Source organism: Ruegeria sp. CL3, assembly GCF_056536505.1.
Window position 1 is genome coordinate 57,334 of sequence record NZ_JBQFPT010000003.1, and the last position, 226,727, is coordinate 284,060.

Consider the following 226,727-nt stretch of genomic DNA (forward strand, 5'->3'; position numbering starts at 1 on the left):
TGACGGTACACCGTGGGAGTTCGGTCATGAACTTCTGCCCGATGACTATGACAAGATCACCGATAGTATCGAGTTCGCCTATAACCGCTTCCCTGTTCTGGCCGAGGCCGGGGTGAAATCGGTGATCCACGGCCCGTTCACCTTTGCGCCCGATGGCAACCCTCTGGTCGGGCCGGTACCGGGGACGCGCAACTATTGGTCCGCTTGCGGCGTCATGGCCGGATTCAGCCAGGGCGGCGGCGTTGGCCTGACGCTGGCGCAATGGATGATCGAGGGCGAGCCGGAGCGCGACGTCTTCGCCATGGACATGGCCCGGTTCGGCGACTGGATCAGCCCGGGCTATACCCGCCCGAAGGTCATTGAGAACTATCAGAAACGGTTCAGCGTCGCCTACCCAAACGAGGAACTGCCCGCCGCGCGCCCCAATCGCACCACGCCGATGTATGACATCTTCAGCGATCTGGGCGCGGTTTGGGGCCAGCAATACGGGCTAGAGGTGCCGAATTACTTCGCGCAAGGCGACGAGCCGGGTTATGAAACCCCCTCATTTCGACGCTCGGACGCGTTCGACTCCACGGGGCGCGAAGTTCGCGCTGTTCGCGAAGGTGTAGGGATCAACGAGGTCCACAATTTCGGCAAGTATCGCATATCGGGCCCGAATGCCCGCGCGTGGCTGGATCGGATCATGGCGGGACGCATCCCTCAACCGGGCCGAGTCTCCCTGACCCCGATGCTGTCGCCCAAAGGCAAGCTGATCGGTGATTTTACCGTGTCTTGCCTAAGTGAGACCGACTTCCGCCTGACCGCCTCATACGGCAGCCAAGCCTACCACATGCGTTGGTTCCAGCAGAACGCAGCCGAGGGCGTCTCAATCAGCAATTTCAGCGACCAGCTGAATGGCTTCCAAATCGCAGGCCCTAAGGCGACCGAGGTACTGGCGGCCTGCACGCGCGAGGAAGTCTCGACCCTCCGGTTCCTCGACGTGCGTCCAATGACGATCGGCATGACGGATTGCCTCGTGCAGCGGGTCAGCTACACCGGCGATCTGGGCTATGAGATCTATTGCGATCCGATGGCGCAACGACAGCTCTGGTGGACTTTGTGGGAGGCCGGGCAACCCCATGGGATGGTGCCTTTCGGCATGCGCGCCATGATGTCCTTGCGTCTGGACAAGTTCTTTGGCTCGTGGATGCGTGAGTTCTCACCAGACTACACAGCCGCAGAAACGGGGTTAGATCGGTTCATTTCGTTCTCCAAAAACACCGACTTCATTGGTAGAGAAACGGCTGAGGCAGAGAGGCATAACGGTACGACTCGCAAGCTGATCGCATTCGAGGTCGAGGCCGAAGATGCGGATGTGAACGCGTACGAGCCGATCTGGCTGGACGGAGAGGTCGTTGGTTTTTGCACCTCAGGCGGCTATTCCCACTATGCCCAAACCTCCGTCGCGATGGGGTTCCTTCCGACGGACCGTATCAAAGACGGGCTGGAGGTTCAGATCGAAATCCTCGGCCAGATGCGGACCGCGCGGGTGATCTCGACCCCGCTGTTTGATCCTGAGGGCGACCGAATGAGGGGCTGACAACGCAGCAACCGGGCGGCATGTTGCCCCTATGACAGACATACCCATCATACTGCTTGCGGCAGGGCAATCTCGGCGCATGCGCGGTGCAGATAAGCTACTACAGGCGGTCGACGGCATACCCCTTTTGCGACGATCTACCATGACAGCCTTGGAGGTCGGACCGGTGATCGTTTCGCTTCCTCCCCGCCCTCATGCCCGCTACGACGCGCTGGACGGTTTGGACGTGCAGATGGCCCCAATTGCGGATGCGGCAGAAGGCATGAACGCCAGCCTGCGCGGCGCGCTGGCCAAAGTGGATGCCGCTGCGCCGGCTGTCATGGTTCTGCTGGCGGATTTGCCTGAGCTAACCTCGAACGACCTAAGAGCTGTGAAGAACGCGAGACACGCCAATCCCGACAATCTGATTTGGCGCGGAGCCACGTCGGCTGGCAAGCCTGGCCATCCCGTTATCTTTGATCGTCAGCTTTTTCCAGAACTTCGGAAGCTGACCGGAGATCAAGGCGCCCAATCCGTCATTCGCGCGCACAAGGACAAGGCTCACCTCACACGTCTTCCCGGCGACAATGCCCTGTTAGACCTCGACACACCCGAGGCATGGGCGGACTGGCTCAGAAAACGAGGGTCGTAAACGAACACGACCCGGTCGTTAGAGACCGGGTCGTGTGCCCAAAACAGGACTACCACTTTCAGCAATCAATAAAGCTAAACCAAATCACCTATACAGGTGGTTAGGCGTACAGCAGCTAAAACCTAAACAAGACCCCCTCGTTAACATGCCACCAGCGCTTTAAGACTGAGCAAGCCACGGGCACCCCCTAGTGCCTTTGGCTCCCCCTCACTTGGGCATGTTTATATTTGCTGATCCGATCCTTCGAAACAACGTAAAATTGGAAGAAACGGTTAACTAGGGACGTCTCAGTTTGGTTTTTGGGCAACATCCCGTTGCGTCAAGATCAACCCTAAGGGGATTTACGTTAGCAGAAGCTCCGATAAAGGCCCCATTAAACGTGGTCTTATTCAATAATAACCATGTAATTGCAGTAATATAGTTTACATCGTCAGAATTTTTTTCGGCCATCTTCTACTTTAAGTAGAGTGCTCAAAAACACCGCCAAACGACCTGCCGTTTGTTCATGCTCAATATTCAATTCAACTAAATTCAAAGTTTGACAGCCAATTCAGCAACAATCCTCCGATTCGCAATGTGTCAGCAGGCCTGAATCCGCGAATCCCAACAGCGCTCCGCCGACACGGAACATGTGCTTTGTGGCAAAATTAAGTTTTCTTAATTCATCAGTCAGGAAAGACACAGATTGAGGGTTCATTTGCTGTTTCAACGCGCGCCTCAATTCGCGCGACGTGAACAGGAGACAAAAAATGAGCATCCGTAAATCCTCACTATTATTGCCGAGCAAATCCAGCTGGGTTGGCGCCAGTGCCTTGGGCGCAGCCCTTCTGGCCACAACGGCCCTGCCCTCGATGGCTGATGAAGCGCTGGCCGATCTGGTCGAGACGGTCTCGCCTTCGGTCGTGACCATCATTGCCGAACAGGACGCGGTCGCGACTCCTGCTCGGGGTCAGGACTTTGATCTGGAAAACCATCCCTTTGGTGAGTTCTTCAAAAGGTTCGGTGCGCCCGAAGGCTTCGACATGCCGCAGCGCGGTCCGGCCCAGGGTTTGGGCTCCGGCTTTGTGCTGGATGCCGAGGGCTACATAGTCACCAACCATCACGTGGTCGACAATGCCTCAACCATCACCGTCCGTCTGAGCGACGATCGCACCTATGACGCTGAGGTCGTCGGTACCGACCCGTTGACCGATATCGCCGTCCTGAAGATCGAGCCAGAGGCTGAGCTGCAAGCAGTGACCTTGGGTGACAGCGACGTGATCCGCGTTGGCGAAGACGTCGTAGCCATCGGCAACCCCTTCGGTCTGAGCTCCACCGTCACAACCGGCATCGTGTCCGCCAAGGGGCGCAATATTTCGCAAGGACCTTACGCTGAATTCATCCAGACCGATGCCGCCATCAACAAAGGCAATTCTGGTGGTCCTCTGTTCAACATGGAAGGTGAGGTTATCGGTGTTAACTCAGCCATTTACTCGCCAAGCGGCGGCTCGGTCGGGTTGGGTTTTGCGGTAACCTCTAACATCGTGGATCACATCACAGCCGATCTGCGCGATGACGGGGAAATCAGCCGCGGGTGGCTGGGTGTCTCGATCCAGAATGTCAGCCCCGAGTTGGCAGCCGCCTTGGGCATTGATGCCTCAACGGGCGCGCTGGTGTCCGATGTCGTGACCGACAGCCCGGCAGATGGTGTGCTGCAGCAAGGCGATGTGATCCTGAGCTTCAACAATGAGTCTGTGGACAACAGCAGCGACCTGCCGATCCTTGTGGGCACCACCAAAGTTGGCACGGACAGCGTTCTGACCGTCCTGCGGGATGGCACCGAACAGCAGCTGGAGCTGACCATCGGCCAACACCAGGCCGCGTCCACTCAGACCGACGCGCCCGTCGAGGCCGAGGTCTCGGGCACATCGCTCGGTGTTACCGTTGCCCCTCTGACTGAAACTGCACGTGCCGAAATGGGCGTTGGCGAAGGGATCGACGGGGTCGTCGTGACCGATCTGAAGCCCGACAGCCCTGCGGCCAAGGCCGGACTACAGCGGGGCGACGTGATCGTCAAACTGGGCAGCCAGGAGACCGCTTCGCCGGACGCCCTTAAGGCGGCTTTGGACAGCGAGAAGACAGACCCCGCTCTCGTGCTTATCAACCGCGGTGGCAACCAGATCTTCGTGGCGGTTGAAATCGTCTGACCTCAGGCCCGCGCGCGCCACATGATGGGGAGATCTGGTGCGCGCCTCCTGGCGGATTGGTTTGTCCGCAATTCGCCGGGCGTGCCGGGTGCGCAAGGACGCACCCGGCTCGTGTTTTCCTCAGGCCATGTGCTTTGGCCATAAATTGTGTTTAAATTCGAATAAAAAGGAGCCTCCATCATGAGCAGACGCCTGCTGATCGTCGAAGATGACGCAGATACACGGGACTTCATCGCGAAAGGATTCAGCGAAGAAGGCTATGTGGTCGAGGTTGCCGCAGATGGCCGCGAAGGGTTGTATCACGCCACTGACGGAGGTTTTGACGCTATTGTTCTGGACAGGATGCTGCCCGGATTGGATGGCTTGTCCCTGATCAAATCCATGCGCGCTGCCGGGCTGAAAACGCCGGTTCTGATGCTGACCGCCATGAGCGCCGTTGATGAACGCGTCAAAGGGCTACGTTCGGGCGCGGATGATTATCTGGTCAAGCCGTTTTCGTTCCAGGAACTTCATGCACGGATCGAGGCGCTGCTGCGCCGTCCGCAGGACGCAGAAGAAACGCCAACCCTGACCTGCAAGGACCTTGAGATGGATTTGCTGACCCGAAAGGTCACGCGTGACGGGCAGGAAATCTCATTGACCCCGCGCGAGTTCCAAATCCTTGAATTCTTCCTGCGTCGTAAGAACCGAGTTGTGTCGCGCACCATGCTGCTTGAGGGCGTTTGGGACTATCACTTCGACCCGAACACAAACGTCGTGGACGTCCACATCTCGAAACTGCGGCGTCAACTGGACGAAGGCGGAGATGTACCGCTGATTGAAACCGTCCGGGGCGCGGGTTACATGATGTCTGATGGATAACCTTCGGCTTTCGGTAAATAATTCCAGAACAAGACTTGTCGTCGCCAGCATGGTTCTCAGCACCATTCTGACGGCGACGGTTCTGGCTTTGGTCTATGTGACAGCCAATCGCAGCATCGAATCCGAGACACGCTCGGTCGTCTCGGCGGAACTGACCGGACTTGCAGATGAATATGAGAGGCGCGGTCTCATTGGCCTTATCACCGCCATCGAACGCCGCCTGCCCAGTGCCTCGGAACGCGACGCGCTTTATCTTTTGACCGACCGGTTCGGCAACAAACTGGCGGGCAATCTCAAGCAATGGCCCGAGGACATCACCGCGGGCAGTGGCTGGGTCGATCTCGAGGTCCGCCGCGCCGACAATGACGAGCTGGTGCCTGTTTCTGCCGCCTCGATCCGCCTGCCCGGTGGCGAGCGCCTTATCGTCGGGCGTGATGCCGTTGCCCGTCAGCAGTTCGACCGGGTTCTGCTGCGGTCAGTCGCACTGGCACTTGGGATTGCCCTGCTCCTCAGCCTGTTGACCGGATGGCTGTTCACCAGGCTGGTGTTTTCGCGCCTGTCCGACATCGCCAGCACGGCGGAGAATATCGTCTCGGGCGATCTGTCTCGCCGGATGCCTATACGCGGCACCGGTGATGAGTTCGATCAGGTCGCCGGGACCTTGAACACCATGCTCGACCGGATAGAAGAGCTGATCAGCAACCTGCGCACAACCTCGAACTCTATTGCGCATGACCTGCGATCGCCCCTTTCCCGTTTGAAACAACGGGTTGAAGCGCTGTCCGACCCGGACAAAAGCGATCTGGACCGCGAGATCGACATCGCCCGGGCCACCACCGAGGTGGATCATGTCTTGCGCGTGCTGGGGCAACTGACCGAAATCTCACGCGCTGAGGCCGGGCTGGGGCGCGAACAGTTTGAGGATGTCGATCTGCACCAACTGGTTGAGGATGTCGTGGACCTCTATGAGCCTGTTGCGGCGGATCAGAATGTTCGGCTTGAAGTTTCAGGTCAAGCCAAGCCCATTCAGGGCCACCGCCCTCTTCTGTCGCAAGCCTTGTCCAACCTTCTGGACAACGCGTTGCGATATGCGCCGGAGGACTCGACTATCACCGTATCCCTTGAAGAGGACACCGCCTGCACCCGCCTCAGCGTGCGCGATGAAGGGCCAGGCGTTCCGGAACAGGACCTTCCTCGCTTGCAGCAGCCATTCGTAACGCTGGACCCTGCGCGGACTGAGCGCAATGCCGGACTGGGCCTTGCCTTGGTGGCTGCAATCTCACGGATGCATGGCGGTGCGTTCGAGGCGCGCAACTGCGATCCCGGCCTCGAAACTACGCTGAAACTGGCGCGCTAACTCGGGCGTCCTTTGATCGCCATGTTCTTGTTTTTATAGCGCTTATCCTCGGTCACATCCGCACCGAACCACGCGGGCGGCGTGTAGCCTTTCGCATCTTGCTCCGAGGTGAATTCGACCTCAACCAGACACAGCGGTGCCAGATCGCCTTCGAACACATCCAATTCAAACACATGCCCATCCGGCAGCGTGCCAGTGTATCGCACCTTCTCAACCCGCCGTCCCTCGGTCTCGGGCCAGAAGGTTTCGAACTGATCGGCTGAAATCTCGGCCTCCCGCTCGACCCGGACCAGACCGCCCGCGCCCTTGAGGGTGAGGAAATAACTGTCATTCTTCTGCCGCAGCCGCATCTCCACTGAGTCCTCAGTGGCCGTAAGATACCCCTGCCGCACCACAGCCTTTTTGGTTCCACCTAGATCGGGCAGTTCAGCGACCAGAAATTTGCGTTCGATTTCGATGCTCATTTCGATGCAACCACCCCGTTTTCCAATTCATCATAGAGCGCCTTATAGGCTTCACTGGCCGCACTGCGTGCAGCATAGGTGCTGACCGGAGCGCGGTGCTGGCCCATTTTCTCGATATCCGCGGTGAAGGGAATCGAGGTTTGCAGAAACCGTTTGCGGTATAGCCCGCGCATCTTCTCCCTTGTGTCCTGATGCAAAATCTTGCGCTTCTGCACCATCGAGAAGAACGCCCTCAGCTTTTTTTTCCGCAACTTGTGTTCTTCGAAAAAGCTAACCAGCTGATCGAATGTGCGTTCCGAAAGTGTCGTCGGGATCACCGGCACGACGATCTCATCAGCAGCGCGGAAGATGTTCTCGGACAGGGTCGAGAAGTTCGGCGGGCAATCCAGAATAATCACGTCATAATCGCTGCCTGCCGCGACCAGAGCCTTTTTCAAACGCGAGCGCTTGTTGCGCATCCGGGATAGGAAAACGTCGAAATCGCGAAATGTCAGATTGGCGGGCAACACATCCAGACCTTCGAAGTCACTGGCCCGGATGGCCTTGGTAAACCGTTCCACATCCTCAAAAAAACGCGCGTCTGTCAGTTTTTTCGACGGCTTGACCCGGAAATAAAAACCCGACGCCCCCTGCGGATCAAGATCGCACAAAAGCACCTGCTGACCCGCCTGCGCATAGGCGTAGGCGAGGTTCACCGAGGTCGCGGTCTTCCCGACCCCGCCCTTGTTACTGTAGCAGGCAATGATCTTCATTCCTCACTCCTTTGTGTGGTGAAACAGGCTGCGGAAAAGATGCCGGATCTTCGGGCTGTCGAAATGCTGAAAGTTTGAAATCACGCGCGCACGTTCGGCCTTTTGGCGTTGGTCGAGAACTGCGATTAGGCCACCAGCGGCCAAACCAAGCTGCGCGTCCACGCGGCCTTGGGCGGTGCTTTGGTCGGTAACAAACGCCAGCAGCGCCTCTTGCTGGACCGAGTAATCGTTGAACAGGCCCAGGTTATCTTGCAGCTTTTTCAGAGGCTTGAGGATCGTTTTGAAGTCCTTTGCATTGAACAGAGGCCCGAAGAACTCCATCAGATAGCGCAGTTTCTTGCAGTCGATCCGCAGGTCGTGGACGGTTTGGTCTGGCGTCTCGTCACTAATACTGCGGGCGAGTTTGCAAGTCTTGCGATAGCGTTTCCAGATCAGCGCGCAGGCATAGCAATAGGCTCCGCGATCAGCGCTCGGCCCCGGCTCCAGAGTTTCTGGACTTGAGAATTCCTGCGCCAGATCGGTCATCGCAGTTTCATAGGTCGCGCTGCGCAAATGGCGAGACAGACGGGACAGTTCCTTGGCACGCTCTTGTTCGAACCGGTCGAACATGGCCTGAACACCAGCATGAAGATTTTCCGGTACGAGACTGAGATACATATCTTTTTCCAAAAGATAGACATCCAGATCCCGTAAGCGACCGGTTGGGGCCATCAGGTCCGAAAAGACCCGTTTCAACTCTGCCGTCTGCTGGTCTGAAAACACCCCTTTGAACAAGCTCACGACTGAGCGGATGCGCCGAAAAGACACTCGGTAGTCATGCAGAAACTCGGTATCAATATCCGCCACTATGCCAGCCTCATTCTGACGCGCAACGCTGAGATAGGTCCGGATCAGGTCAGTCGCGACCTCCAAGGATGGTTCTTGCGTGCCAAGCGCAATCGCCGGTTTTGCGCGGTAACGCGCCATGTCTGGGAACAAAACCTCGAACAAGTCGTCAATACCGCCCGAAGTCATTCCCTCAAGACTATCACAGGCCGCAGCAAAAGCGCGATCATAGCCGCGCAGTTGTTGTAACCAGACAAATGCCACTTGCCCGCGATCGGTTCTAAGCGACAGGATATGTCCCCGAACCTGCGTCTTTTGCAGATCGTCGAGAATCGCAAGCGCGCCTTCCTCAACCTCGCCCGTACCAATCGGCGTCAGGGCGCGCAAAGTAGGAAAGCCGTTCAGCGCCGCCTTCACTGGTCCTTCAGGCAGGTTCTGTACGAATTGCCCCTTGCCCCTTGCCTGCTGCTCGGAGACCTGCCCCTGCATGGAGACAAGCCGCAAGCTCCCTCTGTTCTCGAGCAGGACCCTGCCGGAGCTGCGGAGTGACTGATCGTGACAATCAAGCAAAAGGACCGGCGCGGCGGTGCCCATCTGAATATCGACTGAGTGATTGGGCAAAGCGTGCTCGAACGCGGCCTGATCAAGCCCGCCGGGGAGGATGAAGAATCCGTTTGTTCCCTGCGACACGTCTTACCCCTGCCCGACCCTTCTACATATCGTCATGAGACCGTGAATCGCGCCCTGCATCAAGAACAAGATCAACCAAACCTGGGATTTGTGCGGGTGACAGGTCAAAACCGTCCGGCTAAAACCAAGACATGTCTGATCCGGTCTCCTCCATCCGCAATCTCGGCCCCGCCTTCGAACAGGCTTGCACTCGCGCGGGCATCCATTCGGCGCAGGAGCTGCGAGAGCTGGGCGCCGATGCCGCCTATGCCAAGCTGTTGGCAGCAGGCACAAGGCCGCATTTCATCGGCTACTATGTGTTGGTGATGGGGCTGCAGGGCCGCCCTTGGAACGACTGCAAGGGCGAGGAGAAAAAGGCGTTAAGACAACGGTTTGACACGATCAAATCCGGCACAAAGGCGGCCCCGGAAAGCCAAATGGTCTCGGATCTGGATGCCATCGGGGTACGGGTTGCAGCCCACGATCTAAAGCAGATCTGAAACGAAAAAGGCCGCCCCAATCAGGAGCGGCCCAATTTGTTCATCAAAGTGGTGGCTTAGCCGACCAGTTCGATACCCGAGAAGAAGTAGGCGATCTCCACCGCTGCGGTTTCCGGAGCGTCCGAACCGTGGACCGAGTTTTCGCCAACCGATTCAGCAAACTCGGCGCGGATGGTGCCGGCCGCTGCGTCAGCAGGGTTGGTTGCGCCCATGACTTCACGGTTCTTAGCAATGGCGCCTTCGCCTTCCAGAACCTGAACAACGACCGGAGCCGACGACATGAACTCGCACAGTTCGTCATAGAACGGACGCTCGGCGTGAACTTCGTAGAACTTGCCGGCTTGCTCTTTGGTCATGTGGATGCGCTTTTGCGCAACGATGCGCAGACCAGCTTCTTCGAACTTGGCGTTGATTTTGCCAGTCAGGTTGCGGCGGGTTGCATCGGGTTTGATGATCGAGAATGTGCGTTCCAGTGCCATGTCGGCCTCTCCTTACAATGTGGCGCGGGGTCCGCGCCGAAATCCATCGCGCGCCGCCTAACATGGTCTGTGGCTCATGAAAAGTCTTATGATGCCCTGCCCCGCGCTTTGCGGTTCAGATTGTGTCAGGCAAAGGCTCTAGACGGTCGACACGGCGGATGTAGAGCACCGCAAGCAGGCCGATAAAACTGCTGCCGCTCATCATGCCCAGAACTAGATACGGGCCGTTTTCGGCGTTGACGAATGCTCCGGTCATAGACGTCAGCACAGCCCCCAACGCGACGATCATCGCGCCCGAAAGACCTGCGGCGCTGCCTGCCAGTTTCGGGCGCACCGACATGACGCCAGCCGACGCGTTGGCGTTGGTCAAGCCGTTGCCAAACCCTACGCAGATGGCCGAACCGAAGAATACCCAGACCGAGTCCATCTGGCCCAGAAACAAAAACAACCCAAGCATAGGGCCGGTCGAGGCCACGATCCGTCCGATCAGGATCATCGTGGTCAGCCGGGTCCGTGCAGCAATGCGACCGGTGATGAAATTGCCCACCATGAAGCCGCCGGTGATGATGCCAATGCCTAGACCCAACATCGCGGGGCTCAGATCGAACCACGCTGCAGCCACTAAGGGCGCACCGGTGATAAAGCTGTAGAACCCCCCGATCGAAAACGCCGCGCAAAGGGCATAGCCCCAGAACCTGCGGGCACGGAACAGGTGCGGGTATTCTCTCAGCTGTGCAGCGAAAGTTGAGGAGCGGTTGATGTTGGTCTCGCCCATGTCGAACCAAAGCAAGGTCAACAGTCCCGACCCCAACAGCGAATACAAAACAAACCCGGCCCGCCAACCAAAGAGCATATCAAGCGCCCCGCCCAGCATCGGCCCCAGCATCGGTGCGAGGGCCATTGCCATAGCGACATAGCCAAGTTTGCTGGCGGCCTCATTCGGCGGGTATTGATCCCGGATCGACGCGCTGGACAAGACTGAGCCCGCTACTACAGCGGCTTGCAACAGGCGGAAGCCAAGGAATAGCCAGATCGACTCAGCGAGGGCGCAACCGATTGAAGCGCAAACAAAGATCGCCATGCAGATCAGCAAGACCGGCCTGCGTCCGTAGCGATCCGACAGCGGCCCCATGATCAGCTGAAGTATGGCTGAAACCGCCAGATATCCCGCGACTGAAAGGTTCACGAGACCATAGTCGACCGCGAAATCCTCACTCATATGCGCCAGCGAAGGTAGGAACATATTCAGCGAAAGAACCGACAGCGCCGTAGCAAAGATCAGCGTGATCAAAGTTGGAGGCGTCTGGGCGGCGCGCATGGTCAAAACCGTTTCAAATTGGCAAACGAGAAAGCGCTAACACATCGCTGGTCAGTTGAACATGCTTAGCCGCTGGCGGCGGCATCACGGCTCTGCTAAGAGCGCATCATGCTACGGATCGAAGACATCACTTATGCCGTTGAGGGCCGTCCCCTTTTTGATGGGGCCAGCGCAACCATTCCAGACGGCCACAAGGTTGGTCTTGTGGGCCGCAATGGCACCGGGAAAACCACGCTGTTCCGCCTGATCCGGGGGGAGCTGGCGTTGGAATCGGGCAATATCTCGATCCCGAAACGCGCGCGGATTGGCGGTGTGGCGCAAGAGGTGCCCTCGTCCGACGTGTCGCTGATCAATACCGTTCTGGCCGCCGATACCGAACGCGGCGCCCTGATGGCCGAAGCTGAGACCGCTGAGGACCCCGCCCGCATTGCCGAGATCCAGACCCGTCTGGCCGATATCGACGCTTGGTCGGCCGAGGCGCGCGCGGCCTCGATCCTCAAAGGTCTGGGCTTCGATGACGACGACCAGCTTCGCCCCTGCTCAGATTTTTCGGGCGGTTGGCGGATGCGCGTCGCTCTGGCGGCGGTACTGTTTTCGCAGCCCGATCTGCTGCTGCTCGACGAACCGACCAACTATCTCGACCTCGAAGGCGCTTTGTGGCTGGAGAGCTATCTGGCGAAGTATCCTCACACGGTCATCATCATCAGCCACGACCGCGGTCTTTTGAACCGGGCCGTAGGTTCGATCCTGCATCTGGAAGATCGCAAGCTCACCTACTACGCGGTTCCTTATGACAAGTTCGCCGAGCGCCGCGCCGAACGTCTGGCGCAAGCGGAGTCGGAGAACGCCAAGGCTAAGGCCCGCATCGCTCATCTGCAAAGCTTCGTGGATCGCTTCCGGTACAAGGCGTCCAAGGCCGTTCAGGCCCAATCGCGCCTGAAGATGATTGAACGCATACAGCTGGTCTCTACCCCGCAAGAGGCCGCTTTGCGCGCGTTTTCCTTCCCCGAGCCTGAGGAACTGTCGCCGCCCATCATTCAGATCGAAGGTGGCGTGACTGGCTATGGCGAAGTCGAAGTGCTGCGCCGTCTGAACCTGCGCATTGACCAGGACGACCGGATCGCGCTGCTGGGTAAGAATGGTCAGGGTAAATCGACTCTGTCCAAACTCTTGTCAGACCGTCTGCCCCTGATGGCGGGTAAGATGAGCCGCAGCAACAAGCTACGTATCGGGTATTTCGCGCAGCATCAGGTGGATGAACTCTATGTGGACGAAACCCCGCTGGACCACCTACGCCGTCTGCGCCCGGATGAGGTGCCAGGCAAATGGCGGTCGCGTCTGGCCGGGTTTGGTCTGAACTCCGATCAAGCCGAGACAGAGGTTGGCCGCCTGTCCGGAGGGCAAAAAGCCCGACTGTCGCTGCTGCTCGCCACCATTGATGCGCCGCATATGCTGATCCTCGACGAACCGACCAACCACCTCGATATCGAAAGCCGCGAGGCGCTGGTCGAGGCGCTGACCGCCTATTCCGGAGCGGTTGTTCTGGTCAGCCACGACATGCACCTGCTGTCGCTGGTGGCGGATCGGTTGTGGCTGGTCTCGGACGGGACGGTCAAGCCGTTCGACGACGACCTCGAGGCCTATCGCGCGATGCTGTTGGCCCGGGACAAGCCAGTCAAAACAAAGCCGCAGGCTGCAAAGCCCAAGCGCCCGTCTCGTGAAGCGATGCTGGCCCTGCGCGCCGATCTGCGCAAATGCGAGGACCGGATCGAAAAGCTAACGAATATGCATGAGAAACTCTCGGCCAAGCTGGCGGATCCGGCGCTGTACGAGGATGACAGGATCAACGATCTTGAGACCTGGAACCGCAAATTCGCCGAGGTGTCCGAGGCCATGCAAAAAGCCGAGGCCCTATGGGTGGCCGCAGCGGAACGCCTTGAACAAGCCGAGAATGCCGCATGATGGATCTGGCCTTTTTCATTACAGCCTTCACCACCTTGTTCGTGGTGATCGACCCCTTTGGTACCACGCCGATTTTCGTAGCGCTGACGCAGGACATGGATGCGAAGACTCGGCGCAAGACTGCCTTTCGTAGCTGCCTGACCGCCGTCTTCATCCTGATCGCCTTTGCCGCTTTTGGCGAGGCACTGCTGGGCTTTGTCGGGATCTCGATGGCCGCCTTTCGCGTTGCAGGCGGAGCTTTGCTGTTCCTCACCGCGCTGGACATGCTGTTCGACCGCCGCACCAAACGCCGCGAAGACCGGGCCGAAGAAGAGGAACATCCCGACCCGTCCGTGTTCCCTCTGGCCATTCCACTAATTGCGGGGCCGGGTTCGATCGCGACGATCATCCTGCTGGCCGGTCAGCATCCCGGCGTGCTGGGCATTGTCGAGGCTTGCATTGTCATGCTGGCGGTAATGTCTGTTGTCCTGATCTTCTTCCTGGCTGGCGGGTTGATCGGCCGCATTCTGGGCAAGACCGGGCTGAACGTCCTGACCCGGCTGCTGGGTATGTTGCTGGCAGCTTTGTCGGTTCAGTTCATTCTGGATGGCCTCAAGGCCTTTGGATTCGCGTCCTGACCCCCCATATACTGCTGTGTAGCGAGTAAGGATTTCGGCATGGACACCGACAATGTAATGCGTTTGGTCTACCTCAGCGTGCTGGGCACGGCTGTTGTGTTCTGGTTCCTGGCGCAGAACCGCCAATCGCTGAACAAAACCGTGCAGCAGGTCATGGCCTGGGTGTTCATCTTCGTCGGTGTCGTGGCCGTGGTTGGCCTGTGGGAGGATATCCGTACAACGGTCGGCCCTGCTCCGCAGATGACGGTGACAGGTGAGTCGATCGAGGTGCCCCGCTCGGCGGACGGGCACTACTATCTGCCGGTTCAGGTGAACGGAGAACCGATCACCTTTCTGGTCGATACCGGAGCCAGTCAGATTGTTCTCAGCGACAAGGACGCCAGACGCGCGGGGATCGATCCGAACCAGCTGAACTACTTTGGCCGCGCCCTGACTGCCAACGGCGAGGTTCGGACCGCTCCGGTGCGGCTGGACACTCTGACGGTGGGGCCAATCACAGATCAGAATGTCTCGGCCTGGATCAATGAGGGGGAGTTGCACAAGTCGCTTCTGGGCATGGACTACCTGCATCGTTTTTCGAACATCCAGTTCACCGATGGACGTATGATCCTGTCGCGCTAGGCACGTGTAATGCTTGAGAACAAAATGAGAACATGATATGAGTTGTTCATGTCTGCTCAGCTTCTTGGTCAAAAGCCCGCGCGCGCCGCGCCGGGGGTTACCCTACAGGATGGGATCACCCTGCAACTGGGGCGCGTGCATGAAGGCTGCGGCCCCGCGCGGCGCAGCTTTGCCATGTGGTTGGCCGGTCAGATGCAGGGGCCGGTCCTATGGATTTCCCCTGCGTGGGAGCCCGGTCAGTTGAACCCAGACGGGATGATGCCCTTTGCCGATCCCGCCCGGTTCATCTTTGTCCGTCCCACCCGCGCCGAAGACCTGTTGTGGTGCATGGAGGAAGCGCTGCGCAGCGGAGCCATCCCGCTGATCGTCGGGGATCTGCCTGGCGCGCCGGGGCTGACGCCCGTGCGCCGGATGCATCTGGCCGCCGAACAGGGCGGCACCATGGGGCGGGCCCCGCTGGGCCTGCTGCTAACGCCCGGTGATGGAGGTGCGCAAGGGATCGAGACCCGCTGGCACATGGCCGCCGCGCATCAGGGCGAGGCCCGCCGCTGGACCCTGACCCGCCGCCGCGCCCGTGCCTTGCCTCCGGTCAGCTGGACGGCCACGCAGATCAAACCGCGCGCCGGGCTGCAGCTTGACCAGATCGCCGCCGTGGACTGAGCGCAGCTGATCACGCATTTTTTTGTTGGCCCAAGGGGTCGCGCGCCCTAGCGTCCGGTCATGAGAGATTTGTCCCGACGTACCGTTCTTGCGGGGCTGGCGACCCTACCCTTCGCCCAAACGCTGCATGCAGCGCTCAGCCCCTATGCCCTGTCGGAAAGCGATACGAAGGTTGGTTTCAGCTTCGATCTGTCCGGCGTCGCGCAAAGCGGTACCATGCCGATCCGGACAGCGGATGTTCAAGTGGATACGACCCGCCTGCAGAACAGCCGGGTTCAGGTGGCATTGGACGTGAGCAAAGCCAAAACCCGCCTGCCCTTTGCGCGCGCGCCCATGCTCAGTCCCAGTGTACTGGACGCCGAAAGCCATCCGACCATCACCTTCGTCTCAACCGAGATCGAACTTGGGCAGGATGGGCGCATCTCGGACGGGGCCCGTATCACCGGGGACCTGACAGTTCGGGGAGTGACGCGTCCGATCACTTTGCAAGCCAGCCTCTACCGGCCGCCAGGCACAGCGGCGGGTGATCTGGATCGCCTGTCGATTAGCCTAAGGGGAGCACTGAACCGGCACGACTTTGGAGCCTCGGGCTATCCTGATCTGGTGAATGACACCGTCACACTGGACATTCGAGCCGAGATCAGCCGCCTCTGACCAAAGGCGAAAGTTCAAAAACGACTCCTTGACGTCGAATAGCTGCGCGCATTGTCTGAAAGCCTCGCCAAGGTGGACCCATCATGCGCACGATCATTTCCTTTGCCGCCCTATTCCTTTCTGTCATTCTGCTGCAACTGTCGACCGGCGGCGTTGGGCCGCTTGATGCCATTTCCGGCATCACGCTGAATTTCACGACCGAACAAATCGGTCTGTTGGGCTCGGCGCATTTCATCGGTTTCTTTGTCGGCTGCTGGTGGGCTCCGCGTCTGATGGGCAGCGTCGGGCATTCCCGCGCCTTTGCCGTCTGCACCGCACTGGGCGCGATGGGCCTGATTGGCCATACACTGACCGAAAACCCCTATGTCTGGGCGTTCCTGAGGATCGCGTCTGGCACCTGTGTCGCCGGGTGCTACACGGTGATCGAGGCCTGGCTGAACGCAAAGGTCACGAATGAGACCAGGGGGCGTGCCATGGGCACCTATCGCATCGCCGATATGGGTGCATCGCTGTGCGCGCAGTTGATCATCGCGGTCCTGCCGCCTGCCTCTTACGTCTCGTACAATTTGCTGGCGATCCTGTGCTGCGCTTCCTTGCTGCCGCTGACCCTGACACGCGCCAGCCAGCCTGCAACCCCGGACGCGCCGCGCCTGCGCCCCAAACTGGCCTGGCGCAGCTCTCCTCTGGCGGTTGCTGGGGTGATCGTTGCGGCGCTCAGTTCTGCCTCGTTCCGCATGGTCGGCCCCGTCTACGGGCAAGAGGTTGGGCTGGGCATAGATCAGATCGCCTTCTTCCTCGCCTCGTTTGTTCTGGGTGGCGCGATGGCGCAATACCCGATGGGATGGCTTGCGGACAAATACGACCGGCGCTGGGTATTGATCTGGTTGTCTGCCGCTGCGGTGCTGAGTTGTGGAATAACCATGATGGCCAGCAACACAGGGACGCTCGGGGTGATGCTGGCGGCATGGGTGTTCGGTTTCACCACCTTCCCGATCTTCTCAGTCTCCTCGGCTCATGCCAACGACTTTGCCACCACTGAACAACGGGTCGAGCTGTCTGCGGCACTGATGTTCTGGTACGCGCTGGGCGCGATTGCCTCGCCCTACGTCTCATCCACACTGATCGAGAAATTCGGGCCGGGTGCGCTGTTTGCCTTTGTCGCTGTTGGTCATTTGGGTCTGATCGTCTTTGGTCTGGCCCGAATGCGTTCTCGCCCCACCCCAGAGGAGCGGACGAACTATGTCTATGCCCCCAGAACATCCTTCACGATTGGGCGTTTGTTGAAACGCTCGCGCGAGGAATAGTAGCAGCGCCAAGACACCCTTGGCGCTATGGTTCAACGGATTGGAAATCTGTTTTATCGGACAGTCTGACCAACACAAACCGGTCAAGAAGCTTGTCCCGCAGAACAAGAACGTCCGTCCCTTGCTCAAGCGTGTCCCGGTCCTGCAACGGCTCTGCTTGTACGTAATGCGCATTACCGAACCGATCCATGACGCGCACCTCAGCCGGTCGTCCGCGCGAGGCGGTGCCTTGCGTCACCACCCCCCTGCGCCGCGCCAGCACGCGTTCAGGCATTCCGTCCGTTTTGGTTTTTGTCAACAAACGAGTGAAAACCGGGCCGAAACCGCGCGCAAACCAAAGGCTAAAAATACCCGCCGGGATGGTGGCCAATCCAACAGGCCAATCAGAGCCCAACAGATCCTCGACGATCAGTTGAACGCCAATTCCAGACATCGCAAAACCGCCCAACAAGACCACCAGCCAGATCATGACCGGCACATCGCCAATCCCCAACCGCGTCAGAGTTCCTGTTGCAGAGGCCGCCGGAGCCTCGCCCTCGATCTCGGCCAGTTCCAACGCACTCAGATCAACGCCAGCTTCGATATCGAGATCGAAATCCGCAACACTCAGACCGGGGGCCTTTAGTTCGACCAGACCTTCGCTTGCCAGAAGACTTCCACCAAAAAGCGCGGCGATGACCTCGCCTCCCAACAGGCCAAACAGCAGTACAAGCGCCATCGTAAAGGGCGTGAATGCGATTTGGAGAAGAAAATCGAACATAAAACAAACACCATGAAATCTAAACTCTTTCGCATGAAAAAGGCGCAGAACATCGCGCAATAAAATCAAAAGGCCGGAAATCTATTGGCCAACTGAATGGTAGCGCCTACCCTTGCCCGTATACAATCGACAATTTGGTCGTGGAGCTTTTTCCACTGCAACCATGGTTTTCGTGCCATCCATGTCAAACCCGGGCTTTTGCTGAGCGGTGACATAAGGTAGACGGGCGCGCAGACAGTTACGTGGACACGCAAAATGGCTCGGATTCTCATCACCTCGGCGATCCCCTACATCAACGGGATCAAGCACCTCGGCAACCTGATCGGCTCGCAATTGCCTGCCGACCTGTACGCACGTTACCAGCGTGGCCGGGGGAACGAGGTCATGTTCCTCTGCGCCACCGACGAACACGGCACCCCGGCCGAACTGGCCGCAGCCAAAGCCGGCAAGCCCGTCGCCGAGTATTGCGCCGATATGTATGCGGTGCAGGCCGATATTGCCAAACGCTTTGGTCTGAGCTTCGATCACTTTGGGCGCTCGTCCAGCGAACAGAACCGCCACTTGACGCAGCACTTCGCTGGCAAGTTGGATGAGGCCGGTCTGATCCGTGAGGTCAGTGAAAAACAGGTCTACTCGAATGCCGATGGCCGGTTCCTGCCTGACCGCTATATCGAGGGCACCTGCCCCAACTGTGGCTATGATCGCGCGCGTGGCGACCAGTGCGAGAACTGTACCAAGCAGCTGGATCCGACCGATCTGATCGAGCCTCGCAGCGCGATCAGCGGCTCGACTGATCTTGAGGTGCGCGAAACCAAGCACCTGTATCTGCGCCAGTCCGCGATGAAGGATCAGCTGGATGCCTGGATCGACAGCAAGACCGACTGGCCGATCCTGACCACATCCATTGCCAAGAAATGGCTGCATGACGGAGACGGCCTGCAGGATCGCGGCATCACCCGCGATCTGGACTGGGGTGTTCCGGTCAAGAAAGGCGATCTGGACTGGCCGGGGATGGAGGGCAAAGTCTTCTATGTCTGGTTCGACGCACCGATCGAATACATCGCCTGCGCCAAGGAATGGGCCGACGCGAATGGCAAGACGGATGCAGATTGGGAACGCTGGTGGCGCACCGACAAAGGTGCGGACGACGTGCGTTACGTGCAGTTCATGGGCAAGGACAACGTCCCCTTCCACACGCTCAGCTTCCCGGCCACCATTCTGGGTTCGGGCGAGCCGTGGAAGATGGTCGACCACCTGAAATCCTTCAACTACCTGAACTATGACGGCGGCCAGTTCTCGACCTCGCAGGGCCGAGGCGTGTTCATGGATCAGGCGCTGGCCATTCTGCCCGCCGACTACTGGCGCTGGTGGCTGCTGAGCCATGCGCCGGAAAGCAGCGACAGTGAGTTCACCTGGGAGAATTTCCAGCAATCGGTGAACAAAGACCTTGCCGACGTACTGGGCAACTTCGTCAGCCGGATCACCAAGTTCTGCCGCTCGAAATTCGGCGAAGCTGTGCCGGAAGGCGGTACATTTGGCGCGCGCGAACAGGAACTTATCGCCGACATCACCAGCCGCGTTCGTGCCTATGAAGGTCATATGGAGGCCATGGAGGTCCGCAAATCCGCGCAAGAGCTGCGGGCGATCTGGGTGACCGGTAACGAATACCTGCAATCCGCAGCCCCGTGGTCGACCTTCAAGGAAGACCCCGAGCAGGCGGCAGCACAGGTGCGCCTTGGCCTCAACCTGATCCGCCTCTATGCGGTTCTGAGCGCGCCCTTTATTCCCGACGCTTCAGCCAAAATGCTGAGCGCAATGAATACGCTGGATACAAGCTGGCCTGAAGATGTCGAGGCCGCGCTGAACGCCCTGCCCGCAGGTCATGCGTTCTCGGTACCTGATGTCCTGTTCGCCAAGATCGCCGACGAGGACCGTGAAGAGTGGCAGGAGAAATTTGCGGGTACGCGCGACTGACACAAGCTGTATGAAGTTCTGAAACGGGGGCCTCGACGCCCCCCCTTTCTTTTGGGCCCTTCAAACAGCGCGCACCCCGTAAACCGGCCTGGTTGAACGGGATTTTCGCTACCTGCCAACCATCCCGCCCCTTCAATCACCTTGAGATATGTTTGCAAAACGGCCATCCTGCCTTCAAGTTCTGCCGACTCGTCGCTTTTTAACGCTGCGTATTGGCTCAGTTTTTTGAAATGTATGAGGCTTTTGACATGTCCGTCGCTCTGAAGCAGCCCCGCAACCGGTCTCGTGGTGCTGTCACCGCACTGTGCCGCCCTCTAGTCATTTTGTCATGCATCGGTTTTGGCTATCCGGCACTTGCGCAAGACGAAAGTGAAGCGCCGGCCGCAAAAGTGTCAATCGCAGCAGCCTACACCGAAGAGATCACAGATGAGGCAAGCTTTATCGGCCGTGCAGAAGCCATCAATAAGGTCGACATCGTCGCGCGCGTCAGTGGATTTCTTGATAGTCAGGAGGTCGAAGATGGCGCCCTGGTGACCGAGGGCGATCTGCTGTTCAAGATCGAACCGGACCTCTATGAGGCGACGCTTGAGGCCCGCAAAGCAGATCTTGACCGCGCCGAAGCTAATTTGGAGCTGGCCAAGGTCGATCTGGCGCGGAAAGAAGAACTCTTCCGGCGCGATGCCACGCCAGAGTCGGAACGCGACATCGCGCGCGCCAACGAACTGGTCGCCGAGGCCGAGGTCAAAGCCGCGAACGCCGCCATCCAGCAAGCGGAACTGGACCTCAGTTATACCGAGATCCACGCGCCCTTTACCGGTCGCCTAGGCCGGGTCACCACGAGCGTAGGCGATGTGGTTGGCCCCACGAACCCACCGCTGGTCAATCTGGTCAGCGAGGCGCCGATATATGTAAACTTTTCCTTGAATGAGAAACAGTTTACCTCGGTTCTTCAACAGGTTGGTGAAAGTGCTGCTTCTTTGGCGGAAAGCAACAAAAGCCCCAATGTGCATGTCATTTTGCCGAACGGAACCGAGCTGGATGAAACCGGTGAAATCGTCTTTGTCGACAACCGCATCGACCCGCTGACCGGCGCCATTACGGTGCGGGCCGAGTTTGACAACGCAGATCGCCTGATCATCGATGGTGCCTTCGTGAATGTGCAGATCGAGGCACTGGAGCCGACCCTGCAGGTCCTGATCCCTCAGGCAGCATTGCAGCGTGACCAGCGAGGCGAGTTCGTACTGGTCGTCAATGACCAACAGATGGTCGAGCAGCGCTATATCACGACCGGCGACTCCGTGGGCACGGCCATAATCGTCTCGGAAGGTCTGCGCGAAGGCGAAAGTGTGATTGTCGAGGGCCTGCAACGCGTGCGCCCCGGCGTGGCGGTGGACGCGGTTGTCGCGTCCGAGCAGCCGGGAGAATAAGGCATGTTCTCAGCCCTGTTCATCAGCCGGCCCAAGCTGGCGCTTGTCATTTCTCTCGTCCTGACGATCATGGGCAGTATCGGCTATATGGTTCTGCCGGTCGCTCAGTTCCCGGACATCACACCTCCGGTTGTCAGCGTCTCGACCACCTATACCGGCGCCAATGCCGAGACCGTGGAAAACACCGTCGCCGCGCCCATCGAGGCGCAGGTCAATGGTGTAGACGACATGATCTACATGACGTCGACCTCATCCGACAACGGCTCCTATTCGTTGAACGTTACCTTTGAGGTCGGCACTGACCCAGATATCGCCTCGGTCAACGTGCAGAACCGCGTGGCGCAGGCTATGTCGTCACTTCCGTCCGAGGTAACCTCATCCGGCGTGGTGACGCAGAAAGCATCAACCAACATGCTGCTGCTGGTCACTCTGACCTCGCCCAATGGCACATATGACAGCGTGTTTCTTTCCAACTATGCCTCGATCAACCTGAAAGACGCTTTGGCGAGGGTTCAGGGTGTAGGTAAGGCGGACGTTCTGACCAATCTGGAATACGCCATGCGGATCTGGATGGATCCCGACCAGATGGCCGCTCTGTCGATCACGCCCGGCGATGTGATCAATGCCATTCGCGAACAGAATATCGAAGTCTCCGCAGGCTCAATCGGTGCGCCTCCGGTGCCCGAGGGACAGACCTTTCAATACACGATCAAAACCAAAGGGCGCCTGACATCAGCAGAAGAATTTGGTGACATCGTAATTCGAACGGGTGACGCCGGTTCCATTGTGCGCGTACGTGACATTGGACGCGTTGAATTGGGCGCCGAATACTATGCGGCCTCCGGCTATTTCGATGCGGTGCCGGCGACCGTGATCGGCATTTACCAGGCACCCGGCGCTAACGCGCTTGCCGTGTCCGAGCGGGTGCAGGCCGAGCTTGACCGCCTGTCCCGGTCTTTCCCCACAGACGTGGAATACAGTGTCCCCTTCAACACCACAGACTTCGTTGAAGCCTCGCTGAACGATGTGGTCTCGACGCTGATCCTGACCTTCATTCTAGTGATCTCGGTGGTGTTCGTGTTCCTGGGCAGTTGGCGAGCGACAATCATTCCAGCGGTGGCGATCCCGGTCTCATTGATCGGGACATTCGCCTTTTTGCTGGCCTTCGGAATGTCGCTCAATACAATCTCGCTTTTCGCCTTGGTTCTGGCCATCGGGATCGTGGTGGATGACGCCATCGTGGTCGTCGAAAACGTCGAGCGGATCATCGCGGATGAGGGGCTGCCCCCTGCCGAGGCGACCCGCAAGGCGATGGGCCAGATCACCGGTCCTGTCATCGCAACAACGTTGGTTTTGCTGGCCGTGTTCGTACCCGTGACCTTCATGCCCGGCATCTCTGGTAGGCTCTATTCGCAGTTTGCCGTGACCATTTCGACGGCGGTTGTGATCTCATCCATCAACGCTCTGACCCTGTCGCCTGCCCTGTGTGGCTTGGTTCTACGCGCACGCTCCGGCCCGCCCAAAGGGCTGCTGGCGCTGTTCGAAGGCCTGATCGGGACCGTCCGAAACGGCTATGTCGCCATCGTGCGTAAACTGCTGATCCTGCCGATTGTCGCGCTGGGTGTGATAGTCGCCTTGGGGATGGGAACCGGGACGATCATGTCCAACACCTCCAGCGGATTTATCCCGCTTGAGGACAATGGCTATCTGTTCGTGGATATCCAACTGCCCGATGCCGCCACGCTGGAGCGGACCGAGACGATCTCGGCCCGTGTGGACGAACAGATCCGCGAAATTCCGGGCGTTGCCAGCACCGTTCTGATCAATGGCTTCTCGCTGCTGAACGGCACCACGACCAACGGTGCGGCGATTTTCGTCAACCTCGAAAACTGGGCCGACCGGCAGGAAGAAGACCTGAGTGCCGACACCATCCTCGCCAAGGTACTTGCGATTGCGAACGGTGAATCCGCGGCTTCGATCGTGGCCTTCAACCCGCCGCCCATTCAGGGCCTCGGCATGTCGGCCGGTGTCGAGATGGAGGTGCAACAGACAGGTGGTGGCTCGCCTCAGGATCTAGCATCGGCTGTTGGCTCATTCGTTTACGCGGCGAACCAGCGGCCCGAGATCGGCCAGTCATACACCACCTTCCGCGCAAACGTTCCGCAGCTTTTTGTTGATCTGGATCGGGAAAAGGCCAAAACCCTGCAGGTCTCGGTCGCCGAGATTTTCCAAACGATGCAGGCGCAGTTGGGGTCTTACTACGTGAACGACTTCAACCTGTTCGGTCGTGTCTACCGCGTGATGATTCAGGCTGATGGCACCTATCGCGACAATGTCGAGGATATCTCGAACCTCTATGTCCGCTCGCAACAGGGTGAGATGGTGCCTCTGGGCACTTTGATTGACGTGGAAAACGTGTTGGGTCCGGTCTTGCTGAAGCGGCACAACCTGTTCCGGTCGGCAACGGTGACGGCGGTGCCCGCTCCGGGCCTGTCCACGGGTGACGCGATCAATGTGATGACCGAGGAATCGGCAACCGCCCTGCCCCCCGGTTATGCGTTCGAATGGACCGGCACGGCCCAGCAACAGCTGGCCTCGGGCGGTCTGGTCATCGTGATCCTTGGGCTGGCGATCCTGTTTGGCTACCTGTTCCTGGTGGGCCAATACGAAAGCTGGACCTTGCCGGTGTCGATCTTGCTGTCAGTGATTGTCGCCCTGTTCGGGGCGGTCGCAGCCGTGGCGATCGTGGGCAGTGACATCAACCTCTATACGCAGATCGGGATGATCATGCTGGTGGGGCTTGCCTCAAAGAACGGGATTCTGATTGTCGAGTTCGCGATGGAGCAACGCGCCAAAGGCCTGTCGATCAAAGATGCCGCTGCCGAGGCCGCCTATCAGCGTTTCCGAGCCGTGATGATGACGGCGCTGTCCTTCCTATTGGGGGTTGTCCCGCTGTTGGCCGCCAACGGCGCGGGGGCGGCGAGCCAGAAGGCTATTGGTGTTGCTGTGTTCGGCGGCATGCTGGCCGCCACACTGGTCGGCGTGATCCTTGTACCTGTCCTTTACGCCCTGATGCAGGGTCTGCGGGAATGGATCAAGGGCAGCAAGAATGATCCCGGCCCGTCCGAGGAAACCGCCTAAGATAAAGCCCCGCCAAATCGGCGGGGCTTTTTTGTTTTCAAGCTGCGTCGTCCTTATTCAACCGCTCTGACATCCACTGGTCAATGCGCGCGATCTGGTCGGCACTCAAACGCAGCCCCAGCTTGTTGCGACGCCAGACCACGTCCTCGGCGCTGAGGGCGTATTCCTTGTCCATCAGCCATTCGAGTTCTCGCGCGGTGAGGGTTGCACCGAAGTCTTCACCCAAATCAGCAGCGTCTTTTGCGTCCCCCAACACGGTACGCGCTTCTGTCCCGTATGCGCGGATCAGACGGGCGGCCCATTTTTCAGTGAGGAACGGATAGTCCTGGATCAACGCCTGCTTAAGGTCCTGCACGCCATCGACGGGAAAGTTTCCACCTGGCAAAGACACGCCCGCTGTCCAGGGTCCGGGCAGGTTTGGGAAATGCTCGGCGACTTTCTCAAGCGCGCTCTCCGCCAGGCGACGGTAGGTCGTGATCTTGCCTCCGAACACGTTCAAAACAGGCGCCCCGCCCTTCGCATCGACCTTCAAGGTATAGTCCCGTGTCGCCGCCGTCGCGCTGCTGGCCCCATCATCATAGAGCGGCCGTACGCCGGAATACGTCCAGACGATATCGTCTTGCGTCACCGGTTTCTTGAAATACTTGGTTGCGAACGCGCACAGGTAGGTCTGCTCGGCCTCGGTGCAGACCGGAGGGTCTGAGGGATCCGAATGGTCCTGATCCGTCGTACCGATCAGGGTAAAATCCTGTTCATAAGGAATGGCAAAGATGATGCGGCCATCCTCGCCTTGGAAGAAGTAACACTTGTCATGATCGTAGAGCTTCTTTGTCACGATATGACTGCCGCGCACCAGACGAACACCCTCGCGCGAGTTCACACGGATCTTGGTCTGGATGATGTCCCCGACCCACGGGCCGCCCGCATTGATCAGCATTCTCGCCCGGATCAGTTGGCTTTCCCCGGTCGCCCGGTCGCGGATGGAGACATGCCAGAGGTCGTCGACACGTTCGGCCGAGACAACTTCGGTCCGCACCATGATCCGCGCACCACGGGATTCGGCGTCGCGCGCGTTGAGCACCACCAGCCGCGCATCTTCGATCCAGCAGTCCGAGTATTCATAGGCTGTTTCGAACTTGCCCTGCAAAGGACCACCTTCCGGAGCGCTGCGCAGATCCAGCGATTGCGTTCCCGGCAAAATTTTACGCCCCCCAAGGTTGTCGTACATGAACAGACCCAGACGGATCAGCCACGCCGGACGACGCCCCCGCATCCAGGGCATAACAGTGCTGAGCAGCTTCGATGTAGGCGTCTCGGAGTCAAAGCGCATGTCCTTGTGATAGGGCAGCACAAAGCGCATCGGCCAACTGATATGAGGCATGGCGCGCAGCAGCGTCTCACGCTCGATCAACGCTTCGCGCACCAGCCGGATCTCAAAATACTCCAGATAGCGCAGACCGCCATGAAACAGTTTGGTCGAGGCTGACGACGTCGCAGAGGCGAGATCATTCATCTCGGCCAAGGTGACAGATAGACCCCTCCCCGCCGCATCGCGCGCGATGCCGCATCCGTTGATCCCGCCGCCGATGATGAACAGGTCGCTGATCTGATCGTCCGTCGCTTGCATGGCTTGTGATTCCCTATCCAATCTGGTTGCGCGCATTAATCAGCACTGCATTCGTACAATCAACGTTTATGTTCGTTTATTTTCGTTTTGCAACACAACTATGAAAATTCTGCATGGCCGCTTGCTAATTTTGACCAAAAGAAGAAAAACGAAAGCAACTTACCTGAATGGGATCCAACATGTCGCTCTCTTTCCGCCAATCCGACATTCTTGAGATCGCCAGCACCGAGGGCCGCGTTACTGTTGACGGCTTGGCCGAGCGGTTTGGCGTGACGGTCCAGACAATCCGCCGGGACCTGTCCGAGCTGGCCGATGCCGGGAAGCTGGACCGCGTACATGGCGGGGCTGTCCTGCGCTCCGGCGTCTCCAACATCGGGTATGAGGATCGCCGCACCCTGAATGCAGACGCCAAGACCCGAATGGCGAAGGCCTGTGCCAATGACATTCCGGACGGAGCGTCGGTCTTCATGAATATCGGCACCTCGACCGAGGCCGTGGCGCGGCAGATGCTGAACCACAAGGACCTGATGGTGGTGACGAACAATACGAACGTCGCTAATATTCTCGTCGAAAACCCCGATTGCGAGATTGTGTTGGCCGGTGGTGTCCTTCGCCGCTCGGACGGAGGGCTGGTGGGCAACCTTACTGTCTCAACGATCCTTCAGTTCAAGTTCGACTATGCGGTGATCGGATGCTCGGCGCTAGACCCCGAAGGTGATCTGCTGGATTTCGACTTTCAGGAAGTCCATGTCAGCCAGACGATCATCGCGCAGGCCCGGCGCACGCTGCTGGTGGCCGATCACTCAAAATTCCAGCGGCTTGCCCCTGCCCGCATCACCTCGCTGGCCGAGATTGATGGCTTCTACACCGATCAGCCGCTTACCTCCGACCTCGCGGCGAAATGTGCAGGATGGGGCACAGGGCTGATCGTCTGTCCTGCCTGATCCACCCCTCCTCGGGTTCGGAAACGTCAGGTCCTAACACAAAGTCATTGACGAGACAGGGGCCTACGTCTGAGGATGAGACAACCTTCCCGACAGGAGGCATCGAGCATGGGACTTTTGGGCCAGCCGCTAGGCTACTACGACTATCTGACATTCGTGGCATTGATCCTGCTTCTGGCAGCGGTGATGGCGCTCTTTCTTTTCCTTATGGGGCTGCCCGGACGGATCGCTATCAAGCGCAATCATCCACATGCCGAAGCCGTCAAGATCATGGGATGGATGGGTTTTTTGGCCGTTGTCCCGTGGGTTCATGCTTTTATGTGGGCGTTCCACGATGGTGTTACGGTCGACATGCGCCGCGGTCCGGACGAGGAGAAAGACGCCATCCGCAAGGATATCGAACGCCTCGGTGGTACGGTTAAAGAAGAATACCAGGCTGCGCCCGACGAGACGCAGAAAAGCTAAGGCCAAAGGAAACACTCAGACATGTTCGTCGCCCTCGGCATTACGCTGTTCTACATCATTTTCGTCTGGTTCATCTTCTTCAAGATGGAGTGGCTCAAGTTCAACATTGCCTGGGGGATTGTGTCCTTCTGGGTAGGGGCGCATTTGCTGCTGATCTTCCTCGTCGCGCTGCGCTTCTTTCAACCCTTCTCGGTCGACAGCCATGTGGTGCGTTCCACGATTCAGATCGTACCAAAACTGACGCAGCCGACTATTCTGACCGAGGTTCTGGTCGAGCCGAACACGCAGATCACCAAGGGCGACCCGCTCTATCGTTTTGACGATACCGTATTTTCGCTGGCCGTCGACAATGCAAAGGCACAACTGGTTGCCGCCGAGCAGAATGCCAAGATTCTGGAGCAGGACGTTATCGCCTCGACCGAAGCTGTGGAACGCGCCAACGCGCAGCTTGCCTATGCGCTCACCCAGCAGGCCCGGTATGAGAACCTCGTCCCCGCAGGCGGCGCGCGTCAGGATGAGCTGGATCGCTGGAACGAACAGGTGACCGAGGATACCGCCTCGGTCAAACAGGCCGAGGCCAATCTGGAGAAAGCAAAGCTGGCGCAGGCGTCACAGATTGACGGCGTAAACACAGGCATCTTGCAAGCACAGGCGCAGCTGTCCGAGGCCCAGTATTTTCTGGACAACACCACGATCTACGCCCCCGAGAATGGCATGATCGTCTCACAACAGGCCCGCCCGGGTTTGGTAGTGGGTGACATTCGTTTGGGAGCGATAGCCAGTTTCGTCACTGAAGACAGCCCCTATCTTTTGGCAACCTTCCGCCAGCAGAACCTGAAATTTGTTGAAGTAGGCCAAGAGGTTGAAGTCGCCTTGGACCTCTATCCCGGTGAAATCCTAACCGGCAAGGTCGAGGCGATCTGGTGGGCCACCCGTCAGGGTCAGTACCTGCCCTCAGGCCGCCTGCCCGGTTTTGAGCTGCCCAAGCTACCCGGTCGAATTGCTGTACAGATCACCGTCGATCTGCCGGAAGAGCACATCCTGCCCGCTGGCGGTCATGCCGCCGTGGCGATCTACACCGGTCAGGGCAAAAGCTTCGAGTTTCTGCGGCGCATCAACATCCGCCTGTATTCCTTCGCCAATTTCATTCGACCGCTAGACATTTGAGGACGCGCATCATGACACGGGCCACCCCCTTTCGACACTTGATGGGAACAGCCCTCTGCGCCGCGTTTTTGGTCGCCTGCGCTCCAGTCGGTCCTGATTTCGTACGCCCGAACTCTCCGGTCGTGAAACAGTGGATCGAGGTGAACAGCCCCAGCACCGGGCAAAGCGGCCTGACTTCGCGCAGCGCGCCGGTGGTGAAATGGTGGGAGACATTCAATGACCCCACCCTCAACAAACTGATCGCCGAGGCCTATGCCCAGAACCTGTCTTTGCAGGTCGCTGGCGCGCGGGTCCTGCAGGCGCGGGCACAGTTGGGCATCGCCTTTGGCGAGTTGTATCCGCAATCGCAGGTCCTCGGGGCCTCGACCGAGCGGCGGCAGATCAGCGACAATCTTGGCCCAATCGCTGATATCAACCGGATTATTCCGCTGGATACCGAATTCTCGACCTCTCAGGCCGGTTTTGATGCTCAATGGGAGCTGGATGTTTGGGGCGCGCAGCGTCGCGGTGTTCAGGCGGCGCGGTCGAACTTGGCGTTGCAGGTGGCGAACTATGACGACGCGCTGGTGACGCTGACGGGTGATGTCGCAGCGCTCTATGTCAATATCCGCGCCTTGCAGGAGTCGCTTGGCGTTGCCCGTGAGAACATCAAACTACAGCAGGAATCGGCAGACCTGACCCAGTTGCGGTTCAACAACGGTATCACCACCGAGTTGGACGTACAGGAATCCACTGCTCTGCTGAACAATACCAAAGCCCTGGTGCCAGAGCTTGAGAGCGATCTTCAGCAAACCAAGAACGCTCTGGCTGTTTTGCTGGGAACCACGCCCTCGCGCATGTCCAGCCTTCTGGGCAATTCCGGTCGTATCCCCTCGGCCCGGTCCAACGTCGCGGTTGGTGTCCCGGCTGAGCTGCTGCGTCGTCGACCGGACGTGAGAGCCGCCGAATTGGCCGCAGCTACGCAATCGGCCGAGGTTGGCATTGCCATGGCGGATCTCTATCCGCAGTTCATTCTGTCCGGCTCGGTTGGGTTGCAGGCCTCGGGCGGGCGGAACCTGTTCAGTTCGAACAGCACAACGGGCCTTGCCAGCGCGGGCGTCGTTTGGAACGTACTGAACTATGGCCGCATCAAAAACAATGTCCGGGCGCAGGATGCCGCCTATCAGGCGCTGATCGCCAACTATCAGAACACCGTTCTGACTGCTTATTCCGAGGTCGAAAGCGCCATGGTCGCCTATGCACAGGCGCGCAAGCAGGTCGGGTTCTATCAGCAAAGCGTCGATGCCTCGCGCAAGGCAGCAGAGATCGCCGTCAATCAGTACACCGACGGGATCGCCGACTACTCGCGCGTTTTGAACACCCAGACAGCCCTGCTGCGGTCTCAGGCCAATCTGATCGAGGCGCGTCAACAGGTCTCCAGCAATCTCGTCGCTGTCTACAAAGGTCTAGGAGGCGGCTGGCAGATTCGCGAGAACAGAGAGTTCCTGCCAGATACCGTTCTGGCCGAGATGGCCTACCGCACCGATTGGGGCGACCTGCTGCAGGAAACACCAACCCGCGCCAGCCTGAATTAGAGCGTTTCGGGTTTCACTTAAATCAATGGGCGACGCCAATGTCCCGAGAATGCCGGAGGCATGGCAGGGTATTGGCGTCTCAAACTAAACCCGAAACGCTGGCGCTATTTGGTCAGGCCGCGCAGGCCCCCTGAGATCAGGATGTTCACCTCATACAAGATACGCGGCGCGGCCAGCCCTCCGGGGCTGGCGAGATAGTTCGGGCTCCATTCCGGATCGAACTTCTGTTTGAACGCGCGCAGCCCTTCGAAGTGATAGAATTGCTCGCCATGTTCGTAGACGAACCCGCCGATCCGATTCCAAAGGGAGGCGAGCTGCCGGTTCTCGATCCCTGAAAACGGCGCCGCACCAAGTGAGAACCAATGGAAGCCCTGCTCGGCCCCCCAGGACATCATCTCGGCGAACAGGGCATCCATGACGAAGCTGGGGCTGTCCGGTTCGTACCGCATCAGATCCAGAGAAAGCTCGGACTTATTGCCACCTTGAAACAGGTTGGCAAAGGCCATGATCTGACCGGTTTCTCCGTTCCGCAACACGGCGTGGTCGAAGTAGGACAGGTAGTCATCGTCAAACCCACCTAAGGCGAACCCTTTCTCGGCCCCGGCTTTTTGCTCCAGCCAGTGATCGGAAATCGCCCTCAGTTCCGGCAGAAAGGGCGCAAGGTCTTCCTTTGGAATGATCTCGAACACGTACCCTTCCCGCTCGGCCCGGTTCTTGGCCTGACGGAAGCGTTTGCGGGATTTGCCGTCCAGCGAGAAGTCTTTCAACGGTACCCGCGCGACTTCTCCGATCTTCAGGATCGACAGGCCGAGGTCCAGAAACGTCGGCAGGTACTTGGTCGAGACGCTGTAGAAGGCGCAAAGCTTACCCTCTCGATCGGCCATTTCGCGCAGTTGCCAGACCAGTTGCTTGCCAGCCGCTTCATCGCCCACAGGCTCACCTTTTGAGATGATGGCATTGCCGGTGTCGGCATAGGCGATGAACGCAGACTCATCAGGCGCGATCAGGAATTGCTTGTCGCCGGTCAGGGAAATCTGGGCCTCGGTATCTTCGCTCTCCATGACCAAACGTTCGACGCATTCTGGGATTTCCGTCCGCACAGGCGCAGGAATCTCGCGCCCGAACAAGGACGTGACGGCCACAATTCCAAGGATCACCGCCACCACGAGGCTGGAGCGCAGGAAACGGGAGGCATCGCCGTTCCACGCGAACTCCCACCACAAGGCATTCTGGTATTGCACGTGGGAATAGGCAAAGAGGCCGATCCAGAAAATGACAGCGAGCAGCGCCATAACGCTGACCAGCCAAGGGATGTTCAACCGGAAGATCGACGCGCCGCTGACGCGGTAGAACGCACCACGGAACAGCGCCAAAACGGCGATCGTGGCCAACATGCCCAACGCCTCATGCGTATCCAAACCCTTGGCCAGAGACGCCGCAAAGCCCGCGACCATCAGCAACATCGCGACCACCCACGCGCGATAGAGCTTGCGGAACAACCCGCGCGACACGAGCAGCAGCAGCACACCGACGGCACTGCCTGCCAGATGCGAGGCCTCGACAAAGGACAACGGCAATACCTCGCGCAACGCGCCAAGGCTTTTACTGTCGGTTGGCAACGCACCCGAGACCAGCAGGATGATGCCAGCAACCGCAGTCACCCCAGCCGCCACCATCGGCACGATAGGACGAATGGCCCGGTACATCCATGTCCCTGCCCCGATGATCCGATGGCGCTGGGTCAGCGCCGAGGCAACAGCGATAGACAGGCTGGCGATGGCGAAAGGCAGGAACGTATATACGACGCGGTAAAGCAGCAGCGCCGCAATAACATCCGACCGACCCGAGGCACCCAGCCCTGCGATTAGCGTCGCCTCAAATACGCCAATACCGCCTGGCGCGTGGCTGACGATCCCAACGGCAATCGCGGCGATGAAAATGGTGAAGAAAAACGGATATCCCACCCCAAGGTCGTCCGGCATCAGCACGTAAAGGACCATGGAGGCCCCGGCCAGATCCCCAATCGCCGCCAGCGTCAGGCAAGAGGCCAGCTTGCCGCCCGGCAGTTGGAAGCCAATCCCCAGAACCTCTAACCGACGCCCACCGGTGGAGAGCCAGACAAAAACGGCGATCAACGCGCCAAGCAGACCCAACCCGATAGCGGTCTCAACCGTCGCGCTGATCGGCAGAGCGTTTGAAATACCGTCAGGGTGAAAGGTCAAAAGCAAGCCGAGGACCAAAACCAGCCCCGTCCAGAACGCCACCCAGGACGTGGCGATGACCCCGGCAACGCGGCTTAGATCAAGGCCCAGAGACGCGTATACCCGATATCGGATGGCCGTTCCGGTGATGTATGAAAAGCCCAAACAGTTGGACACCGCATAGCCACTGGCTCCGGCCATTCCTGCAACCGGCAGAGGGACCTCTCCGTCTGCCACGCTTTGAACTGCGAAGACATCGTATAGAGACAGCGAAAAGAAACTGACCGCCGTCCAACACAGAGCAAAAAACATCACGCGCCAAGACGTTTCCGAGATATCCGCCTGAACGTCTGCCCATTTCACATGAGAAGACAGTTCATGCAGAACCGTCAATGCAATCAGGGTGACAAAGATCGGGATGGCGATGCGGACCCATGGCTTCTCAAGGAATGCGGTGATCTTTTCGGCCAATTGCACGGCCCGTGGTTCGTGCTGCTGAGTGGTCATCTTCGATCAATCCTGCCTGTATCTCCGCCGACTGTGGCACAATTTCCTTGGCCGACAAAGCGTAACGGCCCGTTTCACGCAGCGTTTTCAGAACCTTCCCTTGCGCGTGGACAGCAGAAGGTTCGTCTCAGACCGAGTGATCCCTTCCATACGGCGGATCTGGAACAAGACCTCGTCGAGTTCGGCCAGCGTATCCGTACCGATTTCAGCGATCAGGTCCCAGCTGCCATTTGTGGAATGCACGGCGCGCACCTGCCGCAGTGCTCCGATCCGGGCCATTGTGCGTTCGGTCCCGCGCCCCTCGATCTCGAGCATCATCAGGCCCCGGACCGGGCTTTGCGCCACATCACGCTTGGTCTGAACAGTAAAGCCCACGATCTCGCCCGATTGTTTGAGGCGCTGCAACCGGCTGCGCACGGTCGTGCGCGTGACGCCAAGCGTCTCGGCCAGCTCAGACAGCGATGCCCTCGCATCCCGATGTAGCGCGCTGAGCAGTCTGTTATCCAAATCGTCCATGAATAGCTTCCTTTTTGGATATTCACCTTTCTTATTGAGCAATTTGCTCTCTTCACGCAAGACAGACTGTCACGTTACATGAAGCATATGGATACGAAGAACATAATTTTGGTTGGCGCCCCCATGGACGCGGGCAAGCGTCGGCAGGGTTGCCGAATGGGGCCGGATGCCTACCGCGTGGCCGGGCTGGATCGCGCCCTTGCGGATCTTGGTCACACGGTGATCGACTACGGAGATGTCGCCCCGGATGCGGTCGAGACCCCGGACCACTCCCACCTTTTCGCACTGCCCGAGTGCATCGGGTGGACGCAGGCCTTGGCCCGAGTCGCAACTGAGGTTTCACCCCAAGGTGTGCCAATCTTCATGGGCGGCGATCATGCCTTGTCGATGGGAACCGTGGCCGGAATGGCGGATCATGCACAGCGCGTCGACCGACCTCTGTTCGTTCTGTGGCTGGACGCCCATAGCGATTTTCACACCCCCGGCAGTACAGACAGCGGCAACCTGCATGGAACACCTGTCGCCTACTTCACCGGCCAGCCCGGGTTCGAAGACTTTCCACCCTTGGCTGCCGTGGTTCCAACCAATCGCGTTGGAATGATCGGGTTGCGTTCGGTCGACCCCGCTGAGCGCGCCTCGCTTGAGAAGAACCACGCAATGCTGGCCGATATGCGCAGCATCGACGAGCATGGGATCAAGGCACCTCTCATGGCCTTTCTCGACCGCGTGAGGGCCGAGAACGGCATCCTTCACGTCTCACTGGATGTCGACTTCCTCGACCCCGCGATCGCGCCCGCCGTCGGAACAACCGTGCCCGGGGGCGCCACCGAACGCGAGGCCCATCTGGTCATGGAGCTTTTGCATGAAAGCGGGCTGGTCTGCTCCCTCGATCTGGTCGAGTTGAACCCCTTTCTGGATGAACGCGGACGCACCGCAAAACTCATGGTCGACCTGGCTGCATCCCTGATGGGACGCCGGATCTTTGACCGCCCCACTCGGAGTTTCTGATGACTGTACCCTCAGACAAGGCCCTGGTGCCCTTTGTTTCTGTCGACAACATGATGCGGCTGGTTCACCATGTCGGCGTCGAAAAGATGATCATCAGGATCGCCGAACAGATTGAGGCCGATTTCAAACGCTGGGAAAGCTTCGACAAGACCCCTCGGATTCCGGCGCATTCCCCGCATGGGGTGATCGAACTCATGCCGACATCGGATGGTGAGGCCTACGGGTTCAAATACGTCAACGGTCATCCAAAGAACACTTCTGAAGGGCTGCAAACAGTAACGGCCTTTGGACTGCTCGCGGATGTCTACACGGGCTATCCGACGCTTCTGACCGAGATGACCATCCTGACCGCCCTACGGACGGCGGCGACATCGGCTTTAGTCGGTCGATATCTTGCCCCCAAGGGTGCAACCACAATGGCCATGATCGGCAATGGCGCGCAGTCTGAATTCCAATGCCTGGCCTTCAAAGCCATGTGCGGCATCGACACCGTGCGGCTCTATGATACGGACCCGAACGCCACCGCCAAATGCGCGGCTAACCTGCAAGGCAAAGACCTGAACGTAGTGCCTTGCAAAACCGCCGAAGAGGCGATTGAGGGCGCGCAGATCATCACCACCTGTACCGCGGACAAGAAATATGCCACGATCCTGACCGACAACATGGTCGGCCCAGGTGTCCACATCAACGCGATTGGCGGCGACTGCCCCGGCAAAACCGAATTGCATCGCGATATCCTTCTGCGCTCTGAGATATTCGTGGAATACCCCGAGCAAACCCGGATCGAAGGCGAAATTCAGGCTTTGGAAGATGACCATCCTGTCACTGAACTGTGGCAGGTCATGACAGGTCAGGCACGCGGTCGGACAGACGATAAGCAGATCACGCTTTTCGACAGTGTCGGCTTCGCCATCGAGGACTTTTCGGCTCTGCGCGTCATCAAGAGCGCGGTCGCGGAAACTGACTTCTTCGAGCCGCTGGACATGCTCGCCGACCCCGACGATCCCCGCGATCTGTTCGGGATGCTCATGCGCGCGGGCTAATTTCCTTTCGATCCTGCGCAGGGTCAGTGTCGAAAAGGGGGCTCTGCCCCCGCCGCCCGTTCCGGGCGACTCCCCCGGGATATTTTTAGCCAGATGAAGAAACGGATCGTTGACCTAGGCTCGGTACTCTTGTTTTGCGGTACAGGCGGGGACGCCGATGACCGCGCCAGGTGAAGCTCTCCAACGTTGATATTGGAGAGCGGATCCCTGCTTCATCTGGCTAAAAATATCCCGGAGCGCGAGGCAGAGCCTCGCAAACTTCTAGCCTGCCAAAGACGGCAAGTAGAGAACGATGCCCGGAAATGCCACAAGAAGCGCAATGGTGGCCGCGTCTGCCAGGAAGAACGGGGTGACCCCCTTGAAAACATCCTGAACACTCAGGTCCGGCTGGACCCCTGCAACCACAAAGCAGTTCAGACCAATGGGTGGGGTGATCAGGCAGAACTCAGCCATCTTCACCACCAGAATCCCAAACCAGATCGCGCACATCGGGCCGGACATGCCAAAAGCGCTGTCTGCGGCGCTGACAGTTTCGCCTCCGTTCAGGGCCATGACGGCGGGGTAAACGACGGGCAAGGTCAACAGCAACATCCCGATGGCATCCATGAACATACCCAACACGGCATAGGCCAGAAGGATGCAGATCAGGATCAGCATCGGCGACATCTCAAGCGAAGTGATCCAATCCGAGAATGCACCCGGAAGGTCTGCAAAGCCCAGGAACCGCACGTAGATCAGCACGCCCCAGATGATCGAGAAGATCATGGCCGTCAGCTTCGCTGTCTCTAACAGAGCCGATTTGAACTCGGGCCAGCGCATGCCATGAACCAGGGCGAAACAGAAGACGATGAACGCGCCTATGGCGCCGCCTTCAGTTGGCGTGCCCCACGCCTTGTCGCCGAACGGGTTGTAGACGAAACAGATGATAATCAGGATGACGGCGACAATCGGGATCGCGCCGGGAAGTGCTTGGAACCGTTGTTTCCAAGTGAAACCGGTAACCGGAGGGCCAACGGATTTGAACACAACCGCGATACCGACAATGAGCAAGCCATAGATCACGGCAGAAAACGCTCCGGGAATGAAGCCAGCCAGCAGTAGCTTGCCGACGTCCTGTTCGACGATGATGGCATAGATCACGAGGATGGCTGATGGTGGGATCAGTGAGGCCAGCGTCCCGCCAGCTGCAACGACGCCTGCGGCGAAGCGCTTGTTGTAGCCGACGCTCAGCATTTCGGGAATCGCGATACGGGCAAACACAGCCGAGGTGGCGACCGAGGCACCAGAGACGGCGGCAAACCCTGCCGTGGCGAATATGGTAGAGACCGCGAGGCCTCCGGGAACCCAAGCGATCCATCGTTTGGCCGCTTCGAAGAGGGCACGTGTCAAGCCTGCGTAGTAGGCAAGGTAACCAATCAGGATGAAGGTCGGAATCAGGCTGAGCGTATGGGCGGCAACCTTCGAGTGCGGCACCTGCCCTGCAGTTTTGACGGCGACTGTGAGAGCCTTGCCAAATCTGTCGGGATCGTAGCCAAACTTGGCCCAGAAAATCCAAACCAAGCCGAACAGCCCGGCCAGACCTGCCGCAAAGGCCACTCGCATGCCCGTGACCACAAGGACCAGCAGGCCCGCCGTCACCCAAAGGCCGATGTCAATCGTGTCCATCTGTTAGTCCTGCCCTTCGAACTGCTCTGCCTCGGCAGCAGCCTGTGCGGCGGCGTCTTGGATCAAGGGCACCGCCACAGGTGCCTCAAGCCCAAGAACAAAAGCGCGGCCATAGCCCCAGATCTGCAACACCAGCCGAAGTGACAAGACCGAGAACGCCACCGGGGCCAACAATTTCGCAGGCCAAAGCGGGATTCCGATGTCGATTGAGCTGTCGCGGCTCCACATCGGCGCGCCGAAATCAAAGGATCGGTCAAAATGGGACCAGCTGCCCCAGACCAATGCCAGCATCAGGACAAGGATCAGGATGACCGAGATTAGCTCGAACAACCACAGCGCCCGACCGTGCAGACGCGAGATCACGATGTCCATCCGGATATGGCCGCCATCGCGCTGCACGTAAGAGATGCCGAGAAAGGCGATCAGTGGCATCGCCTGTTCGATCCAATCCACATAGCCCGGCAACGGCGCGTTTATCGCGTTGCGGCCGCTGACCGAGACGACGGCCAGGACCATCAGTCCAAAGACGGCTATTCCGCTGATCAAGGCGAGAGCCCGCTCTAACTTCAGCAAGTGCTGATCGATCTGGCTGAGGCGACTGCCATCCTCCAGCACCGTGGCCTGTCCCGCCATTCCGGTGATCCCCTTTGTCAAGAAAGGCCGGGCGCTAGGACGCGCCCGGCGAATGCGATCAGTTGCCGCCGCGCTGTTGCGTCAGCGTGGTCTGAACCAGATCGTAGAGGTCCTGCGCTGGCAGGCCCTGCGCGCTCATATCTGCAATCCACTGCTCGCGGATCGGATCGGCCGCCTTGGCGCGGAATTCTTCTATGACCGCGTCGTCGATCATTACCTTCTGCACACCCTTTTCTTCCAGGACGCTGTCCCATTGCTCCAGAAGCCCAGCATAATTGGCTAGGTAGTGTGCAATGGCCTCGTCAATTGAGCTATCAAGCGCTTCGCGGTGTTCGGGTGACAGCGCTTCATACGCGTCGATATTCGCAACCACTGGGCAGTTCACGGTGCCGGGGTTAAGGTTTGCAGTCCACCAATCCGCCTCATTGATCGTACCGAAGGACAGGTGCGCGTGCTGCGCGAAAGCGACGGTATCGACCACACCCGATTCCATAGCGTTGAAAGCCTCAGTCGCAGGGACAGAGGTTGGGACACCGCCCACGGCCTCAAACGCTTTGCCCAGACCACCTGTCGCGCGAACACGCATGCCTTCGAAAGCGGCCAGGTTATCGCGCGGATCGCCGGTGCCGACCAAATTGTACTGCGGCATGGGCGAGGTCATCAGAATGCGCGCATTCCATTGCGCCATTTCTTCAGCCACCGCTGGGTGATCATAGACCGCATGGCTGACGGCAACCTCTTCTTCCAGATTGTTCACTCCCAGAAACGGCAGTTCCAGCACGGTAATCGCGCGGTTCTTATCGCGGTGATAACCGGCACAGAACTGCGCAATCTCGAAGGCGCCGATCTCGATCCCGTCCAGATTCTCGCGCGGTTTCGACAGGCCGCCATAGCTGACATTGATCGTGAACTCTCCGCCGGTTTTTTCCGAGACCAGTTCAGCCAGTTTTTCGACATGTTCGGTAAAGGCGCGGCGCTTGCCCCAGACCGAGGCGTTCCATTCGGTGGCTGCGGCCTCGGACACGAAGGCAACGCCAAGGGCGGCGACGGCGGCACCGCTCAGCATCTTTTTCATAATATCTTCTCCCTTTGATGCGCCCCCTCCCGAGGCGCTTGGAAAGATGCTAGCGCCAACATGTATATGTGCCAACCCCTGCTTCCTGATAGGTGATTTTCAAGCACATCTTTTGACTCTTGTTGTTCGACGACATAGCTGCAGATCACCACGGAAACGCCCCTCTTGGGCCGATCAAAAAAATTACATCTTTACTGTTGTTTTTTCACGTTATTTTTCAGAAAGTCGAAATTTTTTGACTAATTTACTTCGTTCGGAAAAATTTCTTTACAAACAAATCCAAGGAATACGGCAATTTATTTCATTATTTTCTGAACCCGGCCATACTTCGATTGGGGAGGAACGGGATCGACAATGCTCAAATAACGAGCAAGACACGTCCCATAGTTATCCAGCCTAGAGGGAGGAGCCTCAACATGACCACCGCTGCCCAGGCAGATGCCAAGACCTATCCGCCAACCGCAGAGACCGTTGAGCGGGCGCATGTCGATGCCGCGAAATATGAAGAGATGTATGCCGCATCGGTTAACGACCCGGACGCGTTCTGGGGCGAACACGGCAAGCGGATCGACTGGATCAAGCCCTTTACGCAGGTCAAGGATGTCAATTACGATTTCGGCTCGGTCAAGATCAACTGGTACGCCGATGGTACTCTGAACGTCTCGGCCAACTGCCTGGATCGCCATCTGGAAACCCGCGGTGATCAAACCGCAATCATCTGGGAACCGGATGATCCAAATGATGCGGCCCAGCACATCACCTATGCCGAATTGCATCGCCGCACCTGCCGCATGGCCAATATTCTGGAATCTATGGGCGTGCGCAAAGGTGATCGCGTCATCATTTACCTTCCGATGATCCCCGAGGCCGCCTATGCCATGCTGGCCTGCGCGCGCATCGGTGCGATTCACTCAATCGTTTTTGCAGGCTTCTCGCCTGACGCTCTGGCGGCCCGTGTCAACGGTTGCGACGCCAAAGTCGTCATCACCGCAGATGAAGCCCCGCGCGGCGGCCGCAAAACGCCGCTGAAATCGAACGCTGACGCGGCATTGCTGCACTGCAAGGACAGCGTAAAATGCCTGGTCGTCAAACGCACGGGTGGTCAGACCACTTGGATCGATGGGCGTGACTACGACTACAACGAAATGGCGCTTGAGGCCGATGACTATTGCGCCCCAGCCGAGATGAGCGCGGAAGATCCGCTGTTTATTCTGTACACTTCGGGTTCGACCGGCCAGCCCAAAGGTGTGGTTCACACCACCGGCGGCTATCTGGTCTATGCTGCGATGACCCATGAGATCACCTTCGACTATCATGAAGGCGATGTGTATTGGTGTACGGCAGACGTGGGTTGGGTCACCGGCCACAGCTATATCGTCTATGGTCCGCTGGCTAATGGTGCCACAACCCTGATGTTCGAAGGCGTGCCGACGTACCCAGATGCAGGTCGTTTCTGGGAAGTTTGCGCCAAGCACAAGGTCAACCAGTTCTATACAGCCCCAACCGCGATCCGTGCCCTGATGGGACAAGGAAGTGAATGGGTCGAAAAGCACGATCTCAGCGACCTCAAAGTTTTGGGTACCGTGGGTGAGCCAATCAATCCCGAAGCCTGGAACTGGTACAACGAGGTTGTCGGCAAGGGCAAATGCCCAATCGTCGATACGTGGTGGCAGACTGAAACTGGTGGTCACCTGATGACCCCCCTGCCCGGCGCGCATGCGATGAAGCCCGGCTCGGCGATGAAACCGTTCTTTGGCATCGAACCGGTGGTCTTGGACCCGCAATCCGGCGTCGAGATTGAAGGAAACGGTGTCGAAGGTGTTCTGTGCATCAAGGACAGCTGGCCCGGTCAAATGCGCACCGTCTGGGGCGATCATGAGCGGTTCGAGAAGACCTATTTCTCGGACTACAAAGGCTACTACTTCACCGGCGACGGCTGCCGTCGTGACGAAGGTGGTGACTACTGGATTACTGGCCGCGTCGATGACGTGATCAACGTCTCGGGCCACCGCATGGGCACCGCCGAGGTCGAAAGCGCGCTGGTGGCGCATGCCGCAGTGGCCGAGGCCGCCGTAGTGGGCTATCCCCATGAAATCAAAGGACAAGGCATCTATTGCTATGTCACTCTGATGAATGACCGTGAGCCTTCGGATGAGCTGCTCAAAGAACTGCGCACCTGGGTCCGGACCGAGATTGGCCCGATCGCCTCGCCTGACGTCATTCAGTGGTCCCCAGGCCTGCCCAAAACACGCTCGGGCAAGATCATGCGGCGAATTCTACGCAAGATCGCCGAGAACGACTTTGGCTCGCTGGGCGATACGTCCACTTTGGCCGATCCGTCGGTCGTCGACGACCTGATTGCAAACCGAGCGAATAAGTGAGGGCATAATGGACGCTGCGACCATGACAACTCCTGCTGTTCTCATCCTTCTCGGCCCTCCGGGCGCCGGGAAGGGCACTCAGGCGCGCATGCTGGAAGACAAGTTCGGGCTGGTGCAACTCAGCACCGGTGACCTTCTGCGTGCGGCTGTTGCTGCAGGCACCGATGCCGGAAAGGCGGCGAAAGTCGTGATGGAGGCCGGCGAGCTGGTCAGCGACCAGATCGTCATCGACATCCTGCGCGATCGCATGGCGGAACCCGACTGTGCCAAAGGGGTCATTCTCGATGGCTTCCCCCGCACCACCGTTCAGGCCGAGGCGCTGGATGGTCTTCTGGCTGAAAAAGACCAGAAGATCAGCGCCGCGATCAGCTTAGAGGTGGAGGATGCCGAAATGGTGATCCGGATCTCGGGCCGTTACACCTGCGCCGGTTGCGGTGAAGGCTACCACGACACGTTCAAGAAACCGTCGGTCGACGGCACTTGCGACAATTGCGGCGGGACCGAATTCAAGCGCCGGGCCGATGACAACGCGGAAACCGTTGCCTCACGCCTCAGCGCCTATCACGCACAGACAGCCCCACTGATCACCTACTACGACGGTCAGAGCGTTCTGAAGCGGACGAACGCCATGGGCAAGATTGAAGACATCGCGCGCGACCTGGAGGAAATCGTCGCCAGCGCGGTGAACTAAGGGAGGGAGACAGGCCGTAAGGCCTTGATCCTTAAACAGAATACTTCGATGCACCGCCTTGGCGGAACAGAGGAGTTTTGTCAGATGCCACGGGGTATCTGTCACATTCGAGAAGCGGTCCGGCGCGCTGGAGGAACGAAGCAAAGGACCGCCCAACGAGGAAGCGAAGGAGGAACCCGCAATGGCGGATCAATCTACCAACTCCGCGCAGACTGCCGAAGCCGATAAGGGCTATTGGCAGGCCAACCTGCGCCTCATCTACATCAGCCTCGCGATCTGGGCGCTGGTGTCGTTTGGATTCGGCATCCTGCTGCGTCCGCTGCTGTCCGGCATATCTGTTGGCGGTACTGATCTGGGCTTTTGGTTCGCTCAGCAGGGATCAATCTTGGTCTTTCTGGTGCTGATCTTCAACTACGCCTGGCGCATGAACAAGCTAGACGCCGAACACGGCGTAGACGAAGAGTAAGGGAGAGCGGGGACAATGGATCAGTTTACCATCAACCTGCTGTTTGTTGGCGCATCCTTCGCGCTTTACATCGGCATCGCGATCTGGGCCCGTGCGGGTTCCACATCTGAATTCTACGCTGCTGGTCGCGGCGTTCACCCGGTCACCAACGGTATGGCGACAGCGGCGGACTGGATGTCTGCGGCCTCGTTCATTTCGATGGCGGGCCTCATCGCCTTTACCGGCTATGACAACTCGACCTTCCTGATGGGTTGGACCGGTGGCTACGTGCTGCTGGCTCTGCTGCTTGCGCCTTACCTGCGTAAGTTCGGCAAATACACCGTCTCGGAATTCATCGGCGATCGTTTCTACAGCCAGACTGCACGCGTCGTTGCCGTGATCTGTCTGATCGTTGCATCGGTGACCTACGTGATCGGTCAGATGACCGGCGTTGGCGTGGCCTTTGGCCGCTTCCTTGAGGTTTCGAACACATCCGGTCTGCTGATCGGTGCTTGTGTCGTGTTTGCATACGCGGTGTTTGGCGGGATGAAGGGTGTGACCTACACCCAGGTTGCTCAGTACTGCGTGCTGATCACAGCCTACACCATCCCGGCGATCTTCATCTCGCTGCAGCTGACCGGCACTCCGATCCCTGCACTGGGTCTGTTCGGCGACACTGCAAGCGGTGAGCCTCTGCTGACCAAACTGGACGCGATCGTGACCGAGCTGGGCTTCAACGAATACACGGCTCACCACTCGAACACGCTGAACATGGTTCTGTTCACGCTGTCGCTGATGATCGGTACTGCGGGTCTGCCGCACGTCATCATGCGCTTCTTCACCGTTCCGAAAGTGTCTGACGCACGTTGGTCGGCCGGTTGGACGCTGGTCTTCATCGCGCTGCTGTATCTGACCGCCCCTGCGGTTGGCGCAATGGCCCGTCTGAACATCACCGACATGATGTGGCCCAATGGTGGCATCGAAGGTGGCGCTGTCTCGGTCGAGGAAATCGACAACGATCCGCGCTATGACTGGATGCAGACATGGCAGAAAACCGGTCTGCTGGACTGGGAAGACAAGAACGGCGACGGCAAGATCCAGTACTACAACGACAAGTCTGAAGCTATGACTGCAATCGCGGAAGAAAAAGGCTGGGTCGGAAACGAGCTGACCAAATTCAACCGTGACATCCTGGTTCTGGCCAACCCCGAAATCGCCAACCTGCCGGGTTGGGTGATCGGTCTGGTCGCTGCCGGTGGTCTTGCGGCTGCTCTGTCGACCGCTGCTGGCCTGCTGCTGGCGATCTCGTCGGCGGTGTCCCACGACCTTGTCAAAGGTGCAATCAATCCGCAGATCTCGGAAAAAGGTGAACTGCTGGCCGCGCGTATCGCAATGGCCGTAGCCATCCTGGTTGCAACCTATCTGGGTCTGAACCCACCGGGCTTTGCGGCACAAACCGTGGCCTTGGCCTTTGGTCTGGCGGCTGCCTCGATCTTCCCGGCGCTGATGATGGGGATCTTCTCGACCCGCATCAACAACACCGGCGCGGTTGCTGGTATGCTGGCTGGTCTGGTTGTCACTCTGGTCTATATCTTCCTGCACAAGGGCTGGTTGTTCATTCCAGGCACCAACTCGTTCACCGATGCTGATCCGCTTCTGGGTCCGATCAAGTCGACCTCGTTCGGCGCCATCGGTGCAATGATCAACTTCGCAGTTGCGTATGTTGTTGCCGGCATGACCAAAGAGACTCCGCAGGAGATCAAAGATCTGGTCGAAAGCGTACGCATTCCCCGTGGTGCGGGCGCAGCTCAGAACAAATGAGCCTGATGCGGCCTGAGGTTCTTGCCAATGGCCGCGTCTTTCGATCCACTACTCCCGTCCGGCACACCACCGGGCGGGATTTTTGTTCCACGGAGTATTTAGATGCCCCTGTCCCATGACCAGATCACCCGGTTTCTGGAATCCGTACATCCTTATGACGCCCTACCCGCCGACGTTCTGGATGAGGTCGCAAAACAGATCGAGGTCTGGGAGGTTGATGAGGACTACCCTGTTTACGATCTGGGCCACAAACTACCCGGCGTATTCGTGATCTATGAAGGACAGGTTGAAATCACGGATGAGAACGATGAAGTCGTTTCGCATCTGGGCTTGCGCAATTCCTTTGGAGAACGCGGACTGCTTAAAGACGGCAAAGCCGCGACCAAGGCACGCGCCCACACCCCATCTGTGCTGATCGTACTGCCACCTGAACTTGTGCGAGAGTTGATCGACAACCATGATGTGGTCTCGAAGTTCTTCGATCGCTCACGCGGGGGCCGCAGCGGTCCGCAGAGTTTGGCGACCAGCGCCATTGATGTCCTGATGGCACACAATCCGGCCACCTGCCCGCCTGCGACCCCGGTTCGCGACGCCGCGCGCCTGATGCGCGACAAGGGGATTTCGTCGCTATGCGTGACAGAGGCCGACGGTCTGGTAGGCATCGCCACCTTGCGTGATATCTCGGGCAAGTTTGTGGCGGATGCGATGCCCGCGGATACTCCGATCTCACAGATCATGACGCCGAACCCAACTACCCTTTCGCCTTCGGATATCGGGTCCGATGTGCTGCACGTCATGATGGAGCGCGGAATCGGCCACATCCCGATTTGCGAGGGCGGACGTCTAGTCGGGGTCGTTACTCAGACAGACCTGACCCATTATCAGGCCGTGAACTCGGCCGAACTTGTTCGCCGAATTGCCCATGCCGACACTGCCGAGGAAATGGCCAAGGTCACGGCAGAAATCCCCCAGCTGCTAGTGCAGCTGGTTGCGGGTGGCAACCGGCATGAAATCGTAACACGGCTGATCACGGATATCGCCGACACTGCCACGCGTCGGCTGCTGAGTCTTGCTGAAGCCAAACTGGGGCCGCCGCCGGTGCCATACTTGTGGCTGGCGTGCGGATCGCAAGGACGACAGGAGCAGACAGGTGTGTCCGATCAGGACAACTGCCTGATACTGGACGATGCAGTGACCGAAGATGACATGGCCTATTTCACGCAACTGGCCAAACATGTCTCGGACGGGCTGGATACCTGCGGCTATTTCTACTGCCCCGGTGACATGATGGCGACCAATCCGCGCTGGTGTCAGCCGCTGCATGTCTGGCGCGACTATTTCAAGGGGTGGATCGCAAAACCGAACCCCGAAGCGCAGATGTTGGCCTCGGTCATGTTTGACCTACGCCCTATCGGCGGCTCGTTCGAGCTGTTCGCCGATCTTCAGGCCGATACGCTGAACGCAGCCAATGCGAATTCGATATTTGTCGCGCATATGATCTCGAATTCGCTGAAACACACGCCGCCTTTGGGTCTGTTGCGGGGGTTTGCCACCATCCGCTCGGGCGAGCATCGCAATACGCTGGATCTGAAACATAACGGCGTGGTGCCGGTGGTTGATCTGGCGCGGATTTACAGCCTGCAGGGCAAACTGCCCGAGGCCAACACCCGTGCCCGCCTGAAAGCGGCTGAGGCAGCCGGTGTCCTCAGCCCCTCGGGTGCGCGTGATTTGCTGGATGCCTATGATCTGATTGCGGAAACTCGGCTGGAACATCAGGTCGCACTGGTCAAATCCGGGGAAAAACCCGACAATTACCTGCCACCAACAAACCTGTCGGACTTTGAGCGCAGCCACCTGAGGGACGCGTTTGTTGTGGTGAAAACCATGCAATCCGCCGTTGGTCACGGCAAAGGAATGCTGGGTTAAAAACGAGAGATCAGGGTCGTCCTCGGCGACCGTATTTGAACTAAAACGACTGGGCGAGGAACGCCCGAAGGCTGGAGAAGACCAATGTTTCTGGAATTGATCGGTACGATATTTGCGGGCTTTGCCTTTGCCGGGATCGTGCTGGTGCTAAACAAGCTGACCGGCGGACGGTTGCCCCGGTGGGCCACGCCGGTTGCAGCAGGGTTGGGCATGATCGGAATGACGATTGCCAGCGAATACTCGTGGTACGACCGCACCCGCGAAACGCTGCCGGACAGTGTCAGCATCATCCAAGAGGTCGAAAGCCGCGCGATTTACCGCCCCTGGACCTATGCCGTGCCTTTCGTGGACAGGTTTGCTGCCATCGACACAGACTCGGTGCGCAAGAACGAACAAGTGCCGGATGAACGGCTGGTCGAGCTCTATTTCTTTGGCCGCTGGGCACCGGTCTCGAAAGTACCGGTGGTTGTAAACTGTGCCGAAAACCTGCGCGCCAATCTGGCCGACGGAGCCGAGTTTGGCGATGATGGCCGCGTTCTGAACGCCGACTGGATCAAGGCCGGGACCGGCGATCCGATCATTGAGGCCACCTGCGGAGTTTGATCATGCTGACCAAGTTGAGTCTGCGTCTGAGAATCTTTCTGTTCTTTTGCCTGTTAGCGGCTGGTGGGCTGGCGGTCAGCGCTCTGGCGCTTTGGTTCAGCTATGCCCGCGAGGGCAACCCCGCCCTTTTCGACCCGTTTCTTTTTGCCGGGATCGTGATTGCCTTTGGGCTGTTGGCCTTGATCGCCGGGGTCTGGTTGCTGTTTGACGACAACGTGGCAAAACCGATTGAGCGTCTGTCTGCCGAATTGCGCGCGCGCGCGCATGCCGGAGTCAGCAGCAACATGGATGTCCAAACGGCGAAATACTTGGGCGACCTTGCCCCGGCCGCAGCTGGGCTGGCGGATCAGCTATCGCACAAGACGCTCAGTGTGGCCGAGGCTGTCGCATCCGAGACCGCCCAACTGGCCGCCGAAAAGAACAGGCTCACTGCCCTGTTGACCGAAATCCCGGTTGCGATGCTGCTCGCCAGCCCGAACCACAAGATCGTCCTCTATGATGCGCAAGCGGCCGAGGTTCTGGCCCAGATCGCACATCCGCGCCTGAACGCCGCGTTAGAGGATTATCTACAGCCAGACGCGCTGTATGCCGCCTATTCGAAACTGGTCAAAACCGGTCAGGACGTCACCTGCACGTTGACCAGCATCGACGGAGCGCAGACTTACGCCGCGCGCGTGAAACCGTTGGGAGATGCGCCCGGATACATGCTGATCTTCGACGACAGCGCGGCGCAGATCGCCCCGGACGCGGCGCGCCCGCTAGTCTATGATTTCGATCTGTTGAACATGTCGGCCTCGGGTAGCTTCGAGGCCCAAACGATTGAAGATCTGTGCTTTGTGGTCTTCGACACCGAAACCACCGGCCTGTTGCCGCACAAGGATGAGATCGTCCAGATCGGCGCTGTCCGGGTCGTGAAAGGTCGCATCGTAGAGGGCGAGCGGATCGACATGCTGGTCAATCCCGGCATCCCCATCCCAGCGGCCTCTACCAAGGTTCACAAGGTCAGCGACCAAATGGTGCAAGGCGCGCCCGACATTGGTGAGGCTGGCCGCATCTTTCACCAATTCGCGCGGGATGCCGTGATTGTTGCCCATAATGCGCCATTCGACATGGCATTCCTGCGCCGTCACGCCAAGCGGATGGGTGTTGATTGGGACCACCCAATTCTGGACACTGTGCTTCTGTCTGCTGTCCTGTTTGGCGCCAGCGAGACGCATACACTGGACGCGCTATGTGACCGTTTGGACGTAGAAATTCCCGAAGCGCTCCGCCACACGGCGTTGGGTGATGCGGTGGCCACGGCTGAGGCGCTTGTGCGGATGCTACCCATGCTGAAAGCGCGGGATATCACCACCTTCGGCGCAATCATCACCGAGACCCGCAAACATGGTCGCTTGTTGGAGGACCTGAACTAACCTAATTTTCAACGTGATGAACCAAAGTTACCATGGACAATACGGAACGGTCATGGCACCTGACGATCGGGCAGAGAACAGATGTGCAATGACCGAGAAGACTTTTATCCCGACCCCTGATCAAAGCGCCGCGTTTCGTGAAGCGCTGGGGTGTTTCGGGACAGGTGTTACGGTCGTCACTACACAGACGGCACTTGGGCCGCGCGCGATCACCGTGAACTCCTTCACCTCGGTTTCACTGGACCCACCGCTGGTCCTGTGGTGTTTGGCCAAGGAATCCAACCGGTTCGGCGCGTTTTCGGACTGCCAGCACTATTCCATCCATGTCATGGCACAAGAGCAGCAGGACCAAAGCCTGCGGTTTGCTCGGGACGGAGAAGACTTCTCTCACGCAGACTGGAGCGCAGATGAAATGGGCCGGCCGCAACTGGCCGATTGCCTCGCGCGGTTTGACTGCCATCTGCATGCCTGCCACGAAGCAGGCGACCACCTGATCATGGTTGGCCATGTGGATCAGGTCATGTACCGCACGGGCCAGGGCCTGATCTTCAAGCGTGGTCAGTTCGGCGGGTTTGTCGACCTGATCTGACGGCCCTCAGTCGTCAAGAGAGCCGTGAAACGCCAGCGCCTCAAGCTGAGTTTCCTGCGGGGTAATCACGCGAAACGCTTCATGCACGCCGCTTTCGGTCAATTCACGCGCAACGGTCAGCAAGGTGTTGGCAGGGTGTTCGTCGCAAAGCTCGGACATATGATCTATCTCCGCTTGCGCCACGCCCATCGCGGCCTCGACCGATGGTGCGCCGTAGAGTTTCACGAAATGCTCCGCCAGGTTTTCGACGAGCTGATCTTTCTCAGCCTGTTCGATCTGGGTGACGGCCACAAAGGTCACACGCCCGAAGGTCTCTAACCCCAGCCAGCCATTGGCAAAGGCCTGACGGGCCTTGCCCTCCAGATCGCCCTGCCCCCAGTTCGAAAACTCAAACCCGCCCGAGATGCACCATTCCCCTGTACGCGCAGGCGAGTGGAACACGTTCATGTCGCTTTCGTCGAAATGTATCGCGCGGGCCAGTTTCATCGGGTCGCCTCCAATAAGTTTGTGAGCGGGCGCAGGTGAGTCTCATCCTTGTCGCGGATCAGCATGCCGAACCGCTCATCCGTGCCAAGGAACACGCCCTGCCCCTCGATCGGTTCTCCGACGCCGCGCAGAAGGCCAAGCCATTCGCCATGTAGCGGCGCGTTGCCGTCCTCGGACCAGCGGTTGAGCCAGGTCAGCATATGCCGTGACCAGCTTTCCACCAGTTGGGTTGCCGAAACGTCGGCGCAACCCTCATCATAAAGCGCGGTGACGTCCGGCGTATGGCCAGGCGCATCGCTGGTTTGCAGCAGTACCAACTCCCACCCGACGACCAGCCAGTCGGGTATCTGATCGGGATCGCTGCTCGACGCGGCAACATGGAACTGTCCGCATTTCGCACCGTTCACGCAGATCAGGCCATCCCAGCCCAGATGCACCGCCACTTCTGGCGGGGCCAGAGCGCCCAACGCGTTCTGAAACCCGACAGCGCAGAGCGGCAGCATCGCCATGGCGTCCTGCAAGGCGACCTCGGGTGCGAATACAATGGCCGCGCGCAAGCGATCAGCCTGGATATTGTACACGACCGAGCCGGAATCGCAGCCCAGCGCCGCCATGGCCTGTGCCTTTTCGAATGGGTCCTCCCCACCCTTGGCGGGATGACCTGTGAGCAGAGGGGGAAAGACCGGCTCGCTCATGCGTTGCCTTTGGCGATCAGGTCGCGCGCGATCTTGCGGAACGCGTCGGCCTGTGGGCTGTCGGGCTTGCTGACCACGATGGGCGCACCCCCGTCCGCGGCCATCCGGATATCCAGATGCAGCGGGATTTCACCCAAGAGCGGCACGCCCAGCGCCTCGGCCTCAGACGCGACACCGCCATGACCAAAGATATGTTCCTCATGCCCACAGTTGGAACAGATATGGGTCGACATGTTTTCGATCATGCCGAAGATCGGCGTTTTGAGCTGGTTGAACATATCGATCCCCTTACGGGCGTCGATCAGCGCAACGTCCTGTGGGGTTGAGACAACGATGGCCCCATCCACCTGGAACTTCTGGCTGAGCGTCAGTTGCACGTCACCAGTGCCCGGTGGCAGGTCAACGATCAGCACGTCCAACGCGCCCCATTGAACCTGGTTCATCATCTGCTGCAGCGCACCCATCAGCATGGGGCCGCGCCAAACAACCGCCTGCCCTTCGTTGGTCATCAGGCCCATCGACATCATTGTGACGCCGTGATTGCGCAGTGGCAGGATCGTCTTGCCATCCGGGCTGGCCGGGCGTCCCGAGACACCGAGCATCCGAGGCTGTGACGGGCCATAGACATCCGCGTCAAGCAACCCGACACGTCGCCCCTCGGCCGCCAAGGCACAGGCGAGGTTTGCGGATACGGTGGACTTGCCAACACCACCCTTGCCCGAGGCAACGGCGATAATACGATCCACACCAGGCACAGCCTGCGGACCGGTCTGAGAGGGCTTTGGTTTTGGCTTCAGATCCGGTGGAGCCTTATCGGAATGCGCGGTCATCATGGCCGACACTTTCGAAACCCCTACAACCATCTGCGCGGCCTGCTCAGCGGCGGCGCGAACCGGCTCCATCCGCTCGGCCTGTTTGGGGTCGATCTCGAGCACGAAGCGCACGGTATCGCCTTCGACATTCAGGGCGCGTACGACGCCCGCGCTGACGATATCCTGACCGGAAACCGGGTCAGTGATCTTTTTCAAGTTTGCAAGAACCGCGTCACGGACACTCATGCCATCATCCCCATAACCTGCCCCATCGCATGGTTGCTTTTCATTGCATGTGTCTCCGTCTCTATTCGTTCATTTGACGCATTTGCCTTTTGGCGATTAGGCTTGGGCATGCGCTTTTTCCTTTTGTGCCTCAGCCTGACGCTCTCCGCCACCCCTTCCGGGGCGCAAGACGCGATTGGCCTGGCCAGCCCGACCGAAGTTTCGAACTCGGGCCTTTTGCAACATATTCTTCCGCGCTTTTCACTCAAGACCGGGATAAGGGTAATCAGCGATGCCGAGGGCGTTATGTCGTTGAATACCGGCGCAGAGGGCGATCCGGTCTTTGCACGTGGCGAAATTGTCTATCACCTGCGCATTCAAGGCGACCCGAAACAGGAGCGCTTTCGCGAATGGCTTTTGTCGGATATCGGCAAACGCACGATCGAAAGCTTTGCTCCGGATCAAGGCCCGCCCTTTAGCGCCAGTTTCGAGGTTGCCAGCGCCGAGGCATCCGAAGTCATTGATGGCAATACCGCGTTGGGTGAGGAGCTTTCGATGACCCATTGCGGCCGCTGTCATGTGATCGGCCCGCAGAACCGCATGAATGGGCTCGGCTCGACCCCGTCTTTCGCTGTGTTGCGCACTTTGCCGGATTGGGATGAGAGGTTTCAGGCCTTCTTCGCCCTGAACCCCCACCCGGCCTTTACGCAGATCGAAGGCCTCACGCCCCCCTTCGATCCCTCGCGTCCGTCGCCTATACACCCTGTTGAGATGACACTGGACGATCTGGACGCCATTCTGGCCTTTGTCTCGGTCATCAGCGCAGCGGATCTGGGCGCGCCGCTGCAGCATCAATGATCCTTCCGTTTTGAGAAATAGTCATCCGTCGTTACAACCTTGGGCCGCGGATTGGACTGGAAGGGATTGTCCTGCATGTTGAACTGCGCGCCCACCCGGCAATTGTCGCACATCTGGATCATCCGCGCCTGCTCGGACGAGGCAAACATCGGGTGTATCCCCGACAGCTTCTCCATGACCCGCTCGACCGTTGACTTCACACCGAACGGGGCACCGCATTCGACACATTCAAAGGGCTCTTCCTCGTTCAACACCTGCTGAGACAACGCGGCATCGCTCAGGTCCAGTTGGGGAACCAGCGCAATGGCATCCTCGGGGCAGATGTTGCGGCACAGGCCGCATTGCAAACAGGCGTCCTGCTGGAAGTTCAGCTGCGGTTTATCCGGGTTGTCGATCAGGGCCCCCGATGGGCAGAGCGACACACAGCTTAGGCACAGCGTACACGCATCCGTATCCACCGCGACGGCCCCATAGGGTGCGCCTTGGGGCAAAGCCAGAGGTTCCTCGGCCTTGGGGTTCAAAGCCTGTGCTGCCAATCGGGCGATTTGCCTGCGGTTGCCCAACGGCAGAACCGGATCGGTCAGTGCCGCCGGTACCTCTTGCGCATAGAGCAGATCGCTCATCGCATCCGGGTCGGCCTCATCAATCAGTCCAAGCCCTGCGTCCGGTGCGATCGCCTGTGCGAGCTCCAGCTCGCGGTCCAGCGCATCCCGCTCCGTCGTGGGGGCCAGAAGGATGTCGACCCTCGCAAAGCCGTGGGCCAAAGCGGCCAGCATCTCGGCGTGGCCGAAACCGGAAATCACACTCGACTCCATCGGAATGACATCGGCGGGAAGTCCACGTCCGAACCGCGCGGCAAGTCGGACCATCTCGGCCCCATAGGCGTCATGCACCAGCAGACGCGGCGCGGAGCCTCCGGCCCGGCGATAGGTCCGGGCCAGGACATGCATGCGCGTCAGCACCGCCGACACAGGCGGGTCTTCATAGGTGATCGCGGTCGAGGGGCACAGTGCAGCGCAAGCCCCACAGCCAGCACAGATCATGGGATCTATGGCAATATGCTCTCCGGCGGGCGTGATGGCCCCGGTCGGGCAGATATCGAGGCAATTGGTACAGGCCACCTGCTCCGCCCGCGAATGGGCACACAGAGTTTCCTCAAGACGTACATAGAGGGGTTTTTCGAACGTCCCCACCAAATGCGCTGCATCAAACGCCAGCTTGGAGACAGCCAGCGGGTCGCGCGGGTCCGCCCGCAAATAGCCTTCGCGCTTGGCCGGAGCTTGAACGAATGGCGTCTCTCCGGTCACATCAATCAGGATGTCGCAGGCCGACTGCGCCCCGTCGCGCGGATCGGTCCAGCCAAACGCCCCACGACCACCCGGGGCAATTTGCTGCAACCCGTCGATCCGCAGGGCAAACCCACCCAAAGCGCCCGAAACCGAACGCACCTGCCCCCGTACCACGTCAAAGCTGCGGCTGATGGGCGAGGTCTCATCTCCCGTCACAACAGTCACCGCCAGCGTGGTTGCCAAACGCTCGGCCAGATCAAAGGCGACCTCGGCCGGGCCAACGATGCAACAGGTCCCCTCGCTGATGACATCAACACTGGGCGAGATGGGCATCGGCACCAACGCCTCAGCCGCCAGGGCCGCCATCTTGGGGGCCGCGTCACCGGATTGGTCCGACCAGCCAGCGCGGTCCCTCAGATCAACAAAGGCGGGTGGTTCAACCTCAAGATCCTCGGCCAGATCGCGAAACACTTCCTGCTCCTGCCCGCAGGCGATCAGCAATTGGTCATCCCACTTCATAAACTCCGCAACGACACCCAGCTCTCGCGTACAAAGGGCGGTGTGTGTTTTACTGCACTCCAGCTCGGTGGCCGCGCCGATACGGTCGGCATCCACCGGCTGCGAGCCTTCGCAGTTACATAGAATAAGTTTGGTGGCCATGTCCCTCCCCCGGACAGCTTCCTGACTTGTTACCTTAGATGGTATCGCTCGGCTGGCAATCCAGTCTTTGTCAAACACCAAGGATCGCACATTAAATTCTTTGAGAGCGCCTGTTTTTCCTGACACAAACGCTCGGAATTTCACTTGTTAAACTTTAGTCGTACAAGAGGTTTTTCACGCGATTGAGACTTGGCAGAGCCGCCCTATGTGTACCATAGTAGACTTAGGGTAAGGCAGGGGAGAGCCTTACGGGGAGGAGCCAGTGGCCAAGGCCGCAAGCCGTATTGAAATGCCTGTTGGCGTCATCGTGCGCAAAACACCCGGGGTAACTCGCTGGGCGAAGTGGAACTGGCGAGCAGTTGCCGTGCTGCCCGGTGCAGGCCCTGCTGATTGGGTGGAGCTTCGGCGCGAAGGCGATGCGGTGGAATACCACGCCGCCACCCTACCCCTGACCCTCTGGGCCGATGAGACAGAAGCTTATATGGTTAACCTCTCCGATGGGCAGCCTTCCGTTTATCTGGTTCTGCGCAATGATCTGGACGGCAACCGCCCGATGGATGCGGCGCTGATCACTGCTTCGCCGTTCGAGGGGCAGGATTATGCAGATACTGGCGAGGAGATCGTTGAGAAAATCCCGATGACCGAAGGCCTGATCGCTTGGGTTCGGGATTTCACCTTAGAACACCACCGTGATGAGGTTTTCATCAAGCGCCGTCGTGACAAGAAACGGACGGACCTTGTGGAGGACGGCAAGGGGGATGCGCGTATTCGGCAGACCTCGGACGTCTACCGCGCACCGAGGAAGGTGCTGCAATGACCCAACCCCGCGATTTCTGGTCCCGCCGCAAGGCAGCCGTTCAGGCAGAAACCGAGGCCGAAGCGATCGCGGCGGAACAACAAACCATTGCGACGCAACAGGCCGAGTTGGAAGAAAAGAGCGACGCCGAAATTCTGGCCGAGTTAAACCTGCCCGACCCCGATCAGTTGCAAGCTGGCGATGATGTGTCGGGCTTCATGGCTAAGGCAGTCCCCGACCGCTTGCGCCGCCGCGCCCTGCGTCGGCTTTGGCGGCTGAACCCGGTTCTAGCCAATGTGGACGGGCTGGTCGACTACGGCGAAGACTACACCGATGCCGCCTGCGTGATCGAAAACCTCCAGACCGCTTATCAGGTCGGCAAAGGGATGTTGGCGCATGTCGAGGCTTTGGCAGCCGAAGAGGATGAGCCAGAGATCGACGCCCTCGAGCCTGTCGAGGAAGAAGAACCCATCCTCGCCGAACCCGAACCAGCGCCGGAACCGATGGCTCTGGCCGCAGCGGAAGAGCCTGAGGACGAGCCATATACCCCGGCCCCGCGCCGCATGAGATTTGAATTCGAAGGATAACGAATGACCGCAAGCAACGCGCAACACATGGATATCTCGGCCGAGGATCGGCTGCGCGCGGATTTCTACAACTTCCTGGGCCTGCTGCTGGCTGGCCCGCCGGATCAATTGCTGTTGGATCAGATGGCCGGACTAAGCGGCGATGACACCGATCTGGGCCAAGCCATTCAAGCCATGGCACGGGTGGCCAAGGTGACTAAACCCGCCGCAGCAGAACGCGAGTTCAACGCGCTGTTCATCGGGTTGGGGCGTGGCGAGTTGCTGCCCTATGCCAGCTTTTACCTGACCGGGTTCCTGAACGAAAAACCTCTGGCTCAGTTGCGCAATGATATGGCCGTGCGCGGCATTACCCGTGCCAAGAATGTGTTCGAGCCCGAAGATAACATCGCCTCGCTTATGGAGATTATGGCGGGCATGATCGTAGGCCGGTTCGGGACCGCGGCCTCGCTCGACGATCAAAAAGCGTTCTGGAACAAACATATCGGCCCGTGGGCCGCACATTTCTATTCGGATTTGGAAGCTGCCGAAGCTTCGGTTCTCTATGCCTCGGTCGGGACAGCCGGTCGGGTGTTCATGGAGATCGAGCGTGAGGCCTTCCGAATGACGGCGGCATAACCCGCCACTCGCCAGCGCCGCAAACGGCGCTAAATCGCAAATGGCAGAGGAGACACCCATGAGCAAGACCAAGGAAGAAGGCGCAACCCGCCGCGACTTCCTCAAACTGGCCGGAACCGCAGCGCCCGCTGCTGTCGCCGCCGCCAGCCTGAGCGGTCAAGCCGAAGCAGCCGAGCTGCCGACGGACGAAACCCGCATGCAGGACACCGCGCATACCCGCGCGTATTTGGAAAGCGCGCGCTTCTAAGCCGCCTCGACTGCGCCCGGCCTAGCCGCCGGACGATGTCATCTACCCGACGGACGGTTGCGATTGGCCCTGATGTCGGTTCGCGAAGTACCAAGCCAGCCGTGGCTGACACGGCGCGCAAGGGAGGAAAACAATGCTTAGGAAAAAGACCAACGGGGTTGCGAGACGCCCCCAGCGGACAAGTATCCTGTCCCAGGTCGGCGAGAAAACCGTCGATCGCCGCGCATTCCTGCGTGGCTCGGGCCTGACGATCGGCGGCCTTGCCGCGATCAGCGCCACGGGTGGAACCGTGACGCAAGCCAGCGCCCAGACAGCGGCAAACCAAGCCGTTGAGAATATCAAATCCGTCTGCACTCACTGCTCGGTCGGCTGTACAGTTGTTGCCGAAGTGCAAAACGGCGTCTGGATCGGGCAAGAACCCGGTTGGGACAGCCCGTTCAACCTGGGTGCACACTGCGCCAAGGGGGCCGCGGTCCGCGAACATGCCCATGGCGAACGCCGCCTGAAATATCCGATGAAAAAAGAAGGCGGAGAGTGGAAGCGCATCAGCTGGGACGAGGCGATCAACGAGATCGGCGACGGCATGATGAACATCCGTCAGGAATCCGGGCCGGACAGCGTGTACTGGCTGGGTTCTGCGAAGCATAATAACGAACAGGCCTATCTGTTCCGCAAGTTCGCCGCCTACTGGGGCACGAACAACGTGGACCATCAGGCCCGTATCTGTCACTCGACCACTGTTGCGGGCGTTGCGAACACATGGGGCTACGGCGCCATGACCAACTCGTACAACGACATGCACAACAGCCGGGCCATCTTTATCATCGGTGGTAACCCTGCCGAGGCGCACCCCGTCTCGTTGCTGCATATCCTGCGTGCGAAAGAGCAGAACAACGCGCCTCTGATCGTCTGCGACCCGCGCTTTACGCGCACCGCGGCCCATGCGGATGAATATGTCCGTTTCCGTCCCGGCACCGACGTCGCATTGGTCTGGGGTATCCTGTGGCACATCTTCGACAACGGTTGGGAAGACAAAGAGTTTATCCGCACCCGTGTCTGGGGGATGGACCAGATCAAGGAAGAGGTTGCCAAGTGGACCCCTGATGAGGTCGAGCGCGTCACCGGCACACCCGGCTCGCAGCTGCGCCGCGTCGCCCGGACCATGGTGAATAACCGCCCCGGCACCGTTGTCTGGTGTATGGGTGGTACTCAGCACACCAATGGCAACAACAACACCCGCGCCTACTGTGTGCTTCAGCTTGCGCTCGGCAACATGGGCACCTCGGGGGGTGGCACCAACATCTTCCGCGGCCATGACAACGTGCAGGGCGCGACGGACCTTGGTGTTCTGTCCCACACCCTGCCCGGCTACTATGGCCTGTCGAAAGGTGCATGGGGTCACTGGGCCCGTGTCTGGGGTGAAGATCCCGAATGGCTGGCCGGCCAGTTCGCCACGATCAAGGACAAAGAAGGCAAGGATAAACCGCTCCAGAACGAGCGCGGCATCCCGGTCTCCCGCTGGATTGACGGTGTTCTGGAAGACCCTGCCAACATGGATCAGGACAACAACGTCCGCGCCATGGTTCTGTGGGGCCACGCGCCCAACTCGCAGACCCGGATGACGGAAATGAAGACGGCGATGGAGAAGCTGGACATGCTGGTCGTGATCGACCCGTATCCCACCGTCTCGGCCGTTCTGCAGGACCGCACTGATGGCGTCTACCTGTTGCCAGCTTGTACCCAGTTCGAGACCCGTGGCTCGGTCACGGCCTCGAACCGCTCGCTGCAGTGGCGCGACAAGGTGGTGGATCCCCTGTTCGAAAGCTTGCCGGACGAGGTCATCATGGCCAAGTTCGCCAATAAGTTCGGCTGGGCGGATCGTCTATTCCGCAACATCGAGATGGACGACCCGGAAACCCCGAATGTTGAAAGCATCACGCGTGAGTTTAACTCGGGCCTCTGGACCATCGGTTATACCGGTCAGTCGCCGGAACGTTTGAAAAGCCATATGGCCAACCAGCACACGTTCGACAGAACCACGTTGCAAGCCATTGGTGGACCCAACGACGGCGAATATTACGGTCTGCCCTGGCCTTGCTGGGGAACGGCCGAGATGGGTCATACGGGGACACCGAACCTCTATGACATGTCCAAGCCGGTGGCCGAAGGCGGCCTGACCTTCCGCGCCCGTTTCGGGGTGGAACGCGATGGTGACAACCTGTTGGCCGAAGGGGTCTATAGCGTCGGATCGGAAATTCAGGATGGTTATCCCGAATTCACGATGCAGATGCTGATGGACCTTGGCTGGGATGGAGACCTTACGGCTGAGGAACGCGCGGCAATCGACGCCGTTGCGGGACCAGAGACCAACTGGAAGACCGACCTCAGCGGCGGTATCCAGCGGGTCGCGATCGCTCATGGCTGTGCGCCCTTCGGGAACGCAAAGGCACGCGCGGTTGTCTGGACCTTCCCGGATCCGATCCCACTGCACCGCGAGCCGCTCTACACGAACCGGCGCGATCTGGTGGAGGACTATCCAACCTACGAGGACCGTCAGGCCTATCGTCTACCCACCCTTTACGCTTCGATTCAAAAGAACGACTTTTCAAAGGATTACCCGATAATCCTCACGTCAGGTCGTTTGGTCGAATATGAAGGCGGTGGCGATGAGACGCGGTCCAACCCGTGGCTGGCCGAGCTTCAGCAGGACATGTTCGTCGAGATCAATCCGCGCGATGCCAACAACCTTGGTATTCGGGACGGATCACAGGTCTGGGTTGAAGGTCCTGAGGGCGGCAAGGTCAAGGTGATGGCGATGCTGACCAACAGGGTCGGTGCCGGCGTAGCCTTCATGCCCTTCCACTTTGGCGGCCATTTCCAGGGCGAGGACCGGAGGGATAAATATCCCAAAGGCGCCGATCCCTATGTGCTGGGTGAAAGCACCAACACCGCCCAGACCTATGGCTATGATTCAGTGACCCAGATGCAGGAGACCAAAGCGACTCTCTGCAAGATCTGGTCAGCGTAAGGAGGAGAAGAGAAAAATGGCAGCAAGAGCAAAATTTCTCTGCGACGCTGAACGCTGTATCGAGTGCAACGCCTGTGTCACCGCGTGTAAGAACGAACACGAGGTGCCATGGGGCATCAACCGCCGCAGGGTGGTAACGATCAATGACGGCAATCCGGGCGAACGCTCGATCTCGGTGGCCTGTATGCATTGTTCGGATGCGCCTTGCATGGCGGTGTGCCCGGTCGACTGCTTCTATCAGAACGAAGAAGGCGTCGTCCTGCACTCCAAGGACCTGTGCATTGGCTGCGGCTATTGCTTCTACGCGTGCCCCTTCGGCGCGCCCCAATACCCGCAGGCGGGCAACTTCGGATCGCGTGGCAAGATGGACAAATGTACCTTCTGCGCCGGCGGCCCCGAGGAAACGCACTCGACCGCAGAGTTCGCCAAATATGGTCGCAACCGGATCGCAGAGGGCAAACTGCCCATCTGCGCCGAAATGTGTTCCACCAAGGCCCTGCTCGCCGGTGACGGCGACGTGGTCTCGGCCATCTACCGCGAGCGCGTCGTTGCGCGCGGGTTTGGCTCGGGCGCGTGGGGTTGGGGCACGGCCTACGACCAGAAAGACGGCTAATTCGTCTGCGCAAAGAACAGGTGACCCGCCAAGGTGGGTCACCTGCATTGGAATTTTGACCGAGGTCCAGATGTTCCGTCTCATTTTCGCCCTTCTGTTCACCCTTGGGCTGACCCAGTTCGCCCTTGCCCAAAGCACCGAGACCGAGGCCCCTGCCGCGGATGAACGCGCCTCGACTGGCGGTGCCACGACGCTAGAAGATATTCTGGCGCGGCAGCGGGGAGAGAAAGTGGACAACGCCTACCGCTCGGAAAACACAGGTCAGGGCAATGTCGAGGGGCTGCTGGGGCAATTCGGAACAAGCGGTGTTGCCTCGGATAGCGATGTGTATCGGGCTATTCGCTTTGGCTCGGCCGATACAACGGTGTCGTCTCAAGGGCCTGCCGCTGGTGTCCTGATTCAGGATGGCGGCATGTGGTGGTGGAACTTCCGAACGGGTCCACTGCGTGAATACGGCAGCTACATCATTGCTGGGATGGCGGCCGTCATTCTGCTGTTCTTCCTGATCCGCGGTAAAATCCGCATTGATGGGGAAAAGACAGGCCGCACGGTTCTACGCTTCAACAGTTTTGAACGGTTCGGGCACTGGCTGTTTGCCGGATCGTTCCTGATCCTTGGGATCACTGGCCTGCTGACGCTTTATGGCCGCGACTTCCTGATCCCGATCTTCGGCAAGGAAGGATTCGCCACCATTGCACAGGGCTGCAAATGGCTGCACAACAACCTCGCCTGGGCCTTCATGCTGGGCTTGATCATCGTCACCGTGAACTGGATCGCCCATAACATCCCCAACAAAACCGACCTGAAATGGCTGGCCGCCGGAGGGGGATTGTTCACAAAAGGCAGCCATCCACCTGCTAAAAAGTTCAACGCGGGCCAGAAAATCATCTTCTGGGCCTGCATCCTGCTGGGTATCTCGATCAGCCTGTCCGGTCTGTCGCTGCTGTTCCCGTTCGAGCTGCCGATGTTCGCCAAAACCTTCTCGATCGCCAACTCCACCGGCATTCCTCAAGCACTTGGCCTGAGCCTGCCCGTCCAGATGTCGCCGCAGGAGGAAATGCAATACGCACAGGTCTGGCACGTTATGGTGGCCTATGTCTTCATCGCCATTATCATCGCCCATATCTACCTTGGCTCGGTGGGCATGGAGGGCGCGTTTGACGCCATGGGTACCGGCGAGGTTGAAGAGCAGTGGGCGCGTGAGCATCACTCGCTCTGGCTGGAAGAGGTGCAGGAAAAAGAGGCGGGCAAAGCAGCGGCCTCTCCCGCTGAATAGATGCGCTGGCTCGCCGTCGCGCTGGCCCTGATCCCCCTGCCCGCATTGTCCGAGTTCTTTACGCTCAAGGGCCATGGCGGGCCGATCATGGGCATCGCAACCGCACCTGACGGGCGGATCGCCACGGCCAGTTTCGACAATTCGGTTGGCCTGTGGTCCGATCAAATGCCCGAATGGTTGGAGGGCCACGAAGCCGCCGTTAACTCCGTCGTCTTCAACGGCACTGCCATCTACTCCGCCGGAGACGATTTCACCCTGCGCCGCTGGCCAGGCGGAGAGGTCGTGGGCCAGCACAAAGGTAAAATCGTGGGCCTCTCAGCCTCAAAAAACCATGTCGCCACAGCCAGCTGGGACGGCTCGATAGGGTTATGGCCGGTGGACGGCTCGGCGCCACAAATGCTGGGCCCGACTGGAGGCGGTGTGAACGCGGTGGTGTTTTCACAGGATGGAACCCGGCTGTTCTCAGCGGGTGTGGATGGCAGCCTACGCGAATGGGACGTGGCCAGCGGTCAGGAAACCCGGCGCGTGGTCGAACATGGCTTTGGCATCAATGAGCTTGCCCTGAACGAACAAGACGGCTGGATCGCCTATGGCGCTGTGGATGGCGGGACCCGTATCCGCGACCTCAGCACGGATGAAGAGAGGGATTTCACCCTGGACCGACGCCCCATTCTGGCGCTGGCCCTCAGCCCTGATCGCAGCCTATTAGCCGTTGGCGATGGTGAAGGTTACATCATGGTGATCGACACGGTGGACTGGCGTATCGCCCAGGATTTTCGCGCCACGCTGAGGGGGCCGGTCTGGGCGTTGGCGTTTTCTGCGGACGGTCAAAACATCCACGCGGGTGGAATTGATGAGGCCATGTATAGCTGGCCTGTCGCCGCGCTGAGGGATCAGGAGCAGATGGCCACAGCTGAACCCAGCTTTTTGAAAGACCCCGACCAGATGAGCAACGGCGAACGGCAATTCGCCCGCAAATGCTCGATCTGCCACAGCCTGACACCGGACGGGCAACGCCGTGCAGGTCCGACGCTTTATGAAGTGTTCGGACGACAAGCCGGAACCCTGCCGGGTTATTTCTACTCGGAAACGCTGCAAGACTCTGATATCATTTGGAATGACGAGACGATAAATGCCCTTTTCGATGAGGGGCCGGATCACTACATTCCAGGATCAAAGATGCCGATGCAGCGGATCACGCAAGAACAGGACCGGGACGACCTGATTGCATTTCTGCGCCGCGCAACGGTTGATCCAAACTGAACCGGAGGAAACGATGAAAGCCTTTCTTGCCGCCGCAACTGCAATGGTCGTCATCACTGTTGCCGCCCCCTTTGCGCTGAACCAAATCGGCTTCAGCGCGGAACAGGCGACCTCTGGCCCTGCTGTGCGCCTCGACTGAATGTCCGAATACCTGACGACGAAAGAGCTGGCCGACCTGTTGCGGATCGGCGAGCGGAAAGCCTATGATCTCGCTTCCTCGGGCGAGGTGCCTTGCGTCCGCGCCATGGGCAAGCTGCTGTTTCCCCGGATCGAGGTGATTGCATGGCTCAACGCGTCCCGCTCCGGTCCACAGGTAGCGGAACCGCCCCTGCCTCCGATCGTCGCGGGCAGCCATGATCCACTGTTGGACTGGGCACTGCGGGAGAGCGGATCTGGTCTCGCGACGTATTACGATGGCTCATTCGACGGGCTCAGCCGCCTAGGTAGTCGAAGCGCGCAGGCAGCGGCGCTGCATATCCATGAAGACGAAGGCTTCAACACCCAATCCCTGCGCGATGCTTTGGGTGAGGCCCCTGTGGTCCTGATCGAGATTGCGCAGCGACAACGCGGGCTTTTGCTGTCTCCGGAGACCTCGGACATTGCAGGTTTTGCCGACCTCAGAGGTCGCCGCGTCGTCTTGCGCCAAAATAGCGCCGCCAGCCAACGTCTCTTCGATGCCGAGCTCACAACCCATGGCCTGACCCGAGACGACCTGACTGCTCTACCCACCTGCGCCCGCACCGAGGAAGAACTGGCCATCACTCTGCACGACAACAAGGCCGAGGCCGGGTTCGGTCTGGGCGCATTGGCAAGCCTCTACAACCTGCGCTTCGTCCCGACCCACTCGGAACGACTGGACCTGGCGATCTGGCGGCGGGCCTATTTCGACGAACCAATGCAGAAACTGCTGCGCTTCATACGCTCGGATCAGTTTCAAACCCGCGCGTCTGAATTTGGTGGATATGACCTGACCGGTTTGGGCCAGGTCCACCACAATGGCGCCAGCGGTTAGGGCTTCATCTTTTCAAAAATACTCTCACCGAAGGCATTGGCCGCAGGCCAATCTACTGCGCGTTAGGGAAGAACACCTGCTGCCCTTCTAGCCGGAAGTCCGCAATCGCCGCCTGCCCGTCCGGCCCGGTCAGCCAATCAATGAACCTCTGCCCGGCATTGGCGCGCGTTTTCGGATGCCGCTCAGGATTGACCAAGATCACTCCATATTGGTTGAACAACCGCGGATCGCCCTCGACCAGAATCTCAAGATCCCCTCTGTTTCCAAAGGAAAGCCATGTCGCGCGGTCGGTCAGCGTATAGGCCCCCATGCCGCTGGCTATGTTCAGCGTGGCACCCATACCTGACCCGGTCTCGCGATACCATTCGCCCGACGCTTCGGTCGGATCCAAACCAGCATCCGCCCAATGGCCCATCTCGGCCTTATGCGTTCCGCTGTCATCCCCGCGCGAGGTGAAGACGGCCTCTGCCGCCTCAATGGTAGAAAGCGCGGAGAGGATATCCGCCCCTCCTTTGACGCCAGCCGGGTCTGATTTTGGCCCGACCAGAACAAAGTCATTGTACATCAGATCCAAGCGCTCAACGCCCCAACCATCCGCAACAAACTTCTCTTCCGCAGGCTTGGAATGGACCAACAGCACGTCCCCATCGCCGTTCACCGCATTGCGAATGGCCTGACCGGTGCCAACGGCTACGACACGGACATCAATACCGCTTTCCGCCTCAAAGCCCGGCAACAGATAGTCCAGCAACCCCGAATTCTGCGTCGAGGTCGTGGATTGCACCACGATAAACGGCTCCTCCGCTGTGGCTATGCCGGCCATCATCCCAAGCCCAAGCGCCGCTGCGCGCAAAATTGCCCGTCTCATCACATGCTCCAATGTTTTTGTTATGTAACCAATGCGCCCGAGAGATAGCGACGTGATGCGTCGCTTTCTGGGGCATCCAGAACCTGTTTGGCAGGTCCGTGTTCCACCACACGCCCGCCCTGCATCATGACAATATCCGCAGCCAACCGCCGCGCCTGTCCGATATCATGTGTCACCATAACGATCCGCACCCCACGCGCCGAGGCTCGCAGGATCATACGTTCAATCATCTGCACAGCGCTTGGGTCCAGTGCGCTGGTCGGCTCATCCAGAAACAGGGTTTCGGGGGTCATCGCCAATGCCCGCAGGATCGCCAGCCGTTGCGCCTCCCCACCCGACAAAGACCGCGCAGGCTGGCGGGCTTTGCCCTCAAGGCCCCCTTCGGCCAACAGCTCGGCAATCCGAAGTTTGCGCGCGCGACGCGCCAGCCCCTGCCGTTTTAGCACGAAGTCCAGATTGGCGGACACCGATCGGCGCAGAAGAACGGGCTGCTGGAACACCATCGCCTGCCGCGCTGTATGAGAGGCATTCAGCGGAGCACCATCCTGCACAACCTGTCCCTGATCTGGTGAGATCAACCCATGCAGACACCGCAAGAGCAGGCTTTTGCCCGCCCCGTTTGGACCCAGCAACAGTGTTGGCCCCGGCCCGTCCAGCGTCAGCTCGGCCACATCCAACAAGGCCTGCCCATTGCGCCGGATGACCAGATCACGGACCTGCAGGGACCGCGTCATCTCGAAGGTCAGATCACGCATGGCGCAACCCCTCTCGTTCGGCGCGGAGGCTGGCAGCGCTGACCATGGCGTTCACAGCCACCGCGATACCGATCAGGATCGTACCCAGCGCCAGCGCCAAAGCCAGGTTCCCTTTCGAAGTCTCGAGCGCAATTGTCGTCGTCATGACCCGCGTTACGTGATTGATGTTGCCGCCAACGATGATCACGGCGCCCACTTCGGCAATGGCACGTCCGAACCCGGCCAGAAGCGCGGTGATCAAAGCCAAGCGCGCATCCCACAACAACACCGGAACCGAGGCCAAACGCGACACTCCAAGTGAACGGAGTTGTTCTGAATACTCCTCGGCCAGCATCTCGACCACTTGCCGGGTCAGTGCGGCGATGATGGGCGTGACCAAAACCACCTGCGCGATGATCATGGCGGTGGGCGTATAGAGCAGCTCCAATACCCCCAAAGGCCCCGAACGGGACAGCATAAGATAGACCAACAGGCCGACCACCACCGGTGGAAAGCCCATCAAAGCATTCATCAGTACGATCAACGCGCGGCGACCGGGAAAGCGCGCCACGGCCAGCGCTGCCCCAACGGGCATCCCGATCAGGGCCGAGATCAGCACCGCGAACACGGATACTTTCAGAGACAGAAAGACAATCGCCCACAGCTCTGCATCTCCATTGAGGATGAGAGAGAGGGCGTGACTGAATTCCTCTGCAAATCCTTGCATTTTATCCTTTTAAGCGAGACCAGATGGATGATTTGCGTTAATTTACAAGGAAATACTACTATAGATTCACCAAAAGTACATACACGAAACCGACAGTCAGAATAGAAAACGCGGCCCCGTTTTGGGACCGCGTCTTTGCGTCAGAAATGCCTGACTGGTTTAGTTCAGCGCTGCGTCGGTCACCTGATGTGTCCATGCACCTTCCGGCTTCGCGGTGATGACCGGATCGGATCCACCTGCCAACAGTGTACTTACCGTACGCTCAAAATCAGCCGGGTCCAGCGCCCCGTTCGATCCTGCGGTCAGTTTAGCAATCTCGCCCATCATGCGTTTCTGATGCTCTTCGGTCTGCGCACCAGTAGCGTCATTGTCGAGAACGATCAGAGCGGCCTCATCCGGGTTCTCTTCGGCATATTTCCAACCTTTCATCGAGGCCCGCACAAAGCGCTGCATTTTCTCAACAAAGGCTTCGTCGCTCAGGTTCTCTTCCAGCACGTAAAGACCATCTTCCAGCGTTGCCACGCCCTGATCTTCGTACTTGAAGGTCACCAGCTCATCCGGATTCACGCCTGCATCAATGACCTGCCAGTATTCATTGTAGGTCATGGTGCTGATGCAATCAGCCTGACGCTGCAGCAGAGGATCCACGTTGAAGCCTTGCTTCAGCACCTCTACACCGTTTTCAGCCTTACCGCCTGTGTCGATGCCCAGCTGGCTCATCCAGCTCATAAACGGGAATTCGTTTCCAAAGAACCAAACGCCGAGAGTGCGGTTCTTCAGATCTTCGGGCGAGGAAATCCCCGCATCCTTCCAGCAGGTCAGCATCATGCCTGAGCTTTTGAAAGGCTGAGCGATATTGACCAGCGGCAAGCCTTTTTCCCGTGCGGCCAGTGCGGCCGGCATCCATTCGACGGTCACATCCGCACCGCCACCCGCGATCACCTGAGTGGGCGCGATATCGGGACCGCCCGGCAGGATAGTGACGTCCAGATCTTCTTCCTTGTAGAACCCCTTGTCCTTCGCGACGTAGTAGCCTGCAAACTGCGCCTGCGTGACCCATTTGAGCTGCAACGTTACCTCATCGGCGGCCAGTGATGCACTGGCGGCCAGGCTAAAGGCGGCAACCGCCCCGCTGAGTAGCTTTTTCATCTTCATCTTCTCCTTGTTACGAATTGCGCCCCGTTTTCGGGGTCTGGTTGGTCTTGTTATCTGCGTTGTGAGGGGTGCCAAAAGGTTACCATTTTTTCGAGCCCTGCCACCAAAGCATAGAACACTGTTCCAGCGACTGCCGCCACTGCGATTTCTGCCCAGACGAGGTCGATCGACAGGCTGCCCACCCCGGTAGAAATCCGAAAGCCCATACCGCGCGTAGGTGAGCCGAAATATTCGGCGACGATCGCTCCGATCAGCGCCAATGTGGTGGCGATCTTGAGGCCATTGAATATGAACGGCATGGCCGCAGGCAGGCGCAGCTTGATCAGCGTTTGCGTGTAGCTGGCCGCATAGGTCCGCATAAGGTCGCGCTGCATCGCATCCGCCTCACGCAGACCTTGCACCGTATTCACAAGGATCGGGAAGAACACCATCACCACAACCACCGCCGCCTTGGAGTGCCAGTCGAACCCGAACCAGCTGACCAGAATAGGCGCGATTCCAACGATAGGCAGCGCCGCCACAAAGTTGCCGATGGGCAGCAACCCTCGGGTCAGAAAGACGGACCGGTCGATCAGAACAGCCGTTAGAAAAGCGGCGGTAGCTCCGATTGCAAACCCGGTGAAAGCGCCTTTGAACACGGTCTGTTTGAAGTCCTGCCACAGAATATCGGTCGAGTTCACAAAGGTCTGCGCCACCATCGACGGCGGCGGCAGGATCACGGGTGAGACGCCCATCCCTTGCACCAGCCCTTCCCACAGGATCAGCAGCGTGACACCAAAGAGCACGGGCACAAAGACGCGCACGCCTTTGGAGTCCCGGTAGATCGACCGCGCCAGCCACGCGTTTAGCCACCAGGCACCGGCCCAGAAGACGAGGGAAAAGATCAACCAGCTCATGCGCTCATCCCCATGCGTTTCAGGGTAACTCGCTGCAGAATATCCAGCAAAGTCACCAGAATACCCGCCAGAATGGCCGCCGCGAACAAGGCCGCCCAAATGGCCAAAGGCGTGCCGAATTGATCGCCGATCAAAATGCGCGCGCCGAGGCCCGAAATTGCTCCGGTGGGAAGTTCACCCACAATCGTCCCGACCAAGGCCGCCGCAATGCCCACCTTCAGCGACGTAAAGAGATATGGCACCGAGGACGGCAGGCGCAGTTTCAGAAACGCCTGCAACCCGGTGGCGTTGTAGGTCTGAAGCAAATCCAGCTGCGAAACGGCCGGCGAGCGCAGCCCTTTAACCATCCCGACCAGCACAGGGAAATAGCATAGGTAAGCCGAGATAATCGCCTTGGGCACCCCACGCCCTTCGATCCCCAACTGAGAACTCAGGACGATGATCATGGGAGCCAGTGCCACGATCGGCACCGTCTGGCTGATGATGGCCCACGGCATCAGGCTCATATCCACAACACGGGAATAGACGATGGCCACGGCCCCTAGGATGCCAACCGCCGTGCCCAGTACAAATCCCCAGAGGGTGGATTGCAGCGTGATCCACCCGTGATAGATCAATGAGCGTTTCGACATTGCCCGCCCTCGCATCACCATTTCGCCGGTGGTTTTCCAAAGCTCTTGCCCGACTTGAACGGGCGTTGGCAGGCGCGGCCGGTCCAGCTCATAACCACCTGCGATATGCGACGGGTTCTGCACCATCAGAACCCAAACCGAAACCTGCTGACGGTCCCTCGACGTCTCGGGCGTCACAGTTTCCCCTGCACGTTCCGCCTGATCAAGCGAGACACGAACATTCATTGGTGCAACGGCCAGATACCACAGGATCGCAATGGCCAGCAGCACAGTCAGAACCGATAAGACCTGCTTCATGCGTGCCACTCCATCCGGTAGACCGGCACGGTGTCCGGGGGCACGGGAGGCTCTTCGCTTGTTACCTCGAACCCTTCGCGATTATAGAACCGTTGCGCCGCCGTGTTCGGCGTGTGTGTCGTAAGCCAAAGAAACGCGCGTCCCTCTTTGGCCTTGTCGACAAAGCGCTTGCCGATGCCCTGACCGGTCCGTCTGCAATAAAGCGCACCGATCTTCTGCTCATTCGGGTCTACGGACATATAGCAATCGACCGGGTTACCGGTGACCCAGACCTCACGATGATCGAACGCCTCTTCAATCAAGGCTGTCAGTTGTTCAACCGGCAGTTCTTCCGGCATCCAATCCGTCTGGCAGGCCCAATCATGGATCACTTGGGCACAGGCCGGCACGTCCTGCAACGTGGCGCGCCTGATCATATCCGAAGCCCCATCAGTCATCATAGGAATGCCCCGCCCGCAGGCCGTCCCGCACCCGGTGTGCAACTTCTATAAACTCCGGCGTATCGCGGATATCCAAGGGCCGCTCCTTGGGTAGAGGGCTGTCGATCACATCCGTAATCCGCCCGGGCCGAGGGCTCATCACCACGATCTTAGTGCTGAGATACACCGCCTCGGGGATCGAGTGCGTCACAAAGCCAATCGTCTTCTCCGTACGCGCCCAGAGCGCCAGAAGCTGCTCGTTGAGGTGATCGCGCACGATCTCGTCCAACGCACCAAATGGTTCGTCCATCAGCAGGATATCCGCGTCAAAAGCCAAAGCCCGCGCGATACTGGCCCGCTGCTGCATACCACCCGACAGTTGCCACGGAAATTTCCCACCAAATCCAGCAAGATCAACGAGTTCGAGAACTTTGTTCACGCGCTCTTCCTGCTCGGACGCGGAATAGCCCATGATCTCAAGCGGCAGCTTGATGTTCTTGGAAATGGTCCGCCACGGATACAGACCCGCCGCCTGAAACACATAGCCATAGGCCCGCTTGCGCCGCGCCTCATCCGGGGTCATGCCGTTGACGGTCAACGTACCGCCCGTCGGGGTCTCCAAAGCCGCGATGCAGCGCAGAAAGGTGGTCTTGCCGCAGCCCGAAGGGCCGATAAAGCTGACAAAGTCGCCTTTGTCGATCGTCAGGTTCACATCTTTCAGCGCGTGAACCGGGCCGTCATTCGTCTGGAAGGTGAGATCCAGCTGCCTTGCCTCGATCACAGGCTGGGTCGTAGAGTCAGTGTTCATTCCATAGCCTTGAAAAATTTGATTGCGGGCCGCCCGACAAGCGGCCCGAATGCGTCAGACACCCGTCGCCGGAATACCCGTCCGCTCTACCGGGCGCGGGGCGGTCAGTTCTTTCCAGGTGCTCAGCGCTTTGTTCACATGGGTGTTGGCCTCGCGCGCCACGAATTTCCCGTGCCCTTCCTGCGTCTGGATATCACCATCATGCACGGCAACCGCGCCACGAGTCAGCGTGAAACGCGGCAACCCGCGCACTTCCTTGCCCTCGAACACGTTGTAGTCGATCGAAGACTGCTGCGTTTCGGCCGAAATCACCTTGGCCTTGTCCGGATCCCACACTACCAGATCAGCATCTGCACCAACCAGAACGGCACCCTTTTTCGGATAGCAATTCAATATCTTGGCGATGTTTGTTGAAGTTACTGCCACGAACTCGTTCGGCGTCAAACGCCCGGTATTCACCCCATAGGTCCAGAGCATCGGCATCCGATCCTCCAACCCTCCGGTCCCGTTCGGGATCTTGGTGAAATCCCCGACGCCATAGCGTTTCTGCTCGGTCGTAAAGGCGCAATGGTCCGTGGCGACCACGCTCAACGTACCCGATTGCAGACCGTTCCACAGGCTATCCTGATGCTGCTTGTTCCGGAACGGAGGGCTCATGACCCGCCGCGCCGCATGTTCCCAATCGTGGTGGAAATACTCGCTCTCATCCAAGGTCAGGTGCTGGATCAGAGGTTCTCCCCACACGCGCTTGCCCTGCATCTTTGCGCGCCGAATGGCCTCATGTGCTTCTTCGCAGGAGGTGTGCACCACGTACAAAGGCACACCAGCCATATCGGCAATCATGATCGCGCGGTTGGTCGCTTCTCCTTCGACCTGCGGCGGACGGGAATAGGCGTGTGCCTCGGGGCCAGTATTGCCCTCGGCCAGGAGTTTGGCGCTCAGCTCAGCTACTACGTCACCGTTCTCGGCATGCACCATCGCGGTGCCGCCCAACTCGGCCAGACGTTTGAACGAGGCAAACAACTCATCGTCATTTACCATTAAAGCGCCTTTATAGGCCATGAAATGCTTGAACGTGTTGATGCCACGCGTCTCGATCACCGTCTTGATGTCATCAAACACCTGCTCACCCCACCAGGTCACCGCCATGTGGAAAGAGTAGTCACAATTCGCCCGCGTCGACTTGTTGTCCCAACGCTTGAGCGCGTCCAGCAAGCTCTCGCCCGGATTGGGCAGCGCGAAATCCACAACCATCGTGGTGCCACCTGCCAGGGCCGCGCGCGTGCCGCTTTCGAAATCGTCGCTGGAATAGGTCCCCATAAACGGCATCTCGAGATGCGTGTGCGGGTCGATCCCACCGGGCATCACGTAGCACCCCGAGGCGTCCAGCTCTTTGTCGCCGCGCAGGTCCGGCCCAATCTCGGTGATCACACCGCCCTCAACTTTCACATCCGCCTTATAGGTCAGATCAGCGGTTACGATGGTCCCGTTCTTGATGACAGTACTCATTTCAAACTCCCTGTTGCGGTCTGCGCCGCTTGCTTCATCTGGCTAAAAATATCCCGGGGGAGTCGCCCTTTGGGCGACGGGGGCAGCGCCCCCTATTCCACGATCTCCGCCGTCTCAACGACCGCATGCAGCAAAACATCCGCCCCGGCAGCCGCCCAGTCCTTGCTGATCTCTTCAGCCTCGTTGTGGCTCAGGCCATCTACGCAGGGGCACATCACCATCGCGGTCGGCGCGACCCGGTTGATCCAGCAGGCATCGTGACCGGCTCCCGAGATGATGTCCGTATGGGAATACCCCAGCCGCTCTGCCGCGTCGCGCACGGCGGCCACGCAGCCCTCATCGAATTTGACCGGATCGAAACCACCGACCTTTTCGAATTCAATCTGCAGGCCCATTTCGTTCACGATATCCTCGGCCGCCACACGCAAGCGGTTTTCCATATCAGTGATAACATCCAACTCGGGTGAGCGGAAATCGACCGTGAACACCACCTTGCCCGGAATCACATTGCGAGAGTTCGGATACACGTCAATATGCCCTGCAGCCCCCACCGCATGCGGCGCATGGGACCACGCAATCTCATCCACTTTCTCAAGAATACGCGCCATCGCCAGACCCGCATTCTTGCGCATCGGCATCGGGGTTGAACCGGTATGGGCATCCTTGCCGGTCACCGTGATCTGGGTCCAACTTAGCCCCTGACCGTGGGTGACGACGCCGATGTCCTTACTCTCGGCCTCCAGTATCGGCCCTTGTTCGATATGCAATTCAAAGAAGGCATGCATCTTGCGTGCGCCGACCTCTTCCTCGCCGCGCCAGCCGATGCGCTGCAATTCATCGCCGAATTTTTTGCCCTCGGCATCCTCGCGGTCATAGGCCCAATCCTGCGTGTGCATCCCGGCAAACACGCCCGACGATAGCATCGCAGGGGCGTAGCGCGTGCCCTCTTCATTTGTCCAGTTGGTCGCCACGATCGGATGTTTGGTTTTGATCCCCAGATCGTTCAGCGTGCGGATGATCTCCAAACCGCCAAGCACCCCTAGAACCCCGTCGTATTTCCCGCCGGTCGGCTGTGTGTCCAGGTGAGAACCAACATAGACTGGCAGCGCGTCCGGGTCCGTGCCTTCACGCCGCGCGAACATGTTGCCCATCTGATCCAAGCCCATGGAACAGCCCGCATCCTCGCACCAGCTTTGGAACAGCGCGCGCCCTTCGGCGTCTTCATCGGTCAGCGTCTGTCGGTTGTTGCCGCCCGCAACGCCGGGGCCGATCTTGGCCATCTCCATCAGGCTGTCCCACAACCTGTCGCCATTGATCCTGAGATTCTGCGCCGGAGCTGCCATAGTCTTCTTCCCTGTTGCTTGCGAGTTTGCTCGCTTTTGGTGTCTTGATTTGACCAACTGGTCAAACTCACGCTATCACGGGTTCGACATCAGTCAAGAAATTGCGCGCCATCGCTGGAGTTTTCAGCAAAATCCCCTATGAAATGGCGCAAAAACAGACACGTTGGATACATGCCGAAAGACCGCGCACCCACCAGAATACAAAAGAAAAATCGCGCTGCGATTCTGGAAGCCGCGCTCGAAGTCTTTTCGACCCACGGGTTTCGCGGGGCAACCGTGGATCAGATTGCATCCGCTGCCGGGCTGAGCAAACCAAACCTGCTCTATTACTACCGCAGCAAAGACGCGATTTATGCCGCCCTGCTCGAGCGTCTTCTGGACACTTGGCTAGACCCGATGCGTGCTATCGATCCCGATGGCGATCCTCTGAGCGAGCTGTTGGGATATATCCACCGCAAACTGGAAATGAGCCGCGACTACCCGCGTGAAAGCCGCCTGTTTGCCAATGAGATCATTCGCGGCGCTCCACATATCTATGACGTGCTGTCCACAGATCTGAAAGCGCTGGTCGATGAAACCTCGACCCTGATCCGCCGCTGGATGGCCGAGGGGCATATCGCCGAAGTGAACCCCTATCACCTGATCTTCTCGATCTGGTCTTTGACCCAGCATTACGCGGATTTCGACGTCCAGATTCGCGCTGTTCTGGGCGAGGATGACGCCGATCCCTTCCCCGAGGCGAAAATCTATCTTGATCAGGTGTTCACGCGCCTTCTGACACGGTAGCCGCTATTTCGCAGGTTTCAGCGCCAGAATACGGCGCAAAAGCACAATCACCATGGCGATCAGAATGGTCAGGTCGCCCATGGTTTTGACCGTGTTGATCTTGGGTACTTTTCCGGCATCCTTGACGATCGCGGTATACATTTTCGGCTGCTGCACCCCAGCCATGTGATCCTTGGCCGAAGCCTTCACGTAGGCGTCAAAATTCTGTAGCGCCTTGACCTTTTTGACCACCTGTCCAAGGAACCGCTGATCCAGCTGACGCTCTTCCTTCAACTTCGCCATCATCTCTTCGAGAGAGCGTTTCAGCTTCTCAAGACTGTCCATATCACGTTTGATCTGCTTCTGATGTTGGAGGAAATTCTTGGCGGCCATCGCATCACGTTGCTTGGCCTTGGAAAGGGCAACGTTCTTTTTGGACGTGTCACGGTCAAGCTTGGTGACCTTGTTGCCGCCCTTGTTCCGGCCCGGTGGTGCCGCTGGCATGACATTCTCCTTTGATCCTGTCTGTCAGCGGCAGTGTAGCACCGAACCGGTGTTTTAGGGATGAAGGTTTCCCTTACTCCGCCGCTTTCGCCATCGGATTGTTCGGATGCGAGGTCCAGTTGGCATAGTCCGGCTGCACGGTCTTGCCTGTGCGTGGATCGACCTCACCTGCTGCCATCGGCTCCATCGTGATGCAGCCTTCGATCGGGCAGACATCGACGCAGAGGTTACAGGCAACGCATTCGTCATCCATCACCTCAAACACGCGATCATCAGACATCGAGATCGCCTGATGGCTGGTATCCTCACAAGCAGCATAGCACCGGCCGCATTTGATACACTGATCCTGATCGATCTTGGCCTTCGCCACATAGTTCAGGTTCAGATACTGCCAGTCGGTGACATTCGGCACCGCCCGACCAATGACCTGGTCGACGCTGGTATAGCCCTTCTCATCCATCCATTCGGACAAACCCGCCGTCAGCTCATCAATGATCTTGAACCCGTAGGTCATCGCAGCGGTACACACTTGCACATTGCCACAACCCAGCGAGATAAACTCGGCCGCGTCACGCCAGGTAGTCACGCCACCAATGCCGGAGATGGGCATACCATGAGTGGCCTCAGCCCGCGCGATTTCGGACACCATCGACAGGGCAATTGGCTTGACCGCCGGGCCGCAATAGCCGCCATGGCTGCCTTTGCCATCAATCGAGGGCTCGGGGCTGAACGTATCCAGATTGACGCTGGTGATCGAGTTGATCGTGTTGATCAGCGACACCGCATCTGCGCCACCATTCCGCGCTGCCGCCGCAGGTTTGCGGATATCGGTGATATTCGGCGTCAGCTTCACTATGACCGGGCGGTCATAGTATTTCTTGCACCAACGGGTCACCATTTCGATATATTCCGGCACCTGCCCCACGGCAGACCCCATGCCCCGCTCGCTCATGCCATGCGGGCAGCCGAAGTTCAGCTCAATCCCGTCCGCGCCTGTCTCGGCGACGCGTGGCAGGATGGCTTTCCACGCCTCCTCCTCGCAGGGCACCATGATCGAGGCGATCAGCGCGCGATCCGGGTAGTCCGCCTTGACCCGCGCCATTTCCTCAAGGTTCACCTCCAGCGGGCGGTCGGTGATCAACTCGATGTTGTTCAGACCCAGCAGCCGCCGATCAGCACCATAGATCGCGCCGTAGCGCGGCCCGTTCACATTCACGACCGGAGGGCCCTCGGCCCCCAACGTTTTCCACACAACACCACCCCATCCGGCCTCGAACGCGCGGCGGACGTTGTATTCCTTGTCCGTCGGCGGCGCAGAGGCCAGCCAATAGGGGTTGGGGCTGGAAATGCCCAGAAAGATTGTCGTCAGATCGGCCATGGCTTCTCCCTTCCCGGCTCAGCCGGTTTTTTTGAATATCATTTCAGTCGGGCGAATGCGCCCGGCCTTTAGGTTTGTTACGTAGTTTTGGAACTTCTCAGGTGCCGTCTCGCCCATCATCAGGTGGATGCCCAATGCGGGCGGGCCGCTTTCGGCCATGCGCGCAAAGGCTTCCTCGAAGAACGCGAGTGCGAACTCGGTACGGTCCGTCTCAGTCACCAGTTCCAGGCCCGCAGCGCTTGCGGCATCGCGGTAGACATCGGGCGCGTGGACGAAGGACGTCTCGGCCACGGTGGACCATGGCAGAGGAAACGCCAACGGCTCAGCCGCCTCACCGCCCATCACGTCGAACAAGGCAAAAGTTCCGCCTGTCGCCAAAGCCCGAGAGACTTCGGCGAACAATCCCGCCTTGTCTTCGATGTTCATGCCAACATGAAACATCACGGCCAGATCGAACCCAGCATCGGCAACAGGCATATCGAGGGCGCTGCCGACCAGAAACTCCGACTTGTCGGAATGACCAACAAGATCGCTGAGCGTCTTGGCCGTTTCAACAAACTCAGGCGTCAGGTCGACGCCTGTGACCGTCGAGTCATACCGATCCACGATATAACGCGATGTCCCGCCAATACCGCAGCCAACATCCAGCACACGCGTTGCGTGGGTGGGTGAGAGCTGAGCGAACAAGTTATCGGTCGCCTTCACACCACCCGTATGAAACTCGTCCCCGGCCTTGAGGTCGGCAACGGTGGCTGCATCCGGGTCAATACCACTGGCCTCAAGCGCCGCGCGGACGCGTTCGGTCAGGGCACCGGTTGTGTAATGTTGGGCAACAGCTTGTTCGATCTGGGACATGACGATACCTCAGCAGCAATAAAAATGGGGTGAATACCCCACCTTATCACGAAACGAGCGTTGCGTGGATGTCCATCGCCGCGTCCCGGCCCTCGGCCACGGCTGTCACGGTCAGGTCCTCGCCACCTGCGGCGCAATCACCACCCGCCCAGACACCATCCAGAGAGGTTCGCCCTGCCCCGGTGACAGCGATCTTGTTACCGTCCAGCGCCAGACCTTCGGGCGCGCCTTCCAGGGTCTGACCAATGGCCTTGAGGACTTGATCAGCCGGAAGCCGGATCATCTCACCCGTCCCTTCAAGCCTGCCGTCCCGAGAGGTTGTGTATTCCAGTTCGATATCGACCGCAGAGCCATTGCCGTAGACGGCGACCGGCTGCACATTCGTCAGGATCCTCACCCCATGCGAGGCGGCGAGGTCCTGTTCGTACCGGCTGGCACCCATCGCATCGCGACCACGGCGATAGGCAATCGTGACATGCTCAGCGCCCAGCAGTTTTGACTTCACGGCAGCGTCCACCGCTGTCATGCCTCCGCCGATCACGACCACATTCCGCCCGACCGGCAAGTGGGCCAGATCTTCCGCCTGACGCACATCCGAAATGAATTCCACAGCAGCCCGCACACCGTCCTTTTCGGTGCCTTGCGCTCGCAACGCATTCACACCCGCCAGACCGATCGACAGGAACACGGCATCATAGTTCTCGACCAACCCGTCCAGCGAAATCGTATCGCCCAGAACCGAGCCCGTCTCGATCGCAATGCCACCAATTTTCAGAAGCCAATCCACTTCGGCCTGAGCGAAGTCATTGGTCGATTTGTAGGCTGCAATCCCGTATTCGTTCAGACCGCCGGGTTTCGGCTTGGACTCGTGAATAACCACGTCATGCCCCAGCATTGCCAGACGGTGCGCACAGGCAAGACCAGCTGGCCCTGCCCCAATCACGGCAACCGTTTTGCCGGTAGGCGCGGCGCGTTCGAAGGGGTGATCACCCGCTTCCATAACGGTATCAGTCGAATAGCGCTGCAAGCGACCGATTTCGACCGGTTTGCCTTCGGCGGCTTCGCGAACGCAAGCTTCCTCGCACAAAGTCTCGGTCGGACAAACGCGGGCACACATACCACCTAGAATGTTTTGCTCGAGAATCGTGCGACCCGCTGCTTGCGGCTGACCAGCCTGGATCTGGCGAATGAACAACGGAATATCGATATCCGTCGGACAAGCCGTCACACACGGCGCGTCATAGCAGAAATAACAGCGATCTGCCGCCACGGCGGCCTCATGCGGGGCCAAAGGCGGATGCAGATCGGTAAAATTCGAGGTCAGCTCATCGCTGGAAAGCCGCCCTGGGACAATCCCGGGTGCCATCTGGCCCTGTGCCATCACTCTACTCCCTGTAGATATGTTTGTTGTGAGGCTCAGCTTGCCACAATCTGATTTTTTATCAATTGGTAAATTTTATCATTCGGTCAAAAAATGAAAAATCCGGGCTTTTGACCCGGATTTCCGTGATTTTGCCCAAAATTGATGCGGGTTCAGGTCAGATCATGCCCGTCAAATGCCCGGATTTCATCCAAACCCGCGCGCCATCCGGCCCCGCAACGGCCTTTGACTGCGATCCTGGCGGCAGACGCAGCCAGTCCCACGCGGCGAATGATTCACCGCCTTCGTCAAAGCTGCCGGTGATGACAAACACCTCAAGCCCACCTTCAGCGTTCAGATCAATGGTCTCACCCTCGGCCCATTGTGCGATCCGTACATCCTCATGCTCATCCTTGAAAAGGCGCAGATCGCCCTGACCGATGATCGAGCGTTTTACCTCAGTCCGGTCGGAGGGGTCGAATTGATGCAACTTGACCAGAATGGTCGCCCCGTCGGCCGCCGAAGGCGTGTGGGATGAGGTCGGAGGGTTGCGAACATAGCTGCCAACCGGAAAATCTCCGGTTTAATCCTGAAAGACGCCATCCAGAACAAGATACTCTTCCCCACCATCATGAGTATGGGCTGCGAAGGCACTGCCGGGGGCAAATCGGACGATCGTGGTGGCGCGGGCGACTTCCTCACCGATCCGGTCCAGCATCTTGCGCTCGACCCCTGCCGCTGGAGATTGCACCCACTCGGTCTGATCGAAATGCACCGCGGCGCGTTTGGTGAAATCCGCGTTGATCCTCATGGCGGCCTCCTGCTTTGAGTCTCCTTCTCGAGATGGGATGGAGAACGCGAAAATCAATCCAACAGTTTTGACGCCCTCTGCGGCTTGCTGTAATCCCAAAGAAAACGGACGACAGGAACAGGCACGAATGGCTTCGCAGAAATTCAACATCGTCGTCATCGGACAAAACAACCGCCTGCAATATGAGGCCCTTCTGTTCGCCGCCTCGCTGCGCCACTGTTCCCCAGGTTTTGACGGCAAGCTTTATGTCGCCACGCCAAACCCCGGCCCCCGTTGGAACCAGAACCCCAGCATCCAGAACGAGGATGTGCGCAAGGCGCTGTCTCAGCTGGACGCCGAGATCCTGCCCTTCGACAACCATGTCTTCGGCGAGAGCTATCCGCATGGCAACAAGATCGAGGCCCTGCTGGCCCTGCCCGAAGGCGAGCCCTTTGTCTTCTTCGACAGCGATACGCTGATCACCGGCGATCTGACCTCGGTCCCGTTTGATTTCGACCGTCCGGGCGCCTCGCTAAAGGTCGACGGGACTTGGCCGAAACCCACCCTCTATGGGCCGGGGTTCCAGGGGATCTGGAGCGCGCTCTATCGCCGCTTTGGTCTGGATTTCGACAGCTCTATTGATCACAGCCAGCCCAAGGAACACTGGAAGCGGTTTCTGTATTTCAACGCAGGGTATTTCTTCTACAAATGCCCGCGCCAATTCGGTGAGCGGTTTCTGGACTATGCGAAAACCATACGCGACGAGGAGATCCCCGAACTCACCGGGCAGAACCTTGATCCCTGGCTGGATCAAGCCGCCCTACCGCTGGTGATCCACTCCTTCGGAGGTGGGCGCGATGCCTTGCCGGACGGGCTTCTTGATGGGTCGGTCAGTTGTCACTATCGCCTGTTTCCGCTGCTTTACGCCCGCGAGAGTGACCGCGTGATTGACGTGCTCGAGACCGTCTCGGCCCCCAACAAGGTCAAGAAGGTGCTCAAAACCTATGACCCGATGAAGAGGCTGATTTTCCAAGGCAAAGGCCACAAAATCCGCAAGATGTTCGACCAGAACGCCCTGCCCGGCCGCGAACAGGCCATCCGCAAGGCGATCAAGGCCACAGGTCTCTGGCTACGCTGACAGGATCGCTCATAGGATCAACCAGAGGATCGTTGTGCAAGGGCCTGCAATAGCCTACAGATTCGCCAACGCACATTCCAACAGGAGATTTTCACGATGTCTGACGGCCCCACCTACGGTTTCGACACTCTGCAGATACACGCGGGCGCACGCCCCGATCCCGCAACCGGCGCGCGCCAGACTCCGATCTATCAATCGACGGCTTATGTCTTTCGCGATGCGGACCACGCGGCGGCTTTGTTTAACCTGCAGGAAGTGGGCTTTATCTATTCGCGCCTGACCAACCCGACCGTCGCGGTTCTGCAAGAACGTGTCGCAACGCTTGAGGGTGGCGTTGGCGCCGTGTGCTGTTCCTCGGGGCATGCGGCGCAGATCATGGCACTGTTCCCGCTGATGGGACCGGGTTGCAACGTGGTGGCCTCGACCCGTCTGTATGGCGGCACGGTCACGCAGTTCAGCCAGACGATCAAGCGCTTCGGCTGGTCGGCCAAGTTTGTCGACACCGATGATCTGGAAGCCGTAAAAGCCGCCATCGACGAAAACACCCGCGCGGTATTCTGTGAATCCATCGCCAACCCCGGCGGCTATGTCACCGATATCCGCTCTTTGGCCGATGTCGCGGACAGCGCAGGCATTCCGCTGATCGTCGACAACACCTCGGCCACGCCCTACCTGTGCCGCCCGATTGAACACGGCGCGACTCTGGTCGTACATTCGACCACCAAATACCTGACCGGCAATGGTACCGTCACCGGCGGCTGCATCGTGGATTCGGGCAAGTTCGACTGGTCGGCGAATGACAAATTCCCCTCCCTCAGCCAGCCCGAGCAAGCCTATCACGGGCTGAAATTCCATGAGACCTTCGGCCCGCTGGCCTTCACCTTCCACGGCATCGCCATTGGCCTGCGCGATCTGGGTATGACCATGAACCCGCAGGCGGCACATTACACGCTGATGGGGATCGAGACGCTTTCGCTGAGGATGGAGCGCCACGTTGAGAACGCCCAGAAGATCGCCTCCTGGCTCGAGGCGGATGACCGGGTCGACTACGTGACCTACGCGGGCCTACCCTCGTCGCCCTATCACGACCGGGTCAAGGCGCAGTATCCGCGCGGTGCCGGTGCCCTGTTCACCTTTGCGGTCAAGGGTGGTTATGACGCCTGCATCAAACTGGTGAACGCATTGGAGATCTTCAGCCACGTTGCCAACCTCGGCGATGCGCGTTCGCTGATCATCCACTCGGCCTCGACCACGCACCGGCAACTGACGCCTGAACAGCAAGAGGCCGCAGGCGCGGGCCCCAACGTTGTGCGAGTCTCGATCGGGATCGAGGATGCTAACGACCTGATCGCTGATTTGGATCAGGCTTTGGCCAAAGCCAGCGCATAAAGCCATGAGCGGACACGACACCAACGCACTTGGTCAACCCATCGGACGGCCGGTCACGGGCGAATTCCCGCGCCCCACGCCGCCTTATACCCCGATGGAGGGCCAGTATTGCTCGGTCGTGCCGCTTGATGTGAACAGGCATGCGCCCGGATTGTTCCGGGCGTTTGCCAATGACGCCGATCACCGAAACTGGACCTACTTACCCTACGGGCCGTTTGGATCTGAGCAGGAGTTCGAAACCTGGGCTCGCGCGAACTGCATGGACGCCGACCCGATGTTTCACACGGTTCTGGATGCAAACGATGTCCCCGTTGGCATGGCATCATACCTCAGGATCGAACCGGCCGCCGGTGTGATCGAGGTCGGGCATATCCACTTCTCGACCCTGCTGCAGCGCAAGCCGCAATCGACCGAGGTCATGTATCTGATGATGCGCCGTGTGTTCGATGAGCTGGGCTATCGCCGTTATGAATGGAAATGCGACGCGTTGAATGCGCCATCTTGTAGTGCAGCCCAGAGGTTGGGCTTCACCTATGAGGGGACATTCCGCCAAGCGACACATTACAAGGGGCGCAATCGCGACACAGCCTGGTATTCGATCCTCGACAGCGAATGGCCGCGTATTCGAGATGCGTTTGAGGACTGGTTGTCCCCGGATAATTTTGACGAAACGAGCCAGCAAAGAAAACCGCTGATGGCCCGCGCGTGAGCCTATTCTGAAATCTCGAACTCCATCGAGACGCTGACAGAAACCGAGATCTCTCCGCCAGCCACAGGCACTCCGCCCGTGTCGGCCATGGCCATCGTTCGCATCTCTGCCATCGGGCGCACACTGCCACCACGTTCCGAGATTGTCTGAACCGGCCCCAGCGTGACATTGGCGGCTTGGGCAAGTTGCTCAGCCTTTGCGGTTGCTTCGCTCACGGCTTTTGCACGGGCCTGAACCTCAATCGGTTCAGGGTCTTGCAGACCAAAGCTCAACCCGCTGAAATCGTTGGCCCCGTCCTGAATGACCGCATCCATGACCTCACCCAGTTGCGTCAGATCACGCACCCGCACAAACACCCGGTTCGAGGCGACGAATCCGGTGATCTCAGGTGGTTCCCCATTTTGCTGATTCCGATTCGACCAGATGGGCGACAAAGACAAGTCGCGGGTCTGCAAATCCCGCTCGTCGATGCCCATATCAGCCAACCGCGCTAGCACCTGCGCAACAGCGTCTGAGGTGGCTTTCATGGCCTCTGAGGCCTCGGGGTTCTGATGTGTCACACCTAGGGTGATCGTCGCCATATCGGGGGCAACCTGAACGGTTCCGGTGGCATCCACGTTGATGCGACGTTCTTCCGCATGTGCCAGCCCGGCGGTGGTTGCGGCCATCATCGCGGCCAGAAAAGCGAATGTCTTCAAGGTGATCCCTCCAAATTACTCTGTCTCAACATGGGTCCGAGGGGCATACACGCACAAGGGGAAGTCCCGGCTTTTTCTTTCCCTCGGCGGGTTCCTGCTTTAGTATCACCCTGCGAATACAAAGGTATTTGCGTTGATATGGTTAACTGTGGTTCCTCCGGATTATGAAACCCGCTTTTGCGCTGACCTTTTCTGCGACCGGAATTTCCCTTCAACACCATTCGGATGGTGAATGGTACGACCTTGGCGAAGTGCCTTTGTCGGCCCCGGATCTGAGTGATCAGATCAAAGCCCTGCACGACAAGGCTTTTGCTCTGGAAAACGACCTCAGCTGCAAACTGGTGCTGCCCGCAGATCAGGTACGGTATCTTGCCCTGCCCACCGAGGGCCAAAGCGATGATCAGATCGCGTCCGAGGTTCAAGCCGCGGTCGCCGAGGCAACTCCGTATGAATTGGCCGATCTGTCCTACGACAGCGCAACCGAGGGGCCGACCACCTTTGTCGCCGCCGTTGCGCGCGAGACGCTGGATGAAGCGCAAAACTTTGCGGCGCAGCACGGGTTCCTGCCAGTCACCTATAGTGCAGCAACGACTGAGGCCGAATTTCCGCGCGAGCCTGTATTTGACCTGACCAGCGAGCCGCAGGTCGCTGCGCCTTCACCCGAACCCGAGCTAGAAAGCCCCCCGGTTCATGCCATAGCGGATGACGCGGCGCCCACAGAGTTCCGCTCTCCTGAGCCTGCTCCGGCTGCAATCGCGTTACCTCCCACATCGAACAAAGCGCAACGTTGGGCGATTCCTGCGATTGCCGCGCTGATCTGCGTTGGGGTAGGTGTTTGGGCGTGGTCTCTGATCGGGGCACACCCAGACAACGACACGTCTACCGAAAACGATACGGCCGAACTGTCTGCACCGCAGTCTCAGGACGCTTCACCGCCTGAGACGGATCCAGAGCCTGAAACCGAAATCGCGGCGACACCAGCAGCGGAAGAAGAACCAGAACCTGAAGCCCAGCCAGAACCTGAAGCCCAGCCAGAATTGTCCCCAACAGATGCGGCCATTCTCGAAGCGTTGAAAGTCGCGCCGACGCCTGTGGAACAGATTGCACAGGACCCCGAAACACAAAGCGACATTGAAGAGGTCGCAGGCGCCCTAGTGGAGGCCCCCGAAGCGCCCATTACACCGGCATTGATTTCCGAGGATGACCTCTACCTCGCATCCATTCACAACCCGGACTTGTCCAGCGACGCAATTGCCCTGCCCGATCAAAGCAGTTTCGACACAGATGCCGCCTTTGAACGCATCCCCGGCCCCTCAATCGCAGGCGCGCAATACGAACTGGACGAACGCGGCTTGGTAGTACCGACCGCTGAAGGCGCACTGTCGCCTGAAGGTATTGTGGTTTATCAGGGGCGCCCCTCCAAGGTCCCGCCTGAAGTACCGGTGCGGTTTGAGGAAGAACCCGTGGTCGATGAGGTCAACCAGAGGCTGGCCGAACTCCGCCCCCGGCCCCGCCCCGGCAATCTGGTCGAGAATTTCGAACGCACGCAATTGGGCGGGCGCAGCCTTGAAGAACTTGCGGTCGTGCGACCCAAGTTGCGGCCCGAAAGCCTGCAGGTGCAGCCCGAGGTCGACGATACACCCACCGCCTTGGCTGTTGTTCGCGTCCCGCGCCCCAAATTGCGGCCCGCGCGGGCTGTGGCCTCGGCCAGCCCCAACGGATCAAACCTGGGATCAACCGCCGCAGTCGCGTCCAGCAATGACGAGGCCGGGTCATTCCAGCCGAAATCCGTGGCTCCGAAAATCCCGACAACAGCCTCGGTCGCACGGCAGGCCACAATCGACAATGCCCTGAACCTGCGCAAGCTGAACCTGATCGGCGTCTACGGCACACCCGCAAATCGCCGTGCCCTCGTCCGGCTTCCGAGTGGTCGGTACAAAAAGCTCAAGATCGGAGACCGGATTGACGGCGGCAAGGTCATCGCCATCAGCGACAGCGAGTTGCGGTATCAAAAGAAGGGCCGCAATCTGACTTTGAAAATGCCGCGTGGTTAAGGACGACCCGTATTTTCAGACTATCAAAGCTGGGTACGAACAAGCGGCTCCCCAGCTGATCCCGGCCTATGACAGCCTTTCTCCTACCGATGTCCTGCACCCCGTTCAGGACCATGTGCCCGATACCGGGGCGAGTGTTCTGGATGTGGGCGCTGGTACTGGAACGGTGGCGCGTTGGCTGGCCAAACGAGGCTGCAACGTGACGGCGATCGAGCCAGTCGAAGCCTTTCGCAACCACGCGATGCACGGTGACGGCGCGCAATCCGTTCAGTGGCTTGATGCTTGTCTGCCTAGACTAAGCGCTCTGCCAGATGGTGTCGTTTTTGACTCCATTCTGGTCATCGGCGTCCTGCATCACCTGCCCCCGCGCGACCAACACATAGCGATCCGCGCCCTGTCTAAACGCCTGCGACCGCAAGGACAGATGATTTTGTCGCTCAGACATGGCCCCTGCCCGCCAGACCGACCCGGTTATGTGATTTCTGACGACGCCATCGTCGATCTTGCGGTAGGTTCAGGCTTGCGGGTTCACCACAGGTCCCGAACCTCATCGATACAACCGGCCAACCAGCGCGCTGGTGTGACCTGGACGTGGCTGGTCTTTGGCGCAGCTTTTAGCGTTTCGGTTTAAACCTGCGACACGAATACCCTGCCACGCTTTCAGCGTTCTCGGGACATTCGTGCCACTTGGCGCTTCAGGTAAAACCGAAACGCTTTAGGCCGCCGAAATCTCACCGCTTTCGATCTGTTCGCGTTCGATGGATTCAAACAGGGCCTGGAAGTTACCCTCACCGAACCCGTCATCCCCCTTGCGCTGGATGAACTCGAAGAAAATCGGGCCGATCACGGTTTTTGAGAATATCTGCAGCAGAATCCGCGTCTCTCCCCCATCCACAACGCCTTCACCATCGATCAGAATGCCGTGCTTCATCATCCGATCCAGCGGCTCATCGTGGTCCGTTACCCGGTCTTTGGACATGTCATAATAGGATTGGTTCGGACCCGGCATGAACTTCAAACCGTTCTCGGCTATGGCGTCGGTCGAGGCATAGATGTCCTCGCTGCCCACCGCGATATGCTGAATGCCCTCGCCCTTGTACTTTTTCAGGTAAGAGACGATCTGACCCGTCTCACCCCGGTCCTCGTTGATCGGGATACGGATGCGGCCACAGGGCGATGTCAGTGCGCGGCTATAGAGACCGGTGAACTTGCCCTGGATGTCAAAGAACCGGATTTCACGGAAGTTGAACAGGTCGCCATAGAACTTGAACCACTTGTCCATATTGCCCCGGTAGACATTGTGGGTGAGGTGATCGAGATAGTAGAACCCCTCGCCGCGCGGTTTCGATTCTTTGATCCACGCGAATTCCTCATTGTAGGGCGAGGTATCGTAATACTGGTCAATGAAGTAGATCAGCGATCCCCCAATCCCCTTGATGGCCGGGACATTCATCGTCTTGTCCGCACCGTCATACGGCTCCGCCCCTTTTGCGACGGCATGCTCGTAAGCTTTCTGCGCATCCACAACGCGCCAGCCCATCGAAGGTGCACAAGGGCCGTGTTCCGCGACGAACTTGTCGGCATAGCTTTCGGGGTCCGCGTTCAGGATGTAGGTGACATCGCCCTGCTGCCACAGCTCGACCAGAGGTTTGGATTTGTGGCGCGCAACCAGATCGAAGCCCATTTTGGCGAACAGATCACGCAACTCCTGCGGTTCGGGGTGCGCGAACTCGACAAATTCAAACCCGTCGGTACCTGCGGGGTTTTCGGGACTGATGATAGATTTCGGGGCGTTATGCGGGAAAGGACCCATGGCGCGTCTCCTTCGAAAACAGGAATTTCTTTGCTGATTCCAAAATACGCCTTAAGCAGTGCTGTTTCCGCGCATTGTTTTCATGTAAACTCTCGAAGTGTGCGCAAACTGCGCATGAATGACCTGAAATTTGAGATCTTGCCGCATATGCTTGATGCAACCGATACACGTCTGCTCTCAGCGCTGCAAAAGGATGCGCATTTGACCGCGCATCAATTGGGTGAGCTGCTGAACCTCTCCCCCAGCCAGGCAGGCCGCCGCCGTCAGCGCCTTGAGGCCGAGGGCTATATCACCGGCTACGCGGCTCGGCTGGATCCGCTGAAACTCGGCTTGCAGGTTCAGGGCTTCGTTCAGGTTCATCTGGGCACACACGGCCCCGATCAATCCGCCAGCTTTGCCCGGATGGTTAACACCCAACCCGAGATCACAAGTGCCTGGACGATGACGGGCGAGGCAGACTACTTGCTTCACGTCTATTGTGACGATCTTTCTGCGCTCAACAGCTTGCTTCATGAGGTGATCCTGCCGCATCCTGCAGTGGCACGGGTACAAAGTCAGATCGTGATGGACCAACTCAAACGCGACGCACCCCTGCCAACCTGAGCGGGCAATGAGGACATAGATGGACGATTTCCTATACCAGGCTTCTATTTATCTGGCTGCGGCCGTGATTGCCGTGCCCCTGTCGGCGCGGTTGGGCCTTGGGTCGGTTCTCGGATACTTGGCGGCTGGCCTGATCATCGGCCCCGTCCTCGGGCTTGTCGGTGCCGAGACCGAAGACCTGCAGCATGTCGCCGAGTTCGGCGTTGTCATGATGCTGTTCCTCATTGGGCTCGAGTTGGAACCGCGCGCCCTGTGGGATATGCGCGACAAGCTGTTGGGTCTTGGCGGGCTTCAGGTTCTGTTGTCCACCACCGTTATTGCCGGTGTCGCGATCTACGCGAACCACCCGTGGTCCGTCGCTCTGGCGGTCGGGTTAACTCTGTGTTTGTCCTCGACCGCGATCGTGCTGCAGACCCTCTCTGAAAAGGGCTTGATGCAAACGAACGGAGGCCGCGCGACGTTCTCAGTTCTGCTGACGCAGGACATTGCCGTAATCCCGATTCTGGCCCTGCTGCCGCTGCTCGCACTGCCTGCCATGCCACATATCGAGGCAGACGGCTCCATCGACCGCGGCGCAGAGCACTTGCACGACGCCGGGCATCACAGCCTGTCTCTGGTCGAAGGGCTGCCGGGCTGGGCTGTCACTCTGGTCACGATCGGCGCAATCGCCTTTGTCATTCTGGCCGGCGTCTACCTGACCCGCCCGCTGTTCCGGTTCATCCACGCGACCCGCCTGCGCGAGATGTATACCGCGCTGGCGTTGATGATTGTTGTCGGGATTTCATTCCTGATGACACTGGTGGGCCTGTCGCCCGCTCTGGGCGCGTTTCTGGCGGGTGTGGTTTTGGCCAGCTCGGAATTCCGCCATGAAATGGAAAGCGACCTTGAGCCGTTCAAGGGCCTGTTCCTAGGGCTGTTCTTCATTACGGTCGGAGCGGGGATCAACGTTGGCTATTTCTTCAACGACCCGTTTGACCTGATCGGCTTGGCCCTGCTGGTCATCCTCGTTAAAGGCATCATCCTTTATCTCGTCGGCAAAGCCTTCAAACTGAAGGGCCGGGATCACTGGCTGTTCACCCTTGGACTGGCCCAGGCGGGTGAGTTCGGCTTTGTCCTTCTGGCGTTTTCGACGCAGCAGAATGTCATCCCGCCGGACCTGTCGCAAAAGATGCTGATGATCATTGCGCTGACCATGCTGATCACCCCGCTTCTGTTCATCATCTACGACCTTCTGTCCCGCAAGATGGCCGACACCAACGCCGCGCCGGAACCCGATGAGATCGACGAAAAAGGCCCCGTGATCATCGCCGGGATCGGTCGGTTTGGTCAGATCGTCAATCGGCTGGTTCGCGCCAGCGGGTTCAAAACCGTTGTTTTGGACCACGACATCGAGACGATCCAGTTGATGCGTCGTTTTGGCGTAAAAGGCTTTCTAGGCGATCCGACCCGGCCGGAACTGCTCCGCGCTGCGGGGCTTGAGAAAGCCTCGGTGCTTGTCGCTGCGATGGATGATCGAAAGACTGTGACCCGCTTGGTCGGCTACGCCCGCCGCCAGCGCCCGGATTTGCATATCATCGCGCGGGCGCATGATCGAACCCACGTGTATGAGCTTTATCAGGCCGGGGCCAACGACATCGTGCGCGAAATGTTCGACAGCTCTTTGCGCGCGGGCCGCTATGTGCTCGAGAATATCGGGCTGAGCGAGTACGAGGCCGCGCAGGCCGAACAGACCTTCTATCACCATGACAGGACGTCCGTGCGCGATTTGGCTGAGCTTTGGATTCCCGGCATGCCCACGTCCGAGAATACGAAATACATTGAACGCGCGCAAAAGCTTGAGAAGGATCTGGAAACCGCATTGCTGGAATTGGCGGAACAGCACGCCAAGGATTCTGCCTGACCGCAGCAATTGCCCGGTCAGGCGCTTAAGTTACCCGTCCGCGACGCCCGCCTCGGCAAAGGTTGCCATGCCCGAGTGGCAGGCAACCGCGCTTTTGAGAATGTTGATCGCAAGCGCACCGCCGGATCCCTCACCCAGACGCAGACCGAGGCTCAGCAGCGGTTCCTTGCCCAGTTTTGACAGCATCGCTGTATGTGCGCCCTCTGCGCTTTGGTGCCCCGCAACGGTATGATCCAGGGCCGAGGGCGAGATGCGCGCCAAACAGGCCGCGGCTGAGGTACAGATGAAGCCATCCAGAATGACGGGAATGCGCAACATACGGGCCGCCGCAATCGCTCCGGCCATGGCCGCGATCTCGCGCCCGCCGAGGCAGCGCAGAACTTCCAACCCGTCTTCACTGCCATGCAGCGCCACGCCTTCGGCGACCACGCGGGTCTTGTTCGCAAGGCCCGCATCGTCGACCCCTGTACCGCGACCGGTCCAATCGGCGGCCTCGCCTCCGAACAGGGCGCAGGCAATCGCAGCGGCGGGGGTGGTGTTGCCGATCCCCATCTCGCCGACCACCAGCAGGTCGGACTTCGGGTCCACCGCCTGCCAGCCGGTTTGCAGCGCGCTCAGCAACTCGGCCTCACTCATGGCGGGGCCTTGGGTGAAATCTGCCGTCGGCCGATCAAGATCCAGTGCGTGGACGTCCATCTTTGCGCCGGCCGCCTTGGCCAACTGGTTGATCGCCGCGCCGCCATGTTCAAAATTCATCACCATCTGAACGGTCACTTCGGGCGGAAACGCTGAAACGCCCTGCGCCGTGACCCCGTGGTTACCAGCAAAGACAATGACCTGAGGGGCCGCAACCTGCGGGCGCGAATCCCCACGCCAGGCCGCATACCAGATCGCCAGATCCTCAAGCCGCCCCAGCGCGCCCGGAGGTTTGGTCAACTGACCGTTGCGTTCAGCCGCGCCATCTGCCGCCGCCATGTCCGGCCCCGGAGCGCTGGTCAACGCGTCACGGAACGTGTTCAAATCATTCAGTTCAGGCAGCATCAAAGCCTCATTGCATCAGAGTGGTCCTGTGTGTTTAACCGAAGCACTGAATCCAACAAGGCCTCGAAAGGCGCAGAAGTGCAAAAAAACGACACCAATCCGGTTTCCGCATGGGATATCCCGCTGGCTCTGGTCCTGTTGACGCGCCTGCCCCTGCCCCGTTTGCCTGAGAAGGTCTTTGCCCGGCAGGCGCAGGCGGTTTGGGCCTTTCCGGTGGTCGGCCTGATGATTGGCGCATTGGCTTGCGTCATCGGGTGGCTTGCACTGACACTGTCGGTTCCGCCATTCGTTTGCGCCGTTTTGCTCGTGGCGACCCTGACCATGACGACGGGCGCAATGCATGAGGACGGGCTGGCCGATACGTTTGACGGCCTATGGGGCGGGTTCACGCCGGAACGCCGGTTGGAGATCATGAAGGACAGCCATATCGGCACATATGGCGTGCTGTCCCTGATTGGTTCGCAACTGATGCGAGTCGCAGCGGTCGCGGCCCTTTTGTCAGCCGGTGCGTTTCTGGCAATCATTGCCGCTTGTGTGGTGTCACGTGCGTTCATGCCCTTGCTGATGGCTGCATTGCCCAATGCGCGCAAACTCGGCCTCAGCCATTCCGTCGGCACCCCACCGATCGGTCCAGTCGCGGTTTCGCTCGCTCTGGCTGGTTTGACGGGGGTTTTACTGATCGGTGAGCAGGTCATTTTGCCCGCCCTATGCGCCGCGATCGTTGTCGGTGCTCTGGCCGTCGTGGCAAAAGCCAAGATCGGTGGCCAGACCGGAGATATCCTCGGCGCTTCTCAGCAATTGGCCGAAATCACTTTCATGGTAGCAATAGCGGCTAAGCTTTAAGACACCCCACCCGTCTCGATCCGCAGGGTGCAGCCGCAATGCTTGCAATGCACCGCGTCCGGATCATGCCGGAACAAACCACAGCTGGGGCATTTGTGGCGCACTTTCTGCGGCATGAAAATCGCCTGCGCCAGGCGCACGAACAGGGCAACTCCGACCACCATGATAAACACCGAGAACAGCTTGCCCCACGGCGTCGACAAGGTGATGTCGCCAAATCCCGTCGTCGTCAGAGTCGCCATGGTGAAATACAGCGCGTCGATATAGGGGTTCTTAGCATCTTCGGGGATGAAAAAGACAAGAACGGCTGTCGAAGTTGCAAACACGAAGACCAGCAAATTGATGGCCGCGATGACCGCATCTTCGTGCGTGCGGAAAAAGGTGCTGTCGCGCCGTAAATCCCACAGCAGATGGTACGAGTGGATCAGACGTAGAGCGCGCAGGATACGCAGGAACGCGAGATTGCCGGTTAAAAACGGGTCGAGGATCAGCGACACGATCACCACGATATCCGCCAGCGTGTAAATCTTGCGCAACAGCTTCCAACGATCTTTGGCGATCCACATTCTGGCCGAAAAATCCAGAAGGATAATAAAGCCAACCACCCAACTGATACCAGTCACCCATGGGCCATGCGGAAAATGCGCGGTGGCGACGAAGAAGATGATTGTGACCACATCGAACAGGATCAACCCATAGCGGAACCAGACCGAAATCGGAGCCTTTCCGATATATAGGAACTTGACCGTCTTCTTCATGCCGAACCGGTATCTGCTTGCATCTACAGAAAAACTAACCGGTTTTCGCCATTCCACCAAGCAACGAAAAAGGCCGCCCCGATGCCAGAGCGGCCTTGCTGTTTCAATCGTCGTGGACTTAGGCTGCGGCGGCGCGCGAAGTCAGGACATCATCGACCTGCTTCGCCGCAGAAATCTCTCCGTCCCCGGACACGGCGGCGACTTCACGGGTCAGACGCTCGAGCGCGGCTTCATAAAGCTGACGCTCGGAATAGCTTTGCTCGCGCTGGTCATCGGTGCGGTGCAGGTCGCGAACCACTTCCGCGATCGAGATCAGATCGCCCGAGTTGATCTTCTGTTCGTATTCCTGCGCGCGGCGCGACCACATGGCCCGTTTGACCTTGGCCTTGCCCTTCAGCGTTTTCATCGCCTGGCTGATCACATCCGGCGAGCTGAGCGAACGCAGACCGGATTCGGTCACTTTGTTTGTCGGCACGCGAAGGGTCATCTTGTCTTTCTCGAAAGAGATGACGAACAATTCGAGCGAAAATCCAGCGACGTCCTGCTCTTCGATCGAGATGATCTGACCCACACCATGGGCGGGGTAGACAACATAGTCGTTCGGGCGGAACTCAAGCTTTTTCGACTTCGACATTCAATTCATTCCTTGGTTTTGGACTGGGATGCGAACAACAAAAAGACCCACGCTCGGTGCCTATTTTGGCCCCGGCAGGTGGTCTGTTTGTCGCAAATTCAGAACTCCAAAGCGAGCATACTTACGGAGTACATCCCAATCTCAGTCATCATGTAGGAAGAAAGTATATCACAAAAATGAGACACTCAAAAGTTTCCCTAGGGGAATTTTTTTATAAACGGCCTGCAATCAAGGGATTAGGCTTTGAAGACCGCTTTTCTTAGCTATCCAAATGGGGCGCGAATCACTTACCCGCCTTCACCCGGAGCTTCGGAGAAATACTTCTCCATCTTACCTTCCTCACCATCGCGCTCTTCCGCCTCTGGCAACGGGTCTTTTTTGGTGACAATGACCGGCCACATTTCCGAGTATTTGCGGTTGAACTCAACCCAGGTTTCCATGCCCGGCTCGGTGTCGGGACGGATTGCATCAGCCGGGCATTCGGGTTCACAGACGCCGCAGTCGATGCATTCGTCGGGGTGGATGACCAGCGTGTTCTCACCTTCGTAGAAACAGTCCACAGGGCACACTTCCACACAGTCGGTGTATTTGCAGCCGATGCAGTTTTCGGTAACGACGTAGGTCATGTTTAGAATCCCATTCAGGTTTGGCGTCTAGCTAGTTCAGTCCGGGTTTGGCTTCAAGATGTGGGGCCGTTTGGCGTGCGAGAAAGATCAAGCGCGCGCCGATCTTTCTTGGTTGGACGACCTTTTCCCTCATATGACGGGTTTTTAGGCGGTATGTCCTGCTTTTCCGTCATATCGAAGTACAGTGTTTGCGCCTCGGGGGCCGGGCCGCGGCGGTCGCCGAGTTTTTCGACGCGAACGACCCGGATGATTTTGCCCTGTGGAAAGGTCAGAACGTCGCCGGGAACCACCGCTTGGGCGGGTTTCAGAACGCGGTTGCCGTTCAGCCTGACATGGCCGCCGCTGACCTGTTTGGCCGACAGGCTACGTGTCTTGAAGAACCGCGCCTGCCAGAGCCATTTGTCGATCCGCAGCTTGGCCTGATCCATGGCGGATCAGTTGCCGCCCTTCAAACCCATCAGCGCTGCTGCAAACGGGTTGTCGGGATCAATCGCCTTTTCCTTCTTCGGAGGCCGGGACGAGAAGGATTTTGCGCCCTGCGGCTTGCCGCCCTTCTTGCCTTGCGGCTTGCGACCGTCCTGAGGTTTCCCACGCGGCTTGCCCTTGCCCTGCCCCTGTTCGCGGCGCGGGGCGCGATTTTGCTGGCGCTGCCGGCCCCATGTGAAGGTGTAGAACACCTCGACCTCGGGTTCGTCACTTGCGGCGTCAGCGGCCGGAGTCTCAGCTGCTGCCTCGGTGCTTTCGGTGGCCTCGGCTGGCGCCTCGGTGGGTGCGGCGACCTCTTCGGGCGAAACCTCTACGGCCGGGGTTTCTTCGGCTGCGGGTTTTTCTGCCGCGTCAGTCGCAGGTGCCTCCGCTGGTGCAGCTTTGACTTTTTCGCGCTCGCCACGTTCGGCCTTGTAGCCCAGACCCTGCATCAGGTCCGCGAATTGCTCCAGCGTCATGCCTGTGATCGAGAGCATGTCAGGCTTGGCTTCAAAGCCGCCCCGGCTGTCCTCAGAGCGCAGCATATCAGCCAGACGCTCCAGCATGTCGATCCGGATCGAGCGTTCGCCCGCATCGCGGTAACCACACATGGTGTCGTAGCCCTGCGGCGCATCCTTGGCGACGGGTACGGTGACCAGACCCGGAGGCGGTGCCTCGGGGAATTCCTGCAGACCACTGGACAGTGCCCAAAGAACCAGGCGGAGGCGCGTGGGCGCAGGTTTCAGCAGCAGAGGCATGAAGATGGTGAACTGACCAAAACGGATGCCGTGCTTGCGCAGCGCGCCACGAGCGTCCTGATCCAGATCCTTGACCTCTTGCGCGACCTGCGCGCGAGGCAGCACACCCAGCGCCTCGACCATACGGAAGGCAAAGCCTTTCGCCAGGCCGGACAGTTCCTCGTCCCGCGACAGGTTGAGCAGCGGCTCGAACAGTGCGGCCACTTTGCGGTCGATGAAGTGCTGCAGACGGCGCTGCACCTTCTGTTCGACGTCCGACCCCGCGGCCTCATCCACAAAAACCTCAACCATCGGCTTGAGAGGCTCGGCCCCGGCAACCAGTTTGCCGACAGCGTATTCGCCCCACATCAGGCCGCCCTGATCAGTGAAATCAATTTCGGTATCGGGTGCATTGTAGAAACGATCGGCACGCAGATGGAATTGCGGCGCGAGAGCTTGCAGCGAGGCCGACTTGAGTGCTTTCGCCTCAGCCCCTTGCGCGCTTTTGTCCGGTGTAAATCGGAACCCTTCCAGACGACCGACGAATTCGCCTTCGACGGTCACTTCACCCTTGTCATTTACTTCGGCCAAAAGGGCCTCCTTCTGTTTGAGCCGGCGCAACAACACCGAGGTGCGCCGGTCCACAAATCTTTGCGTCAGACGATCATGCAGAGCGTCCGACAACCTGTCTTCTACAGTGCGCGTTTCCTCACGCCAATGCGATTCGTCACGGACCCAGCCGTTTCGTTGCGCAACATATGTCCAAGTACGAATATAAGCCAACCTTTTGGACAGCGCATCAATATCTCCATCCGTGCGGTCAATCCGGCGGATTTGCCGCGCCATGAAGTCGTCCGGGATCGCGCCGCGTTCGTGTAGATGGCCGTAGATCACTTCGAGCAGATTGGCATGTTCCGAATGGCTAATGCCCCTAAAATCGGGAATTCGGCACACATCCCATAGCAAACGGATCGACGGGCCATCGCTGGCGCGGGCTGCGACCTCGGTCACTTGCGACAGCGATTTCAGCACGTTCAGATCGTCTGCAGGGCGGGCCTTGGTCAGATGTTCATCATTCGGACTGACTTCTAGCGAGTCGATCAGCGCATCCACCGAGCCGAAGCGAAGGGCGGCATTCCGCCAGTTCAGCTTTTTCATCGGCGTAAAGCGGCTGTCCATGATGGCCTGCGCAACGCCTTCGTCCAACGGCGGGGCCTCGCCGGTCACTCCGAAGGTGCCATCCGACATGCCCCGGCCTGCCCTGCCCGCGATCTGGGCCAGCTCATTCGGGGCCAAGGGGCGCATCCGACGGCCGTCGAATTTGGTCAGGGACGAAAACGCCACGTGGTTCACATCCAGGTTCAGGCCCATCCCGATGGCATCGGTGGCCACCAGATAGTCGACCTCTCCATTTTGGTACAGGTCGACCTGCGCGTTCCGCGTGCGCGGGCTGAGCGCGCCCATCACCACGGCCGCCCCACCCTTTTGACGCCGCAGCAGCTCGGCGATGGCATAGACGTTTTCGACCGAGAACCCGACGATAGCGCTGCGCGGGGGCATTCGGCTGATCTTTTTCGATCCCGAATACACCAGCTGAGACATCCTCTCGCGCCGGACAAACTGCGCCTCGGGCACAAGCGCCGCAATCGGGCCGCGCATGGTGTCGGACCCCATGAACAGCGTCTCATTCGTTCCCCGCGACCGCAGCAACCGGTCGGTGAAGACGTGGCCACGCTCGGGATCCACGCAGAGCTGAATTTCATCAATCGCGACGAAATCGGCGCCCATGCCTTCGGGCATCGCCTCGACCGTGCAGACCCAATACTGGGTGCGCGGTGGTACGATCCGTTCCTCGCCTGTCACCAACGCCACGACCGAGGGGCCGCGAATGGCGACGATCTTGTCATAGACCTCACGCGCGAGCAGACGCAGAGGCAGGCCGATGACACCGGTCCGGTACCCCAGCATGCGCTCAATCGCATAATGAGTTTTACCTGTGTTTGTCGGCCCAAGAACGGCCACTACCCGGGATGACCCGCTCACCTTTGCCCCCTGCGCCCTTAGACTTACAGCGCCTTGCCTTCAACCTGAGGCTTCAGCCGATTCACGGCATTGGTTACTTCTTCATGATGGGGATGTATAGCCAACGCGCGGGAATAGGCCTCAAGCGCCTGATCGGGTTTGCCGACGACCTCGAAGATCAGGCCCAGACCGTAAATAGCCTGATAGTTGTTCGGGTTGAGGGTCAGCGCGTGTTCCAGATCGGCGGCTGCCATTCCAAACCGGTCGATGCCGAAAAAGGCCGAGGCCCGCGCGTGCCAGCCTTCGGCAAATTCGGGCGCGTGGTCGGTCAACGCGGTGAGATGTTCGATCGCGGCCTCGATATCGCCGTCATCCAGCGCTTCGCGCCCCCGCTCAAGCAACAGATCAGCCGAGGCTGAACCCGATTGCGACCAAAGCGCCTGCAACTGACGATCCAAACCGATGGCTTGCTCTGGCGTTGCCTGCGCCAGTTGCCTCAACAGCGCTTCTTCGTCGCGGGAATCCGCTTGTTGCGCTCCACCACTGGTGGAAAACATGACTAGAACGGCAAGTGCCGCAACGGTACCTTTGAGATTGGTGATTGCAATACCCATAACAATGGTCAGTGTAGCGTTGCGACCGAGGATGTCCATTCACGGCGCATAAACAATATGAGGAAAAGCATGAGCGAGATTCTTGAAAAGGCTGCGGCCGCGCTGAACGAAAAGCTGGCCGGCGGTGGCTTTGATGCGTCCGCCAAGTTTGCAATCGCCGATCTGGGCGCAATTGTTCTGGACGGAGACGGTGCCCGCGTCAGTGATGACGAAGCAGATGTGACACTCAGCGCGGATGCGGACACGTTCGAACAGATCCTCAGCGGCGATCTGAACCCGACCGGCGCGTTCATGTCCGGCAAGCTCAGCGTTGACGGTGACATGGGAATCGCCATGCAGCTTGCATCGGTTCTGGCCTGATGGAGTACTCGCCGGCCCCCTTTTATCATGATGTGGCCGGCGACCCGGCCGGTGGTACAGCCCATTGGCTCCACACCGCCGACGGCAAACGCATCCGTGTCGGGCATTGGCTGCCCGAGGATGCAAAGAACGGCACGGTATTCCTGTTTCCGGGCCGCACCGAATATATTGAGAAATACGCAAGCACCGCAGGGGAATTCCTGAACCGTGGATTTGCCGCCCTCGCCGTCGACTGGCGCGGACAGGGTTTGGCCGACCGCATGCTGGACGAACCCCGCATCGGGCATGTCGATAAATTCACCGATTATCAACATGACGTCACCGTGGTGCTGGAGCTGGCTGAGAAACTGGATCTGCCGCGCCCGTGGTATGTGATCGGGCATTCGATGGGCGGTGCCATCGGCCTGCGCGCAGTCATCCAGAACGATTGCTTTGCAGCCTGTGCATTTACCGGGCCGATGTGGGGCATTTTCTTTGTCCCGCTCATGAAGCCACTTAGCCGTCTGACCGCCTATTGGGGCACCGCGCTGGGGCTGGGGGAACGCACCCCGCCGACCACGTCGTTGACCAGCTATGTTCTTGCGGAACCGTTCGAGGGTAACTCGCTGACGCGCGACCCGGACATGTTCAAGATGATGCAGGATCAACTGAAGGCTCACCCCGAGCTGGCCCTTGGCGCCCCCTCCAACCAGTGGTTGCGTGAAGCCCTCAGCGAATGTGAATGGCTGATGGAGCAACCTGCGCCGGACACCGCGTGCCTGACCTATCTGGGCAGCCACGAACAGATCGTTGACCGCAAGGCGATCCGGGCACGGATGGCGAACTGGCCCAACGGCCGGCTGCTCGAGATCCCGGATGGTGAGCATGAGGTGCTGATGGAGGCCCCCGAAGTTCGTAACCCGGTTCTTGACGAGTTGACCGAACATTTCCTGGCAAATCGCCCCTAAGGCGTCCGCACGGGACTGATCTTGACTGGCGGCTTGTGATCCGGGCGCGCCAGCCCTAGATGTTTGGCAACTAATCTAATAAGAGGTGTTCCATGCGCGACCTGCCCTTTCCCGTCCGTGATGCAAATGCAGTCGGCGGTGCCGATAACCTCGGCAACTTGCCCGAATGGGACCTGACCGACCTCTATGCCTCGGAAGAAGCGGCCGAGCTGACGCGGGATCTGGACTGGCTTGAGGGCGAATGCGCCTCATTCGCCTCGGACTACGAAGGCAAACTGGCCGATCTAGACGCCGCAGGCCTGCTGACCTGTGTGCATCGCAACGAAAAGATCAACGCCATCGCCGGGCGGATCATGTCCTTCGCCGGTCTGCGCTACTACCAACTGACCACCGATGCCGATCGCGCCAAGTTCCTGTCGGACATGCAGGAAAAAATCACCGTCTTCACCACCCCTCTGGTGTTCTTCACGCTCGAGATCAACCGCATCGAAGACGACGTTCTGCAGGCCCATTTCGCGGCCAATGCTGATCTTGCACGTTATGAGCCTGTCTTCCGCCGCATCCGCGCGATGAAACCCTACCAACTGTCTGACGAATTGGAGAAATTCCTCCACGACCTGGGCGTTGTCGGTGACGCGTGGGAGCGTTTGTTCGACGAGACCATCGCGGGCCTAACCTTCACCGTCGACGGCGAAGAGCTGAACATCGAAGGCACCCTGAACCTGCTGACAGAACAGGACCGTAGCAAACGTGAGGCGGCCTCACGCGAGCTGGCCTCAGTGTTTCAGGACAACATCAAAACCTTCGCCCGCGTTCACAACACACAGGCCAAGGAAAAGGAAATCGTCGACCGCTGGCGCAACATGCCAACCGCTCAGACCGGTCGCCACTTGTCGAACGACGTCGAGCCCGAAGTGGTCGAGGCCCTGCGCGAAGCCGTGGTCGCCGCCTACCCCAAGCTGAGCCACCGGTACTACGAACTCAAACGCAAATGGCTGGGGCTTGACGTGATGCAGGTCTGGGACCGCAACGCGCCACTGCCAATGGAAGACACCCGCATCGTCGGCTGGGACGAGGCCGAGAAGACGGTGATGGATGCCTATAACGCGTTTGATCCGCGCATGGGTGAGATCGCCTCGCCGTTCTTTTCTAAAGGCTGGATCGACGCGGCGGTGAAGCCGGGTAAAGCGCCCGGCGCCTTCGCCCATCCGACCGTGACCGATGTCCACCCTTACGTGATGCTCAACTATCTGGGCAAACCGCGCGATGTGATGACCCTCGCACACGAATTGGGCCACGGTGTCCATCAGGTCCTGGCGGCGGATCAGGGCGAGATGCTGTCCTCGACCCCGCTGACACTGGCCGAGACCGCTAGCGTGTTTGGTGAAATGCTGACTTTCCGCAAAATGCTGGACAAGGCCGAAACCAAGGAACAGCGCAAGGTGCTTCTGGCTGGCAAGGTCGAGGACATGATCAACACGGTCGTCCGCCAGATCGCCTTCTACGATTTCGAATGCAAGCTGCACGCCGCCCGCCGCGAGGGCGAACTGACCCCGGACGACATCAACGCCCTGTGGATGAGCGTTCAGGCGGAAAGCCTCGGGCCGTCATTCGAATTCATGGAAGGGTATGAAACGTTCTGGGCCTATATCCCCCATTTCGTGCACTCCCCCTTCTACGTCTACGCCTATGCGTTCGGAGACGGCCTCGTGAACGCGCTTTATTCGGTCTACGAAAACGGCGCTGAGGGGTTCGAGGACAAGTATTTCGAGATGCTGCGCGCCGGTGGATCGAAACACCACAAAGACCTGCTCGCCCCGTTTGGCCTAGATGCCAGCGACCCCAAGTTCTGGGATAAAGGCCTGTCGATGATCTCGGGCTTCATTGACGAACTGGAAGCGATGGAGGGCTGAAGGCGACCTACCCCCAGATTTTTGGTAAATACAGCGAGGATGTCCGCGTTTTGGGCACCCTCTCGAGCAAGATTCAAATACAGCTCAAGAAGCTTGCTGAAAGCAGTTCTGGAAGAAACGAAATTTTGACTCCTGTTAGCCTCGGTTGTACTCAATTTGTTGCCTTGGTTGCAAAAAGGTAAAAGCTAAACTTAGTAAAACTGCAAGCTGACGCAAATGAATAAAGACCGACTGGTAGTCTATACAAACGTTATTGGGTGGGTGTACCCGCTTCCCGAAATCACAGCAGCCGATCAAGTAGACTACATTTGCTTTACTGACCAAGATATAAAGAAAACCAATGGTTGGACGTGCATATCCGTTCCCCCCTTTTTAGAAGCGGATGCGTTCCGAAGCTCGCGTGAACAGAAAGTCCGACCGCATCGTTGGTTGGCGGACCATTCGGCGTCCCTCTATATCGACAGCACCGTGTTTTTAACAACAAACCCTTGGAATATTTGGGAAATGCTAATTCCGAATGAAAACGTCGTCTTCGGTGGCCTTTTCCATTCATACCGAAATACAATTCTCGAAGAGTTTCAAGCTGTTGAAAAAGCCGGCTATGAGCACAAGGCTGTATTGGACGAACACAGAGATTTTTACGAGAGTTACTACCCAGAAACTATGCTTCAAAAACCCGTTTGGGGTGGGATGTTAGCGCGTCGTCACAACGAACCGGGATGTATTGAGGCGATGGAGACCTGGTTTTCTCATATCCTTCGATATTCACGGCGAGACCAGTTGTCTTTACCCGTAGCTTTGTCCAAGCTCCAAAATGAGCAACGGAACGTTGTTTCCGAAAGCATAAAGAAAACAGACTTCCATGAGTGGCCGCGTGGCGGCAAAAAAAAGCCGCCGTATCAAAAGGTCGGACCGCCCGTAGCGGAGAACCTTTTGCCTTCGACCGCCCAAAAAGAAAGAACAGAAAATTTACCAATGAAACAGAGCACCGACAACTCGACAGTCCCGGAAGCAACCAACAAGATTGCGTACGGTTTGGACGAGCAGAGCGAACTGTACTACGCGCAGGACAAAGCCGGTGGAAAGAAGATCTATGTTTCTGACAAGGCACGCCTGGCCTTGTACAGGCGCGGAACAATTCGCCGCAGACGGCAACTTCTGCGTGACTATGGGCTTTCAGGAAATCTCGTTTCTGCAGGCGATGTCGTCGTTGATGTCGGGGCCAATATCGGTGAGATCGGTATATGGTGTGAGGCAAGAGGCGGTATTTACTACGGCTTTGAGCCTGATCCTCTGGCATTTTCTGCACTTCGCAAAAACGTTGCGGGCAACTGCCACGATGTGGCGCTAAGTGATACTGAAGGCACTGCAGACTTTTTTCTAAAGACCGACACTGCGGATTCCAGTTTGTTCAAACCGGAGAAGTACGACGGCATTATATCCGTACGAAAAGCAACGCTCGACGCTTTTTTCAAGGAGATCGTCGCGCCTGAGGCAATAAAGCTCTTCAAAATAGAAGCAGAAGGAATGGAACCCGAGGTGCTGCGTGGCGCAGAAAACACACTGAATTCGGTGGAGTACGTAGCAGTCGATGCTGGCCCTGAACGAGGGAAACAGAACACTGTTCCAGAAGTTCTGAATTTTCTTGCAGGCAAAGACTTCAAGATTCTCTCTTGTTTTTTGAAACGAGGTACTTTTCTTCTCCGGTCAAAGCGTTTCGAATAGAGATCAACGAACTGAGCAATGGCTGTTGAAACCGGTTCTACATAGCCGCCCTCAAAATCCTGGTTAGGGAAAGTGGTTTTTCCTGCAAATGAGACGATCGAATTGCCCTACTTCAACTGGCTGTCTTTTGATCCGCGCCGGTTAATGCCTGACCGCTGCTGATACGTCCCGTCCCGATCCTGTTGACAGTCCAGACACAGCTTGACGCCGGGCAGTGCTTGTCGGCGTTTTTCGGGAATGGGTTCCTCGCACTCGGCGCAATGGGTCAGGCTTTCGCCTACGGGGCGTTTTTGCGCCTGCATGCGGGCCAGTTCGTCGGAGATCGACGCTTCGATCTGTTCACTGACCGCACCATCGCGGGCCCAACCTCCGGCCATGACACCTCTCCCTTTTATGGATGCAGCATAGAATACGCGCCGGGCGAGTGCTGGCAAGTCAGAGAGGAACGGCATCCGCGAACACGCGATCAATCATCTCTTGCGTCCCACGCGAAAACTCCAGCGGGCAAGGATAGGCCGCCCCGTCGCGGACCGAGCGACAGAAGGCCTCAACCTGCAGTTTGTAGTGATCGTCGCCCGGGAACCGGGTCACCTGAACCTCAAGCCCCGGTCGATGCAGCTCGACGCGCGCCTCGCCGAACACGCGCGCGTTGAACGGCGCAGTCAGGCGGATGACCCCCCCTTCGCCGTGAAACACCATCTCTTGATGCGGGTGCATCCGGATCGAGACATAAGCCGAATAGGTAAAGCCCGGGAATTGCGCGCGAATTTCGGTGAAGGTGTCGATGCCGTCCTGCCAACGGATCGCGGACTGAACCGCGGAGGGCTCCTGGCCTGTGGCAAACCGCGCGCCGCCGATGACGTACACCCCGATATCCCGCAACCCGCCCCCGCCGGTCTCTGCACGATTGCGAATGTTGGTCACTTCCTCACGATTGTCGAAACTGAACGCGCCGGTCACATGGACCAGCTTGCCAATGGCACCATCGGCGATCAGTTTCTTCACGAACTGCCACTGAGGGTGATGCACGATCATATAGGCCTCAGCCGCGAGCAAACCTGTCTGATCGCGCTTTTCGATCAACGCATCGAACTCAGCCGCCTGCATCGTCATCGGCTTTTCGCACAGCACATGTTTGCCCGCGTCGAGCGCCCTCAGGCTCCATTCGACATGCATGTGATTTGGCAGTGGGATATAGACGGCCTCGATCTCGGGATCATCCAGAAGCGCGTTGTAGCTGTCATAGACGATCAGATCGGTGCAAAAAGCCTGAAAAGGCTCGGCCTTGGCCGCGTTTGAGGTCGCAAGCCCGGCCAACCGCGCCCCGTCTGCGGCGTGAATTGCAGGCGCCATATATTGCCGCGCAAATTTGGCAGCCCCCAGAACACCAAATTGAACCGGTTTCTGCATCGCTCTCTCCCTGATCAGGCCATTTAGATGTGACGCAGACTCAAGACGCAGGCGAGGCAAGTGTCAACACACGATGAAAAGAGGATGAGGTATCCGGCGCAGTGCGCTGATTATCATCGAAAAAAAGCCCGCAGATATCTGCGGGCTGTGCGATCCTTGGATCTATCGGGTTGCAAGCATTCCCTTTTCACGGGCCAGATCGCGCATTTTCTTTTGCAGCTTCTCAAACGCGCGGACTTCGATCTGACGAATACGCTCGCGGCTCACATTATATTGCGTGCTGAGCTCTTCCAAAGTCACCGGCTGATCCATTAGGCGGCGCTGAGTGAGGATGTCCTTTTCGCGATCATTCAGCACCTCAAGGGAGGCTGCCAGCAGCTCACGCCGGGCGTCCAGCTCATCACGGGCTTCGTAGTCGCCCGCCTGATCGGCGTCTTCATCCTCAAGCCAGTCCTGCCACTGCATGGTGCCTTCGCCCTCGGACCCGACGGTCGCGTTTAGCGAGGCATCGCCGCCGGACATACGCCGGTTCATGCTGATGACCTCTTCCTCGGTCACGCCAAGATCATTGGCGATCTGAGTGACGTTTTCAGGGCGCAGGTCGCCCTCTTCCAACGCACCGATACGGGCCTTGGCCTTGCGCAGGTTGAAGAACAGCTTTTTCTGTGCCGAGGTTGTGCCCAGCTTCACCAGCGACCACGACCGCAGGATGTATTCCTGGATCGAGGCGCGAATCCACCACATTGCATAGGTCGCCAGACGGAAGCCCTTTTCCGGGTCGAACCGTTTGACCGCCTGCATCAGGCCCACATTGGCCTCGGAAATAACCTCGGCCTGCGGCAGACCGTAGCCGCGATAGCCCATGGCAATCTTGGCCGCCAGGCGCAGATGCGACGTGACCATTTTATGAGCGGACTCGGTGTCCTGCTCTTCGACCCAGCGCTTGGCCAGCATGTATTCTTCTTCCGGCTCCAGCAGAGGAAACTTGCGAATTTCCTGCATATAGCGGTTCAGGCCGCCCTCAGGCGTCGGCGCGGGGAGATTTGCGTAATTTGCCATTTTGATGTCCCTCCGACAAATGTTTAGCTCTTTAACATACGATATGGGTAAGGAACCCATCCCTTTCAAGAGGTACCGTTAACAGTTTGAAATTAAGCTTGGGTAAAGGAAAGCTAAGAAACTCTTACTCACAGGAGTTTGCATATTATGACAGAGGGGTGCGCAGCGTTTCAATCAGGTCCTGCATGTCCCGCGGCAGATCAGCTTCAAATCGAAGGTTTTCGCCTGTTACCGGGTGTTCAAAGCCCAATACGGCGGCATGCAACGCCTGACGCGGAAAGGCGCGTACGGCCTCAGAAGTTGCCGCACTGAACACTTTGGCCGCCAATTTACGTTTGCCGCCATAAACCGGATCACCGACCAGACCATGGCCTGCATGGGCCATGTGCACGCGAATCTGATGGGTGCGCCCTGTTTCCAGCCAGCATTCGATTAGCGCGAGCCCTGCCGGGGCACCAAATGTTTCAACCACACGCGCACGCGTCACCGCGTACCGCCCTCCGTGAAACAGAACCGCCTGTTTCTGACGGTCGGTCTTGTGTCGGGCAAGCTGAGTGGTCAGGCGCATGATATTGCCCGGCTCGAAACTGACACCTTTGACACCCCGCAAGCGCGGATCATTGGCATCCGGCACCCCGTAGCAAACCGCTCGGTAGTAGCGTTCAACACTATGCGCCTCGAATTGCGCCGCAAGCCCGTGATGAGCTGCATCCGACTTGGCGACCACTAGAAGCCCACTGGTTTCCTTGTCGATCCGGTGGACAATGCCGGGTCGTTTGACCCCGCCGACCCCGGATAAGTCTGCCCCGCAATGATGAAGCAGCGCATTCACGAGCGTTCCACTCGGCGAGCCCGGCGCAGGATGCACGACCATCCCCGCAGGTTTATTCACCACAATCAGGTCGTCATCCTCGAAGACCACGTCCAGCGGGATATCCTCGGGGCCGATATGGCTGTCTTCGGCCTCTGAAACCGTGATGACCACCGTGGCGCCTTCCGCCACCTTGGCCTTCGGATCGCGCACCTCAGTGCCCTCGACCAGAACCGAGCCCTCTTCGATCAAACGGGACAGACGGGTGCGCGACAGGTTTTCCTCGGCTGGCACATCCCGCGAAAGCGCCTTATCAAGGCGAGGCGGCGGAGCGGCCGCGATCTGAAACTCAACCTGCCGGGTGCCCATGACTGTCCCTTCCGAACCCCAAGAAGAACCGCAGGAAACGCCGCAACTGAGGCTGCTTCGACGCATGGTCATGTTGCTGACCGCGGTGATGATTGGCGGGGTTCTAGTGACATTCGCACTGATTGTCATCCGGCTATCGGACCGAACCCCGACCCTACCCGATCAGATCGAGCTGCCGGATGGTGCGAAGGCACAAGCCGTGACGATCGGGAACAACTGGTATGCCGTCGTTACTGACGACAACCGCATCCTGATCTTCGACAAAACCACTGCGAAACTGCGGCAAGAAATAGTGCTGGAACCCTAGGCGTCGGCTTGTTCGAAGACTTCCGCAAAGGTCTTTTGCAGGGCAGTATCCACATCTGCCATGGTAACCGGCAACCCCAAGTCAACCAGCGATGTCACGCCGTGCTCCCGAATGCCGCAGGGCACAATGCCCGAGAAATGGTCCAGCTCAGGCTCAACATTGATCGAGATGCCGTGAAAGCTGACCCATTTGCGCAGGCGCAGACCAATAGCGGCGATCTTGTCTTCCGCGGGTTGTCCGGTGATTGTCAGCGGTTTGTCGTCTCGCTGCACCCACACGCCAACGCGCCCGTCGCGAATCTCGCCTTTGACGTTGAACTCATCCAATGCGGCGATCACCCAGGTTTCGAGCTGTTTAACGAATAGGCGCACATCGCGGCCTCGCTTGTTCAAGTCGAGTATGACGTAGGCGACGCGCTGACCGGGGCCGTGATAGGTGTATTCCCCGCCGCGCTTGCTCTCATAGACAGGGAACCGGTCAGGGTCAGTCAGATCCTCGGGTCGCGCAGACGTACCTGCCGTGTAAAGAGGCGGGTGTTCGAGCAACCAAACGCATTCCTCGGCCTCGCCTGCAGCAATAGCCGCTACGCGTGCCTCCATAAAGGCGACGGCCTCTTGGTAGTCGGTCAGCCCGTCTGAGATCTTCCATTCCATGCTTGCCTCATACCGTGCCGGTCGGTTGGGGGAAAGAGGTCACGCGGCCTCTTCCAGACATTGCTTGAGGACATTGGCGTATGTCTCGACCCCTTGCGCCCCTGTGGTCAGGTATTTCCCGGCGAACACCATCGAAGGCACGCCGGAAATCCCGCGACTGGTCCAGAATTGCTGTTTCTCCCGCACCGAGGCCTGATGATCCCCGGATGCCAAAGCCGAACGCGCGGCTTGCGGGTCCAACCCGGCAGCCTTAGCCGCGTCTGCAAGAACATCGATGTCAGAGACATCCTTTTGATCCGTAAAATACGCTTTAAAGAGCGCCAGTTTCAGCGGATGCTGCCGCCCCTGCCCCTCGGCCCAGTCCAACAACTGATGCGCCTGGAACGTATTCACCATGCGGCTGTCGTCGGTGAAATTGAAGGCAAAGCCAAGCTCTGCCCCAATCGAAGTCAACCGCTCGCGCGCCTGTTCGCTTTGCTCGGCTGTGCTGCCGTATTTCTCCATGATGTGTTCGCGCAGGTTCTGCCCTTCGGCTGGCATCTGCGGGTTCAGCTCGAACGGGTGCCACCTGAGCCGCGCGAGTACGTTTTGCTGCTGCAACGCCTGATCAAGCTGTTTGAAGCCGACGATACACCAGGGGCATACGACATCAGAGACAACATCAATCTGAACAACGGGGCGGGTATCCGGGGTGGTCATCGCGGGCTCCTACAGGGTGGTTGGCTGATACAGATATGAATGCCGGTACTGAATTTAAACCAACGCTCTTTTGCCTCTTCACATCCGTGTTCCAAGGGTCTATACGCCGCGCTACCAAGTCATTGGCAGTGCGGTCGTGGCGGAATTGGTAGACGCGCAGCGTTGAGGTCGCTGTGGGGTAACTCCCGTGGAAGTTCGAGTCTTCTCGACCGCACCAACAAAAACAATAGCTTGGCTGTTTCCCCTCAATTTCACGACTATTCTAAGTAACTTGAGAGTAGCTTTTCGTCCGTCTTTGACGGATCACCATTGCAGCGCCTTTGTTTTCTGAGTGTCGCACAACAAAACGACTTTAACTCCAAGAAGGTTGTCCCAGGCACCCAGATACGCGATCTTGTTTAGAAGGCTGAAGGACTTGCGGCGCGTGGCATTAAGGTAAGACAAGCGCCCCAAGGCATTCCTGTCCGCAACCGCGTTCGTCGGACTCTTTTCCTATTGGCTATTGGTCCTGAGCCTAGCGCATCAAATGCCTTGATCGAATCGCTGAGGCGCCCAAATCCACGTACAATCCCTACGCACGCGCCCCTCTGTTTCCAAGCTGCAGCCATAGGTCATTTCAACACTGCAATATTCGACAGCAATTGTGGCCATTTAAGTAAAAGCTTAACCAAATTCCACTAAACCGGCATACATTCGCCCGGTTAAAGAGTAACATTGTCCTACCAGTCTTGAGTGAGTGGTATGTTAACCGGTAACCCGGATCTGCTCCGGTGATCCGCAATGTGTATGAGTACGAGTCTGCCGTTCCGACCCCAAATCGGAACGGCAATTTCGTTTCCGGGCTATGCTTAAGGCAGTTCGGACGGCCCGATCCCCGAATTCACGCATCGCCGAGAGCTAGAGCGCCGCCTTGATCAGCTCGGCGTGTTTGGCAATCGCTTCGAAATCTCCCATCTTGCCGGGTGCGCGCAAGGGTTCACCTTCATGCCGAGGCAGAATGTGGAAATGCAGGTGGAAGACCTCCTGCCCGCCTGCGGCTTCGTTGAACTGCTGAATGGTCACCCCACCGGCGTCAAACGCCCGCTTGGCAGCGCGGGCCAGTTTCTGAACGGTCGCCATAACGGCATTCAACTGCTCGGGCGTGGCGTCCAGCAAATTACGGCACGGGGTTTTCGGGATGACCAGCAGATGACCATCGGCACGAGGCATGATGTCCATGAACGCCAGCGTCTCATCATCTTCGTAAACGCGGGTCGAGGGGATTTCGCCGCGCAGGATTTTGGCGAAAATATTGTCCGGATCATATGCTGACATGTCGGGCCTCTGAATTTGCAATGGGTTCAAAGGAGTTCTGCGGTTCGAACGTGCGTCGGTCAAGGCGGAACTCGGCCGATTCAGGCCAACGAACCTGCGCGACCTCTTGAAAGAAGAAATGAAATAGCCAGATTCGAGCCACTCATGATCTGAATTCGCGGCGCAGCGCTCTGCCCGCGACAATTATTCTTGATCCAGATCAAACTCGGCCATTGAAGGCAACCTCAACGCAATCTAAAACCAGCAGTAATCCCGCGCACCGGAGAGGTCTGGTTGCGCGGCGTAGTTGCAACAGGAGGCACCTAAAATGGCAGACGCAGCCATTCATGGCCACGATCATGAAGACGAGCGCTCGTTCTTTCAGCGCTGGTTCATGTCGACCAACCACAAGGACATCGGGATTCTCTACCTGATCTTCTCGGCTATCGCCGGGTTCATCTCGGTGGCGATGACCGTTTACATGCGGCTTGAGCTGATGCACCCCGGTGTTCAGTACATGTGCCTGGAAGGCTTCATGGCCGATCCATGTACACCTAACGGCCATCTGTGGAACGTGATGATCACCTATCACGGTGTTCTGATGATGTTCTTCGTTGTCATCCCTGCCCTGTTCGGCGGATTTGGCAACTATTTCATGCCGTTGCAGATCGGTGCGCCGGATATGGCGTTCCCGCGGATGAACAACTTGTCCTTCTGGCTGTACGTCGCTGGTACCTCTCTGGGTGTGGCCTCGCTGCTCAGCCCCGGCGGTAACGACCAGTTGGGTTCAGGCGTGGGCTGGGTTCTTTACCCGCCGTTGTCCACGACCGAGGGCGGCATGTCCATGGACCTTGCGATCTTCGCCGTTCACGTCTCGGGGGCGTCATCGATTCTGGGCGCGATCAACATGATCACAACCTTCCTGAACATGCGTGCCCCGGGCATGACCCTGTTCAAGGTGCCGCTGTTCAGCTGGTCGATCTTTGTCACTTCGTGGCTGATTCTGCTGTCGCTGCCGGTTCTGGCAGGCGCAATCACCATGCTGCTGATGGACCGCAACTTCGGCTTCACCTTCTTTGATCCAGCCGGTGGCGGTGACCCGATCCTGTATCAGCACATCCTGTGGTTCTTCGGCCACCCGGAAGTGTACATCGTGATCCTGCCCGGTTTCGGCATCATCAGCCACGTGATCGCGACCTTCGCGCGCAAGCCGATCTTCGGTTACCTGCCGATGGTCTGGGCAATCATCGCGATCGGTGTTCTGGGCTTCGTCGTATGGGCGCACCACATGTACACCGTTGGCATGTCGCTGCGTCAGCAGGCCTATTTCATGCTGGCCACTATGGTCATTGCGGTTCCGACTGGTGTTAAGGTCTTCTCGTGGATCGCGACCATGTGGGGCGGCTCGATCGAGTTCAAGACACCGATGCTGTTCGCCTTCGGCTTCCTGTTCCTGTTCACCGTTGGCGGTGTGACCGGTGTGGTTCTGTCGCAGGCTGGTATCGACCGTGCCTATCACGACACCTACTACGTAGTGGCACACTTCCACTATGTGATGAGCTTGGGTGCCGTCTTTGCGATCTTCGCTGGCGTCTACTTCTACTTCTCGAAGATGACAGGCCGCCAGTATTCCGAGTTCTGGGGCAAGATCCACTTCTGGATGTTCTTCATCGGCGCGAACCTGACCTTCTTCCCGCAGCACTTCCTGGGCCGTCAGGGCATGCCGCGCCGCTATATCGACTACCCTGAGGCGTTCGCTCAGTGGAACTTCGTGTCGTCGATCGGTGCATTCGTGTCCTTCGCTTCGTTCCTGCTGTTCTTCGGCATCGTGTTCTACGCCCTCTTCCGCGGCGCAAAGGAAACACGTCCGAACCCGTGGAACGAGTACGCGGATACGCTGGAATGGACCCTGCCGACGCCGCCGCCCGAGCACACGTTCGAGCAGCTGCCAAAGCAGGAAGACTGGGACAAAGGCCACGCGCACTAACCCCTAACTGAAAAACAAAGAAACCCCGCCATCCCGGCGGGGTTTTTCTTTGCGCGCTTACCTTTTGGAACAACACATCGCCAGATCGGGCAAAATAGGCTATTCTGGTAAGGGAAACTCATCCGGCAATCCGGGGAGGGTCCAGATGCCCGAAATTGACTTTTGGTATTCGATCGGCAGCACATACAGCTTTCTGACGGTCATGCGCCTTGATGATTGGTGCACTGAGAACGATACCTCTGTGCGTTGGCGTCCGTTCAACGTGCGCAGCGTGATGTCCGAACAGCAGAACGTACCCTTTGCCGGCAAGCCGGTGAAATCTGCCTATATGTGGCGCGATGTCGAACGCCGGGCGGCCAAGTATCACATCCATGCCAAACTGCCCGCGCCCTACCCTATTTCGGACCTGCCTCTGGCCAATCAGATCGCCCTACTCGGGATGAGTGAGGGTTGGGGTAAGGATTTCACTCAGAACCTCTATCGGATCTGGTTTGAAGACGGCGTCGAGGCGGGCAGCGAGACCGCTCTGTCCGAGGCCCTTTTGCGGTGCCAGCAAGATCCCCGCCTTGTCCTTTCCCGCGCGCGCAGCCGCGATTCCGTCGCGGCGCTAGAGGCTGAAACCGAACAAGCAAAACGCCTCGGGGTTTTTGGCGCACCTAGCCTTGTCGTACGGGGCGAGGTTTTCTGGGGCGATGACAGATTGGACGATGCGCTGTCTTGGGTCCGGGTTGGCCACGTCGTGTGATCTTTAGCCTTAGACAGCACATAACTTTGCGCTAGTTTTCCACTATGCCCTATCAATGGAATCATACCTCGGACACCGAACAGGAATTGCGCCTCTGGCCGCATAACTCATTGCCCCCGCGCGGCGCGATGATCGTGATCCTGTCGGTCTTCACGTTCGGCCTTATTCCCATTCTGGCCATGCTGGGCTCGGTTGTCCTGTGGGGGTTGCTGCCCTTCCTGTTGCTGACAGTTCTGGGCCTGTGGCTCGCGATCCAGACGAACTACCGAGCGCGCAGCGCGGTCGAGGTTCTGACCCTCAGCGGCTCACAGGCGCGTCTGGTCCATCAATCTCCGGGAAAACAGAGGCAGGAATGGTATTGCAACAGGTATTGGGCCCGCCCCGAGATGCACGAAACCGGTGGGCCGGTGCCGCACTACGTGACCCTGATCGGAGCCGGTCGCGAGGTCGAGATTGGCGCGTTTCTTTCCGAGGATGAACGGATCACCCTCTATGACGACCTGATAGCAAAACTGCGCGGACCAGCCGCGCAGTAAAGTGGTTCAGCCTTAGCAGTCGCCGTTCGAGGCGGAACACAGATGGTCTTTGACCATCGGACCGACCTTGCCGAAATCCATCTGACCGGTGTAGCGCGTCTTCAACTCGCCCATCACCTTCCCCATATCGCGGATCGAGCCCGCTCCGGTCGCAGTGATCGCGGTCTGAATCGCTTTCGAGACCTCATCTTCATCCAATTGCTTGGGCAGGAATTCCTCGATCACCGAGACTTCCAGCAATTCCCGTTCCGCCAGATCCAGACGTCCGCCCTCTTCATAGGCGCGGGCGCTTTCCTTTCGCTGCTTGGTCATTTTACCAAGTATTTCAAGAACCTCGGCGTCACCGCAGCCCTTGGCCTCTTCGTTTTGCGAGCCGCGCGCGGCGATATCGCGATCCTTGATCGCAGCATTGATCAACCGCAGAGTCGACAACCTTTCAGCTGCCTTGTCTTTCATCGCTTGCTTCAGGGCGGCATTCACCCGTGATCGCATGTCCATATGGTTTGTCCATCCCCATGACAAAGGAACCCCGAACATATCCAAACAAAAAGCGTGATACAACAGGGGGCGAATACCAGTAAGCTATTGAAAAACAATAATAGCCTAAAAAATGATCAGACTTGACCCGAACGTATAACCCCCTTAGGTATGCGCCGATTTACCTGCAGGAGAGTTGCGCTATGGCCCAGAACGCCCCGTCCAAGCCCACCGCATGTCTGGCTTTGGCCGACGGAACTTTGTTCTACGGAATGGGCTTCGGCGCCACGGGACAGACCGTGGCCGAGCTGTGCTTCAACACTGCCATGACCGGTTATCAAGAGATCATGACCGACCCCTCTTATGCCGGGCAGATTGTCACCTTCACCTTCCCGCATATCGGCAATGTCGGCGTGAACCCCGAAGACGACGAAACCGGTGATCCGGTTGCTGCGGGCATGGTCGTCAAATGGGACCCGACAGAGCCGTCAAACTGGCGCTCGGCTGAAGAGCTGAAGGGCTGGCTGGAGCGTCGTGGCCGTATCGCGATCGGTGGCATCGACACCCGCCGCCTTACCCGCGCAATCCGCCAGCAGGGTGCGCCGCATGTCGCATTGGCCCACGACCCCGAAGGTAACTTCGATATCGAAGCGCTGGTGTCCGCCGCACGCGGCTTTGCCGGGCTTGAAGGGATGGATCTCGCGAAAGACGTCACCTGCGCCCAAAGCTACCGCTGGGATGAGATGCGTTGGGCCTGGCCAGACGGCTACCAGCGGCAAGAGGCCCCTGCCCACAAGGTTGTCGCCCTTGATTTTGGCGCAAAGCGCAACATCCTGCGCTGCCTGGCGTCGGCCGGATGTGACGTGACCGTTCTGCCAGCAACCGCGACAGCGGCCGAGGTTCTGGCCCATGAGCCTGATGGCGTGTTCCTGTCCAACGGCCCCGGCGATCCGGCGGCCACAGGCGAATATGCCGTACCGATGATCAAGGAGATCCTCGACACCACCAAGCTGCCGGTGTTCGGTATTTGCCTCGGTCACCAGATGCTGGCCTTGGCGCTTGGCGGGCAGACCGTCAAGATGAACCACGGCCACCACGGCGCGAACCACCCGGTCAAGGATCTGGAAACCGGCAAGGTCGAGATCACCTCGATGAACCACGGATTTGCGGTCGACGCGCAGTCGCTGCCCGACGGCGTGGTTGAAACGCACCGTTCGTTGTTTGACGGCTCCAACTGCGGCATCCGTATGACCGACCGCCCGGTGTATTCGGTTCAATACCACCCCGAGGCCTCCCCCGGACCGCAGGACAGTTTCTATCTGTTCGAGCGTTTTTCCAGCGCAATGGCGGACGCAAAAGCACAGGCATAAACACCAAAATTCCGTGTGTTTATCAGAGTTAACCGCGCGTTAACCTTAGTCGTTCAACCCTGACGCCAACAAAAGGCGTCGGGGTTTTTTCTTTTATGGTTGATTTGAACGCACAACAAATCTCAGCAACAGATCCGATCCCGTCGCCTGAGCTTCGCAAACCCGTAGGGGCATGTCTGGTTGATGCCGGAGTGATCACGCAGGACCAGTTGGATCACGCGTTGGACCTTCAGGTCCGCCAGAACGCTCCGCTCGGAGAAATTCTGGTGAGCGAAGGCTGGGCCAGCCGCAAGGATGTTCTGGCCGCTTTGTCCGCGCAAACCAATCTGCAGATCGCCGACCTGGCCCAAACCCCGCCGTCGGCCGAGCTAAGCACTCTCAAACCGATGGAGTTCTGGTTGCGGCACAATGTGATCCCGTGGTTGCGGATCGGTCCATTTCTGTTTGTCGCCACCGCGCGCCCGGATCGCTTTGCCACTGTGTCCGCCGAAATGGCGGGCTGCGACTTGACCATCGTTCCGGTTGTCGCCGCTGCCGATCAGATCGACTGCTCGATAGCCCAGATCTTCTCCGACCAGTTGGCTCAAAATGCCGAGGCCCGCGTGACCAAGGATCAAAGCTGCCGTACCTGGACCGCTTGGAGCCGGACCCGCAGCGCGAGCATAGTGGTGCTGGCGTTGCTGGCTTTCGTTTCGTTTCCGTTGACGGGAATGGCCATTCTGGCGACGGCGGCTGTGGTGTCGCTGCTGTTGTTCATGATCATGCGGTTCTCAGGCCTCTTGGCTTTTGCCCACCAAAGGCTGCGCCCGCAGCCCGCCCCCTCTTCACCGGTGACCGCTCTGCGACAACCCTGCGTGTCGATCATGGTTCCTTTGTACAAAGAGCGTGAGATCGCAGGAGCGCTGATCCGTCGCCTTCAACGCTTAACCTACCCCAAGGCGCTGTTAGACGTGATTTTGGTGCTGGAGGAAAAGGACGATGTCACGCGAGATACATTGTCAAAGGTTGACCTGCCCAGTTGGATCCGCACTGTCGAAGTGCCCGAACTAAACGGACTGACCACCAAACCTCGCGCCATGAACTACGCTTTGGATTTCTGTCGGGGCGAAATTCTGGGCGTCTGGGATGCCGAAGATGCCCCCCAACCCGACCAAATTGAGCGGGTCGTTGATCACTTCACGCAAGCCGCGCCCGAAGTTGTCTGCCTTCAAGGCGCGCTGGATTACTACAACCCGCGCACCAACTGGCGCTCTCGCTGCTTTACCATCGAATACAACAGCTGGTTCCGCGTCATTCTCCCGGGGATCGCCAAACTGGGGTTCGTGATCCCTCTGGGCGGCACGACCTTTTTCTTTCGCCGCGACAAGCTGCTGGAGCTTGGCGGATGGGACGCCCACAACGTAACCGAGGATGCCGATCTGGGCGTTCGCCTCTGCCGCGCCGGCTACCGGACCGAGATCGTGAACACCGCCACCTTTGAAGAGGCCAACTTTCGCGCCTGGCCGTGGGTCAAGCAACGCTCGCGCTGGCTCAAAGGGTTCATGGTCACCTACCTTGTCCATATGCGCGCGCCGCTGCGCCTGCTGCGGGATCTGGGGCCGCTGAAATTCATCGGCATTCAGGCGTTTTTCATGGGTACGGTCGGGCAGTTTTTGCTGGCCCCCGTCTTGTGGATGTTCTGGCTGACCACGCTGGGGCTGAACAACCCGTTCCTTCAGGTGATCCCGATGCAGACCTTCAAAACCCTGATCTGGCTGTTTTTGGCCGCAGAAGCGTTGAACTTCATCATCGGCGTCATCGCCGTCTGGGCGAAAGAGCGGCGCTTTCTGCTTCCGTGGGTGCCAACGATGATCCTATATTTCCCACTGGGGGTGGTGGCGGCCTACAAAGCACTGTGGGAGCTGGCCGCCAAACCGTTCTTCTGGGACAAAACCCAACACGGGCAGGCCTCAGAGGACCTGCCGCCGCAGGACGCCTAGATCGCTTTGCGTTTGATTTGAATCGAAATACGCTGCCTCTCCCTACGGTCGAACGCGCATTTCGATAACTTTACCTGAGAAAAACGCAAAACGCTTTAGCCGTCGCGCCGGATCGCATCCTGCTTCAAACGGGTCATGAACGCGACCGAGATATGCTCTTTCAGCGCTTTCGCCGCGCCCTCTTCGTCGCGCGCGGCGATGGCTTCGACGATACCCTTATGTTCGCTCTGCGCAATTTCACTGCGCCCTTGCGCCGCCAGAGACGTGGTTGCCATCAACGCCATGGTGCGATGCACAAGGTCCAGTTGCTGCACCAGATAGCGGTTGTGTGAGGCCAAATGGATCTGCTCGTGAAACCGTCGATTCGCCCGCGACAACGCCGCCGGATCATCGACCAGCGCATCATCCTCGGCGACCATCTCTTGCAACACGCGAATTTCTTCCTCGGTCGCATGTTTGGCCGCGAGACTTGCGGCCAGCCCCTCCAACTCGCGCCGCACGATGTAAAGCTCGGCCATCTGGTTGTGGTTCAGCGAGGCCACGATCAGCGACCGCCCGTCCCGCTCCAGCAGAGACTGCGTTTCAAGACGTTGCAGCGCCTCGCGAATGGGGGTGCGGGATACGCCGAACCGTTCGGCCAACTCGCTTTCGACCAGACGATCTCCGGGCTTGTAGATACCGACGTCTATGGCGTCGAGTATCAGCGTATACGCGTCTTTGCTGGGGTGTCTGGATTGGGGCATGGGGCGATTGGTCTCCTCGTTCGAACCTGTCTATCCGTCCTGACCGCCTGCAATCAAGTGCGGCATTGAAAACCCGCCCGCAGCGCCCTACACCCAAGGGCATGGTTAAACCGTCCTTCAGCCACGTCACACAATGGGTGTTCGATCTGGACAACACCCTCTACCCGCCACAGATGCGCCTGTTCGATCAGATCGAGGTGTTGATGACGGACTACGTCGTGCAAGCCATCGGTGTCGACCGGGCTGAGGCTGACCGTCTGCGCGGGCACTATTGGCGTGAATACGGAACCACTTTGGCCGGTTTGATGGCCGAACATGATTTGGACCCTGACCCTTATCTACACGCGGTTCACCAAGTCGACCTGAGCCATATGAACCCAGACTCCGAACTGGCTGACCATATCCGCGCCCTGCCCGGTCGCCGCATCGTCTACACCAATGGCAGCGCGCCTTATGCCGAGCGTGTCCTTGAAGCGCGTGGGCTGACCGGTCTATTCGATGCCATCTACGGGGTCGAACACGCCGGATATCGACCCAAACCCGAAAAGGCCGCGTTCGAGGCAATCTTTGCACAGGACGGAATCACAGCTGAAACCGCCGCAATGTTCGAAGACGACCCGCGCAATCTGGCCGCCCCGCATGAGATGGGAATGCGCACGGTTCATGTCGCACCCGACCCGCATGATGCCGATCATATCCACCACCACACCGACGATCTGACCGCCTTCCTCGCCCGCCTGCGATAGGCTGTCACACTGCGACGATCTGTATATTCTGCAGCTGCAAAATCACCCCTATATGCCGGTCTGCGACGAACAGAACGGAGAACCCGATGACAGTGACCATGATGCCGCAGCGCCTGCCGATTTGGCAGCGCCTTCTCTTTGCAATTCCCCTCTTTGGCTGGATGGCCCGCGACGTGGCCGATGGCCGCCCCGAGGATCTGGGCTATACCGCTGTTGCGATTGTCAGCATGTGGGGTTGTTCGGCATTGCTGTTTGGTCTGCCGGGCCTATACATCCCTGCATTGATGATGGTTCCGATGATGTTTCTGGTCCTCATCCTGATTTCGCGGGGCTGACACGCGGGACAGGATGTCGCTTGGCGCAGAGGCATGAACCGAACTAGGTTTTGCCGAGAACGGAGAATGCGCCATGACTGACAGCTGTGACATCCTGATTTCCGGCGGCGGCATCGCCGGGCTGACCGCTGCCGCCGCATTTGGCGCCGCTGGGTTCAACGTGGTCTGCGTGGACCCGACACCGCCAATCACCGAACGCGACGTGGATGGCTCTGACCTGCGGACCACCGCGTTTCTGCAACCCTCCCGCATTTTGCTGGAACAATGCGGAGTGTGGGACCGGCTGGACAGCCACGCCGCACCGCTGCAAGTCATGCGGATCGTTGACGCAGGCGGAGACATTCCCGAACCGCGCGTCGTGCGGGACTTCAACGCCTCGGACATTTCCGAGCAACCTTTTGGCTGGAACCTGCCCAACTGGCTGCTGCGGCGCGAGATGGTCGCGCGCCTGTCCGAGCTGCCCAATGTCGATTTCCGTCCTGGCACCGCGACGGTCAGCCTGTTCACTCGTACCGCCGAGGCCCGAGTGGGGCTGAGCGACGGCAGCCGTATCCGCTGCAAGCTGGTGATCGCCGCAGACGGTCGCAACTCACCGATGCGCGAAGCCGCCGGGATTTCCGTTCACACCACGCGTTACGGTCAAAAGGCCCTGGCCTTTGCGGTGACACACCCCATTGCGCATGAGAATGTCTCGACCGAGATCCACCGTTCTGGCGGGCCATTCACCTTGGTGCCCTTGCCCGATTGGCAGGGTCAGCCATCGTCGGCCATTGTCTGGATGGAGCGCGGCCCGCGCGCTGTCGAACTGCTGAACCTCGACGCCGAGGCTTTTGGGGCCGCGATGACAGAACGCTCTTGCCGGTTGTTCGGACCTTTGAAGCTGGCCTCACGCCGCACGATCTGGCCGATCATCAGCCAATCGGCTGAGCGGTTGTCGGGTGAACGTATTGCCCTGATGGCCGAAGCCGCCCATGTCGTGCCGCCCATCGGCGCGCAGGGTCTGAACATGTCATTGGGCGATCTGCGGACTCTGCTGGACCTTGCACAGGCCCGCCCCGATGGTCTGGGTGACGCACAGATGCTAGAGGCCTACCACAAGGCCCGCCATGCCGAGATCGAGCTGCGGGTGAAGGGGATCGACCTTCTGAACCGCACCTCGATGCTTGAGGCGCGACCCCTGAGGGACGCGCGCGCCATGGGCCTGAACGCGCTTTATTCCATGGCGCCGGTGCGCAAGACTTTGATGCAGATGGGCCTCGGCATGCGCTGAGGCCCCAGTGGCTTACAGAACCTGATCCAACACGCGCTTCAAACGCGCAATCGTACCATCGACGTCATAGAGTTTGTCGAGACCGAACAGACCCAGCCGGAAGGTGCTGAACCCGGCAGGCTCATCACATTGCAGAGGCACGCCAGCCGCGATCTGCATCCCCAAAGCGGCGAATTTCTTGCCGTTCTGGATCTCGGGATCGGCCGTATAGCTGACCACAACGCCCGGAGCGCCAAATCCGTCGGCCGCCACCGAAACGATGCCCTTGTCTTTCAGCATCGCGCGCACGCCATTGCCCAAGGCCCATTGCGCCTCACGCAGTTTTTCAAAGCCGTAGTCCTGCGTCTCGGCCATGGTATCGCGGAACGCGCGCAGCGCGTCGGTTGGCATGGTCGCGTGATAGGCGTGACCGCCGTCCTCATAGGCCTGCATGATCTGCCGCCACTTCTTGAGATCAATGGCAAAACTGTCGGACTGAGTGTCCTGCAACCGCGCCTCAGCTCGTTCGGACAGCATGACCAGACCGGCACAAGGCGACGCGCTCCACCCTTTTTGCGGGGCTGAGATCAGAACATCGACGCCGGTGGCTTTCATGTCGACCCAAACGCAACCCGACGCGATGCAATCCAGAACCATCAGCGCGCCGACCTCATGCGCGGCTGCGGCCATGGCCGAAACATAGTCATCCGGTAGAATCACCCCGGCCGAGGTTTCCACATGCGGGGCAAACACCACATCCGGGCGCTGCTCGCGGATCGCGGCAACCACATCGTCAATCGGTGCGGGCGCAAATGGCGACGGGCTGTCATTGCCAGTCTCGCGCGCCTTCATCACCGTGACTGATCCGGTCAGAGCTCCGTTTTCGATGATCTGGCTCCAACGGTAGGAAAACCACCCGTTGCGCACCACCAAGACATTGGCATCACGGGCAAATTGACGGGCCACGGCCTCCATCCCATAGGTGCCACCACCCGGGATTATGGCAACGCCATCCGCATTGTAGACCTGCTTCAGCATGCCCGAGATATCGCGCATCACCTGCTGAAAGCTCGCAGACATGTGATTCAGGGATCGGTCCGTGAACACAACCGAAAATTCTTCCAGGCCATTTGGGTCGATGGAATCCAGCAAGGCGGGCATTTGATGTCCTTTCAATCAGTGTTGACGGCACCTTCAACACATTATCATTGCTGGTAAAGCGCATTTCCGACGAAAAGGTGACGCAAAGTCATCTTTGTTTTTCAGTAAAAATTAACCCTCAAACGCGCCAATATTTTAGTATTGACGCCAACTAGTATCACATACCCTTTACACTTCTGCGTGCTTCTGCCCAGATGCATACACTTTTAAAACGAAGGGAAATTAAAACCCGTGACTGCAAATAAGCGGATCAGCTTTCAGAGTGTTCGAGATGAAGTAAAGCGCAGGATCGAAAGCCGTATTTGGCCTCAGGGATCATTGCTGCCGACCGAGACCCAGCTGGCGGAAGAGTTCAATTGCGCCCGCGCGACCGTTAACCGCGCCCTGCGCGAACTGGCCGATCAAGGGGTCGTCGAACGCAAACGCAAAAGCGGAACACGCGTCAAGAAAGAGCCCAGCAAACATGCCAAGCTGGAGTTTTCGTTGACTCGTCAGGTGGTTGAAAACCAGAACGCGGCGTATCGCTATGCCCTGGTCGAGCGCAACGTTGTCACCAGCCCCGGCTGGCTGGCATCGCAGCTCAGCGTCGCGCCAGATGCGCGCATCCTGCACGTCATTTGCATGCACTACTCCGACAACAGACCGTTTCAGTTAGAAGAGCGCTGGATCAACCTTGAAACCGTCCCCGAAGTCGAGCAGGCCGACCTTAGCGACAATGGCCCGCACGAATGGCTGCTGAATGCAGCACCGTTCACCGATGCCGAGGTTGCCTTTTGCGCCGTGTCAGCCGACAGCCGATTGGCCGAGTTCATGGGCACCACCGCAGGCACGTCGATGATTCAATTGGAGCGCACAACCTGGAAGGATGAAAAACCCCTGACCTTTGCGCGGATGACGCATCATCCGGGCTTCTGCATCCGCACCAAATACTGATCCCGTTCAGCCAATTGGCCCGGGCAAACGTTCTTCGCTGAGCAAGACATTTGCCTCGACATCGCCGGCACCCGGAAGGGTCATGATCCGCCGCCGCAGGACCCGTTCGAAATCCGAAAGATCCCGCGCCACCACGCGCAGGCGATAGTCGTATAACCCTAAAACATGCTCGACGGTCTGTACCTCGGGGATGGCGCTGACGGCGCGCTCGAAATCCTCAAGGCTCACCTGCCCTTTGCGCGCCAGCTTGACGCCGAGAAAGACGGTGACGCCGAACCCCAAAGCCTCGGCATTCAGGCGTAGACGACGGCCCTTGATTACGCCCGCCTCTTCCAGCCGGCGAATACGCCGCCACGTGGCGGGTTGCGACAGATCCAGACGACGCCCAAGCGCACCGGCACTTTGGGTTGCGTCCTGCACCAGCGCGCGCAGGATCTTGCGGTCGATCTCATCCAGCTCGATCATACTGGCAGCACCTCGTCCCGTTTGAGGCGCGCGATGTGCATCAAGGCTTCGATATCGGCAATATGCGGCAGGGTCAGAATGCGGTCCCGATAGACCTGCTGATAGTGCGCCATATCCCGCGCCAAAACCGAAAGGCGCACATCCACGCGTCCAAGGAAGGTCTGGATTTCGATCACCTCGGCAACCTCGCGCGCGGCCACGGTGAATTCGTCAAATGCCCGAGCCTGCGTCTTGTCCAGCGTGATCCGCAATGAGACCTCGATCGCGTAGCCCAAGGCGGCCCAGTCGATCACGGCCTCTTGACCTTCGATCACCCCTGCCGCCTGCATCTTTTCGATCCGTCGCCAGCAAACACCCGAACTGATACGGCACCGTTCAGCAAGTTCAGCCGTTGTCAGGCTTGGGTCCGCCTGGAAATGGCGCAGTATCCGCCGATCAACATCATCAAGCATGATTTTTTCACGTTATGCCTAATTGAGGAATTATTCTTCATCTTTTTTACAAATACTCAATCCCAACCCTATCGCCAATACCAAAGGCTCGGGCTAAAAGCACAGCAATCGAAACAGAAAGGACCAGCGAAATGCGCGTCTACTACGATCGCGATTGCGACATCAACCTGATCAAAGACAAAAAAGTGGCCATCCTGGGCTATGGCAGCCAAGGTCACGCGCACGCGCTGAACCTGCGCGACTCGGGTGCGAAGAACCTGGTCGTCGCCCTGCGCGAAGGTTCGCCCTCGGCCAAGAAAGCCGAAGCTGAAGGCCTGACGGTCATGGGTATCGCCGAAGCGGCAGCATGGTGCGACGTCATCATGTTCACCATGCCCGACGAACTGCAGGCTGAAACCTACAAGAAATACGTGCATGACAACATCAAGCCCGGCTCGGCCATTGCCTTCGCTCACGGCCTGAACGTCCACTTCGGCCTTATCGAGCCGAAAGAAGGCGTCGACGTCATCATGATGGCTCCCAAAGGCCCCGGCCACACCGTTCGTGGCGAATACACCAAAGGCGGCGGCGTGCCTTGCCTTGTTGCCGTCAACAACGACGCAACCGGCAAAGCACTGGAAATCGGCCTTTCCTACTGCTCGGCCATCGGTGGCGGTCGCTCGGGCATCATCGAGACCAACTTCCGTGAAGAATGCGAAACCGACCTGTTCGGCGAACAAGCTGTTCTGTGCGGTGGCCTGGTTGAGCTGATCCGCTGCGGCTTTGAAACTCTGGTCGAAGCGGGCTACGCGCCCGAGATGGCCTATTTCGAGTGTCTGCACGAAGTGAAGCTGATCGTTGACCTGATCTACGAAGGTGGCATCGCTAACATGGATTACTCGATCTCGAACACGGCTGAGTACGGCCAGTACGTCACCGGTCCGCGTATCCTGAAATACGACGAGACCAAAGCGCGTATGAAGGAAGTTCTGAACGACATCCAGCAGGGTAAATTCGTTCGTGACTTCATGCTGGAAAACGCCGTTGGCCAGCCGACCATCAAAGCGTCGCGCCGTGCCAACGACGAGCATATGATCGAGGAAACAGGTGCCAAACTGCGCGCCATGATGCCCTGGATCTCGGCCGGTAAAATGGTTGACAAAGAAAAGAACTAAGCCCGGCACCCGTCGGCGAAAGGGCGGCCCGTATGGCCGCCCTTTTTCATTTGCACCCGCGTAAAACTCGGCCCATAAACGTCTGATCAAAAGCGATTTTTTCCAACCCACAGGTGCTAACATGGTGTCCCAGCCCACAAAACAGGATTGGATTGGCGTCTTCTCGCTAGGCCTTATCTGGGGCGGTACGTTCATGGTCGTGGCCATGGCGCTTGAGGGGTATGGCCCGATCACGGTTGCAACATCCCGCACCACGCTTGGCGCTTTGACACTGCTCTTGCTGATGCGGATCACCGGACGTCGGTTTCCAACCCTCACCCCGGTGCTTGGCGGCTCGATCATCCTGATCGGCGTGCTGTCCACGGCGATACCGTTCATGCTGCTGAGTTGGGGGCAGCAATTCGTACCATCGGCCTTTGCGGGCCTGTCTATGGCGGCCATCCCCTTGATGGTGCTGCCACTGGCGCATTTCTTCTCGGACGAACCGCTCAATCTGCGTCGATTTCTTGGGGTTTGTCTTGGGTTTTCTGGCGCGTTGGTCCTGATCGGTCCGGGGCTTTTGCAACTAGGCCAAGGAACCGAACCACTTGCGCAAATGGCCTGCATCACGGCGGCACTGTGCTATGCGGTTTCATCCATCCTGACGCGGCGGTGCCCTCCGGTTGATCCGGTTGCGCTGGCAGCCCTGACATTGCTGGTGGGCGCGGCGCTGCTGCTGCCGATCATGCTGATGACCGAGGGGGTGCCCGACTGGCAAGGCACCCGCCCTACTCTGGCGCTGATCGTCTTGGGCCTAGTGCCAACGGCCTTGGCGAACCTCTTGCGCGTGTCCATCACGCGCAGCGCAGGGTCGGTGTTTTTGACCCTCGTGAACTATCAGGTCCCCGTCTGGTCGATGGTTTTCGGAGCGTGGATCCTGTCCGAGGCCCTGCCCCTGCGATTCTACATCGCGCTGACCCTGATCCTGACGGGCATGGCCATCAGCCAGTGGTTCAGCCTGCGCAAAGCTCTAATCGGGCGCTAGGACGCCGCTGCTTCAACCTCGGCGACAATGCCATCAACCACCTGCGTCAGAAGGGCGGCATCTTCGCATTCAGCCATGACACGGATCAGAGGCTCGGTCCCTGACTTTCGGATCAGCAAACGACCTTGCCCGTTCAGGCGTGCTTCGGCATCGGCAATCGCGGCTTGAACGCTGGCCACCTCAAGAGGCAATTGACCCTGTTGGTAGCGCACATTCTTCAACAGCTGAGGCACCGTTTCAAACTGCTGCGCAAGCTCAGAGGCTTTGCGTCCGCTCAGAACCATCTCGGACAGGAAATGTAGCCCAGCCATTAGGCCGTCGCCGGTTGTGGCATAGTCGCTCATGACGATATGGCCGGATTGTTCGCCACCAAGGTTGAAGCCGCCTTGCCGCATCCGTTCCACGACATAGCGATCCCCGACCGCCGTCCGCTCCAGCCGCAGGCCTTGCCCTTGCAGATGCCGCTCCAACCCGAGGTTTGACATGACCGTCGCCACCAAAGCACCGCCACGCAGCTGCTCGGCCCGAGCCCAAGCCCCGGCCAACAGGGCCATCAGTTGATCGCCATCGGCAACCTTGCCGTTTTCGTCAATCACTACGACCCGATCCGCGTCGCCATCGAGGCAGATACCCACATCCGCGCCATGCGACACAACGGTTTCCGCAGCCACGCGCGGCTTGGTTGAACCACATTCGAGATTGATGTTCTTGCCGTCCGGCGACACGCCCATCGGGATGACTTCGGCACCAAGCTCCCACAGGACCTCGGGCGCCGTGCGATGGGCTGCCCCATTGGCGCAGTCGATCACCACTTTCAAACCATCCAGACGCACATCGCGCGGAAGCGAGGATTTGACCCGCTCCCCATAACGGAACCGCGCGTCATCAACCCGACGGGCACGCCCGATATTCTGCGCCTTAGCGGAGTTGACGCCTTCTTCGATCAAACGCTCGATCTCAAGCTCGGCCTGATCTGAGAGTTTATATCCGTCAGGCCCGAAGAACTTGATGCCGTTATCTTCCGCCGGATTGTGGCTGGCCGAGATCATAACCCCCAGATCCGCACGCATGGATTGGGTCATCAGACCCACCGCAGGGGTCGGAACCGGACCCAACAGTAATACGTTCATACCGGTCGAAGTCAAACCCGCCGTCAGCGCGTTTTCCAGCATATAGCCGGACAGGCGCGTATCCTTGCCGATGACCACGCGGTGAACTCCGGTCGTGTCGCGCCGGAAATAGCGCCCGACCGCCGCACCTATGCGCAAGGCCATTTCTGCTGTCATCGGATGCGTATTGGCTGTGCCTCGCACACCGTCAGTTCCGAACAGCTTGCGCATAGTCGACTCTCCGTAAAATCTGCTTGTGACCGGATTAACGGACGGCAGCCCATAGGCGCAAGGCCTGAGCTGTCTCAGCCACGTCATGGACCCGAATGATCTGCACGCCCTGGGACAATCCGTCCAGAGCAACCGCGATTGACCCCGGCGCGCGCGCGGTTTTTCGCGGCTCCTGCCCGATGGAGCCGATAAAGCCCTTGCGCGAGACGCCCAGTAGAAGCGGGCAACCCAAACCGTGGAACAGGCTCAAGTTACGCAGCAGGGCCAGATTGTGATCCTCGGTCTTGCCGAAACCGATGCCCGGATCGACGATGATCAGATCCCGATTCAGGCCCAACGCCTCAAGCCGTTCGATCTGACCGGCCAGAAAATCGTAGACATCCAGCACCACGTTTTCATAGACCGGATTGTCCTGCATGGTCGCAGGATCGCCCTGCATATGCATGACACAGACCGGCGCGCCCAGCCCTGCGCAGAACGGCGCAAGTTCCGGGTCGTACGTGAAGCCCGAGACATCATTGACCAGCCCCGCCCCGGCCTCGCAGGCCGCTTTGGCCACAGCAGCTTTGCGTGTGTCGATTGAGATCAGGGCGTTTGTCTCAGACCGGATCGCTTCGATCACCGGGCGGGTCCGGGTGATCTCTTCGTCTGCTGGGACGAAATCTGCACCAGGACGTGTGGATTCTCCGCCGATATCCAGAATCGTGGCGCCGTGCGAGACCATCTCAATGGCCCCTGCCCGAGCGGCCTCAACCGAGCTGTGGATGCCACCGTCTGAGAAACTGTCAGGCGTTGCGTTCAGAATGCCCATGATATGTGGGCGTACCATATCCAAACCGGACAGGGCCGCGCGCGGACGGCTGAGGCGGTGTAGCACATCCGCGGGGATATCCGCTGCGGCTACGACCAGAGACGTTCCATCCCGCGCAAGCGCTTCGGCATGAGTGAACCAGAGCGATTGCCCGGCCAAAGGCATGGCGTCATCCGGACGAGCCGCACCGTGCTGTACCAGTGGTCGGTAGTAGCGGCTCACAATTGTGCCTGATCAATGGCCACAGCACGCAGCGGCGTTTTCGGCTCTTTCGGCAATGCGCCTCCGATCACCATCATCTCGCTGGCCTCAAAGGTGGCGGCAAACCATGCCGCCAGCGCGACCGCGTCGGATGGCGCGGCCGAGGGGCCGTCAACAGCATCCAGAACGATCTTTGACGGGGCCCAGACGCAAATCTGGCCGTTCTTCATCGCCCAGTCCAGCTCGGTCCGGGTCGACACAACCACGCAGCGATGATCGCACGCGGCCAGAACCCACGCGTTCTGTTCGATCGACAAAAGGTCGATGCGGCGCTGGGTCATAGCGTGACCCGTCTGCGGTACTGGAAGGTCAGAGGCCCCGACACACAGGATCAAGGGACGCTGACGGTTTTCCAACTGATCGATCCAGCCGGTCAGATTGTCCGACGCCATCGCCTCATTCGACAGATAAACAAGACGTGGATGAGGGCGTTCCTCTTCGACGACGTCGTGATGCACAGCGTCCTTGCCGCGCACGATCTCGACCCCAAGCGCACCGGGGCCACGATCAAGCTTTTCGATCCGGACAAAAACGCGAACCGCTTGCGGCTCCAGCAGGATACGTTCGGCCACACGTTCAGCCAGCGTTTCCAACAGGTTCAGACGCTCGGCCGCCAGTTCATAAGCAATCGCCTCGGTCACGCGGTCATAGGACAGGATACGATCCACATCGTCATCAATATCCGAGGTCAGCGGACGCACCTCAACCACGATATTGAAACAGATACGCTGGGTTGTGCCGCGTTCGGCCTGAAAGGCACCGATCTCAACCTCGACAGTATGATCACGCAGCGAGATGCGATCCAAAGGCCCTCTGGGCGAGGTCGCCTCGGACCGTTCAGAGGGGTGCGCAAAAGCGAGGCGGATTTCAGAACTCATGGGTCAGGCCTTCTTGGGCTCGGTGAAACTTTCGCCCAGTCTAGGCGTTTCGAGGGCCTATAGCATTCATACAAACGCCATTCCAACCGCTGATTTCGACGCTTTTTCTGCGTGCAATGGTATACGCTGCGCCTTGAATTCAAGACGCAGCGCTAGACCTGCCTCAGTTGCTCGCAGTGCGGTAATTGTGACGGTAGAAGATGTGAACACCAATCTTCGCCGTCTGTTTATAAACCCGCGCCCAGGACGGGCGAACCGCAGTGGTATGATAGTGGGTCGCCCCTTCGGTCAGCTCTTTGGCAACGCCATCCATCGCCGCGCGGGCGACTTTCGAGACACGCTCAAAGGCTTTCTTCTCGTGGATCACTTCCTTGCGGCCATCACATGTATAGGTGAACTGGCACTGGTACTTTTTACCGGTCCCCTGACGGATCACACCGCAAAGGCTGTCGGGAAAGCGGCTGCTCTTGACCCGGTTCAGGATAACCTCGGCCACTGCAAACTGACCGCGCACGCTTTCGCCGCGGGCTTCAAAATACAGCGCCTCTGACAGGCATTTCCAGCCTTCATCTCCGGACGCTTTGGGCTGTTGGTCCAGCCAATCCTTGGAATAGGACACTTTGATCGGTTCCACCACTTTGCGCGGCTGGAATAATTTCAGATAATCCCGAAAGCTCTGCCCCGGCAATTCACTGCGGGCAACCAGTTCTTTCTTATCGGCATCCGTAGCTTCCCTCTCAGCGTAGGACGCACTCGGCAGCACGGTTGCCGCCAATGTGGCAACAGCCATTATGTAACGTAGCATCAGATAACCTCGCACAGGCACTTCACGCGCCAAACCCTCCCCCGGCGGGCGCGACGAGGCATTTAGCGCAGTCTTGCGCAAAGGTCCAGATCAGAGGCAAATACAAGTGGAAATTCGCTCGTGGGGAAAAACAATTCCACCACAAGTTCGCTTATTGACCACTAATCATGGGGTTTGAGGCCGCTGTCAACCCCCAAGTCTGGACGAAATCGCCAGTTGAGCGGCAGCCAGCCGAGCGACCGGTACCCGGAACGGAGAGCAGGACACATAGTCAAAGCCAAGATCGCGGCAAATGGCGATTGATTCGGGGTTTCCGCCGTGTTCTCCGCAGACTGAAAGGGTCACATCGGGCTGTGCCGCGCGCCCCCTTTCAGACCCAAGCTTGAGCAATTCGCCAACCCCGTCCGCGTCCAAAACATGGAACGGGTCCTCTGTGAACACCCCCTGCCGGACATAGGCCGACATGAAACGCCCCGCGTCGTCGCGTGAAAGACCATAGGTCATCTGGGTCAGGTCGTTGGTTCCGAAGCTTAAAAACGCGGTGTTTGGTGCAATCTCTTCAGCACGCAGGCAGGCGCGTGGCGTTTCGACCATAACTCCGAGGCGGTATTCGAACTCCTGCCCCTTTTCCGCTGCGACAGCTGCTGCCACCGAGTCGATGCGGGACTTTACCAACTCAACCTCTCGCTTGGCCGAAACCAGAGGGATCATCACCTCGGGTACAACTGGCGCTCCGTTCTTGCGGGCCTCCAGCGTGGCTTCAAAGATCGCGCGGGCCTGCATGTCGTAGATTTCGGGCACCGTAACGCCCAGGCGAACCCCGCGCAGACCCAGCATCGGGTTGTATTCGGTCATTGCGGAGACACGACGCTCCACATCCGAGACAGGCAGATCCAGCGCTTCGGCCAGTTCGCGCTGGCCACCGCGGGTGGTGGGCAGGAATTCGTGCAGCGGCGGGTCAAACAGACGAATGCAGACCGGCTGCCCTTCCATGATACGGAAAAGCTGCACGAAATCGTCGCGCTGCATGGGCAGCAAACGCTCCAACACGGCAGCCCGGCCCGAGGAGGTCTGCGCAAAGATCATCTCGCGCATCACGATCAAGCGGCCGGGATCAAAGAACATGTGCTCGGTCCGGCACAGGCCGATGCCCTGCGCCTGAAAGTTCCGCGCGGTCTGCGCATCTGCAGGGGTATCGGCATTGGCGCGGATTTCGATGTCCCGCTCGGCATCCGCCCAGCCCATGAGAGTCTGGAAACAGTCGTCCAGTGCGGCCTCGAGCATCTCGGGCTGCCCCGCCAGAACCTGCCCCGAGCTTCCGTCGATCGTCAAAACGTCACCGGTCTTGAACACTCGCCCATCCGGGGTCGTCAGCATTTTCTTCTTGGTCTGGAACCGCATCTCTGACGCGCCGACAATGCAAGGCAGACCCAAACCACGCCCAATCACGGCGGCATGGCTGGTCATGCCGCCCTTTTCGGTCAGTACGGCAACCGCGGCATGCATGCCCCGCACATCCTCGGGCGAGGTTTCGCGGCGCACCAGAACACAGGCCTCGCCCCGCGCGGCGCTGGCTTGCGCCTCAGCGGCCGTAAACACGATCTTGCCGGTCGACGCCCCCGGACTTGCTCCAATCGCGGTGGTCAGTACATCTCGCTCTGCTTCAGGGTGGACCTGCCGGTGCAGCAGCTCGTTCAGTGCATGCGGGTCCACGCGCATCACCGCCTCTTGTGGGGGGATGATACCGTCTTCAGCCAAACGCACTGCAATCCGCATCGCCGCGCGCGAGGTTCGCTGAACACGTACACCGTCCAGAATATGCACCTTGCCGTTCTGGATCACGAATTCGACCTGCATTTCCTCGCGCAGCTTCTCGCGCATCAAAGCAGCCTGGGACTTTAGATCGGCAAATGCGTTGGGCGCCACTTCTTCCAGTGACGGCCCCCTCGGGTCTTTCTCAAGATACAGCGCCGAGACGTCTTCGCCCAACGCATCCCGCCCCTGGCTCTGGCTCAGGTATCGACCGGTGATCTGAGGCATACCGGTTGTCGGATCCACCAGTTGCAATACGCCCGAGCCGCATTCGCCCTGCCCAACGCCCGGGATCATCTCTTGGATGACCAGCCCTAGCCCGGCATCGGCAGGAGCCCCTTTGGCCTGACGCAACAGGCGCGCCGAGGTGCCATCCCATGCCCGCGCCATCGAGCGCAGAACGCCAATCAACTGCTCACCACGATCCTCGGGGAAAACCTCATCGGTCTCATCCTCATAGGCGTGCAGAGTGCGCTTCAGCCCCGCGACACCGTCCTCGTCGATCTCGTCGAACACATCCGCATCCAAACGCGCCACATGGATCGCGTAGCTTTGCACAAAGCGCAGATACATGGCTGCGGCAGGCTCATCGCCCATCGAGTTCGACAGCTCGGCAAACCGCGCTTCGTTCATGCCGATATTCAGAACCGCACCGGGACCGCCCCAATCGGGGTCCTCGGAACTGGGACGCACACACAACAAGGCCGTCGGTTCGAATTGCTCGAGGATTGCGGCCAGATCGGGGATTTGTCCTTCGGCGATGCGCTGCACCGCGTCAAAAGACAACGCGACCGTGCGCGGCACCGGCATCTCCAACCGGACCAGACGTTGTAGGCACTTTGCCCGCCCCCCATGGGTGTGCGGGGCAACGGGCGCGGTGGACGTGATGAGCGTGGTATGCGGATTATTCTGCACTGCGGCACCTTTTGGTTTCACCGCAGCATAGGCCCCTGCGCCCGTCACGCAAGGGTGATCTGGGCGCGCAAATCCGCGCGCCCGGAGCTTTAGCCTTCGATCTTGGTCAGATCGGCAACGCTGGAACAGACCGAGCGTATCTGACTGAGCAAGTTCAGACGGTTGCGGCGCAGGATGTCATTGTCAGTATTGACCTGCACATCCTCAAAAAACGCATCCACCGGCCCACGCAGGGCGGCCATGGCCGCCATGGCGGTCGGGAAATCCTCGGCCCTGAGCGCCGGATCAATCTGCGCCTGAGCGGCATCCAGCCCCGCGAACAGAGCCTTTTCGCTGTCGGTCTCGGCGAATTTCACATCCGCACCGTAGGAGTATTCGACCCCGTCCTTCTCTTCGGCCTGCGTCAGGATGTTGTTGGCCCGCTTGAACCCCTGCACGAGGTTTTCCCCATCCTCGGTCGCGATCACCGCGTTCAGTGCGCGGGCGCGTTTGACCAGCAGGTTGAGGTCATCATTGCCGTCCATCGCAATACAGGCGTCGATGACGTCGTGACGGATGCCCTCATCACGGAGGAAGACTTTAAGGCGGTCGTGGAAAAACGACAGAAGATCGTCAGATGCGTCTGGGACCTTTTTCTCAAGTTCAAGAAAAGCTGCCGCAGGCAAATCATCTACTCGATCTCTAACTGTCTGGAATGCAGCACCAAAGACACCTCGTTCTGCGATTTCTTCCAACAGATCAAGAACATTGGCTTCCGGCAGTGCCTCATTGATTGCGCTTTCTGCTCGTATCAGTTGGCTGTCAAAGAACCGATCCAAAGACAGCCGCAGATTGTTTTCGAGTATCAATCGAGTTACACCCAATGCGGCACGACGCAGAGCAAACGGGTCTTTCGAACCGGTCGGCTTCTCATCAATCGCCCAGAACCCGGTTAGCGTGTCCAGCTTGTCGGCCAGCGCCACGGTCACCGAAAGCGACGTGGTCGGCACGTCATCTGACGGGCCAAGCGGCGAGTAGTGGTCCTGTGCCACAGCGGCCACGGCGGCGTTCTCGCCCGCTGCTTCGATGTAATAGCGGCCCATAAGCCCCTGAAGTTCAGGGAATTCATACACCATTTCAGAGCTCAGATCGGCCTTGGCCAGACGTGCGGCTTTTTCGGCCTGATCGGCATCCGCTCCGATCATAGGCGCCAACTCGCGGGCAAGTGCGGCGATGCGCTCTATGCGTTCCGCCTGTGTGCCCAGCTTGTTGTGAAAGGTCACATTCTCCAGCGCGCGGGTCCATTGGGCGATGTCCGATTTGGCGATGCGCAGGTCGTTTTCCCAGAAGAACTTGGCATCCGCCAGACGGGCCGAAAGGACCTTCTGGTTCCCGGCCAGAATGGTCGCGCCATTGTCAGCAGTTTCGCGGTTGGCGACGGTGATGAAACGCTCGATCCGGCCGGTTTTGGGGTTCTTCACGGAAAAGAACTTCTGGTGCTCTTTCATCGAGGTCTGCAGCACCTCAGGCGGCAGGTCGAGGAATTCGTCGTCAATCTGCCCCATCAGCACCACGGGCCATTCGACCAGACCAGCGACCTCGGCCAGAAGGCCTTTGTCATCGACCACTTCCAGACCGGCGGCAAAACCCATGTTCTGGGCGTCGTTCCAGATATGCTCGGCGCGTTCCTCGGGCGACAGGACCACGAAGGCGCGTTTCAGCTTGGCGGCGTAATCCTCGAACGAGGTGACGGCAAAACGGTTCGGAGCCATGAACCGGTGGCCCTCAGTCGTGTCGCCAGAGGTGATGCCTTCGACCTCAAGCGGAACGATTTGCGCGCCCGCCTCATCGGTCAGAATGCACAGGATGGAGTGCAAAGGCCGCACCCACCGCATCGGGCCAGAGCCCCAGCGCATCGACTTGGGCCATGGGAAGTTGCGGATCGTGGCCTCAAGCACCTCGGCCACGATCTCGGCCGCCGGGCGGCCGGGCTTTTCGATCTGGGCGAAATAGACCGCACCTTTGGGGGTGTCGCGTTCCTCTAGCTGGTCGCGGGTCAGACCAGCGCCGCGCAGGAAGCCTTCGATCGCTTTGTCAGGTGCCCCGACCTTGGGGCCTTTGCGTTCCTCGCGGATCGTGGGGCTCTCAGACAGCAGCCCTTCGACTGCCAAAGTCAGGCGACGCGGCGTGGTCAGGGCAGCAGCAGAGGCATAGGTCAAACCGGCCTCAACCAGACCATCGGTGATCCGCTTTTTCAGGTCCTCACCCGCGCGGGTCTGCATACGCGCGGGGATCTCCTCGGAAAACAGTTCGATCAGCAGGTCGGGCATTTTCGGTCCTTAGAAATTTACGATCGTCTGGATGACGATGGCATTGGCGATATCCACAAAGAATGCGGATACAAGGGGCAGCACGATAAAGGCAATAGGCGATGGACCATATCGCTTGGTTACCGCCGTCATATTCGCAATAGCAGTGGGGGTTGCGCCCAAGGCGAAGCCTCCGAACCCCGCAGCCAGCACCGCGGCGCGGTAATTTGAGCCCATGACCGGAAACAGCACCCACAGCACGAAAACCACTGTGAACAGGGTCTGGCCGGACATGATGACGACGATGGCCATGCCGAGTTCGGCGATGGTCCAAAGCTGAAGGCTCATCAAGGACATGGCCAGAAACGCGCCCAAGGCAAATTCCGAGATCAACGCCAGAGACGGCGTGCGCGATACCGGTGGGGCCGACGGTGCCACTAAGGCGCGCACATTGGCGATGACGATTCCCATGATCAAACATGGCACGAACAGCGGCAGCTTGAGACCAGCAGCTGCGATCGCTTCGCCCAGAGAATAACCCGCAATGATCGCGAGGTTGAGATGCAGCAAAACGCGCATGATCGACACGTGGTCGATATCGAGCGCCCTGCCTTCTGTTTCGTCCGGCAATCCGACACTGGGCCCTTCGTCCGGACGGTCGGGGCTGAGATTGCGCCCTTCAACCAGCAACCGCGCAATCGGTCCACCGACCAGGGCGGCCAGAACCAAACCTAGCGTTGCAACGGCAACACCCAACTCGGTCGCGCTGTCCAACCCTGTCGCCCGCGCAACTTCGGGCGCCCATGCGATTGCCGTCCCGTGCCCGCCGATCAGCGCCGCCGAGCCGAATAGAACACCCGCCTGCGCCGGATAACCGAACATGGAAGCCCCAGCCGCACCGATCACGTTTTGCGCAACGATCGTCAAGAGGGTCAGGATCAAAAGCAAAAACAGCGGCTTGCCGCCCGAAATCAGATCCGACAGACGTGCATTCAATCCGATCCCGGCAAAAAATACGACCAGTAGAAAATCCCGCGTACCCAGCTCGAATGCGAGTTCAAGATCAAATATCAAATACAGCGCCAGAACGGCAAACGAAGCCAGCAACCCTCCGGTCACGGGTTCGGGGATGTTGAAATTGCGAAGTGCGGCGACGCGATCATTGATCCGTGCGCCAAGCAGGTAGACGGCAAAACCCAAGGTCGCCGTCAGAAACTCAGGGATTTCGACGACGTGCTGCATGGCGGTCTCCTTACTGCTGCGGTCTGGGAGGGCATTCCTCGCCCACCACGGTGCCATCATAGGCTTTTTCACCGCAATTGTTCAGGGAATGCCAGACAAAGCCCCGCCCATCTTCAGTGATCGCGACAATGCGGTCGACTCCGTAGTGGATATTCTTCGCGCTCATGTAGGCCTGCGCCTGCCCGGTTTTCAACGCTTCGGCCACGGCGGCCGCATCATAGCAATCAAACCAACCCGGAGCTGTCAGGGGCTCTGCATTCTCGACCGGCATGAAACCTAACAATTGTTCTTCGGAGAGGTCCGTGTTGAAACAGGCTCGATACCGGATCGGAGAGCTATCGGCATCAATCGCCTGAAAAGAAGAATAGGCAATCGGCTGGGGAGTTTCGCCATCCACAGGCAAAAGGGCGACGTCCTGTCCGGGCTTCGGTTCGACCTCATAGTAAAAGCCGTAGACTTGCAGGTAATACATGCCCGCCCCGGCCATCACAGCCGAAAGCCCCAGAATGATCGCAAGCAATTTTCCCGTCATTGTCTTAGGCTGCCTCTTTCAAGTTCCTGAAAAATCGGACAGGTTTCGGATGGAAACTGGAAACCACAAGGGTGTTTTCATGGAATCGACCCTCGCCGTTGGGTTCTTTGGTGCGCTGTTTGCGATCATGAACCCGATCACCAACCTGCCTGTGTTCCTGAGTGTTACGCAGGACCTGCCCCCTACGGATCAACGTAAAGTCGCAGTCAAAACCGCGCTCTACTGTTTGATCCTGGGCGGTGCGTTCGCGGCCATTGGCAGTCAGACGCTGAGCCTGTTCGGCATCAGCGTAGACCATCTGCGCGTCGCCGGAGGGTTGGTCGTGCTCATGATCGGCCTGAACATGCTGAACGGCAACGAAAGCACCTCGCATCACGGGACGGACGGAGAAAAAGAGGCCTATCCTGCGCCTGACACAGTCGCGTTCTACCCGCTGGCCTTTCCCATTCTGGTCGGTCCAGGCACGATCACAACCCTGATCCTGTACGCGCATCACGTCAACAAGCCGCTTGAAGCTGTTGTTTTCGCAGGTGTATTCCTGACCGTCGTCGCCTTGCTTCTGATTACGTTCTGGAATGCCCCATGGCTGTCCAAACGTCTTTCGAGCAACGCGCGTGTCATCATGAGCCGCTTCATGGGCATGATCCTTTCGGCCATCGCCATCGGCATGATTTCTGACGGCCTCAAGGCATTGCTGCCCGGATTGGCCTGAGCGCTGCATCAGGCCTCGTACCCGGCGGCCTCGGTCAGAACGAACGCATCCGCGCATTGCTTGGCCAGCGCCCGGACACGGCCGATATAGGCCTGGCGTTCAGTCACCGAGATCACCCCACGCGCGTCCAGCAGGTTGAAGATGTGGCTGGCCTTAATGCACTGATCATAGGCAGGGTGCGCCATCACGATGCGCTTGCCAGTTTTTGGATCATCATGCTGTTGCGCCAGAATGGTGGCGCATTCGGCCTCGGCCTCTTCGAAATGACGCAGCAGAACCTCGGTGTTGGCCACATCAAAGTTCCAGCGGGCGTATTCCTCTTCGGTCTGCTTGAAGATGTCACCGTATGTCAGCGGGCTTGGGGACTGAGGGTCGTTGAACGGCATATCCATCACATGGTCGATGCCCAATACATACATCGCCAAACGCTCTAGACCATAGGTCAGCTCGCCGGAGACTGGCGTGCAATCATGACCACCGACCTGCTGGAAATAGGTGAACTGGCTGACTTCCATACCGTCGCACCAGACCTCCCACCCTAGGCCCCAGGCGCCGAGGGTCGGGCTTTCCCAGTCGTCCTCGACAAAACGGATGTCGTGCAGCTCCATGTCGATGCCGATGGCCTCGAGGCTGCCCAGATACAGCTCTTGCAGGTCCGGCGGGCTGGGTTTGATCAGAACCTGATACTGATAGTAGTGCTGCAGGCGGTTCGGGTTCTCACCATAGCGCCCGTCCGTCGGACGGCGCGAAGGTTGAACATAGGCCGCGGCCCATGCCTTGGACCCCAGCGCGCGCAGGGTTGTCGCCGGGTGGAACGTCCCTGCCCCGACCTCCATGTCATAAGGCTGCAAAATCGCACAGCCTTTCGAGGCCCAATAGGTCTGAAGCCGCAGGATGATCTCCTGAAAAGAACGAGGTGCGCTGGACTGATCGGTCATGACATTCCCTTTGGGCGCGCCTGCGCCCGGTTCCGATGGGTTTGGCCCTTCCTATGCAAGGGGCCGAGGGGCGTCAACGGGCCAATAGGTCCCTGCTGTATCTGCGCTGCCACACCGCAAATTCCCCGCATTCTCGCCATGGCTTTCGCCACCCGAAATCGGGTATTCTGAGCAAAAGCATCAAAACTGCATAAACGGGCAGAAAATGACACGAGTATTTACGGCAATTTCATTGTTTCTTTTGGTCGGCCTGCGCGCCGCAACCGCCCAGCAAGATCAAGGTGTCTGGGTTCAGGTCGAGGCGCAGCCATCCCTGCGTGAGGCACAAGATCGTGCGCAGGACTACGCCCGCGCACTCCCTGACGTGAACGGTTTTCGCCTGGGCAGCGGTTGGTACGCCATTGTGATCGGCCCCTACCTGCGCAGCGACGCAGAACAGGTGCTGCGGGTTTACCGCGCCGAAGGACAAATTCCTCGCGACAGTTTCATCACTTTCTCTAATTCCTTGGGCCAGCAGTACTGGCCGATCGGGGCGAATGTGTTGAACCGGGGCACCGTTGCCCGGCCGGTCGAACCCGAACAGCCCACCATCGACACGCTGTCTGACGCAACCCCGCAGGTTTCGGATGAAACCCGCTCGCAGGCGTTGCAATCCGAACGTTTACTGACGTCGCAAGAACGCAAGGACCTGCAGACCGCACTTCAGGCTGCCGGGTTCTACAACTCGACCATCGACGGAGCCTTCGGCCAAGGTACGCGCCGGTCGATGGCCGACTGGCAGAGCTTCAACGGATATGAGGCGACCGGCGTTCTGACCACTGTTCAACGCGCCGCATTGATCGAGGACTATAACGCGCCGCTAATCAGCGTCGGAATGGCGCGATACACCGACGATCAGGCCGGGATCTCGGTCGATCTGCCGCTGGAGGCCATCGCCTTTGATCGCTATGAGGCCCCTTTTGCGCATTTCCAAAGCACCTCTGACCTGAACGCACAAGCGCTGCTGATCAGTCAGGAAGGCGGTAAATCCACCCTGCGCGCGCTTTATGAGGTAATGCAGTCGCTGGAAATCGTGCCACTGGTCGGCCCGCGAGAACTGCGAGGCGATCGCTTTACTCTGGAAGGGCGCGGCAAAGGCATCGTCTCTTACACCGAAGCGGCGCTGAAGGATGGCAAGATCAAAGGCTTCACGCTGGTCTGGCCCGACGGCGATGAAGCCCGCCGCGCCCGCGTTCTGGCCGCGATGAAGGCCAGTTTTGCTACCACGGATGCGGTTCTGGATTCCAGCGCAGGCGCAAATGCTGAGCAGCGCGTCGATCTTGTCTCGGGGCTTCAGGTTCGCAAACCGCGCCTGTCCCGTTCGGGCTTCTTTGCGGATGCGTCCGGCACTGTCCTAACTGTGTCTGAGGCCGCCGACAGCTGCAGCCGTGTCACGCTGGACGGCGATCAGGAGCTTCAAGTGGCCTGGACGGATGCCGATCTGGGTGTTTCCGTCCTGCGTCCGCGCAAGTCGCTTGCCCCGATCAACGTGGCCGAGTTCCGCACGGATCAACCGCGTATTCAGTCCGAGGTCGCGGTCTCAGGCTTCTCTTACGAAGGGGTTTTGGGCGCGCCAACGCTGACCTTCGGCCAAATCGCGGACGTGCGCGGCCTGAACGGTGAAGCCGGTGTGAAACGTCTTGCTCTAGCCGCTCAACCGGGCGATGCCGGTGGTCCGGTCTTTGACGACAGTGGCAGCGTTGTCGGTATGCTGCTGCCCACCCCGTCCGAGGGCCGCACCCTGCCCGGCTCGGTCAGTCTGGCGGTTTCGACCCAAGGGCTGAACGACGTCCTGACGCAAGCGGGCATCTCGGGCCAAGCGGCGCAAGAGACGGCTGAGATCTCACCCAATGAGCTGAGCCGCCGCGCCAATGGGATGACTGTTCTGGTGCATTGCTGGGACTAACAATATCCTAACACTGAAAAAGCCGCTGCGCATCCGCGCGGCGGCTTTCTTGTTGCCCGACTAAAGAATATCCGGCGTCACATAGATCAGTGTCGGCCCCGAGGCCTGAAACGCGGCTTTGACTGCCTCCTGCATCTCATCCAAAGTTTTGGGCGCACTGGACAGCGCCCCGAACGCCTCGGCCAGTTTACAGAAATCAGGATTACGCGCCACAACCGCGTTGGGCGCAATCTGGCTCCGGACCATGCTGTCCTCAATCTCTTTCAGCTTACCGTTGTCCCAGAGAATAATCGGTAGCGACAGGCCCAGTTCCACCGCCACGCCCAGCTCTTGCATCGTGTACTGGAACCCATAATCCCCGGCGATCACCGCCGTTGGCCGACCCCGTCGCGCCACCGCCCCGCCAATGCCAGCGGGCAACGCATAGCCCAAGGTGCCAAAGCCGGTCGGATGGTGCCAATGATGGGGATAGGCCATGTCCCAGACCTCTTTCGCGGCATAGGCGAATTGGGTCATGTCGGAATAGATCATGGTGTCGGCAGGCATCGCGGCGCGCAGCGCATCGGCGACGGGCACAATGCCCAGGCGCTCTGCATCGACCTCGGCCCGCCAGCGGGCGCGCGCCTCGGCGACTTCCTCATCTGTCCAGCCCGCCGCAGGTTTGGCGCTTTCGGTAACGGCCCACAGAGCACGGGCAAAGCTGGCACTGTCGGCCTGAATTTTGACAGCAGCGCGATGGCGGTCGGATAGGACCTCGGGGTCCAAGTCGACGCGGACCAGATGCGCCGAATGACCAAGCTCTTCCCGCCAGAGGTCAACCTCGCCCAGCTCGGCCCCAACAGCGATCACCAGATCGGCTGAGGCGATCACCTCGGCGCTGCCGGTCCGAGGCAGCATCGCCCCGAAATCCAAAGGATAGTTCGCCCCGACCATGCCGCGCCCTGCGTAGGTGGTGAAACAGGCTGCCCCCAGCTGAGTCAGGATTTGCCGCCATTCGTTCGATTTGCAGCCGCCGCCCAGAATGAACAAAGGCCGTTTGGAGATGTTCAGCAAGGACACAACCGGCGCGACGTCCGGGGCAAACACCTTGGGGCGCAGGGCCGGTTGGTTCGGAAATGGCGCGGGATCGGCAACGCCCTCAAGCTGAGCAATCGGCACCTGTATGTGCTTTGGCCTCGGACGCGAGAGTTCGAATTCCTCAAATGCCCGCTCAACCAGACCGTAGGCAGCCTGCGCAGTGTTCGCTTGCGCCGACCAATCCGCGACAGTGCCCGCCGCCCCTTGCTGGTCCTTCATCTGATGCAACTGACCGCGTTGCGCCTGCGTCTCATCCAGACAGGATGACAGCACCAGCATCGGGACCGAGTCGCTATAGGCCTGCCCCATCGGCGTCATGATGTTACACAGCCCCGGACCGGTGATGACATAGGCAACGCCCGGCTTGCCTGTCGCCCGCGCATAGCCATCGGCCATGAAACCCGCGCCCTGCTCGTGCCGAGCCAACACGTGTGTGATCCCGGCTTCTTCAATACCGCGGTACATTTCTTGGTTGTGGACGCCGGGAATGCCGAAAATCACATCCACGCCGCGATCCCTCAGCATATGGGAGATTTGCGCGCCAAGGGGTCTTTTCATCAGTCTCTCCAGAATTGGACGGTAAAGATTGCGTAGACGGCCAGCAACTCGAGCCGACCAACCAGCATGCCTGCGGTCAACAGCCATTTTGCGGTGTCGTTCAGGCCGGCGAAATTGCCCGCCGGGCCAATCTGACTCCCCAGCCCCGGCCCGACATTGGCCAGCGCCGTTGCGGCACCCGAAACGGATGTGATGAAATCCAGTCCGGTCAGCGCCAGCGCCCAGGACAAAATCCCCATCGACAGGACGAAGAACATGAAAAAGCTCATGACCGAGGTCAGAACGTCACGACTGACGGGGCGCCCGTCATAGAGCGGTACGAACACCCCATGCGGCGACCGGATGCGCCGGATTTGCGTTTTGATCGATGCAAACAGAAGCTGATAGCGGAACACCTTGATCGAACAGGCGGTCGATCCGGCGCAGCCTCCGATCAGGCCGATCAGGAAGAACAGCATGATCGGGAAGCTGCCCCAGAGCATGTAGTCGACACTTGCATAACCGGTGCCCGAGATGATCGAGGTGATATTGAACAGCGACTCGCGCAGGGCTCTTTCCCAATGGTGCGGAAAGACCGAGGTCAGAAACACCGACATCACGACGACCAGTACCAGAATGGTTGCCAGAAAGGCGCGGATTTGACTGTCCTGCCAAAGCGACGAGGTGTTGCCATTGGCCAGTTGCACATAGCGCACGAAAGGCAGCGCTGCGAGGATCATGAAGACCGAGGCCGCGTATTCTGCCGGGCCACTGAAGGTTGCAAACGAGCTGTCGTAGTTCGAAAATCCGCCCGTTGCGATGGTGGTCATGGCGTGGACCGTCGCATCAAAGAATCCCATTCCGACGGCCGCATAGACAAGGCCGCAGGCCAGTGTCAGGAACACGTAGATCAGCGAGATTTGGCCCGCGATCTCCTGCGCGCGAGGAAGGATTTTCCCCATGGTTTCAAACCCTTCCGAGCGGAAGATTTGCATACCACCGACCCGCAGCTCGGGCAGGAACACCATGGCGACAACGATGATCCCAATGCCGCCCAGCCATTGCAGGATACCGCGCCATAGCAGCAGGCCCTGCGGCAGATCATCCAACCCCGAGATCACAGTCGATCCGGTGGTGGTCAGGCCCGACATCGCCTCGAAATACGCATCGACAAAGCGCAGTTCGGTCTCGCCAAACAGAAACGGGATAGCCCCGAACACCGGCAGCGCGACCCAGACGCCCGAGGTCAGCAAAAAGGTCTGACGGATGGTCAGACCTTCTCCTACGCCATTGGCGCAGCTCAACGCAAGGACAACGCCGGTCAGAACGGTGATGATCGCGCTTTCAAGAAAGACATGCCACTCGCCCCGCCCCTCGATCATGTCGGCAAGCATAGGCAGCAGCATGGTCGCCCCCAGAATGGCGACCAGCATGCCAATCACATATCCGACCGGGCGAAGATCCATCATGACGCGCAGCGTTGGCGCGCCAGCCCGACCGTGTCAAGCAGATGACCCCGATTACTCGTCGGTTTTCGCAGCAACCTTTGGCATCGCGGGCGGTTTAGATGGCGCACGTGTCTTGCGAGGGGCCGGTTTAGGGGCCTCTGTGGTCGCTGCAGCCGCTTTGGCCGGTGCCGCACTTGGTCTCTTTGCTGCGGGTTTTGGCGCAGTCTTGGGGGCCGCCGGAGTTTTGGCCGGTGCCGCTTTTTTAGCCACGGTCTTTGCCGGAGTTGCCTTAGCCGCAAGCTTAGGTGTTGCGGGCGCAGCGGCAGCCTTGGCTGCAGGTTTGGATGTCGCCGGTGTAGGCGCTGCCTTGGCCGCTGGTTTTGTCTTTGCTGTTGCCGGGGTCGTCTTAGCAGCCGGTTTGGGCTTTGCCGCCGCCGGCGCAGCCTTAGCCGCCGGTTTAGGCGTCGCGGGTGCGGGGGCAACTTTGGCGGCTGCGGGTTTTGCCGCCGGGCGCGGTTTGGCGGTGAATTTTGCAACCGGCTCGGCCTTGGGCTTCGATGCGGCGGGTTTGGATTGTACTTTCTTGGCAGTCGAGGCCCGCTTGGCCGGAGCAGGTTTTGCAGCCGGTTTGGCAACAGGTTTGGGGGCAGCAACACGTTTTGCTGCAGGTTTGGCCGGGGCCGGTTCCGAGGCTGTATTGCGCAGCGCGTGCAAGGGTGCCATCGGCAGTTCCATGGCCGACCGGGCCATGATCTGCATAATCTTCATCTGGCTGACCACGGCGTATCCAGCCACGCGCATTGCAGCCGCCTGCAGCTCCAACGGTTGGGAAATTGGGTTCATGACATGTCTCTCCTGTAAATGCGATGCAGCCGGAACACTGAGAGAGGGATGCCCAGTCCGCGCCGATCACTCGGGCGGTTGACGGGGTCTTGCAGTCCAAGGCGTCGCACGTCTCGGCTTCCTTCCGGGGGCGGCACACCCGTATAGACGGGCAAGCGGCAGCTGCATTCCCTGCCTTCATAGCCCATTTACTGCGCAGACGCAGCAAATTTCGCTGCATTGCGGCGAAAAAGCGCTGTTTTCGAAAAGACGCGGCTAAATTTTCCGCATCTCCGGAGGGTTAGCCCACGTGGAATAAGGTCGTGAACAGACGCGGATCAAGGCTGGAGGCCGCAAATGTGGGCCCTTCCGTCAGGATCGAGACCGCATCATGGCTGTGCAGGCTCTCCTGATGGCTGGCAATCACGCGGAAATCACCCACGTGATGATCAGCCAGCAATTCGGCACAGAACAGGCGCGCAGCGTCTTCAACGAAGATCGGATTGGCCGCGTTCAACTCGGCAAAAGCCTGTTCATCCTCGCGTTTGACCATGACCTGCGTTTCCGTCGGAACCGCACGGCGGCACAGCTCGATCAGATCTTCGAACCACAGGCAATCGGCGTCGCAATCCACCAGTACCGAAATCCGCGCGACCGAGCGCTGCGAGTGCGGCGTCGCCAACTGTCCGCGCTGCGACCGGGCATGCTCGCTCAATTCCAGCGAGCAGGGGCAAGTCGAGGAATAGACATAGTCCAGATGCATGATCTTCTGGCGCACACCGTTCTGTTCGATCAGCTCCAGCGCGATGTCGTAATACTGGTAGCCCTCCAGCCCAGAGCGCAGGCTTTTCACCTTGGCCGGATAGGAAAAGCGCATCTGCAGACGCGCATCGAAACTGTCGAGGTCGGTAAGATAGTCGCTCAGCGCCGCTTCCATCACCTCAAAGCTGAAGGTCCGCTCGGCGTGTTTATAGAAGGACCGCATGATACGGGACATGTTGATGCCCTTCTTCTCGGCCTCAAGGCTCACCGTGCCAGTGACTGAAGTCTCAAGCGTCAGGTCGTCCCCATCTTTGCGGTGAAAACGGATCGGCAGGCGAAAGTTAGAGATGCCCACGTGCTGAATCTGCTGCTTGGCGCCCCGTATCAAGCTGGACGGGCCGTTTTGAAGGTCGGGCAATGTGGCCCGGTACGCCTCATCCGCGACAAAACCTTCGGGATATTCACGTGACATGGGCGGATAGTTCAACGCCGACATGCCGGGCACGAGCCGCACCAAGGAAGGGTCCAACTGGCTAATCTCGGCCGCAGGTGCGGTCTTGGCCCATTGCCGCAGCAATTTCAGCGCTTCTGCGGCCTGTTCCCTGTTGGGGGCGTCGTCGATGTCACGGGGGTGAACATTCATAGGCTGAGGTTCCTCGGTTGGCCGTCGAAATTAAAACGGCTGAAGTTCAGTATCCAGTTTAACCCGATACGGGCCAATTAACAGGATGGATCGAAAAAACCCAGCGTAAATCCGGCATTCTGCGCGCGCCAGCGACACAGTTTACGCCAACCTCGGTGGATCAGAGAGGCAGGTTGCACCACCTCTCTGCCTGTAGCGTCACCAGTTTGAGGCGTTATCTACTTCCCCTGCGAAACGTCCAATGCGTGCTGGATATCGGCCAACAGATCGTTTGCATCCTCAAGACCAATGGACAGGCGGATCAGACCGGGTGTGATACCCAGCTCATCTTTCTGTTCATCGCTCAGACGCTGATGGGTTGTGGTTGCCGGATGGGTCGCGATGGATTTCGCATCCCCCAGATTGTTCGAGATTACCGGGATCGTCAGCGCATTCAGAAACGCAAAGGCGGCGTCCTTGCCGCCCTTGATGTCCAACGACAGCACGGTTCCGCCCTTGCCCCCCAACTGCGTCTGCACCAGAGCATTCTGCGCATGGGTTTTCAGACCCGGATACAGCGTCCGCTCCAGCGCCGAGTGACCTTCCAGCGCCTCTGCCACAGACTGCGCCGTTGCGGCCTGCGCGTTGACCCGTAGGGCCATCGTCTCGAGTCCCTTCAGCATGATCCAAGCGCTGAACGGGCTAAGTGCTCCGCCGGTATGCTTCATGTAGGGTTCGACCGTGCCTCGGATGAACTCCTTGGTGCCCAGGATCACACCACCCAGCGCCCGGCCCTGCCCGTCGATATGTTTGGTCGCCGAATAGATCACCACATCCGCGCCCTGTTCGACCGCGCGCGAGAACACCGGGGTCGAGAACACGTTGTCCACCAGAACCAAAGCTCCGACCGAATGGGCCAATTCCGCAACGGCAGCAATGTCGATCACCTCAAGCGTCGGGTTCGACATGGATTCGAAGAACACGGCCTTTGTGTCCGGGCGGATCGCCGCCTCCCACTGGTCAAGATCGGTGCCATCGACAAACGTCACCTCGACACCATAGCGGGTCAGGATGTTTTCCAGAATGAACAGACACGACCCGAACAGCGCCTTGGCCGAGACCACATGGTCCCCCGCTTTCAGCATCGAGGTCAACGCACCATTGACAGCTGCCATGCCGGACGCTGTGGCAAACGCATCCTCGGACCCTTCCAGCGCCGCGATACGCTGTTCGAACATCGACACTGTCGGGTTGCCATAGCGGGCATAGATGAACTCATCCGGGCCACATTCCAGGAACCGGGCCTCGGCCTGCTCGGCAGTGTCGTATACGAAGCCCTGGGTTAGGAAAATCGCTTCGCTCACCTCGTTGTACTGACTGCGACGGATGCCGCCATGGACGGCTTGGGTGCGTTTGGTCCAGTTCTCGCTCATGTCATTCCTTTCGGCCTCGCTCCCCGAGGCGCATCAAAAAAACCCCAGACGCGGTCAAGCGAAAGGGGCCTTTCATCCTGACCTTTTAGCGGTGTTGTTTAGCGTGGCCCGCAATCCGGTTACAAATCGCCACGTGGTGTTGTTGCCCTTACGCCGCAGTTGCGAATTCGTCAAGCCCGACGCCTGCGACGTCACGGTTCTGTAATCGTTCATTCACGGAAACGTCATAGCGTCATGACAAAGCGGCACCACAACATTTTGTATGAGGCAGAGCTATGCCAGTAATCAGGATCAACGCTGTAAACGGACGTGCTGAGTTGCATGGTAGTTCCCGACCCCTGATCGGGGCTGTGCAAGAGGCCCAGCAATCCGACGGGCCAGTCATTGTCATGACCCACGGATACAAGTATCGGCCCGACGATGCCGGTGCCTGCCCACACAGGCATATTCTGTCGCTGCATCCCAAGGCGATTCCCTGGTACAGCCCCAGCTGGCCGCAACATCTGGGCTTTGGTAGCGGGTTTGAGGACGAAGGTCTTGCCGTTGCCGTTGGATGGGACGCGCGGGGCCCGCTTTGGTCAGCGCAGCGTCGTGCCGTTGAGGCGGGTAAGGTACTGGCTGATGTCATTCGTCAAGTGCATCATTCGAACCCAAAGCGTCCGATCCATTTCATCGGCCATTCTATGGGTATCGAACTGGCGCTGGAGGCTCTGCATCACATTCCACCGGGCGCGCTCAGCCGGATCATTTCTCTCACCGGGGCTGCCTATCAATCCCGCGCCGTGGCGGCCCTGACCACACCTGCCGGTCACGCGGCTGAGTTCATCAACATCATCAGCCGCGAGAACGATCTATTCGACTTTCTTTATGAAACCTTCATCCAGCCACCCTGTCGTGGCGATGTCAGCATTGGCGCGGGCCTGACGGCACCAAACTCGGTCACATTGCAGATCGATTGCCCGGACACGGTGGATCACCTGTCGGCGCTGATCTTCCCGCTCGCTGCGCCCGACCGGCGTATCTGCCATTGGTCCAGCTACACGCGTCCCGGCGTGCTGCGCGTCTACAACGCCTTGCTGCGCGACCCCGAGCGCCTCTGCCTGCAAAGGCTCAAACGCGGTATCCCCGAAAAACCGCACAGGCGCTGGTCACGGTTTTTTGCCCTACCCCGCCCACAGGGCCTCTTGCCGTTTGCTCAGAAAGCTTCATGATCCCGTCAGCTTGAGGAGACATCATGATCGACCTGTATTTCTGGCCAACCCCAAACGGTTGGAAAGCCTCCATCGCCCTGGAAGAGATGGAGCTGCCCTACACCACGCATCTGATCAATATCGGCAAGGGTGACCAGTTCGAACCGGAGTTCCTTAAGATCTCGCCCAATAACCGCATGCCCGCTATCGTCGATCCGGACGGCCCCGATGGTACGCCGATCACGGTTTTCGAAAGCGGCGCGATCCTGATGTATCTGGCACGCAAGTCCGGTCGGTTTTACGGCGCGACCGAACGGGACAGGGTTGCGGTAGAAGAGTGGCTGATGTGGCAGATGGGCGGCGTTGGCCCGATGGCGGGTCAGGCGCATCACTTCCTGAAATATGCTCCCAACCTAGAGCCTCCGCAGGACCTGCCCTACGCCAAAGACCGCTACCGGACCGAAGTCGCCCGGCTCTACGGCGTGCTGGATCGGCGTCTGGCCGAAAACGAGTATGTTGCGGGTGATTTTTACTCGATCGCCGATATATCTATCTGGGGTTGGGCGAGCCTTTGGGAGGGTCAGCAGCAGGTTCTGGACGACAAGCCTCACTTCACCCGCTGGCTAGAGGCTGTGAGCGCCCGCCCGGGCGTGCAAGCCGGACGCGCCTTGTATGCAGAGCTGCGTGGGGATCACAGCAGCAAGCAAGCGCAGAGTGTTCTGTTCAAGCGATAGCTGAGGCCAGTTCGCCAACATTCGAAGCCTACGCGAAAACGTCGGCCATGTTGCGAACAACCGGTTTCTGACGCGCCACGATAAGAGCGATACTTGTCAGCCCAAACACAATGAACGGCGTCATCAACACGTTTTCAACCCACGGATAAACTGCATCCCGCTGTGACAAGTCCTCGAACAGACGAGTATGAAACAAAAAGGCCCGAGTTGTTAGCTTGGTGGCGAAAAGCGCGGACATTGCGACGCAGAACTGCAATGCGATGTTCCAAAGACTGATCGGCTTTTCGAAATTCCTCACGCTGAGTTTCGACGTGCCAAGCAGAGTCGCGAATATCCACATTACGATACAAACTCCGACCGTGGTGGTCGTCGTCGGACTATTCAGGAATATAACCGACCCCAGAATTGTGCCAGCGATGACAAAGGCAAATACACACGCAATCAACCGGGCGGAATAGTGCACTTTTCGCAGCGTTCTGAACTGACCCCAAGGATCTTCATCACCCCCTGGCCAAATTGCACGAAAGGCCCCCAATACAGCAAGGCAACAGTACGAAGCGGCACACCCCAAAATGAAAAACGGCGCGATGTCGTTGGGCGCGACCCAAGAGATCAACGGGGCATCAAGGACGATAAATCCACTCAATATGACCAGAGCGGCGCCGCACAGGCATATCACGGCGTGAAACAGAACATATCCAACTGTACCGGGCGCAACCACGTGCTCCATCAGTCTCGGCACGGCTAAAAATGCCAGAATGAATGTCAGACCCGCAACGGGAAAATAGGCCTGAACGTCCAAATCAGTTCTGATGTTTCTATCAAGCTGCTGTATGAAAAACGAAATGGACAGGGCGATCACAATCAGAGTGGTCACTACGGCAAATCTCAACAACAAACGATGCGTGTGGAAAATAAATGAACTCATAGCTGCCGCGTAGTCAGGGAATTGGGCGAAACTAAGACCTTACGCTTTCTTTGAGCGCGACTAGTGGCGGTCGAATGGCAAGCATATAAGAATTGGAATTTTCAGGCCAACGCCCCCTCTCCCCGCACCAGCACATCCAGCATTCCCGAGATATCCTCGATCTCTTCCGCAATTACATGGATCACGGCGTCGGCCTTCTGCATTCGGCCCGTGACCCTCAGCAACCGTCCCGAGATCACCGCGCGGCGGAATTGTTCGTAGATCTTGCGCCAGACCACGATGTTCACGATCCCCGTCTCATCCTCAAGCGTCAGAAAGATCACCCCTTTGGCGGTTCCGGGCCGCTGCCGCAGGATCACCAGACCCGCCACCGCCACCCGCGCGCCTTCGGGTGGCTGATCCAGCCGGTTGGCGGGCAAACAGGCAGGTGGGCGGGGCCAGGTTCGGTTTGAAACATCAGGACAAGTCGCGGCAACAAGCATGAGAACAAAAATAGAACAATTGCGCAGAAAGTCCAGACGCGGCGCACAGAGTCGCAAATGAGGCTAGAAAGACCTAAATGCCTTGATTAAGGAAGAATTCGAACATCGCAAAAGGAAGACGCAAGCCATGGCAAAGATCACCTATGTCGAGCATAGCGGTACTGAACATACAGTCGACGTCGCCAATGGGCTGACCGTTATGGAAGGGGCCCGAGACAACAACATTCCCGGCATCGAGGCCGATTGCGGCGGCGCTTGCGCCTGCTCGACCTGCCACGTCTACATCCACCCCGACTGGGTTGAGAAAATCCCCGCCAAGGACGACATGGAAGAAGACATGCTGGACTTTGCCTATGAGCCCGATCCCGCCCGCTCGCGCCTGACCTGCCAAATCAAGGTCACGGACGCATTGGACGGTCTGGTCGTGCAAATGCCGGAAAAACAGATCTGATGCATTCCAAAGCGCCGCGTCCCCCCGTCTGCCCTTGGCACCATCGGAAACGCGGCGCGACATTGATGTTGTGCCTGTGGTTGGCGGGCGCGGGCTCTGCCGCGGCATCGGAGGATATCATCGAAGCCCGATATACCGAACCTACGACACGCTACGCCCATGGCGTGTTGGGTGATGACGTGGAATACGGCGCATTGGAACTCCGGGTCGAAACGCGCGGTTCAGACAACGTGCAAACGTTGCGGACGATACGCCTGCCCCAAGGTCGGGTTTTCGAAGACCTTTCTCCGCGACTGGTGGACATGGACTCGGACGGAAAGCCCGAAGTAGTCGTGGTCGAGTCCCACGCTCAACTTGGCGCACAACTTGCAATCTACGACGCAAGCGGCACAAAAATCGCTGCCACCCCGCATATAGGAACCCGCTTCCGCTGGCTCGCCCCGATCGGAGCCGCCGATCTGGATGGTGATGGCTATACCGAGATCGCTTATATCGACCGCCCTCACCTCGCCAAAACCCTTCGCATCTGGCGCTACAAAGATGGCGCGTTGGCCGAGATCGCCTCTTTGCCCAGCTTGACCAACCATCGCATCGGCGAAGACTATATCTCTGGCGGCCTGCGTGACTGCGGCGAGACGCCAGAACTGATCACGGCCAGCGCCGACTGGACGCGCATCATCAGCGTCACCTACAACAGTGGATGGACCACGTCAGACCTCGGCCCCTTCACAGGCCGCCAAAGCCTGAACCAAGCCTTAGCGTGCTGATCCGCTCTTCATCTGGCTAAAAGTATCCCGGAGGAGAGGCCGCAGGCCGAGGGGGCAAAGCCCCCTGACCCACATCAAAGTCAAAGCGCCCGCCACCCAATATCGCGGCGATAAAAGCCCTCGGGCCAATCCACCCCGTCAACCATGGCATAGGCCCGATCTCGCGCTTCTTGCAACGTTGCGCCGCGGGCGGTGACGTTCAGAACACGTCCGCCAACCGCTTGTATCTGCCCCTCAACAGCCTTTGTCCCCGCGTGGAACACCATGTTGCTGCTGTCTTCAGGAAGGTTGTCCAAACCTTTGATAACAGAACCTTTCTTATAAGAACCCGGATACCCGTTGGCTGCCATAACGATGGTCATCGCATGATCATCGGCCCAGTTCACCCGCGTCTCGTTCAATCGCCCTTCGGCCGCGGCATGCATAAGGTCCATCGCCTGTGCCCCAAGACGCATCATCAAAACCTGACATTCGGGATCACCAAACCGGACGTTGTATTCCACCAAACGCGGCTGCCCATCCTTGATCATCAAACCGGCATAGAGAACCCCCTGGAACGGCGCGCCACGGCGCTTCATCTCGGCCATGGTTGGGCGGATGATTTCATCCATCGCGCGCGCCTCAATCTCGGCGCTCAGAACCGGAGCCGGGGAGTAAGCCCCCATGCCGCCCGTGTTCAGACCCGTATCCCCCTCTCCCACACGCTTGTGATCCTGCGCGGTGCCGATGGACAGGATATTCTCTCCATCGCACAGCACAAACAACGAGGCCTCTTCGCCATCCATAAACTCTTCGATGACAACCTCGGCACCCGCCCCACCAAAAGCTCCGCCAAACATGTCGTCAATTGCGTCCAGAGCGGTCTGCTCGTCCATCGCCACAATCACGCCCTTGCCAGCCGCCAGACCATCAGCCTTGACCACGATCGGAGCGCCCTGCTCTTTAATGTAAGCCTTGGCGGGCGCGGCTTCGGTGAACCGTGCATAGGCGGCGGTAGGCGCGCCAGATGCATCGCAAACCTCTTTGGTGAAGCTCTTCGAGGCTTCCAACCGTGCCGCTTCGGCAGAGGGGCCAAACACCAGCACTCCGGCTTCACGCAAGCGGTCGGCCACGCCAGCGGCCAGAGGGGCCTCGGGGCCGACGATCACGAAATCAATCGCGTTGGCTTCGGCGAAATTGACCACCGCACCGCCATTCTCGATATCCAGCGACGCGCATTCGGCGATCTGGGCGATCCCGGCATTGCCCGGCGCAACAATCAGACGGTCGCATTTGGGGTTCTGCATCACCGCCCAAGCGAGGCTGTGTTCACGCCCACCGCTGCCGAGAATAAGAATGTTCATAAGGTCGTCTCCGATCTGCTTGGCCTCGCCTGCGCGGCGTTCTAAGCTGGCACGGCATTTGACACAAGGCGCTGAAATGTCCGACCTGCTTGACGACCCAATTCCCGGCCAAAACACTCCCGAATACTCAGTTTCCGAGATTTCTGGCGAGGTGAAGCGCACGCTAGAGGGCTCGTTCGGGCGAATCCGTGTACGCGGCGAGGTCGGTCGCGTGTTCAAGGCGCGCTCGGGTCATTTGTATTACGACATCAAGGATGATCGGAACGTTCTGGCCTGCACCACCTGGAAGGGTCAGATTTCCGGCCTGTCCGTTGTTCCCGAAGAAGGGTTGGAGGTCGTCGTCACCGGTCGCCTCACAGCATTCGGCGCGCAATCCAAATACAACATGAATGTTGATGAGGTCGCAGTCGCTGGCCAAGGCGCGCTGATGGCGCTGCTGGAAAAGCGTAAGAAGCAGTTGGAGGCAGAAGGGCTGTTTGCGTCCGAGCATAAGAAACCGCTGCCCTATCTGCCCCAGATCATCGGTGTCGTGACCTCTCCGTCCGGAGCAGTGATCCGCGATATCCTGCATCGGCTGCGCGACCGGTTTCCCCGCAAGGTTCTGATCTGGCCCGTCGCTGTTCAGGGTGCAAATTGCGCACCCGAAGTGACCCGCGCCATCGAAGGTTTCAACGCGTTGACACCAGGTGGAGCATTGCCGCGCCCCGATCTGATCATCGTTGCACGCGGAGGCGGCTCGATCGAAGATTTGTGGGGGTTTAATGAAGAAAACGTAGCCCGCGCGGCGGCAGCATCAGAGATCCCGCTGATCTCAGCCGTGGGGCACGAGACGGACACGACGCTGATCGACTTTGTCTCCGACCGCCGCGCGCCTACGCCAACGGCCGCTGCCGAATTGGCCGTCCCCGTGCGGATGGAGTTGATGGCCTGGACCAACGAACAAGGCGCGCGCCTTTCGCGGGCTGCGAGCGATGCGGTTCAGCGCCGCGCGCAACGCCTGCGTGACGTGTCGCGTGCGCTTCCACGTCCGGACAGCTTGTTGAACTCTCCACGACAACGCCTTGATCTGATTGCAGAACGCTTGACACCCGCACTGAATCGCGGGGTGCAAAACCGCCGCCTGCAACTGGTCGAGATGTCGGCGCATCTGCGCCCTTCAACGCTACGCAGCGTAGTCTCCTCCCGCCAGGAACATCTACGTAACCTGTCTTCGCGCCTCTCCCTCCGCCCGATCCAGCGCGAGATTGAACAACAGCGCCAGGCCACGGCCCGACTGGCTGAGAAGCTGGACGCGACCCAATCCGCCCGACTGGAGCGCCTGCGCCAGCAACTGAGCGCGACCGACCGCCTACGCGAAACGCTCAGCTACAAGGCAACGCTGGCGCGGGGCTATGCGGTTGTCCGCGCCGAGGGCGATGTCGTGACCACCAAGGCGCAGGCTGGCAAACATGCGGTGCTTGAGATCGAATTCTCGGACGGTCGCCTGACGACCGGCTCCGCTGGCCGCCCTACTGCGAAAAAAACCAAACCCGACGCGCCGGATCAGGGATCGCTGTTCTAGCGGTTAAACCCCGACTTCAGGCCCCAGGCACACCATCTCTTCCCCGAGGTCTTCCGCCTCGTAGAGTTCAGTGGCCTGTGGGTCACCCTCGAACTGCGCGATCAGCCCACCGCCCGAGCGAGTGAATACCCAGCATTGCGGGTCCAGCCGGTCCTCGTAGACGAAACAGATCTGATCCTCGCGCTGATACCAGACGCCCTCTTTGCACTGGCCATCCAGAAACGACCAGATCACGCGGCGGTTCGGCAAGTATCGTTCAACACCGTAAACCTGCCCTTCAAAACCATAAAACAAGGTTTTGCCCTGCGTGTACTCATCGAACTCGGCCCCGGACAACGCCGTTTGCGCGCCCGCCGTCTGCGCCGACAGCGCCAATAGAATCACAAGATGCCTCAACATGAGGCCATAGTGTCAGATGCGGGCGGGCATGGCCAATCACCACGCCGGTATTCGCCTGCCCCAACGTCATTATTGTGCCGCGTGCCACCGCAAAGAACAGTGGTCCCGAATACGACAGAGGGGACCGATGTGACACACCTGCTATTCTGGCTCGCCGCCGCGTGCGCCTTGGCCTATTTACCGCTGTCCCCGGGCCCGGCAAGTTTGCTCCGCACCGTTCTGAAAACCGCGTCGGTTGCTGTGCTGGCCCTCGTCGCCCTCCTCAGCGGAGGCGCGACCTTGCTGGTTGTCGCATTGGGCCTCTGCGCGGTTGGGGATGCTCTGCTGTCGCGAGAGTCAGACACCACCTTCATGGCAGGGATCGGCGCGTTTGCCGCGGGGCATATCGCTTACATCGCGCTGTTCCTAACGCACCCCAGCAGCAACTTTGACCTCATTCTGGAACGGCCGGGATATTTCTGGTCACTCCTCATTCTGGGGATCGTTGCCGCCACTTTGCTCGCCCCGCGCGCTGGAGAGCTGAAACTCCCGGTTCTGATCTACATCCCGATCATCCTTGGCATGGGCGTCGCAGTTCTGTCTTTGCCCGATACCGGAATGCTGCGTTGGGCCTTACCTGCGGCACTGGCATTCATCGCCTCAGACCTCGTGCTTGCAACCGAGAAGTTTCTACTGCCTCAAGACCACCCGGCGCTGAAGCTGACGCCCTATCTGGTCTGGCCTCTTTATTGGGCTGCGCAGGCTGGACTACTGATCGCTTTCACCTGACCCTTTGCAACTCCGGCAAATCCACATTAGGTGGAGGGGAACACCTGCGGAGACCGAAAATGGCGTTTTTTTCAAAGCTGAAGGACAAGCTGTTCAAATCCTCATCTCGTCTTGAGGAAGGGCTGGACGCCATTGTCGAAGACGGAGGCGAAGAAACCACCGCACCAGAGCCGGTGGCGCAGACGCCTGAACCCGCCCCGCAGCCGCAGCCGCAGCCGCAGCCGCAGGAAGCTGCTCAGCAACCCGAGACTGGGCAAGAAGATCAGCCCGCATCCGGCGGTTTGCTGGGTCGCCTGTTCAGCCGTACGGAAACCAAGGCCGAAATCCGCCGGACCCTGGATGACGATATGCTTGAACAGCTCGAGGAGCTGCTTATCGCCTCGGATATGGGCGTCGACACCGCCCTACGCGTTACCTCGAACATGGCCGAGGGGCGTTTTGGCCGCAAACTCTCGTCCCGCGAAATCAAGCAACTGCTGGCGCAGGAAGTGGCCCGCGTGATGGAACCGGTCGCCCGCCCCCTGCCAATCTACCCCAAACGCCCGCAAGTGGTTCTGGTGGTTGGCGTCAACGGGTCGGGCAAGACCACGACCATCGGCAAACTGGCCAGCCAGTTCAAATCCGCGGGCAAGAAGGTCGTGATCGCCGCCGGAGACACCTTCCGCGCCGCCGCCGTGGAGCAACTCCAGGTCTGGGGTGACCGCGCTGGCGTCCCGGTACTGACCGCGCCCGAAGGCTCGGACCCTGCCAGCCTTGCCTTTGACGCCCTGACTAAAGCGCAACAGGACGGTGCCGACCTTCTGATGATCGACACTGCAGGCCGCCTGCAAAACCGCGCCGACCTGATGGAGGAACTAGCCAAGATCGTCCGCGTGATCCGCAAGGTCGACGAAACCGCGCCACACAACACTCTGCTTGTGCTGGATGCGACCACGGGCCAGAACGCCCTCAGCCAGGTGGAAACCTTCCGCAAACTCGCCGACGTGTCGGGCCTTGTGATGACCAAACTGGACGGCACAGCCAAAGGCGGCGTGCTGGTCGCGCTGGCCGACAAGTTCGGCCTGCCCATCCATGCCATCGGCGTCGGAGAGCAAATAGACGACCTCGCCCCGTTCGACCCCGAAGAATTCGCAGCGGCCCTGACCGGCCTCGACCAAAACTGATCCGCCTCTTCATCTGGCTGAAAATATCCTCGGGGGTCTGGGGGCAGACGGCCCCCAGCCTCGTCACACTGGACAAGTTCTGACAATTGAGCGACTGGCTGATCTCACTCGAAGGCACCGAAGCGGGCCACAATCTCGCCCTTGGCCTGGCGTTGATGGCCGCCTTCCTGCACGCGGTCTTCGGAGCACTGCAAAAGGGCCGCCACGATCCGTGGCTGTCTCGTGGGGCCATCGACGCCTGCTATTGCCTGATGGCGATCCCCTTTGCCCTATTCGTCGTGCCATGGCCCGAACCCTATATGTGGCCCATTTTCGGCATCGTCTGGCTGATCCACATCACCTACAAGATCCTTCAGGCCTTGGCCTATACCAAAGGCTCCTACACGGTGGTTTACCCGGTTGTTCGCGGTACCGGCCCACTTTTCACTGTGATCGGAGCCTACCTTCTGTTCGGAGAAACCTTCACAGGCACGCAATGGTTCGGTGTGGCCGTCCTTCTGGCCGGTATCTTCGGGCTGGCTGCCTATAACTTCCGGTTTCTGGAAACCAATCGTGAGACTCTGGGTATCGCGCTCACCCTGGCGATTGCCACCGGCCTTTTCGTGGCGCTCTACACGACTTATGACGCCTATGGCATCCGCGCCACCGCCGATCCGTTCACTTTTCTGGCCTGGTTCTTCATGATCGACGGCTTCGCGATGCCGATCTACGCGTTCCTCAGATGGCGTGCCATGATCAACCGCCCTTCCCCAGGTCCGCTGACGCTGCGCGGGCTCGCAGGCGGCTTGATCGCGCCGCTGTCATTCGGAGCCATCATGCTGGCCACCCGATTGGACAAAGTCGGAGAAGCGGCTGTACTGCGCGAAACATCAACTGTATTTGCAGCCTTGATCGGCTGGCTGGTTTTGAAAGAAACCGTTGGCCCAAGACGCATCGCCCTGATGGCACTGATTGCATTGGGCGCTGTAATCGTTGAAATGGGCGGATGAACAGCAGGACACCACGATGACAGGCAAAAAAGAGATCAACCCGTTTCTGAAACAGGTGCTGGAGCTGGGCCCCCCGCTGGCCTTCTTCTTCATCTACCTGCGACTGCGTGATGACAGTTTTCTGATCGGCGGTATCGAGTATTCAGGCTTCATCATCGCAACTATCCTCTTTGTTCCGCTGATGCTGGCGGCAATGGGCATCTTGTGGTTCCTGACAGGCAAGCTCAGCCGGATGCAGATTTTCACCGCCTTCATGGTGATCTTCTTCGGTGGCCTGACCGCCTGGTTCAATGATGAGCGGTTCTTCAAGATGAAAACCACGCTGGTCTACGGGTTCTTCTCGGTCATTCTTGGGATTGGGTTGCTGCAGGGCAAATCCTACCTCGCCTATGTTCTGGATGAGATGCTGCCGATGAAGCACGAAGGCTGGATGATCCTGACGCGGCGGCTCTGTGCTTGCTTTGCCGTTCTGGCCATCGCCAATGAGATCGTCTGGCGCACCATGTCCACCGATCTGTGGGTCAAGATCGAAACCTTCGCCTTTCCCATCGCGCTAATGGCCTTCCTGATGTACCAGTTCCACCGCCTGCAAAGCTATCTGGAAGACCCCGATCGCCAGTAGTGGACCCAAAGCCCTTTGGTATCAGTTTGACACTCATCCAAGGAAACCACTTGGCTTGTTGACCTTGCTGTGAATAATTGAGTAACCACTCACCATCCTACTCCGGAGATTAGTACCCGAATGGCGGTATTTCCAAATAGCGGCTTCCTGTCCGATGCATCCGAAGGTCTGCGCGAGATGCTCTCGGCGCTGGCGACGGAAATCTCTTTGGATAAAAACGAAACCCTGTTCGATCAGGACGATGAAGGCGATGCGCTTTATGCCATCGTCGAAGGGACGCTCGAAGTGTCCTTCCTGGCGATGAGCGGCCGAAAGCTAGCGCTGACGCTCATGCGTCCGGGCGAGGTTTTCGGTGAGATCGCTCTGTTCGACAGCGGCCCTCGCACTGCCACTGTTGCAGCTGCTGAACCTTCTCGGGTTCTGCGGGTGCGTCGCCGGGATGTGATGGAGCAAATCCGCCAACACCCAGATCTTGCGGTTGATATGGTCCGTCTGGCCGGATTGCGGATGCGGTCGATGAGCTCGCAGTTGAACGAGCAGGTCTTTCTGCCGATGCCGATTCGACTGGCGCGCAAACTGCTGCACCTGTCGTCTCTGCAGGACGATCCCACGGAACGCATTACCCTGTCGCAAAGTGAATTGGCTGAATTCGTCGGGGCAACGCGTGAGGCCGTCTCGAAAACCATTTCTATCTGGAAGCGCGACAATGTGGTCGAAGCATCGCGGGGCGGATTGCTGATTCACGACATCGAAGCTTTGCGCGCTTTGGCTGAATCGGACTTGATCTGACCCTTTGTGATCTTGTTCACAGACGACTCGGAGGTCAGTGCCCTAGGGTAAACCTGTTACCGTAGGAGGTCAGTAATCATCCCCGATATCTGTCCACTGATCTCTCCCTGTACCTAAGCCATATGCCCAAAAGGCATATGGCTTATTTTCTTTCTGCCGGGCCTAAAAGAACATGAAAAAAGGCCGGAGAAACCCCCGGCCCTTTTCGGTAGCTATATGAGCTTAGTTTTCAAGGCTCAACGCGACAAAGCGCGGGTCGCCGCCGCGGCGTACCAACAGCAGCAGCGATTTGCGCCCGGCTTCAGTAGCTTCTTCAATACGCGCCTCAAGGTCGCTGATGGATTCGACCTTCTGCTGTCCAGCTTCGGTGATCAGGTCACCCGCGCGCAGACCCTTGGCAAAGGCTTCCGAGGCTTCATCAACCTCGGTCACGACCAGACCGTCCGCCTCGGCATCCAGCCCCAGATCTTCACGAAGCGTATCTGTCAGCGGAGAAATAGTCAGGCCGAGAATGTCGGCGTTTTCGTCGGTTGGCGCGTCCGGAGTGTCTTCTTCACTCGTTTCGGCACGCTCCGCATCCTCACGGCGCCCGAGTGTGACCAGAATAGTCTGAGTGCCACCGTCGCGATGTACCACCACACGAACTGATTTGCCCACGGTCGTCTCACCGACTTGTCGTACCAGACCGCGCGTATCTTCAACCTCGACCCCGTCAAAGCTGAGGATCACATCCCCTGCTTTCAGACCGGCCTCTTTCGCAGGACCCTCCGGTACATCGCTGATCAATGCGCCACCGGGTTTATCCAGACCCATCGCCTCAGCCATATCTTCAGTCACGTCCTGAATCCGTACACCCAGCCAACCACGACGGGTTTCGCCGAACTCACGCAGCTGGTCGACGACCTTGGTCACGACATTGGAGGCCATCGAAAACCCAATACCGATCGAGCCGCCGTTGGGAGACAGAATCGCAGTGTTCACGCCGATGACCTGACCATCCATGTTAAACAGAGGACCACCCGAGTTGCCCCGATTGATCGCCGCATCGGTCTGGATGTAGTCGTCATAGGACCCGCTTAGTGCGCGGTTACGGGCCGAGACGATCCCCGCCGAAACCGAGAACCCCTGCCCAAGCGGGTTTCCCATGGCAATCACCCAGTCGCCAACACGCGCCGTGTCGCTGTCGCCGAACTGTACATATTGCAGAGGCCCCGACGCCTCGACTTTCAACAGCGCGATATCAGTTTTTTCATCCGTGCCGATGACCTTGGCAGGCAATTCCTTCACGGGCTGACCATCGCCTGGGAAGAATTCAATCAGGATCTCATCGGCCTCGGCGATCACGTGGTTATTGGTGACGATAAAGCCGTCTTCCGAGATCACGAAACCCGACCCCAACGCGTTGCTGCGGCGCGGGCGGTCGCCATTGTCGCCGTTGCGATCCTGAAACTCGCGGAAGAAATCTTCGAACGGAGAGCCCTCGGGCACGATCCCCTGCGGCCCGGTCTGGCCTTCGATCAGGGTCGATGTGGTGATATTGACCACCGCTGGGCTGATCTGTTCCGCCAGCGGCGCAAGGCTTTCCCCACGCGCATACGCCGCAACAGTTTGTGCTGCGATCAGAAGCATCGCTCCGAAGGCCAGCCACATCAGTCGCATGAAACCAACACCATCGTCCCGCCGGACGGAAATACTGCTCGCTTGTGCCTGCACTTGGGAACTCCTTGTCGTCAATCTCTTACAGACCGCCCTAAGGCAGACTATCTTTCCACCCAATGTAGTCGGTTTGATCACGCTCGCAACTGAGGATCGCGGGGAAATCACCGGCAAGTGAGGTCAGGGCATCAAAACCCCAGCTGATAGGCGCCCCAAAGCAGCACAAGACCGCTGACGACACAGAGCAGCCCTGCCAAACGCCGCGCCTGTTCCGGCAGCGTGCGCAGCGCCTCTAACATACGTTCAATAAGCGAAGGGGCCAGCGCGTAGGCCAGCCCCTCGACAATCAGCACCAGCCCGAAGGCCAGAAGGATCATACCCATTACTGGGTCGCCTGCCCGGTGGGCGATTTCAGGTAGTTGAAGAACTCCGAATCCGGGCTGAGGACCATCGAGCTGTTCCCGCCCTGCAGAGCACGCTCATAAGCTGACAGCGAACGGTAGAACTCAAAGAACTCTGGGTCTTTGCCAAAGGCGTCGGCGAAGATCGCGTTGCGTTCGGCGTCTGCCTCACCGCGGATGATCTCGGCCTCGCGGTTGGCGTCCGAAACCAGTTCAACCACGGTCCGGTCGGCCTGCGCGCGGACACGCTGCGCGGCTTCGTTACCACGGGCGCGCTCGTCGGTTGCTTCACGTTCCCGCTCGGCTTTCATCCGATCAAAGGTTGCTTCGAGATTCGCCTGCGGCAGGTCGGTTGCTTTCAGACGCACGTCGATGACGTTGACGCCCAGCGCGCGCGCTTCGGCGATTGCGCTGTTGCGGATCCGCAGCATCAGAGCCGCACGATCAGAGCTGAGGATATCCCGCGACGAGACCGAACCCAGAACTTCCCGAGTTTCGGCGCGAAGGATACGGTCCAGACGGTCCTCGGCCACCGGAATACCGCCAACACCAACGGCCTGACGGAACTGCTCCAAATCCGAAATCCGGTAACGCGCAAAGGCATCAACCACCAGACGACGGTCATCGAGCGGTGTCACCTCTAGCGGCTGTACGTCGATCGACAGGATGCGGTCATCATAGCGCACAACCTCTTGAATCAGAGGGATTTTAAACGCCAATCCCGGCTCTTCTTTGACCGCGACAACGCGACCAAACTGCAGAACCAGAGCGCGTTCACGCTCATCCACGATGAAGATCGAGGACAGAACACCGACAATCGCGAGGAAGACGACGGGTAGGATAAATGTCGTTTTACGCATCAGTTGCTCTCCGCTGCAGGGGTACGACGCAGTTCGTTCAACGGCAGGTACGGCACAACGCCCTGCCCCGAGCCGCCGGTGTTTTCGTCCAGGATAATCTTGTCCACGTCACCCAGAACCTGCTCCATGCGCTCCAGATACAGACGCTTGCGGGTCACATCCGGCGCTTTGGAGTATTCCTCCAGAACCGCGCTGAAGCGGCTGGCCTCACCCTGTGCACTGTTGATCTGTTGGGCGCGATAGGCTTCGGCTTCTTCCAGAACCTGAGCGGCTTCACCGCGCGCTTCCGCGAGAACACGGTTAGCATAGGCATCCGCGACGTTCTGCAGACGATCCCGTTCCTGCGCAGCGGCCTGAACGTCACGGAACGCGGCAATCACGTCTTGCGGCGGGTCAGCCTTGTCGAAGTTCACACGAACGATATTCACGCCCGAATCGTAGCTGTCCATTGTCGCCTGAATCAGCTCTTGCAGACGTTCTGCGATAATGCCGCGGTCTCTGTTCAGGATCGGAGCAAGTTCGCTTTGCGCGATAATCTCACGCATTGCCGACTCTGACACAGCCTGAATCGTTTGACGCGGGTCGCGCAGGTTGAAGAGGAACTTGGCGGGGTCGTTGATATTCCAAACGACTTGATAGTCGATATCGACCACGTTTTCGTCACCGGTCAGCATCAGACCATCGTCGCTGCCACGAGCGCCGCCCATGTCTTCATTCTGTTCCCGTGTAACAGGGATGACCTCGGCGGTCACAAAGGGCCAAGGTGCAAAGTTCAGTCCGGGATTTCCAACAGCCGAGAACTCGCCAAGGAACAGTTCAACTGACTGCTCTTCGGGTTTGACGGTGTAAAAGCTGGCCGCAGCCCAGAGGCCGATCGCAACCAATGCGCCAATCGCCACGGTGCCCTTGGTAAAGATCGGACCACCGCCGCCGCCTGAACCGTTGCTACCACGGCCGCCGCCGCCACGACCGCCCATGAGGACACGCAGCTGCTCTTGCCCTTTTTTCATCAGCTCATCGATTTCGGGGATCTGCGGGCTCTCCCCTTCGGGAGGCTTGCGCCCGTCACCGTTATTACCCCGATTTCCTCCACCACCAGAGGAGCCTCCGCCCCCCCAGGGGCCACCGCTGTTGCCCGCCATATGTGTCTATTCCCTTGTGTTTGACCGTGTGATCACGGTGTTCCTTGTAACTTGGTTGCGCGCAGTTGCAAATCAAGCCGTGCGTACAGGTTGCCGCATTGTCACCAGTTCTTCGGCCATGACCGGGTGAACTGCAACCGTGCGGTCGAAATCTTCCTTGGTCGCGCCCATTTTGACGGCAATGCCCGCCAGCTGGATCATCTCACCCGCGCCAGGCGCCACGATGTGGCAACCCAACACCTTGCGCGTCGCCTGAGAGACGATCAGCTTCATCAGAACCCTCTGAGTACCACCGGCAAAGGATTTCTGCATCGGCTTGAACGAAGTCGCATAGACCTCGATCGGTTCCTGCGCGGCCGCCTCTTCCTCGCTGAGGCCCACCGTGCCGAATTCTGGCTGAGTAAAAATCGCGGTCGGGATCAGCTCATGATCCACTGGGGTCGGGTTGCCTTTGAAAACGGTCTCAACAAAGGCCATGCCTTCGCGGATCGCAACCGGGGTCAGGTTCACACGATCGGTCACATCACCAATCGCATAGATCGAGGGCACGCCGGTCTGGCTGTACTCATCCACGATGATCTCGCCCTTGCGACCACGCTCGACGCCCACGTCCTCAAGCCCCAGGTTGTCCGCATTCGGAGTGCGCCCGGTGGCATACATGACCACGTCGAAATGATCCTCGGTCCCGTCGGTGGCTTTGACCCGGATCTTGTCGCCCTCTTTCGTCATCTCAAGCACATTGGTGCCGAGACGCACGTCGATACCGTTCTGACGCATCTCTTCACAGATCAGGCCACGCGCTTCTTCGTCAAAGCCACGCAGGATCTGCGCACCGCGGTAGAACTGAGTGGTTTTGACGCCCAGCCCGTTCATGATCCCGGCGAATTCACTGGCGATGTAACCGCCGCCGACGATCAGGATGCTTTCGGGCAGCTTCTCAAGGTGGAAGATTTCATTCGAGGTAATCGCCAGATCCGAGCCGGGGAAGTTCGGCACAACCGGACGGCCACCCGTCGCAATCAGGATATGCTTTGCGGTCTTGCGTGTGCCATCGGCCAGTTCAACCGTATGCGGATCAACCAAATGGGCGCGCTGATCAAAGCTCTCGACACCGTTGTTTTTCAGGATATTGCGGTAGATACCTTCCAGCCGATCCAGTTCCGTCACCAGCTTGCCGTGGAAGGTGTTCCAGTTGAACGCTCCGGGCTGAATGTCCCAGCCATAGGCTTGCGCGTCACCGACCATCCCCGAGTATTCGCTGGCGAAGACCATCAGCTTCTTGGGAACGCAGCCGCGGATAACGCAAGTGCCGCCGTACCGATCCTCCTCGGCCAGCGCCACTTTGGCACCGTTTTCGCCCGCCGCTACGCGCGCCGCGCGGACCCCGCCCGAGCCTCCGCCGATTACGAAGAGGTCATAGTCAAAGCTCATGCTGGGTTCCTTCATTCAGCTTGCAAAATTCTTTGGATATCTGGGCGCGAAAACCGCCCTGCCAACCCCCAAAGGCGTAAATTTCCAGTATATTCCAACACGTCCTCGGGATGGCGCCTTCCACTCAGTCCGAAAAATCCGAAAACAGGTTGTCCTTGGCGCCCCCGAGGAGCTGGTCCAGTTCAACGGTTCCGGCATTGATGTCGCGCAGCTCGACCCGGCCATCGCCGTAGCCCACAACGACCTTGTCGCAGATGTCTATGAACAGCCCGTTCTCGACGACACCCGGCACCTGGTTCAAAACCAGCGCCATCTGCCGCGCATTGCCAATCCTTTGCAGATGCAGGTCGAGGATATGGTTGCCCTCATCGGTCACAAACGGGGCCTCACCATTCATGCGAAGGGCAGAGTTGGTGCCAAGCACATCCATCGTGTCCAGAACTTCTTCGATCAACGTTCGAGTGGTCTGCCAGCCAAAGGGGATCACCTCGACCGGCAGCGGGAATGCGCCGAGCGTTTCGACCTCTTTCCCGGCATCGGCGATCACCACCATCTGGTCGCTGGCCGTCGCCACGATCTTTTCCTGCAGATGCGCACCGCCTCCGCCCTTGATCAGGTTCAGATCACCGTCGAACTCATCCGCGCCGTCAATCGTCAGGTCCAGCCATCCGGCTTGATCCAGTGACACGACCTCGATCCCGACCTCACGCGCCAGTTGCGCGGTTCGGGTTGAGGTGGGTACTCCCTTGATGCGCAGGCCTTCTTGCTGGACACGCTCGCCCAGACGGCGAACAAGCCAGGCGGCAGTCGAGCCGGTGCCCAGCCCCACCCGCATTCCGTCTTCGACCATGTCGGCCGCGCGGTACGCCGCAACGTATTTGGCTGTGTCGATTGGCGACAAATCCGCGGTCATTGGCAGTCTTCCCCAAATAGTCTGCAAGACTTATATGCAATGCTCCACCCAACTTCGAGACCCAATTCACGTCGCCCGGATGCGAAAGATGTCGCTCAATTGCGCGTTTCCTATCGGAAACGTCGCAAACAAGGCTTTTCAGGTTTCGGTTGCTGTATATCTAGTCCGTATGATGACGCCCTATCGCCTGCACTATGCCCCTGATAACGCCTCGCTGGTGATCCGGCTGGTGCTGGACGAATTGAACCAGCCCTATGAGACGGTGCTGGTTGATCGTAGTCAGAACGCGCAAGACAGCGCAGCCTACCGAGCGTTGAACCCGAACGGGCTGATCCCGGTTCTCGAAACCCCTCAGGGGCCGATATTCGAAACGGCTGCCATTCTGCTGTGGCTGTCCGACAGCCATGGGCAACTTGCGCCCGCGTCAAACAGCCCTGACAGGGCCGCCTTTCTGAAATGGCTGTTTTTTGCATCCAACACGCTCCATGCCGATCTGCGCATCCTGTTTTATGCCGAGAAATACATAGACCCCAAACAGGCCGAGACCCTGCGGGCCGGAATACGTCCAAGGCTGCGCACCCATCTGAAAAATCTGGACGCAGTCGCTGCGCAGACACCGGGTTGGCTCAACGCTGATCGGCCTTCAGTTCTGACATACTATATCGCGTGCATGATGCGTTGGATGGCGCTTTACCCATCCAATGCGGACCGCAGCTGGTACCAACTGGCCGATACGCCCTATCTTCAGCGCATCCTGACACAGCTAGAGATGCGTCCCGCAACGCGAACGGCCATAGCCGCCGAAGGTCTTGGGGCCACGCCGTTCACATCACCCATTTATGCCAACCCTCCTGAAGGCTCAGCTATCTGACATGTTCCTCTCTGTCTTCGATATGTTCAAAGTGGGCATCGGCCCGTCCTCCTCCCACACCATGGGTCCCATGGTGGCCGCCGCGCGTTTTCTGGACATGATGCGTGCATCGCCGTTTGAATTTGCCGGGCTGCGCGGCTCACTACACGGCTCGCTGGCCTTTACCGGAGTGGGTCATGCCACCGACCGCGCCACCATCCTTGGCCTCGCCGGATTCGTGCCGGACACATATGACAATGACAAGGCCGAGGCCGCGCTGGCCGCAATTGCTGAGACGCACACGGTAACGCCCGAAGGGCTACCGACGCTGACCTTCAACCCAAAGACCGATCTGGTCTTTGACTACGACCACAATCTGCCCGGCCACGCCAACGGTATGATCCTGATGGCAACTGACGCGCAGGGCGATGTGATACTGCGGCAGGTCTTCTACTCGATCGGCGGCGGCTTTGTTCTGACCGAAGAGGAACTGGCCGCTGGCAAAGCCACCGACGAAGGCGCCCCAGTGCCCTTCCCCTTCAAATCCGCCGTCGAGATGTTGGAGATGGCAAAGTCCAGCGGCAAATCCATTGCTGAAATGAAACGCGCCAACGAAATCGCACGTGGCTGTGCGGACAGCTTCGCCAAAGGCTCTGCCCGGCTGTGGCAGGTGATGAACGACTGTATCGAGCGCGGTCTGACCACAGATGGCATCCTGCCCGGCGGCCTCAGCGTGCGTCGCCGTGCCAAGGGTATCTATGATGCGCTGATGGCCGAGCGCGGTATGAACCTGACCGCGCCGCACACCATCAACGATTGGATGAGCGTCTACGCCATGGCCGTGAACGAGGAAAACGCGGCCGGAGGCCAGGTGGTCACCGCACCAACCAACGGCGCGGCGGGTGTTCTGCCTGCAGTGCTGCGCTACTACCTCGACCACGTGCCTGGCGCGGCGGAAAGCCATATCGAGGATTTCCTTCTGACCGCAGCCGCCATTGGGGGTCTGGTGAAGTTCAACGCCTCGATCTCAGGGGCCGAAGCCGGATGTCAGGCCGAAGTGGGCAGCGCGTCAGCGATGGCGGCGGCTGGTCTTTGCGCCGTCATGGGCGGCACGCCCGAGCAGGTCGAGAACGCCGCCGAAATCGCGCTGGAGCATCATCTGGGTATGACCTGCGATCCGGTTGCCGGGTTGGTTCAGGTGCCGTGCATCGAGCGCAATGGCCTTGGCGCGATCAAGGCCGTTTCGGCCGCGTCACTTGCTTTGCGCGGGGATGGTCAACATTTTGTGCCCCTAGATGCGGTGATCGAGACCATGCGTCAGACCGGGCATGATATGCATGAGAAGTATAAAGAAACCTCATTGGGTGGTTTGGCCGTAAACGTCCCGAACTGCTGAGGTCAGAGAGGAGGTGGCGTGATGCGCGGACATTGTTTGTGTGGCAAGGTTGCGTATAAAGTTAATCCTCCGGTCTTGTCCTGTGTCTCCTGTCATTGCGACAGTTGCCGCCGCCAGTGTGCCGCTCCGATGACGACCTATTTCGGGGTGCGCGACGGCCAGTGGCGCTGGACCGGAGAAGAACCGAAGCGCTTCAACTCTTCGCCTGGGGTCGAGCGGAGCTTCTGTCCACATTGTGGAACTCCGATCTCGTTTCGGTCGACCAAGATGTCGGACGTTCTTCACCTTTACGTAGCGACTCTAGAGAGCCCCGAAGTCTTGCAGCCAACACTTCATGTCTCACATGAAGAGAAGTTGGAGTGGCTGAAACTGAGCGATGATTTGCCCACCTGCATCGGCCCGGACTACACCAAGGTCCAACCCGTTCCGGAGGCTTGAGAACAGAGCTTTTCTCGGCCTTGGGAAACCGCTAGCGTCGCGCCCATGACTCAGGATCGTCCCGTATTCGGCATCGTACTGATGCTTGGTTTCTGCGTGCTTGCCCCGATGGGGGATGCGCTGGCAAAGCTATTGGGGGAAACAACCCCACTGGCGCTGTTGGTCTTCGTGCGTTTTGCCATTCAGGCGGCGATCCTTGTGCCCTTGGTCGCGATGACCGGCAGGCCATGGCGCATGCGGGGCCGTGTTCTGCGTCTGACCGTGATCCGCACGCTTTTGCACATGGCGGGCATCACCGCGATGTTTTCGGCGTTGCAATTCCTGCCCTTGGCGGACGCGGTCGCCATCGCCTTCGTGATGCCCTTCATCATGCTGATGCTCGGCAAATACATACTGAACGAAGAGGTCGGGCACCGCCGCCTTGCGGCCTGTATCGTCGGGTTCGCCGGAACGCTTCTGGTCATTCAACCCAGCTTTGCCGAAGTAGGGCTGCCAGCGCTTTTGCCGCTGATCGTCGCAGTTGTCTTTGCGTTGTTCATGCTGGTCACGCGCCAGATCGCCAAAGAGACCGACCCGATGTCGCTACAGGCTGTCTCGGGCGTGTTTGCCACAATCCTGCTGCTGCCCCTTCTGATCTGGGGAACGCAGTCTGAGATCTGGGAGCTGTCATTCACCCTCCCCTCGGGTAACGAACACTGGCTGCTTCTGTCGATCGGATTGCTGGGGACCGTCGCCCATCTGTTTATGACATGGTCGCTGCGCTATGCGCCCTCAGCCACGCTGGCACCGATGCAGTATCTGGAAATCCCCGTCGCCACTCTGATCGGCTGGCTGATCTTTCACGACCTGCCGAACGGTCTGGCTGCGCTTGGCATCCTGATCACGATCGCCGCAGGGCTCTATGTTATTCTGCGTGAGAGGGCCACGGCGCGCTCTACCCCGACAGAAACGCCTGCATGACCTGATCCAGAGCGCTACGAGGCACCATCACCAGCATGCCCGGGCCGTCCATCTGAAGCTCAACCTTTGAAATGACACGGTTCGAGGTGCCTACCTGCCCGCTCGGATCAAATTGAAGTCCCTCGATCGGCCACTCCAACCCGCGGCTGCGCCCGGTGACTTGTTTCAGAGGAAAGAGAGAAACAACCGCGCCCGGCGTCAGATCCAATACGATGCGGGGCGTTACGTGGAACACGACCTCATGCGCGCCGATCAGAACGCAGGCCTTGTCCGGATACCGGACCAGAGTGTTCAAGACCGCCAATTGATGGTCCAGCCGCCCTCCCAGAAATCCGGCCCCCAGAACCAAAGGGGCCTGCACGTTGCGAAGTGCCTTGTCGAAATCCGTGCTGTCCTGTTCCGCAATCCGAAAAAGGCGATCCTGGGGAATGCGAGCTCTAATTTCAGGGGACAACGAATCGAAATCACCAATCACGGCATCCGGAATTCGCCCCGAATCAACCAGAACCGAGGCTCCACCGTCTGCCGCGACGGCAAAAGTGACGCGATTCAGCACCAAATTCAGGTCTTCAGGGCCGATCTGCCCCCCTCCAAACAGCCCGATTGGGCCATTTGAACGTACAATTGCACCATTTTTTCTCAGATTGATCATTTTTCCCGGATTTGGACACATTGAGACCACAAAATGATAGGTTCATGCAGTTAGTTCCGAGTCGATCGGGTTGCCCCTGTCCGGGCGGATCGGCTCAGTTAGTTTGTAAAGGACGCATGTCTGATGGTACAGAACAACAAGGTATTGACCGTTTCCTATGGGACTTTCTCGTGCACTTTGGAAGGGTTCGATGACTCTTTCGAGACTATGAAAGCCATAGCAGAATACTTCCGCGATCTTGCGGCGGAAGACAGATACTTTGGATCTGAACCCCCGCAACCTGACGCCGAAATGCTGACGCGGATTGCACAGCGCGACAACGTGCAACAGGTTGAAGCGCGCCCAAGCGATACCGGCCTGCTTCTTCGCGCCACGGAAACACCCCCCCGTACTGAAACGCCCCCCGCCCCTGAAGCGACCCTGCCACAGGATAACGCCATGCCCCAATCGCCCGATCTGAATGTTGTCCAGCCGACCCCCTCTGCGACACCTGAAACAGACACTGCCGCATCTTTCTTTTCCGAAGCTGCGCCGGTCGATGCCGACGCGGACCCGGCGCCCGATAGCCTGGCCGCCAAGCTGCAACGTATCCGCGCGGTTGTTTCCCATTCGGACGTGGATACGGACAACTATGCCGAGGAAGAGGTCGCCCCCCTAACGGCCGACACCCCGGCGCCGATGGACGCTGTCTCAGCCGCCTTTGCAGCAGGGTCGTTGAGCCCCGAAGATCTGGCCCCTCAGGCCCCGGCCCCTACCGAGGCACCTGCCGTCAAAGCCGTTGAAGAGGCACACGCGCCGGAACTGCCGGATGCGCCAGCCATGGAATCGGCGCCGCTTGATTTGCAAGATGAGACCCCAATGCAAATCGAGTTTAAAGACTCAGAGGAAGAAGAGGCCCCCGAGGTGATCTTCGACGAAGACGTCGAGACGGCAACCGATGACAGCGATGAGGTTGAGAATATCCTCAGCCCGGCAGACGAAACGGAAGACGATCAGCAAGGTGTTCTGACCGCTGAGGATGAAGAAAGCCTGTTCCTCGAGATTGACGAGATCGAAGAGGAAATGGATGCGCAAGCGACCGTGGCGTCCTCGGATCTGGATCAGGATGTCTCGCGCCTGATGGCAAAAGCAGATGAGCAGATGGACGACCCGGCCGCTAGCGGCACACGTGAGGCCTATTCCCATCTGCGAACGGCCGTTGCTGCAACCTCGGCGGAAGATGTAGCCAAGCAGGCCGCGACTGATGAAGAGTATCGTGGCGATTTGGCCTCGGTCGTCAGCCCTCGCCGCCCAGACGATGTTCAGGTCACCAGCAAACGCCCTGATGCAGACATGGCGGCCCCTCTGAAGCTGGTCGCCGAGCAGCGTATTGACGCGCCCAACGCGGATACTGGCCCGGTGACCCCCCGCCGTGTCACCTCGGATCAGTCCGAGGACGCGTCAGAAGAAAGCGGCTTTGCACAATTTGCACTGGATCAGGGCGCGCAGTCTCTGTCCGACCTTCTCGAAGCGGCTGCGGCGTACTTGTCCTTCATCGAAGGGCAGGAAAAGTTCTCGCGCCCGCAATTGATGAACAAGGTTCGCTCGCTGAAACAGGATGAGTTCAATCGCGAAGAAAGCCTGAAGTCCTTCGGGCAGCTTCTGCGCGACGGCAAAATCGAAAAAGCTGGCGGAGGGCGTTTTGCGGCCTCAAGTGACATCGGTTTTCGCCCAGAAGGTGAACGCGCCGTAGGCTGATATCCTCTATTTCGCTATCGAGAGTGGGTCGGAGATTTCTTCGACCCATTTTTCTTGCACTTACGTTGTGGAATCTCGATTCGGACATGATGTCGCTATGCTGCATTGCAGAACAATGATATCGTCTGAGTAAAGGTAACAGATCTTTCAATTCGCGTTCAAATCAAGGCTCCGCCATGTATGAACTCCCTATTCGACGTCTCAGAGCATTCGACAAACCCAAGATAGAAAGCCATTTCAAGAGTCTCGATACAGAAGCGCTGACGTCTCGATTTGGCGTACCGGTCAGCCCGGCCTTTGTTGAGAATTATCTCTCAGGCATATTCAAAAATTCTGCACTGGTGTTTGGCGCGTTCCCCGATTCCTGCCTACGCGGTGTCGGAGAATTGCGGACTGTTCCGGACAGCCACAACCATGTCGCTGAACTGGCCTTTACCGTTGAAACCGTCTGGCAGGACCTAGGGATCGGCGATGCGCTGCTGTCGCGGATAGTTACTGCAGCCCGCAATCGTGGTTTTCGCGAAGTCCATATGTTGTGTCTTGCCACCAATCAAAAAATGCGCCGTCTGGCCGCAAAACACGAGGCCGAGCTGAAACTGACGACAGGACAGATTGAGGCGACGCTGACGGCACACTGGCCCACCCCGTTCAGTGTCGCCGAAGAAATCTCGGGCGAGTATCATGCCATGGCCCGAGCGATCCTAAGTTGGCCGGCAAACGATCGGCGAATCGGCTAGGGTCAGACATAGACCAGCAACGCCTTTGACGACAAAATGCGCTCTTAGAACTGGACCGCTTTAAGTTGAAACTTCGGACTTGCCCTCATCTCGCTGTCTCGGTGTTGCGCAGGGAGATGGCGCGAGCCTGTGACCCAAGTAGAGATACTGATCAGTCGGACTTCTGGTCAGGGTCTTCTTTCCCGACGCCCTTGAACACGAACTTGAAGGGCAAAGCCCACAGAATGCCCAGAGCCACGTAAACCAGCAGCTCCAGCCAAATCGGGGGGCGATCCAGCCAGTTCACCACCGTGACTACGGCGACAATATAGACAGGCAGGCCGATCACCAGAATGAACAGAGACCAACGCCTGCGCGCCTTGTAGCTGAGCCCGGGTGTCTTGTCGCCCGACATCAGTCTGCAAACGGGTCGGTCACCAGAATGGTGTCGTCCCGCTCCGGGCTGGTGGACAGCAGCGCCACTGGGCATTCGATCAGCTCTTCGACCCGGCGCACGTATTTGATCGCGTTTGCGGGCAGATCCGCCCAGCTGCGCGCGCCTTCGGTGGATTCACTCCATCCGGGCATTTCTTCATATATGGGCGTGCAGCGCGCCTGCTGATCGGCGGCGGTCGGCAGATAATCCAGACGCTCGCCATCCAACTCATAGCCGGTGCAGATCTTGAGTGTTTCGAAACCATCCAGCACATCGAGCTTGGTGAGAGAGATCCCGTTCACCCCGCTCGTCGCGCAGGTCTGGCGCACCAGACAGGCATCAAACCAGCCGCAGCGACGCTGACGGCCTGTGGTCGTGCCGAACTCATGCCCACGCTCGCCCAGTCGCTGACCATCGGCGTCCTCCAATTCAGTCGGGAACGGTCCCTCACCTACGCGGGTTGTGTAGGCTTTGACGATCCCAAGCACGAAGTCGATCGAGCCTGGCCCGATCCCCACGCCCGTCGCCGCTTGACCAGCGATCACGTTCGAGGACGTCACGAAAGGATACGTACCAAAGTCGATATCCAGCAGCGCACCCTGCGCGCCTTCGAACAGGATACGTTTGCCCGCCTTGCGCTTTTCGTTGAGAACCTTCCAGACCGGAGCCGCAAAAGGCAGAATTTCCGCTGCAATTTCTTTCAACTGCGCCACCAGAGCATCACGGTCGACAGGTTCAATACCCAGACCTTTGCGCAAAGGATCGTGGTGCTGCAACGCACGATCAACACGGGCTTCCAGCGTCGCCTCGTCGGCAAGATCCGCAACACGCACCGAACGGCGTCCGACCTTGTCTTCGTAAGCAGGACCAATCCCGCGCCCCGTGGTACCAATCTTGGTTCCCTTGCTCGCGGCTTCCTCGCGCGCGCGATCCAGCTCGCCATGGATCGGCAGAATCAGAGGAGTGTTCTCGGCGATCATCAGTGTCTCAGGCGTGATCTCAACGCCCTGAGCGCGCACAGTCGCGATTTCTTTGACCAGATGCCACGGGTCCAGAACCACGCCATTGCCTATCACGCTCAGCTTGCCGCCACGTACAACGCCCGACGGCAACGCGTGCAGTTTGTAAACCTCGCCATCAATAACCAGAGTGTGGCCGGCATTGTGCCCGCCCTGAAAACGCGCGATCACGTCTGCCCGCTCGCTGAGCCAGTCGACGATCTTGCCTTTTCCTTCGTCACCCCATTGGGCGCCGACAACAACCACGTTGGCCATATCCGGTCCTTTTCGCGAAAAGATATCAAACTCGGCTGATATAACGAGGCTCAGACGGTAGGGAAACCGATATTTCGCCGCATCTGACAATCGCGCTGCGCGCAATGCCTCCGGCGGGGATATTTTTAGCCAGATGAAGAACGGATCCCCTGCTTCATCTGGCCGAAAATATCCCGGGGGAGTCGCCAAAGGCGGCGGGGGCAGCGCCCCCAACTCGGCTTACGGCAAGCGCACCGGTTTGCCATGAGGTGTGGTCAGATAAGCCTTTTCCCAAGCACCCTGCAGCAAGGTGACCTCATCCGAGCGGGCATCCCCTTGTTCAGCCAACAAGGCCTCAAGGGTTTCGAGCCATGCGTGGAAGTAGTCATCCCCACCGTCCAGCTCTTTGTTCAGACCGTTCTGCTTCAAAGTGTGCGAAAACCGGGCAGCCCAGTCGGGCCAGTCAAAACGCCCCGCTTCGTTCAAGGCGACAGTGACCGCAAAGACCTGCGCGTGCCAGGGTTCTGAGAACACAGGCTTTGGGGCGGCGACTGTGATACAGCTGCTCATGCAGGCTCCAGGTATGACTGCCACAGATCCAGCACCACCTCATCCTTGGGGTGTTCCGGATCGGCCCATAGCTCAGACGCCAGGAAAGATACGGCAAAGAGAGGCTCTGGGGCCTCTCCCAGCCCGTGGGCATTGGAATCGGGTAGAACATGCGTTCCGTGCAGGCGAACGATCCGCCCTTGGGCCCCAGCGGCATAGTTCGGCAAACGTGTGTGCCCACCATCCACCAAACGGTTCGCAGCGGGTCGCACTGTTTGCACCATCTGCCCGACCTCGAACTGCACCGCAATGTTCGAATTGCGATCAGCAGGGCCGCCTTTGGCCAATGCAGCTGCGACGGCTTCGGCTTTCAGCATGCGGTCCGCCAGTGGATGATCCTTGACCGAGGTTTCTCCGCGCAGGTCTTCGAGGGTCAGCACCCCTTTGGCGACCAACAGATCGGCCAGCCCAGAGATCCATTTCTCATAGTAGGAAAACCGAGTGTAGTCCTTCGGTGACAGCTGCTCACGCGCGTGGCGCGATATGTCGATGTTCCATTGCCCCAAAAAGCCCGAGGCCAGCGTTACGGCCAAGGCCCGCGCGTGCCAGTCCTCGGCAAAGATGGGGGCGTCTTCGGCTTCCGGGTTGATCGGGCCGTCGCCAAACCGCCCTCCCATATCGTGAACGCGCGTCATGACGCCTCCTTGGGCAGGCCAGTACCGATCATGCTATCGCGCGTTACCAGTGCTGCGAGTTCCTCTTCGCCCAGCCCTTCTGCCCCCTTGGGGCGCATGGGTAGCACAAGATAGCGAATCTCGGCCGTGGAATCCCAGACGCGTACCGCCGTATCCTCGGCCAGCGTCACACCAAACTCGGCCAGCACCTTACGCGGCTCGCGCACAGCGCGGGCTCGGTAGGCATCGGATTTGTACCAACTAGGCGGAATGCCCAGCAGCGGCCACGGGTAGCAGCTGCACAGGGTACAAACGACCATGTTGTGCTGCTCCGGCGTGTTTTCGACCACCACCATATGTTCGCCCTGACGACCATAGTAGCCAAGCTCGGCCACGACCGGCGTTGCATCTTCAAGCAATGCGGCCTTGAAAGCAGGATCGCTCCAAGCCCTGGCAACAACGCGCGCGCCGTTCTGCGGGCCGATCTTGTTCTGGTACGTGTCGATGATTTCATCCAGCGCCGCCGGGTCGATCAACCCCTTCTGGGTCAGAATCGTTTCAAGCGCTTTGACGCGCAGCGCGGGTTCGGGGGGCAACAAGGCGTGCGGGTGGTCAGAATGATCATGAGGCATGGCCGCAGGGTGCGTCAAGCTTGACCGATCTGTCCAGTCCCTTTGGCGTGATGTGCAACATCATCAACTGTGATGCCAACTCGTGACTTGCCCCCAGAACCAAACTTGCATAAGTACCACGCGATACACGCCACGCTGTACAGGACCACCATGGAAAACGTCGTTCTCATCATCCATCTTCTTCTGGCTCTGGGCCTGATCGCCGTCGTTCTGATGCAGCGGTCCGAGGGTGGCGGTCTTGGTATGGGTGGCGGTGGCGGCGGCGCCATGACAGGCCGCGCGGCTGCGACGGCCCTGGGCAAAGTGACCTGGATCCTGGCCGCCTGCTTTATCGTCACCTCGATCACCTTGACGATTCTGGCAGCGCAGAAGTCCTCGGGCAGCTCGGTCATCGACCGTTTGGGCGTTCCGGCTCCGGCCGCGACTGAAGAAAGCGCGCCTGCGGTTCCGTCTGCAGATGACCTGCTGCCTCCGGCGCAGGGCGACAACGCTCCGCTGATCCCGCAGGCCGACTAAGCCACAAAACCTAGAAATCTGAAAGAGAACTGCAACAGCATCTTGCGGTTCTCTTGCGCTATTGGCGCGAATCCTTTATACGTGAAGTCCCGTGATGCAGCGGTTTTTCGGAACCGTCGGGCAGCTGATATTGACGTCTCACGGGAGCAGCCGAAAAAACATGGCGCGTTTTATTTTCATCACTGGTGGTGTGGTTTCGTCCTTGGGTAAAGGACTGGCCTCGGCGGCCCTGGGATCGCTGTTGCAGGCCCGGGGATACTCGGTGCGTCTGCGCAAGCTAGACCCCTATCTGAACGTCGATCCTGGCACCATGTCGCCTTTCGAGCATGGCGAGGTTTTCGTCACCGATGATGGCGCTGAAACCGATCTGGACCTTGGTCACTATGAGCGCTTCACCGGTGTGGCCGCGCGCAAGACCGACTCGGTCAGCTCGGGGCGGATCTATTCCAACGTGTTGGAGAAAGAGCGCCGCGGAGATTACCTCGGCAAGACCATTCAGGTGATCCCGCACGTCACCAATGAGATCAAGGACTTCATCGCCATTGGCGAGGATGAGGTCGATTTCATGCTGTGTGAGATCGGCGGCACAGTGGGCGATATCGAAGGTCTGCCCTTCTTCGAAGCCATCCGTCAGTTCAGCCAGGACAAGCCGCGCGGTCAGTGTATCTTTATGCACCTGACGCTCCTGCCCTACATCAAGGCCTCGGGTGAGCTGAAAACTAAGCCGACCCAACACTCGGTGAAAGAGCTGCGCTCAATCGGCCTGGCCCCTGATATTCTGGTTTGCCGGTCCGAAGGACCGATCCCCACTAAAGAGCGTGAGAAACTGGCCCTGTTCTGCAATGTGCGCCCCGATAGCGTGATCGCGGCGCAGGACCTGTCCACCATCTACGACGCGCCTCTGGCCTATCATAAGGAAGGTTTGGATCAGGCGGTTCTGGACGCGTTCCAGATCAGCCCGGCCCCGAAGCCCGATCTGGCCAAATGGGAGGACGTCAGCGACCGTATCCACAACGCCGAAGGCGAGGTGAAGGTTGCGATTGTAGGTAAATACACACAGTTGGAAGACGCCTATAAGTCGATTGCCGAGGCGCTGACCCATGGCGGCATGGCGAACCGCGTCAGGGTCAAGATCGAATGGGTCGATGCCGAGGTGTTCGACCACGAAGATGCCGCCCCCTATCTGGAAGGCTACCACGCCATCCTCGTTCCCGGCGGCTTTGGCGAACGTGGCACCGAGGGCAAGATCAAAGCCGCGCAATATGCGCGTGAGCACAAAGTGCCCTATCTGGGCATCTGTCTTGGCATGCAGATGGCCGTGATCGAAGCCGCACGAAATGCGGCTGGTATCACTGAGGCGGGCTCGGAAGAGTTCGACCACGAGGCTGGCAAGAAACGGTTTGAGCCAGTGGTCTATCACCTCAAGGAATGGGTTCAGGGCAACCATAAGGTCGAACGCAAAGTGGGTGACGACAAGGGCGGCACTATGCGCCTTGGGGCCTATAACGCCGTTCTCGCCGAAGGCTCGAAAGTTGCGAATGTCTATGGCGGCACCCAGATCGAGGAACGCCACCGCCATCGCTATGAGGTCGACATTAAATATCGCGAGCAGCTTGAAAAAGCGGGCCTGAACTTCTCGGGCATGTCCCCCGATGGCCGCCTGCCCGAGATTGTCGAATGGTCGGATCACCCGTGGTTCATCGGCGTTCAGTATCACCCCGAGCTGAAATCCAAGCCGTTTGACCCGCATCCCCTATTCCGCGACTTCGTGCGCGCGGCCAAGGACAGCTCTCGACTGGTCTGATGCGGTCGCTGCAACGTGATGTACCGACACAATTAAGCGCTTAGGATTCTGGCGTCATGGGATTAACTGTTGAACGAGTTTCGACAGGAGATACCCATGACGACCCAAGCCCAACGTGCTGAAACCTTCACGCGCCTGCATGTAAAAGGCGACCCGGTCATCCTGTTCAACATCTGGGACGCTGGCAGCGCCGCTGCCGTGCGCGATGCAGGCGCGCAGGCGATCGCGACCGGTAGCGCTCCGGTAGCGATGGCGCAAGGATATGCAGACGGGCAGCACATCCCGATGGAGGCCGCGCTGGACAACGCAAAGCGCATCGTCAGCGCTGTTGATCTACCCGTCACACTGGACTTTGAAGGGGCTTATGCCGTCGATCCTGCAGGCATCGCCGACAATACGGCACGGGCGTTGGATTGCGGTGTTGTTGGCTTCAACTTTGAAGATCAGATCGTCGGCGGAGACGGCCTTCACAGCATCCCCGATCAAGCCGCGCGAATCGAAGCGATGCGCAAAGCCTGCGATGCAGCCGGTATTCCCGCCTATATCAATGCCCGCACAGATATCTTCCTGAAGGCACCGGCCGACACGCATGATTCTACGATGTTGGAAGACGCCATTGCCCGCGCTAAGGCGTTCCAATCCGCAGGCGCCAGCGGGTTCTTTGCCCCGGGCCTGAAAGATGAGGCCATGATCCGACAGCTGTGTGAGGCCACCGAGTTGCCGGTCAACATCATCGCTCTGCCCGGAACACCAGATTCAGCGACACTCGCCAAGCTGGGCGTGGCCCGGATCAGCTATGGCCCAGTGCCCTATCGCCAGATGATCGCATGGTTGACAGAACAGGCGCGTCAGGCCATCGGCTACTCCGAATAGGCGCAGCTTGCAATTTAGAAGCAAACTTCGCACCCTGCCCTAAACCAAAACGGGAGAGTTCCATGAGCAAAGGCTACTGGGTGGCCCACGTCGATGTCGACGATATGGAGACATACAAAAACTACATCGCAGCGAACGCAGAACCTTTCTCCGCCTATGGCGCGCGCTTTCTGGTGCGCGGCGGCTCGCGCGAGGTCAGAGAGGGTGCCGCACGGGCAAGAACGGTTGTGATCGAGTTTCCCAGCTACGAACAGGCCCTCGCCTGTTACGAAAGCGATGGCTACCAAAAGGCCAAAGCGCTGCGCGATCCTGTCTCGCTCGGCGATCTTGTGATCATTGAGGGCTATGACGGGTAGTCTCAACTTGGCGCGCCACAAAATATGGATTAGATTGGCCTCATGTTGAAAAAATTCTTCCAAGCGTTTCGACCGCCACAGACAGAACACCTGCCCGATCCCGACGCCGAACTGGCGCTGGGTGCATTGATGGTGCGTGTTGCGAAAGCGGACCGGGATTACAAACTGGAAGAGATCAGCCTGATTGATCGCATTCTGGCCCGCCTCTATCAGCACAACGCGATTGAGGCTGCAAAGGTCCGCGCCACCTGCGAGAAACTGCACGCAGCAGCACCGGACACCGACACGTTCGGCAAGCTGATCCGCGAAACCACCGACCTGAACGAACGCCTCGCCGCGCTGGACGCGCTGTGGGAGGTTGTGTTGGCCGATGGTGACACGGATGAGGGTGAGATCAAGATCGTTGAAGAGGCCCGCATGGCGATGGGACTCAGCTTCAACGACAGCAAATCCGCCCGTGAACGCGTGCAAAGCCGCTTGGAAGCTCACTAACCTGTCTCTATATCTGTCTCATGTTTCGTGATTTTCTGTCCCGGCTGACACAGCCTGACCCCGACCCTCTGGCCGAAGACGATGCCCGTCTTGCGCTGACGGCGCTTTTGGTGCGCATCGCCCGGTCCGACAATGACTACGCCGACTCGGAGATGGCCCGAATCGACAAGGTCTCGGTCGAACGCTATGGCCTCTCGCCTTTTGAGGCCGCAGGCCTGCGCGCCCGCGCCGAAGACCTTGAGGCCGAGGCCCCCGATACCGTCCGCTTCACCCGCGCCATCAAAGAGGCCGTCGCCTACGATGATCGCTTGGCCGTTGTGCAGGCCATGTGGTCGGTCGCCCTCGCAGATGGGCAAAGGACTGGCGAAGAGGATTCGCTGCTACGCCTTGTGGTCAGCCTATTGGGTGTCAGCGATGTGGATTCAGCCCTCGCCCGTCAGAAGGCAGCCAAAGCGTGACAGCGATGCTGGGCATGTATGACATGCCCGCCCTGTGCGCCTCCAACGATCGCTTCTGGGATCTGATCAGGACGCATTTGGGGTTCGGTCCCGCCAGTCTGGAGCGGTCCCGCGATTTCTGGGAAATCTGGCGCGATCCCAATCTGATCTTTGCCCAAACCTGCGGTATGCCCTACCGAACGCAGCTTCATGACGCGGTGCAACTGATCGGCACGCCGGACTATGGTCTGCCCGGCTGTCCAGAGGGTTACTACAGATCTGTCTTTGTCGCCCGCGCCGATGATCCGCGCAGTCTGGCGGAGCTGACGGACGGGGTCTTTGTCTATAACGAAGCGCTGTCTCAATCCGGCTGGTCCGCTCCGATCACGCATTTGTCCCAGATGGGGCTTGCACCGAAGCACCTGCAGCAGACCGGAGCGCATGCCAATTCGGCCCAATCCGTGGCCGAGGGCATGAGCGATTTCGCCGCGCTCGACGCGCTGAACTGGGAGCTTCTTAAGGAGCATACCGATCTGGGAGACGCATTGCGCGACGTTGCCGAAACGGAACCGACCCCAGGGCTGCCCTATATCACGTCGAAAACGCAGGATGCGCCTCGGATCGCACACGCGGTTCAGGCTGCTATTGATGATCTGACGGATGAAGATCGAGACAATCTGCGCATCCGTGGGTTGATCAAAATACCCGCAAGCGCGTATCTCGCTATTCCAACTGCGCCTTCGCCCGAAGCACAGTTGCGCAGCAGCTAACCAATTTGATCACGACCTTTGGTCATTTTGATTGATTCCCCGCTCGAATCTGTGTTTTGCGCATTGCATTGCGCCGGATTTTCCGCCCTATTACCGCACCAACACCACTCATGACTGGAGCTTCCGTGACAGACGCCTCTGCCGTAATCGAGATCAAGGACCTTCACAAAAGCTTCGGTAATCTCGAGGTGCTCAAGGGCGTGGATATCACCGCGAAACGCGGCGATGTGGTCTCGCTTATCGGGTCCTCCGGCTCGGGGAAATCCACTTTGCTTCGGTGCTGCAACCTTCTGGAAGACAGCCAGCAGGGGGAAATCACGTTCAAGGGCGAACCCGTCAAATGGAGCGGCTCGGGCAGCGCCCGCCGACCTGCCGATCCCAAACAGGTTCTGCGCATTCGTACCAATCTGTCCATGGTGTTCCAGCAATTCAATTTGTGGGCACATATGACCATTTTGCAAAATGTCATGGAGGCCCCGGTGACCGTTTTGGGCCGTGACAAGGCCGAAGTGGAAGACAGCGCGCGAAAATATCTGGAAAAAGTTGGCATCGGCGACAAATGCGATGTCTACCCTGCGCAACTGTCCGGTGGTCAGCAACAACGCGCTGCCATCGCACGCGGTCTGTGCATGGAACCCGAAGCCCTGCTGTTCGACGAACCCACCTCGGCGCTCGACCCCGAACTGGAGCAGGAAGTGATCAAAGTGATCAAGGATCTTGCCGCTGAGGGTCGGACGATGATCATCGTAACCCATGACATGAAGATGGCCGCCGATATCTCAAGCCACGTGGTGTTCCTGCATCAGGGCCGGATCGAAGAGGAAGGCAGCGCCGAGGATATCTTTACCGCGCCTGAATCCGAACGGCTTCGGGGCTTTCTTTCCGCCACTCAGGCGGCATAAGTTTCAGAAACAGAACCAAACTGGGGAGTAACCAATGAAAAACCTGATTCTGTCCACCGCGGCACTGGCGCTGACCGCCGGCATCGCAATGGCCGACACCGTCCGCATGGGCACCGAGGGCGCCTACCCTCCGTACAACTTCATCAATGATGCCGGCGAAATCGACGGGTTCGAGCGTGAAGTGGGCGACGAGCTGTGCAAGCGCGCAAACCTGGAATGCGAGTGGGTTAAGAACGACTGGGACTCGATCATTCCGAACCTGGTCTCGGGTAACTACGACACCATCATCGCAGGCATGTCGATCACCGACGAGCGTGATGAAGTTATCGATTTCACGCAAAACTACTTCCCTCCTGCGGCGTCGGCCTATGTTGGCGCATCGGACGGAGTTGACGTAGGCGGCGGCATCGTTGCTGCACAGACTGCAACCATTCAAGCTGGTCACGTAGCTGAATCCGGCGCGACTCTGGTCGAGTTCGCGACCCCCGAAGAAACCATCGCAGCCGTACGCAACGGCGAAGCAGACGCCGTGTTCGCCGACAAAGACTTCCTTGTGCCGATCGTCGAAGAATCGGGCGGTGAGCTGGTCTTCGTAGGCGATGACGTCCCGCTGGGCGGCGGTATCGGCCTGGGCATCCGTGAATCCGACGGCGAATTGCGCGGCAAGTTCGACGAAGCAATCACCTCGATGAAAGCGGATGGTTCGCTGAACGAGCTTATCGTCAAATGGTTCGGCGAAGGCGTTCCGACCTACAACGCCGACGGCTCTGTCGTTTCCAACTGATCTGCACGAAAAGGTTCGGCGTATTGAATGCGCCGAACCTGCCCCGGCCTCGCGCCGGAATTGACGTTCGAAAGACGCCACATGTTTTCCTATTGCGCTGATCCCGACACGCTGGGCACGTTCCGCTGGTTTTCGTGCTATTTGACCAACGGCGTGCATTGGTCGTTCTACCTGTCCTTTCTAAAGGTGCTTGGCTTGCTTGCCGTGACCGCCCCGGTCGCGCTGAGCTTTGGCTTTGCGGGCGCGATGGCAGCCAGGTCACATGTCGCGCCGCTCAGTTGGCTGGGCAAAGGGTACATCGCCATCGTGCGCGGCGTCCCGGACATCGCGTTTTTCTTGTTTTTTGTCATCGCCCTGGATCAGGCCTTTGAGTGGACACGCCACCAGGTCATGTGTCCCGAATGGACAGATCCGGTCCGTCAAGGCAATGACTTCATCGTCTGTCAGGCCGCCAAACTGCCCTTGGGAAGCGCCCCGGAATGGGTTCACGAGACCTATGGGTTCTTCCTGGCCGTTGTCACCTTTTCCATCGTTTTTGGCGCGTTTGCGGCCAACGTTCTGTTCGGCGGTATGCGCGCCGTGCCACATGCTCAGCTTGAAACGGCCGAGGCCTATGGCATGACCCGCCGCCAAACATTCTGGCGCATTCTTGTACCGCAGATGTGGGTCTACGCTCTGCCCGGCCTGTCCAACCTGTGGATGGTCCTGATCAAGGCTACCCCGCTTCTGTTCCTGTTGGGTATCGAAGACATCGTCTATTGGGCGCGTGAGTTGGGTGGCACCAAGACGTCACGCTTCACCGACTACCCCCATGGCGACTGGCGCATGTGGTATTTCCTCTTCCTGCTGATCTTCTACCTGGGCATGACCCGCGTCTCGGAAATCGTGCTTGAAAAGCTGATGCGGCGCCTGTCCCACGGTCAGGCTACATCCGGTGGAGAGCTGTTGCGCAAGGAGACGACGGCATGAGCTGCATCCAGACGATTCAGGATTACGCCCTGCGCTCTGTCGGCCTTGGCGAACGCCTGTTACCCAAATCAGACTTCACCCTGTGCGAACAGTTCACGCTTATCGGCTCGGGCATGATCTGGAATGTCTATTTCGGCATCATGGCGCTGGCAACTGGCTTTTTCCTGGCCACAGCGCTGGCTGTCGGCAAGGCATCTCCGAACAAATGGCTGCGCAAACCTTCGGAATGGTTCATCTTTCTGTTCAGAGGATCTCCGCTGTTCATCCAGTTCTTCTTTGCCTACTTCTTCTTCCTGTCGCTGAAAAAGCCCTATCCGATGTTCGACGCCCTGACGTCGGCCTGGTTGGGGGCATTGATCGTGCTGTTCCTCAACACAGCTGCTTATACGGGTGAGATCTTCTATGGCGCACTGCGCTCGATCCCCAAGGGCGATATCGAGGCCGCAGACGCCTATGGCATGACCGGCTGGGCCCGCTTCCGCCGGATTGTCTGGCCGACCATGCTGCGACTGGCTTGGCCCGCCTACACTAACGAGGCGATCTTTCTATTCCACGCGACAACGCTGGTCTTTTTCTCGGCCTTTCCGGCTTGGCAACAGCGCGGAGACGCGCTGTATTACGCCAGCTATTTCGCAGACAAAACCTTCAACCCCTTCATCCCCTATCCGATTCTGGCCTTCTATTTCATCCTGCTGACGCTGGTCATCATCTGGGGCTTTGGACTGGTCAACAAGCGACTGAACAGGCACCTGCCCGCCGCTCGGAAAAGCAAGATGAAGTTGCGGCTGAACCTGGCGCGCTGATCTCCAGCGCGCCTGAACATCAAAACCAAACGCACTTCGCCGCGCTTACAGCGCGGTTTTTCTGTTCGAAACTTAGTTAGATTGAGTGAAATGGTACCGCCTCCCTGGCTTGAACAGGGGACCTCTGGATCCACAATCCAGCGCTCTAACCAACTGAGCTAAGGCGGCACTTGTGAGGGGCGATGTACCGAACACGCCACGGGAATGCAAGAGGATTAAAGCCTAATTTTCCAGCTTTGTTCGACAAGGTCGACACCGAAAGAATGCACCGGCTTGCTGTCCACCAGCTGCCATCCGGTGGACCGGTATAAGGCGCAGGCGGCCTTGTGGCTTTCATGCGTCCATAGCTGCATTTGATGGTATCCCGCTGCCTTGGCAAAGCCCATACAGGTACTCAGAAGCCGCTTTCCCACCCCCAGACCGCGCGCCTCGGGCACAAGAAGAAAAAGGCGCAGTTTTGCGGTCTGCGTGTCCAGTTTGACGCAAAAGATACTCCCCAGTCTTTGGCCTTCTGCCTCGGCGATCCAGCCCTTCTCACACGCTGGGTCATGATCGGCAATAAAACCATCCAGAATGCGCGCGACCAGCGGGGCGAAGCTGTCATCAAACCCCTCATCGCGAGCATAGAGGGTTCCATGGCGCTCGACCAACCAAGGCGCATCCTGGGGCTGAAAGGGTCTGATCCTTACATTCTCCATACCGTATCAGAGCGCAAAGGCGGGTTGATTCTCAACCCCGTGCGCGCTAGCAGGAACGCTCAGTCCCCGGAGGCGAGTATGGGTATCAACACCGAACGCGACATTCAGGCCAACCTTCAGATCGGCCCTACCGATCAGGGTATGGTACGTCTGTTTATCGAGGCCGACGGCCTTGAGATTCCGATGGATTTCGATCCCGAGGAAGCCGAAGAGATCGCAGATGAGCTGCGTGCCGCCGCACAAGCTGCCCTAGCCGTCAAAGGCTGATCTGCGTTACAGCCGCGGGTCGCGCAACGCCTGCAATCGACGTGCAGCATCTGTGGCGAATTTCTGGATCATCTTTTTACGCCGGGCCGGAGGCAGCTTGTCCTCGGGTGCCATGCGAATGATCTCGGCATCATAAGCATCCGCGATGATCAGACCGGTTTCCTGAGGCAAAAGGTCCGTTGGGAACTCGGTATCGACAGCCCAAAAGAATCGGTCACACCACTCCAGATAGCCTTGCCACTTCGAATCTGACTGATAGTCGGCACGGCTGGATTTGCACTCGATCACCCAAAGCTCGCCCTTTGGACCTAGCCCCATCACATCAACGCGCAGCCCGCGCGCCGGCATAAATTCTTCAACGGAAACAAAACCGTGGGCGGTGAGATGGCGCGCAACGCCGCGCGCAAGTTTCTGTCCAGGCTGTAAATCCAGTGTCATGCTGAGAATGTGAACAATTAGTGAACAAAAGTAAAGTCTTCGCTCAACACTTGACATGATACCATTTGGTATCTCAATAATATGATACCAAATGGTATCTTTACCGAGGAGACGAATGCAGACCCTAACCCAAAACGCGTTCCGTGCGCTGGCAGACCCAACCCGTCGGGACATCATCAAACTGCTTGCCTCGCAGGACATGACGATCGGGCAGCTGACGAACCGGTTCGACATGACGAGGGCTGCCGTCAAAAAGCACCTGACGGTCTTGTCTGATGGCGGGCTTATTACGGTGGAAGCACGCGGCAGAGAACGCATCAACCGCATTGAACCTCAGGGCATGGCCCCGATCTTGGATTGGCTCAGCTACTTTGACCAGTTCTGGGATGAACGCCTCAACTCTCTTAAGGAAGCTATTGAAAGGAAAAAAGAATGACGAATGCCGTATTGCAAAAAACGATTTTTCTACGGGCCGATCCAGATGCCGTCTGGGCCTATCTGACTGAGCCCGAACGGTTGGCAGAGTGGTTTCACAAGCCGGAACGCACGCTGACCAAGGGAAGCAAACTGCAAATGTTCGGAACCAACAGCGGCGACCTGCTGATCTGGGGCGAGGTACGGGAAGCACGTGCCCCTGAATATCTTGAGTACACATTCACTGTGAAACCAATGGGAGACGCGGTCAGTCTAGTCAAATGGACGTTGACCCCCGTCGCAGGCGGTACGAAGCTCAGCCTTCAACATGAAGGCCTGCCTCAGGGCGCGGATGCGTTTGACCTGATTCTTGCGCTCGACAATGGCTGGGATGAGCATTTCGGCAAGATGCGTACAGCGCTGCACGAAACTGTTGATGCCTGACCCCTTGTGTAAACCCGCCGGACGCCCTACGTAGGCGCTTGGCGGGTTCTGCCCTTCTTGTGACTGGTAGCATTCTGGTGGCCTTAAGCAATTCCGAGGGGGCTGGCTCTGTTCAGGTCCTGGCCTGATTACCTGGCGCCCACCTGTACATACAGGTCCTCGGGAATCACACCGCACGGTTGACTGGTGGTCCCGCCACATTTCCCCTGAAAATCAGCGCTCTGCGCGGGCTTCCTGCTTGGCCAATGCCGGCTTGAAGCTGTCGACCACGGGCGAGCCGCGACGTGGGCCTCCGGGTTTTTCTGCCATGCTCATGATCTTGTAACCGAACTGGACACCGGCAAACACGATCCCGTTCATGAACCAGATCATCGCAAGCGCGACCAGACCGATTTCCGAGCTGATGATCAAATGCCGAAGGTTTGCCACATTAAATGCCAGAAGCACCCCGACAAACACGGCCGAGATAACGAAACCCCAGGCGACTTGCGTGATATACAGGCGGATCAGTTTGGGCATGGCGAACCTCATTGCGCTATGACATTCAGGTTAGCGCATGTTTGGCTCGAGTAAAGGCGTCAGAATGCCTCGGACTGGGCCTCACGGGCCATGTGATCCAGCACGGCGTTGACGAATTTCGGCTCTTTGCCTTCGGGGAAGAAGGCACGCGCGACGTCGACGAACTCGGTGATGACCACTTTGGGCGGCGTGTCGCTTTGGGTCAGCTCGGCCCCGGCGGCACGGAACAACGCGCGCAAGGTTGGGTCGATGCGTGAGATCGGCCATTTGGCGACCAGAGCGCGGTCTGTCATCTGGTCGATCGGTGCCTGATAGTTCACCGCATTGTCGACCAGCGAACGGAAGACGCTGATGTCGCCGTCCAGCATTTCTTCGCCTTCGTAGACGGCGCCGAACCGGTGATCCAGAAACTCATTTACGACCGCTTCGGTCGTCTGCCCCGATTGCTCCATCTGGAACAGCGCCTGAACGGCATAAAGCCGAGCGGCGGATTTCATTAGGCGTTTCTGGTTGGCCGGTTTCGGCGCGTCTGTCTGGGTCATGCTGTCGTGGATCCGTTGCTGTCGCCCGCCACAAGGATGGACTCGGACGGCGGCTTGAAACCCACGCCCTTTTTGGAAGAGCCCCACTTACGGCTGAGTGCGATCAGATGCAAGGCCGCAGCGGCCGCTCCGCCACCTTTATTCATCTTTTCGGGATTTGCGCGGACTTCGGCCTGATCGTCATTCTCGACGGTCAGGATGCCGTTGCCGATGCAAAGCCCCTGCAGGCCCATCAATTGAATCGCACGACTGGAGTCGTTGCAGACGGTTTCATAATGCGTGGTCTCGCCGCGAATGACACAGCCCAGCGCAACATAGCCGTCGAAGTCGCACTGACGGTCGGCCATAGCGATGGCGGTCGGAATCTCCAACGCGCCGGGAACTTCGACGACTTCGCTGTCGCCGCCAGCTGCTTCGATCTCGGCCTTCGCACCTGCAATCAGGTTGTCGGCAATCGCGCGGTAGAAAGGCGCCGCCACGATCAGCAGTTTCACCGGTTTATCGAAGCTGGGTGTCGGCAGAATGCCATGTTTGTCTTGTTCAGCCATGATCAGTCTTCCTTCAGGATCGGGCGGGTGCCAACGATGGACAGCCCAAATGCGTCCAGCCCCAGATATACGGTTTCGGGCGAGTCGGTCAGCAGGACCAGCTCTTGAATGCCCAGTTTGGACAGGATCTGAGATCCCAGACCGGTTTGCTTGATGGTCCGCGGGCCTTCGTCTTCGGCTGCATAGAGAGAGTTGCGCGGCTGGCGGAACAGACAGACAACCCCCCGGCCCTCTTCCGCGATCTTCTCCATTGCGCGTGGCAATTCGCGAGAGGACTTCGGACCGAGGCCCAAGATATCCGGCGCTTCGTGCAGCGCGTGGGTGCGGGTCAGGACAGGCTCGGGTGTGGTGATGTCGCCTTTGATCATGACGACATGTTCGATGCCGTGAAGCTGATCGGTGAACAGGCGCATTTCCCATTCGCCACCGTATTCCGACGAGACCATCTCGCGCGAGGTTTCGACCACGAGGTTATCATTGCGCGAGCGATAGGTGATCAGGTCGCTGATCGTACCGATCTTCATGTCATGGGTTTTGGCGAACTCGACCAGATCGGGCAGACGGGCCATGGTGCCGTCGGGTTTCATGATCTCACAGATCACGCCTGAGGGGTTCAACCCGGCCAGGCGTGAGATATCCACGGCAGCCTCGGTGTGGCCTGCGCGGACCAGCACCCCACCCCGCTTGGCGCGCAAGGGGAAGATGTGCCCCGGTGTTGCGATATGGGCCATCGTGTTCTGTTCATTGATCGCAGTTGCAACGGTCAGCGCGCGATCTGCGGCGGAAATACCGGTCGACACGCCCTCACGCGCTTCGATAGAAACCGTAAACGCCGTTTCGTGGCGGGATGAGTTGTTCACCGCCATCATCGGAAGCGCCAGCGCATCGACCCGTTCAGCCGTCATCGGCAGGCAGATCAAGCCGCGCCCATGGGTAGCCATGAAATTGATCGCCTCGGCATCAGCGAATTCTGCGGCAATGACCAGATCGCCTTCGTTTTCGCGATCTTCATGATCGACGAGGATATACATCCGGCCCGCGCGGGCCTCTTCGATGATGTCCTCAATCGGGCTGATCGCATCGCGCAGCTGGGCCTCGACCGGGCCGGGGGTTTCAAAGCTCATGGGGCAGCCTTTCACAAGAGCATTTCTGCAAGGCGGGATAGACCACCCCGCATCCAAAAGCCAGAGCACAAACGGCCTGAGCGCGCTCAGACGCGACGTATTCTAACGCTCAGACGGTCTCGGCCAGGCGGGCGACGTAGCGGGCGAGAGTGTCGATTTCCAGATTCACCCGATCGCCCACGGCGACATCACCCCAAGTGGTGACCTCTTTGGTGTGAGGGATGAAGTTGATGCCGAAATCGCAGCCCTCTACATCATTCACGGTCAGAGACGTCCCATTCAACGCAACCGATCCTTTGGGTGCAATAAAACGCGCCAAGTCCTTGGGCGCGCGCAAGGTAACGCGGGTGCTGTCGCCTTCGTCGCGCAGATCGACAACTTCGGCGACTCCATCCACATGGCCCGACACGATGTGACCGCCCAGTTCGTCGCCAACTTTCAGCGCACGCTCTAGGTTGACGCGCTTGCCCAGCACCCAGCTGTTCAGGTTGGTTTTCGAGACGGTCTCGGCGCTGATCTGAACATCGTACCAGTCATCGCCCAGCGCAATCACGGTCAGACAAACACCATCGCTTGCAATGGATGCGCCAATATCAATCGAGGCCGTGTCATAGCCCGTCTGGATGCGCGCACGCAGGTCGCCTTGTTGGTCCAGCTCGGTCACTGTTCCGATATCGGTCACGATCCCTGTAAACATTCCGTCAACCCTCGCGTTCTACCCTGTCTCAGACTATCAGGGCCGAGGTAAGCTGATCCGCGCCGCCCGGCAAGCCCAACCTTGCCGAGAAATCCTCGGGCGGGCATAGTTTCGACAAGAATATTGGCTAGATCGCGCAGATGCACCACCCAGACCCAAACGCTGACCCTCGGGTCTTTCTGTTCCTGCAAGGCCCGCATGGCCCGTTTTTCAACGCGTTGGGCCGGATGTTGCGGGCCTCGGGGGCGCAGACATGGCGTGTCGGCTTCAACGCGGGCGATCAGGCTTTCTGGTTCGACAGGAAAAGTTACATCTCCTATCGCGACGCGCCAGAACACTGGCCCGAGGTGCTGCAGGCGCTGATCGCCGAGAAACAAGTGACAGACATCGTTCTATACGGTGACACCCGCCCGATTCACGCCAACGCCGTCAGGATCGCCAAAACACGAGGCATAACTGTGCATGTGTTCGAGGAAGGCTACCTGCGACCATGGTGGGTCACCTATGAGCGTGGCGGCTCAAACGGCAACTCGCGATTGATGTCTCTGGATCTGGATCAAGTGGCGCAGGCCCTGTCGCATTCGGGCGCGCAATCCCCACCGCCGCCGTCCCATTGGGGCGACATGCGACAACACATCTTCTATGGCGCGCTATACCACTGGTTCGTGCTGTTTCTGAACGGGCGCTATCGAAATTTCAAACCGCACCGTGCGCTGCCAGTCTCGAAAGAGTTTCGCCTTTATTTTAAGCGCCTTATGCTGATGCCCTTCCACCGGCTGCAACGAAGTCTGGCCACAGCGCGGGTACGAAGCGGGGCCTTTCCTTATCACCTTGTACTGTTGCAACTAGGGCATGACAGCTCGGTCCAGTCCCATTCAGACTATTCGGGAATGTGCGCTTTTTTAGAACAAATGATGGAGGGCTTCGCCAAAGGCGCCCCTGCACATCATCATCTGGTCATCAAGGAGCATCCGCTTGAGAACCACCGTGAACCCCTCCGCCGACGTGTTCGGACTCTTGCGATCAGTTTCGGGATCAAGGGCCGGGTGCATTACGTCCCCGGCGGCAAATTGGCGAAACTGCTGGACGACGCCAACTCGGCCGTGACCATTAACTCGACCGCCGGGCAGCAGGTGTTGTGGCGTGGCATCCCCCTGCGGATTTTTGGTCGTGCGGTCTATGACAAGCCGGAACTTGTGTCGCAACAGGAGGTTAGTCGTTTCTTCGCCAACCCAGAAAAGCGCGATATCGAAGCTTACCAACTCTATCGGCGCTTTCTGCTGGAAACCAGTCAGGTTCCGGGCGGCTACTACTCCAGACGCGGACGTCGGCAATTGCTGCGCCGCGCTGTCGACATGATGCTGAGGGCTGATGATCCCTATCAGGTCACGCTGTCCGACGACGCGACCCTAGAGCCACAGTTGAAAATCGTTGAGTAGACCCGGCCATCCTTCTCTGGAAGTTGTAGCGGTAAAAGAGTAGTTTGCCGAAAAACAAGTAGAACTGAGGTTATCGGCAGTGCATCGCTTTCCAATCCGTTGGGTACGGGGGGTCGCCCTTGTGACCTCGCTCGTCGTGCTGAGTGCATGCCAGTTGCCCAAGGCGGGCCCAAACAAGAACGAGATTCTGGCAGGCTCCGTCAACAACGGCGGCAATGCGTTTGTGGTAGAAGTCGATGACCGCGTTTCGCGGGCCACGTCATCCGTGCCGCAGTTTGGGTTCTCTTCCGCCTTTACCTCAGCCCCGTCACTAACCGCAGACACCGTGCGCCCAGGGGATGTTTTGGGCCTAACAATCTGGGAGAACGTCGATGATGGGCTGCTCGCGGGCGATGCAGGTTCTTCGACTGCGTTGAACGAGGTTCAAGTCGACAGCGAGGGCTTCATTTTCGTCCCCTACGCAGGTCGTTTACGCGCCGCTGGCAACACTCCGGAAGAGCTCCGCGGGTTGATCACGGACGAGTTGAAGGAACAAACCCCCGACCCTCAGGTCGAAGTACGACGCCTGGCCGGTGACGGCTCTACTGTTTCGCTAAGCGGTACTATCGGCGCCCCGGGAATTTACCCGATAGAACGCCCCACCCGTACCCTGCTCGGCATGCTGTCGCAGGCCGGGGGGGTTTCGGTTGAGTCCGATATTGCGCTGGTCACGCTGATCCGTGGAGACCAACGTGGGACAGTCTGGTACAATGACCTGTTCCGCAATCCCAAACTGGATGTCGCGCTGCGCGGCGGTGACCGCATTCTGGTCGAGGGAGACAGCCGATCCTATATTGCGCTCGGCGCAACCGGAGGACAATCGCGCGTCGCCTTCGACAGTCAGGACCTGTCCGCGCTTGAGGCACTGGCACAGGTTGGCGGCCTGGTATCCATCTCATCCGATCCGACTGGTATTTTTATCCTGCGCCGGGAACGTCAGGACATCGCGCGTCAGGTGATGGGCCGTTCCGATCTGCAGGGCGATCAGCGAATGATCTATCTGCTGAACCTGACCGCGCCCAATGGCTTGTTCATCGCGCGTGATTTCGTGATCCGCGACGATGACACAATCTACGTGACTGAGGCACCGTACGCGCAGTGGACCAAGTCGATTTCTCTGATCGCCGGGGGCCTGACGCCGGTCGCGAACGTAGCCACCCTGACCGGCAACTAAACCATGACCCATGGAGACCCCACCGCAATTGGCGCGGCGCGGTCCCGGGCATTTGTCTACAATGGCGGATTTCTGACTAACAGGCGCGTCCGGTGCATTCTCTCCCTTTCGGGATATGACATCCGGCTGGGTCTGCCCCGACCCGAGGACACTGTTGCCATCTGGGGCAACAGTCCCACGGCCCATCGCGGGCGGCGCATCGCTCAGGACCGGGGTACCCCTTTGCTGCGGGTCGAGGATGCCTTTCTACGATCCCTCCACCCCGGCCGCGAGGGCGAGCCGCCTTTGGGTTTGCTTCTGGATCGCTCGGGCCTGCACTTTGACCCGGCACAACCGTCAGATCTGGAAACGCTTCTGGCGACACATCCGCTGGACGACACAGTGCTTCTGAACCGGGCGCGTGGCGCGATTGAGCGCTTGAAGGAATTAAACCTCAGCAAGTATTCAGCCTTTGACCCCGACGCACCGATCCCCGAGCCTGGCTACGTACTGGTGATTGATCAGACGGTCGGCGATGCCTCGGTCACGGCCAGCCGAGGGGACCGCGCCCAGTTTCTTGAGATGTTGGTGATCGCGCAGGAAGAAAATCCCGGGATGCCAGTTCTGATCAAGACCCATCCCGAAACACTGGCTGGCTACCGTACCGGGCACTACACCGAACAAGACCTCTCGGAACGCGTTTCCTTCGTTGCGGAGAACATCAGCCCTTGGCCGCTGTTGGACGGCGCGGTCAGTGTCTATACGCTCTCTTCGCAAATGGGGTTTGAGGCTATTCTCGCCGGTCACAAACCCCGCGTCTTCGGGCAGCCATTCTATGCCGGATGGGGTTTGACGCAGGACGAAAACCCCCTTCAACGCAGGCAACGCAATCTGACGCGCGCCCAACTGTTTGCCGCTGCCATGATGCTCTACCCTGTGTGGTATGACCCTTATCGGGACCAGTTGTGTGAGCTAGAGGTCGTGCTGGATACGCTTGAGGCTCAGACCCGTGCGTGGCGGCAAGATCGTTTGGGATGGACCGCGTCGGGCATGCGGATGTGGAAGCGCAAGCATCTGCAGGCCATGTTTGGCCAGCACCGGAAAATACGGTTTTTGCCGTCGCCTCCGGCCTCATCCACCCGTCCCCACATGGTCTGGGCCAATCAATCCCGCGAAGCCGAGGGCGTCACCCGTATCGAGGACGGCTTTCTCCGCTCCCGCGGATTGGGGGCCGACCTAGTGCCTCCGCTGTCGCTGGTCACGGACGATCTGGGTATCTATTACGACCCGACCCAAACCAGCCGCTTGGAAGAGTGGATTTCCAAGCGCGAGACCCTGCGTCCGGATCAGGAATACCGGGCCGAGCGGGTGATCTCAGCCCTCGTGTCTGAGGGGCTGAGCAAATACAACACCGGCGGCGCTGCGCCGCCTCTGCCCAAAGGGCACCGCATTCTGGTGCCGGGGCAGGTCGAAGATGACGCCTCAATCCTGCTGGGCACCAGCGCCATCCGCACCAATCTGGACCTGCTGCGCGAAGTTCGAGCCACCAACCCAGATGCTGTGGTGATCTACAAACCCCATCCGGATGTCGAGGCTGGCCTGCGCTCGGGCCGGATCGACGCTGAAGGGCTGGCGGACGTGATCGCAACTGAGACCGACCCGTCAGCCTTGTTGTCCGAGGTGCAGGAGGTCTGGACCATGACCTCGCTTATGGGGTTCGAGGCGCTTTTGCGTGGCATTCCGGTCACCACCTTTGGCGCGCCGTTCTATGCCGGCTGGGGCCTGACTGCGGATCTGGGAAGTGTTCCGGCCCGTCGCGGCGCGCGCCCGTCCCTGTTGGGTTTGGTGCATGCCAGCCTGATCGACTATCCCCGCTATCTGGACCCGGTAACCGGCGCACCCTGCCCTGTCGAGGTCGCCATCGAACGGCTGGCCCACGGTCAGCCCCCCAAACGCGGGGCGCTGAACCGCGCCTTGTCAAAGCTACAGGGCGCTTTTTCAACCCACGCCCATCTCTGGCGACGCTAATGCGTCGTTCGGGCCCAACGGTGTAATACGTCACCACCGACCGGGCGCGCCTCGATCAACTCGAACCGAGGGGCGCTGTCCAGTTTTTCCAGCCCTAATGCGCCAATCGCCGAAAGTCCCTCGGCGCCGATGGTCAAACCAGCAGTGAAACCGACAAGCTCATCGACCAGATCCTGCGCTAGCAACGACGCCGCCAAAGCCGAGCCGCCTTCGCAGAAAATACTTGTCAGACCTTCCTGGCCCAGCTGTTGCAGCAGGTCGCGCGCATCAACCTGATGGTCGTGCAACGCACAAGGCAACAGCCTCGCGCCCAACCCCTCCCACGTGCGGGCGCGCTCGGCGTCGGGATGCGGGCCATGACATAGCCAGACGGGCGTTTTTGAGGCCGTGCGCGCCAGTTGTCCCATTAAGGGTAAATCCAAATGGCGCGAGACAATCACGCGCACCGGCTGACGCTCTATCCCCAGATCCCGAACCGTAAGCGAGGGATCATCCGCGCGCGCCGTGCCAGCGCCGACCATGACGGCATCGTGTCGGGCGCGCATCGCGTGAACCTCGCGTCGCGCAGTTGATCCGGTGATCCACTGGCTATGTCCGGTGGACGTGGCAATCCGCCCGTCAAAGCTGTTGGCCAGTTTCAACGTCACAAACGGACGGCCCTGTTCGGTTTTCAGAAAGAACCCGGCCAGATCACGCTCGGCCTCTTGCGCGAGCACGCCGGTTTCAACCTCGATCCCGGCCTCGCGCAGCATGGCAAAGCCCTGCCCGGAAACGCGAGGATCGCTATCTTCAATCGCCGCAACAACGCGGGCCACACCGGCCGAGATCAACGCTTCGGCACAGGGCGGTGTCTTGCCGTAGTGGGCGCATGGCTCCAGCGAGACATAGGCCGTGGCCCCTTTCGCCTGCGCACCCGCTTGCGCTAAAGCCTCAGGCTCTGCATGGGGACGCCCGCCGGGTTGAGTCCACCCTCGCCCAACAATCCGCCCATCGCGCACGATAACGCACCCGACAGCCGGGTTGGGCCAGCACGCCCCTTGGCCGCGCCGACCCAAAGACAAAGCCAGCGTCATAAATCGCTTATCTGTTTCGCTCACTCGTCCGTCGAAGGCTGCGGCGGGCGCAGTTCGTGGACAAACTCCTCGAAATCATCGGCCGCCTGGAAATTCTTGTACACACTCGCAAAGCGAACATAGGCGACGGTGTCGATCCGCGCCAGAGCTTCCATGACGATCTCGCCAATTCTGTTGGACGGAATATCCGTGTCACCCATACTTTCCAGACGCCGCACAATCCCCGAGATCATCTGATCAATCCGTTCAGGATCAACCGGGCGCTTCTGCATCGAGATACGGATCGAGCGTTCCAGCTTATCGCGATCAAAGTCCTCGCGTTTTCCGTTGGTTTTGATCACCACCAGATCGCGCAACTGAACCCGTTCATAGGTCGTAAAACGCCCTCCGCAGGCCGGGCAAAACCGACGTCGGCGTATTGCAACGTGATCCTCTGCCGGGCGTGAATCTTTCACCTGAGTGTCGATATTTCCGCAAAACGGGCAGCGCATCCGCCGTCTCCTCGTCCCTAGCTGGCCTCTTTTGTAAGCACTTTGGCTTACTTATCCACAACTATAGGGCAGCCGCTAGGATTTGGGTAGTCGGAATTTTGCACCCCAAAATAAAGGGTCAGGACAGATGTGCCGCGACCAGCCGCCGATGCGGGGCGCGGCGGTGTTCAAACAGGTATATCCCCTGCCAAGTTCCCAAAACCATCTGACTCTGACGGACAGGAATGGACAGGGAAACTGGCATCATCGCCGCTTTGATATGGGCTGGCATGTCATCCGGCCCTTCATAGGTATGGCGCAGGTAAGACATTGAGGGATGATCGGACGGGGGCACCAGACGCTCAAAAAATGCATGCAGATCTGTCTGCACCTCGGGGTCCGCGTTCTCTTGCACCAGCAAAGAACAGGAGGTGTGCCTGACGAACAACGTCAGGACACCATCCCGTTCAAGGGAACTAAGCCATTCTGCAATCTGGGACGTGAATTCGTACAAGCCGGGTCCATTGGTCTGGAGCGCGAATTCCGTCTGCATTGCGTTTTGGCCTTTGTTCTAGTTGTCAAAAAATCTGGCGGCGACCGCACCGCGCATTTGCACCCTGCACGGATATGCTGGAGCCGACAACGAAGGGCCCCCTTACGCCACCAGTTTGTGCCGGAGCATCAGCCGGAGGCGGTTTCAGCGAAAACTGAACCGCCGTTACACGTCCAGTTGTTACACTAGGTCCATAGCCGCGCAACACATAGATGGGATCCTGCCAACCTGCCCCGAGACTGCGGCGCGCGAAATCTGCCGCCTCGCACCAATACCCGTCTGTGTCATCCCGTGTACGGGGAATGACTTCAAAGTCGGTGCTATTGATTGCATTGGCTTGAAAACCCAAACGTGCCGCGTCCGCCGTTACCGGAACACTCAGGGCAAACACCGCCAAAGCGGCGCAATATTGTAACTGTTTCATAATACTCTTTCCTCACTTGCTGCTCCCCTTAGTTTAGAGGTCATCGCGCCCGCGGAAAGCAGGTCTCACAATCATTTCAACCAACTTGCGCCTTAACGTGAAGCGGCGTGAGCCAGCCGTGGTAGCGGATCAGCAACCCCAATCCGGGCATCGAGGCCGATACGTCAAACCGAAAGCGTCCCAAATCATCCTGCCATTCACTCGTTGACGATTGGGGTAGCAAAACCCGAGGGACCGGCACGCCGAAAACCGTCAGGCGATTGATGTGAACCTCCAGCCCCCGCTTCGAGGCAACAGGCCGCATCCAGACCGAGAGTGGCCCGAAACGCTCATGAAAATGGCCCGTTTTTGCGTCAAACCTCAGCTCTGACGTTGTTTTGTGGCCCCCGAAGTCTCGCAGCCAGCTGTGGTCTTTATCCTGAGTTTGGGTCACCAGTCGAACGGGCACATGCCGGCCTGCAGGGGGAAATCGTCCCAATTTAAGCGCGAGTTGGATGAGAATACCCTTGCCACGTTCGATATCGCATTGCCCGACATATTCACCTGGGCTGTGATGCAGGTCTCGCACGGATTGGGGCAGAACACTTGGGTCCGCCAAAGCCTGAAGAAACGGATCCTTCACGCGTCAAACCCCTGCTCGGCAAAACGCTCGAGGAGAGCAGCATCCGGCATCATACAGGTATCGTACCGCCCGAACAGAGCATACCGATTTCGGGCGATCGAGAAATACAGCGGGTCTTTCACAGCGCTCGGCAGAAACCGTACCAGCGATAGAAAAGGCCACACCCCCGGCAGCGCGCGCACAGCCGCCGCAAAGGCATCAACCCTCTGAAAAACCTTACCATCTACAATCACGAGGTTGGTCTCAAAATCCGTAACGGGCAGATTCAGCGCCTTGTACATCCTTTGACCAAGCGGAGACTTCGCTGTTGCAAACTCAAAGCGTCGGGTTTTGTCGCGTTTCAGCATGAACCGGAAGAAGCCTGAGCACAGCACGCATTCTCCATCAAAGACGATCAGATTGCGCCCTTTGAATAGATCAGTTGTTTCAGTTCCTGCCATGACGCTGATACCTACTCAAGCTTGCCCGCATAGCGTGACATAGGGCCAATGGGTGGACAATGCGACAAGAAGGAGAGGTGTGCCGGGGAACCCGGTGACCGGTTGGTAAGACCGGCGGTGGCTCTGACCTCATCCCCAACAAGGTACTGACCCGGCAACGAAAAGGATATAGGCAGGAAAGATTGACCAGGCTTGTGGCCAGCTGCCAAATCCATTCGAATTTCTGACAGAAAAGCAGTATGCTGGAACGGCCCCGGTCCAGAGAAAGGAAGGCTTCGCTGCGATGAATGTGGATATTGACCGCCTTCACTTTCTGCGCGAGGCGCTCGACGCGCGATTGGAAAAACGGAGCACCCTGAAGGTGCTGGATCGCAGCGGACTTGGCCCGCGGGATCTGCCGGAGGATGCGACCTCCTTTTGCGCCCACAAAGAGGCGCTGTTTGTCCGCTATGCCTGCGACGCTCTGAACGATATCACCTTTGCGGCAAGTGTCGGGCTTGGCGTCACGTCCTCATCGACCTTGACGGCCTACATCAGCAAATACTCACGAGACCTGGAGCAGGTGATTGAAAACACGTCTCATTTCCACGACATGATCGACCCTGCTATCGCCTTCAGCCTGCGGGTTTCGGGGAATTTCGCCGCGTTAGAGGCCCGGTGGAAAGACGCCAGCTTTGCTCGCTATCACCGCCGAACTGAGTTCTTGATGTTTGCCGCCGTCGCCCGAATGCGCAACCTGACACAGACCGATTTCCACCCTATTGAAATACGGTTTCAGCATGAGGTTGGGGATCATATCCATGCCTTCCAGCAACTGGCAGGTTTTCCGGTTGTCTTCGGCTCTGAAAGCCTCGAAATCGTCTTGTCCCCGTCCTCGCTGAACCTGCCCGTCCCGACCTACGACCCCAGCCTGCGCGCCCATCTACTAGAATACGGGGAACGCGTTCTGGCCGAGCGTCGCGTGCCGAAGCAATTGACCCGCGCCAAGGTCGAAGGGTTGATCACCCGCTCACTGCCGGGCAAAATCCTCAGCGCGGATGACGTCGCGGCAAAACTCGGCATGAGCGCCCGCACCTTTGCCCGCCGGTTACAAAGCGAAGGCACCAGCTACCGCGACATCACCGAGGATTTGCGCTGCGATCTGGCACAAACCTTTATCACCAATGGAATGAACCTGTCCGAGATCGCTTATTCTCTGGGATACGCCGATCAATCCGCGTTTTCCACGGCGTTCAAGCGTTGGACAGGTCAACCGCCGAGCGCCTTCAAAACGCGGGTCAAACATCCACTGACGCTTGGAAGCCGGGGGTCATCAGCTTAGCCGCCTCGCCCCGGCCCGCCCCATGAGTGGACCATACGGATATAGAAACGGACACGCCACAACACATGTGAAGTCGCGCCAATGTGTTTGACAAATCTGCCAATGTGAACGGTGAAACGAAAAAAGGCGCCTCTGTTCGGGGCGCCTTTGATCTTACTGATCCAGGAAGGACCGCAGTTTCCGCGATCTGCTTGGATGCTTCAGCTTCCGCAGGGCTTTCGCCTCGATCTGACGGATACGTTCGCGGGTCACGCTGAACTGCTGACCAACCTCTTCCAGAGTGTGGTCGGTGTTCATGCCGATGCCGAAACGCATCCGCAGAACCCGCTCCTCACGCGGGGTAAGAGAGGCCAGAACCCGGGTCGTAGTTTCCTTGAGGTTTTCCTGAATGGCGCTGTCCAGCGGTAGCACTGCATTCTTGTCCTCAATGAAATCACCCAGCTGGCTGTCTTCCTCGTCGCCGATTGGCGTCTCAAGGCTGATCGGCTCCTTGGCGATCTTCATCACCTTGCGCACTTTCTCAAGCGGCATCTGCAGTTTTTCGGCCAGTTCTTCCGGCGTCGGTTCACGACCGATTTCGTGCAGCATCTGACGACCGGTCCGGACAAGCTTGTTGATCGTTTCGATCATGTGGACCGGAATACGGATCGTCCGCGCCTGATCCGCGATCGAGCGTGTGATCGCCTGACGGATCCACCATGTCGCATAGGTCGAGAACTTATAGCCGCGGCGGTATTCGAACTTGTCCACCGCCTTCATCAGACCGATGTTACCTTCTTGAATAAGATCAAGGAATTGAAGGCCACGGTTCGTGTACTTTTTGGCGATCGAGATTACCAGACGCAAGTTGGCTTCGACCATTTCCTTTTTGGCCTGACGGGCTTCTTTCTCGCCCTTCTGAACCTGTTGCACGATGCGACGGAATTCGCTGATATCCAGACCGACATATTGACCGACCTGAGCCATATCACTGCGCAGTTCCTCAACCTTGTCGGTCGAGCGTTCAATGAACATCTGCCAGCCCCGGCCTGGCTTTTCAGCCATATCGGTCAGCCAGTTCGGGTCCAGTTCACGCCCGCGGTAGGCGTCAATGAACTCCCGACGGTTGATCCGGGCTTGGTCGGCCAGTTTCACCATCGAGCTGTCCAGAGACATGACGCGGCGGTTGATGCCATAGAGCTGGTCGATCAGCGCCTCAATCCGGTTGTTGTGCAGGTGAAGACCGTTCACCAGTTCAACAATCTCAGCGCGCAGCTTCTGATAGGTCTCTTCGTCTTTTTCACTGAACGAGCCATCTTCGTTCAAAGTGGCCGAAATCCGGCTGTCCTGCATCTCGGACAGCATCGAGAAATCGGTCGAGATCCGTTCAAGCGTGGTTAGAACCTGATCCTTGAGGGCGGCTTCCATCGCGGCCAGCGACATGTTGGCCTGATCGTCCTCATCATCATCATCGTCATTGCTCAGCGGGTTGCCATCGGCGTCCAACTCAGGCCCGGTGTCCTTGGCGGGTTTGGCAGATTGCACAGCCGAGGTATCGACGACCGGCTCTTGCACGTCGCCATCTTCATCCATCTGGTTGCCAAAGGTGGTCTCCAGATCAATGACGTCGCGCAGAAGAATGTCTTCGGACAGAAGTTCGTCATGCCAGATGGTGATCGCCTGAAAGGTCAGAGGGCTTTCGCACAGACCCGCAATCATCGTGTTCCGGCCCGCTTCGATCCGCTTGGCGATGGCGATCTCGCCCTCACGGCTCAGCAGTTCGACCGAACCCATCTCACGCAGATACATGCGGACGGGGTCGTCGGTGCGGTCCAGTTTTTCGGTCGCGGCACCGGCCAGAGCCACCTCACGGTTGTTGTCCGTGGTGGTCAGTTCGGTCGAACCTTTGTTTTCTTCTTCCTCGGCCTCTTCATCTTCGATGATGTTGATGCCCATCTCGGACAGCATCGACATAACGTCTTCGATCTGTTCCGAGCTGACCTGATCAGGCGGCAGAACCTGATTGAGCTGGTCGTAAGTGATGTAACCTTTCTCGCGGGCCTCGGCGATCATCTTCTTGACCTGGGCCTGGCTCATGTCCAGCGAGATTTCCTGTTCCTGCTCGTCTGACTTGCGATCTTCTGACGTGTCTTTGGCGGCCATTCAATGCTCCTGCAGGGATGGGTGATTCGTTTGATCCGAATCATTAGCGCGTGAAACTGATTCGGCCACCCGTTTACCTGTTTTTCTTTTCCAGTGCTTTACGAAAACATCACTTCAGCGACGTTTCCGTTCGAAATTGATCCCGGACATGATTGCCTTGAACGCATCCTTTTCGTCGCGATTGATTCGCGCGCCATTGTCGGCAATGTCGAAAACGGCCCTGTCCTCATTCTGGCTGCGGCTTGTGCGGTTACGCTCTTCGGCGGCTTGCGCCAGCCGATATGTCAGCGCCTCATCGGCCAGATCAGACAGTTCCTCTGCGGCTTCGGCAATCTCAGCATCCAACCCCCGGAGCGCTTTGATTTTCGCGAGTTCCTCGGCCAGTGTCATCTCGGCCTTTTCAACGTCGCCTGGTTTGAACACACAGGGGATCACTGCGACATGGCGAAGGCTCAGCAGGTTTTCAAGGGGTTCGGCCCCCAAAGTTTCAACGATATGGTCCCGAAGGTTTTCAGGATCATCAATCGCATGACGCAGAATGGCATGACGCAGAGCAGCATGATCAGGATCGTGACAATCCATCTCTTCCAGCTGCGCCTCAAACTGGGCCACGACCTGCGGGTTCAGAATCGTAATGGCCAGAATCGCGGCTTCACGCAGATGGATGTCTGCATTGTCCGAGGACGCCAGGAAGGAGGCCCGCGCACCCGCCGTCGCAGGCTGTTTCTGCGGCTGCCACTTCCCTTTTGGTTGCCACGCACGGTTTTGTGACTGTCTCTGCGGGCGAAACAATTGCCAGCGCAGATCTTTGATCTCTTGCCCGTAATGGGACCGGATCGAGGGGTCACGGATCAGCTTGATCTTGTCGCGCAGCACCTTGTCGAGCGCAGCTTTGCGCTCAGGGCTGTCAAAAACCTTGCCCTCAGTCTCGCGTTGCCACAGCAGCTTCACCATCGGGATGGCCCCGTCCAGCACGGCCTGAACAGCCGCTGCTCCCTCAGCCCGCAGCAAATCGTCCGGGTCTTTTCCTTCGGGCATCAGCGCAAAGCGCAGGGACTTTCCGGCCTCAAGCAGAGGCAAGGCTAGGTCAACGGCCCGCATCGCCGCGCGCAGGCCGGCCGTGTCGCCGTCCAGCGCAATGATTGGCTCATTCGAAATCCGCCAGAGCAGCTGCAACTGATGTTCCGTAATCGCCGTTCCAAGCGGAGCAACCGACGCGCCGAACCCAGCCTCGGCCAGCGCGATCACGTCCATATAGCCCTCGGCCACGATCAGCGGTTGCCCCTTCCCGGCCGCCTGCCGCGCAGGCCCGTGGTTATAAAGGCTGCGACCCTTGTCGAACAACTCGGTCTCGGGTGAGTTCAGATATTTGGCGTTGTCATTCGGGTCCATTGCTCGACCGCCGAATGCGATACACCGACCGCGCGGATCACGGATCGGGAACATGATCCTGTTGCGGAACGTGTCATATGGTATCTTGCCCTTGTTCGACGGCTTAGCCAGCCCCGCCCCAAGGATCAGATCCTCGGCCACGTTCTTTCCGGTCAGATGATCCCACAAAGCCTGCCAGCCGTCCGGGGCAAAGCCGATCTCCCATCGCTCCAACGCCTTGGCGTCCAAACCCCTACAGGCCAGATAGTCGCGCGCCGCACTGCCCGCCCCGGTCTTGAGTTGCAGGCGAAAGAACTGAACCGCCTGCTCCATCACCTCGGCCAGTCGCGTGCGGCGATCCTGTTTTTCTTGCGCTTTCGGGTCGCGCGCGGGCATCGGCATGCCAGCTTCACGCGCTAGAATTTCAACGGCCTCAATGAACGAGACGTTCTCGGTCTCTTTCACGAAGGTGATCGCGTCCCCTTTGGCATGACAGCCAAAGCAGTAGTAGAAGCCCTTTTGGTCATCTACATGAAAAGACGCCGTTTTTTCGTGGTGAAACGGGCACGGCGCCCACATATCCCCCTTGCCCTGATTGGATTTTCGCTGATCCCACATGACTTTATGCCCAACAACCTGAGACAGGCTCAGCCGGGTGCGCAGCTCATCGAGAAATCCGGGGGGCAATGACATGGCTCAAACCTGCCAGAAATGAAAACGCGCGCCAAGGGGATGACGCGCGGTTGTCCACAGGGAAATTGCTGAGCTGTGGATTATTGCTGCAAACACAGCTCGAGCCATGCCGCACCAAGATCCTTTTTGCGCACGTCGCGCATCTTTTGCTCATAGACCCAGGGAGTGATCAACGGGATCGCAGCGTTATAGTTCTCGGGCCAAGTGGGGCTGGTTTCAGCCACGGCCTCCACAACGTCGCGCTCTTTCACCTTGTCCAGACGCGCTTTCTGGATCGCGGCCACGACATCGGCCTGATACTGGCAGCTTTGTTCCTTGGTTTCGGCGGCGGCCAGAGGCGTTGCAAGCAAGGCTGCAGCGATGGCGATACGCAACATTGAGGTCTCCTGGATTCGTTTGTCTGCGCGCAGCTTACTCGCCAGTACCGTTTTCGCAATCGACGCGCTGCATTCAGTTTGCGCACGGGGCAGAAAAGCCACCCCGTGCGCCAGTTGTCACAGGCCTTTGGCCCGGTAGCTTTTGGCCACGCGATCAATTGCAACGATATAGGCCGCGGTGCGCAGATCCTCGACATCGTCGCGGCTGTGCCAGACCTCGCGCATGGACTGGTAAGCGATCCGCATCGTGTCATCGAGGCCCGAGCGCACCAGCTCCAGCTCATCCGCACCTTTGAGGTACTTGGCCTTGAAGTCCGGCGACATTGACCAGGCATCGCCCAGATAACGATCCAGCCGTTCAAGCTCGCTTACGATCAACTCATGCCGTGCCTCTTCTTGACGGCGCTGCATGCGACCAAATCGAATGTGGCTGAGGTTCTTCACCCATTCGAAATACGAGACCGTCACACCGCCCGCATTAGCATACATATCAGGAATGATGACGGTGCCCTTCTTACGCAGAATTTCATCTGCACCCGCGGTCACCGGTCCATTCGCGGCCTCGATGATCAGCGGCGCCTTGATCCTGTCTGCATTGTCCAGATTGATGACACCTTCAAGAGCCGCCGGGATCAGGATGTCGCAGTCTGCCTCAAGCACCGAAGCGCCATCAGTTGAGTGGGTCGCGTCCGGGAAATCCTTCACGCCACCATGTTTGACGATCCAGTTGCGCACCGCCTCAACGTCGATACCGTCCGGGTTATAAAGCGCACCGTCCCATTCGATGATCCCTATAATGCGCGATCCATCTTCCTCAGCAAGGAACTTGGCCGCGTGGTAGCCCACGTTACCCAATCCCTGCACAACGACTCGCTTGCCGTCCAACTTGCCGGACAAACCGGCCTTGGCGATGTCCTCAGGGTGACGGAAGAACTCGCGCAGCGCATATTGGATACCGCGCCCCGTTGCCTCGACCCGACCCGCGATGCCGCCTGCGTTCAACGGTTTGCCCGTCACACAAGCGCGTGCGTTGATGTCGGTGGTGTTCATCCGTGCGTATTGATCAGCCATCCAGGCCATCTCACGCTCACCCGTACCCATGTCAGGGGCGGGAACGTTTTGTGATGGGTTGATCAGATCGCGTTTGGCCAGCTCATAGGCGAAGCGCCGGGTGATCTGCTCCATCTCATGTTCTTCGTATTTGCGCGGATCAATACACAGCCCGCCTTTCGAGCCGCCAAACGGCGTCTCAACCAAGGCGCATTTGTAGGTCATCAGCGCCGCAAGCGCCTCAACCTCGTCCTGGTTCACTGCCAAGGCATAACGGATACCGCCCTTGACCGGTTCCATATGCTCGGAATGTACGGAACGGTAGCCGGTGAAGGTGTGAATCTCACCGCGCAGACGCACCCCGAAACGAACCGTGTAGGTGGCATTGCAGACCCGGATTTTCTGCTCAAGACCGGGCGGCAGATCCATCAGGGATGCCGCCCTGTTGAACATAAGATCCACACTTTCGCGAAAGCTCGGTTCCTTGGTGCTGGTCATTAATCCCTCCGTACCGGTGAATGACGAACGTTATGGCGTTTTGTCGCACCACTGGCGCAAAGCTGCAATCTTTTATGATGAAAAATTCATCACTTCATGAACGGGCGACAACAACCCCTTACTGAGTCGCCTCGGAAATTTTCGCGGCGCTAATTGTCAACACAACAGAAACAAAACCCTCACCACCCCGTTAAATGCGGCAGTTTGCCGTTCAATCCCAGCAGCATAGTGGCAAAGTCGCCCAAATCTCGCCACGTTCGCCGACTAAATTCTTAAAGTTGATATGACCCGCCTTCCGTGCGCCGGATTACCTGCAGGGACTAGATATGAAAAAAGTGTTTAGGAATTCTGAATCCAAACGAACTGAGCAATCCAGCTGCTCCGACAAGGGCGCTGCGCCGTTCTTGCGCTCGGAGCGCGGGACCATGACCATCCTGTCGCTGGGCCTAATCCTTGTCATCTTCACTGTGGGTGGATTTGCCGTCGACATGATGCGCTATGACCATGAAAGAGCGCGCCTTCAGTATTCGTTGGACCGCGCCGTTTTGGCCGCTGCAGACCTCCAACAGAACCTTTGCCCAAAAGACGTTGTACAGGACTACTTGGTCAAAGAAAATTTGGACCAGTTTCTGGATGGCGAAGTCATAGTCACCCCGAGGTCTTGCGATGATGACGGCAACAAGTTGATCGTCGGTCAGCGCCGCGTCGAAGCGAGAGCAACGATGCCGGTCGGTATGCATTTCATGCAATGGTGGGACGTCGACTCGATTGACGTGAACGTCGTCAGCATCGCCGAAGAGTCCATCGGCAACGTCGAAATCGCTATGGTTCTGGATGTTTCAGGCTCCATGAGAGGGTCGCGCCTGACCAACCTGAAAGGTGCGGCCAAGAGCTTTGTCACCAAAATGTATGAGAACACTAGTTCTGACAAACTCTCGATCTCAATCATTCCTTACGCAACGCAGGTGGGTGTCCCTTCTGCCGTCATGAACCAGCTTACGACCGCCGGCTCCAACAGATTTGCCAATTGCATCGACTTTGAAACGTCAGATCTGGCAGCAGGGACATTCGATCTTTCAAAGACCTACAATCAATCGTTGTACTATTCTCGCTACGGCGGGGATCAGCGCCCGTCAGGTGGGTTCAGTTCACCGCGCATCGACGAACGGTGCCGTTCTGAGGCCAGCCGTCAGCTTGTTGTTCACCAGAACAACGAAACGAACCTGCACACATACATCGACTCGTTTTATGCGCGCGACAACACGTCGATCAATGTCGGCATGAAATGGGCTCTAACGCTGCTGGATGAAAACTTCCGCCCCGTTGTTACCAACATGATCGCAAACGGCCAGATACCGGCAGATTTTGCAGGTCGGCCTGCGGACAGCGTCGGCAGTGACACCATGAAAGTTATCGTTCTGATGACCGATGGCGAGAACACTTCTCGAACATGGGTGAAGCCGCCGTACAACGATGGTCAATCGGGTATCTGGTGGAATGGAGACGAAGAAGTCTATTCCGTCAACGTGAACCACTATGACGAAGACGAGGATAGCTTCAGATATGCATGGCTGGGTGTGGACAGGGCATACTGGGACAGCAGTCGCGGTAGATACTGGGTGCGCGACGAGTTTCAGGATCACGCTTACGGAAACGACACTTTCAATGTCTACCTTTGCAGAGGAAACTACTACAGCAGCGGCTATTGCGACAACCTCGACAGGAGCGAGGTTCGCCAGCTTGATGAAGATGGGAGTTCCCTATCTCTGACATGGCCCGCCTTGTGGGAACGCACCTCGCGGTACGAAATCTATCAGTTGCTGTATGATTCCGTCGGTTCGAGCGACGCATACAACTGGTACTATGCGGCGACTGAGACCGAAAACCGTTCCAGAAAAGACGATCAGGTCGAAGCGATGTGCGATTATGCGAAATCCGGCGCAAGAAACATCCTGATCTTCTCGGTCGCCTACGAGGCCACCACCAACGGTCGAAACCTCCTATGGTACTGCAAATCGGATGAAAACGCATATTTCGCACCGACAGGATCCGAGATTGGCGAAGTCTTCGACGATATCGCGGCGAGCATCCAGAATCTGAGGCTGACCCAATGATCCGACATCTGAAAAAAGTGCTGCGAAGGTTTCGCCGCGAAGAAAAGGGAATGGCCACAATCGAATTTGTAATGTGGTTCCCGATCTTCATGATAACCACCTATTCTGGAATTGAGATCGGGATTGTGGCCTGGAACCATGCCAACTTAGAGCGCGCCCTGGATGCCACGATCCAAGATGTGCGCATGAACCGAATTGACCTCTATGAGGGCGAAACAGCCTGGACACATGATCTTCTCAAACGGATCATCTGCGAAGAGGCCGGCGCCATTCCAGATTGTCAGGACAATCTTGCTGTCGAGATGACAAGGGTCAATCATTTCGACAGCAGTGCAGTTCTTACTGGCAATTTTGATCGGCCATTTTGTGTGGACACACCTGAAGAGATTCGCGGCAAAGATGATCAGATCTTTACGCCTGGAACAGCTAACGAGCTGATGATCATACGCGCGTGCGTAGAAATCACTCCTTTGTTCTTCGGTACAACGCTTGGTCGGCTTGCTCGGCAAGATCCCGACGGACAATACGAACTTCATGCAACGACGGTGTTTGTACATGAACCTTAAATCTTTCATTCAAAAACACTTGGCCGGTGTGACATCACGCTTTCTAAAGAGAGAAGATGGTGTCGTTAGCATCGAAGCTATTATGACGTTTCCCCTACTGTTCTGGTCGGTCTGGACGGCGTATACCTATTTCGACGGATACCGTCAGGGTGCTAGCAACCTGAAAGCGGCCTACGCTGTCGCTGATATTCTTTCCCGAGAGAAAGACACGGTAACGGACCAGTACATCACATCCATGTATGATCTACAAAGATACATGATCAGTGAAGGCAACGGATTGTCGTTGCGGATCTCTTTCGTACGATGGGACACTGGCGATGAAAGCACAGACACAGATGATCGTCACTTTGTCGAATGGTCCTGCACACGCGGTGAAGGGTTGACACGGTGGTCCAACGAAACAGTTGATCAAGTCTCGGATCGCATTCCAATAATGGCAGATAACGCCACGATGATCTTGGTCGAGACACGGCATCACTACGTGCGTCCGTTCAAAATCGGGTTCGGCAGCAACGAGTTCTTCATCGACAAATTCATCTTCACGCAACCCCGCGGATACACCTTCATCCAAGGGCCAGACTCTTGCAAGGACGCCAACAACGTGGACGACGGCACTGTTGATAGCGGACATGACGACAGTACTCCGGAAGATAACACCACTGTGGAGCCGTCAACGCTGTAACACCATAGCCGAGAGTATCTCGGACATGAACTTGGCCTCGGCGGATGCTGTCATGCCGCCGACGCCAACCCGGCGGCCCAGCCGCCACCACAGACCGGGGGCCCAGACATTGCTGGCCTTTTTGCGCGTTCGCACCAGAAACCCATTGGACGGTTTGAACGCGAAAACACCTCGGTCCACAGCTTCAATCTCATCGACCCGCGCAATCACCTGCCCCGATCCGGTGCGCAGCTCTGATGCAGTCAGCTCGATCCTGTCCTGAGTGGACATCCAAACGCGATAGGCCAACCATAAGGAAGACGCGCCAACCGCCAACAAAAACACCTGCCAGACGAGTTCGGGCGGAGAAGCCAGTGCCACGTAAATCACCAAAACACCTACGCTGCCCAGCATAGCAACACCGGCCACCCGTCTTGGGGATGATGCCTCGATCGTTGCCAGCACTTCGTCCTGCATGACTGCCTCCTGTCTGTCTGCTGCCTCGTGTATCCGCTTTGCGCAGAAATAAACAGGCCCTCCCCTGCCCTACATTTGCGCACATTCATGGTGCCTCTGCGCAAATTGACCAGTCCCCGGCTGGGCATACATCCTGCACGCAGAACAAGGAGGTTGCCATGTCCCTCAGACCCACATTGGAAACACGCAAAGCCGTACCGACGATGGAAGGTGCGGGCGTCAAGCTGCATCGCGCCTTCGGGTTTCAGGACCCATCCGAATTGGACCCGTTTCTGTTGTTCGACGACTTTCGCAATGAGCGCCCGCAGGACTATCAGGCCGGCTTTCCCTGGCATCCTCATCGCGGGATCGAGACGATCACCTATGTGCTGTCCGGTACGGTCGAGCATTCGGATTCGCTGGGCAACAGCGGGACGCTCGGCGCGGGTGATGTGCAATGGATGACGGCGGGGTCGGGCATTCTGCATCAGGAAATGCCGCACGGGAATGCCTCGGGCCAGATGCACGGGTTTCAGCTATGGGGCAACCTGCCCTCGGATCAGAAAATGACCGCTCCGCGCTATCAGGACGTTCAGGCCAAAGAGATCCCCGAGGTCATCGACGATGACGGAACCACAGTGCGAGTAATCGTGGGAGAGTTCTGGGGCAAAACCGGCCCGGTGGACGGTATTGCAGCAGATCCCCAATACCTGGACGTGCAAATTCCGGCCGGTGTCAAAAAGACCTTCAAGATCGACACCTACCGCCGCGCCTTTGCATATGTGTTCCAAGGTCAGGCGGCTTTTGCCGATGCGTCCCAGCCGACCGGAGTTTTGCTGGAAAAGGAAGTCGCCGGGCAAGAGGTCAATATCCGCGACATGTCCGGAGACCGCACTCTGGTACGTTTCGGCACCGGGGATGAGATCACGGTTCAGGCCGGGCCTGAAGGCGTTCGCTTTCTTCTGATCTCGGGCGCTCCGATTGATGAGCCTGTGGCATGGCACGGACCCATCGTCATGAACACGCGTGCCGAACTGGAACAGGCCTTTCGTCAGCTGCGCAATGGAACCTTCATTCGCCCTGCCCACTAAGGCCAAGCCTGAGCCGGTTTTGGGTCAGGCCATCACCGCGCGGCGAACCATGTCCCAATAGATCTGCTCGACCTCGTCCAACGACAACCGCCCACCCGAGCGATACCAGGTCATCACGCCATTCAGCATCGCAATCACCGCCAGCGTGGCGATCTTGGTGTCCGAGATCGCGAAGTGACCGGCTTTCTGGCCCTCACTCAATATCCGCTCCAGAGAATCTTCGTAGGCGCGGCGCAGATCCTCGATCTCTGCGAAATTGTCCGGCGTCAGATTGCGCAACTCCATATAGGCGATGAAAACCTCGTCGGGGCGTTCCAGATGAAACCGGATGTGGAACCCGACAAAGCGGCGCAAAGCCTTTTGCGCGTCGCCGGTTTCACCAAGGGCATCATAGGCTTGCTGCAACTCCTGCATGTGGTCGCGCATCAGGCGAAACAACAGGCTTTGCTTGTCGGGCGTGTAGTTATACAGCGCCCCGGCCTGAACGCCGACCTCTTTGGCGATCTGGCGCATCGAAACGGCGGCATAGCCATGGCGCGCAAAAAGACCCAACGCTGCCTTGCGGATGCGCGGGCCGGTTATGTCCGAATGTGATCCCTGTGTACGAGCCATGGACCGACACTATCTGAACGTATGTTCAGATAGAACCCCGCTTGAACAGATCGGGTAAAAGAGGCATCACAAGACCAGTCCCTTGTGAAAGCACCTGATATGAAGCGCCTGCCCGTTCTGGTTCTGATACTGACCCTTACCGGATGCACCAACTTCCCCGAGTTGGAGGGTAGCGAATCCCGCGCGGTCAAGACGGCACCTTACCCCAAGCTTTTGCCCCTACCCAACGTTCTGGGCGCGCCTGCCGATCCGGTCAGCGAAGCCTCTGCCGTTGAGCAGGACCTGAGTGCCCGAAGCGAGGCTTTGGCAAAGAAAGCCGAGGCGCTGCAAAACGCGCGGATCAACTAAAGATCGGCTTTTCCCAGCCCGGGCTGACGCGTGACGGATTGCGCCCGTGCCTTGAACCGGCTAAGGCAGCGCTGAACGGGCAAAAGGCCCGAAATCAGACTGGTACGAGCGAAAGGAACCCACGGGATGACACAGGCGCTGCGGCTTGGAATTGCGGGCTTGGGAACTGTTGGCGTGGGTGTTGTCCGGATTGTCCGGCGTCATGCCGATCTGCTGCAGGCACGCACCGGACGCCCGATTGAAATCGTCGCCGTCTCGGCCCGTGATTCAAGCAAGGATCGGGGCGTGAACCTGTCGGACTATGCGTGGGAAACCGATCCCGTAGCCTTGGCAAAACGCGATGACGTGGACGTGTTTGTCGAGTTGATGGGCGGTGAAAACGGCCCGGCCAAAGCCTCGGTCGAGGCGGCGCTGGCCAGCGGCAAGGATGTCGTCACGGCCAACAAAGCCCTGCTGGCCATCCATGGTCAGGAACTGGCCGAGAAGGCCGAAGCCGCAAGCCGCGTGATCCGGTTCGAGGCCGCCGTCGCCGGAGGCATCCCGGTGATCAAATCCCTCACCGAAGGTCTGGCTGGAAACGAGATCACCCGCGTGATGGGCGTGATGAACGGCACATGCAACTACATCCTGACCCGCATGCAATCGCAGGAAAAAGGCTATAACGCGCTATTCGATGAATGCGCTGAACTGGGTTACCTCGAAGCGGATCCGAACCTGGATGTGGGTGGTATTGACGCGGCGCATAAACTGGCCCTGCTGTCCTCGATCGCGTTTGGCACGAAGCCGAATTTCGACGGGATCGAGATTGAAGGCATCCAGCAAATCAGCCTCGACGATATCCATCAGGCCCATGACATGGGCTATCGGATCAAGCTGCTGGGTCTGGCCCAACGCACCGCACGCGGTCTGGAACAGCGTATGCAGCCCTGCCTCGTGCCCAGCGACTCGCCGCTTGGTCAACTCGAAGGCGGCACCAATATGGTGGTCATCGAAGGCGACGCAGTTGAACAAGTGGTGCTGCGCGGCCCCGGAGCGGGCGAAGGACCAACCGCAAGCGCAGTGATGGGCGATGTTTGCGATCTGGCACGGGGTCTGAAAATTTCGACCTTCGGGCGCCCTGCGTCCAGCCTTGAAGACGCCACCCCAGCCATCACGGGCCTGCCTGCGCCGTATTACCTGCGTCTGGGCTTGCTGGACAAACCCGGAGCGCTGGCCAAGGTTGCGGCCATTCTGGGAGATGCGGGCGTGTCGATTGACCGGATGCGGCAGTACGGCCACAGCGACAGCACAGCCCCCGTTTTGATTGTCACGCACAAAACCACGCGGGCCACTCTGGATGTGGCGCTGGACGGGTTCCGGACGACCGATGTTGTCGCGGGTGAGCCTGTCGCGCTTCGGATTGAACAGGTCTGAACCCTTGCAGCCTGCGCCATCCGCAGGCTATGCCAGACGAAACGCCATTGCCTGCCAAAGGAATACAACGCATGAACGCTGCCAAAATCGATTTTAACGACCGCCTGCTGTCCTTGGGCCTTGCGCGGGTTGCGGAACAGGCCGCGCTTGCCTCGGCCTCGCTGGTAGGGCGTGGTGACGAGAAAGCTGCCGACCAGGCCGCCGTGAACGCGATGCGCGAGCAGTTGAACCTGCTGGACATCGCGGGAGTCGTAGTCATCGGCGAAGGCGAGCGTGATGAGGCCCCGATGCTCTATATCGGCGAAGAGGTCGGCACCGGCGAAGGCCCCGGTGTGGATATCGCTCTGGACCCTCTGGAAGGCACTACGCTGACCGCGAAGGACATGCCAAACGCACTGACCGTGATTGCCATGGGCCCGCGCGGCTCGATGCTGCATGCGCCGGATGTGTATATGGACAAGCTGGCCGTTGGCCCCGGCTACCCCGAAGGCGTTGTCTCGCTCGACATGAGCCCGCGCGAACGTGTTGAGGCGCTGGCCAAGGCCAAAGGTTGCGAACCGGCCGATATTACCGTTTGCATTCTGGAACGTCCGCGCCATGAAGCGATGATTGCCGAGGTGCGAGAAACCGGTGCCTCGATCCGCCTGATCACCGATGGCGATGTGGCGGGTGTTATGCATTGCGCCGAAAGCGAAACCACCGGCATCGACATGTATATGGGCCAAGGTGGCGCGCCCGAGGGCGTTCTGGCCGCTGCTGCTCTGAAATGCATGGGTGGTCAAATTTTTGGCCGTCTGTTGTTCCGCAACAATGACGAGCGTGGCCGCGCCGCCAAGGCAGGCATCACCGATCTGGATCGGATTTATGCTCGTGACGAGATGGTGACCGCAGATGTGATCTTTGCCGCGACCGGCGTAACCGGTGGCTCTCTGCTGCCGCGCATCAAGCGCGAGCCGGGCTGGGTTGAAACCACCACCCTTTTGATGCGCTCGAAAACCGGATCGGTTCGCCGCATGTCCTACCGCACGCCAATGTGGTCGCACGACGAAGCCTAAGCGGCTTGCGCCGATACCTTCGGCGGGAGTATCTGTGAAAAGATGAAGAGGCCGGGTCCAAATGGGTCCGGCCTTGGCATATGAGAGGCGCGATGAGTTTTCTTGGGGTTGAGCAATCTTTGACAGGCCGGCGCTGGGTAGGGCCCGCGCCCGATGTTGAGCGCGCGACTGAAATGTTGGTGCAGCAGGCCGGTTTGCCTCGTGCAGTCTGTCAGGTGTTAGCGCGGCGGGGCGTCCCTCCGATGGAGGCTGCCGGTTTTCTGGAGCCAAAGCTGAAAGAGCTTTTGCCCGATCCGCGCAGCATGAAGGATATGGAGACCGCTGCGACCCGCTTTTTGGAAGCGGTCAGTGAAAAGCAGCGGATCGCGGTTTTTGCGGATTATGATGTGGATGGCGGTAGCTCGGCGGCGCTGCTGCTCGTTTGGCTACGTCAGATGGGTCTGCAAGCGACACTTTATGTGCCGGACCGTATTGACGAAGGCTATGGGCCGAACGTGCCTGCGATGCAGTCGTTGGCAGCCTCGCATGATCTGATCATCTGCGTAGATTGCGGCACGTTGAGCCATGACCCGATCGCTGGAGCAAAAGGGGCTGATGTGATCGTGCTGGATCACCATCTGGGCAGTGAGACTTTGCCGGATTGTGTGGCCGTGGTGAACCCGAACCGGCAGGATGAAAGCGGCGATCTGGGCTATCTCTGTGCGGCGGGCGTTGTTTTTCTGATGCTGGTCGAGGCTGGGCGGCAAATGCGGGAGGCCGGGGCTAAAGGGCCAGATCTGGTGCCTCTGCTGGATCTGGTCGCACTGGCGACTGTCGCCGATGTTGCCCCGTTGATCGAGGCGAACCGCGCTTTGGTCCGACAAGGTTTGAAGGTCATGGCAGGCCGTCAGCGCCCCGGTCTTGTCGCGCTATCGGATGTCGCTCGGATGGATGCGGCACCGAACAGCTATCACCTTGGGTTTCTGTTGGGACCGAGGGTGAACGCCGGGGGGCGTATCGGTCAGGCCGACCTTGGAGCGCGGTTGCTCAGTACTGACTCTTTGCACGAAGCGCAGGCCTTGTCTGAGCGGTTGGACACGCTGAACTCTGAACGGCGCGATATCGAAAATGCCGTACGCGCTGCTGCGCTTGAGCAGGCGGAGGAGCGCGGTTTGGACGCGCCCTTGGTCTGGGCAGCTGGCGAAGGGTGGCATCCGGGCGTCGTCGGTATCGTCGCCTCACGCCTAAAGGAAAACGCCAACCGCCCGGCGATTGTGATCGGCTTTGACGGAGATGAAGGCAAAGGATCGGGGCGGTCGATCTCGGGCGTTGATCTGGGGGCCTCGATCCAGCGGCTGGCGGCCGAGGGGTTGTTGGTCAAAGGCGGCGGTCACAAGATGGCCGCTGGGCTGACCGTGATGCGCGATCAGTTGGAACCGGCCATGAAGCGCCTGTCAGAACTGCTTGAAAAGCAAGGCGCAGGGCAAGGTGGTCCCGCGGACATGAAGCTCGACGGGGCGTTGATGCCCGGCGCCGCAACAGTGGATCTGATCGAACAGATTGAGAAAGCCGGGCCTTTTGGAGCCAGCGCCCCTGCCCCGCGATACGCCCTGCCCGACCTACAGGTGCGGTTTGCCAAACGGGTCGGTGAGTCGCATCTGAAACTCTCGCTTGCGGATGGCCTTGGCGGCGGGCTGGACGCCATCGCATTCGGAGCGTTTGACGGGCCGATGGGCGAAAAGCTCTCAAATCACGGCGGCGCGCGCTTTCATTTTGCCGGTCGACTTGAGGTGAACACATGGGGTGGTCGCCAAAACGTACAGCTTCGACTTGAGGACGCGGCCGAGGCAAAATGACTGGTTTCAAGGCAACGGTAGGACAGGTCAAAAAACTTTCGCATCCCTGCATTTTTCGGCTTGCGGGGGTCGGGGTGAAACCGTAAAAGGCCCTCCACAAGCTAGCGTGGCCCGTTCGTCTATCGGTTAGGACGCCAGGTTTTCAACCTGGAAAGAGGGGTTCGATTCCCCTACGGGCTGCCATTTTTGCTTGTGAGCCAAGGCTCAGTGGCCCGTTCGTCTATCGGTTAGGACGCCAGGTTTTCAACCTGGAAAGAGGGGTTCGATTCCCCTACGGGCTGCCACTTCACTAGCATTCAATATCTAGAAGAAAGCCATAAGTCTGGCATCAATCTTGAATGGTTTTCTGTTTGTTGCCTTTTGCCATGGCTTCTATTGATGCTTTTCCAGTTGTGGTTGCTAAAGTTCAATTCGTGCAAAACACTCTGGCAACCTTTCGTTCCAGAACCCCAAACCTCCGCCAGCGTGTTACGCCCTTCGACCGTTTCTACCACAAACTGATCGTTGAACCTATGGCACTCGCAGAGCCATGGTTCACCGGCACCTGCCTCGTGCTACCAGCCGCGACGGCCAAACAGAGAATGCAAGCGATTTTGACCGGCAAACGGATCGATCGCCTGCGAGCGCTCCAGACCTGAAACAACGCGGCCAACCAGTATCCAACTGATCGCGGCGAAGATGATGCCTCCGAAAGCCTGCCCCAACAGAACTCCGGACGCCCCGGCCAGTGCCGATCCGATTGAGGCAAAGACCCATGTGCCCACGGTGTGGCGGCCCCAGTTGATCCAAGTGGAATAGACCGGGTGACCCAGGTTATTGAAACTGGCATTGGCAACGAAAATGACCCCATTGAAGAATGACGCAAGCGCCAGAGGCCCGCAGAACAGGTAGATCAGCACGCGAGTCTCACCCTCGGCCGCGAACAGATCCGCGATTGGTGCGCGCAACAGGAAAAGGACCGCCGCCATCCCAAGAACGTAGATCGCAGTAAATTTGATGCCGGCCAGAAAGGCTTCGCGCACGCGGGTGAACTGCTCGGCCCCGAAGTTTTGCCCGATGATGGGACCGATTGCCCCAGACAGCGCAAAGATGACCGAGAACGCCACGGGCAAAAGCCGCCCGATCACAGCCATTCCGGCCACCGCATCCGTTCCGTACTCGGCGATTTCACGCACGACGATGGCATTGCCGATCGGCGTTGCCACATTGGTCAGCACAGCCGGGATCGCGATGGCCCGGACTGGTTTAAGATCGGATGCGACTTGCCGCAGCGATGGGCGGGAAAAGCCTCGGTGGACGCGCAGGGCGGGCCAAAGCGCAGCGGCGAGCATGCAGAACCGCGCCAGCACCGATGCAATCGCTGCACCGTCGAGCCCCAAACCAACCCCGAAGATCAGGATCGGGTCGAGAACCGCATTCACCACGCCGCCATAGATCGTGGCCATCATGGATCGCCGCGCATCCCCATGCGCCCGCAGAACCGCCATTGCAACCATTGCAATCGCCATCACCCACATGGTCGGCAGAATGATAGAGACATAGCGTGTGGCGAGCCTCAACACCTCGTCTTCAGCCCCCAATAACGACAACAACGCGCTGAGGTTCCAAAGCACCAGCACCGGCGTTATCAGCCCAACGCACAGACCCAGCGTGGCCACGCTGGAGGCATATTTTCGCGCTTCCTCCGGTCGCCCTGCCCCCAAGGCCCGTGCCGTCAACGCTCCGGCGGAGATCGACAGGCCGATATTGATTGCATTGGTGAAGAACAGCAGCGTTCCGGCATATCCCACGGCGGCGGCCAACGCGTCGTTCCCAAGCATCGAGATGAACACCATATCGACGAAATCGACTGCAAAGATCGCCATCAGACCGATGCTTGTCGTCAGAGACATGCGCGTGACATGTCGCATCAGGCTGCCACTCAGGAAAACGGCTTCGCCTTGGGATTGATTGGCCATGTCCTACCTGCTCTGCGACGGCGTTTGAGTTCTGTCACCTTCTCAGATGGCGGCGCAGCGTCAACTGTTTCGTTTCGCACAAAAGGCAGGCCATTTCCGGGCGATCACCACTGAGTCGGGTTTTGCGAGCCCTGAGCCGAAGCCGTGCTTGACAGAATCCAACCATCTCGTTCTGATACCAGCGTGAGCAAAAACACTGAATCAAACCAATGCATTGTCTGGATCACGCGCTGCTGTCAGCAACGCTCTCGGCATGGTTGCGTTCGGTCTGATGACCCCAAACGCCTGAAAGTCTGCCTCTCGTGACAGGACCCATGATGACTTATGTGCGGTTCATCGACCGCGCCAACCGGATGCTGGGTCGCGTGATCATGTATGGCATCTTCGTGATGATGGCGATCTTGCTGTATTCCTCGGTCTCCAAAACGTTCTTCGTGCCGTCCCTGTGGACGCTTGAAATGGCGCAATTCGCAATGGTGGCCTATTACATGCTGGGCGGGCCTTACGCGATGCAGATGGGCGCGAATGTTCGGATGGATCTGCTCTATGGTGAATGGACGGACCGCAAGAAAAGCCAGATCGACGCGCTGACCGTGTTGTTTCTGATTACATACCTCGCTTTTCTACTCTGGGGTGGCTGGGACAGCCTGATGTATTCCTTCCAGTACGGAGGAGAGCGCTCCTCCTCGGCCTGGCGGCCCTATATCTGGCCGATCAAGACCATCATGGTTATTGGCATCTTTCTGATGCTGCTTCAGGCGATATCGGAACTCTGCAAGGACATCCTGCGCCTCAAAGGCTTTGACATGGGCAAAAAGGATGATGAGCCCGTCCACATGGCCCCCGAAGACCTTGAAGGAGGGCATCGCGGGTGAGCTACGAACTGATTGCCGCGCTCATGTTCTCGACCATGATGCTGATGCTGCTGACCGGTCAGCGGGTTTTTGGCGCGATTGGGTTTGTCGCTGTGATTGCCGCCTTTTTCCTGTGGGGCGACCGCGGAGGATACGATCTCGGCTTTGCGGCGGCGATCAAAGTGATGCGCTGGTATCCCCTTCTGACCCTGCCGATGTTTATCTTCATGGGCTACATCCTGTCCGAGTCCCGGATTGCAGATGACCTCTATCGGATGTTCCACGTCTGGATGGGCGGCCTGTCTGGAGGACTGGCCATTGGCACCATTGGCCTGATGGTTCTGATCTCGGCCATGAACGGGCTGTCTGTGGCTGGTATGGCGATCGGAGCCACCATCGCCCTGCCCGAGCTTCTACGCCGCAACTATGACAAGCTGATGGTCACCGGCGTGATACAGGCCGGATCGTCTTTGGGCATTCTGGTGCCACCCTCGGTCGTGTTGGTCCTATATGCCATGATCGCGCGCCAACCGGTCGGGCAACTCTGGCTGGCCGGAGTGATCCCCGGTCTGATGATGGCCACGATGTTCATCATCTACATCGCCATCCGCTGCCGCATAAATCCGGCGCTTGGCCCGGTGATGAGCGCGGAGGAACGCGCAGAGGTCACATGGGGCGAAAAGATGCGCCTGCTAGGCGCTGGCCTGCTGCCGCTGGCCATCTTCGCCGTGATGATGGTGCCCTTTGTCAACGGCTGGACGTCCCTGGTGGAAAGCTCCGCCCTAGGTGCCATCGCGGCCTTTCTGGCGGCCGTTCTCAAACGTCGCATGACATGGCAGGTCTTTGAAACCTCGATCAAGCAGACGCTGGGCATCACCTGCATGTTCATGTGGATCATCCTCGCCGCTCTCGCCTTTGGGGCCGTCTTCGATGGTCTGGGCGCGGTCAAAGCAATCGAGAATCTGTTTACCGTTCAACTCGGCCTGAACCCGTGGATCATCCTGATCCTGATGCAGTTGAGCTTTCTGCTCATGGGAACATTCCTTGATGACACGGCCATGCTGGTCATCGTGGCCCCACTTTACGTACCGCTGGTCGGCGCGCTTGGATTTGACCTGATCTGGTATGGCGTGCTCTACACGATCACCTGCCAGATAGCTTATATGACACCGCCTTTCGGGTATAACCTGTTCCTGATGCGGGCGATGGCCCCGCCTGAGGTAACGATCAAAGACATTTACCGCTCAATCATCCCGTTTGTCTGCGTGATGGCTGTGGCACTGGGATTGGTGATGGCCTTCCCCGAAATTGCATTGTGGCTTCCGGGCATCGTCTACGGAAACTGAGCATACAAGAGAAGAAGCCGGAAAAACCGGTTCGATTTCAACAAAAAGCACAGGAGAGGAAGACTATGACAACAACAAGACGCAGATTTTTGCGCACTGCTGCTTTGGCCGCGCCTGCGACACTGGCAGCGCCCGCAATCGTCAAAGCGCAGGCCCCGATCAAATGGCGCTTTCAGACCTACGCAGGGGGGGCGTTGGGTGAGCATGTGACCAAACCAGCCATCGATTACATCAACGCCAACGCCAATGGCGAGCTTGAGATCGAGCTGTTCTATGCCGACCAGATCGTCCCCACCGGAGAGCTGTTCCAGGCGCTTCAGCGCGGCACCATCGACGGTGTGCATTCGGACGATGACTCGATGGCCTCGCCCACGCCGCTGCGCGTGTTCGGAGGGTATTTCCCTTTTGCGACCAAGCACATCCTCGACGTTCCTGTCCTGTTTAACCAGTACGGTCTGGCTGATATCTGGCGGGACGAGTACGCCAAGGTCGGCGTGCAATGGCTGTCCGCCGCGGGTCAGGACCCGTGCAACTTTAACACCAAAAAGGAAATCACCTCGGTCGCCGATCTGGATGGGTTGAAGCTCTATACCTTCCCGACCGCTGGTCGCTTCCTTGCCAAGTTCGGCGTGGTTCCGGTGAACATCCCCTATGAGGACGCCGAAGTGGCCGTTCAGACGGGTGAACTGGATGGCATGGCGTGGTCCGGTATCACCGAAGACTACACGGTCGGCTGGGCTGATGTGACCGACTACTTCCTGACCAACAATATCTCGGGCGCGTGGATCGGATCGTGGTTCGCCAACCAAGAGCGTTGGAACGAACTGCCGGATCACCTGAAATCCGTCGTGATGGCCGGGATCGAAGCCGGACACACCTATCGGAACCAGTGGTACTGGGGTGGCGAAGCGGCGTTGCGGGCCAATGGTGACAAGCTGGAGTTGCGCTCGGTTCCACCCGGCGAATGGGCCGAGGTGGAGAACGCGGCCAAGGAGTTCTGGGACGAGATTGCTCAGGAAGGCGAAGTCCACCAGAAGATCATCGGCATATTCCAAGAGTATAACAGCGTCATCAATCAGGCTGGCGTGCCCTACAACTTCGAATAAAAAAACGGGCGGCCCCGCGCAAAGGGGTCGCCTCGCCAATTTGCCATCCACAGAAACCAACCGACATGCTAAAGGTCCCAAGACACCTACTGTTCACGGCAAAGGCAGAGCATGAAACTGGATTTCCACCACATCAACTTCGTCGCCGATGATGTTGATCGAATGCACGATTTCTACACCAACGTGCTGGGAATGGACGACATCCCGCAAGACAACTTCCCACGGACCGAGGCCGACAAGGACAGCGGTTATGACGGCAAGATCCGTTTTGCGACCGAGGGCCACATGCAAATGCATCTGGCCGAACGTGCCTTTGACGTCGCCTTCAAAAACGGCCAAGTGATCAACCCGGTGGAACGCGGCCATATTGCCTTTCGTACCGATGACCTGTCCACGTTCCTGAAGCTGCTGGACGAGCGCGGCATCCCCTATTCCGACTACGGCACCACCTTCGCAAAAGAATGGCATCAGGTGTTCTTTCAAGACCCTGAGGGCAACGTGATCGAGGTTCATCAACAGGTCGCTCAGAGTGACTAACCAAAAAAGGCCCGCGCACTCAGGTCGTGCAGCGGGCTTTTGAAAGAGTTGTTGGGCGGGACGCCCGCCCAAGCGTGGCGGTTCAGACGAACCTGTTGACGTAGTTCTCGAGAATTTCCTGCCGACCAGAGCGAGGCTGCGGGTTGATATTCTCGGCCAAGACGCGGGCCGTGATCTCATCCAGACCAGAGGACAGCATGGATTGTGCAGTGTCCGACGACCAGCCCGCGTATCTGTCCTCCAGCGCGGCCTCTAGCCCGCCATCTTCGATCATGGAAGCGGCCGCTTTCAAACCGCGCGCGCAGATATCCATACCGCCCACATGCGCGGCGATCAGATCCTCGGCGTCGATCGACTGACGGCGGATCTTCGCGTCGAAATTGGTCCCGCCAGAGGTGAAGCCTCCGGCCTTTAGGATGTGATAGTAAGCCAACGCGACCTCGGGCGTGTTGTTGGGAAACTGGTCTGTATCCCAACCCGACTGATAGTCGTTGCGGTTCATGTCGATGGAGCCCAGCATGCCTTCGGCCGTCGCAGTTGCGATTTCATGCTCAAAGCTGTGACCGGCCAGAATGGCGTGCCCCTGTTCGAGGTTCAGCTTAACCTCATCCTCAAGGCCGTACTTGCGAAGGAAGCCGATGCAAGTGGCGGCGTCGTAGTCATACTGATGCTTGGACGGCTCCTGCGGCTTGGGTTCGACCAGAATGGCACCCTTGAAGCCGATCTTGTGCTTGTACTCGACCACCATGTTCAGGAACCGGCCCATGTGATCCAGCTCGGCCCCCATATCGGTGTTGAGCAGCGTCTCATAGCCTTCACGCCCGCCCCATAGGACGTAGTTCTCGCCCCCCAGTTTGTGGGTCGCGTCGATGCAGGATTTCACCGTGGCGGCAGCAAAGGCAAACACGTCCGGATCAGGGTTCGTGCTGGCACCGCCCATCCAGCGGCGATGGCTGAACATATTGGCCGTTCCCCAAAGCAGCTTGGTTCCCGAGACCTGCATCTTCTCACCGATATAGTCAGTGATCTCTTCCAGAGTTCTCAGGTTATCAGCGTAGTTGCCCTGTTCAGGTCGGATGTCCGCATCGTGCCAGCAGAAATAGGGCTGCCCGAGAATGTCGAACATCTCGAACGCGATGTCGGCTTTCATTTTGGCCCGGCCCATATCATCCTGCGGATGCCAGGGACGCTCAAGCGTCGGGCCGCCAAATGGATCGCCGCCTTCCCAGGCAAACGAGTGCCACCACGCGACGGCGAAACGCAGGTGATCCTCCATGCGTTTACCCATGATGACTTCATCCGGATCGTAGTGACGGAAGGCGAGCGGGTTCTTGCTGTCTTCGCCCTCGTACCGGATCTTTTCGATCTCTTGAAAAAAACCACTCGCCATTGTCTTCCCTCACTCAGTCTTTTCGCCGGGCTTTTTGCCCAGAATGATCATCGACAGCAGGTCATCATCGGTGACATCGGGGATGTCGACGGTTCCGACCAATTGACCGTTCTTCATGACCGAAGCCCGATCACACAGTTCCATCACAGCATGCACATCATGGTCGATCAGGAAAATCCCGATCCCCTGCGCCTTGAGCTTCTGGATCAGTTCCGCGACCATCTGGGTCTCATGCGGGCCCAATGCGGCTGTGGGTTCATCCATGATCAGGATGCGGGCGTTGAAATACACCGCCCGGGCGATCGCAACCGACTGACGCTGACCGCCTGACAAGGCCGAAACCGGGTCATTGAACTTCTGGAAGTTGGGGTTCAGCTGACCCATGATCTTGCGGCACTCGGCCTCCATCGCGGCGTCGTTGACCAAGCCCATCGGTGTCACCATCTCGCGCCCGAGAAACAGGTTCGAGCTGGCGTCTAGGTTATCGGCCAAAGCGAGCGTCTGATAGATCGTCTCGATATTGTTGGCCCGCGCGTCCCGAGGGTTGTTGATCTCGACCTTTTCACCGTCGATCCGGATCTCGCCGTTGTCCATCTGGTAGGCGCCGGACAGGACCTTGATCAGCGTGGACTTCCCTGCCCCGTTATGGCCCAGCAAGCCCACAACTTCGCCGGGGTAGAGGTCGACCGACACGTGATCCACCGCCTTGATGCCCCCGAAGGAAATCGAGATATCGTTCATTTCGACCAGAGGTGGCTTGCCAGAGCCGCGACCCGAATTTGTGTTCTGCGTTTCTTCAGCTTGCATCATTTCGCTCCCAAACGTTTGCGATAGACGATGTCGATATAGACAGCCAGGACGAGCACAGCACCGACGACGATGTTCTGGAACGGAGCATCCACGCCGACCATAGCCATCCCCGATTGCAGCGCCTGCATGATCAAGGCACCCAGTATTGCGCCATAGATCGTCCCCAGACCACCGGACAGGGCTGTCCCACCAATTACGGCTGCAGCAATAACACGAAGCTCATCCAGCGTACCAATGTCGTTCGAGTGGTTGGCCAGACGGGCCGAAGCCACAACAGCGGACAGCGCACACAGGAAACCCATCAAGGCAAAGATCTTGACGGTCATCATGCGGGTGTTGATACCCGAAAGCTCTGCCGCGTCGGGGTTGCCGCCAGTTGCAAAGATATAGCGTCCGAACCGGGTCTTGCGGGCCACGACGGTCAGTGTGACAGCTACCAGGATCAGGATCAGAACCGAGATCGGGATGCCGTAGCCGACGACCAGACCCTCGGGCATGATCTCACCGCGCGCTTCGAACATGCGCTCGAGCCGACGTGTCGGGATGGCGTAGCTGTTGACGATGAAGACATAGCCCATGATCGCGATGCCGATGATCCCGGCCAGCGTTGTTTCAGCCCAGACGGGTTTGACGGGGAAACCATGTGCGGCCTTGGACCGGCGCGCACTCCAGAGCGCCCAGATCGCGGCGGCTGTGGCGGCAAGGCCGAACAGAAGACTGGCCGTGGTGCCGAGCGTTCCGTTTGTGCCACCGAACATCAGGAATGTGCTGTCCAGCGGGCCGATGGTCTGGCCATCGGTCATGTACCAGGCGACGTTGCGCCAGACCAGAAACCCTCCGAGGGTCACGATGAAGGCAGGAATTGTCAGGTACCCGATCATCCAGCCTTGGAAGGCCCCGATCAGGGTTCCAACCGCAAGCCCAACGACCAGAGTGATCGCCCATGTGGCCGGGTTATTCAGGCCCATGCCCAGCATGTTCGGCAAAAGCTCGGTCTGGGTCATGGCCATCACGGCGGATGTCGTCGCCAGCAAAGCGCCGACGGAAAGGTCGATGTGGCGCATCACGATGATGAACACCATGCCACAGGCCATGATCGCAACCGACACGGTCTGAATGGACAGGTTGAACAGGTTGCGAGGGGTCAGGAAACGCCCATCCGTGACGATATTGAACCCGATGCAAAGGATGATAAACGCGCCGATCATACCCAATAGCCGCATATCCAGCTCAAGCTGCTGGAACAAGTTTTGCTTGCTTTTCTGGGGTACCGGCTGAGACGAAGTTTCGGTCATATCCGATCTTTCATGTTCAGCGATTGGGATCCCGGCCCGCCTACGCAGGCCGGGAATTATGGTAGTTTAGTTACAGGGGGCTGGGCCGTTTTCCACGCCCTGGCACAGGTCTTCCAGCGGAATCCAGCCTGCGTCCACAACAACCGAGAGGTTGTCTTTTGTGATCGGAACCGGTGCCAGGAAGACCGAAGTCATCTCGGTTCCACCGGGCGATGTCCAACTGACCGCGCCATCAACATCCGCAGCGGCGGTGCCTCCGCTCAGCGCGACTGCGATCTCGCCTGCGGCTTTGCCCAGCTCACGCGCGTCTTTCCAGACAGACACGGTTTGGGTGCCCAGCGCGACGCGGTTCAGCGCGGCATGGTCACCGTCCTGACCCGAGACCGGGATACCTTCCATGCCCTGCGCCGTCAGCGCAGCAACCACACCACCGGCCGTACCGTCATTCGAGGCAACCACAGCGTCCACGTTGTTTTCGTTCGCCGTCAGGATTTGCTCCATGTTACGCTGTGCGTTCGCGGGCAGCCAGCCATCGGTATAGGCTTCGCCGACGATAACAACGTCACCGCTGTCGACAGCGGCCTGAATGATCTCTTGCTGACCGCCACGCAGGAAGTCCGCGTTCGGGTCGGTTGGAGAACCCTTGATCATGACGTAGTTGCCCTTAGGCATCGCGTCGAACACCGCGCGGGCCTGCATGCGACCAACTTCGACATTGTCGAAGGTCAGGTAGAATGCGCGGTCATCTTCGATCAGGCGGTCATATGCGATAACCGGGATACCCTCGTCTGCGGCGGCCTGAACAGCCGGGCCAATCGCCTGTGAGTCCTGCGCGAGGATGATCAGAGCGTCCACGCCCTGCGCGATCAGGCTTTCAATGTCCGACAGCTGCTTTGCAGAAGACGACTGCGCGTCGGCAGAGATATACTCGGCCCCACCCGCCTCAAGCGCGGATTTGATCGCGGCTTCGTCAGTCTTCCAACGCTCTTCCTGAAAGTTCGACCAGCTGACGCCAACGACGGTTTCAGCAAAGGCAGCCGTACCCATAAGGGCCGCTGCGACTGAAATGCTTAGGAATTTCTTCATGCTTTCCTCCCGGTTGTTCGAGTCCCTTCGAAGTGATTCGAGGACTTCACCTACCTGAGTAGCACATTTATTTCAGTCGGCAAAATATTTATGCTATCGCTAACATAAGAATCTGACTAAGGTGAATGCCAAGACGAGATTCGCGAGGGCAAGATGCTGAAAAACAAAGCCTCTTCTATCTCTACCGAGCAGCGGAACGTAACGCGGCTGCGCGTGCTGGAGCATATCCGCCGCAAGGGGGCGATCTCGCGCATTGATATTGCGGGTGCGTTACAAACCAGCCCCGCTACCGTCACCACCGCAACGGCAGATCTGTTGTCTGCGGGGCTGATCCATGAGGTTGAAGGCGACCCGCAGTCCGGGTCCCCACGGCGTGGGCGGCCCCGTGTTTTGCTTAAGCTGAACGGTGGATCACTGCTGATCGCAGGGTTCAAGGTCACACGCCACTATGTCTCGGTTCTGATCGCAGATTTCGAAGGGCTCGAGATTGCGTCGATCAAATACCCGCTGGTCGAGGCCTGCATGACGCCGCTCGACTTTGCCAAAACCATTCGAAAGGCGCTGGAAAGCGCCTGCGCGGCTGCGTCCCTTTCAATGTCGGATATCGCAGGGGTCTCGATCGGGATCGCGGGCCTGATTGATGCCGAGCATAACTTTGTCCATTGGTCCTCTTCGATCTCGGACCGAAACGTGCCCCTTGGCCCGCTTCTGCAGCAAGAGGTTGATTGTCCTGTCTTCATTGAAAACGACGCCAATCTTGTTGCAAAGGCGGAGCAATTATTCGGGCTAGGCAAAGGTCTGCGGAACTTCCTTGTCATAACGATAGAACACGGCGTCGGTCTTGGGATCGTGCTGGGTGGCAAGCTCTATCGGGGTGAGCGCGGATGCGGTGCCGAATTTGGCCACACTAAGGTGCAACTGGATGGCGCGCTCTGCCAATGCGGTCAGCACGGATGTCTTGAAGCCTATGTCGGGGAATACGCGCTGATCCGAGAGGCCTCGATTGCCGGTCAGGATCGCGACCAGATCACCATTGCCGATCTGCATGACAACGCGCAGTCCGGTGATCAACATGCCTTGTCCGTGCTGGATCGGGCGGGACAGATATTCGGCATGGGCGTTTCGAACCTGATCAACCTGTTCGATCCCGAATGTATCATCATCTCGGGCAGTCAGGTCAGCTTTCATCATCTCTATTCCGACAGCGTGATGGAGCGGATACGTAAGGGGGTCGTTCACGTCGATGCCCCCTTGCCCGACATCAAGGTCAACCAGTGGGATGACACCATGTGGGCCAAAGGCGCCATCGCCTATGCCATCGAACAGGTCTCAACCTTGAAGATACGCGAGATGCCAGCCCATGCATCGTGAATGCGTCCTCCTACTGGCAAGCGCCACAGTTGTTGCGGCCGATCAGCCCATACCAAGCTTTCAGCAGATCGAGGTTGCCGAACATGTCTATGACGGCGGTTGGGAACATTTCGTCGGCGGAGGCGTTGCGGTGTTCGACTGCAATGGCGACAGCCTCCCCGATTTCTTCACCGCTGGTGGGTCAAACCCGTCTCAACTGTTCCGCAACACCTCGGACGGCGACCTGTCTTTCCGTGTCGACACGCCCCAGGCCCTGTCCCTGACCGGTGTGACCGGGGCCTATCCTTTGGACGTCGACGGCGACGGCTTTCAGGATCTGGCGGTTCTGAGGGTTGGTGAGGACCTTTTGCTGCAAGGCCTGCCCGACTGCCAGTTTGCGCCCTTTTCCGATGTCAACTTTCAATCGGATGATCATTGGACCACTGGCTTCTCGGCCACGTGGGAGGACGGCGAGACGCTGCCAACGCTGGCCTTTGGAACCTATGTCGACCGTTTTGACCCTGAAGGGCCGTTCGAGACCTGCGGTCCGACGCTCCTCTACCGTCCTGAAGGATCAGGATACGGGGCACCGTCACTGCTAGAGCCGGGCTATTGTTCATTATCGATCCTGTTTTCCGACTGGGCGCGAACAGGTCGGGCGGACCTGCGGGTCAGCAATGATCGCCACTACTACGTGCGCGGCGGGCAGGAGCAGCTCTGGGCGATGGAGGCTGCACCGCGCCTCTACACCGAAGATGACGGATGGCTGCCCTATTCGATCTGGGGAATGGGGATCGCCTCGCGCGATCTCACGGGGGACGGGTTCTCCGATGTCTACCTGACGTCGATGGGCGACCAGAAGTTTCAGGTGTTTGACCCCTCCGACGACAGCCCGACCTGGCGCGATGCGACCTATGAGAAAGGCACCACCGCGCACAGACCGCATGTCGGCGGCGACGGGAGACCTTCGACCGGATGGCATGCGCAATTCGGAGACGCCAACAACGACGGGCTGGACGATATTTTCGTGACAAAAGGCAATGTCGAACAGATGCCTGTCGCGGCCTTGAACGACCCGAATAACCTGATGCTGCAACAGCCTGATGGCTCCTTTTTCGAAGCCGCCGGGGAGGCGGGTGTGGCCTCGATGGCCAAGTCGCGCGGCGGCGCTTTGGTTGATCTGAACAATGATGGCCAGCTGGAT

At 58.8% G+C, this 226,727-nt stretch carries 220 protein-coding genes, 4 tRNA genes, 1 pseudogene and 1 riboswitch (2 of these 226 only partly in view); of the genes and pseudogenes, 119 read left to right on the plus strand and 106 right to left on the minus strand.

The window, feature by feature from the left end:
* The 5 genes from ACR0NO_RS04705 to ACR0NO_RS04725 form a co-directional block, all read left to right on the plus strand.
* Window positions 1–1,582 carry the 3' portion of a GcvT family protein gene (locus ACR0NO_RS04705; protein ID WP_480723145.1) on the plus strand. 836 nt of this gene lie to the left of the window's left edge, so only the last 1,582 of its 2,418 coding nucleotides appear in the window; its start codon lies beyond the left edge, outside the window; its stop codon occupies window positions 1,580–1,582.
* 31 nt (window positions 1,583–1,613) lie between these two features.
* Window positions 1,614–2,213: a nucleotidyltransferase family protein gene (locus ACR0NO_RS04710; protein WP_480723146.1), complete on the plus strand. Its 600-nt coding sequence runs from the start codon at window positions 1,614–1,616 to the stop codon at window positions 2,211–2,213.
* A 749-nt stretch (window positions 2,214–2,962) separates the two neighbouring features.
* Window positions 2,963–4,399: a Do family serine endopeptidase gene (locus ACR0NO_RS04715; protein WP_480723147.1), complete on the plus strand. Its 1,437-nt coding sequence runs from the start codon at window positions 2,963–2,965 to the stop codon at window positions 4,397–4,399.
* A 180-nt stretch (window positions 4,400–4,579) separates the two neighbouring features.
* Window positions 4,580–5,260 carry a response regulator transcription factor gene (locus ACR0NO_RS04720; protein WP_209250618.1) on the plus strand — a complete coding sequence of 227 codons (681 nt, stop codon included), beginning with the start codon at window positions 4,580–4,582 and terminating at the stop codon, window positions 5,258–5,260.
* The gene (locus ACR0NO_RS04725) at window positions 5,253–6,617 is read left to right on the plus strand and encodes a sensor histidine kinase (RefSeq protein WP_480723148.1); all 1,365 of its coding nucleotides are present in this window, start codon (window positions 5,253–5,255) and stop codon (window positions 6,615–6,617) included. Before ACR0NO_RS04720 ends, ACR0NO_RS04725 begins: the two co-directional genes overlap by 8 nt.
* Here ACR0NO_RS04725 and ACR0NO_RS04730 read toward each other — a convergent pair.
* From ACR0NO_RS04730 to ACR0NO_RS04740, 3 genes are read right to left on the minus strand one after another with little or no spacing between them, the layout of a single operon-like run.
* Window positions 6,614–7,081 carry a CYTH domain-containing protein gene (locus tag ACR0NO_RS04730; RefSeq protein WP_480723149.1) on the minus strand — a complete coding sequence of 156 codons (468 nt, stop codon included), beginning with the start codon at window positions 7,079–7,081 and terminating at the stop codon, window positions 6,614–6,616. The genes ACR0NO_RS04725 and ACR0NO_RS04730 overlap by 4 nt on opposite strands.
* A complete protein-coding gene (locus ACR0NO_RS04735; protein ID WP_480723150.1) occupies window positions 7,078–7,833 on the minus strand; it encodes a ParA family protein in 756 nt (251 codons plus the stop codon). Before ACR0NO_RS04735 ends, ACR0NO_RS04730 begins: the two co-directional genes overlap by 4 nt.
* 3 nt (window positions 7,834–7,836) lie before the next feature.
* Window positions 7,837–9,348 carry a CHAD domain-containing protein gene (locus ACR0NO_RS04740; protein ID WP_480723151.1) on the minus strand — a complete coding sequence of 504 codons (1,512 nt, stop codon included), beginning with the start codon at window positions 9,346–9,348 and terminating at the stop codon, window positions 7,837–7,839.
* Between the two features lie 131 nt (window positions 9,349–9,479).
* On the opposite strand from ACR0NO_RS04740, the gene ACR0NO_RS04745 reads away from it, so the two are divergent.
* Window positions 9,480–9,827 (plus strand): TfoX/Sxy family protein, encoded by a 348-nt coding sequence (locus ACR0NO_RS04745; protein ID WP_170376712.1) that lies wholly within the window; start codon window positions 9,480–9,482, stop codon window positions 9,825–9,827.
* A 56-nt stretch (window positions 9,828–9,883) separates the two neighbouring features.
* Here the strand turns inward: ACR0NO_RS04745 and ndk are convergent, their stop codons facing one another.
* Window positions 9,884–10,306: a nucleoside-diphosphate kinase gene (gene ndk / locus ACR0NO_RS04750; protein ID WP_155143779.1), complete on the minus strand. Its 423-nt coding sequence runs from the start codon at window positions 10,304–10,306 to the stop codon at window positions 9,884–9,886.
* A gap of 115 nt (window positions 10,307–10,421) precedes the next feature.
* A complete protein-coding gene (locus ACR0NO_RS04755; protein ID WP_480723152.1) occupies window positions 10,422–11,624 on the minus strand; it encodes a multidrug effflux MFS transporter in 1,203 nt (400 codons plus the stop codon).
* 108 nt (window positions 11,625–11,732) lie between these two features.
* Between ACR0NO_RS04755 and ACR0NO_RS04760 the strand changes: the two genes are divergently transcribed.
* The 6 genes from ACR0NO_RS04760 to ACR0NO_RS04785 all read left to right on the plus strand — a co-directional run bounded on the left by ACR0NO_RS04760 (window position 11,733) and on the right by ACR0NO_RS04785 (window position 17,442).
* Complete coding sequence (locus ACR0NO_RS04760; RefSeq protein WP_480723153.1) at window positions 11,733–13,586, plus strand: ABC-F family ATP-binding cassette domain-containing protein; 1,854 nt, start codon at window positions 11,733–11,735, stop codon at window positions 13,584–13,586.
* Window positions 13,583–14,203 carry a MarC family protein gene (locus ACR0NO_RS04765; RefSeq protein ID WP_170469775.1) on the plus strand — a complete coding sequence of 207 codons (621 nt, stop codon included), beginning with the start codon at window positions 13,583–13,585 and terminating at the stop codon, window positions 14,201–14,203. The genes ACR0NO_RS04760 and ACR0NO_RS04765 overlap by 4 nt, the downstream gene beginning before the upstream one ends.
* 39 nt (window positions 14,204–14,242) lie before the next feature.
* Window positions 14,243–14,824 (plus strand): retropepsin-like aspartic protease family protein, encoded by a 582-nt coding sequence (locus ACR0NO_RS04770; RefSeq protein WP_480723154.1) that lies wholly within the window; start codon window positions 14,243–14,245, stop codon window positions 14,822–14,824.
* Window positions 14,825–14,872: 48 nt separating this feature from the next.
* Complete coding sequence (locus ACR0NO_RS04775) at window positions 14,873–15,484, plus strand: ImuA family protein (protein WP_480723155.1); 612 nt, start codon at window positions 14,873–14,875, stop codon at window positions 15,482–15,484.
* 60 nt (window positions 15,485–15,544) lie between these two features.
* Complete coding sequence (locus tag ACR0NO_RS04780; RefSeq protein WP_480723156.1) at window positions 15,545–16,138, plus strand: YceI family protein; 594 nt, start codon at window positions 15,545–15,547, stop codon at window positions 16,136–16,138.
* Between the two features lie 83 nt (window positions 16,139–16,221).
* Complete coding sequence (locus ACR0NO_RS04785; protein ID WP_170677735.1) at window positions 16,222–17,442, plus strand: MFS transporter; 1,221 nt, start codon at window positions 16,222–16,224, stop codon at window positions 17,440–17,442.
* Between the two features lie 25 nt (window positions 17,443–17,467).
* Here the strand turns inward: ACR0NO_RS04785 and ACR0NO_RS04790 are convergent, their stop codons facing one another.
* Window positions 17,468–18,202, minus strand: coding sequence for an OB-fold-containig protein (locus ACR0NO_RS04790; protein WP_170665281.1), 735 nt, complete (start codon window positions 18,200–18,202; stop codon window positions 17,468–17,470).
* 255 nt (window positions 18,203–18,457) lie between these two features.
* On the opposite strand from ACR0NO_RS04790, the gene metG reads away from it, so the two are divergent.
* The 3 genes from metG to ACR0NO_RS04805 all read left to right on the plus strand — a co-directional run bounded on the left by metG (window position 18,458) and on the right by ACR0NO_RS04805 (window position 24,744).
* On the plus strand, window positions 18,458–20,176 hold the full coding sequence (gene metG / locus ACR0NO_RS04795; protein WP_480723157.1) for a methionine--tRNA ligase: 1,719 nt from the start codon (window positions 18,458–18,460) through the stop codon (window positions 20,174–20,176).
* Window positions 20,177–20,424: 248 nt separating this feature from the next.
* Window positions 20,425–21,603 (plus strand): efflux RND transporter periplasmic adaptor subunit, encoded by a 1,179-nt coding sequence (locus ACR0NO_RS04800; protein WP_170469796.1) that lies wholly within the window; start codon window positions 20,425–20,427, stop codon window positions 21,601–21,603.
* A 3-nt stretch (window positions 21,604–21,606) separates the two neighbouring features.
* A complete protein-coding gene (locus tag ACR0NO_RS04805; protein ID WP_480723158.1) occupies window positions 21,607–24,744 on the plus strand; it encodes an efflux RND transporter permease subunit in 3,138 nt (1,045 codons plus the stop codon).
* Between the two features lie 37 nt (window positions 24,745–24,781).
* Here ACR0NO_RS04805 and glpD read toward each other — a convergent pair whose 3' ends face one another.
* A complete protein-coding gene (gene glpD, locus ACR0NO_RS04810) occupies window positions 24,782–26,371 on the minus strand; it encodes a glycerol-3-phosphate dehydrogenase (protein WP_480723159.1) in 1,590 nt (529 codons plus the stop codon).
* A 179-nt stretch (window positions 26,372–26,550) separates the two neighbouring features.
* Here glpD and ACR0NO_RS04815 point away from each other — a divergent pair, with 179 nt between their 5' ends.
* The 4 genes from ACR0NO_RS04815 (at window position 26,551) to ACR0NO_RS04830 (ending at window position 30,521) form a co-directional block, all read left to right on the plus strand.
* Window positions 26,551–27,315, plus strand: a complete 765-nt coding sequence (locus ACR0NO_RS04815; RefSeq protein ID WP_480723374.1) for a DeoR/GlpR family DNA-binding transcription regulator — start codon at window positions 26,551–26,553, stop codon at window positions 27,313–27,315.
* 108 nt (window positions 27,316–27,423) lie between these two features.
* On the plus strand, window positions 27,424–27,780 hold the full coding sequence (locus ACR0NO_RS04820; RefSeq protein WP_170376673.1) for a DUF3302 domain-containing protein: 357 nt from the start codon (window positions 27,424–27,426) through the stop codon (window positions 27,778–27,780).
* 21 nt (window positions 27,781–27,801) lie between these two features.
* Window positions 27,802–28,947, plus strand: a complete 1,146-nt coding sequence (locus ACR0NO_RS04825) for an HlyD family secretion protein (protein ID WP_170457995.1) — start codon at window positions 27,802–27,804, stop codon at window positions 28,945–28,947.
* Between the two features lie 11 nt (window positions 28,948–28,958).
* Complete coding sequence (locus tag ACR0NO_RS04830; RefSeq protein ID WP_480723160.1) at window positions 28,959–30,521, plus strand: efflux transporter outer membrane subunit; 1,563 nt, start codon at window positions 28,959–28,961, stop codon at window positions 30,519–30,521.
* 104 nt (window positions 30,522–30,625) lie between these two features.
* Here the strand turns inward: ACR0NO_RS04830 and mprF are convergent, their stop codons facing one another.
* Both mprF and ACR0NO_RS04840 read right to left on the minus strand, forming a co-directional pair.
* The gene (gene mprF / locus ACR0NO_RS04835; RefSeq protein WP_480723161.1) at window positions 30,626–33,229 is read right to left on the minus strand and encodes a bifunctional lysylphosphatidylglycerol flippase/synthetase MprF; all 2,604 of its coding nucleotides are present in this window, start codon (window positions 33,227–33,229) and stop codon (window positions 30,626–30,628) included.
* A gap of 87 nt (window positions 33,230–33,316) precedes the next feature.
* On the minus strand, window positions 33,317–33,745 hold the full coding sequence (locus tag ACR0NO_RS04840) for an Lrp/AsnC family transcriptional regulator (RefSeq protein WP_170469819.1): 429 nt from the start codon (window positions 33,743–33,745) through the stop codon (window positions 33,317–33,319).
* A gap of 87 nt (window positions 33,746–33,832) precedes the next feature.
* On the opposite strand from ACR0NO_RS04840, the gene rocF reads away from it, so the two are divergent.
* Together rocF and ACR0NO_RS04850 are read left to right on the plus strand one after the other, a co-directional pair.
* The gene (rocF, locus tag ACR0NO_RS04845; protein WP_480723162.1) at window positions 33,833–34,753 is read left to right on the plus strand and encodes an arginase; all 921 of its coding nucleotides are present in this window, start codon (window positions 33,833–33,835) and stop codon (window positions 34,751–34,753) included.
* On the plus strand, window positions 34,753–35,796 hold the full coding sequence (locus ACR0NO_RS04850) for an ornithine cyclodeaminase (protein ID WP_480723163.1): 1,044 nt from the start codon (window positions 34,753–34,755) through the stop codon (window positions 35,794–35,796). The genes rocF and ACR0NO_RS04850 overlap by 1 nt, the downstream gene beginning before the upstream one ends.
* 261 nt (window positions 35,797–36,057) lie before the next feature.
* On the opposite strand, the gene ACR0NO_RS04855 is transcribed toward ACR0NO_RS04850, so the two are convergent.
* From ACR0NO_RS04855 to ACR0NO_RS04865, 3 genes are read right to left on the minus strand one after another with little or no spacing between them, the layout of a single operon-like run.
* Window positions 36,058–37,461, minus strand: a complete 1,404-nt coding sequence (locus tag ACR0NO_RS04855; RefSeq protein ID WP_480723164.1) for a TRAP transporter large permease — start codon at window positions 37,459–37,461, stop codon at window positions 36,058–36,060.
* A 3-nt stretch (window positions 37,462–37,464) separates the two neighbouring features.
* Window positions 37,465–38,094: a TRAP transporter small permease subunit gene (locus tag ACR0NO_RS04860; protein ID WP_170376651.1), complete on the minus strand. Its 630-nt coding sequence runs from the start codon at window positions 38,092–38,094 to the stop codon at window positions 37,465–37,467.
* A 58-nt stretch (window positions 38,095–38,152) separates the two neighbouring features.
* Complete coding sequence (locus ACR0NO_RS04865; protein WP_170469831.1) at window positions 38,153–39,169, minus strand: C4-dicarboxylate TRAP transporter substrate-binding protein; 1,017 nt, start codon at window positions 39,167–39,169, stop codon at window positions 38,153–38,155.
* A gap of 416 nt (window positions 39,170–39,585) precedes the next feature.
* On the opposite strand from ACR0NO_RS04865, the gene acs reads away from it, so the two are divergent.
* The 8 genes from acs (at window position 39,586) to ACR0NO_RS04905 (ending at window position 49,040) form a co-directional block, all read left to right on the plus strand.
* Window positions 39,586–41,550 carry an acetate--CoA ligase gene (acs, locus tag ACR0NO_RS04870; protein WP_480723165.1) on the plus strand — a complete coding sequence of 655 codons (1,965 nt, stop codon included), beginning with the start codon at window positions 39,586–39,588 and terminating at the stop codon, window positions 41,548–41,550.
* Between the two features lie 7 nt (window positions 41,551–41,557).
* Window positions 41,558–42,241 carry an adenylate kinase gene (locus ACR0NO_RS04875; protein WP_480723166.1) on the plus strand — a complete coding sequence of 228 codons (684 nt, stop codon included), beginning with the start codon at window positions 41,558–41,560 and terminating at the stop codon, window positions 42,239–42,241.
* Between the two features lie 181 nt (window positions 42,242–42,422).
* Entirely contained in the window at window positions 42,423–42,707 is a 285-nt protein-coding gene (locus ACR0NO_RS04880) for a DUF4212 domain-containing protein (RefSeq protein ID WP_170376639.1), read from the plus strand.
* Window positions 42,708–42,722: 15 nt separating this feature from the next.
* Window positions 42,723–44,507 (plus strand): sodium:solute symporter family protein, encoded by a 1,785-nt coding sequence (locus ACR0NO_RS04885; protein WP_170551306.1) that lies wholly within the window; start codon window positions 42,723–42,725, stop codon window positions 44,505–44,507.
* A gap of 102 nt (window positions 44,508–44,609) precedes the next feature.
* Window positions 44,610–46,433 (plus strand): DUF294 nucleotidyltransferase-like domain-containing protein, encoded by a 1,824-nt coding sequence (locus tag ACR0NO_RS04890; RefSeq protein WP_480723167.1) that lies wholly within the window; start codon window positions 44,610–44,612, stop codon window positions 46,431–46,433.
* Between the two features lie 84 nt (window positions 46,434–46,517).
* Complete coding sequence (locus tag ACR0NO_RS04895) at window positions 46,518–47,036, plus strand: hypothetical protein (protein ID WP_170376630.1); 519 nt, start codon at window positions 46,518–46,520, stop codon at window positions 47,034–47,036.
* Window positions 47,037–47,038: 2 nt separating this feature from the next.
* Window positions 47,039–48,451: a 3'-5' exonuclease gene (locus tag ACR0NO_RS04900; protein WP_480723168.1), complete on the plus strand. Its 1,413-nt coding sequence runs from the start codon at window positions 47,039–47,041 to the stop codon at window positions 48,449–48,451.
* 88 nt (window positions 48,452–48,539) lie between these two features.
* A complete protein-coding gene (locus ACR0NO_RS04905) occupies window positions 48,540–49,040 on the plus strand; it encodes a flavin reductase family protein (RefSeq protein ID WP_480723169.1) in 501 nt (166 codons plus the stop codon).
* Between the two features lie 6 nt (window positions 49,041–49,046).
* Here the strand turns inward: ACR0NO_RS04905 and ACR0NO_RS04910 are convergent, their stop codons facing one another.
* The 3 genes from ACR0NO_RS04910 to ACR0NO_RS04920 are packed head-to-tail and all read right to left on the minus strand — an operon-like array spanning window position 49,047 to window position 51,279.
* Window positions 49,047–49,526, minus strand: coding sequence for a DUF6505 family protein (locus ACR0NO_RS04910; protein WP_480723170.1), 480 nt, complete (start codon window positions 49,524–49,526; stop codon window positions 49,047–49,049).
* Window positions 49,523–50,221: a biotin/lipoate--protein ligase family protein gene (locus ACR0NO_RS04915; protein WP_480723171.1), complete on the minus strand. Its 699-nt coding sequence runs from the start codon at window positions 50,219–50,221 to the stop codon at window positions 49,523–49,525. Before ACR0NO_RS04915 ends, ACR0NO_RS04910 begins: the two co-directional genes overlap by 4 nt.
* Window positions 50,218–51,279 (minus strand): Mrp/NBP35 family ATP-binding protein, encoded by a 1,062-nt coding sequence (locus ACR0NO_RS04920; protein ID WP_480723172.1) that lies wholly within the window; start codon window positions 51,277–51,279, stop codon window positions 50,218–50,220. The genes ACR0NO_RS04915 and ACR0NO_RS04920 overlap by 4 nt, the downstream gene beginning before the upstream one ends.
* A gap of 108 nt (window positions 51,280–51,387) precedes the next feature.
* On the opposite strand from ACR0NO_RS04920, the gene ACR0NO_RS04925 reads away from it, so the two are divergent.
* Window positions 51,388–52,116: a c-type cytochrome gene (locus ACR0NO_RS04925; protein WP_480723173.1), complete on the plus strand. Its 729-nt coding sequence runs from the start codon at window positions 51,388–51,390 to the stop codon at window positions 52,114–52,116.
* Here ACR0NO_RS04925 and ACR0NO_RS04930 read toward each other — a convergent pair.
* A complete protein-coding gene (locus ACR0NO_RS04930) occupies window positions 52,110–54,065 on the minus strand; it encodes a 4Fe-4S binding protein (RefSeq protein ID WP_480723174.1) in 1,956 nt (651 codons plus the stop codon). The two genes, ACR0NO_RS04925 and ACR0NO_RS04930, sit on opposite strands and share 7 nt — an antisense overlap.
* A gap of 262 nt (window positions 54,066–54,327) precedes the next feature.
* Here ACR0NO_RS04930 and ACR0NO_RS04935 point away from each other — a divergent pair, with 262 nt between their 5' ends.
* The 10 genes from ACR0NO_RS04935 (at window position 54,328) to ACR0NO_RS04980 (ending at window position 63,502) form a co-directional block, all read left to right on the plus strand.
* Entirely contained in the window at window positions 54,328–54,882 is a 555-nt protein-coding gene (locus tag ACR0NO_RS04935; RefSeq protein WP_170469868.1) for a DUF3305 domain-containing protein, read from the plus strand.
* Window positions 54,879–55,448: a DUF3306 domain-containing protein gene (locus ACR0NO_RS04940; protein ID WP_480723175.1), complete on the plus strand. Its 570-nt coding sequence runs from the start codon at window positions 54,879–54,881 to the stop codon at window positions 55,446–55,448. Before ACR0NO_RS04935 ends, ACR0NO_RS04940 begins: the two co-directional genes overlap by 4 nt.
* A 3-nt stretch (window positions 55,449–55,451) precedes the next feature.
* Window positions 55,452–56,063, plus strand: coding sequence for a molecular chaperone TorD family protein (locus ACR0NO_RS04945; protein ID WP_170376589.1), 612 nt, complete (start codon window positions 55,452–55,454; stop codon window positions 56,061–56,063).
* 58 nt (window positions 56,064–56,121) lie between these two features.
* Entirely contained in the window at window positions 56,122–56,310 is a 189-nt protein-coding gene (locus tag ACR0NO_RS04950) for a ubiquinol-cytochrome c reductase iron-sulfur subunit N-terminal domain-containing protein (protein ID WP_170376587.1), read from the plus strand.
* Window positions 56,311–56,443: 133 nt separating this feature from the next.
* Window positions 56,444–59,338 (plus strand): formate dehydrogenase subunit alpha, encoded by a 2,895-nt coding sequence (locus ACR0NO_RS04955; RefSeq protein WP_480723176.1) that lies wholly within the window; start codon window positions 56,444–56,446, stop codon window positions 59,336–59,338.
* 16 nt (window positions 59,339–59,354) lie between these two features.
* Entirely contained in the window at window positions 59,355–59,951 is a 597-nt protein-coding gene (gene fdh3B, locus ACR0NO_RS04960) for a formate dehydrogenase FDH3 subunit beta (protein ID WP_170376582.1), read from the plus strand.
* Between the two features lie 70 nt (window positions 59,952–60,021).
* Window positions 60,022–61,227: a formate dehydrogenase subunit gamma gene (locus ACR0NO_RS04965; protein ID WP_170376579.1), complete on the plus strand. Its 1,206-nt coding sequence runs from the start codon at window positions 60,022–60,024 to the stop codon at window positions 61,225–61,227.
* Window positions 61,228–62,490, plus strand: coding sequence for a c-type cytochrome (locus ACR0NO_RS04970; RefSeq protein WP_480723177.1), 1,263 nt, complete (start codon window positions 61,228–61,230; stop codon window positions 62,488–62,490).
* A gap of 13 nt (window positions 62,491–62,503) precedes the next feature.
* Window positions 62,504–62,629 (plus strand): hypothetical protein, encoded by a 126-nt coding sequence (locus ACR0NO_RS04975; protein ID WP_256439764.1) that lies wholly within the window; start codon window positions 62,504–62,506, stop codon window positions 62,627–62,629.
* Window positions 62,630–63,502, plus strand: coding sequence for a substrate-binding domain-containing protein (locus ACR0NO_RS04980; protein WP_480723178.1), 873 nt, complete (start codon window positions 62,630–62,632; stop codon window positions 63,500–63,502).
* Between the two features lie 52 nt (window positions 63,503–63,554).
* Here ACR0NO_RS04980 and ACR0NO_RS04985 read toward each other — a convergent pair whose 3' ends face one another.
* The 10 genes from ACR0NO_RS04985 to ACR0NO_RS05030 form a co-directional block, all read right to left on the minus strand.
* Complete coding sequence (locus ACR0NO_RS04985) at window positions 63,555–64,370, minus strand: ABC transporter substrate-binding protein (RefSeq protein ID WP_480723179.1); 816 nt, start codon at window positions 64,368–64,370, stop codon at window positions 63,555–63,557.
* Between the two features lie 20 nt (window positions 64,371–64,390).
* Window positions 64,391–65,125, minus strand: a complete 735-nt coding sequence (locus ACR0NO_RS04990; RefSeq protein ID WP_480723180.1) for an ATP-binding cassette domain-containing protein — start codon at window positions 65,123–65,125, stop codon at window positions 64,391–64,393.
* On the minus strand, window positions 65,118–65,831 hold the full coding sequence (locus ACR0NO_RS04995; RefSeq protein WP_480723181.1) for an ABC transporter permease: 714 nt from the start codon (window positions 65,829–65,831) through the stop codon (window positions 65,118–65,120). Before ACR0NO_RS04995 ends, ACR0NO_RS04990 begins: the two co-directional genes overlap by 8 nt.
* Window positions 65,832–65,990: 159 nt before the next feature.
* Window positions 65,991–66,980: an ABC transporter substrate-binding protein gene (locus ACR0NO_RS05000; protein WP_480723182.1), complete on the minus strand. Its 990-nt coding sequence runs from the start codon at window positions 66,978–66,980 to the stop codon at window positions 65,991–65,993.
* A 56-nt stretch (window positions 66,981–67,036) separates the two neighbouring features.
* The gene (locus ACR0NO_RS05005) at window positions 67,037–67,882 is read right to left on the minus strand and encodes an ABC transporter permease (RefSeq protein WP_480723183.1); all 846 of its coding nucleotides are present in this window, start codon (window positions 67,880–67,882) and stop codon (window positions 67,037–67,039) included.
* Window positions 67,879–68,811, minus strand: a complete 933-nt coding sequence (locus tag ACR0NO_RS05010; protein WP_480723184.1) for an ABC transporter permease — start codon at window positions 68,809–68,811, stop codon at window positions 67,879–67,881. The genes ACR0NO_RS05005 and ACR0NO_RS05010 overlap by 4 nt, the downstream gene beginning before the upstream one ends.
* A complete protein-coding gene (locus tag ACR0NO_RS05015) occupies window positions 68,808–69,251 on the minus strand; it encodes an N-acetyltransferase family protein (protein ID WP_480554576.1) in 444 nt (147 codons plus the stop codon). The genes ACR0NO_RS05010 and ACR0NO_RS05015 overlap by 4 nt, the downstream gene beginning before the upstream one ends.
* The gene (locus ACR0NO_RS05020; protein ID WP_170376555.1) at window positions 69,241–70,038 is read right to left on the minus strand and encodes an ABC transporter ATP-binding protein; all 798 of its coding nucleotides are present in this window, start codon (window positions 70,036–70,038) and stop codon (window positions 69,241–69,243) included. The genes ACR0NO_RS05015 and ACR0NO_RS05020 overlap by 11 nt, the downstream gene beginning before the upstream one ends.
* Window positions 70,039–70,092: 54 nt before the next feature.
* Complete coding sequence (gene hydA, locus ACR0NO_RS05025; protein WP_480723185.1) at window positions 70,093–71,547, minus strand: dihydropyrimidinase; 1,455 nt, start codon at window positions 71,545–71,547, stop codon at window positions 70,093–70,095.
* Between the two features lie 92 nt (window positions 71,548–71,639).
* A complete protein-coding gene (locus ACR0NO_RS05030) occupies window positions 71,640–72,890 on the minus strand; it encodes a Zn-dependent hydrolase (protein ID WP_480723186.1) in 1,251 nt (416 codons plus the stop codon).
* Window positions 72,891–73,061: 171 nt separating this feature from the next.
* Here ACR0NO_RS05030 and ACR0NO_RS05035 point away from each other — a divergent pair, with 171 nt between their 5' ends.
* Window positions 73,062–73,676 (plus strand): TetR family transcriptional regulator C-terminal domain-containing protein, encoded by a 615-nt coding sequence (locus ACR0NO_RS05035; protein WP_480723187.1) that lies wholly within the window; start codon window positions 73,062–73,064, stop codon window positions 73,674–73,676.
* Window positions 73,677–73,679: 3 nt separating this feature from the next.
* Here ACR0NO_RS05035 and ACR0NO_RS05040 read toward each other — a convergent pair whose 3' ends face one another.
* The 5 genes and pseudogenes from ACR0NO_RS05040 to ACR0NO_RS05060 form a co-directional block, all read right to left on the minus strand.
* Complete coding sequence (locus ACR0NO_RS05040; RefSeq protein ID WP_480723188.1) at window positions 73,680–74,159, minus strand: hypothetical protein; 480 nt, start codon at window positions 74,157–74,159, stop codon at window positions 73,680–73,682.
* A 73-nt stretch (window positions 74,160–74,232) separates the two neighbouring features.
* Window positions 74,233–75,537, minus strand: coding sequence for an NAD-dependent dihydropyrimidine dehydrogenase subunit PreA (gene preA, locus ACR0NO_RS05045; protein ID WP_480723189.1), 1,305 nt, complete (start codon window positions 75,535–75,537; stop codon window positions 74,233–74,235).
* Window positions 75,538–75,555: 18 nt separating this feature from the next.
* Window positions 75,556–76,392, minus strand: a complete 837-nt coding sequence (locus tag ACR0NO_RS05050; RefSeq protein WP_480723190.1) for a class I SAM-dependent methyltransferase — start codon at window positions 76,390–76,392, stop codon at window positions 75,556–75,558.
* Between the two features lie 46 nt (window positions 76,393–76,438).
* Entirely contained in the window at window positions 76,439–77,773 is a 1,335-nt protein-coding gene (locus ACR0NO_RS05055) for an NAD(P)-dependent oxidoreductase (RefSeq protein ID WP_480723191.1), read from the minus strand.
* Between the two features lie 157 nt (window positions 77,774–77,930).
* Window positions 77,931–78,563 (minus strand): annotated as a pseudogene (locus ACR0NO_RS05060) (cupin domain-containing protein).
* A 127-nt stretch (window positions 78,564–78,690) separates the two neighbouring features.
* Here ACR0NO_RS05060 and ACR0NO_RS05065 point away from each other — a divergent pair.
* The 3 genes from ACR0NO_RS05065 (at window position 78,691) to ACR0NO_RS05075 (ending at window position 81,778) form a co-directional block, all read left to right on the plus strand.
* Entirely contained in the window at window positions 78,691–79,680 is a 990-nt protein-coding gene (locus tag ACR0NO_RS05065; protein WP_480723192.1) for a hypothetical protein, read from the plus strand.
* 96 nt (window positions 79,681–79,776) lie between these two features.
* Complete coding sequence (locus ACR0NO_RS05070) at window positions 79,777–81,069, plus strand: O-acetylhomoserine aminocarboxypropyltransferase/cysteine synthase family protein (RefSeq protein WP_480723193.1); 1,293 nt, start codon at window positions 79,777–79,779, stop codon at window positions 81,067–81,069.
* A 4-nt stretch (window positions 81,070–81,073) separates the two neighbouring features.
* Entirely contained in the window at window positions 81,074–81,778 is a 705-nt protein-coding gene (locus ACR0NO_RS05075; protein ID WP_480723194.1) for a GNAT family N-acetyltransferase, read from the plus strand.
* Window positions 81,779–81,780: 2 nt separating this feature from the next.
* Here ACR0NO_RS05075 and ACR0NO_RS05080 read toward each other — a convergent pair whose 3' ends face one another.
* Window positions 81,781–82,476: an SIMPL domain-containing protein gene (locus ACR0NO_RS05080; protein ID WP_480723195.1), complete on the minus strand. Its 696-nt coding sequence runs from the start codon at window positions 82,474–82,476 to the stop codon at window positions 81,781–81,783.
* Between the two features lie 164 nt (window positions 82,477–82,640).
* On the opposite strand from ACR0NO_RS05080, the gene ACR0NO_RS05085 reads away from it, so the two are divergent.
* Window positions 82,641–84,530, plus strand: coding sequence for a hypothetical protein (locus ACR0NO_RS05085; RefSeq protein ID WP_480723196.1), 1,890 nt, complete (start codon window positions 82,641–82,643; stop codon window positions 84,528–84,530).
* Window positions 84,523–85,161, plus strand: a complete 639-nt coding sequence (locus ACR0NO_RS05090) for a class I SAM-dependent methyltransferase (RefSeq protein WP_480723197.1) — start codon at window positions 84,523–84,525, stop codon at window positions 85,159–85,161. Before ACR0NO_RS05085 ends, ACR0NO_RS05090 begins: the two co-directional genes overlap by 8 nt.
* A gap of 84 nt (window positions 85,162–85,245) precedes the next feature.
* On the opposite strand, the gene hppD is transcribed toward ACR0NO_RS05090, so the two are convergent.
* Window positions 85,246–86,343 carry a 4-hydroxyphenylpyruvate dioxygenase gene (hppD, locus tag ACR0NO_RS05095; protein WP_480723198.1) on the minus strand — a complete coding sequence of 366 codons (1,098 nt, stop codon included), beginning with the start codon at window positions 86,341–86,343 and terminating at the stop codon, window positions 85,246–85,248.
* Between the two features lie 147 nt (window positions 86,344–86,490).
* On the opposite strand from hppD, the gene ACR0NO_RS05100 reads away from it, so the two are divergent.
* A complete protein-coding gene (locus ACR0NO_RS05100; protein WP_170376867.1) occupies window positions 86,491–86,946 on the plus strand; it encodes an Lrp/AsnC family transcriptional regulator in 456 nt (151 codons plus the stop codon).
* A gap of 19 nt (window positions 86,947–86,965) precedes the next feature.
* Window positions 86,966–88,846, plus strand: a complete 1,881-nt coding sequence (locus ACR0NO_RS05105) for a monovalent cation:proton antiporter-2 (CPA2) family protein (RefSeq protein ID WP_480723199.1) — start codon at window positions 86,966–86,968, stop codon at window positions 88,844–88,846.
* Window positions 88,847–88,876: 30 nt separating this feature from the next.
* Here the strand turns inward: ACR0NO_RS05105 and cobT are convergent, their stop codons facing one another.
* Window positions 88,877–89,887, minus strand: coding sequence for a nicotinate-nucleotide--dimethylbenzimidazole phosphoribosyltransferase (gene cobT, locus ACR0NO_RS05110; RefSeq protein ID WP_480723200.1), 1,011 nt, complete (start codon window positions 89,885–89,887; stop codon window positions 88,877–88,879).
* Window positions 89,888–89,965: 78 nt separating this feature from the next.
* Between cobT and cobS the strand changes: the two genes are divergently transcribed.
* Window positions 89,966–90,730 (plus strand): adenosylcobinamide-GDP ribazoletransferase, encoded by a 765-nt coding sequence (gene cobS / locus ACR0NO_RS05115; RefSeq protein WP_480723201.1) that lies wholly within the window; start codon window positions 89,966–89,968, stop codon window positions 90,728–90,730.
* Here the strand turns inward: cobS and ACR0NO_RS05120 are convergent.
* From ACR0NO_RS05120 to ACR0NO_RS05145, 6 genes are all read right to left on the minus strand, one after another.
* Window positions 90,727–91,488 (minus strand): potassium channel family protein, encoded by a 762-nt coding sequence (locus tag ACR0NO_RS05120; protein ID WP_170469956.1) that lies wholly within the window; start codon window positions 91,486–91,488, stop codon window positions 90,727–90,729. The two genes, cobS and ACR0NO_RS05120, sit on opposite strands and share 4 nt — an antisense overlap.
* A 118-nt stretch (window positions 91,489–91,606) precedes the next feature.
* Complete coding sequence (locus ACR0NO_RS05125; protein WP_170376497.1) at window positions 91,607–92,122, minus strand: CarD family transcriptional regulator; 516 nt, start codon at window positions 92,120–92,122, stop codon at window positions 91,607–91,609.
* A gap of 287 nt (window positions 92,123–92,409) precedes the next feature.
* On the minus strand, window positions 92,410–92,748 hold the full coding sequence (gene fdxA, locus ACR0NO_RS05130) for a ferredoxin FdxA (RefSeq protein WP_170469959.1): 339 nt from the start codon (window positions 92,746–92,748) through the stop codon (window positions 92,410–92,412).
* Between the two features lie 53 nt (window positions 92,749–92,801).
* Window positions 92,802–93,176 carry an RNA-binding S4 domain-containing protein gene (locus tag ACR0NO_RS05135; RefSeq protein ID WP_480723202.1) on the minus strand — a complete coding sequence of 125 codons (375 nt, stop codon included), beginning with the start codon at window positions 93,174–93,176 and terminating at the stop codon, window positions 92,802–92,804.
* A 6-nt stretch (window positions 93,177–93,182) separates the two neighbouring features.
* Entirely contained in the window at window positions 93,183–95,993 is a 2,811-nt protein-coding gene (locus tag ACR0NO_RS05140; RefSeq protein ID WP_480723203.1) for a helicase-related protein, read from the minus strand.
* A 23-nt stretch (window positions 95,994–96,016) separates the two neighbouring features.
* Window positions 96,017–96,625 carry a tetratricopeptide repeat protein gene (locus ACR0NO_RS05145; protein ID WP_170376486.1) on the minus strand — a complete coding sequence of 203 codons (609 nt, stop codon included), beginning with the start codon at window positions 96,623–96,625 and terminating at the stop codon, window positions 96,017–96,019.
* Window positions 96,626–96,655: 30 nt separating this feature from the next.
* On the opposite strand from ACR0NO_RS05145, the gene ACR0NO_RS05150 reads away from it, so the two are divergent.
* The 4 genes from ACR0NO_RS05150 to ACR0NO_RS05165 all read left to right on the plus strand — a co-directional run bounded on the left by ACR0NO_RS05150 (window position 96,656) and on the right by ACR0NO_RS05165 (window position 101,531).
* Window positions 96,656–96,946 carry an SCP2 sterol-binding domain-containing protein gene (locus tag ACR0NO_RS05150; RefSeq protein ID WP_170376483.1) on the plus strand — a complete coding sequence of 97 codons (291 nt, stop codon included), beginning with the start codon at window positions 96,656–96,658 and terminating at the stop codon, window positions 96,944–96,946.
* Window positions 96,946–97,893, plus strand: coding sequence for an alpha/beta hydrolase (locus ACR0NO_RS05155; RefSeq protein ID WP_480723204.1), 948 nt, complete (start codon window positions 96,946–96,948; stop codon window positions 97,891–97,893). Before ACR0NO_RS05150 ends, ACR0NO_RS05155 begins: the two co-directional genes overlap by 1 nt.
* Window positions 97,894–97,985: 92 nt before the next feature.
* Window positions 97,986–99,806, plus strand: a complete 1,821-nt coding sequence (locus tag ACR0NO_RS05160) for a M3 family oligoendopeptidase (RefSeq protein ID WP_480723205.1) — start codon at window positions 97,986–97,988, stop codon at window positions 99,804–99,806.
* A gap of 216 nt (window positions 99,807–100,022) precedes the next feature.
* A complete protein-coding gene (locus ACR0NO_RS05165; RefSeq protein ID WP_480723206.1) occupies window positions 100,023–101,531 on the plus strand; it encodes an FkbM family methyltransferase in 1,509 nt (502 codons plus the stop codon).
* A 107-nt stretch (window positions 101,532–101,638) separates the two neighbouring features.
* Here ACR0NO_RS05165 and ACR0NO_RS05170 read toward each other — a convergent pair whose 3' ends face one another.
* The 4 genes from ACR0NO_RS05170 to ACR0NO_RS05185 form a co-directional block, all read right to left on the minus strand.
* Window positions 101,639–101,908, minus strand: coding sequence for a DksA/TraR family C4-type zinc finger protein (locus ACR0NO_RS05170; RefSeq protein WP_170469981.1), 270 nt, complete (start codon window positions 101,906–101,908; stop codon window positions 101,639–101,641).
* Window positions 101,909–101,966: 58 nt separating this feature from the next.
* Window positions 101,967–102,941, minus strand: coding sequence for a Gfo/Idh/MocA family protein (locus ACR0NO_RS05175; RefSeq protein ID WP_480723207.1), 975 nt, complete (start codon window positions 102,939–102,941; stop codon window positions 101,967–101,969).
* 162 nt (window positions 102,942–103,103) lie between these two features.
* On the minus strand, window positions 103,104–104,000 hold the full coding sequence (gene rpoH / locus ACR0NO_RS05180; protein ID WP_170376464.1) for an RNA polymerase sigma factor RpoH: 897 nt from the start codon (window positions 103,998–104,000) through the stop codon (window positions 103,104–103,106).
* Between the two features lie 145 nt (window positions 104,001–104,145).
* The gene (locus tag ACR0NO_RS05185; RefSeq protein WP_480723208.1) at window positions 104,146–105,180 is read right to left on the minus strand and encodes an RluA family pseudouridine synthase; all 1,035 of its coding nucleotides are present in this window, start codon (window positions 105,178–105,180) and stop codon (window positions 104,146–104,148) included.
* Between ACR0NO_RS05185 and ACR0NO_RS05190 the strand changes: the two genes are divergently transcribed.
* Complete coding sequence (locus ACR0NO_RS05190; RefSeq protein ID WP_170487624.1) at window positions 105,179–105,487, plus strand: DUF6476 family protein; 309 nt, start codon at window positions 105,179–105,181, stop codon at window positions 105,485–105,487. The genes ACR0NO_RS05185 and ACR0NO_RS05190 overlap by 2 nt on opposite strands.
* Here the strand turns inward: ACR0NO_RS05190 and lipB are convergent.
* On the minus strand, window positions 105,484–106,140 hold the full coding sequence (gene lipB / locus ACR0NO_RS05195) for a lipoyl(octanoyl) transferase LipB (RefSeq protein WP_480723209.1): 657 nt from the start codon (window positions 106,138–106,140) through the stop codon (window positions 105,484–105,486). The two genes, ACR0NO_RS05190 and lipB, sit on opposite strands and share 4 nt — an antisense overlap.
* Window positions 106,141–106,179: 39 nt before the next feature.
* The gene (locus tag ACR0NO_RS05200; RefSeq protein WP_480723210.1) at window positions 106,180–106,839 is read right to left on the minus strand and encodes a DsbA family oxidoreductase; all 660 of its coding nucleotides are present in this window, start codon (window positions 106,837–106,839) and stop codon (window positions 106,180–106,182) included.
* Window positions 106,840–106,969: 130 nt separating this feature from the next.
* Here ACR0NO_RS05200 and ACR0NO_RS05205 point away from each other — a divergent pair.
* Window positions 106,970–107,056: transfer RNA gene (locus ACR0NO_RS05205), tRNA-Leu, on the plus strand.
* A 680-nt stretch (window positions 107,057–107,736) separates the two neighbouring features.
* On the opposite strand, the gene ACR0NO_RS05210 is transcribed toward ACR0NO_RS05205, so the two are convergent.
* Entirely contained in the window at window positions 107,737–108,153 is a 417-nt protein-coding gene (locus tag ACR0NO_RS05210) for an HIT family protein (RefSeq protein ID WP_480723211.1), read from the minus strand.
* A gap of 307 nt (window positions 108,154–108,460) precedes the next feature.
* On the opposite strand from ACR0NO_RS05210, the gene ctaD reads away from it, so the two are divergent.
* From ctaD to ACR0NO_RS05225, 3 genes are all read left to right on the plus strand, one after another.
* Window positions 108,461–110,119, plus strand: a complete 1,659-nt coding sequence (ctaD, locus tag ACR0NO_RS05215; protein WP_170376446.1) for a cytochrome c oxidase subunit I — start codon at window positions 108,461–108,463, stop codon at window positions 110,117–110,119.
* 145 nt (window positions 110,120–110,264) lie between these two features.
* A complete protein-coding gene (locus ACR0NO_RS05220) occupies window positions 110,265–110,864 on the plus strand; it encodes a DsbA family protein (RefSeq protein ID WP_480723212.1) in 600 nt (199 codons plus the stop codon).
* A gap of 44 nt (window positions 110,865–110,908) precedes the next feature.
* Window positions 110,909–111,400: a DUF2244 domain-containing protein gene (locus ACR0NO_RS05225; RefSeq protein WP_480723213.1), complete on the plus strand. Its 492-nt coding sequence runs from the start codon at window positions 110,909–110,911 to the stop codon at window positions 111,398–111,400.
* A 12-nt stretch (window positions 111,401–111,412) separates the two neighbouring features.
* Here the strand turns inward: ACR0NO_RS05225 and ACR0NO_RS05230 are convergent, their stop codons facing one another.
* Window positions 111,413–111,898 (minus strand): GatB/YqeY domain-containing protein, encoded by a 486-nt coding sequence (locus ACR0NO_RS05230; protein WP_170470024.1) that lies wholly within the window; start codon window positions 111,896–111,898, stop codon window positions 111,413–111,415.
* Between the two features lie 182 nt (window positions 111,899–112,080).
* Here ACR0NO_RS05230 and carA point away from each other — a divergent pair, with 182 nt between their 5' ends.
* The gene (gene carA, locus ACR0NO_RS05235; protein ID WP_170677629.1) at window positions 112,081–113,247 is read left to right on the plus strand and encodes a glutamine-hydrolyzing carbamoyl-phosphate synthase small subunit; all 1,167 of its coding nucleotides are present in this window, start codon (window positions 112,081–112,083) and stop codon (window positions 113,245–113,247) included.
* A gap of 95 nt (window positions 113,248–113,342) precedes the next feature.
* Window positions 113,343–115,226 (plus strand): glycosyltransferase, encoded by a 1,884-nt coding sequence (locus tag ACR0NO_RS05240; protein ID WP_170677627.1) that lies wholly within the window; start codon window positions 113,343–113,345, stop codon window positions 115,224–115,226.
* 95 nt (window positions 115,227–115,321) lie between these two features.
* Here ACR0NO_RS05240 and ACR0NO_RS05245 read toward each other — a convergent pair whose 3' ends face one another.
* Window positions 115,322–115,969 carry a GntR family transcriptional regulator gene (locus ACR0NO_RS05245; RefSeq protein WP_170470033.1) on the minus strand — a complete coding sequence of 216 codons (648 nt, stop codon included), beginning with the start codon at window positions 115,967–115,969 and terminating at the stop codon, window positions 115,322–115,324.
* 101 nt (window positions 115,970–116,070) lie between these two features.
* Between ACR0NO_RS05245 and ACR0NO_RS05250 the strand changes: the two genes are divergently transcribed.
* From ACR0NO_RS05250 to ACR0NO_RS05260, 3 genes are all read left to right on the plus strand, one after another.
* Window positions 116,071–116,715 (plus strand): pyrimidine 5'-nucleotidase, encoded by a 645-nt coding sequence (locus tag ACR0NO_RS05250; RefSeq protein ID WP_480723214.1) that lies wholly within the window; start codon window positions 116,071–116,073, stop codon window positions 116,713–116,715.
* Between the two features lie 86 nt (window positions 116,716–116,801).
* Window positions 116,802–117,050, plus strand: coding sequence for a hypothetical protein (locus ACR0NO_RS05255; protein WP_480723215.1), 249 nt, complete (start codon window positions 116,802–116,804; stop codon window positions 117,048–117,050).
* 73 nt (window positions 117,051–117,123) lie between these two features.
* Window positions 117,124–118,320, plus strand: coding sequence for a UbiH/UbiF family hydroxylase (locus ACR0NO_RS05260; protein ID WP_480723216.1), 1,197 nt, complete (start codon window positions 117,124–117,126; stop codon window positions 118,318–118,320).
* A 12-nt stretch (window positions 118,321–118,332) separates the two neighbouring features.
* Here ACR0NO_RS05260 and ACR0NO_RS05265 read toward each other — a convergent pair whose 3' ends face one another.
* Entirely contained in the window at window positions 118,333–119,460 is a 1,128-nt protein-coding gene (locus ACR0NO_RS05265; protein WP_170704711.1) for an aminotransferase class V-fold PLP-dependent enzyme, read from the minus strand.
* A gap of 231 nt (window positions 119,461–119,691) precedes the next feature.
* Here ACR0NO_RS05265 and ACR0NO_RS05270 point away from each other — a divergent pair, with 231 nt between their 5' ends.
* Window positions 119,692–120,393 carry a GntR family transcriptional regulator gene (locus tag ACR0NO_RS05270; protein WP_170470049.1) on the plus strand — a complete coding sequence of 234 codons (702 nt, stop codon included), beginning with the start codon at window positions 119,692–119,694 and terminating at the stop codon, window positions 120,391–120,393.
* A 6-nt stretch (window positions 120,394–120,399) separates the two neighbouring features.
* Here ACR0NO_RS05270 and ACR0NO_RS05275 read toward each other — a convergent pair whose 3' ends face one another.
* Both ACR0NO_RS05275 and ACR0NO_RS05280 read right to left on the minus strand, forming a co-directional pair.
* Window positions 120,400–120,858, minus strand: a complete 459-nt coding sequence (locus ACR0NO_RS05275; protein WP_170376412.1) for an Lrp/AsnC family transcriptional regulator — start codon at window positions 120,856–120,858, stop codon at window positions 120,400–120,402.
* A complete protein-coding gene (locus ACR0NO_RS05280) occupies window positions 120,855–121,310 on the minus strand; it encodes an Lrp/AsnC family transcriptional regulator (RefSeq protein ID WP_480723217.1) in 456 nt (151 codons plus the stop codon). The genes ACR0NO_RS05275 and ACR0NO_RS05280 overlap by 4 nt, the downstream gene beginning before the upstream one ends.
* Window positions 121,311–121,441: 131 nt before the next feature.
* Here ACR0NO_RS05280 and ilvC point away from each other — a divergent pair, with 131 nt between their 5' ends.
* Together ilvC and ACR0NO_RS05290 are read left to right on the plus strand one after the other, a co-directional pair.
* Complete coding sequence (gene ilvC / locus ACR0NO_RS05285; protein ID WP_170665343.1) at window positions 121,442–122,464, plus strand: ketol-acid reductoisomerase; 1,023 nt, start codon at window positions 121,442–121,444, stop codon at window positions 122,462–122,464.
* A 121-nt stretch (window positions 122,465–122,585) separates the two neighbouring features.
* Entirely contained in the window at window positions 122,586–123,488 is a 903-nt protein-coding gene (locus ACR0NO_RS05290; protein ID WP_480723218.1) for a DMT family transporter, read from the plus strand.
* On the opposite strand, the gene glmM is transcribed toward ACR0NO_RS05290, so the two are convergent.
* From glmM to ACR0NO_RS05330, 8 genes are all read right to left on the minus strand, one after another.
* Entirely contained in the window at window positions 123,485–124,828 is a 1,344-nt protein-coding gene (gene glmM / locus ACR0NO_RS05295; RefSeq protein ID WP_480723219.1) for a phosphoglucosamine mutase, read from the minus strand. The two genes, ACR0NO_RS05290 and glmM, sit on opposite strands and share 4 nt — an antisense overlap.
* A 34-nt stretch (window positions 124,829–124,862) precedes the next feature.
* The gene (gene folP, locus ACR0NO_RS05300) at window positions 124,863–125,861 is read right to left on the minus strand and encodes a dihydropteroate synthase (RefSeq protein WP_480723220.1); all 999 of its coding nucleotides are present in this window, start codon (window positions 125,859–125,861) and stop codon (window positions 124,863–124,865) included.
* A complete protein-coding gene (locus ACR0NO_RS05305) occupies window positions 125,858–126,778 on the minus strand; it encodes a dihydroneopterin aldolase (RefSeq protein WP_480671913.1) in 921 nt (306 codons plus the stop codon). The genes folP and ACR0NO_RS05305 overlap by 4 nt, the downstream gene beginning before the upstream one ends.
* Before the next feature lie 163 nt (window positions 126,779–126,941).
* A complete protein-coding gene (locus tag ACR0NO_RS05310; RefSeq protein ID WP_170718198.1) occupies window positions 126,942–127,583 on the minus strand; it encodes a cell wall hydrolase in 642 nt (213 codons plus the stop codon).
* 186 nt (window positions 127,584–127,769) lie between these two features.
* Complete coding sequence (locus tag ACR0NO_RS05315) at window positions 127,770–130,331, minus strand: putative PEP-binding protein (protein WP_480723375.1); 2,562 nt, start codon at window positions 130,329–130,331, stop codon at window positions 127,770–127,772.
* Window positions 130,332–130,399: 68 nt separating this feature from the next.
* Entirely contained in the window at window positions 130,400–132,619 is a 2,220-nt protein-coding gene (glyS, locus tag ACR0NO_RS05320) for a glycine--tRNA ligase subunit beta (protein ID WP_480723221.1), read from the minus strand.
* Between the two features lie 9 nt (window positions 132,620–132,628).
* Window positions 132,629–133,840 (minus strand): sodium/glutamate symporter, encoded by a 1,212-nt coding sequence (gene gltS, locus ACR0NO_RS05325; RefSeq protein WP_480723222.1) that lies wholly within the window; start codon window positions 133,838–133,840, stop codon window positions 132,629–132,631.
* A gap of 10 nt (window positions 133,841–133,850) precedes the next feature.
* Window positions 133,851–134,372 (minus strand): DUF6446 family protein, encoded by a 522-nt coding sequence (locus ACR0NO_RS05330; protein ID WP_170470076.1) that lies wholly within the window; start codon window positions 134,370–134,372, stop codon window positions 133,851–133,853.
* Between the two features lie 79 nt (window positions 134,373–134,451).
* On the opposite strand from ACR0NO_RS05330, the gene ACR0NO_RS05335 reads away from it, so the two are divergent.
* The gene (locus tag ACR0NO_RS05335) at window positions 134,452–135,084 is read left to right on the plus strand and encodes a MarC family protein (protein ID WP_480723223.1); all 633 of its coding nucleotides are present in this window, start codon (window positions 134,452–134,454) and stop codon (window positions 135,082–135,084) included.
* Window positions 135,085–135,092: 8 nt separating this feature from the next.
* Here the strand turns inward: ACR0NO_RS05335 and ACR0NO_RS05340 are convergent, their stop codons facing one another.
* Entirely contained in the window at window positions 135,093–136,022 is a 930-nt protein-coding gene (locus ACR0NO_RS05340) for a glycine--tRNA ligase subunit alpha (protein ID WP_170376388.1), read from the minus strand.
* Window positions 136,023–136,227: 205 nt separating this feature from the next.
* Here ACR0NO_RS05340 and ACR0NO_RS05345 point away from each other — a divergent pair, with 205 nt between their 5' ends.
* Window positions 136,228–137,967, plus strand: coding sequence for a serine protease (locus ACR0NO_RS05345; RefSeq protein WP_480723224.1), 1,740 nt, complete (start codon window positions 136,228–136,230; stop codon window positions 137,965–137,967).
* A 60-nt stretch (window positions 137,968–138,027) separates the two neighbouring features.
* Here the strand turns inward: ACR0NO_RS05345 and ACR0NO_RS05350 are convergent, their stop codons facing one another.
* Entirely contained in the window at window positions 138,028–139,602 is a 1,575-nt protein-coding gene (locus ACR0NO_RS05350) for a 5-guanidino-2-oxopentanoate decarboxylase (protein WP_480723225.1), read from the minus strand.
* A complete protein-coding gene (locus tag ACR0NO_RS05355) occupies window positions 139,602–141,050 on the minus strand; it encodes a TrkH family potassium uptake protein (protein WP_170487681.1) in 1,449 nt (482 codons plus the stop codon). The genes ACR0NO_RS05350 and ACR0NO_RS05355 overlap by 1 nt, the downstream gene beginning before the upstream one ends.
* Between ACR0NO_RS05355 and ACR0NO_RS05360 the strand changes: the two genes are divergently transcribed.
* Window positions 141,049–141,954: a hypothetical protein gene (locus tag ACR0NO_RS05360; protein WP_480723226.1), complete on the plus strand. Its 906-nt coding sequence runs from the start codon at window positions 141,049–141,051 to the stop codon at window positions 141,952–141,954. The genes ACR0NO_RS05355 and ACR0NO_RS05360 overlap by 2 nt on opposite strands.
* Window positions 141,955–142,152: 198 nt before the next feature.
* Here ACR0NO_RS05360 and folE2 read toward each other — a convergent pair whose 3' ends face one another.
* A complete protein-coding gene (folE2, locus tag ACR0NO_RS05365) occupies window positions 142,153–143,256 on the minus strand; it encodes a GTP cyclohydrolase FolE2 (protein ID WP_480723227.1) in 1,104 nt (367 codons plus the stop codon).
* A 218-nt stretch (window positions 143,257–143,474) separates the two neighbouring features.
* Window positions 143,475–144,668, minus strand: a complete 1,194-nt coding sequence (gene metZ, locus ACR0NO_RS05370; RefSeq protein ID WP_480723228.1) for an O-succinylhomoserine sulfhydrylase — start codon at window positions 144,666–144,668, stop codon at window positions 143,475–143,477.
* A 65-nt stretch (window positions 144,669–144,733) separates the two neighbouring features.
* Window positions 144,734–144,811, minus strand: a riboswitch (SAM riboswitch).
* 132 nt (window positions 144,812–144,943) lie between these two features.
* Between metZ and ACR0NO_RS05375 the strand changes: the two genes are divergently transcribed.
* Together ACR0NO_RS05375 and ACR0NO_RS05380 are read left to right on the plus strand one after the other, a co-directional pair.
* On the plus strand, window positions 144,944–145,879 hold the full coding sequence (locus ACR0NO_RS05375) for a DUF726 domain-containing protein (protein ID WP_480723229.1): 936 nt from the start codon (window positions 144,944–144,946) through the stop codon (window positions 145,877–145,879).
* A 23-nt stretch (window positions 145,880–145,902) separates the two neighbouring features.
* Complete coding sequence (locus ACR0NO_RS05380; RefSeq protein ID WP_480723230.1) at window positions 145,903–146,592, plus strand: glutathione S-transferase N-terminal domain-containing protein; 690 nt, start codon at window positions 145,903–145,905, stop codon at window positions 146,590–146,592.
* A gap of 28 nt (window positions 146,593–146,620) precedes the next feature.
* Here ACR0NO_RS05380 and ACR0NO_RS05385 read toward each other — a convergent pair whose 3' ends face one another.
* Window positions 146,621–147,469 carry a hypothetical protein gene (locus tag ACR0NO_RS05385; protein ID WP_480723231.1) on the minus strand — a complete coding sequence of 283 codons (849 nt, stop codon included), beginning with the start codon at window positions 147,467–147,469 and terminating at the stop codon, window positions 146,621–146,623.
* A 152-nt stretch (window positions 147,470–147,621) separates the two neighbouring features.
* Window positions 147,622–148,002 carry an OB-fold nucleic acid binding domain-containing protein gene (locus tag ACR0NO_RS05390; RefSeq protein ID WP_170376367.1) on the minus strand — a complete coding sequence of 127 codons (381 nt, stop codon included), beginning with the start codon at window positions 148,000–148,002 and terminating at the stop codon, window positions 147,622–147,624.
* Window positions 148,003–148,129: 127 nt separating this feature from the next.
* On the opposite strand from ACR0NO_RS05390, the gene ACR0NO_RS05395 reads away from it, so the two are divergent.
* Together ACR0NO_RS05395 and ACR0NO_RS05400 are read left to right on the plus strand one after the other, a co-directional pair.
* Entirely contained in the window at window positions 148,130–148,453 is a 324-nt protein-coding gene (locus ACR0NO_RS05395) for a 2Fe-2S iron-sulfur cluster-binding protein (protein ID WP_170376365.1), read from the plus strand.
* 65 nt (window positions 148,454–148,518) lie between these two features.
* A complete protein-coding gene (locus tag ACR0NO_RS05400; RefSeq protein ID WP_480723232.1) occupies window positions 148,519–149,220 on the plus strand; it encodes an FG-GAP repeat domain-containing protein in 702 nt (233 codons plus the stop codon).
* A gap of 80 nt (window positions 149,221–149,300) precedes the next feature.
* On the opposite strand, the gene purD is transcribed toward ACR0NO_RS05400, so the two are convergent.
* Complete coding sequence (gene purD, locus ACR0NO_RS05405; protein WP_480723233.1) at window positions 149,301–150,563, minus strand: phosphoribosylamine--glycine ligase; 1,263 nt, start codon at window positions 150,561–150,563, stop codon at window positions 149,301–149,303.
* A gap of 76 nt (window positions 150,564–150,639) precedes the next feature.
* Between purD and xseA the strand changes: the two genes are divergently transcribed.
* A complete protein-coding gene (gene xseA / locus ACR0NO_RS05410) occupies window positions 150,640–152,124 on the plus strand; it encodes an exodeoxyribonuclease VII large subunit (protein WP_480723234.1) in 1,485 nt (494 codons plus the stop codon).
* Window positions 152,125–152,127: 3 nt separating this feature from the next.
* Here xseA and ACR0NO_RS05415 read toward each other — a convergent pair whose 3' ends face one another.
* On the minus strand, window positions 152,128–152,523 hold the full coding sequence (locus ACR0NO_RS05415; RefSeq protein WP_480554587.1) for a hypothetical protein: 396 nt from the start codon (window positions 152,521–152,523) through the stop codon (window positions 152,128–152,130).
* 129 nt (window positions 152,524–152,652) lie between these two features.
* Between ACR0NO_RS05415 and ACR0NO_RS05420 the strand changes: the two genes are divergently transcribed.
* From ACR0NO_RS05420 to ACR0NO_RS05440, 5 genes are all read left to right on the plus strand, one after another.
* The gene (locus ACR0NO_RS05420; protein WP_170642250.1) at window positions 152,653–153,291 is read left to right on the plus strand and encodes a lysoplasmalogenase; all 639 of its coding nucleotides are present in this window, start codon (window positions 152,653–152,655) and stop codon (window positions 153,289–153,291) included.
* A 59-nt stretch (window positions 153,292–153,350) separates the two neighbouring features.
* A complete protein-coding gene (gene ftsY / locus ACR0NO_RS05425; protein ID WP_480723235.1) occupies window positions 153,351–154,454 on the plus strand; it encodes a signal recognition particle-docking protein FtsY in 1,104 nt (367 codons plus the stop codon).
* A gap of 86 nt (window positions 154,455–154,540) precedes the next feature.
* Entirely contained in the window at window positions 154,541–155,443 is a 903-nt protein-coding gene (locus tag ACR0NO_RS05430; protein ID WP_480723236.1) for an EamA family transporter, read from the plus strand.
* Window positions 155,444–155,459: 16 nt separating this feature from the next.
* Window positions 155,460–156,065, plus strand: a complete 606-nt coding sequence (locus ACR0NO_RS05435) for an inner membrane-spanning protein YciB (RefSeq protein ID WP_170376332.1) — start codon at window positions 155,460–155,462, stop codon at window positions 156,063–156,065.
* Window positions 156,066–156,185: 120 nt separating this feature from the next.
* Window positions 156,186–156,854 carry a Crp/Fnr family transcriptional regulator gene (locus ACR0NO_RS05440; protein ID WP_170376330.1) on the plus strand — a complete coding sequence of 223 codons (669 nt, stop codon included), beginning with the start codon at window positions 156,186–156,188 and terminating at the stop codon, window positions 156,852–156,854.
* Between the two features lie 222 nt (window positions 156,855–157,076).
* On the opposite strand, the gene ACR0NO_RS05445 is transcribed toward ACR0NO_RS05440, so the two are convergent.
* The 6 genes from ACR0NO_RS05445 to rpiA form a co-directional block, all read right to left on the minus strand.
* On the minus strand, window positions 157,077–158,513 hold the full coding sequence (locus tag ACR0NO_RS05445) for a Do family serine endopeptidase (protein ID WP_480723376.1): 1,437 nt from the start codon (window positions 158,511–158,513) through the stop codon (window positions 157,077–157,079).
* A 185-nt stretch (window positions 158,514–158,698) separates the two neighbouring features.
* Entirely contained in the window at window positions 158,699–158,893 is a 195-nt protein-coding gene (locus ACR0NO_RS05450) for a DUF2065 domain-containing protein (protein WP_170381551.1), read from the minus strand.
* A complete protein-coding gene (gene hflC / locus ACR0NO_RS05455) occupies window positions 158,893–159,771 on the minus strand; it encodes a protease modulator HflC (RefSeq protein WP_170376326.1) in 879 nt (292 codons plus the stop codon). Before hflC ends, ACR0NO_RS05450 begins: the two co-directional genes overlap by 1 nt.
* A complete protein-coding gene (hflK, locus tag ACR0NO_RS05460; RefSeq protein ID WP_480723237.1) occupies window positions 159,771–160,913 on the minus strand; it encodes an FtsH protease activity modulator HflK in 1,143 nt (380 codons plus the stop codon). The genes hflC and hflK overlap by 1 nt, the downstream gene beginning before the upstream one ends.
* A 72-nt stretch (window positions 160,914–160,985) precedes the next feature.
* Window positions 160,986–162,344 (minus strand): glutathione-disulfide reductase, encoded by a 1,359-nt coding sequence (gene gor / locus ACR0NO_RS05465; RefSeq protein WP_480723377.1) that lies wholly within the window; start codon window positions 162,342–162,344, stop codon window positions 160,986–160,988.
* Between the two features lie 124 nt (window positions 162,345–162,468).
* Window positions 162,469–163,257 (minus strand): ribose-5-phosphate isomerase RpiA, encoded by a 789-nt coding sequence (gene rpiA, locus ACR0NO_RS05470; protein ID WP_170376321.1) that lies wholly within the window; start codon window positions 163,255–163,257, stop codon window positions 162,469–162,471.
* 169 nt (window positions 163,258–163,426) lie between these two features.
* Between rpiA and ACR0NO_RS05475 the strand changes: the two genes are divergently transcribed.
* Genes ACR0NO_RS05475 through ACR0NO_RS05490 form a run of 4 tightly spaced genes read left to right on the plus strand, consistent with a single transcriptional unit; the run spans window position 163,427 to window position 166,901 of the window.
* Entirely contained in the window at window positions 163,427–164,128 is a 702-nt protein-coding gene (locus tag ACR0NO_RS05475; protein ID WP_480723378.1) for a glutathione S-transferase family protein, read from the plus strand.
* A 1-nt stretch (window position 164,129) separates the two neighbouring features.
* Entirely contained in the window at window positions 164,130–165,503 is a 1,374-nt protein-coding gene (locus ACR0NO_RS05480; RefSeq protein WP_170376858.1) for an L-serine ammonia-lyase, read from the plus strand.
* A 21-nt stretch (window positions 165,504–165,524) separates the two neighbouring features.
* The gene (locus tag ACR0NO_RS05485; RefSeq protein ID WP_480723238.1) at window positions 165,525–165,941 is read left to right on the plus strand and encodes a GFA family protein; all 417 of its coding nucleotides are present in this window, start codon (window positions 165,525–165,527) and stop codon (window positions 165,939–165,941) included.
* A gap of 45 nt (window positions 165,942–165,986) precedes the next feature.
* Window positions 165,987–166,901, plus strand: a complete 915-nt coding sequence (locus tag ACR0NO_RS05490; RefSeq protein ID WP_480723239.1) for a DMT family transporter — start codon at window positions 165,987–165,989, stop codon at window positions 166,899–166,901.
* Here ACR0NO_RS05490 and ACR0NO_RS05495 read toward each other — a convergent pair.
* Window positions 166,876–167,553: a thiamine diphosphokinase gene (locus tag ACR0NO_RS05495; protein ID WP_480723240.1), complete on the minus strand. Its 678-nt coding sequence runs from the start codon at window positions 167,551–167,553 to the stop codon at window positions 166,876–166,878. The genes ACR0NO_RS05490 and ACR0NO_RS05495 overlap by 26 nt on opposite strands.
* Window positions 167,554–167,676: 123 nt before the next feature.
* Here ACR0NO_RS05495 and ACR0NO_RS05500 point away from each other — a divergent pair, with 123 nt between their 5' ends.
* Complete coding sequence (locus ACR0NO_RS05500) at window positions 167,677–169,290, plus strand: hypothetical protein (protein WP_480723241.1); 1,614 nt, start codon at window positions 167,677–167,679, stop codon at window positions 169,288–169,290.
* 176 nt (window positions 169,291–169,466) lie between these two features.
* On the plus strand, window positions 169,467–170,027 hold the full coding sequence (locus ACR0NO_RS05505; protein WP_480723242.1) for an N-acetyltransferase family protein: 561 nt from the start codon (window positions 169,467–169,469) through the stop codon (window positions 170,025–170,027).
* Window positions 170,028–170,178: 151 nt separating this feature from the next.
* Here the strand turns inward: ACR0NO_RS05505 and ACR0NO_RS05510 are convergent, their stop codons facing one another.
* From ACR0NO_RS05510 to nthA, 5 genes are all read right to left on the minus strand, one after another.
* Window positions 170,179–170,421: a DUF2842 domain-containing protein gene (locus ACR0NO_RS05510; protein ID WP_480723243.1), complete on the minus strand. Its 243-nt coding sequence runs from the start codon at window positions 170,419–170,421 to the stop codon at window positions 170,179–170,181.
* Window positions 170,421–171,716, minus strand: coding sequence for an adenylosuccinate synthase (locus ACR0NO_RS05515; protein ID WP_480723244.1), 1,296 nt, complete (start codon window positions 171,714–171,716; stop codon window positions 170,421–170,423). The genes ACR0NO_RS05510 and ACR0NO_RS05515 overlap by 1 nt, the downstream gene beginning before the upstream one ends.
* Window positions 171,717–171,935: 219 nt before the next feature.
* Complete coding sequence (locus ACR0NO_RS05520) at window positions 171,936–172,265, minus strand: nitrile hydratase accessory protein (RefSeq protein ID WP_480723245.1); 330 nt, start codon at window positions 172,263–172,265, stop codon at window positions 171,936–171,938.
* Window positions 172,262–172,939, minus strand: a complete 678-nt coding sequence (nthB, locus tag ACR0NO_RS05525; protein WP_480723246.1) for a nitrile hydratase subunit beta — start codon at window positions 172,937–172,939, stop codon at window positions 172,262–172,264. The genes ACR0NO_RS05520 and nthB overlap by 4 nt, the downstream gene beginning before the upstream one ends.
* Complete coding sequence (nthA, locus tag ACR0NO_RS05530; protein WP_480723247.1) at window positions 172,936–173,550, minus strand: nitrile hydratase subunit alpha; 615 nt, start codon at window positions 173,548–173,550, stop codon at window positions 172,936–172,938. Before nthA ends, nthB begins: the two co-directional genes overlap by 4 nt.
* 150 nt (window positions 173,551–173,700) lie before the next feature.
* Here nthA and secG point away from each other — a divergent pair, with 150 nt between their 5' ends.
* From secG to ACR0NO_RS05585, 11 genes are all read left to right on the plus strand, one after another.
* Window positions 173,701–174,066, plus strand: coding sequence for a preprotein translocase subunit SecG (gene secG, locus ACR0NO_RS05535; RefSeq protein ID WP_170376300.1), 366 nt, complete (start codon window positions 173,701–173,703; stop codon window positions 174,064–174,066).
* Between the two features lie 160 nt (window positions 174,067–174,226).
* A complete protein-coding gene (locus ACR0NO_RS05540; RefSeq protein ID WP_170487733.1) occupies window positions 174,227–175,870 on the plus strand; it encodes a CTP synthase in 1,644 nt (547 codons plus the stop codon).
* 96 nt (window positions 175,871–175,966) lie between these two features.
* Window positions 175,967–176,743: an isocitrate lyase/PEP mutase family protein gene (locus ACR0NO_RS05545; RefSeq protein WP_170551628.1), complete on the plus strand. Its 777-nt coding sequence runs from the start codon at window positions 175,967–175,969 to the stop codon at window positions 176,741–176,743.
* Window positions 176,744–176,805: 62 nt separating this feature from the next.
* Window positions 176,806–177,099 carry a DUF1330 domain-containing protein gene (locus tag ACR0NO_RS05550; protein ID WP_480723248.1) on the plus strand — a complete coding sequence of 98 codons (294 nt, stop codon included), beginning with the start codon at window positions 176,806–176,808 and terminating at the stop codon, window positions 177,097–177,099.
* A 42-nt stretch (window positions 177,100–177,141) separates the two neighbouring features.
* Window positions 177,142–177,591: a tellurite resistance TerB family protein gene (locus ACR0NO_RS05555; RefSeq protein ID WP_480723249.1), complete on the plus strand. Its 450-nt coding sequence runs from the start codon at window positions 177,142–177,144 to the stop codon at window positions 177,589–177,591.
* 20 nt (window positions 177,592–177,611) lie between these two features.
* The gene (locus tag ACR0NO_RS05560; protein ID WP_170487737.1) at window positions 177,612–178,049 is read left to right on the plus strand and encodes a tellurite resistance TerB family protein; all 438 of its coding nucleotides are present in this window, start codon (window positions 177,612–177,614) and stop codon (window positions 178,047–178,049) included.
* Window positions 178,050–178,054: 5 nt separating this feature from the next.
* On the plus strand, window positions 178,055–178,798 hold the full coding sequence (locus ACR0NO_RS05565; RefSeq protein ID WP_480723379.1) for a phosphate/phosphite/phosphonate ABC transporter substrate-binding protein: 744 nt from the start codon (window positions 178,055–178,057) through the stop codon (window positions 178,796–178,798).
* Window positions 178,799–178,908: 110 nt separating this feature from the next.
* Complete coding sequence (locus tag ACR0NO_RS05570) at window positions 178,909–179,700, plus strand: ABC transporter ATP-binding protein (protein ID WP_170376287.1); 792 nt, start codon at window positions 178,909–178,911, stop codon at window positions 179,698–179,700.
* Window positions 179,701–179,734: 34 nt separating this feature from the next.
* Window positions 179,735–180,484 (plus strand): transporter substrate-binding domain-containing protein, encoded by a 750-nt coding sequence (locus ACR0NO_RS05575; protein WP_170376286.1) that lies wholly within the window; start codon window positions 179,735–179,737, stop codon window positions 180,482–180,484.
* Between the two features lie 81 nt (window positions 180,485–180,565).
* Window positions 180,566–181,453, plus strand: a complete 888-nt coding sequence (locus ACR0NO_RS05580) for an ABC transporter permease (RefSeq protein ID WP_170376284.1) — start codon at window positions 180,566–180,568, stop codon at window positions 181,451–181,453.
* On the plus strand, window positions 181,450–182,256 hold the full coding sequence (locus ACR0NO_RS05585; protein WP_170470205.1) for an ABC transporter permease: 807 nt from the start codon (window positions 181,450–181,452) through the stop codon (window positions 182,254–182,256). The genes ACR0NO_RS05580 and ACR0NO_RS05585 overlap by 4 nt, the downstream gene beginning before the upstream one ends.
* A gap of 91 nt (window positions 182,257–182,347) precedes the next feature.
* Here ACR0NO_RS05585 and ACR0NO_RS05590 read toward each other — a convergent pair.
* Both ACR0NO_RS05590 and ACR0NO_RS05595 read right to left on the minus strand, forming a co-directional pair.
* A tRNA-His gene (locus ACR0NO_RS05590) sits at window positions 182,348–182,424 on the minus strand.
* 47 nt (window positions 182,425–182,471) lie between these two features.
* A complete protein-coding gene (locus ACR0NO_RS05595) occupies window positions 182,472–182,954 on the minus strand; it encodes a GNAT family N-acetyltransferase (RefSeq protein WP_170689851.1) in 483 nt (160 codons plus the stop codon).
* Window positions 182,955–183,032: 78 nt separating this feature from the next.
* Here ACR0NO_RS05595 and ACR0NO_RS05600 point away from each other — a divergent pair, with 78 nt between their 5' ends.
* Window positions 183,033–183,221 carry a DUF6324 family protein gene (locus ACR0NO_RS05600; RefSeq protein WP_170376278.1) on the plus strand — a complete coding sequence of 63 codons (189 nt, stop codon included), beginning with the start codon at window positions 183,033–183,035 and terminating at the stop codon, window positions 183,219–183,221.
* A 6-nt stretch (window positions 183,222–183,227) separates the two neighbouring features.
* Here the strand turns inward: ACR0NO_RS05600 and ACR0NO_RS05605 are convergent, their stop codons facing one another.
* The gene (locus ACR0NO_RS05605; RefSeq protein WP_480723250.1) at window positions 183,228–183,659 is read right to left on the minus strand and encodes an MmcB family DNA repair protein; all 432 of its coding nucleotides are present in this window, start codon (window positions 183,657–183,659) and stop codon (window positions 183,228–183,230) included.
* Between the two features lie 115 nt (window positions 183,660–183,774).
* Here ACR0NO_RS05605 and ACR0NO_RS05610 point away from each other — a divergent pair, with 115 nt between their 5' ends.
* Entirely contained in the window at window positions 183,775–184,095 is a 321-nt protein-coding gene (locus ACR0NO_RS05610; RefSeq protein ID WP_170376274.1) for an ArsR/SmtB family transcription factor, read from the plus strand.
* On the plus strand, window positions 184,092–184,517 hold the full coding sequence (locus tag ACR0NO_RS05615; protein ID WP_170551659.1) for an SRPBCC family protein: 426 nt from the start codon (window positions 184,092–184,094) through the stop codon (window positions 184,515–184,517). Before ACR0NO_RS05610 ends, ACR0NO_RS05615 begins: the two co-directional genes overlap by 4 nt.
* Before the next feature lie 213 nt (window positions 184,518–184,730).
* Here ACR0NO_RS05615 and ACR0NO_RS05620 read toward each other — a convergent pair whose 3' ends face one another.
* The 5 genes from ACR0NO_RS05620 to ACR0NO_RS05640 form a co-directional block, all read right to left on the minus strand.
* Window positions 184,731–185,036 carry a hypothetical protein gene (locus ACR0NO_RS05620; RefSeq protein ID WP_480723251.1) on the minus strand — a complete coding sequence of 102 codons (306 nt, stop codon included), beginning with the start codon at window positions 185,034–185,036 and terminating at the stop codon, window positions 184,731–184,733.
* 59 nt (window positions 185,037–185,095) lie between these two features.
* Entirely contained in the window at window positions 185,096–185,578 is a 483-nt protein-coding gene (gene nusB, locus ACR0NO_RS05625) for a transcription antitermination factor NusB (protein WP_480723252.1), read from the minus strand.
* Window positions 185,575–186,126 (minus strand): 6,7-dimethyl-8-ribityllumazine synthase, encoded by a 552-nt coding sequence (locus ACR0NO_RS05630; RefSeq protein WP_480723253.1) that lies wholly within the window; start codon window positions 186,124–186,126, stop codon window positions 185,575–185,577. The genes nusB and ACR0NO_RS05630 overlap by 4 nt, the downstream gene beginning before the upstream one ends.
* A gap of 2 nt (window positions 186,127–186,128) precedes the next feature.
* On the minus strand, window positions 186,129–187,250 hold the full coding sequence (gene ribB / locus ACR0NO_RS05635) for a 3,4-dihydroxy-2-butanone-4-phosphate synthase (RefSeq protein ID WP_170551665.1): 1,122 nt from the start codon (window positions 187,248–187,250) through the stop codon (window positions 186,129–186,131).
* A 109-nt stretch (window positions 187,251–187,359) separates the two neighbouring features.
* Window positions 187,360–187,947, minus strand: a complete 588-nt coding sequence (locus tag ACR0NO_RS05640; RefSeq protein ID WP_480723254.1) for a riboflavin synthase — start codon at window positions 187,945–187,947, stop codon at window positions 187,360–187,362.
* A 140-nt stretch (window positions 187,948–188,087) separates the two neighbouring features.
* Between ACR0NO_RS05640 and ACR0NO_RS05645 the strand changes: the two genes are divergently transcribed.
* From ACR0NO_RS05645 to ACR0NO_RS05655, 3 genes are all read left to right on the plus strand, one after another.
* Window positions 188,088–189,386: a capsule biosynthesis protein gene (locus tag ACR0NO_RS05645; RefSeq protein WP_480723255.1), complete on the plus strand. Its 1,299-nt coding sequence runs from the start codon at window positions 188,088–188,090 to the stop codon at window positions 189,384–189,386.
* A gap of 79 nt (window positions 189,387–189,465) precedes the next feature.
* Window positions 189,466–190,599: a polysaccharide biosynthesis/export family protein gene (locus tag ACR0NO_RS05650; RefSeq protein ID WP_170551674.1), complete on the plus strand. Its 1,134-nt coding sequence runs from the start codon at window positions 189,466–189,468 to the stop codon at window positions 190,597–190,599.
* Between the two features lie 3 nt (window positions 190,600–190,602).
* Window positions 190,603–192,606 carry a capsular polysaccharide biosynthesis protein gene (locus ACR0NO_RS05655; RefSeq protein ID WP_480723256.1) on the plus strand — a complete coding sequence of 668 codons (2,004 nt, stop codon included), beginning with the start codon at window positions 190,603–190,605 and terminating at the stop codon, window positions 192,604–192,606.
* Here ACR0NO_RS05655 and ribD read toward each other — a convergent pair.
* The 6 genes from ribD to ACR0NO_RS05685 form a co-directional block, all read right to left on the minus strand.
* Entirely contained in the window at window positions 192,603–193,703 is a 1,101-nt protein-coding gene (ribD, locus tag ACR0NO_RS05660; protein ID WP_480723257.1) for a bifunctional diaminohydroxyphosphoribosylaminopyrimidine deaminase/5-amino-6-(5-phosphoribosylamino)uracil reductase RibD, read from the minus strand. The two genes, ACR0NO_RS05655 and ribD, sit on opposite strands and share 4 nt — an antisense overlap.
* Window positions 193,700–194,170, minus strand: coding sequence for a transcriptional regulator NrdR (nrdR, locus tag ACR0NO_RS05665; RefSeq protein ID WP_170376254.1), 471 nt, complete (start codon window positions 194,168–194,170; stop codon window positions 193,700–193,702). Before nrdR ends, ribD begins: the two co-directional genes overlap by 4 nt.
* A 118-nt stretch (window positions 194,171–194,288) precedes the next feature.
* Window positions 194,289–194,702 carry a secondary thiamine-phosphate synthase enzyme YjbQ gene (locus ACR0NO_RS05670; protein WP_170470247.1) on the minus strand — a complete coding sequence of 138 codons (414 nt, stop codon included), beginning with the start codon at window positions 194,700–194,702 and terminating at the stop codon, window positions 194,289–194,291.
* 25 nt (window positions 194,703–194,727) lie between these two features.
* The gene (locus ACR0NO_RS05675; protein WP_170665391.1) at window positions 194,728–195,126 is read right to left on the minus strand and encodes a hypothetical protein; all 399 of its coding nucleotides are present in this window, start codon (window positions 195,124–195,126) and stop codon (window positions 194,728–194,730) included.
* 76 nt (window positions 195,127–195,202) lie between these two features.
* Window positions 195,203–195,748 (minus strand): DUF4166 domain-containing protein, encoded by a 546-nt coding sequence (locus ACR0NO_RS05680; RefSeq protein ID WP_480723258.1) that lies wholly within the window; start codon window positions 195,746–195,748, stop codon window positions 195,203–195,205.
* Entirely contained in the window at window positions 195,745–196,188 is a 444-nt protein-coding gene (locus ACR0NO_RS05685; RefSeq protein WP_480723259.1) for a thiol-disulfide oxidoreductase DCC family protein, read from the minus strand. The genes ACR0NO_RS05680 and ACR0NO_RS05685 overlap by 4 nt, the downstream gene beginning before the upstream one ends.
* Before the next feature lie 283 nt (window positions 196,189–196,471).
* On the opposite strand from ACR0NO_RS05685, the gene ACR0NO_RS05690 reads away from it, so the two are divergent.
* Window positions 196,472–197,509 (plus strand): helix-turn-helix domain-containing protein, encoded by a 1,038-nt coding sequence (locus ACR0NO_RS05690; protein WP_480723260.1) that lies wholly within the window; start codon window positions 196,472–196,474, stop codon window positions 197,507–197,509.
* A 153-nt stretch (window positions 197,510–197,662) separates the two neighbouring features.
* On the opposite strand, the gene rpoD is transcribed toward ACR0NO_RS05690, so the two are convergent.
* From rpoD to ACR0NO_RS05710, 4 genes are all read right to left on the minus strand, one after another.
* Window positions 197,663–199,651 (minus strand): RNA polymerase sigma factor RpoD, encoded by a 1,989-nt coding sequence (gene rpoD, locus ACR0NO_RS05695; RefSeq protein WP_170470263.1) that lies wholly within the window; start codon window positions 199,649–199,651, stop codon window positions 197,663–197,665.
* Window positions 199,652–199,765: 114 nt separating this feature from the next.
* On the minus strand, window positions 199,766–201,715 hold the full coding sequence (dnaG, locus tag ACR0NO_RS05700; protein WP_480723261.1) for a DNA primase: 1,950 nt from the start codon (window positions 201,713–201,715) through the stop codon (window positions 199,766–199,768).
* A gap of 80 nt (window positions 201,716–201,795) precedes the next feature.
* A complete protein-coding gene (locus tag ACR0NO_RS05705; protein WP_170376237.1) occupies window positions 201,796–202,092 on the minus strand; it encodes a hypothetical protein in 297 nt (98 codons plus the stop codon).
* Between the two features lie 117 nt (window positions 202,093–202,209).
* The gene (locus tag ACR0NO_RS05710; RefSeq protein ID WP_170376235.1) at window positions 202,210–203,640 is read right to left on the minus strand and encodes a Glu/Leu/Phe/Val family dehydrogenase; all 1,431 of its coding nucleotides are present in this window, start codon (window positions 203,638–203,640) and stop codon (window positions 202,210–202,212) included.
* Window positions 203,641–204,065: 425 nt separating this feature from the next.
* Between ACR0NO_RS05710 and ACR0NO_RS05715 the strand changes: the two genes are divergently transcribed.
* The 3 genes from ACR0NO_RS05715 to ACR0NO_RS05725 all read left to right on the plus strand — a co-directional run bounded on the left by ACR0NO_RS05715 (window position 204,066) and on the right by ACR0NO_RS05725 (window position 207,002).
* Window positions 204,066–205,754 (plus strand): Tad domain-containing protein, encoded by a 1,689-nt coding sequence (locus ACR0NO_RS05715; RefSeq protein ID WP_480723262.1) that lies wholly within the window; start codon window positions 204,066–204,068, stop codon window positions 205,752–205,754.
* Entirely contained in the window at window positions 205,751–206,320 is a 570-nt protein-coding gene (locus ACR0NO_RS05720; RefSeq protein ID WP_170639018.1) for a TadE/TadG family type IV pilus assembly protein, read from the plus strand. The genes ACR0NO_RS05715 and ACR0NO_RS05720 overlap by 4 nt, the downstream gene beginning before the upstream one ends.
* A gap of 82 nt (window positions 206,321–206,402) precedes the next feature.
* Complete coding sequence (locus ACR0NO_RS05725; RefSeq protein ID WP_170551703.1) at window positions 206,403–207,002, plus strand: hypothetical protein; 600 nt, start codon at window positions 206,403–206,405, stop codon at window positions 207,000–207,002.
* On the opposite strand, the gene ACR0NO_RS05730 is transcribed toward ACR0NO_RS05725, so the two are convergent.
* Window positions 206,991–207,458, minus strand: coding sequence for a hypothetical protein (locus ACR0NO_RS05730; protein WP_480723263.1), 468 nt, complete (start codon window positions 207,456–207,458; stop codon window positions 206,991–206,993). The genes ACR0NO_RS05725 and ACR0NO_RS05730 overlap by 12 nt on opposite strands.
* A 158-nt stretch (window positions 207,459–207,616) precedes the next feature.
* Between ACR0NO_RS05730 and ACR0NO_RS05735 the strand changes: the two genes are divergently transcribed.
* Complete coding sequence (locus ACR0NO_RS05735) at window positions 207,617–208,528, plus strand: pirin family protein (protein ID WP_480723264.1); 912 nt, start codon at window positions 207,617–207,619, stop codon at window positions 208,526–208,528.
* 24 nt (window positions 208,529–208,552) lie between these two features.
* On the opposite strand, the gene ACR0NO_RS05740 is transcribed toward ACR0NO_RS05735, so the two are convergent.
* The gene (locus ACR0NO_RS05740; RefSeq protein ID WP_480723265.1) at window positions 208,553–209,140 is read right to left on the minus strand and encodes a TetR/AcrR family transcriptional regulator; all 588 of its coding nucleotides are present in this window, start codon (window positions 209,138–209,140) and stop codon (window positions 208,553–208,555) included.
* 99 nt (window positions 209,141–209,239) lie between these two features.
* Here ACR0NO_RS05740 and ACR0NO_RS05745 point away from each other — a divergent pair, with 99 nt between their 5' ends.
* The 6 genes from ACR0NO_RS05745 to ACR0NO_RS05770 all read left to right on the plus strand — a co-directional run bounded on the left by ACR0NO_RS05745 (window position 209,240) and on the right by ACR0NO_RS05770 (window position 214,075).
* Window positions 209,240–209,488 carry a hypothetical protein gene (locus ACR0NO_RS05745; protein ID WP_480723266.1) on the plus strand — a complete coding sequence of 83 codons (249 nt, stop codon included), beginning with the start codon at window positions 209,240–209,242 and terminating at the stop codon, window positions 209,486–209,488.
* Between the two features lie 126 nt (window positions 209,489–209,614).
* Window positions 209,615–210,901, plus strand: coding sequence for a homoserine dehydrogenase (locus tag ACR0NO_RS05750; RefSeq protein WP_480723267.1), 1,287 nt, complete (start codon window positions 209,615–209,617; stop codon window positions 210,899–210,901).
* Window positions 210,902–210,972: 71 nt separating this feature from the next.
* Entirely contained in the window at window positions 210,973–211,956 is a 984-nt protein-coding gene (gene glpX, locus ACR0NO_RS05755) for a class II fructose-bisphosphatase (RefSeq protein WP_480671373.1), read from the plus strand.
* A 92-nt stretch (window positions 211,957–212,048) separates the two neighbouring features.
* A complete protein-coding gene (recJ, locus tag ACR0NO_RS05760) occupies window positions 212,049–213,791 on the plus strand; it encodes a single-stranded-DNA-specific exonuclease RecJ (protein ID WP_480723268.1) in 1,743 nt (580 codons plus the stop codon).
* A 108-nt stretch (window positions 213,792–213,899) separates the two neighbouring features.
* Window positions 213,900–213,974: transfer RNA gene (locus ACR0NO_RS05765), tRNA-Glu, on the plus strand.
* A 26-nt stretch (window positions 213,975–214,000) separates the two neighbouring features.
* Window positions 214,001–214,075 (plus strand) — tRNA-Glu (locus ACR0NO_RS05770).
* Window positions 214,076–214,345: 270 nt separating this feature from the next.
* Here the strand turns inward: ACR0NO_RS05770 and ACR0NO_RS05775 are convergent.
* The gene (locus tag ACR0NO_RS05775; protein WP_480723269.1) at window positions 214,346–215,749 is read right to left on the minus strand and encodes an MATE family efflux transporter; all 1,404 of its coding nucleotides are present in this window, start codon (window positions 215,747–215,749) and stop codon (window positions 214,346–214,348) included.
* A gap of 314 nt (window positions 215,750–216,063) precedes the next feature.
* Between ACR0NO_RS05775 and ACR0NO_RS05780 the strand changes: the two genes are divergently transcribed.
* The 4 genes from ACR0NO_RS05780 to ACR0NO_RS05795 all read left to right on the plus strand — a co-directional run bounded on the left by ACR0NO_RS05780 (window position 216,064) and on the right by ACR0NO_RS05795 (window position 219,592).
* Window positions 216,064–216,624 (plus strand): TRAP transporter small permease subunit, encoded by a 561-nt coding sequence (locus ACR0NO_RS05780; protein ID WP_170718254.1) that lies wholly within the window; start codon window positions 216,064–216,066, stop codon window positions 216,622–216,624.
* The gene (locus tag ACR0NO_RS05785; RefSeq protein WP_480723270.1) at window positions 216,621–217,949 is read left to right on the plus strand and encodes a TRAP transporter large permease; all 1,329 of its coding nucleotides are present in this window, start codon (window positions 216,621–216,623) and stop codon (window positions 217,947–217,949) included. Before ACR0NO_RS05780 ends, ACR0NO_RS05785 begins: the two co-directional genes overlap by 4 nt.
* A gap of 65 nt (window positions 217,950–218,014) precedes the next feature.
* Window positions 218,015–219,055, plus strand: coding sequence for a TRAP transporter substrate-binding protein (locus tag ACR0NO_RS05790; protein WP_170376212.1), 1,041 nt, complete (start codon window positions 218,015–218,017; stop codon window positions 219,053–219,055).
* A gap of 111 nt (window positions 219,056–219,166) precedes the next feature.
* A complete protein-coding gene (locus ACR0NO_RS05795) occupies window positions 219,167–219,592 on the plus strand; it encodes a VOC family protein (protein WP_480723271.1) in 426 nt (141 codons plus the stop codon).
* 82 nt (window positions 219,593–219,674) lie between these two features.
* On the opposite strand, the gene xylA is transcribed toward ACR0NO_RS05795, so the two are convergent.
* The 4 genes from xylA to xylF all read right to left on the minus strand — a co-directional run bounded on the left by xylA (window position 219,675) and on the right by xylF (window position 224,173).
* A complete protein-coding gene (gene xylA, locus ACR0NO_RS05800) occupies window positions 219,675–220,982 on the minus strand; it encodes a xylose isomerase (RefSeq protein ID WP_480723272.1) in 1,308 nt (435 codons plus the stop codon).
* Window positions 220,983–220,991: 9 nt separating this feature from the next.
* Complete coding sequence (locus ACR0NO_RS05805) at window positions 220,992–221,789, minus strand: ATP-binding cassette domain-containing protein (RefSeq protein ID WP_480723273.1); 798 nt, start codon at window positions 221,787–221,789, stop codon at window positions 220,992–220,994.
* Window positions 221,789–223,087, minus strand: coding sequence for a sugar ABC transporter permease (locus ACR0NO_RS05810; protein ID WP_170376204.1), 1,299 nt, complete (start codon window positions 223,085–223,087; stop codon window positions 221,789–221,791). Before ACR0NO_RS05810 ends, ACR0NO_RS05805 begins: the two co-directional genes overlap by 1 nt.
* A gap of 66 nt (window positions 223,088–223,153) precedes the next feature.
* A complete protein-coding gene (xylF, locus tag ACR0NO_RS05815; RefSeq protein WP_480723274.1) occupies window positions 223,154–224,173 on the minus strand; it encodes a D-xylose ABC transporter substrate-binding protein in 1,020 nt (339 codons plus the stop codon).
* A 153-nt stretch (window positions 224,174–224,326) separates the two neighbouring features.
* Here xylF and ACR0NO_RS05820 point away from each other — a divergent pair, with 153 nt between their 5' ends.
* Both ACR0NO_RS05820 and ACR0NO_RS05825 read left to right on the plus strand, forming a co-directional pair.
* Window positions 224,327–225,544, plus strand: a complete 1,218-nt coding sequence (locus tag ACR0NO_RS05820) for an ROK family protein (RefSeq protein ID WP_480723275.1) — start codon at window positions 224,327–224,329, stop codon at window positions 225,542–225,544.
* Window positions 225,534–226,727 carry the 5' portion of a CRTAC1 family protein gene (locus ACR0NO_RS05825; RefSeq protein ID WP_480723276.1) on the plus strand. Its footprint extends 318 nt past the window's final position, so 1,194 of the gene's 1,512 nt are visible here — the first part of the coding sequence; it begins with the start codon at window positions 225,534–225,536; the stop codon falls past the right edge of the window. Before ACR0NO_RS05820 ends, ACR0NO_RS05825 begins: the two co-directional genes overlap by 11 nt.

Bases quoted from the DNA above. Each gene is read 5' to 3' on its own strand.
- ACR0NO_RS04710 (WP_480723146.1), top strand. From the start codon at position 1,614: ATGACAGACATACCCATCATACTGCTTGCGGCAGGGCAATCTCGGCGC.
- ACR0NO_RS04715 (WP_480723147.1), top strand. From the start codon at position 2,963: ATGAGCATCCGTAAATCCTCACTATTATTGCCGAGCAAATCCAGCTGG.
- ACR0NO_RS04720 (WP_209250618.1), top strand. From the start codon at position 4,580: ATGAGCAGACGCCTGCTGATCGTCGAAGATGACGCAGATACACGGGAC.
- ACR0NO_RS04725 (WP_480723148.1), top strand. From the start codon at position 5,253: ATGGATAACCTTCGGCTTTCGGTAAATAATTCCAGAACAAGACTTGTC.
- ACR0NO_RS04730 (WP_480723149.1), bottom strand. From the start codon at position 7,081: ATGAGCATCGAAATCGAACGCAAATTTCTGGTCGCTGAACTGCCCGAT.
- ACR0NO_RS04735 (WP_480723150.1), bottom strand. From the start codon at position 7,833: ATGAAGATCATTGCCTGCTACAGTAACAAGGGCGGGGTCGGGAAGACC.
- ACR0NO_RS04745 (WP_170376712.1), top strand. From the start codon at position 9,480: ATGTCTGATCCGGTCTCCTCCATCCGCAATCTCGGCCCCGCCTTCGAA.
- ndk (WP_155143779.1), bottom strand. From the start codon at position 10,306: ATGGCACTGGAACGCACATTCTCGATCATCAAACCCGATGCAACCCGC.
- ACR0NO_RS04755 (WP_480723152.1), bottom strand. From the start codon at position 11,624: ATGCGCGCCGCCCAGACGCCTCCAACTTTGATCACGCTGATCTTTGCT.
- ACR0NO_RS04760 (WP_480723153.1), top strand. From the start codon at position 11,733: ATGCTACGGATCGAAGACATCACTTATGCCGTTGAGGGCCGTCCCCTT.
- ACR0NO_RS04765 (WP_170469775.1), top strand. From the start codon at position 13,583: ATGATGGATCTGGCCTTTTTCATTACAGCCTTCACCACCTTGTTCGTG.
- ACR0NO_RS04770 (WP_480723154.1), top strand. From the start codon at position 14,243: ATGGACACCGACAATGTAATGCGTTTGGTCTACCTCAGCGTGCTGGGC.
- ACR0NO_RS04775 (WP_480723155.1), top strand. From the start codon at position 14,873: ATGTCTGCTCAGCTTCTTGGTCAAAAGCCCGCGCGCGCCGCGCCGGGG.
- ACR0NO_RS04780 (WP_480723156.1), top strand. From the start codon at position 15,545: ATGAGAGATTTGTCCCGACGTACCGTTCTTGCGGGGCTGGCGACCCTA.
- ACR0NO_RS04785 (WP_170677735.1), top strand. From the start codon at position 16,222: ATGCGCACGATCATTTCCTTTGCCGCCCTATTCCTTTCTGTCATTCTG.
- ACR0NO_RS04790 (WP_170665281.1), bottom strand. From the start codon at position 18,202: ATGTTCGATTTTCTTCTCCAAATCGCATTCACGCCCTTTACGATGGCG.
- metG (WP_480723157.1), top strand. From the start codon at position 18,458: ATGGCTCGGATTCTCATCACCTCGGCGATCCCCTACATCAACGGGATC.
- ACR0NO_RS04800 (WP_170469796.1), top strand. From the start codon at position 20,425: ATGTCCGTCGCTCTGAAGCAGCCCCGCAACCGGTCTCGTGGTGCTGTC.
- ACR0NO_RS04805 (WP_480723158.1), top strand. From the start codon at position 21,607: ATGTTCTCAGCCCTGTTCATCAGCCGGCCCAAGCTGGCGCTTGTCATT.
- glpD (WP_480723159.1), bottom strand. From the start codon at position 26,371: ATGCAAGCGACGGACGATCAGATCAGCGACCTGTTCATCATCGGCGGC.
- ACR0NO_RS04815 (WP_480723374.1), top strand. From the start codon at position 26,551: ATGTCGCTCTCTTTCCGCCAATCCGACATTCTTGAGATCGCCAGCACC.
- ACR0NO_RS04820 (WP_170376673.1), top strand. From the start codon at position 27,424: ATGGGACTTTTGGGCCAGCCGCTAGGCTACTACGACTATCTGACATTC.
- ACR0NO_RS04825 (WP_170457995.1), top strand. From the start codon at position 27,802: ATGTTCGTCGCCCTCGGCATTACGCTGTTCTACATCATTTTCGTCTGG.
- ACR0NO_RS04830 (WP_480723160.1), top strand. From the start codon at position 28,959: ATGACACGGGCCACCCCCTTTCGACACTTGATGGGAACAGCCCTCTGC.
- mprF (WP_480723161.1), bottom strand. From the start codon at position 33,229: ATGACCACTCAGCAGCACGAACCACGGGCCGTGCAATTGGCCGAAAAG.
- ACR0NO_RS04840 (WP_170469819.1), bottom strand. From the start codon at position 33,745: ATGGACGATTTGGATAACAGACTGCTCAGCGCGCTACATCGGGATGCG.
- rocF (WP_480723162.1), top strand. From the start codon at position 33,833: ATGGATACGAAGAACATAATTTTGGTTGGCGCCCCCATGGACGCGGGC.
- ACR0NO_RS04850 (WP_480723163.1), top strand. From the start codon at position 34,753: ATGACTGTACCCTCAGACAAGGCCCTGGTGCCCTTTGTTTCTGTCGAC.
- ACR0NO_RS04855 (WP_480723164.1), bottom strand. From the start codon at position 37,461: ATGGACACGATTGACATCGGCCTTTGGGTGACGGCGGGCCTGCTGGTC.
- ACR0NO_RS04860 (WP_170376651.1), bottom strand. From the start codon at position 38,094: ATGGCGGGACAGGCCACGGTGCTGGAGGATGGCAGTCGCCTCAGCCAG.
- ACR0NO_RS04865 (WP_170469831.1), bottom strand. From the start codon at position 39,169: ATGAAAAAGATGCTGAGCGGTGCCGCCGTCGCCGCCCTTGGCGTTGCC.
- acs (WP_480723165.1), top strand. From the start codon at position 39,586: ATGACCACCGCTGCCCAGGCAGATGCCAAGACCTATCCGCCAACCGCA.
- ACR0NO_RS04875 (WP_480723166.1), top strand. From the start codon at position 41,558: ATGGACGCTGCGACCATGACAACTCCTGCTGTTCTCATCCTTCTCGGC.
- ACR0NO_RS04880 (WP_170376639.1), top strand. From the start codon at position 42,423: ATGGCGGATCAATCTACCAACTCCGCGCAGACTGCCGAAGCCGATAAG.
- ACR0NO_RS04885 (WP_170551306.1), top strand. From the start codon at position 42,723: ATGGATCAGTTTACCATCAACCTGCTGTTTGTTGGCGCATCCTTCGCG.
- ACR0NO_RS04890 (WP_480723167.1), top strand. From the start codon at position 44,610: ATGCCCCTGTCCCATGACCAGATCACCCGGTTTCTGGAATCCGTACAT.
- ACR0NO_RS04895 (WP_170376630.1), top strand. From the start codon at position 46,518: ATGTTTCTGGAATTGATCGGTACGATATTTGCGGGCTTTGCCTTTGCC.
- ACR0NO_RS04900 (WP_480723168.1), top strand. From the start codon at position 47,039: ATGCTGACCAAGTTGAGTCTGCGTCTGAGAATCTTTCTGTTCTTTTGC.
- ACR0NO_RS04905 (WP_480723169.1), top strand. From the start codon at position 48,540: ATGACCGAGAAGACTTTTATCCCGACCCCTGATCAAAGCGCCGCGTTT.
- ACR0NO_RS04910 (WP_480723170.1), bottom strand. From the start codon at position 49,526: ATGAAACTGGCCCGCGCGATACATTTCGACGAAAGCGACATGAACGTG.
- ACR0NO_RS04915 (WP_480723171.1), bottom strand. From the start codon at position 50,221: ATGAGCGAGCCGGTCTTTCCCCCTCTGCTCACAGGTCATCCCGCCAAG.
- ACR0NO_RS04920 (WP_480723172.1), bottom strand. From the start codon at position 51,279: ATGAGTGTCCGTGACGCGGTTCTTGCAAACTTGAAAAAGATCACTGAC.
- ACR0NO_RS04925 (WP_480723173.1), top strand. From the start codon at position 51,388: ATGCGCTTTTTCCTTTTGTGCCTCAGCCTGACGCTCTCCGCCACCCCT.
- ACR0NO_RS04930 (WP_480723174.1), bottom strand. From the start codon at position 54,065: ATGGCCACCAAACTTATTCTATGTAACTGCGAAGGCTCGCAGCCGGTG.
- ACR0NO_RS04940 (WP_480723175.1), top strand. From the start codon at position 54,879: ATGACCCAACCCCGCGATTTCTGGTCCCGCCGCAAGGCAGCCGTTCAG.
- ACR0NO_RS04945 (WP_170376589.1), top strand. From the start codon at position 55,452: ATGACCGCAAGCAACGCGCAACACATGGATATCTCGGCCGAGGATCGG.
- ACR0NO_RS04950 (WP_170376587.1), top strand. From the start codon at position 56,122: ATGAGCAAGACCAAGGAAGAAGGCGCAACCCGCCGCGACTTCCTCAAA.
- ACR0NO_RS04955 (WP_480723176.1), top strand. From the start codon at position 56,444: ATGCTTAGGAAAAAGACCAACGGGGTTGCGAGACGCCCCCAGCGGACA.
- fdh3B (WP_170376582.1), top strand. From the start codon at position 59,355: ATGGCAGCAAGAGCAAAATTTCTCTGCGACGCTGAACGCTGTATCGAG.
- ACR0NO_RS04965 (WP_170376579.1), top strand. From the start codon at position 60,022: ATGTTCCGTCTCATTTTCGCCCTTCTGTTCACCCTTGGGCTGACCCAG.
- ACR0NO_RS04970 (WP_480723177.1), top strand. From the start codon at position 61,228: ATGCGCTGGCTCGCCGTCGCGCTGGCCCTGATCCCCCTGCCCGCATTG.
- ACR0NO_RS04975 (WP_256439764.1), top strand. From the start codon at position 62,504: ATGAAAGCCTTTCTTGCCGCCGCAACTGCAATGGTCGTCATCACTGTT.
- ACR0NO_RS04980 (WP_480723178.1), top strand. From the start codon at position 62,630: ATGTCCGAATACCTGACGACGAAAGAGCTGGCCGACCTGTTGCGGATC.
- ACR0NO_RS04985 (WP_480723179.1), bottom strand. From the start codon at position 64,370: ATGAGACGGGCAATTTTGCGCGCAGCGGCGCTTGGGCTTGGGATGATG.
- ACR0NO_RS04990 (WP_480723180.1), bottom strand. From the start codon at position 65,125: ATGCGTGATCTGACCTTCGAGATGACGCGGTCCCTGCAGGTCCGTGAT.
- ACR0NO_RS04995 (WP_480723181.1), bottom strand. From the start codon at position 65,831: ATGCAAGGATTTGCAGAGGAATTCAGTCACGCCCTCTCTCTCATCCTC.
- ACR0NO_RS05000 (WP_480723182.1), bottom strand. From the start codon at position 66,980: ATGAAAAAGCTACTCAGCGGGGCGGTTGCCGCCTTTAGCCTGGCCGCC.
- ACR0NO_RS05005 (WP_480723183.1), bottom strand. From the start codon at position 67,882: ATGAGCTGGTTGATCTTTTCCCTCGTCTTCTGGGCCGGTGCCTGGTGG.
- ACR0NO_RS05010 (WP_480723184.1), bottom strand. From the start codon at position 68,811: ATGAAGCAGGTCTTATCGGTTCTGACTGTGCTGCTGGCCATTGCGATC.
- ACR0NO_RS05015 (WP_480554576.1), bottom strand. From the start codon at position 69,251: ATGATGACTGATGGGGCTTCGGATATGATCAGGCGCGCCACGTTGCAG.
- ACR0NO_RS05020 (WP_170376555.1), bottom strand. From the start codon at position 70,038: ATGAACACTGACTCTACGACCCAGCCTGTGATCGAGGCAAGGCAGCTG.
- hydA (WP_480723185.1), bottom strand. From the start codon at position 71,547: ATGAGTACTGTCATCAAGAACGGGACCATCGTAACCGCTGATCTGACC.
- ACR0NO_RS05030 (WP_480723186.1), bottom strand. From the start codon at position 72,890: ATGGCAGCTCCGGCGCAGAATCTCAGGATCAATGGCGACAGGTTGTGG.
- ACR0NO_RS05035 (WP_480723187.1), top strand. From the start codon at position 73,062: ATGCCGAAAGACCGCGCACCCACCAGAATACAAAAGAAAAATCGCGCT.
- ACR0NO_RS05040 (WP_480723188.1), bottom strand. From the start codon at position 74,159: ATGCCAGCGGCACCACCGGGCCGGAACAAGGGCGGCAACAAGGTCACC.
- preA (WP_480723189.1), bottom strand. From the start codon at position 75,537: ATGGCCGATCTGACGACAATCTTTCTGGGCATTTCCAGCCCCAACCCC.
- ACR0NO_RS05050 (WP_480723190.1), bottom strand. From the start codon at position 76,392: ATGTCCCAGATCGAACAAGCTGTTGCCCAACATTACACAACCGGTGCC.
- ACR0NO_RS05055 (WP_480723191.1), bottom strand. From the start codon at position 77,773: ATGGCACAGGGCCAGATGGCACCCGGGATTGTCCCAGGGCGGCTTTCC.
- ACR0NO_RS05065 (WP_480723192.1), top strand. From the start codon at position 78,691: ATGGCTTCGCAGAAATTCAACATCGTCGTCATCGGACAAAACAACCGC.
- ACR0NO_RS05070 (WP_480723193.1), top strand. From the start codon at position 79,777: ATGTCTGACGGCCCCACCTACGGTTTCGACACTCTGCAGATACACGCG.
- ACR0NO_RS05075 (WP_480723194.1), top strand. From the start codon at position 81,074: ATGAGCGGACACGACACCAACGCACTTGGTCAACCCATCGGACGGCCG.
- ACR0NO_RS05085 (WP_480723196.1), top strand. From the start codon at position 82,641: ATGAAACCCGCTTTTGCGCTGACCTTTTCTGCGACCGGAATTTCCCTT.
- hppD (WP_480723198.1), bottom strand. From the start codon at position 86,343: ATGGGTCCTTTCCCGCATAACGCCCCGAAATCTATCATCAGTCCCGAA.
- ACR0NO_RS05100 (WP_170376867.1), top strand. From the start codon at position 86,491: ATGCTTGATGCAACCGATACACGTCTGCTCTCAGCGCTGCAAAAGGAT.
- ACR0NO_RS05105 (WP_480723199.1), top strand. From the start codon at position 86,966: ATGGACGATTTCCTATACCAGGCTTCTATTTATCTGGCTGCGGCCGTG.
- cobT (WP_480723200.1), bottom strand. From the start codon at position 89,887: ATGCTGCCTGAACTGAATGATTTGAACACGTTCCGTGACGCGTTGACC.
- ACR0NO_RS05120 (WP_170469956.1), bottom strand. From the start codon at position 91,488: ATGAAGAAGACGGTCAAGTTCCTATATATCGGAAAGGCTCCGATTTCG.
- ACR0NO_RS05125 (WP_170376497.1), bottom strand. From the start codon at position 92,122: ATGTCGAAGTCGAAAAAGCTTGAGTTCCGCCCGAACGACTATGTTGTC.
- fdxA (WP_170469959.1), bottom strand. From the start codon at position 92,748: ATGACCTACGTCGTTACCGAAAACTGCATCGGCTGCAAATACACCGAC.
- ACR0NO_RS05135 (WP_480723202.1), bottom strand. From the start codon at position 93,176: ATGGATCAGGCCAAGCTGCGGATCGACAAATGGCTCTGGCAGGCGCGG.
- ACR0NO_RS05145 (WP_170376486.1), bottom strand. From the start codon at position 96,625: ATGGACATCCTCGGTCGCAACGCTACACTGACCATTGTTATGGGTATT.
- ACR0NO_RS05150 (WP_170376483.1), top strand. From the start codon at position 96,656: ATGAGCGAGATTCTTGAAAAGGCTGCGGCCGCGCTGAACGAAAAGCTG.
- ACR0NO_RS05155 (WP_480723204.1), top strand. From the start codon at position 96,946: ATGGAGTACTCGCCGGCCCCCTTTTATCATGATGTGGCCGGCGACCCG.
- ACR0NO_RS05160 (WP_480723205.1), top strand. From the start codon at position 97,986: ATGCGCGACCTGCCCTTTCCCGTCCGTGATGCAAATGCAGTCGGCGGT.
- ACR0NO_RS05165 (WP_480723206.1), top strand. From the start codon at position 100,023: ATGAATAAAGACCGACTGGTAGTCTATACAAACGTTATTGGGTGGGTG.
- ACR0NO_RS05170 (WP_170469981.1), bottom strand. From the start codon at position 101,908: ATGGCCGGAGGTTGGGCCCGCGATGGTGCGGTCAGTGAACAGATCGAA.
- ACR0NO_RS05175 (WP_480723207.1), bottom strand. From the start codon at position 102,941: ATGCAGAAACCGGTTCAATTTGGTGTTCTGGGGGCTGCCAAATTTGCG.
- rpoH (WP_170376464.1), bottom strand. From the start codon at position 104,000: ATGGCAAATTACGCAAATCTCCCCGCGCCGACGCCTGAGGGCGGCCTG.
- ACR0NO_RS05190 (WP_170487624.1), top strand. From the start codon at position 105,179: ATGACTGTCCCTTCCGAACCCCAAGAAGAACCGCAGGAAACGCCGCAA.
- ACR0NO_RS05185 (WP_480723208.1), bottom strand. From the start codon at position 105,180: ATGGGCACCCGGCAGGTTGAGTTTCAGATCGCGGCCGCTCCGCCGCCT.
- lipB (WP_480723209.1), bottom strand. From the start codon at position 106,140: ATGGAATGGAAGATCTCAGACGGGCTGACCGACTACCAAGAGGCCGTC.
- ACR0NO_RS05200 (WP_480723210.1), bottom strand. From the start codon at position 106,839: ATGACCACCCCGGATACCCGCCCCGTTGTTCAGATTGATGTTGTCTCT.
- ACR0NO_RS05210 (WP_480723211.1), bottom strand. From the start codon at position 108,153: ATGTCAGCATATGATCCGGACAATATTTTCGCCAAAATCCTGCGCGGC.
- ctaD (WP_170376446.1), top strand. From the start codon at position 108,461: ATGGCAGACGCAGCCATTCATGGCCACGATCATGAAGACGAGCGCTCG.
- ACR0NO_RS05220 (WP_480723212.1), top strand. From the start codon at position 110,265: ATGCCCGAAATTGACTTTTGGTATTCGATCGGCAGCACATACAGCTTT.
- ACR0NO_RS05225 (WP_480723213.1), top strand. From the start codon at position 110,909: ATGCCCTATCAATGGAATCATACCTCGGACACCGAACAGGAATTGCGC.
- ACR0NO_RS05230 (WP_170470024.1), bottom strand. From the start codon at position 111,898: ATGGACATGCGATCACGGGTGAATGCCGCCCTGAAGCAAGCGATGAAA.
- carA (WP_170677629.1), top strand. From the start codon at position 112,081: ATGGCCCAGAACGCCCCGTCCAAGCCCACCGCATGTCTGGCTTTGGCC.
- ACR0NO_RS05240 (WP_170677627.1), top strand. From the start codon at position 113,343: ATGGTTGATTTGAACGCACAACAAATCTCAGCAACAGATCCGATCCCG.
- ACR0NO_RS05245 (WP_170470033.1), bottom strand. From the start codon at position 115,969: ATGCCCCAATCCAGACACCCCAGCAAAGACGCGTATACGCTGATACTC.
- ACR0NO_RS05250 (WP_480723214.1), top strand. From the start codon at position 116,071: ATGGTTAAACCGTCCTTCAGCCACGTCACACAATGGGTGTTCGATCTG.
- ACR0NO_RS05255 (WP_480723215.1), top strand. From the start codon at position 116,802: ATGACAGTGACCATGATGCCGCAGCGCCTGCCGATTTGGCAGCGCCTT.
- ACR0NO_RS05260 (WP_480723216.1), top strand. From the start codon at position 117,124: ATGACTGACAGCTGTGACATCCTGATTTCCGGCGGCGGCATCGCCGGG.
- ACR0NO_RS05265 (WP_170704711.1), bottom strand. From the start codon at position 119,460: ATGCCCGCCTTGCTGGATTCCATCGACCCAAATGGCCTGGAAGAATTT.
- ACR0NO_RS05275 (WP_170376412.1), bottom strand. From the start codon at position 120,858: ATGATCGAGCTGGATGAGATCGACCGCAAGATCCTGCGCGCGCTGGTG.
- ACR0NO_RS05280 (WP_480723217.1), bottom strand. From the start codon at position 121,310: ATGCTTGATGATGTTGATCGGCGGATACTGCGCCATTTCCAGGCGGAC.
- ilvC (WP_170665343.1), top strand. From the start codon at position 121,442: ATGCGCGTCTACTACGATCGCGATTGCGACATCAACCTGATCAAAGAC.
- ACR0NO_RS05290 (WP_480723218.1), top strand. From the start codon at position 122,586: ATGGTGTCCCAGCCCACAAAACAGGATTGGATTGGCGTCTTCTCGCTA.
- glmM (WP_480723219.1), bottom strand. From the start codon at position 124,828: ATGCGCAAGCTGTTCGGAACTGACGGTGTGCGAGGCACAGCCAATACG.
- ACR0NO_RS05305 (WP_480671913.1), bottom strand. From the start codon at position 126,778: ATGAGTTCTGAAATCCGCCTCGCTTTTGCGCACCCCTCTGAACGGTCC.
- ACR0NO_RS05310 (WP_170718198.1), bottom strand. From the start codon at position 127,583: ATGCTACGTTACATAATGGCTGTTGCCACATTGGCGGCAACCGTGCTG.
- glyS (WP_480723221.1), bottom strand. From the start codon at position 132,619: ATGCCCGACCTGCTGATCGAACTGTTTTCCGAGGAGATCCCCGCGCGT.
- gltS (WP_480723222.1), bottom strand. From the start codon at position 133,840: ATGCAGCACGTCGTCGAAATCCCTGAGTTTCTGACGGCGACCTTGGGT.
- ACR0NO_RS05330 (WP_170470076.1), bottom strand. From the start codon at position 134,372: ATGACGGGAAAATTGCTTGCGATCATTCTGGGGCTTTCGGCTGTGATG.
- ACR0NO_RS05335 (WP_480723223.1), top strand. From the start codon at position 134,452: ATGGAATCGACCCTCGCCGTTGGGTTCTTTGGTGCGCTGTTTGCGATC.
- ACR0NO_RS05340 (WP_170376388.1), bottom strand. From the start codon at position 136,022: ATGACCGATCAGTCCAGCGCACCTCGTTCTTTTCAGGAGATCATCCTG.
- ACR0NO_RS05345 (WP_480723224.1), top strand. From the start codon at position 136,228: ATGACACGAGTATTTACGGCAATTTCATTGTTTCTTTTGGTCGGCCTG.
- ACR0NO_RS05350 (WP_480723225.1), bottom strand. From the start codon at position 139,602: ATGAAAAGACCCCTTGGCGCGCAAATCTCCCATATGCTGAGGGATCGC.
- ACR0NO_RS05360 (WP_480723226.1), top strand. From the start codon at position 141,049: ATGACGCGCAGCGTTGGCGCGCCAGCCCGACCGTGTCAAGCAGATGAC.
- ACR0NO_RS05355 (WP_170487681.1), bottom strand. From the start codon at position 141,050: ATGATGGATCTTCGCCCGGTCGGATATGTGATTGGCATGCTGGTCGCC.
- folE2 (WP_480723227.1), bottom strand. From the start codon at position 143,256: ATGAATGTTCACCCCCGTGACATCGACGACGCCCCCAACAGGGAACAG.
- metZ (WP_480723228.1), bottom strand. From the start codon at position 144,668: ATGAGCGAGAACTGGACCAAACGCACCCAAGCCGTCCATGGCGGCATC.
- ACR0NO_RS05375 (WP_480723229.1), top strand. From the start codon at position 144,944: ATGCCAGTAATCAGGATCAACGCTGTAAACGGACGTGCTGAGTTGCAT.
- ACR0NO_RS05380 (WP_480723230.1), top strand. From the start codon at position 145,903: ATGATCGACCTGTATTTCTGGCCAACCCCAAACGGTTGGAAAGCCTCC.
- ACR0NO_RS05390 (WP_170376367.1), bottom strand. From the start codon at position 148,002: ATGCTTGTTGCCGCGACTTGTCCTGATGTTTCAAACCGAACCTGGCCC.
- ACR0NO_RS05395 (WP_170376365.1), top strand. From the start codon at position 148,130: ATGGCAAAGATCACCTATGTCGAGCATAGCGGTACTGAACATACAGTC.
- ACR0NO_RS05400 (WP_480723232.1), top strand. From the start codon at position 148,519: ATGTTGTGCCTGTGGTTGGCGGGCGCGGGCTCTGCCGCGGCATCGGAG.
- purD (WP_480723233.1), bottom strand. From the start codon at position 150,563: ATGAACATTCTTATTCTCGGCAGCGGTGGGCGTGAACACAGCCTCGCT.
- xseA (WP_480723234.1), top strand. From the start codon at position 150,640: ATGTCCGACCTGCTTGACGACCCAATTCCCGGCCAAAACACTCCCGAA.
- ACR0NO_RS05415 (WP_480554587.1), bottom strand. From the start codon at position 152,523: ATGTTGAGGCATCTTGTGATTCTATTGGCGCTGTCGGCGCAGACGGCG.
- ftsY (WP_480723235.1), top strand. From the start codon at position 153,351: ATGGCGTTTTTTTCAAAGCTGAAGGACAAGCTGTTCAAATCCTCATCT.
- ACR0NO_RS05435 (WP_170376332.1), top strand. From the start codon at position 155,460: ATGACAGGCAAAAAAGAGATCAACCCGTTTCTGAAACAGGTGCTGGAG.
- ACR0NO_RS05440 (WP_170376330.1), top strand. From the start codon at position 156,186: ATGGCGGTATTTCCAAATAGCGGCTTCCTGTCCGATGCATCCGAAGGT.
- ACR0NO_RS05445 (WP_480723376.1), bottom strand. From the start codon at position 158,513: ATGCGACTGATGTGGCTGGCCTTCGGAGCGATGCTTCTGATCGCAGCA.
- ACR0NO_RS05450 (WP_170381551.1), bottom strand. From the start codon at position 158,893: ATGGGTATGATCCTTCTGGCCTTCGGGCTGGTGCTGATTGTCGAGGGG.
- hflC (WP_170376326.1), bottom strand. From the start codon at position 159,771: ATGCGTAAAACGACATTTATCCTACCCGTCGTCTTCCTCGCGATTGTC.
- hflK (WP_480723237.1), bottom strand. From the start codon at position 160,913: ATGGCGGGCAACAGCGGTGGCCCCTGGGGGGGCGGAGGCTCCTCTGGT.
- gor (WP_480723377.1), bottom strand. From the start codon at position 162,344: ATGAGCTTTGACTATGACCTCTTCGTAATCGGCGGAGGCTCGGGCGGG.
- rpiA (WP_170376321.1), bottom strand. From the start codon at position 163,257: ATGACCGCGGATTTGTCGCCAATCGACACAGCCAAATACGTTGCGGCG.
- ACR0NO_RS05475 (WP_480723378.1), top strand. From the start codon at position 163,427: ATGATGACGCCCTATCGCCTGCACTATGCCCCTGATAACGCCTCGCTG.
- ACR0NO_RS05480 (WP_170376858.1), top strand. From the start codon at position 164,130: ATGTTCCTCTCTGTCTTCGATATGTTCAAAGTGGGCATCGGCCCGTCC.
- ACR0NO_RS05485 (WP_480723238.1), top strand. From the start codon at position 165,525: ATGCGCGGACATTGTTTGTGTGGCAAGGTTGCGTATAAAGTTAATCCT.
- ACR0NO_RS05490 (WP_480723239.1), top strand. From the start codon at position 165,987: ATGACTCAGGATCGTCCCGTATTCGGCATCGTACTGATGCTTGGTTTC.
- ACR0NO_RS05495 (WP_480723240.1), bottom strand. From the start codon at position 167,553: ATGATCAATCTGAGAAAAAATGGTGCAATTGTACGTTCAAATGGCCCA.
- ACR0NO_RS05500 (WP_480723241.1), top strand. From the start codon at position 167,677: ATGGTACAGAACAACAAGGTATTGACCGTTTCCTATGGGACTTTCTCG.
- ACR0NO_RS05505 (WP_480723242.1), top strand. From the start codon at position 169,467: ATGTATGAACTCCCTATTCGACGTCTCAGAGCATTCGACAAACCCAAG.
- ACR0NO_RS05510 (WP_480723243.1), bottom strand. From the start codon at position 170,421: ATGTCGGGCGACAAGACACCCGGGCTCAGCTACAAGGCGCGCAGGCGT.
- ACR0NO_RS05515 (WP_480723244.1), bottom strand. From the start codon at position 171,716: ATGGCCAACGTGGTTGTTGTCGGCGCCCAATGGGGTGACGAAGGAAAA.
- ACR0NO_RS05520 (WP_480723245.1), bottom strand. From the start codon at position 172,265: ATGAGCAGCTGTATCACAGTCGCCGCCCCAAAGCCTGTGTTCTCAGAA.
- nthB (WP_480723246.1), bottom strand. From the start codon at position 172,939: ATGACGCGCGTTCACGATATGGGAGGGCGGTTTGGCGACGGCCCGATC.
- nthA (WP_480723247.1), bottom strand. From the start codon at position 173,550: ATGCCTCATGATCATTCTGACCACCCGCACGCCTTGTTGCCCCCCGAA.
- secG (WP_170376300.1), top strand. From the start codon at position 173,701: ATGGAAAACGTCGTTCTCATCATCCATCTTCTTCTGGCTCTGGGCCTG.
- ACR0NO_RS05540 (WP_170487733.1), top strand. From the start codon at position 174,227: ATGGCGCGTTTTATTTTCATCACTGGTGGTGTGGTTTCGTCCTTGGGT.
- ACR0NO_RS05545 (WP_170551628.1), top strand. From the start codon at position 175,967: ATGACGACCCAAGCCCAACGTGCTGAAACCTTCACGCGCCTGCATGTA.
- ACR0NO_RS05550 (WP_480723248.1), top strand. From the start codon at position 176,806: ATGAGCAAAGGCTACTGGGTGGCCCACGTCGATGTCGACGATATGGAG.
- ACR0NO_RS05555 (WP_480723249.1), top strand. From the start codon at position 177,142: ATGTTGAAAAAATTCTTCCAAGCGTTTCGACCGCCACAGACAGAACAC.
- ACR0NO_RS05560 (WP_170487737.1), top strand. From the start codon at position 177,612: ATGTTTCGTGATTTTCTGTCCCGGCTGACACAGCCTGACCCCGACCCT.
- ACR0NO_RS05565 (WP_480723379.1), top strand. From the start codon at position 178,055: ATGCTGGGCATGTATGACATGCCCGCCCTGTGCGCCTCCAACGATCGC.
- ACR0NO_RS05570 (WP_170376287.1), top strand. From the start codon at position 178,909: ATGACTGGAGCTTCCGTGACAGACGCCTCTGCCGTAATCGAGATCAAG.
- ACR0NO_RS05575 (WP_170376286.1), top strand. From the start codon at position 179,735: ATGAAAAACCTGATTCTGTCCACCGCGGCACTGGCGCTGACCGCCGGC.
- ACR0NO_RS05580 (WP_170376284.1), top strand. From the start codon at position 180,566: ATGTTTTCCTATTGCGCTGATCCCGACACGCTGGGCACGTTCCGCTGG.
- ACR0NO_RS05585 (WP_170470205.1), top strand. From the start codon at position 181,450: ATGAGCTGCATCCAGACGATTCAGGATTACGCCCTGCGCTCTGTCGGC.
- ACR0NO_RS05595 (WP_170689851.1), bottom strand. From the start codon at position 182,954: ATGGAGAATGTAAGGATCAGACCCTTTCAGCCCCAGGATGCGCCTTGG.
- ACR0NO_RS05600 (WP_170376278.1), top strand. From the start codon at position 183,033: ATGGGTATCAACACCGAACGCGACATTCAGGCCAACCTTCAGATCGGC.
- ACR0NO_RS05605 (WP_480723250.1), bottom strand. From the start codon at position 183,659: ATGACACTGGATTTACAGCCTGGACAGAAACTTGCGCGCGGCGTTGCG.
- ACR0NO_RS05610 (WP_170376274.1), top strand. From the start codon at position 183,775: ATGCAGACCCTAACCCAAAACGCGTTCCGTGCGCTGGCAGACCCAACC.
- ACR0NO_RS05615 (WP_170551659.1), top strand. From the start codon at position 184,092: ATGACGAATGCCGTATTGCAAAAAACGATTTTTCTACGGGCCGATCCA.
- ACR0NO_RS05620 (WP_480723251.1), bottom strand. From the start codon at position 185,036: ATGCCCAAACTGATCCGCCTGTATATCACGCAAGTCGCCTGGGGTTTC.
- nusB (WP_480723252.1), bottom strand. From the start codon at position 185,578: ATGACCCAGACAGACGCGCCGAAACCGGCCAACCAGAAACGCCTAATG.
- ACR0NO_RS05630 (WP_480723253.1), bottom strand. From the start codon at position 186,126: ATGGCTGAACAAGACAAACATGGCATTCTGCCGACACCCAGCTTCGAT.
- ribB (WP_170551665.1), bottom strand. From the start codon at position 187,250: ATGAGCTTTGAAACCCCCGGCCCGGTCGAGGCCCAGCTGCGCGATGCG.
- ACR0NO_RS05640 (WP_480723254.1), bottom strand. From the start codon at position 187,947: ATGTTTACAGGGATCGTGACCGATATCGGAACAGTGACCGAGCTGGAC.
- ACR0NO_RS05645 (WP_480723255.1), top strand. From the start codon at position 188,088: ATGCACCACCCAGACCCAAACGCTGACCCTCGGGTCTTTCTGTTCCTG.
- ACR0NO_RS05655 (WP_480723256.1), top strand. From the start codon at position 190,603: ATGACCCATGGAGACCCCACCGCAATTGGCGCGGCGCGGTCCCGGGCA.
- nrdR (WP_170376254.1), bottom strand. From the start codon at position 194,170: ATGCGCTGCCCGTTTTGCGGAAATATCGACACTCAGGTGAAAGATTCA.
- ACR0NO_RS05670 (WP_170470247.1), bottom strand. From the start codon at position 194,702: ATGCAGACGGAATTCGCGCTCCAGACCAATGGACCCGGCTTGTACGAA.
- ACR0NO_RS05675 (WP_170665391.1), bottom strand. From the start codon at position 195,126: ATGAAACAGTTACAATATTGCGCCGCTTTGGCGGTGTTTGCCCTGAGT.
- ACR0NO_RS05685 (WP_480723259.1), bottom strand. From the start codon at position 196,188: ATGGCAGGAACTGAAACAACTGATCTATTCAAAGGGCGCAATCTGATC.
- ACR0NO_RS05690 (WP_480723260.1), top strand. From the start codon at position 196,472: ATGAATGTGGATATTGACCGCCTTCACTTTCTGCGCGAGGCGCTCGAC.
- rpoD (WP_170470263.1), bottom strand. From the start codon at position 199,651: ATGGCCGCCAAAGACACGTCAGAAGATCGCAAGTCAGACGAGCAGGAA.
- dnaG (WP_480723261.1), bottom strand. From the start codon at position 201,715: ATGTCATTGCCCCCCGGATTTCTCGATGAGCTGCGCACCCGGCTGAGC.
- ACR0NO_RS05705 (WP_170376237.1), bottom strand. From the start codon at position 202,092: ATGTTGCGTATCGCCATCGCTGCAGCCTTGCTTGCAACGCCTCTGGCC.
- ACR0NO_RS05710 (WP_170376235.1), bottom strand. From the start codon at position 203,640: ATGACCAGCACCAAGGAACCGAGCTTTCGCGAAAGTGTGGATCTTATG.
- ACR0NO_RS05715 (WP_480723262.1), top strand. From the start codon at position 204,066: ATGACCATCCTGTCGCTGGGCCTAATCCTTGTCATCTTCACTGTGGGT.
- ACR0NO_RS05720 (WP_170639018.1), top strand. From the start codon at position 205,751: ATGATCCGACATCTGAAAAAAGTGCTGCGAAGGTTTCGCCGCGAAGAA.
- ACR0NO_RS05725 (WP_170551703.1), top strand. From the start codon at position 206,403: ATGACGTTTCCCCTACTGTTCTGGTCGGTCTGGACGGCGTATACCTAT.
- ACR0NO_RS05730 (WP_480723263.1), bottom strand. From the start codon at position 207,458: ATGCAGGACGAAGTGCTGGCAACGATCGAGGCATCATCCCCAAGACGG.
- ACR0NO_RS05735 (WP_480723264.1), top strand. From the start codon at position 207,617: ATGTCCCTCAGACCCACATTGGAAACACGCAAAGCCGTACCGACGATG.
- ACR0NO_RS05740 (WP_480723265.1), bottom strand. From the start codon at position 209,140: ATGGCTCGTACACAGGGATCACATTCGGACATAACCGGCCCGCGCATC.
- ACR0NO_RS05745 (WP_480723266.1), top strand. From the start codon at position 209,240: ATGAAGCGCCTGCCCGTTCTGGTTCTGATACTGACCCTTACCGGATGC.
- ACR0NO_RS05750 (WP_480723267.1), top strand. From the start codon at position 209,615: ATGACACAGGCGCTGCGGCTTGGAATTGCGGGCTTGGGAACTGTTGGC.
- glpX (WP_480671373.1), top strand. From the start codon at position 210,973: ATGAACGCTGCCAAAATCGATTTTAACGACCGCCTGCTGTCCTTGGGC.
- recJ (WP_480723268.1), top strand. From the start codon at position 212,049: ATGAGTTTTCTTGGGGTTGAGCAATCTTTGACAGGCCGGCGCTGGGTA.
- ACR0NO_RS05775 (WP_480723269.1), bottom strand. From the start codon at position 215,749: ATGGCCAATCAATCCCAAGGCGAAGCCGTTTTCCTGAGTGGCAGCCTG.
- ACR0NO_RS05780 (WP_170718254.1), top strand. From the start codon at position 216,064: ATGATGACTTATGTGCGGTTCATCGACCGCGCCAACCGGATGCTGGGT.
- ACR0NO_RS05790 (WP_170376212.1), top strand. From the start codon at position 218,015: ATGACAACAACAAGACGCAGATTTTTGCGCACTGCTGCTTTGGCCGCG.
- ACR0NO_RS05795 (WP_480723271.1), top strand. From the start codon at position 219,167: ATGAAACTGGATTTCCACCACATCAACTTCGTCGCCGATGATGTTGAT.
- xylA (WP_480723272.1), bottom strand. From the start codon at position 220,982: ATGGCGAGTGGTTTTTTTCAAGAGATCGAAAAGATCCGGTACGAGGGC.
- ACR0NO_RS05805 (WP_480723273.1), bottom strand. From the start codon at position 221,789: ATGCAAGCTGAAGAAACGCAGAACACAAATTCGGGTCGCGGCTCTGGC.
- ACR0NO_RS05810 (WP_170376204.1), bottom strand. From the start codon at position 223,087: ATGACCGAAACTTCGTCTCAGCCGGTACCCCAGAAAAGCAAGCAAAAC.
- xylF (WP_480723274.1), bottom strand. From the start codon at position 224,173: ATGAAGAAATTCCTAAGCATTTCAGTCGCAGCGGCCCTTATGGGTACG.
- ACR0NO_RS05820 (WP_480723275.1), top strand. From the start codon at position 224,327: ATGCTGAAAAACAAAGCCTCTTCTATCTCTACCGAGCAGCGGAACGTA.